We start from the raw sequence: 223,763 nt of genomic DNA on the forward strand, positions 1-223,763 counted from the left end.
GCGCGCCGGGCGACGACTACGCGCTGTCGGCCGCCGTCGCGATGTTGTTGCGCAACCCGGAGCTGGCCCAGCGGCTGGGGCGCCGCGGCCACGGTCGGCTCGGGCGGCTGTTCAACGAGGACGCCTGCATCGACGGCTACCGCGAGCTGCTCGGCGTCCTGGCCGGCGAGCCGGACGCGCACGCGGTCGAGCACGTGGTCGCGGCCGTGGGGGCGCGCGCGTGACCGGCGCTCCGATGGAGCTCGCCGACGCGCGGATGCTCGTCGAGGCGCGCCTGGGTCGCCCGCCGCAGGACATGCTTGAAGGTGCGGTCGTGCTCGAGGCCTGGGCTGGGGTATCGGCCGAGGCGGCGCTCGCCGCGGCGAGCGCCACGATGCCCGTGGAGCCGGCTCTCCCTCAGCCCAGTGCGGGCCGGCTCCCGCGGCATCGTGATCACGAGGGTCTGCTGGCCGACGGCGCGGCGTTCCTGCTCGCGGTCGTGGCGATCGCCTGCTGGGCGGCGCCGCTGGCCACGGCGGTGGGGCTGACCGCGGTCGAGCGTGCGCTGGCGCTGGCGCTGCCTTTGACGCTCGCGCTTCAGCGCGCGCTGGGCAGCCGCTTCCTGGACCGGCCGCAGGGCATCGCCGAGCTCGCGCGGCACCGGCGCCTGATCGTGATCGGGACGGCGGTCGTCCTGCTGCTCCCGGCGCTGGTGCTCGGCAGCGCAGGGCTGCTCGCCGGGCTGCTCACGGTGACGTGGACCGGCGGGACCGTACTGATCCGCCGGCGCTGGCCGGCGGTGTACCTCGTGGTGATCCTGGCCGCGACGGCGGCGATGCTCGCAGGCGCCCCGGCCGAGCTGGTCGTCGCGCTGGCGGCCGCGGCGACGCTGGCGGCGGTCGCGCTGGCTCTGCGCGGCACGGCCCAGGTCGCGCGCCGATCGCTGGGACGCGCCGAGCCGGTCGCGCTCGCCGGCGCGATCGGGGTCGGGCTGGGCATGATGTTGGTGTTGGACCGGACGGTGAGCTGGACCGAGGGCTCGGTGCCGGCGCTGGCGCTCGTGCCGTCAACGTTCGCCGCGCTGCTGGCGGGCCACCACCTGCGCCATCTGGAGATGGCGATCCCGACGGCGCTGTCGGGTGTCGCGGCGGGCGGGACGCGGCCGCGCGGCCTCGGGCGCGGACCGCTTCAGGTGCTGTTCGGCGCGCTTGGCGTGTTGTTGGTGCTCAGCGCGGCGCTGTCGGCGCCGCTGCTGTGGTTCTCGCCGTGGCTGGGGCAGAGCGCGCGCGGCGCCGGCGTCCTGGTGGGCTTCGCGGTCATCGCGCTGGCGAGCATGCTCGTCGGGCTGCTCGAGACGCTGGGCCGCGGGCGCTGGGCGCTGGGCGCGGTCACGGCCGGCGTGGTCGCCGAGGCGATCGTCGCCGTCGGCGACCTGCGGCCGTTCTCGGGCACCGGCCTGGTCGCCGGAGGCGCGGTCGTGGCGTTGCTCGTGCTCCCGGCGGTCGTCGCGCTGCTGAGCCGGCCGGCGAGGACCTTGGCGACCGCGCTGTGGATTCCGTGAGGGCGCTCCTGGCCGCGCTTCCCGCGCCCGCGCTGATCGCGGTCGGCGGAGCGTGCATCGGTCTGACGATCGGCGCGGTGGTCCTGCTCGCCCAGGGCGGCGTCGATCGCGGGCCGGCGTGCCGCGAGGCGCTGATCCCCGCCTACATGCCTCCGGATGAGCTGACGCAGCTGGCGCGCGCGGCGCACCGGCCGCAGATGGTCATCGTCAACCCCGACAGCGGCCCGGGCGCGCAGCGCAGCCACACCTACATCTCGGCGGTGCACCTGCTGCAGGCCGCCGGGGTGCGGGTCCTCGGCTACGTCCCGACGGGCTACGGATGGCGACCGACGCAGGCCGTGATCGCCGACGTCGACCGCTACCGGGACTGGTACCGGTTGGACGGGATCTTCTTCGACGAGGCCGCGTCCGGCGCGGAGCTGCTCCCGCACTACCGCGCGTTGGCCCAGGCCGCCCGCAGCGACGGGCCGCAGCTGGTCGTGCTGAACCCCGGCGTCCCGCCGGCGCCTGGCTACTTCGACCTGGCCGACGTGATCGTGACCTTCGAGGGCGACTACCCGGCCTACGTGGCGGCGATGCGGGAGACGCCGGAGTGGCTGCGGCGCCAGCGCCGCGACCACATAGCGCATTTGGTGTACGGGGCAACCCGCGCACAGGCGCTGAGCGCACTGTCGGACTCAGCGGCAGGCTACCTGTACGCGACGTCGGGCGTGCTGCCCAACCCGTGGCGCACGCTGCCGCCGTACCTGGACGAGGAAGTGGGGGCGCTGGGGACATGCGGTTGAGGGTTTTTGTTGTGATGGTGATGGCCTTCGTGGTGATCGTGCCGGCCGCGCACGCGGCGACGGGGGTCGAGGAGCGGTCGGCGCCGATCACCGTGCTGCTGGTCGGCATCGGGGCGGTGGTGGGCGTGGTCGTCGGGCTGGTCCCGGCGCTGGTGGTGGCGATCCTGCTCGGCTACCTGCCGCCGCCGCGCCTGGCGGGACGGCGCGGGGGCGTGCTCGTCGAGCCGGCGCGGGCGGAGTTGCCCTCCGCCGTGCGCGCGCCGCTGCCCAGCGCGGTCGCGCGGGCAGCGCCGCCCACACCGCCCACGCCGGCGCCGCCGGCACCGCAGCCCCCGTCGACCCCGGCGCTCGGGGTCCTCGCGCAGGCGCGCCACCAGTCGGTCTACGACGCCGCTTACGCCGAGCAGGCCGAGCGCGTCGACGCGCTGCGGGCGGCGATCGGCGGGCGACTGCGCAAAGAGCCCTCGCCACCCGGCGAGTGACGTCTTCCAGGAACGATCGAAGGAGCACCATGATGTCGTCGTCCTCGTCTCACCCTGCGCGCGTTGCCGCGCTCGTGCTCGCCGCGCTGGCCGTGGCGGGCGCCGGCGCGGGCGCCGCCGCGGCCCAGGCCCCGTTGCCGCCCGGGCCGCCGCCCGGCAACGGCGGTGACCTGCCCGCGGCCCCTGGCACCGCGCCGGCTGGCGTCCCGCCGGGGACGCCGAGCGCGATCCCTGCCGCCACGTCCGGTCCGGGCCTGCTCGGCGGCGCGCCGGTGGCGCTCAACCGCACGCGGCGCACGTTCTCGGTCCCGCTGGCCTGCCAGGCCAACGGGTCGGTCCGCGCGACGGCCAAGGTGGTGTCCAAGGCGCCGATCGCCAAGGCCGGCTACCGCTGCGCGGCCAACCGCGCGACCGCGAGGTTGAGCGTCTCGGCGAAGACCGCCAAGCAGCTCGCCCGCCGCAAGAAGGTCGCGGTGACGCTCACGGTCCGGCAGTCCGGGCGGGCGTCGAAGTTGTACATCATGGTGTTGGCCGGGCAGAAGGCGCCGGCCGCGAAAGGCTTCTGGACCGACGGCCACTTGCAGTGCGACGCCGGCGGCGGGCAGGCCTACCTCGTCGAGCCGGACTTCACGACGGTCTCGCCAACGCCGATCTCCACCCGCGGGTGGGTCGCCTGGCACACGCCGTCCGGCGGCTGGCACTGGCTCGGTGTCAACGGCGAGAACGCGGGGCGCTGGGACACGTGGTCGGCGACCGTCAGCGGCATCGCGCAGTTCCATTCGGGCGGTGCGGCGACGCCCGTGCCGTGGACGCAGGGCCCGATCGCCGTGCCGGCCGGCCAGGGGATCGTCACGGTCGGCGTCTACGAGATCGTCTACTGGGTCGGCGGCCGGCCGGACTACCAGTGGCAGTACGTCAACGCGGGGACGACGGGCGCGGCGGCGGCCGGAGGCGGCACCATGTTCTGCACCTACTGACAGGTCTGGCGCCAGGCGTTCAGGTCCAAGCGCTTGCGGATCGCCGAGTAGCCGGCCGCGCGCGCCGAGGCGCAGAACGCCTCGGGCGCGAGCTCGTACTCGGCGATCAGCACCGCCTTGCCCGCGCGCGCGAAGGGCGCCAGGAGCTGGCACTCGTCGTACTGGTAGCACTGCTCGTCCAACGCCCAGTCGAAGTCGCCCTCGAGCGCCGCGGCCTGGTCGAGGTCGTTCTTGAGGCCGGCCGAGAGGCCGCGCGCGTGCGCCGCGGCGGCCAGGAAGCGGTTGAACGCGAGCTGGTCGGCGGCGCTGAGCGGGAAGCCGCTGGTGTTGGCGTAGGCGTCGACGTTGTCGGGCTCGACGCCGTCAAAGCCCTTGTCGCGGCAGAGGTCGAGGCGGCGCTCGATGATCGGCGCGAGGAGGTCGAGGCGGCGGATGTCCAGCCACCGCTCGCCGGGCCAGCCCTCGACCTCCGCGCCCAGGACAGACGCGGGGTAGTCGGCGGAGTCGGGTCGTCCGGGCTCGTAGGTCCCGGCATCGAGGTAGCAGACGACGTGGCGGCCGGCGCGGTGCAGGGCATCAACGGTCGCCGCGGAGGTGTCGAAGAGGTCGACGTCGTAGAGCGCGGCGTCGACGGTCAGGTCCAGCGTCCCTGTGAGCTGCCACTGCCACGAGATGCCGGGCGCCGGGCGCCAGATCGGCGCTGAGGTCGCTGTCGGCGTTGACGGCGCAGCGGGCGTGGTCGAGGAGGCGGGAGCGGGCGCGAGCACGAGGCGGTCGACGCGGACGGTTCGCCGGCAGCCAGCACCGCGGTGGGGGTTGAGCAGACGCACGGCGATTGCGTGCGAGCCGGTGGCGAGCGTCGCGGCGGCCGACAGGGACGTGTAGCGACGGGCGCTCTTCACGGCGCGGGTGAGCGCGCGCGTCCCGTCGATGGTCAGCGCGATCCGCGGCGCGCCGGCGCACGCGCTGCCGCGGACGACGAGCGTCGTCCGCGCGGGTGCCGTGACGCGCGCGCGACCGCGGGCGGTGCCCGTGCCGGTGAGCAGGAGCGCGCGCCGGCCGGTCGCCGCCGCGTCGCGCACGACGCGACCGCTGGCGGCGCTGACGCGCAGGCGCTCGCCTTCGAGCACGAGGTTCGCGCGCGCGTGCGCGCGAGGCGCAACGCCGTTGATCGTCGCCGCCGCCAGCGTCGCCGCGGTCAGCGTCGCGAGCACGAGCAGCGCGGCCGCTGCGCCGCGGCTCATCCCGAGTCGTCGAACGTGCCGGTCGGCGCCGGGTCGGGCTCGGGCTTCTGCTTGGCCGGGGCGGGATCGGGGCGCTGCGCGGGCGCGGGGGCGGGGGCCCGGGCGGTGGTCTTCGGGGCGTTGGTGCGCGGGGTGGTGGTGGGCGTGGCGGTCCGCGACGTCGTGACGACGGGCTCGACGGGGTTCGTCGCCGCGGCGGTCGTGGTCGTCGGCGCCACCGCCGCCACGCGGTGCGTGCGCGTCACGGCGGCGCGCTTGTGCTTGCGCTTGGGCGCATGGCGAACGTGGCTCTTGCGGGGCTGCGCGAGGTGCGGCGCAATGACCGCCGTCGCGGTCGGCATCCCTCCGGGCCCGCGCTCGACCACGGCCGCCGCCCGCGGCTCGTCGCGCGCCTGTGCCGCCGCGGCGGGGTCGGCGTCGCCGCTGGCCAGCCGCGCGGTCCCCAGCGCGCCGGCGAGCCCGCCGGCCAGCGCGCCCGTCACGGCCAGCGCGGTGAGCAGCCGCTCGGTCACGTCGTCGGGCACGGCGTCGGGGTCGTGTGAGCGGGCTGCAGGCAGGAATCCGTGCGCGCCGGGCTCGCGTCGCGCCGGACCGTGAAGCTCGTGTACTTGCCGATCCGGCCGGGCGCGGTCACGAACACCTCGACGATCGTCCCGACGGCCAGCCGCCGCTGTTCGAGCGACCGCACGCGGATCGGCGCGCGCGCCGCCTTCACGCGGACGTCGGCGCGCTTGGCGGCGCAGCTGCCCTTGCGGCAGCGGACGCGGACCGCAGCGCCGGACGGCGCCTGGACCTTGAGCAGGCTGATGCGGATCGCGCCGCGGGCGAACGTTCCGCGGATCCGCACCACGGGGAACGGCGCGAGCATCGCGGGGCGGGAGACGACCGGGGGCGCCGCGCCCGTCGCCGGTCCCGGCACCGCGGTCGCCGCCACTGGGCCCACGGTGGTGGCCGGCGGCAGCACGGTGGGCACGGGCAGGACGGGAGACGTCACGTCGATCGTGCGGAAGGCGACGGTCGCGACGCCGCGATCGTCGGTCGCGCGGACGGCGATGCGGTGCGGTCCGGAGACGTCGAACCGCCACGTCGCGGTCGGCCCGGCGGCGTCGTCGAACAGGCCGTCGTCGTCGAGGTCCCACTCGATCCGGGTCACGACGCCGTCGGCATCCAGCGCGGTCGCGGTGAAGAGGACGGTCGTGCCGGTCACCGGCTGCAACGGCTCGTTGGTGAACTGCACCACCGGCGGCCGGTCGTCAGCAAGCACCGTGACCGTGCCGCGGGCGATCGCCGTGCCACCGTGGCCGTCGTTGACCTGGACGGCGACCTTGTAGCGCCCCGCCGTCTCGTAGTTCATCGTCTGGGTCTCGCCGGCGCCGTCGTCGAACTGGCCGTCGCCGTCCAGGTCCCAGGCGTAGCTGAGCGCGTCGCCGTTAGGGTCGGTCGAGCGGCTGGCGTCCAGCAGGACGGGCGCGTCGATCGCCGCCGGGCTGGAGAGGATGTTCAGGATCGCCTGCGGCGGTCCGTTGACGACGACCGACTGCGAGACGCTGCTGAAGCCCGCGGCGTTGGTGACCGTCAGGCCTACCGACGAGACCCCGACCGGCAGCGCCTGTGGCGGTGGCGTCTGGCCCGAGTAGGTGCCGGTGGGCAGCGACCAGGTCCAGCCCGTCGGCTCGCCCGTCGAGGTGTCGGCGAGCTGCACGCTGCCGTCAGACAGCGGGGCGGAGGTGAACGCCGCGGACGGCGCGGCGTAGACGTGGAACGTCGCCTGCCCGCGCGCGGCGTCGAGGGCCAGCGGATCGTCGTCGGTGGCGTCGACCGTCGCGGTGTAGTCGCCCGCCGCGGGGAACGCGACGAGCACCGGGTTGTCGGTCGCGCCGGCGATCGCCGTGCCCGACGCGTCGGTGATCGTCCACGCCCAATGCGTGCCGGTGCTGGCGCCCAGCTGCATCGTCAGCGACCCTTGCTGCTGGACCGAGACCTCTGGCACCGCCGGCGTCGCCTGCGCGGATCCGGCCGCGAGGAGGGCGAACGCCATCGCCACGCCGCCGAGCCTGGCGGCGAGTCTGGTCCTGAGCAACGTGAACATCCTTGGGCGGCGGGTCGACATCGTGTCCTTGCATCAGGGGGAACGGATGACGAGGGCCGTCGTTCACGCGGCCGGCGCAATAGTCACTGGGGTTGGAGGTGAGGGCTGCCGAGCAGCACACTACGAGCACCCCATGCCAGGAGAAAGCGCCATGCTCCTGCGCCACGCGTCGTCCGACGCCGATGATCAGCTCGCCATCCGATCGCAGCTCGCGGCACCCCGACCGCCGCGCTGGTCGAGAAGGCGGCGAGGCCGAGGCCGATGGTGCGCCCGAGCGCCCCGACGTTCAGGCCACCCGCGACGGCGGCCAGCACGTTGCCGGCCAGGAACGGCAGTGCGCCGAGCGTAATCACCGTCCGGCGCGGCGCGGCGTCGAAGACCGAGCTCAGGAACGGCGCGCTGAGCGCGTAGGCCAAGGTGTAGGCCATGACCGTCGTGGCGACCGCGGCCTCGGACTCGTGGAGGTCGTCGGCAGGAGCGGCGAGACCAAGAGCGTCTCTACACCGATCAGGAAGAGGACGACGTAGATCCCGGCGAAGGGAAGGGCGCGCCGCATGGCGTCCTGGATGCTGGCCCGCCGGGCGCCGCTTAGTCAGGCCCGGAGTTATAGGTACAGGGCGTAACAAGGTGCGGCCAAGACGCGATGACCGTCCTTGGCCGCCTCCTGCCGGGTTACGGGTGGCGAGTGATGATCGGGCTGCCGGCCACGCTAGTGACCGTGATCGTCTGCTCGGAGAGGTGGCTCGGGCCTGTGCCCAGCAGGCAGGAGGTGCCCGAGGAGTGAGTCGTGGTCAGGCTGCTGCTAGTAGTCAGAGTGACCTTGCCGGGCGTGTTCGTGGCGGCCGTGGGGTTGATGTAGTGGTCGAGCGTCGAGCCCTCGATGTGGCACACCTTCGTGTTGCCCGTCACGAGACGCAGGTCGCAAGTGACGTCGGCCGCACCCGTCGTGATCGGCGAGGTGAACGAGCTCCCAGTCAGCGTGAAGGCGCAATGAATGTACATGGACTGCCCTGCCAACGTGCACGGGCTGAACGTCACAGTGCCCGGCACGCTGTAGATGCTGCCGACGGAGTTCGCCGCTGCCGTAGCCGATGCAGTCGTGCCCGTGCAGCTCAGAGCGTTGGCACCAATGTTGAGGATGCCGCCCGGGCCCGTGGCGTGGATGACCGTGCTGCCGGTGTTAGTCCACGTCACCGCGCCGGTGGTCGAGGACATCACGGCAAACAGCGACGTCAACACCGAGACGAGCACGACGATACGTGCGATCATACTCATAGTCCTACTCCTGAACCTCGTGAGATAGGCAATGCCCTTGGAAGGCGAGCCGGGCCATCACACACCCCGTTGGCGTCGCACGACCAGAGCCAAGGCATCGGAACGTGCCAACCGTCAAGGACGGCCACCGCCTCGCGCTCAACGATGACGAAGGCGGCGTGGGGATTCCTAAACCTCCGGCTCTTCCGTCGTGCGCGAGTCGGTCAGCGTCAGCGCGCCGCCGGCGGCGACCACGCCGACGACCACGGCGAGGATCCCGTAGGTGATCCGCTCGCCGTGGAAGAACGAGGCGACCAGGTCGCTGCTCCAGGTGCCGGCGGGCAGCTGGGCGGTGACCAGCGCGGCGATCAGTGTGCCGACGACGGCGGTGCCGACGCTCGTGCCGACCTCTTGCGCGGTGTCGTTGAGCGCGGTGCCGATCGACGTGCGGTTGGCCGGCATCGCGTCGACGAGCGCGATCGCGCAGATCGTCATGACGGTGCGCAGGCCGATCGTCATGACCACCATGCAGACCGCGATCGCGGCGTAGCCGTGCTCGACGCCCCACGAGAGGCCGACGAGCGACCCGGCCAGGCACGCCGCGCCGACCAGGCAGGCGATGCGGTGGCCAAAGCGCCCGGCCAGCCACTCCGACAGCGGGGTCGCGGCGAGCATCGTCACGATGATCGGCAGGTTGGCCAGGCCGGCGCGCACCGGGCTCCACCCGTAGGCGTACTGGAAGTGCAGGATCAACCCGAACATGACGCTGGCCATGGCGATCGACGTCCCGACCTGGGCGATCGCGGCGCCGCGGACGGTGCCGTTGGAGAAGAGCTTGAGGTCGAGCATCGGCGACGCGCTGCGCCGCTCGTGGCGCACGAAGGCGACGAGTGCGCCCACGGCACCGATGATCGACGCGAGCGTGACCGCCGACAGCCACCCGTGCTGGACGCCGCTGGTCGCCGAGTAGCAGGCGAGGCCGATGGCGGTGACGCTCAGCGCGGCGCCCGGCAGGTCGAGCTTGTCGTCGGTCAGGTCCTCGCGGCGGTCGGCCGCGACGCCGAGCCGGACGCCGATGCACGCGATCAGCGCGATCGGGGCGTTGACGACCAGCAGCCACTCCCAGCGCACGTGGGCCAGCGCGGTGCCGCCGAGCAGCGGACCGAGGACGAACCCGGACATGCCGACGATGATCATCACCGTCATGGCGCGCATCCGCAGCGCCTTGTCGTCGAACAGCCGGAAGACCAGCGAGTTGGTGATCGGCGCCATCGCCGCCGCGGCGATGCCCAGGCCGGCGCGCAGCGCGATCAGCTCGCCGGTCGTCGTGACGAACACGACCGACAGGCTCAGCAGGCCGAAGACCGCCAGGCCGATCAGGAGCACGCGCCGGCGTCCCCAGCGGTCGGCGATCGATCCGGCGGTCAGCAGCAGGCCGCCGAACGTCAGCGAGTAAGCACCGGTGACCCACTGCAACGCGGTCGTGCCGCTGCCGAGGTCACGACCGATCGTCGGCAGCGCGATCGACAGCAGCGTGTTGTCGACCATCTCCACGAAGAAGGCGAGACAGAGGGCGGCCAACGGGATCCAGGCCGCGCCGAGGGAGCTGTAGGTGCGCGAGGTGGCCGGCGCCGTGGTGGTCGTGGTGGTGGTCATGGTCACAGCTTCGGCAGCGCCGCTCACGCCACCGGCACACGGCGCTCACACCGCTGTGAGGCGGGTGTGCGAGCGGTGTGAGCGCCGTTGCCGATGCTCTGGCCATGCCCGTCCAGCACACCGACCCCGCCGCGCCGGCCATCGAGGCGCGCGGCCTGACCAAGCGCTTCGGCGACACGCAGGCGCTCGACGGCGTCGACCTCCACGTGGCGCCGGGGACGATCCTCGGCGTGCTCGGCCCCAACGGCGCCGGGAAGACCACCGCGGTGCGCGTCCTCGCGACGCTGCTCAAGCCCGACGCCGGATCGGCTCGGATCGGCGGTCACGACGTCGTCGCCGACGCGGCGCGCGTGCGGCAGCTGATCGGCCTGACCGGCCAGTACGCGTCGGTCGACGAGGCGCTGAGCGGGACGCAGAACTTGGTGATGATCGGGCGCCTGCTTGACCTCAGCGGCCGCGCCGCCCGTGCGCGAGCCGCCGAGTTGCTCGCTTGGTTCGACCTCACCGAGGCCGCCGACCGTCCCGCGCGCACCTACTCCGGCGGCATGCGCCGCCGCCTCGATCTCGCGGCCAGCCTCGTCGGCCGCCCGGCCGTCGTCTTCCTCGACGAGCCGACCACCGGCCTGGACCCGGCCAAGCGCGATGACATGTGGAACGTCGTGCGCGCGATCGTCGCCGACGGCGCGACCGTCCTGCTGACCACGCAGTACCTCGAAGAGGCCGACGCGCTGGCCGACCGGATCACGGTCATCGACCGCGGCCGCGTGATCGCCGACGACACGCCCGACGCGCTCAAGCGCGTCGTGGGCGGCCAGACGCTGAGCGTCCGCCCGGCCGACCCGGCGCGCCTGGCCGACGCCGAGGCGATCCTGCGCGAGATCACCGGCGCGCCCGTCGGCTCGCCCGGCGCCGGGGTCCTGAAGGTCGCGGTCAGCGGCGACGAGGCGATGAGCGCGGTCGTCGCCCGCCTGGCGGCCGCGTCGCTGACCGTCACCGAGCTGTCGCTGCACCTCCCCAGCCTGGACGAGGTGTTCTTCAGCCTCACGGGCCGCAGCGACGACGAGGCCGCCGCCGGCCCACCCACCGGCGGCGGCCAGCGGATGGAGCTGGTCGCATGAGCATCGTCGACCTCGCCATCGAGACGCGCCAGCAGCCGATCGCCCATCGCGTCCCGGCGCTCCTGCGCCACAGCCTCGTGCTCGCGCAGCGCAGCCTCGTCAAGACGCTGCGCACCCCGGAGGCGCTGATCGACGTCACGCTGCAGCCGGTCATCTTCCTCGCGCTGTTCACCTACGTCTTCGGCGGCGCGATCGCCGGCGGCTCGCAGCACGAGTACCTCCAGTACTTGCTCCCCGGGATCCTCGGCCAGACGATCGCGCTCGGCGGCGTGGCGATCGGCGTCAACCTCAACGAGGACGTCGGCAAGGGCGTCTTCGATCGCTTCCGCGCGCTGCCGATCGGACGCTCCGCACCGCTGGTCGGCGCCGTGTTGGCCGACATCGTCCGCTACGTGGTGGTCTTCGTCGTCACGCTGGCGATGGGCTACGCGCTCGGCTTCCGCGCGCAGGCCAGCGTCCTCGACGTCGGCGCCGCCGGCCTGTTGGCCGTCAGCTTCGCGCTGTGCCTGAGCTGGGCGTCGGTCTTCGTCGGGATGGTCGCCCGGACCTCGGGCGCGGTGCAGGGCATCATGATGTTGATCTTGCTGCCGCTGAGCTTCGGCAGCAGCACGTTCGTCAAGAGCGACACGATGCCGGGCTGGCTTCAGACCATCAGCGACAACAACCCGCTGACGCACCTCGTCGGCGCCGAGCGCGCGCTGCTGCTGGGCGACCCCATGGGCTCGCACCTGTGGCAGACCTTCGCCTGGATGGCCGGCTTGTTGGTGGTCTTCGTGCCGCTGGCGCTGCGCGCCTACGGCCGCAAGGTCTAGCTGGTCCAGCTCGCGGGATCCAGCCGGGCCAGTGCCGCGTCGTGGTCCAGGGCCCGGCCGGCCGCGAAGGCGGTCTCGAAGGCGCTGTCGCCGAGCGCCTCGCGCAGCCGCGCGGTGAGCGCGATGACGTCCGGGCTGGTGCGGTCCGCCGAGCCGCGCAGCCGGGCCGCGGCGCCGAGGATCTCCGCGGCGTCGGTGGGCGCGCCGTCGTGGCAGGCCAGCGCGGCGACCGCCAAGCCGACGAACGCCGTCACCGGCAGGTCGGCGGTGCCGACCGCGGCGGGGTAGGCGGCGGTGAGCAGATGCCGTGCCTCCTCGGGACGGCCGGCGTCGAGCTCGATCAGCGCGGCGCCACCGCGCACCAGCGCCTCGGCGTGGCCGCGCGCCGGGTTGCCGATGCCCAGCCGATCCACCGTCGCGATCGCGTGCGCCAGCACCTCCAGCGCCTCCTCGCGCTCGCCGAGCCGCCACAGCACGCCGGCCAGGCCGCTGCCCGACATCGCCGCCTCGTCGCCGCCGAGGTCGGTCGCGTCCCGGGCCAGGCGAGCGTGCTTCAGCGCCGCGGCGAGATCGCCCTGACGGGCGCGGACGTCGGCGAGGCGCAGGTGCAGCATCGCCTGCTCGGCGTCAGCGCCGATCTCATACATCAACTCGCGGGCCTCCTCGAGCGCCTCCGCGGCGCCGTCGAGGTCCTCCTCCAGCAGGCAGAGCCCGCCGAGGGTGACCAGCGTCGCGTTGAGCCCCCAGCGGTCGCCGATCGCGCGGAAGGCGGCTAGCGCGACGGTGAGGTGCTCGCGCATCGCAGGCAGGTCGCCGCGGTTCTCGGCGTCGTGGCCGAAAGCCAGCGGGACCGTCGCGCGGACCCACGGGTCGGGATGCGCGCGGGCCGCGGCGAACAGCGTCTCGGCGCGCTCGGGGTCGCCGGTGACCCAGGCCAGCACGGGCAGCGCGGCCACGACGACCGGGCGGGTGCTCAGGTCCAGCTCGGAGAACCGATCGAGGACCACCCGCGCGCGCTCGTGGATCTCCTGCTCGGTGTCGTCGTCGCCCAGCGAGAGCAGCGTCTCGGCGATCAGGCGGTCCAGCGGGTCGGCCTCGCCCGGCACGGCGATCGCGACGCGCAGCACCGCGGTCGCGTCGCTCTGGCTGCTGGCCAGCAGCCAGAACCAGCACGACGACACGGCTAGCTTCAGCGCGGCGGCGGCGTCGCCGGTCTCGGCCAGCCAGCGCAGCGCGGTCAGGACGTTCTCGCGCTCGGCCTGTAGGAGCGCGAACCACTCCAGCTGCTCGGGGCGGCGCAGGTGCGGCTCGGCCTCCTCGACCAGCGCGGCGAAGTGGCGCGCGTGCGCGGTCCGGATCGCGGCCAGCTCGCCGGTCTCGTCGAGGCGCTCGATCCCGTACTCGCGGATCGTCTCGAGCATCCGGTAACGGCCGTGCTCGCGGTCGACCAGCGCGATGAGCGAGCGGTCGACGAGCGCCGCGAGCAGCTCCGGCACGTCGTCGGCGCCGACGTCCGCGCCGACGCCGACCGCCGCCGCGCTGGCCGCGGTGACGCCCGCGGGGAAGACGGCGATCCGGCGGGCCAGCGCCCGCTCCGGCTCGCTCAGCAGGTCCCAGCTCCAGTCGACCACCGCGCGCAGCGTGCGCTGGCGCGGCAGCGCCGCGCGGCTCCCACCGGTCAGCAGTCGGAAGCGATCATCGAGGCGTGCGGCGATCTGCGCGGCCGGCAGCGAGCGCAGGCGCGCGGCGGCCAGCTCGATCGCCAGCGGCAGGCCGTCCAGTCGCCGGCAGATCTCCACGACCGCCGCGACGGTCGTCTCGTCGACGGAGAAGTCCGGCGCCGCTGCGGCGGCGCGATCGGCGAACAGCGCCACCGCCGGGTGCGCCAGCGCCTCCGCGGCGCTCGCGTCCACGGGCGGCAGGCCGAGCGGCGGCACCTGCGCGAGGTGCTCGCCGGCGATCCCCAACGGCTCGCGGCTGGTCGCCAGGATTCGCAGCGCCGGGCACTGGGCGAGCAGGAGGTCGGCCAGCACGGCGGTCGCGTCGAGCAGGTGCTCGCAGTTGTCGAGGATCACGAGCGTCTCGCGCTCGGCGAGGACGTCGACCAGGTGCGCGGTCGCGTCGACGGGGCCGGGTCCGGAGCCGTGGCCGGGGACCGGCGAGCCGACGGCCAGCATTCGCGCTTCGCGCAGGCCGAGCGCGCCGAGGACGCTGGCGCCGACGTCGTCGGGATCGGTCGTCGCCGCCAGCTCGACCATCCAGGCGCCGTCGGGGATCAGCGGCAGTCGGCGGGCCGCGACCTCGCCGGCCAGGCGCGTCTTGCCGGCACCACCGGGGCCGATCAGCGTGACGAGCCGGTGCTCGTCCAGCAGCGCGGCGAGGCGGTCGACCTCGGCCTCGCGGCCGACGAAGCTCGTGACGCCGGCGCGCAGGTTGGAGCGGCGGGACGGCGCGGGCGGCGCGGGCGCGGACGCCGGCGTGATCGGCGCGGCGGTGACGATCGCCAGCTGCGCCGCCTGGAGCTCGGGCGACGGCACGGCGCCGAGCTCGGCGTCCAGCCGCCGGCGCAGCGCCTCGTAGGCCTCCAGCGCGTCGGCCGGCCGGCCGGCGGCGGCGAGCGCGCGCAGGCGCTGCCCGGCGAGCCGCTCGTTCAGCGGGTGGGCGGCGGTCAGCGCGTCGAGCTCGGCGACCAGCTCGCCGGCGCCGACGCCGAGCGCGAGGTCGGCCTCGATCCGGTCGGCGGTCGCCGCCAGGCGCAGGTCGTCGAGCCGGCTGCCCGCCGCGGTGGCGAAGCGCTGCGTACCGGCCAGCTCGCCGAGCGCCGGGCCGCGCCAGAGCGCGAGCGCGTCGCGCAGGATCGTCGCGGCCCGCGCGGGGTCGCCATTGCGCAGCGCCGCGGCCCCGGCGGCCGCGAGCGTCTCGAAGCGCAGCGCGTCCACCGCCTCGGGATCGACCGCCAGGCGGTAGCCGGCCGTGCCGGACACGAGCTCGCCGCCGGGGGCCAGCGCGCGCCGCAGCCGGGAGACCAGCGCCTGCAGCGCGTGGCCCGCGTCGCCCGGCGGCGTGTCGTCCCAGACCGCGTCGATCAGCGTCGCGGGGGAGACGTCGCGCCCGGCGTCGAGCGCGAGCCGCGCGAGCAGCGCCCGCACGCGGGCACCTGCGACGGGCACCGCGTCGCCGTCACGGCGCAGCTCGAGCGTCCCGAGGATCGACACCTCCATGATCCACAGCCTCTCATGCGCCGCCGCGACCTTGCTGTAAAGGGCCGCGAGGACACCGACAGGGGCTCATCGCAGCGTCGGCTCCAGTCGCTGCGCGGCGGCCGCGGCGGCCGGGGCGTCGTCGACCACACGCGCGTCCGGGTGCGCCTGCGCGAGCGTCGTGACGCTGCCACCGAGGTCGTAGTTGGTCCAGCGGACCCGCTCGGGGCGGTCGTCGTCCCCGCCGCGGCCGGGGTCCAGCAGCTCCAGCGGGTGGCCGTCGGCGGCGGCGATCCACAGCGTCCACTGCGGGCGGCCGAGGCCCTGCTCGAGCGTGATCGGGAACGCGTCGACGCCGTCGTGGGTCTCGCGAGCACCGACCGTGGCGCGGCCCTGCTGCAGGAGCATGCGGATCTTGATGACCATGGGATCGCCGGCCGGAAGCTTGTCGCCCGTGGTCGCCTTCGCCTTGGCGTCGCCGGCCGGGTTGGCGGGCGCGGGCGCGCTGCGCGGGACCGTGCCGCCGAGCGCCTTGAGCTTGCGCTTGTCGGGCGTCTTGTCGATGTTCTCGTCCGCGGGCAGCTTGCCTTGGGGGGACTTCCCGTCGCGCGCCGTCTTCCGCTGCATCGGCTCCGGGGCGTAGTCGCCCTTGTAGATGGTGTTGGTCGCCGGGTCGTAGAAGGCGCCGTGCTCGACCTCGTAGGCGGTGCGGTCGTCGCGGTAGGCGAAGCGCTCGTCTCGCGGGTTGTCGGCCGACTGCCACAGCTCGCGGACGGTTGTCGTGGAGCCGGAGGTCGCGACGCTGCGGACGTGCAGCGTTGAGCCCTTGGGTGGGTCGAACCAGCGCAGCGCTTGGGTGATCGCCGATGCGGTCTCCGGCCCGCCGCCTCCGCCGGGCGCGCCCGCGAGCATGACGGTCGCGGTGACGAGCACGGTCGCGCCCGCCGCGGCGACCGGCACCGCCGCCCGTCGCGGCACGGTCCGCCGGCGCGCGATCGGCTGCGAGCGCAGCCGCGCGAGCAGCGCCTCATCGACCGGGGCGTCGCCGACGGCCGGGCGCGCCGCGCGCAGCCGCCGGTCAAGGTCGTTCGTCACATCGTGTTCCATCGTGCCTGCTCCAGTGCGTCGGTGGTGGCCGGGGTGAGGCTCGCGCGCAGCCGGCGGCGAGCGCGCGAGACCCGCATGCGAAACGCCGCGGGCGTGACGCCGAGCGCCTGGGCGGCGTCGGCGGTGGACAGGTCAAACCACGTCGTCAGGACGACCGCTTCGCGGTCCAGCGGCGACAGCGCCATCAGGGCCTCCCGCAGCTCGGCGTCGCCGATCTGGTCGGCGGGGTCTGGTGCGGCGGTGCGCGGCTGGAGGTCCAGCAGCGCATGCAGCGCTCCCGCCCGCCGCCGTGACCGCCAGGTGTTGGACAGCACCCGGCGCGTGACGCCAATCAACCACCCCAACTCAGCGCCACGCGGGATGTCCCGCTGCCGCCGCCACGCGATCGCATAGGCCTCGGCCACCGCGTCGTCGGCGTCGGCGTGCGACGACGTCACCGAGCGCGCATAGGCCAGGACCCGCGGGTAGGTGGCGCGATAGAGCTGCTCGAAGTCCACGTAGGGCAAGTGTCCGGACGCCTTCGGGACGCAACAGGCTCTCCGCGCGGCCGCGCGCCCGTCCGTGTCGCCGGTCAGGCCTCCGGGATCTCGCGGCCGAACGCCTCTAGCGTAATCGCCTCGGGCTCCGGCCCGCCGCGCTTGCCGGTGTCCAGGCCGTCGATCGCGGCCAGCTCGTCGGCGGTGAGCTCGAAGTCGAAGACGTCGATGTTCTCGGCGATGCGCTCGGGCTTGGTGGACTTGGGGATCACCGAGCGGCCGTGCCGCAGGCCCCAGCGCAGCATGACCTGAGCGGGCGACTTGCCGTGCGCCTCGGCGACCTTGACGATGACGGGATCTTCGAGCGTGCTCGTGTGGCCGCTGTCGCGGTAGAAGGTGATGCCGCCGATCGGCGACCACGCCTGGGCGAGGATCCCGTGCTGCTCGCCGAAGGCCTGGACGTCGGCCTGGGAGAAGTAGGGGTGCTGCTCGATCTGGTTGACCGCCGGGACGACCGACGCGACGGCGAGCAGGCGTTCGAGGTGGTCGACCATGAAGTTGCTGACGCCGATCGCGCGGACCTTGCCATCGGCCAGCAGCGTCTCCAGCGCGCGGTAGGCCTCCAGGGTCTTGTCGAAGGCCGAAGGCAGCGCCTGGTGGAGGATCAGCAGGTCGATCTGCTCGACGCCGAGCTTGCCCGCGCTCTTCTCGAAGCCGTGCAGCGTCTCCTCATAGCCGTAGTCCGAGATCCAGATCTTGGTCTCCAGGAAGACCTCGGAACGATCCACGCCCGAGGCGGCGACCGCTTCGCCGACCTCGCGCTCGTTGCCGTAGGCCGCGGCGGTGTCGATGTGCCGGTAGCCGGCGTCCAACGCGGCGCGGACGGCGTCGCGGGTCTCGTCGGGCGGGGTCTGGAAGACGCCGAGGCCGAGCGCCGGCAGCGTCACGTCGTTGTTGAGGGTCAAGGTCATGACCATCACTATGCCCCGGATCGGCGTGAGCCAAGGGGTCCTGACAGGGCACCCCGAAAGGTCGTCGCGCTGGGTAGGTTCGAAGCGTGGGCCCTGCCGCCGGATCACCCCTCAACACAAGGACATCATGAACATCACCCGCACCGCCGCCGAGGACACCATCAAGGGTCCGGCCGACTGGTTCACCGGCGACGTCTACATCGACATGGTCAAGGCCACCCAGGCGCCCTCGCGCATCGGCGCCGCCGCCGTGCACTTCACGCCGGGCGCCCGCACCGCCTGGCACACCCATCCCGTGGGCCAGACCATCCTCGTGACCGAGGGCGTCGGCCTCTGCCAGCGCGAAGGCGGCCCTGTCGAGCTCATCCGCCCCGGCGACAGCGTCTACTTCGAGCCCGACGAGAACCACTGGCACGGCGCCGCGCCAAACCGCTTCATGGTTCACATCGCCATGCAGGAGGCCGACGACAGCGGCGAGGGCGGGCGGGCTGTGGTCTGGGGCGAGCACGTGACCGACGAGCAGTACGCCGCCACGCCCGCCGGCTAGACCCCTCAGAACCTCTCAGCGCCCTTGTCGGCACGCGGACGGGATCGCTTTAGAGATCTCATCATCCGTCTGGTCCTCTCGCGGTGAGCGCTCGAAACGCCGATACCGATGGGACACCAGAGCATCGCCACTCGCTCCCAAGCCGCGCCCCGCGTGCCCATCGGCATCCGGCCCGGTCCTCCGAGGAACGTCGCAGGGTGCTGCTCGCCCATCCGGGAGGACGCCATGTCCCGCCCCATCCATCGTCGCCCCCAAGGACGAGCGTGGCTGCTCGCGGTCGCCGCCGCCGGCCTGACGTGCCTCGCAGCACCGAGCGTCGCATCCGCGTCGCCCGTCGACCTCGGGACCGTCAAGCCGTTCGTCGCCCTCGCCGGCGCGACGGTCACGAACACCGGTCCGTCGGTCCTCAACGGGGAGCTCGGCGTCACGCCCGGCTCCGCGCTCGTCGGCTTCGGCCTCCCGGCCGTCGTCAACGGCGCCACGCACGCCACCGACGGCGTCGCGGCCCAGGCGCAGTCCGACCTCACCACCGCCTACGACGTCGCGGCCGGCCAGCCGGTGGCGCCGGCCGATGACCTCACCGGCATCGACCTCGGCGGCCTCGTCCTCACCGCCGGCGCGTACCGCTACACCTCGTCGGCCCAGCTGACCGGCGCGCTCGTGCTCGACGCCCAGGGTGACCCGAACGCCCAGTTCGTCTTCGAGATCGCCACCTCGCTGACGACCGCCTCGGCCAGTTCGGTGCTGCTCGTCAACGGCGCGTCGCCGTGCAACGTGTACTGGCAGGTCGGAAGCTCGGCGACGCTGGGCTCGACCACGGCGTTCAAGGGCAACCTGATGGCCTTGTCGTCGATCTCGCTGGACGCCAACGCGACCGTCATCGGGCGCGTGCTGGCGCGCAACGGCCAGATCAGCCTCATTGACAACGTCCTCGACGCCTCCGGCTGCGGCGGCTCGACCACGAGCGGGAAGACCGGCACGACCGGGACCACCGGCACGTCTGACGCAACGGCCGCCGAGGCCGCCGCGGCAGCAGCAGCCGCGGCGCGCGACGCCGCCCTGGCCGGGCGCCTCCCGGTCGCCGATATCGGCGCGACCCCGGCCGCCTCCCGTCGCGGCACCGCCACGCTGCGGCGCTCCCGGCGCCCCACCTGCGCCGACGGCTTCACCGCGACCGTCCGCGGCCGCATGATCAAGCGCGTCGTGTTCACGCTCGACGGCCATCGCCTGGCGACCGTCGGCCGCGCACCGTTCCGCGCCGCGGTGCGCGCCACCCCGGGCGCCCATCGCGTCCGCGCCCGCATCACGTTCACCGACGCCACGCGGAGCAGGACGGTGTCCATGGCCTACCGGGCCTGCGCCGCCGCGGTCCGCAACCCGGCGACCGGCCCGAGCCAGTTCACGGGATGACCCGCCCGGTCCTCGCGCTGGCGGCGCTCGCCGCCGGCGCGACGATCGCGCTGGGCGCCGCGCCCGCCGTGCTCGCCGCGCCTGCCGCGTCCCTACCGAGCCGTCAGGCCCTCGTCGTGCTGCTCGCCGACCACGCGACGCGCGCAGCGCCAGGGACGGACGCCCGGCGCCTCGGCGCGGTCACGGCGCGCCGTCCCCTGACCGGCGTCCACACCGTCCTGCCGCTGCTGGGCGTTCGCACCGACGGGCGCGGAGCGCGGTGGCTGCACGTCCGGCTCCCGGGGCGGCCGTCCGGGCTCACCGGCTGGATCGCGGGCGACGCCACACGGCAGACGTCGACGCCCTGGGCGATCGTCGTCTCTCTCCGCCACCGCCAGGTGACCGTCTTCGACCAGGGCCGTGCGGTGCGGCGGTTCACCGCCACCGTCGGCCGCTCCACGACGCCGACGCCGCGCGGGCGGTTCTTCGTCGAGGAGGCCGTCGCGCTCGCGCCGGGCCTGGCCGGCAGCCCGTTCGCGCTGGCCTCCAGCGCGCGATCGAGCGTCCTGCAGGAGTTCGACGGCGGGCCGGGGCAGATCGCGCTGCACGGCACTGGGCAGCTCTCCGGCGGCCTCGGCGCGGCGGTTTCTCACGGCTGCGTGCGGTTGAGCACCAAGGCCATCACGTGGCTGGCGCGACGCGTCGGCGCGGGCGTCCCCCTCCGGATTGAGAGCTGATGATGAGGTTGACCGACACCCTGGAGCGTTCACCCGCGGCCGGTCATTCCGGTCACCCCGAGCGCTTCTGGACGCTGGCCACCGATCTGTTTGCGACCGTCGACGCCGACGGCATGCTCCACGCGATCAACCCGGCGTGGGAACGCGTCCTCGGACGCTCGTTCGCCGAGCTCTCCTCTGAGCCGCTCACCGCGTTCCTGCACCCGGACGACGTCGCGCTGACCGCGCGGCAGCTGGCGCTGGCCACGGTCGCCGGCAGCCGCATCGAGGACCTGGCCAACCGCTGGCGCCACGCCGACGGCAGCTACCGCACGCTGGCCTGGAGCGGCGCGTCGGACGGCACGACGTGGTCGGTGGTCGGCCGTGACGTGACCGGCCGGCGCCGCGCGATCCAGGAGCGCCGCGCGCTCGAGGAGGACGTCGTGGTCCAGGCCGGCGTCGCCATCGCCTCCGCGGAGTCGCTGCTGGCCGCGCGCAACCACCTGGCCGCCGTGACCGACAGCATGGGGGAGGGCCTCCTGGCCCTCGACGGCGGCGGCCGCATCACCTTGATGAACCAGGCGGCGGAAGAGCTGCTCGGCTGGACGCTGCGCCAGGTCGTCGGGCGGGTCATGCACGACCTCGTCCACTACCGGCACGCGGACGGCAGCCACCGCCCGCGCACCGACAGCCCGATCCTCGCGGCGCTGCGCGACGGGGTCACCGTGCGCGTCGAGGACGACGTCTTCACGTGCCGCGACGGGCGCGAGCTGCCGACGGCCTACACCGCGGCGCCGCTGGCCACGGCCGACGGGCTCGGCGGCTGCGTCGTCGTGTTCTCCGACGCCACGGCCGCGCGCGACGAGCGGCGCGAGCTGCGCGCCAAGCTCGACGCGCTGGGCTGGGTCGGACGCGTTCAGCAGGTGCTGCGCGAGGACCGCCTCGTGCTCTTCGCCCAACCCATCCTCGATCTGCGCACCGGCACGACGTCTCAGAGCGAGCTGCTGCTGCGGATCCGCGAGCCCGACGGATCGATCTCCGGTCCCGGGCCGTACCTGAAGATCGCCGAGGAGCACGGGCTGATCGGCGAGATCGACCGCTGGGTGATTCGCCAAGGCGTGGAGCTGGCCGCGGGCGGCATGCCCGTCGAGCTCAACGTCTCCGGCGGTTCGATCAGCGATCCCGGGCTCGTCACGCACATCGCGAGCTGCCTGGCCGAGACGGGCGCCGATCCGGCGCTGCTGGTCTTCGAGATCACCGAGACCGCGCTGATCGAGGATCAGCCGGCCGGGCGCCGCTTCGCCGAATGCATCCACGCGCTGGGCTGCAAGCTCGCCCTTGACGACTTCGGCACCGGCTATGGCGGCTTCACCTACATCAAGCAGATCCCGGTCGACTACCTCAAGATCGACATCGAGTTTGTCCAGGACCTGTGTCGCAGCACCGCGAGCGTCCACGTCGTCAAGGCGGTGGTCAACCTCGCGCGCGGATTCGGGCTCGAGACGGTCGCCGAAGGCGTCGAGGACGCTGAGACGCTCGCACGGCTTAAGACCCTGGGCGTGGATTACGCCCAGGGCTTCCACATCGCCCGGCCGGGTCCGCTCCCCGCGGCCGCCGGGTCCACGAAGGGCGGGAACGCATGATCGATGAGACGCTCGACTCCCAGCAGCACGACCTGGATCGCGAGCAGGCGCTCGCGGATCTCGACCAGTCGATCGCCTACCGTGAACAGGCGGTCGCCGATCGCGAGCAGAAGCGCCTCGACGCGCGTCAGGACGGCGTCGACGCGGACCGCGCGAGCACCCCGGCGTCGGCTTTCGGCGCCCACCTCGCCGTCGAGCACCGCCAGGCCGAGCTGTCGCGGGCGCAGGATCGACGCGACGCCCATCAGGCTCAGATCGACGACGCCCAAGGCGGCCACGACAACCTTCAGGACATCCTCGAGGATGGTCAGGACGCGCTGGACGAGCCGGTGGCCGCGCTCGCGCTCTCGGCCCGGGACGCCGCGGAGGCTGCACGCCATCGCGGCCGAGCGGCGATCGACCGCGCGGATGCCGCGCTGGAGCGAGCGGCGGCGGCGACGCGCCGTGCCGCGGCGGCGCGACGGCGGGAGAGCCGGACCGCCCCGTAGCGTGCGTGCAGGGTTGGCGCGATCGGAGGGCAAGTCCGGCCCGCGGTGGCCGATCAACCAGGCAATGGGGCGTGTCCTGCACTTCGTCGTGCTCATGGGTCTGGGGCTCTCCGCGGCGCCGGCCGCGGCCGCGGCCGCGCCGTTGCCGGCGCGCGCGAAGGTGACCTCGGTCGCCGCCACCGGTGCGATCGCCGCGCGGGCGTCGTCCCGGCGGTTGACGCTGCGGCTGGTCGGGACCGCTGCATTGCGTCCGACGAGCTGCGGCGCACCGGCCGCGGTGGCCGCGCTGCGCCGACGCCTCGTGGGCCGCACGGTGACGCTTCGCGGACGCCAAGGCGCGGCGCGGCTCGGCCTCGCCGGGACCGACGTGACGCGCTGGGCGCTGACCCAAGGCCTGCTGCAACCCGCCGCCGGCGCCAACGCGGCGGATCGGGCCGCCGCGACGCGCGCTCGTCGCGCCGGGCGCGGCCTGTGGGGCTGTCGCGGCGCGTCGACGCCGGCACCGACGCCGCCGTCCGCGGCGAAGCTCCCGACGCTCGGAGCGCCCGCCGCGCCGGCCCCCTCGGCGCCGGTCGCGCCCGCCCCGGCGCCCGCTGCCGTCGTTCCCGACCCCATCACCTTCACCGCCGCGCCCCCGGCCGTCCGGGGCGGCTACGTGATCGGCACCGTCACCGTGGTCGACGTCTGGGTCGATCCCGTCAACGGCTCCGACGCCGCCGCCGGCACGACGCGCGCCACGGCGCTGCGCACGCTGGACGCCGCCTGGCAGCGGATCCCGCAGGGCCAGGCGCTGACCACCGGCGTCCGCGTCCGGATCCTCCCGGGAACGATCACGGCGACCGAGGCCCCCAACTACTGGGAGGACCGCTGGGGCACAGCAAGCCATCCCGTCATCGTCCAGGCCGAGGACGGGGCGGGCACCGTCCAACTCCCGCCGATCAACGCCTATGGGTTGCGCTACGCGTACTTCATCAACATCGGGATCGAGGACCCCAACGACCCGTTTCACTGCGAGCGCTGCGACCACCTGCTCATCCGCGGTGCGACCCTGCACGGCTCCGACGCGCACGAGACCTTGAAGGTCAACCAGAGCACCGAGGTCTACGTCGAGGGCTCGACGATCGGCGGCGCCGATGACAACGCCATTGACTTCGTCGCGGTCCGCGGCGGCGGCATCCGCGGCAACACGGTCGGACCGGCCGGCGACTGGTGCGCCTACGCCAAGGGCGGCTCCGCGCAGCTCGTCGTCCAGGCCAACCGCTTCGCGCACTGCGGCACCGGCGGCTTCGTCGCCGGGCAGGGCACCGGCCTTCAGTTCATGGAGGCGCCGTTCACCCATTACGAGGCCTACGGGATCGCGGTGCTCGACAACCTGATCACCGACGTCGAGGGCGCCGGGGTCGGCGTCAACGGCGGCTTCCAGGTGCTGGTCGCCCACAACACCATCATCCGGGCGGGCGCGCGCGGGCACGCGCTCGAGGTCGCCTATGGCCGTCGCTCCTGCGACGGCCAGCCGGGCGACGAGGGCCGCGAGCGCTGCCAGCAGCTGCTCAACGGCGGCGCCTGGGGCACGACGCGCGTCGACGACGGCGACAACTTCGTCCGGATCCCCAACCGCCACGTCTTCTTCTACAACAACATCGTCGACGACCCGGCCGGCGAGCCTGGCGCCGACGAGCACGTCCACCTGGACGATCCCTACTCCGGACCCTGGCAGTCCGGATCCGGCCTGGGCCCCGTGACCGCCGGCGACGACGTGCGCTTCGCCGGCAACGTCCTCTGGTACGGCTCATCCGGTCTTCCGTCCGGCCTGACCGGCAGCGCCGACACCGCGTTCTTCACCGACAACAGCGTCAACGTCTCCCAGCCCGTGCTCGACTCGACCGGCCATCCCTCGCCCGGGACGCTCCCGGCCGGCACCGCGATCCCCGCCTTCGGCACCTGGGACGTCCCGGGCACCGAGCCCTACGCCGGCGTCGCCGCCGACCTCACCTACACGCTCGACGGCCAGCTGCGCGCCGGCAACCGGCCCGGCGCCTTCTAACCCAGCTCGTGGAAGACGGCCTCGACGTTGTAGCCGTCGGGGTCCAGCACGAACGCGCCGTAGTAGCCCGGTGAGTAGTTGGGGCGGATGCCCGGCTTGCCGTTGTCGGTGCCACCGGCGGCGATCGCCGCCTCGTAGAAGCCGTCGACCTGCTCGCGCGAGTCCGCGGCAAACGCGACATGGCCGCCCGCCGTCGGCGGGTAGTGGGTTGAGAGCGCGAAGTCGTCGAGGTCATCCGGGCCGAAGGCCGTCTCACGCGCCTCCTCGCTCCAGCTCCCGTGCTCGACGAACCCGAGCGGCGCCAACGCGGCGAGGTAGAACCGCCGGCTCACGGCCAGATCGCTGACGCCGATCGTCATGTGGTCGATCACAACTCGTCTGCTGGGCATGGCCCGGGCCTACCCGGTCCACGAGGCCGAATGCGTCGTGGCCGTCGACGGCTTCCGGGGACCGGCGCTCAGTCGCGGCGGCGGCCGATCGACTCAAACGGCGGGTTGCCGCGCTGGAACTCGCCCGGCTCGTGCTCGATACCGCCCTTGCTCCTGCGAGCCAGCCGGTGCTGGACCCAGAATCCGAGCGCGGCGACGAGGACGACCGCGACGACGATCGCCGCGATCAGCCCGAAGGCGATGCCGGAGCCGGGGTCCTGGCCGCCGCGGCCGGCGTCGGCCGCGAGGACGAGCGCGTTAAGGATCATGCTCCGGGCATTACCCGCCCGGCGCGTGCCAGCGTGCATGGATCGCTCAGCGCCGGTCCGCGGGCCGGGAGCGGTGTCGCGGCCGCGGCGTTTCGCAGCTTGTCCATGACCGCGCGCAGCACCCTCGAGACGTGCATCTGCGACAGGCCGACCGCCGCGCCGATCTCGCTCTGCGTCAGGTCCTCGGCGAAGCGTAACCACAGGATCTCGCGCTCGCGAAGGGTCAGGATCCGAGTCAGGGCGTCGATAGTCGCCCGCTGCTCGACGGTCTCGAACCCGTCGTCGACGAAGCCGATGGTGTCGACCAGCGCGTGACCGTCGCCCTCGGCGACGTTGATCGGCGCGCTGAGCGACGTCCCGACCCGGGCGGCGAGCGCCTCGCGAGCATCCAGCACGGCCTCGCAGCTCAGCCCCGCCTGCTCGGCGATCTCCGCGATGGTGGGGCTGCGGCCGAGATCGGCGATCAGCGTCGCCGTCGCGCGCTCGGTGGCCAGCGCGTGCTCCTGGAGGTCGCGGGGCGGGCGGACGGTCCAGCCGCGATCGCGGAAATACCGCCGCAGCTCGCCCTTCATCGTCGGCAGCGCGTAGCTGCTGAACGAGACGCCGCGCGCCGGGTCGTAGCGCTCCAGCGCCTTGATGAGGCCGAGGCTCGCGACCTGGAGCAGGTCGTCGAACGGCTCGCTCGGACGGGCGAACTGGTTGGCGCAATAGCGCGCGAGCGGCAGGTAACGCAGGACGAGCTGCTCGCGCAGCTCGGGCGAGTGGGACGCGGCGTAGCGCGACAGCAGCAGATCGTCGTGGCGCGGGGCCTGCACCGGGGGCAGGTGCGGTGCGCGCGGGGAACGAGTGGAGATGGCGCCTCCTCAAGCATCAGGGGGATGGTCCTGAGTGCGCCGTGCCCGCCGAGGTCATCGGCGGCGTCATGCGGTCCTCGGTCTTCGCGGAGCCGTCGCGTGCGTCGCCTTGCAACGCCTGCCGCGGCTCTTGGTCAAACGTTAAACCCGATCCAGTCAGCGGCCTGGGCGGTCAGTCCGGGTCCGGACAAAGACGGGCGGAGGGGCACCGCACCCCCGCGGTCCGAGGGTGCGGGCCGCCTCACGCCCTGAGTGCCCGGCCGGGCTAACTAAATGCCCTAGAGGCCAGGCCCACACCTTGGCTCTTCCCGGTGGGGCTGACCGGAATGCCTCGATGTCACCCCTGCCGCTAGCTAGAATCGGCCCAGAACAGCAGCGGGTCCGCGGGCACGTTCCTGCTCATGGCTGGACTGTGGGACGTGCGTGATCGGGGCCGGGACTCCGTCGGCGCCGCCCTCAGAGGTGAGTAACAGACCCCTGAGGAGTCCTCATTTCTCTGCAAAGACCAGATGCCGAAGACGTCGACGCGACCGAACGGACGCTGGCGATCACCGCGCAGATCTCCAACGACATGGTGCGGCTGTACAAGTCGTTGTTCGGGCGCGGTCCCAAGCGGGCACGGACGGACTTCGCCGGGCCCGACACGATCATCGTCACGCTGGAGGAGTCGCTGACGCCGGCGGAGCAGACGATGGCCGATCTCGGCGAGCACCAGCGTCTGCGCGACATCCGCATGCTGTTCCAGTACGCCCGGGAGGCCGACTTCCGCGAGGTGATCGAGAGCAACACGGGGCGCCGCGTCCGCGCCTTCGTCAGCAGGATGGACACCAAGAAGGACGTCTCCTGCGAGGTCTTCTACCTCGAACGCGAGGGGTAGAGCGCTCGGGCGTCGCGTCGCGACCGCGCGGGTAGGTCGAACATGCAGCATCGCGCGTCTCAGACTCCCGTCCCTCCCGGTACGTGCGACCGCTTCAGAGGGACGCGGAGGTGACCACCATGGCGAGCGATCCGTCCGTTCAGGCCGTCGGCGACGAGACCGACCATCCCGGAGCCGTGACGGCGCAGATCTCCAACGAGATGGTGCGCCTGTACAAGGAGCTCTTCGGTCGCGGGCCGACCCAGGCACGGACCCACTTCGCCGGCCCCAACGCGATCCTGGTGACGCTGGAGAACTCGATGACGCCGGCGGAGCACACGATGGCGGAGCTGGGCGAGCACCAGCGCCTGCGCGACGTCCGCCTCCTGTTCCAGTACGCCCGCGAGCAGGACTTCCGCGGGACGATCGAGCGGATCACCGGCCGCACGGTGCGCGGGTTCGTCAGCGGCATGGACGTCGCGCAGGACATCGCGAGCGAGGTCTTCTACCTGGAGCCGTGAGCCGGCCGCCGAGCGGGTAGCGCAGATGCATGTCAACGTTCTTGATCACGGGCGCGTCAACGGGCATCGGCGCCGCGATCGCCAAGCGCCTCCTCGAAGACGGCCACCAGGTGTTCGCCGGCGTCGAGCAACGCGGCGTGACCGGCGAGCTGCCGGAGCCGTCCGACGGGCTGCACGTCGTAGAGCTTGATGTGAGCTCGGAGGCGTCGGTCGCGGCGGCGGCCGCGGAGGCCGAGCGGATCCTCGGCCCTGGCCACGGCTTGGATGGGATCGTCAACAACGCGGGCGTCGGCTTCCCCGGCCCGCTCGAAGCGTTGCCGCTGGACGCGCTGCGCCGCCAGCTGGAGGTCAACGTCGTCGGCCAGGTCGCCACGACACAGGCGTTCCTGCCGCTGATCCGCGAGGGCGCGCCGGGCCGGGTGCTGTTCGTCGGCTCGGTCGGCGGGATCCTCGCCTCGCAGTTCGCGGGCGCCTACCACGCGTCGAAGTTCGCGATCGAGGCGATCGGCGACGTGTGGCGCCAGGAGCTGGAGCCGGAGGGCATCGACGTGGTGTTGATCGAGCCCAGCGCGATCTCCACGCCGATCTGGACCAAGGCCATTGCCTCGCTCGACGAGCTGGAGCGTGACGGCTCGCCGCGCCTTCTGCGCTACCGCGAGCGCCTCGCCGGATTCCGCGACAGCCTGCGCAGCGCCGACGAGCACGGCAAGTCCGCCGACGACGTGGCTGGCGCGATCGCCGAGGCGCTGACCGCCGAGAAGCCCGACACGCGCTACGTCGTCGGCGCCTCCGGCCGGATCGCCACCGCCCTGCGCCCGCTGATCCCTGACCGGCTGGCCGACAAGCTCGGGCAGCAGACCGGTTGACCGCGTCGGCCACCGCCCGGACTCGTGCGTCAAGCGCGCGGCGGCCGGGGAGGTCGAGAGCATGAGAGTTGCGATCGTCGGGGCAACGGGGAACGTCGGGTCGGCCGTCGTGCGGGCGCTGCAGCGCGATGAGCGCGTGCGGGAGATCGTCGGCATCGCGCGGCGGCGGCCGGCGCAGGCGGCCGAGAAGGTGAGCTGGGTGAGCGCCGACATCACGCGCGACGACCTCGTTCCCGCGTTGCGTGGCGCCGACGTCGTCGTCCACCTCGCCTGGCTGATCCAGCCCGACCGCCATCCGCAGGTGATGGAGGCCACCAACGTCGATGGGTCGCGCCGCGTGTTCGACGCGGCGCTGGCGGCGGGCGCGGGGACGCTGGTCGTGGCGTCCTCGGTCGGGGTCTACTCGCCGGGGCCGAAAGACCGCGCGGTCGACGAGTCCTGGGCGACCGATGGGATCGCGACCAGCACCTACTCCCAGCACAAGGCGCGCGTGGAGCGGATGCTCGACGCGCTGGAGGCCGAGCACCAACATGTACGGGTCGTGCGTCTGCGGCCGGGCTTGATCTTCCAGCGCGACGCCGCCAGCGAAAATTCGCCGCTTCTTCCTCGGGCCGCTGGTCCCGAACCCGCTGCTGCGCCGTGGCCTGGTCCCGATCGTCCCGCGCACCGATCGGCTGTCGTTCCAGGCCGTGCACGCTGACGACGTCGCCGACGCCTACCGCCGCGTGATCGCCGAGCGCGACGTGCGCGGCGCGTTCAACGTCGCGGCCGACCCGGTGCTCGACGCCGACGCGCTGGCCCGCGTGCTCGGCGCGCGGACGGTGCCGGTGCCCGCGCGGGCCCTGCGCGCCGCGGCCTCGCTGACCTGGCGCGCGCACTTGCAGCCGACCTCGCCGGGTTGGATCGACCTCGCCCGCGGAGTGCCGGTGATGGACACCACCCGCGCCCGGACCGAGCTGGGGTGGGAGCCACGCCACAGCGCGGGCGACGCCTTGCTGGAGCTGCTCGACGGCCTCGGCCGCGGCGCGGGCGGCCCGACGCCGCCGCTGGACCGTCACGCCGGCGGCCGCTTTCGCAACCGTGAGCTGCGGACCGGCATCGGCTCTCGGCCGTGAACGCGGCGCTGCGTAGGACCGCTCCGCGGCGGGGCGGTCCTACGCGAGGCGATCTACGGGCGCGGCGCGGCGGACCGATGGCCGTGCGCGAGCGCTGAGCGAACCTTCGTATCGGACGAGGTCGCTCGCGCCGCCATGCGGGTCGCGGCCGGCGCGGAGCGCAACATGCGCGCGTAGCGCCGGATCAGCTGGAGCTGGGCGTCTCCGGCCAGGGACGGCCGGTCCTGGAGGCGGTGTTCGACGGTGGATGACATGCGGGCCTCCTCGAGGTCGTCGTGATCTGTGCGGTGGGCCCGTGCTGGACCCGGCCAAGACGTAACCGCTAGGGCGGCGAGGCATGCGCGGGCGGTCTGACGTTGGCGCGATGGCGTCGGCGGCGGGCGGCGCGACGCCTCGCCGGGCCGGCGCGGAGCCACTTTCCAATCTGGCAAGTAGCTGCTAGCTTTCCAGTATGGAAAGCTCATGGAGGCCTCCGAGCCGCGATGAAGCGGCCGCGGCGCTGGTGGGGGCTGAGGCGTCACGGGCGCGGTTGGCCGCTGGCATCGTGCTGCCGTCGTGGTTCGCCACCTCGATCGGCGCGGCGATCGCGGTGCAGATCGGAACCGCGGCGGTGGGTCTCGGTGGCGGCGCGCCGTGGACCCTCGTCGCCGGGCTAGCGGTCTTCGCCGTCGTCGGCGTGGTGCAGCTCACGCGCTTTCGTCGTGACAACGGCGTGTGGCTCGGCGGGCTGGCCGGCCGCGTCGTGCTGGGGACGGGCACGCTGGCGTCGTCGTCCTACGTGGTCGCATTGGCCGCGGCGATCTGGGCGGCGTTCGCGGGGCAGTGGCTGCTGGTCGCGCTGGCCTCAGCCGGAGGCGGCGTGGCCTACGCGCTCGGTGGTCGGCGCTGGCTGGCGGCGTATCGAGCGGAGCCCGAGGTGCACGGCCGGGGCGAGTCGGCGGCGTGGTTGGCCATCATGTCGCTCGCGGCCGTCGGCGGCCTGGTCCTGCTGGTGCTCGAACGTTGAAGGCCGGGCCGGACCCGCTCCTGGTCGCGCCCGCGCGCCTGACGCTGATGACGACGCTCACCGCGGTCTCCGAGGCCGAGTTCGCCACGCTGCGCGAGCGCCTGGCGGTCAGCGACTCGGTGTTGTCCAAGCACATCTCGACGCTCGCCAAGGCCGGCTACGTCAGCAGCCGGAAGGGCGCGCACCTCGGCCACCGCACCACCTGGATCTCCTTGACTGGACCCGGTCGCAAGGCGCTCCGCACCCACGTGGCCTACCTGCGCGCGCTGATCGCCGACATTGACTAGGACAACAACCCGCGTCGCATCGCGGTCGCGACGGCGGCGGCGCGCTCGCCGACCTCCAGCTTGGCGTAGAGGCTGCGCAGGTGGCACTTGACGGTCGCCTGGCTGAGGTAGAGGTCGGTGGCGATCTCGGCCACCGTCTGGCCCTCGGCGATGTGCTCCAACATCTGTTGCTCGCGCTCGGTCAGCAGCGGGTGCTCGGGCAGGCACTGACGCCGCAGCTCGGCGGTCAGCTGGGCCTGGGCTGAGGGCGCGAGGACGACCTCGCCGCGCAGGATCCCGATGATCGCCCGCCGGATCTCGATGCTGCCGGCGTCCTTGGTGAGGAAGCCGTTGCCGCCGGCGGCGAGCGCGCGATGGACGGTGGCGCCGTCGTCGTGGGCCGAGATGAACAGGATGCGCGTGCGCAGGCTGCTCTGCTCGATTGCGCGGGCGATGTCGGGCCCGTCGTGGCGGCCGAGGCGGACGTCGACGATCGCGACGTCGGGATCGAGATCGCGGATCAGCTTCAGCCCCGCGTCCCCGTCCCCGGCGGCGCCGGCCAGCTGGAGCTCAGGCGCAGCCCCGACGGTGTCGGCCAGGGCCTGGCGGTAGAGCGGGTGGTCGTCGACCACTACGACGCGGATCATCGGCCGCAAGGTAGGACTCAGCGGTCAGCTCCTCGCGGCGGATCAACCGATCGGATGATTCTGCTCACAGGCGCCGTTCAGCGCTGCTAGAACGACGGACCTCACGTTGCTCTGGGTTGCGGAGCGACGGGCGGAAAGTCAGGCCGGTGAAGGGCATTCGCCGGAGAAGGGCGCCACGGGAGCGGCGCTGGAGCAGGGGGAGCTTGTGACGGGACTGACCTGGATGGTCGGCTGCGGCGTGGCCGCATGTTCGACCTTCGGCGTGCTGCTGGTGATGGCGTTGTGCGCCTCGGCCAGCCGTGCGGATGCGGAGGCGGCGGGCCACCGGACGCGCCTGGGCGCCGGCGACGACGACCGCCGCGCGACCGCCGCCGGGCCGGACGACCGCGCGGCCCGCCATCTGCGCACCGCGCTGCGCGCACGGACCGGGTGGGTCTTCTCGGCCTCCGACGCACGGGGGCCGCTGGTGGCCACGGGGCGCGGCGGGGCGGTCGTGCCGCCGGCGGGCGAGGCGCTCGCGCTGCGCGCCGCGCGCCTGGCCGTCCTCAACGACGTGCCGATCATCGTCCCGGTCGCGCCCGGCGGGCCGCTCGGCGAGGCGGTCCTCGTCGGCGTCGCGGTGCCGTTCGCCGACGGGCGGACGGGCGCCCTGGTTGTCGCGGGCGGCGGCGGGATGGCCACGCGCCCCTGGGCCACCCACGTGCTCCAGGAGCTCGCGATCGAGCGGGCCGAGCTCGGCATGCCGGTCGCCTCGGCCGCGCGCTCGGAGCGCTTCACCGTCGCCCGGCGCCAGCACGCCTACCGGCGCTGAGCGACACCACCAACTTCGTAGACCAACACCACCATCATCGAGTGAGGGAGCACCACATGCGAGATCCACGGATCCGGACGGGGAAGGCCAGCGCGGCGGGCGCGCTGGCGGTCACGGCGCTGGCGCTGACGCCGGCGGCCGGACAGGCAGCTACGCCGTCGTTCGGCTGCGAGGCCAGCGCGCTGCGGGCGACGCTCGCGGGCAGCCTGGCGATCGAGCCGAGCGTTACCGGCCGCGGGACGGCGTGCGCGACCGGGGCCACCGGCCCGTCGGTCGCGGTGACGCCGCTGCTGTCGGCGACCGCGCTGACCGCCTCCACCACGTTCGACGGGACGGGCCCGCGCGCCGGGGCCACCGGCGCGGTCGCCGGGCTGCACGTCGGCGTCGGCGGCCTCTTGCCCGACCTCCAGCTGCCCACGGAGCAGTTCATCGCGGCGCTGCCGCCGATATCGGTCCCGCTGCCGCCCGCGCTGGTCACCACGCTGCGGCTGCTCGTGCCGACCTTTCCGAGCGCGATCGAGTTGGACATCCGCGACGCGGTCCGCGCGGCCCTGCCCGGCGGGCGGCTGGCGGCGGGCGACGTGCTCGGCGCCGACGTCCTGCGCTCGACGGCGGCGGCGGGCTGCGCGGCCGGCGTGCCGTCGTTGACCGGCAGCAGCGAAGTCGTAGGCCTTGAAGCGCTGGGGCAGCCGGTCACGCTGGTCGACGGCGTCGCCAGCCAGGCGCTGACGCTGTTGGACACCACGTCGATCAACCTGTCGACGCTCGACCTCTCCAAGGTCTCGGTCACGACCGCGCTCGACGGCCTGACCGCGCCGCTGCTGGCCACCGTCCAAGGGCTGATCGGCCCGGCGCTCGCCGCGCTGCCGCCGATCCAGATCCCGGCGACCGTCGCCCAGCTCACGGTCAGGGCCCCTGAGCAGGTCGTGGCCGGCGGGACGCTGACCCAGCGCGCGCTGCACGCCCGGCTCACGCTCGGCGGCCGCGAGATCCTCGACGCGGTGGCGGGCGAGGCGAAGGTCGGCCGGACCGGCGACTGCCCGCCGGTCGACGACGGCCCGACGGTGGCGCAGGGCGGGGTGGTGCCCACGGCGGCCGCGGGCGCCAAGCCGCTCACGGCGCTGAGCGCGTCGGCCCAGCTGCTGGCGTGCACCGACCGCAAGCTCATCCTGCTCGACGTCCTGCCGGGCAAGCGCTCGGTGAAGGTCCGGGGCGCGGCCGATCGCGCGCTGGTCGGCCGTCAGGTCAAGATCCGCCTGCGCGCGACCGGGCGGGTCGTCGCGACCGCCAAGGTCGCCAAGGACGGGTTCTTCACCACGACCGCGCCGCTGCCCTCAAGGGCGATCCGGGCCAGCAACGACGCGCGCTACACCGCCGAGCTGGGCCGCGCGGCCTCGCTGCCGCTAAAGCTGCACCGGCGGATGACGCTGACGCGGCTGACGGCGACGAACGGGAAGGTCACGGTCGCCGGCCGCGTCGGCCTGCCGTTGTCGAACCCGGTGGACCCGATCCGGCTCGTGCGCCGCGTCTCGTGCCACAAGACCGTGCTGGTCAAGGCGTTCAGGCCCGCGGCCGACGGCACGTTCTCGGTCACGGTCCCGGCGCCGGCTGGCGCCACGGCGGCGGTCTACCGCCTGTCCACGCGGGTGCGCAAGACCACCAACAACCCCAAGCGCTTCCCGACCTTCACGCTGCCGGCCGGGATCGACCTCGACCGCCGCTAGACGGCAAGTCGCTCACGGCTGACGTCGGCCACGCGCCACGCCGGTGTGCGCTGCGACCTGGAAGCGCCAGGAGGTCGTCTCCTCCCAGCGGTCCAGGACGTGGCGTTCGCCGGCGCGGTCGACGTCGTCGAGGAAGACCGTGGCGTCGTGGGCCAGCCGGGGCTCGAAGAACGTCAGGGCCGGCAGGCGGCGGTGCACGTCCTGTGGCTCGAAGGCGGGTGGTCCGTCAACGACGAGGAGGTCGATGGCGGCTGGGAGGGACGGCTCCAACGCGACACGGTCGTACCACGCCGGCTCGCCCGTCAGCGGCGCGTGCACCACGGTCGCGACGGCGTCGAGCCGCTCGCGGCGCAGGAGGTCGCGGACGCGGGCGGCCCATTCCTCGTCGTGCTCGACGGCGGTCAGCGTGCCGGCCCCGCGCTGGCGCAGCAGCCGGGCCAGGAGGACGGTGCTGGCGCCGCTGCCGCACTCCACGACGCTCGTGGCGTTGGCGTACATGATCTCGTTGCACACCAACACGAGGCCGGCCGGGCGCATCGCGCCCGTGTTCCACGGCAGGTAGCCGCCCCCGTCGAGCAGCGGGCGCAGGACGTGCCAGGCCTGAAGGTCCTCCGGCGTCGGGCGGTCGTCCACGGCGTCGGTCATGCGGCGGCCAGCGGCAGGACGCGCTCGGCGTAGTCGGCCTCGTAGCGCGCGGCGACGCGGGAGACCTCGAACTGCTGCGCCCAGTCCCGCGCGCCGGCGATGTCGGTCTGGCGCGCGCCGTCGACGACGTCCTGCAGCGCCTCGGCCAGCGCGGCAGGATCGTCGGGCTCGACGAGGATCCCGCGATCCTCGGCGAGCGTCTCGGGGAACCCGTCGACGCGCGTGCCGACGACCGTCACGCCCAAGCCCATCGCGAGCGCCGCCGCCTGGGAGAACGCCTCGTCGCGCGACGGGCACGCCTGCACCGTGGCGCCCGCCACCCAGCTGCCCGGATTGTCCTTCCAGCCCGGGAGCGTCACGAGGCCGCCGAGGCCCAGCTCGGCGATCCGCCCGCGCAGCGAGGGCTCAAGGACTCCCGCCCCGAGCATGAACACCGGCGGCGAGGCCTCCATCATCCCGATCGCCTCCAACAACACGTCGGGACCCTTGTCGGCACTCAGGCGCCCGGTGTAGACGATCCGCTCGGCCGGCAGCCCACGGCGCTCGACGGCATCGAGGCCGTCGACCGGTGAAACCCCGCGTGCGACGCGCTCCGGGCGCAGGCCCGCACGCAGGATGCCGACGCGGGCGCCCGGGCTGTGGGCGTAGAAGTGGTCGATCCGGTCGACGGCCTCGGCCATCGCGCGCCACTGAGGGAGCGCCGGCCAGAGGTAGTCGTTGTGCTCGCTGGCGAACAGCGGAATGCCGGCGGGCATGGCGCGCGCCGCCGCCCACCAGCCGCCGAACATGTGCGCGTGCACCACGTCGGCGTCGGTGAGCCGTGGCGCCAGCCATGCGGCGAACGCCGGATCGCCGCGCCATTGCAGGTCGGCGGAGGCGCCCATGAGCTCGGGCTCGATGCCGTGGGCACGGGCGAGGTCGACACCCGCGTCGCTCGCGAAGGCGACCAGCAACCGCGTCTGGTGCCCACGCGCGGCGAGCGCTCGGCTGATGCGCAGCAAGGAGAGCTGGGCGCCTCCGGGTTCGAGCTTGGCCAGGACCCGGGTTATCAGCACGTGTGACCATCTTACCGGGCCTGGAGCGGCAATCCAGGGAGGCGGTCGGATCTCAGATAGTAGGAATGCCGACTATCGGAACAACGTGCAGTGCTAGCGTGATCGCCAGCGCACCCCGTTTCCCCGAAGGAGCCCCCACATGCAGCAAGAGGACGTGTTCACCCAGGCCGGCGTCGTGGGCGCCGGGTTCATGGGGTCCGGCATCGCCGAGTCGACGGCGCGCGCCGGGATCCCGGTGGTGCTCTACGAGCCTGAGGAGGCGTCGTTGAAGCGGTCGCGCGACCGCATCGACTCCTCGCTGGAGCGCGCGGTGGCGCGCGGCAAGCTCGAGGCCGGCGAGGCGGACGCGCTGCGCGCGCGGATCACGTGGACGACCGACCTGAAGGCGCTGGACGGCAGCGACATCGTGATCGAGGCGATCGTCGAGGACCCGCAGGTCAAGGGCAAGGTCTTCCGGGAGATCGACGGCTGGCTGGCGCCCGAGGCGCTGCTGGCGTCCAACACCTCGTCGATCCCGATCGCGCAGCTGGCGTCCTGGACGCGGCACCCCGAGCGCGTGCTGGGCCTGCACTTCTTCTCGCCGGTGCCGGTGATGAAGCTGATCGAGGTCGTCGTCGCGCTGGACACCAGCGCCGACGCGGTGCTGCGCGCGCAGGCCTTCGCCGCGGCGATCGGCAAGACCGCGATTCGCACCAAGGACCGCTCGGGGTTCATCGTGAACATGCTCTTGGTCCCGTACCTGGTCGCCGCGATGCGGATGTACGAGGAGGGCTTCGCGTCGCGCGAGGACATCGACACGGGGATGAAGCTCGGCGCCGCGCACCCGATGGGCCCGCTGACGCTGTGCGACTTCATCGGCCTGGACGTGCTCTACGCGATCTGCGACTCGCTGTATGAGGAGTTCAAGCGCCCTGAGTACGCCCCGCCGCCGTTGTTGAAGCGGATGGTCGTCAGCGGCCACCACGGCCGCAAGTCCGGCCGCGGCTTCTACGAGTACGCGCCGGTGTCAGCTGCCGAGGTCGTCGGCGTCGTCGCGTAGCTCGCGCAGGATCGCGGAGAGGTCCTGGAGCTGCGCGCGCTTCAGCGGCGCGGTCCCGAAGCGGGCGGCGTTGATCGCCTCGGTGGCCTCGGCGGCGACCACGCGGCCGCGCTCGGTGATCGAGGCCAGCCACTTGCGCCGGTCCTCCTCGTGGCGCGTGCGCTCCGCGTAGCCGAGCTTCTGGAGGCCGTCGATGGTGTTGGTGATCGAGGTGGGGTGGACCTGTAGCCGCTCGCCCATCTTGCCCAGCGGCAGCGAGCCGTTGCGGCTGTAGAACAACAACATCAACGCTTCGTAGCGCGGGAACGTCAACGCCCACGGCTTGAGCACCTCGTTCAGACGCGCGGTGAGGATCTGCTCGGTGCGCATGATCGAGGTGACCGCGACCATCGACGGCACCGCCGAGGCGCCCCAGTGCTTGCGCCACTGGCGGGCGGCCTCGGAGATCGGGTCGAACGGCAGCTCGGGCACGCCGAGAGCCTGCCACAGTGCGCCGCCCGCTGGCGCGCTGCTACTGCTTGGCCATCGCCAGGCGGAAGCGCTCCTGCGGGCTGATCAGGTGGTCGAGGTCCTCGGCCGCCTCGTCGATGTCGAGCTGGACCCAGCTCACCGCGCCGGTGAAGGCGTTGTCGGACGGGCCGTAGTCGTCGCTGACCGGCGCGCCGGCGTCGCTGCCGACCTCGGTGGTCTCGTCCATCGAGAAGATGCCCCAGTGGGTGCGCTCGACGCGGCCGGAGCCGACCTGCTCGCCGTCGAGGTAGAGCGTGACGTCGCCGCCCTTGCCGATCCCGCCGCCGTCGTAGGCGAACTCCGCTCGGACCTGGTGGGTGCCTGCGGGCAACGGGGTGGTCGTCTCGACCTTGTACATCTGCGCGCCGGTGAAGTTGTAGGTGTAGCGCAGTGCGCCCGCGTGGACGTAGAGCGCCCAGCCGCCGGTGCTGCCGCCTTGGGCGACGATCACGCCCTGGGCCGCGCCGTCCTCGGGCAGCTCGATCTCGGCCGTGATCGCGTGCGACTTGTTCTTGATGTTGATGATCACGTTCTCCTGTAGGCGGTGCATGCCGCCGAACAGGAGCTGCTGGCGGCCGGCGACCGGGTTCGGCCGGCCGGCCATCTCGGCGTTGAAGCGCTCGGCAAAGCGCGGGTCCAGCGGCAGGACGTTGTACTTGGTGGCCTCGATCTCGAACAGGCGCTGAAGCTCGGCCAGCTTGTCCGGGTGCTCGGCCGCGAGGTCGTGGGCTTGGGACCAGTCCGTGGTCGTGTCGTACAGCTCCCAGACGTCGGCTTCAAGGTCCTCGCTGCGCCCGGAGAACTCCCACGGCGTGGCGTGCTTGGTGACCGCCGTCCAGCCCTTGTGGAAGATCCCGCGGTTGCACATCATCTCGAAGTACTGCGTCTCGTGGCGCTCGGCGGCCAGCGCGTCGTCGAAGGCGTAAGACATGTCGGCGCCGTGGAACGGCTCCTGGTCGACGCCGTTGACCATCGTCGGGAACGGCAGGCCGGCCGCCGCCATGACGGTGGGCGCGACGTCGATGACGTGGGCGAACTGGTTGCGGACCTCGCCCTTGGCCTTGATCCCGCCCGGCCAGTGGACGATCGTGCCGTTGCGCGTGCCGCCCCAGTGCGAGGCGACCTGCTTGGTCCACTGGTACGGCGTGCACATCGCGTGCGCCCAGCCGACGGCGTAGTGGTTGTAGGCCTTGGGCGTGCCGAGGTCGTCGATGCGCTCGATCAGCCACTCGGGGGTCGCGAGGTCGGGCGCCTCGGAGACCATGATCTCGTTCGTGGTGCCGATCACGGTGCCCTCGGCCGAGGCGCCGTTGTCGCCGATGATGTAGTAGATCAGCGTGTCGTCGAGCAGCTCCAGGTCGTCGAGCGCGTCGATCACGCGGCCGACGTGGTGGTCGGCGTAGGACAGGAAGCCGGCGTAGACCTCCATCTGGCGCGCGAGCACCGGCTTGAGCGCGTCGTCCATGTCCTCCCAGGCCGGGATCTCGTCGTGGCGCGGGGTCAGCTCAGCCTCGGGCGGGATCACGCCCAGCTCCTTTTGGCGCGCGAACGTCGCCTCGCGCTGGGCGTCCCAACCGTCGTCGAACTGGCCCTTGTACTTCTCGATCCACTCCTGCGGGACGTGATGCGGTGCGTGGGTCGCGCCCGGTGCGAAGTACGTGAAGAACGGCTTGTCGGGCGCCATCGACTTCTGCTGGCGCGTCCAGAGGATCGCCCGGTCGGCCAGGTCGGCCATCAGGTGGTAGCCCTCCTCGGGCGTGCCCCACGGCTCGACCGGCGTCGTCTGCTCGTACAGCGCCGGGTACCACTGGTTGTTCTCGCCGCCGATGAACCCGTAGAACTGCTCGAAGCCGCCGCCGGGATGGGGCCAGTGGTCGAACGGGCCGATCGGGCTGGACTCGAAGACCGGCACCTCGTGGCACTTGCCGAACTGCGCGGTCGAGTAGCCGTTGAGGCGCAGCATCTCGGCCAACGGCGCGCACGTGTTCGGCCGCAGCGAGTTGTAGCCCGGCGCCGACGTCGCCATCTCGGTGATCGCGCCCATGCCGACGCTGTGGTGGTTGCGGCCGCTGAGCAGCGCCGCGCGCGTCGGCGAGCACAACGCGGTCGTGTGGAAGCGCGTGTACTTCAGGCCGCCGTTGGCCAGCCGCTCCGCGGTCGGCGTCGCGCACGGGCCGCCGAAGGCGCTGGAGGCGCCGAAGCCGACGTCGTCGAGCAGGATCACCAGCACGTTCGGCGCGCCCTCCGGCGGGCGCAGCGGCGCGATCGGCGGATAGGACGTGTCGGGATCGGTCGCCGTGTAGGTCGTCACCCCGATGTGCTTGGTGTCAGGGATCGGCAGCACTGCCCGTCGCGCGTCGCTCATGCGCGGCATGCTGGCCGCAGACCAGGTGAGGACGCGTCACCCGGCGTGGGTGAGAGGGCGTGGTGATCAGCGTCAGCGCTAGGCGGGAGCGCGGGCGCCGACGACCCACGCGGAGGCAGGCGCGACGACCTCGCCTGAGGCCGTCCGGTACTCGCCGGCCAGCGCGAGCAGGTCCCGCTCGATCAGCGGACGCACGCGCTCGGCGTCGTCGCCGGCGAGGCGGACGGTCTCGGCGGCGGGCCCGAGGGCGAGGGCGACCGCGACGGCCTCCTCGGGGTCACCGCCGACGAGCATGTCGATGTCGATGCGGCGGAAGCTGATGGTGTCGAAGCCGGCGGCCTTGAGGATGTCGCCGGTCGTGTCGGCGTTGGCCATGGAGAACGGACCAGGCCCGCAGGTCAGGGCTTCAGAGGCTTCGGCGTCGGGCTTGGGCACGTGACGGTCGACGACCTGCTCGGAGCGGTACATCCACTCGTTGTCGAGCTTGCGCCGCCAGACGACCATGACCAGGCGGCCGCCCGGACGCAGCGACTTGCGCACGTTGCGCATGGCGGCGACCGGGTTGGCGAAGAACATCGTCCCCATGCGCGCGAAGGCGTAGTCGTAGGGACCGCCCAGCGGCTCGGTCTGGACGTCAGCGACGCGGAACGCGACGTTCTCGGCGGCGTCGGCTTCGGCTTCCTCGACGGCCGCGGCGATGAAGCGCTCGGCTGCGTCGATCCCGGTGACGTGGCTGTCGGGGCCGGCGATCAGCGCGAGCTGGCGGCTCGTGTCGCCAAAGCCGCAGCCGACGTCGAGGATCCGATCGCCCGCGTTGGGCGGATCGCCGGCGAGCGCGTCGTCGCCGAACCGCCGCAGTGCGGTGACGAAGATGTGGCGGTACTCGCTGAAACGGTCAAACAGCACCGTGTTCCAGGCCGCGGTCGCCTCGACGTTGTCGACATAGACCTTGTCCGCCATGGCGCGAACATACGCCGCTGCGAACGCCGCGGCCAGGGCCTGAGGCACGGCGCGCAGGCAACGACGACCGGGTACCTAGGTTCAGGCCGCCCGACCGGATCTAGAGCGGGCGCCGCGCGAGCACGTCGGCGACGATCTCCTCCAGCTCGCGCTTCTCGCCCCGCGCGAGCCACTGCTCGAAGCCCAGGCGCATCACGACGATCGCGAACTCGGCGGCCAGCTGCGCCTGGACCGCGTCAAGCCCGCGGGCGCCCAGCGCCTCGGCCAACGCGGCGGACATCGTGCGCTGCTTGATGAGCTCGCGCTCGCGCAGCTCGGGGTGCTCGTCCACCAGGGCGGCGAACCGCCGCAGGAACGGTCGCCGCGGCTGCATGTCTCGCGCGGCGGCGCGCAGTCCGGCCTCGATCGCCGTCGCGGTGGAGGCGCGCGCCGGCGCGCCGGCCACGCCGTCGACCAGCGCCGCGGTCACCGCCGCCTCGTTGCCGAACAGCACCTCGCGCTTGTCGCCGAAGTGGCGGAAGAACGTGCGCTCGGTCAGCCCGGCCTGCTCGGCGATCTGCTTGGCGGTCGTCTGCTCGAAGCCGTGCTGCGCAAAAAGCGCCAGCGCGGCGTCTTGCAGGCGTCGGCGTGCGTCGGGTTCCCAGCGGGCCACGCCGGACAGGCTATCGGACTTGATGTCAGCGGCTGACATCGGCCGTGCTAGCGTGATGTCGGTGACTGACATCGAAGGCAAGATCATCGCCATCACCGGCGCGAGCAGCGGCATTGGCGAGGCGACCGCGGAGCTGCTCGCCGCGCGCGGAGCCAAGGTCGTCCTCGGCGCGCGGCGCGAGGAGCCGTTGCGCGCGCTAGCCCAGCGCATCGGCCCGGACGCGACTTACCGCGTCACCGACGTCCGGCGCAGAGAGGACGTCGCGGCGCTCGTCGCGCTGGCGCGCGAGCGACACGGCCGGCTCGACGTGCTCGTCAACAACGCGGGCGTCGGCCCGATCTCCCGCCTCGACGCGCTGCGGGTCAGCGACTGGGAGGACATGATCGACATCAACCTCAAGGGCGTGCTCTACGGGATCGCCGCGGCGCTGCCGGTCTTCGAGGAGCAGGGCTCCGGGCACGTCGTCATCACGTCGTCGACCGCCGCGCACCGGATCGTCCCGACGATGGCCGTCTACGCCGCGACCAAGACCGCGGTCAACGTGGTGGCCGAGGGCCTGCGGCAGGAAGCCGTCCCGGGCGTGCGCGTGTCGGTCGTCTCGCCGGGCTACGTCTCCACGAACTTCGCCGACTCGGTCACCGATCCCGCGATCCGCGCGGAGATCGCCAAGGGCGGCGACGACATCGGCATCGCTCCCGCGGCGATCGCCCGCGCGATCGCCTTCGCCGTCGAGCAGCCCGAGGACGTCGACGTCGGCGAGATCGTCGTGCGCCCGACCGTGCAGCGCTAGGCGATCAGCGTGGCGCGTAGCGCTCGGCCAGGCGGCGCTTGAAGAGCTTGCCGGTGTCCTCGCGGGGCAGGTCCTCGAAGACCACGACGCGGGGGACCTTGTAGCCGGCGAGCTCTTGGCGGACGTGGTCGCGGACGGCGTCTTCGGACCCGACGGCGCCTGGGTGCAGCTGGACGTGGGCGGCGATGGCCTCGCCCCAGTCGGCGTCGGGGATGCCGAAGACCGCGACGTCGGCGACGCCGTCCATCGTCATCAGGCACTGCTCGATCTCGGCGGGGTAGACGTTGACGCCGCCGGAGATGACCATGTCCTTGACGCGGTCGGTGATGTGCAGGAAGCCGTCGGCGTCGAGGTGGCCGACGTCGCCGAGCGTCACGTAGTCCGCCAGGCCGACGGCCGCGCGCTGCTCGGGCAGGTTCATGTAGGTGAAGTCCGGCCAGACCGATGGCGGGCGCAGGTAGATCTCGCCGGTCTCGCCGGGCGCCGCGTCGCGTCCGTCGTCGCCGGCGACGATCCGCACCGCCGCGTCGCCGACCGGGCGCCCGACGGTGCCGGGGTGCGCCAGCCAGGACTCCGTGTCGGTGGTGACGACCAGACCGACCTCGGTGCCGCCGTAGTACTCGTGGATGACCGGGCCCCACCAGTCGATCATCGCCCGCTTGACCTCAACCGGGCACGGCGCGGCCGCGTGGACGACCGACCGCAAGGACGACACGTCGTACCGCGCGCGCGTCTCCTCAGGGAGCGCGAGCAACCGCGTGAACATGGTCGGGACCATCTGGATGTGCTCGATCCGGTGGGCCTGCACGAGCGCGAGCAGCGCCTCGGGGTCAAAGCGCGGCATCAGCGTCAGCTCGCAGCCCATGCGCACGGCAAACAGCGCGTGGACGTTGGGGGCGGTGTGGTAGAGCGGCGCCGGGATCAGCGTCTTCATCCCGGGCGCAAACGCCAGGCCTTGGCAGATCAGTTGCGCCAGCGCGGGGGCGCGGTCCGGCGGCGTGGGATCACGGACGACGCCCTTCGGCGTCCCGGTCGTTCCCGAGGTGTAGATGACGCTCATCGGCGCGGCGGTGACGGGCGCGCTGGGCGGCGCGCTCTCGGCGACCAGCGCCTCGTACTCTGCATGGCGATCGCTTGGCGTCGTGGCGGAACCCGCTAGCCCGAACGCTGCCGCCACCTCGTCCGGCGCCAGGACCTCGACGACCGTCGCGCCCGGCGCCGCCTCCTCGACCACGCCGACCAGGTCGCCGTGCGCGAGGACGACGCGGCTGCCGCTGTCGGCCAGCACGTGGGCGACCTCGCGGACCGTCCAGTGCGAGTTGATCGGCACGGGCGCGCAGCCCGCGAGGCCGATCCCGATCGACGCCTCCACGAAGCGCGCCTCGTTGTGCATCAACAAGGCGACGCGATCGCCCGGCTGCGCGCCAAGCGCGGCGAGGCCGCCGGCCAGCCGCGCGGCGCGTGCCGCCAGCTCCTCGAACGGGCGCTCCAACGCCCCTGACCGCAACAGCGTCATCGCTTCAAGACCTTCCGTCGTCGGGCAACAGCATGTCCAACAGGTCGCCGCGCGTCCCCGTCCATAGGCGGCGGGTCGACTGCGGCGAGTGGCGCAGCAGGCGCAGCAGCGCGACGCCGCGGATCGCCGCCAGCGCCGTCGTCCAGCGCGTCGAGAAGCCCGGCGTCTCGACGCGCTCGGCGCCGAACAGCTGAAGCGCGATCTCCGCGACGTGCGCCGACATCGCGCGCTCCTCCTCCTCGACCACGGCCTGGAGCTCGGGCGCCCCGCGCGAGGCGAGCGCCAGCTCGGTGACCGCGGCAAACAGCGGACCGCTGAACTGCTCGAAGAGAAAGTCCAGCGCCGCCTGCGCGCGCTCGCGCGGATCGCCGGCGGCCGTCTCGACCACGTCGCGGACTGCCTGCACCTCGCGCTCGGCGAGGTGCCGCAGCGCCTCGCCGACCAGCGCGGTCTTCTGCGGGAAGTGGCCCTGCGCCGCGCCGCGCGAGACGCCCGCGCGCTGGGCGACGGCCAGCGTCGTCAGCCCCTGGTAGCCGTGCTCGAGCAGCTCCTCGACGGCGGCGTCCAGCAGCAGCCGGCGGGTCGCGCGGCTGCGGTCCTGCTTGGGCTCTAGCGAGCCGAGGCGGGGCGTCGACGGGGTCATGGGCGCATTCTCGCGATCAGCTCGCGGGCGTGTAGACCGTGACCACGGCCGCGCCGCCCAGGCCGATGTTGTGCTGGAGCGCGACGCGGGCGCCGTCGACCTGCCGCGGGCCCGCGGACCCGCGCAGCTGCCAGGTCAGCTCGGCGCACTGCGCCAGGCCGGTCGCGCCGAGCGGATGGCCCTTGGAGATCAGACCGCCGCTGGGGTTGACGACCGGGCCGGTGCCGCCGTAGGTGGTGGCCTTGGCCTCGACCAGGTGGTGACCCTCGCCCTCGGCCGCGAAGCCGAGCGCCTCGTAGGTCAGCAGCTCGTTGGCCGAGAAGCAGTCGTGCAGCTCGCAGACGTCCACGGCCGCCGCGTCGACGCCCGCCTCCTCGTAGGCCAGCGTGGCCGCGCCCTTGGACATGTCGTAGCCGACGATCGTCGCGCAGCTCGCGCGCTCGTCGAACGTAGAGGCCAGGTCGGTGACCATCGCCTGCCCGGCGATCTCGATCGCGCCGGCCCAGAGGTCGTGGGCGTCGACGAAGCGCTCGCTGGCTACGACCACTGCGCCGGCGCCGTCGCTGGTCGGCGAGCACTGCAGCTTGGTCAGCGGCTCGTGGATCATCGGCGCCTCCAGGATCTCCTCCAACGTGTACGCCTTCTGGAACTGGGCGTAGGGGTTGTTGGTGGAGTGCAGGTGGTTCTTGTAGCCGATCCACGCGAAGTGCTCGGGCGTGGAGCCGTGGCGCTCCATGTGCTCACGCCCGGCGTTGCCGAACATCTGCGGCGCCATAGGGGAGCTTTCGGGCGCGCGCAGGTCGGCCATGCGGTCGAGGTGGCGGTCAAGCGCGGGCGTGCGATCGGAGTACTTCATGCCCAGCGATCCGCGCTCCATCTTCTCGAAGCCGATCGCCAGCACGCACTCGGCCAGCCCGCCGCGGATCGCCTGGCGCGCGAGCCACAGCGCCGAGGAGCCCGTCGCGCAGTTGTTGTTGACGTTGACAACAGGGACGCCGGTTAGGCCGAGGCCGTACACCGCCCGCTGGCCGTAGGTCGAGTCGCCGAAGCAGTAGCCGGCGAAGACCTGCTCGATCGCGCTGTACTCCACGCCCGCGTCGGCCAGCGCCGCGCCGCCTGCCTCGACCGCCCAGTCCGGGTAGTCACCGTCCTTGGTCCCGGGCTTGGCGAACGGCGTCATCCCGACGCCGACCACGAACGCCCGTCCCGCCGCGCCGGCCATCATGCACCCATCCCGAACGCGATGCCGCCGGAGACGTTGAGCACCTGGCCGGTGACGTAGTCGCTCCACGGCGAGCACAGGAACGCGATCCCGCCCGCGGCCTCGGCGGCGGTGCCCGGGCGGCCGAGCGCGATCATCGCGCTCATCGCGGCCTTCGCCTGCTCGGGGATGCCGACCGCGACCTCGCGGCCGTTGATGTCGATCTTGGTGTCCTCGGACTTCGGCGCGGTCAGCCGCGTGTCGATGACGCCGAAGGCCACCGCGTTGACGTTGACCTTGTAGCCGCCCCACTCACGGGCGAGCGTCTTGGTGAGCCCGATCACGCCGGACTTGGCGGAGGAGTAGTTGGCCTGCCCGGCGTTGCCGTAGGCGGCCAGCGACGCGACGTTGACGACCTTGCGGAAGACCTCGCGGCCCTCGGCGCGCTCGGCCTTGGCGGGCTCGCGCAGCAGCGGCGCGGCGGCGCGCAGCACGCGGAAGGGGACGATCGTGTGGATGTCGAGCATCGCCTGGAAGTCGGCGTCGCTGAGCTTGTGGACCGGTGCGTCGAGCGTGTAGCCGGCGTTGTTGACCACGATGTCGAGCTGGCCGCCGAAGGCCTCGGCCGCGGTGCCGACGAGCTCCTCGGCAGCGCCGTCGCGGGTGAGGTCGCCCGACCAGGCGATGGTGTCGTTGCCGAGGGCGGAGGCGGCCTGCGCGACCGCGTCTGCGTCGAGGTCGGCGATCAGGACCCGGGCGCCGCCGGCGACCAGCAGCTCGGCGGTCGCGAGCCCGATCCCGCGGGCCCCGCCGGTGATCACGGCGGTCTTGTCGTTGAACATGATCGGGACCGTAACAGAAAAAAACATCACGACGACTTTTTTGTGTACGGTGCCCGCCATGATCGACCCGGACCTGGTGGGCAAGGAGCTGGGAAGCGTGCGCTTCCCGGTCGAGCGGAGCAAGTTGTACGAGCTGGCCCGCGCGCTGCACGACGGCGATGCGACGTGGCATGACCCGGAGGCCGCGCAGGCCGCGGGCTTTGAGCGCGTGCCGCTGTTGCCGACCGCCACCGTCCTGGCCGACCACTGGCGTCCCGACGGCGCGCTCGCGCCGGCCATCGCCCTCGGCGCCGACCTGAACCGGCTGCTGCACGGCGAGGCCGCGTGGGAGTTCCTGCGGCCCGTCGCGATGGGCGAGGAGCTGCACGCGACCACGCGCGTCGTCGACATCACGACGCGCGAGGGCAAGCGCGGCGGGACGATGACGCTGGCGACGATCGCCACCGACTTCGTCGCGCCCGACGGCGAGGTCGCGATCCGTCGCGTCGACACGCTGGTCGAGACGGGAGCGGCGGCATGAGCGCCACCGAGACGCCGCTGTCGGTCGCGCCCGTCGCGCTCAGCGCCGGCGATGCGATGCCGGAGTCGACCGTGGGCCCGCTCACGCGCACCGACATCGTCCGCTACGCCGGCGCGGGCGGCGACCTCAACCCGATCCACCACGACGAGCCACTGGCCCAGGCCGCCGGCTTCCCCACGGTCTTCGGCATGGGGATGCTCCACGCGGGGATGCTCGGCGTGCGCCTCGCGCGCTGGGTCGGCCCGGACAACCTCAAGACCTACAAGGTGCGCTTCGTCGGCCAGGTCTGGCCCGGCGACGTGCTGACGTTCACGGGCGCCGTCGCGTCGGTGGACGACGGCGTCGCGACACTCGAGCTGGCGGTCGCCTCCTCGACCGGCGGCGAGGTCCTGCGCGCGACGGCGACCGCCGCGGCCGCGGTGGCGGCATGAGCATCGCTGGCACCGCGCTGCACGCGCTCGGCGCCCAGGAGGCGCTGGCGCTCTTCCGCACACGCGCGCTTTCGCCGGTCGAGCTGATGGAGGCGGTGCTGGCCCGAGCCGAGGCCGTCGAGCCGACCGTTAACGCGCTGCCGTTCACGCACCCCGAGCACGCGCTCGCCCAGGCCCGCGCGGCCGAGGCGCGCTACGCGGGCGGCGGCGACGGCACGCGCCCGCTCGACGGGCTGCCGGTCGCGGTCAAGGAGGAAGCGCCGATCGAAGGCCTGCCCAACACCTATGGGTCGCTCGTGCACGCCGAGGTCGTCGCGACCGAGACCGCGCCGTTCGTGGAGCGGATCCTCGCGGCGGGCGGCATCGTCCACGCCCAGACCGCCACGCCCGAGTACTCCTGCACGGCCACGACGCACTCGCGGCTGTGGGGCGCGACGCGCAACCCGTGGGATCCGTCGCGCGCGGTCGGCGGCTCGTCGGGCGGCTCGGCCGCCGCGCTGGCCTCCGGCACCGCGCCGCTGGCCACCGGCTCGGACATCGGCGGCTCGATCCGGATCCCGTCGGCCTACTGCGGCACGGTCGGCTTCAAGCCGCCGCCCGGGCGCGTGCCCGAGATGGCGCCGTTCAACCGCGATTACTACTGCCACGAGGGCCCGATGGCCCGCTCGGTCGCCGACGTCGCGCTGATGCAGAACGTGATCTCCGGCCCGCACCACACCGACGTCGCGTCGCTGCGTCCGAAGTTGTGGATCCCGGGCACGCCGGAGAGCATCGCGGGCTGGAAGGTCGCGGTCTGCGTGACGCTCGGCGACTACGCGGTCGATGCCGACTGGGCGGCCAACACGCTGGCGGTCGCCGACGCGCTGCGCGCCGCGGGCGCCGACGTCCAGGAGGTCGAGCTGCCGTGGACCGCCGAGCAGATCGGCCATGCGGCGCTCTGTCACCTGGGGACGACGATGGGCGCCGGGATCGGCGCGTTGCTCGACGAGCACCGCGACCAACTCAATGACTACACCATCGCGCTGGCTGAGCGGGGCCGGGCGCTGCCGCGCGAGGCGCTGCTGGAGGGCATGGCGATCGAGGGTGGGTTGTACCCCGCCTTGGGCCGCCTGCTCGAAGACCACCGGGCGCTGATCTGCCCGACGATGGCCGTGGGGTCGTGGGAGGCGGGCGTGACCGTGCCGCTGGACCAGATGACGCGGGAGGCGATGACGCTCCCGTTCAACATGTTCTCCAACTGCCCGGTGATGGCGATGCCGTCCGGCTTTGCGGCCGACGGGCTGCCGACCGGCGTGCAGGTCGTCGGCCCGACGTTCGACGACGTGTCGGTCTTCGCGGTCGCGGCGGCGATCGAGCGCGAGCGCCCGTGGCCGCGGCTGGCGCCGGACGGGGCGCGAGCGTGAGCGCCGCCGAGATCCAGCACGTGGCGCTCGACGCCACGTTGTACTCCGACCCTGCGCGCGCCCGTGCGGAGATCACCACCATCTTCCGCTCCACGTGGCAGGTCGCCGCGCTGGCCCACGAGCTGGCGACGCCCGGCTCCTACGCCACGGCCGAGATCGGCGGGATGCCGGTCGTCCTGACGCGCGACCTCGACGGCGTCCTGCACGGCTTCCGCAACGTCTGCCCGCACCGGGCGATGATCCTGGCGCAGGGCGCTGGCCCGGCCAAGCTCCTGCAGTGCCCCAACCACGCGTGGACGTTCACGCTCCAGGGCCGCCTGCGCAACGCGCCGCGCGCCGATCGCGAGCCGTCGTTCTGCCGCGACGGCCTCGACCTACAGCCGGTCGCAGTGTGCGAGTGGGGCCCGCTCGTGCTGGTCAACGTGGATGCCAACGCGCAGCCGCCGCGCGCCGAGCTCGACGCCATGAGCGCGTCGATCGCCGCCGCCGGCATGGATCTCGACGCGCTCGTCCCGGTCGGGCCGGTCTATGACTGGGACATCAGGGCCAACTGGAAGATCGTCTGCGAGAACTACCTCGAGTGCTACCACTGCGCGGTCGTCCACCCGAGCTTCTCCAAGGTCTTCGACGTCAGCGCCGAGCGCTACGCCTTGGCGCCCGCCGGGGACCTGCTCTCGGCCACCGCCGAGGTCAAAGAGACCAGGAAGGTCGACGAGCAGCAGGCGGTCCTGGCCACACAGGCTGGGCCGGTGCAGGGCAGCCTCTGGCACCTGCTCTTCCCGTCCATGACCATCAACATCTACCCGGGCGAGGGCGCGTTCGAGGCCACGTGGTACTGGCCCGTGGACGCGAACACGACCGCGGGGCGGACCGCGGTCTTCCTGCCCGAAGGCGCCTCGGAGGAGTACGCGCGCCAGGTCACCGAGCTCTCGCTGCAGGTCGGCGAGGAGGACAACCGCCTCTGCGAGGCGATGCACCGCGGCATGGCGTCGGGCGCGATCGAGCGCGGGCGGCTGATGGAGGACAGCGAGGCGCTGCTGGTCCGCTTCCAGCGCCGCGTGCGCGAGCTGATGGGCGAGGTGTAGGCCTTGCTCGCGCAGACGCCCCGTTACGGCGACGAGCACGAGGACTTCCGCGCGAGCTGGCGGGCGTTCCTGGACCGCCACGTCGTGCCGCACGTCGAGGCGTGGGAGGACGACGGCGTCCCGCGCGAGCTCTTCGCGCGCGCCGGCGCCGACGGCTTCCTCGGCCTCCAGGTGCCCGAGGCCTACGGCGGCGCCGGGGTCACCGACTTCCGCTTCAACGCGATCCTGGCCGAGGAGGCCCACCGCGTCGGCGCCGCCTCGGTCGCGTTGGCCATCACCCTGCACAACGACGTCGTGTTGCCCTACATCTTGGACGCGGGCAACGACGAGCAGCGGGCGCGCTGGCTGCCCGGCACCGTCTCCGGCCAGCTGGTCCTCGCGGTCGCGATGACCGAGCCCGGCACCGGCTCGGACCTGGCGGCCATCGCCACGACGGCCCGTCGCGACGGCGAGCACTACGTCGTCAACGGCGCCAAGACGTTCATCACCAACGGCCTCAACGCCGACCTCGTCGTCACCGCGGTCAAGACCGACCCGGCCCAGCGCCACCGCGGGTTGAGCCTCGTGGTCCTCGAGCGCGGCATGGCGGGCTTCACCCGCGGGCCGCGGCTGCGCAAGATCGGCCTGCACGGGCAGGACACCGCGGAGCTGTTCTTGGAGGACGTGCGCGTCCCGGTCGCCAACCGGCTGGGGGAGGAGGGCCAGGGCTTCGGCCTGCTGACCGGCAACCTCGCCCAGGAGCGGCTGTCGATCGCGATCGGCGCGGTCGCCGCGGCGCGCGCCGGGTTGGACTGGACGATCGCCTACGTCCGCGAGCGCCACGCGTTCGGCGCGCCGATCGGGACGCTGCAGAACACGCGCTTCGTGCTGGCCGACTGCGCCACCGAGGTCGAGGTCGGCCAGGCCTACGTCGAGCGCTGCATGGAGCGGCTGGCCGAAGGCGCGCTCAGCGTCGAGGCCGCAGCGGCCGCCAAGCTGTGGTGCACCGAGCTGCAGGGCCGCGTCCTGGACCGCTGCCTCCAGCTCTTCGGCGGCTACGGCTACATGGCCGAGTACCCGATCGGCCGCGCCTTTGCTGACGCGCGCGTCAGCCGGATCTACGGCGGCGCGAACGAGGTCATGCGCGAGATCGTGGGCCGGTCGCTGGCACTCGATGGGCGGGTGTCGGCATGAGCCTCGCGCGCTACCGGACCTCGCAGTCGCCAAGTCGTCCAACGTCGCGAGCGGCCGCGCGCCGCCCCGTCCACTGTGGTGTCAACAACGTTGACACCAGCGATGGCGTAGGCGTACGGTGCTCCGCCATGGAGGAGCGAGCGGCGCACGAAGCCGCTGAGCCGCCGCGTGCGCGGCTGGACCGGGAGCGCATCTTGGACGCGGCCGAGGCGGTCGCGGCCCGCGAAGGCGTGGGGCGGCTGACGATGCGCCGGATCGGCGCGGAGCTGGGCTCTGACCCGACCGCGATCTACCGCCACTTCCGCAGCAAGGACGAGCTGCTGGTGCAGCTGGCCGACCGGCTCTTCGGAACCGAGATCGAGGTCGACCCGTCCCTGCCTTGGCGCGAGCAGCTGAAGATCGAGCTGCGCCACGCGATGTACCGCTACCGCAGCCACCCGGAGCTCGCGCGGCTGCTGGCCGTCCAGCCCGACGACACGCCGAGCTTGCAGCGGATCGCCGAGCGCAACCTGCAGACGCTCACCGAGCTGGGGCTGACCGACGCCCAGGCGGCGATGGTCTTCCAGGTCATCGAGAACCACGTCGTCGGCACGGGCCTCTACTTCGCCCACGTCGAGGACGCCAACGACCCCCGCCTGCGCGACCCCGACGCGATGCGTCGCGCGTACGCGCTGCTGCCCGCCGACCGCTTCCCCAACGCGGTCCGCGCGGCCGCGCACCTCTTCCCGGACCTGGACGCGAGCTTTGACTTCGGCAGCGACCTGATCCTGGACGCCATCGAGCGACTGGTCGCCGAGGGCGGCGACGAGCCCGGTTCCACCCCCACCGACGGAGTGCCAACACCATGACGAGAGTTCTCCCGGCGACGGCGGTCGCCGCCGCCCTGGCCGCCTTGGCCGTGAGCGGCTGCGGCAAGGCCGCGCCCTCGACCGACACCGGCAGCGCCACCAACGCCGCCGCGCCGACCTCCACGACGCAGCTGCCGGCGACCACGCCGGCGGGCACGAGCGAGGTCGGCAAGATCACCTGGGCGACCTACCGCGAGGTCGGCACGCTCGACCCGATCCAGGCCTTCGACTACCCGGAGAACACGGTGGTCACGGCGTTGTGCGATGCCTTGATCAAGCAGCAGCCCGACGGCACGCTGGCCCCCGGCCTCTCGGCGCTGCCCGAGCATCCCGACGACACGACGACGGTCTTCAAGCTCCAGGACGGCGTCACGTTCTCCGACGGCAAGCCGGTCACCGCCGCCGACGTCGCCTACAGCCTCAACCGCGCCGCCGACCCCAAAGCCGGCGGCTTCTACCCGGCGGTCTTCGCGCGCGTCAAGTCGATCACCGCGACCGACGGCACGACCGTGACGATCAAGCTCAAGCAGCCGGACTTCTGGCTCGACGGCGAGCTGTCGCAGATGGCGGGCATCGTCTACGAGAAGGCCTACGCCGAGTCCAAGGGCAAGGCCTTCGGCACGCCAAGCGGCGGCATCGTCTGCGCGGGCCCGTACAAGGTCGGCAAGTGGAAGGCCGGCGCGCAGCTGTCGCTTGTAAAGAACGACAACTACTGGGGTCAGGACAAGCCGAAGGTCTCAGAGATCGACTTCAAGGGCGTCCCGGACGAGTCCTCGCTGACCACCGGCCTGATCACCGGCGGCATCGACGGCAGCTACCCGCAGGCGCTGAGCGCGCTGGACCAGCTCAAGACCAACAACAAGGTCACGGTCTCCGAGGGGCCGTCCTACGCGATGGACGCGATCGTGATCTCCAGCCTGAAGGGCGCGCTGGGCGACGTGCGCGTCCGCCAGGCGCTGTCGCTGGCGATCGACCGCAAGGCCTACATCCAGACCGTCTACAAGGGCGGCGCGCAGCTGCCGCGCACGCTGGCCAACCCGGGCGCCTGGGGCTACAGCCGCGAGACCTTCGAGGCCGACTGGGACAAGCTCCCCGAGCCCGCGCAGGACATCGCCAAGGCCAAGGGGCTGGTCGAGGAGGCCGGCGCTGCCGGCAAGACCATCACCTTGGGTATGACCAGTGAGGTCTCCAACCTCAACTCGTCGGCCAACGCGATCCGCAGCGCGGGGCAGGCGATCGGGCTGAAGGTGAAGTTCAAGGCCGTCTCGGCACAGAACTTCATCAACTTCTTCACCGACCCCAAGGCGCGTGAGGGCATCGACGGCTTCCCGACCGTCAACTACCCCGACTACGCCGACCCGGCCGCGTTCTACAACACGTTCGTCGCCGCCGACGGCAGCCAGAACTACTCCGGCTTCAGCGACGAGCAGATCAACAAGCTGATGGGCGAGGCCCGGGAGACGGCGGATCCCGCCGCCCGCGCCAAGCTCGTCGTGCAGGCCGGCGACCGGATCATGGAGCAGCTGCCCTGGATCCCGATGGCCGCGCCCAGCAACGTGCTGATCACGTCGTCGAAGATCACCGGCGCCCCGGCCTCGTTCGTCTACATGGGCGGGCCCTGGGCCAACCTCATCGGGGGCAAGTAGCGATGTGGGGGTTCGCCGCCAGGCGTGCGGCGATGCTGGTGGCGGCCCTGCTGGTGTCGAGCTTCGTGGTCTTCGCGTCGCTCGACCTCGCGCCCGGCGATCCGCTCTCGACGCTCTCCGGCGGCCGCACGCTGCCGCCGGAGGCCGTCGCCCAGCTGCGCGCGCAGTACCACCTCGACGACGGGTTCGTGGAGCGCTACGTCCACTGGCTGGGCAACGTGGTGCTCCACGGTGACCTCGGGACGTCGATCGCGTTTCGCGAGAGCGTCACCTCGGTGATCGGTGCGCGGATCGGCACGACGATCGACCTGGTGCTCTACGCGGCGCTGTTGATCATCGTCTTCGGCGTCGGCCTCGGCGTCCTGTCGGGGCTGCGGCGCGGGCTGCTGGACTCATCGATCGTGGTGCTGACCACGGTCTTCGCGGCGGTGCCCTCGTTCGTGGCGGCGATCGTGTTGTTGTCGGTCTTCAGCGTCAACCTGGGGTGGTTGCCCGCGCTAGGCGGAGGTGACGGCGGCTTTGACACCGTCAAGCACCTCACCTTGCCGGCGATCGCGCTGGCGTTGAGCGCGATGGCGATCGTCGTGCGCGTGACCCGCGTGGCGGTCCGGACCGAGCTCGGGCGCGAGCACGTGCAGACCGCGGTCTCGCGCGGCATCCCGTACCCGCAGGTCGTGCGCAAGCACGTGCTGCGCAACGCGGCGATCCCCGTGACCACGGTGGTCGGCATCACGATCACCTCGCTGATCGCGCTCAGCGCCGTCGTCGAGCGCGCGTTCTCGCTCGACGGCCTCGGCGCCGCGCTGGTCCAGGCGGCGTTGTCGAAGGACTTCGCGGTCGTGCAGGGGATCTCGCTGGTCTTCGTCGCGACGTTCGTGGTCGCTAACGCGGTCGTCGACCTCTTGTACGCCTTCATGGATCCGCGCGTCGCGATGGGGAGCCGGGCCACATGAGCACGCGGAAGACCTCGCCCAGAGGGCTCGGCTTCCGGGCGCGAGCTCGCCAGGGGCTCCCTCGCACGGCCGAGGTGACTCGATGAGCACGAGCACCCCCGCCGTCGTCCTGCAGCAGGCCCGTGGGAAGCGCCGCCGCGTGGCGGGCAACCAGGTCGTGTTCTGGGTCTGCTCGGCGGTCGTCGGGATCGCGGTCTTCCTGGCGATCTTCGGGCCGGCGCTGGCGCCTCAGGATCCCGACGCCTCCAACCTGGCCAACGCCTTCGTGGGGCCGGCGTCCGGCCACGCGCTGGGCTTCGACGCGCAGGGCCGCGACCTGCTCAGCCGCGTCCTGACCGGCGCGCGCACGTCGATGGCCGGGCCGTTCCTGGTGGTCGTCGTCGCGATGGCCGCGGGCACGACGCTGGCGATCACGGCCGCGTGGGCCGGCGGTTGGGTCGACGCGGCGATCTCGACCGTGCTCGACATCATGTTCTCGTTCCCGGCGATCCTGCTCGCGGTGCTGGCCGCGGCGGTCTTCGGACCCGGGATCACCGCGCCGACGCTGGCGCTCGGCGCGGCCTATACGCCCTACATCGCCCGCGTGCTGCGCGGCGCCGCGCTGCGCGAGCGGGCGCGCGAGTACATCGCGGCGTGCGAGGTCCAGGGCGTGAGCGCCCTGGCGATCTGCGCGCGCCACCTGGCGCCGAACCTCCTGCCGCTGATCACCGCGCAGGCGACGCTGACCTTCGGCTACGCGATGGTCGACTTCGCCGCGATCTCCTACATCGGGCTGGGCGTGCAGCCGCCGACCGCCGACTGGGGCGTGATGGTCTCCAGCGGCCAGGCCGGAGTGCTGCAGGGCTATCCGCTGGAGTCGCTGGCCGCGGGCGGGTCGATCGTGCTGGTGGTCGTCGCCGTCAACCTGCTGGGCGAGCGCCTGGCCGCCAAGGACGCGGAGGGACGCTGATGGGCACGCTGCTGGAGGTCGAGCACCTGGCCGCGCGGCTGCCTGTGGAGGGCGAGCTGCGCACCGTTCTGCACGACGTGTCGCTGTCGATCGGCGAGGGCGAGGCGGTGGGGTTGGTCGGCGAGTCCGGCTCGGGCAAGTCGATGACCGCGCGCGCCGTGGCGCGGCTGCTGCCGCGCGGCGCGAAGGTCGAGGGCGCGATCCGCTACGACGGCAAGGACGTCGGCGCGCTGAAGGGCGGCGGGCTGCGCGACTACCGCGGCGAGGTCGCGATGGTCTTCCAGGACCCGCGCGCGCACGTCAACCCGGTGCGGACGATCGGCGACTTCATGATGGAGGCCTTGCGCTCGCTGCGCGGGGTCGACAAGGCCGCGGCGCGACGGCGGGCGGTGCAGGCGCTGGCCGAGGTCGGGATCCCGGACGGCGAGCGGCGGTTGGAGCAGTACCCGCACGAGCTGTCGGGCGGCCTGCTACAGCGCGTGATGATCGCCACCATGTTGCTCACGGAGCCCAGGTTGGTGCTGGCTGATGAGCCGACGACCGCGCTGGACGTCACGACGCAGGCCGAGGTGATGGCGATTCTCGACGAGCTGCGACGCGAGCGCGGGATGGCGTTGTTGTTCATCACGCACGACCTGGAGCTCGCAGGCGCGGTGTGCGACCGGACGTCGGTCATGTACGCGGGGCAGATCGTCGAGACGCGCGAGAGCGCCAAGCTGCACGACGACCCGCTGCACCCGTACACCGCGTCGCTGGCGACCGCGCGGCCAACGATCGACGCGTCGGTTCATCGACTGACGGCGATCCCGGGGCGTCCGGTGAGCGCGTTCGAAGCGCCGGAGGGCTGCGCGTTCGCGCCGCGCTGTGCGCACGTCCGCGATGCCTGCCGTGCCGTTCGGCCGCCGCTGGAGCCGCTCGACGGTGGGCAGGTGCGGTGCATCCGCGCCGAGGAGCTGCGCGGAACGCTGGCCGCGGAGGTGGCGCATCATGGCTGATCTCGTCCTTGAAGCGACGGGCCTGCGCAAGGAGTTCGGCGAGGTCGTCGCGGTTGATGGGGTCGACCTGGCGGTGCCGCGCGGCGGCTCGCTGGCGATCGTCGGCGAGTCGGGCTCGGGCAAGACGACCGTCGCCAAGATGATCGTCGGGCTGGAGGCGCCGACGGCCGGCACGATCACCGCGTGCGGCAGCGACCGCAGCGCGCCGGCGCGCGGAGCCAAGGAGCGCCGGCGGCGCGGCGGCGAGGTCCAGATCGTCTTCCAGGACCCGTACTCCTCGCTGGACCCGCGGCACAGCGCGCAGCAGGCGATCGACGAGGTGCTGCGGCTGCACCGTCCCGAGATCGACAAGGCGGCGCGCGCGGCGCGGATCGCCGAGCTGGGCGAGTTGGTGGGGTTGGACGAGCGCCAGCTGCGCGCACGCCCGCGAGCCTTGAGCGGCGGCCAGCGCCAGCGGATCGCGATCGCGCGCGCCCTCGCCGCCGAGCCGCAGGTCGTGATCCTGGACGAGTCGGTCGCGGCGCTGGACGTCTCGATCCAGGCGCAGATCCTCAACCTGCTGGCCGACATCCGCGAGCAGACCGGCATCTCCTACATCCTGATCTCCCACGACCTCGCCGTGGTGCGGCAGATCACCGACGAGGCGATCGTCATGCACCGCGGGAAGGTCGTAGAGCGGGGCAGCACCGCCGACGTGCTCGACCACCCGCAACAGCCCTACACCCAGCTCCTGCGGGCATCAGTCCCGCGGCCGGGCTGGAAGCCGGCGCGCACGCTGCGCGCCACGACCGAAGGAACCTCACCCGCATGACCCCGCCGCTGGACCTCGCGCTCGTCAACGGGCGCGTGCGCACGATGGACCCCGACCTCGACGGGGCCGGTGGTGAGACGACCGCGATCGGCGTCCGCGGCGATCAAGTCGTCGTCCTCGGTGACGACGCCGCCGTGCGCGCCGAGGCCGACGGGTCGACCGAGGTGGTGGACTTGAAGGGCGCGGTCGTGCTCCCGGGGATCGTCGACTCCCACGTCCACCCGTTCCACGGCGCGCTGGACGCGCGCGGCGCCGACCTCATGGACGCGCGCACGCTGGACGACGTCCAGCGCCTGGTGGCAGCCGAGCGCGCGAAGTGCGCGCCGGACCAGTGGGTGCTGGGCTTCGGGTTGGACTACAACGCGTTCGCGGAGTCGGGCATCAGCGGCGAGCTGATCGCCGTGGCGGCGGGCGGCGGGCCGGCGTTGTTGACGTTCATCGACTTCCACACCGCCTTGGCCACGCCGCGGGCGCTGGAGCTGGCGGGCGTCGACGGCCCGCGGACGTTCCCTGAGCACGCTGAGATCGTGGTCGGCGCCGACGGGCGGCCGACCGGCGAGCTGCGCGAGCGCGGCGCGATGGACCTGGTCAGCGCGGCGCAGCCTGCGCTGACCGACGCCGAGCGCTACAAGATCCTCGCCGACCAGCTGGGACGCTTCGCGGCGACCGGCATCACCGGCCTGCACGGGATGGACGGCACGCTGGAGACCCTCGACACGCTGCGCGAGCTGGAGGGCAACGGCGACCTGATCACCCGCATGGTGATGCCGTTCTGGTCCCAGCCCGACACGCCCGAGGAGACGTGGGAGGCCTACGCCCGGCACCGCGAGGAGCGCGGCGAGCGCTGGCGCATGGGCGTCGCCAAGCTGTTCATCGACGGCGTCATCGACACCGGGACCGGCTGGCTCTTCGAGGCCGACTCCGAGGGCGACGGCCTCGCGCCGTTCTGGCCCGACATCGACAAGTACTTCCGCGCCGTGGCGTTCTTCGCGTCCGAGGGTTTCCAGATCGTCACGCACGCCACCGGCGACCGCGCCGTCCACGAGGCGCTCAACGCCTACAAGAAGGCCGGCGCCGCGCCGGGCGTCCGGCACCGGATCGAGCACATCGAGACGCTGCAGCCCGACGACCTGCCGCGCTTCGCCGCCGAGGGCGTCATCGCCTCGATGCAGGCCCAGCACATGATGTGGATCGAGCCCGACCGCAGCGACAACTGGTCCCGGCGCCTGGGCGCCGAGCGCACCGCGCCCGGCCGCGCCTTCCCGATCCGCTCGCTGTGGGAGTCCGGCGCGCTCGTGACGCTCGGCTCCGACTGGCCCGTGGCCCGCTACGACTGGCGCGAGGGCCTGGCCGCCGCGCAGCTGCGCCGCCCGCCCGGCCACCCCGAGCGCGAGGCTTACGACGACCAGGGCCTCACCGCGCTCCAGGCGCTGGAGGGCTACACGACGCGTCCCGCCCAGACCGTCGGCGACGACCGGCTCGGCGCGCTGCGCCCCGGCCGCCTGGCCGACCTCACGGTCGTGGGCGAGGACCCGGTCGAGATCCCGGCCGACGACCTGCCGTCCAACCCGGTGGTGTTGACCGTGGTCGGCGGCGAGGTCGTCTTCCGCGGCGCCAGCGTGGACTAGCGCGCGGCGCCGGCGCCGTCCTCCGACAGCCAGTCCAGCAGCTCGTCCAGGACGGCGTCCTGGCCGGCGACGGTGCCGTCGGTGGCGGCGCGGATCAGCTCGCGCTTGCGGTCGATGACCGCGGCGATGCGCTCGTCGATCGTGTCGGCGGCCAGGAGGTACCAGGCGGTGACCGCCTCCTCCTGGCCGATGCGGTGCACGCGGTCCTCGGCCTGGTCGTGGGCGGCGGGCGTCCAGCCGAGCTCGACGAAGGCGACGTTTGAGGCGGCGGTCATCGTCAGCCCGACGCCGGCAGCGTCCAGCGAGCAGACGATCAGACGGCAGGCGTCATCGGTCTGGAAGCGCTCGACCTCGGCGGCGCGGCCGTCGGCGTCGAGGCGGCCGGTCGCGCAGGCGGCGCCCGGGAAGGCCTCCAACAACGCGTCGCCGATCTCGCGGTGGCGGCAGAAGACCACCAACTTCTCGCCGGTTTCGGTGAAGTTGGCGATCCACTCTCGCGCGCCGTCGAGCTTGCCGCGCGCCGCCATCAGCGCCAGCTGCGTGATCCGGACCAGCGCCTGGGCGCGGCGGGCGCGCTGCTCGGCGTCGCGGCCGCGCTCGCGGATCGCGGCGGCGCGCTCGTCTTCGTCCAGGCTGGCGATCTCGCGGGCGAACGCCGCGTCGGCCTCGGCCTGGGCGCGGACCCAGGCGGCGACGTCGGATTGCGCGGCGCGGTACTCGGTGGCGTTGGCGATCGCGACCGGCACGATCACGCGCTGCTTGGCCGGGAGGTGGCGCAGCACGTCGGCCTTGCGACGGCGCACGAAGCAGGTCCGGCGCAGCCGCCGGTTGAGCGTGTCGAGCTCCTGCCCGCGCGCGTAGACGCGAGCGAAGCGCCGCGCGCCGCCGATGGCGTCGAGGCGGCCGAGGATCTTCAGCTGGGCGGCGAGCTCCTCGGGGCGGTTGAGGACCGGCGTGCCCGAGAGCAGCAGGACGATCGCGTCGTCGGGCAGCGCGGTCGCGATCTCCGTGACCGCCTGGGTCCGGCGCGCCGTCGGGGTCTTGCAGAAGTGCGACTCATCGAGGACCAGCGCTTGCGGCGGGTCGGCGAGCGCGCCGTCGACCAAGGTATGGGTGATCTCGTAGCTGGCCACGGAGATGTCGTGCGCGCCGATGGCGTCGCCTCCGGCCAGGCCGCCGCGGGTGCGGTGGGGCAGCCAGCGCTCGGCCTCGCGCAGCCAGTTGATGCGCAGCGACGCGGGCGCGACGATCAGCGCCGGGTAAGCGCCGGCGGCTTCGAGCGTCGCGAGCGCCTGGATCGTCTTGCCCAGCCCGGGCTCGTCGGAGAGGAACGTGCGGCGCGCGAGCAGCGCGTAGTCGACGGCGGCGCCCTGGAACGGGCGCAGCGGCGCGGTGAGCCCGTCGACGTCGACGCGGCCTTCCTCGGCGCGGGAGAGCTGCTCGAGCGCGTCGGCCGTGCCGGCCCGGACCGCCGCGGCGTCGAGCGCGGGGAGGACGTCCTGGCCGCGGTCGCCCTGCAGCTCCGGCCGCGCTTCGAGCAGCGCGCGCAGGCGGCCGTCGCCGTGGATCGAGACCCACCAGGAGTCGAAGCTGCGGGTGACCACGCCGAGCGGCGCGAGGTCCGCTTCGAGGTCGGGGTGGCAGCGACGGCAGAGGCGCAGGCCGACCTCGCCGGCCGCGTTCTCGGCGACGGCCACGTCGCAGCGGTGCGCGACGTCGCGGATCGCGGCCGCGGTCAGCGACGGCTGCTCGTAGCGGCCGACGCGCTTGCGCACCTCGGGCGTGGCGGTGAGCGTCGTGATGCGGTCGAGCTCGTCGCCGAGCGCCTCCAGCGGCCCTTCGCGCGCGGGGATCCACCAGCGGTCCAGGACCGGGTCGTGGCGGCGCTCGGGCAGCTGCGCGAGCACGGCGCGCAGCTCGCGGTCGGGCTCCATCGCGATGACGACGCCGGGCACGCCGGGCTTGTGCTCGCAGAAGTGCGCGACCGCGGTCGCGGCCTCGGGCAGCTGCTCGACGGCCGTCAGCAGCCCCTCGGCGTCAGGCGCGACCTCGATCCACGGGTGCAGCGCGACCAGCTGGCGGACGGCACGCGCGACGGCCGGGACCGCGGGCGCGCTCCAGCGGTTCGGCTCGCGGATCGGATCACGCAGGACGTGGGGCAGCGCCGCCAGCGCACCGGCCAGCCCATCGCCCGGCACCGTCGTCACCACGAAGTGCGACCCCATCGACTCGATCTCGAGCGTCGCGTTCGCGGTGGGGGACGGCACCATCGGCTTGAGGGTATTGGGCGCGCTCGCGCGCCGCCGTCGCCCTAGCGGTCACGCAGCCGCAGGCGCAGTACCCACGCGCCGCCCGCGACCAGGACGATCCCGAGCAGCGGCTTGGAGAGCGATCCGATCGTGTCGGCCGCGCGGTCCCACTCGGCGCCGAGCAGGTAGCCGATGCCGATCAGCAGCGCGTTCCACACCAACGTGCCGATCAGGCTCGCGCCCAGGTACAGCCCGCGCGACATCTGCAGCGTCCCCGCCGGCAGCGCGATGAGGCTGCGCACGCCCGGCACGCAGCGCCCGAGCAGGACGACCCAGGCGCCGCGCCGCGCGAACCAGCGCTCGGCGTCGTCCAGGCGCGCCTCGTCGATCCGGGCGATCCGCGCGAAGCGCAGCGCGAACGGCCGCCCGCCGCGACGCGCCATCTCATACAAGATGGTCGCGCCGAGCATCGCGCCGGCCGTCGACGCGAGCAGCACGCCGGGCCAACCGAGGTCGCCGCGCTCGATCAAGTACCCCGACAACGGCAGGATCGCCTCCGACGGGATCGGCGGGAAGAGCGTCTCGGCGAACATCAGCGCGAACACGCCCAAGTAGCCGAGATCCTCGAGGAGCTGGGTGGTCGAGAGCGCCAGCATGGTGTCGGGGACCACGGTCTCGATCATGGCAGGCGTCTCGCGTCGGCGCGCCACGGAGCGCCAGGCGCCGGGACCGGCGAGAATGGCACGCATGCGTGCCGTGTTGTTCGAGCAGTTCGGAGGCCCGCTGCGGGTCGACGTCGTCGCCGACCCGGAGCCGCCGCGCCACGGCGCGGTCGTGCGGGTCGAAGCCGCGGGCCTGTGCCGCAGCGACTGGCACGGCTGGATCGGGCACGACCCGGACATCCCGTCGCTGCCGCACGTCCCGGGGCACGAGCTGGCCGGGACGGTCGTGGCGGTCGGCGCCGACGTGACGCGCTGGCGAGAGGGCGACCGCGTGACGGTCCCGTTCACCAACGCCTGTGGGACCTGTGCGACGTGCGCGACCGGCAACCACCAGATCTGCGACGACCAGCGTCAGCCGGGGTTCACGCACTGGGGCGCGTTCGCCGAGCTCGTCCGGCTGGACTGGGCTGATGTCAACTTGGTGGCCTTGCCCGAAGGCATGGACATGGCCTCGGCCGCGTCGCTGGGCTGCCGCTTCGCGACGGCCTGGCGCGCGGTCCTGCAGGTCGGGCGCGTGCAGGCGGGCGAGTGGGTCGCCGTGCACGGGTGCGGTGGCGTCGGGCTGTCGGCGATCATGATCGCGGCCGCCGCCGGCGCGCGGGTCGTCGCGGTCGATGTCGCGCCCGCGGCGTTGGAGATGGCGCGGGCGGTGGGCGCCGAGGTGGCGGTCGAGGCCGGGACCGACGTCCGCGACGTCACGGGCGGCGGCGCGCACCTCAGCCTCGACGCGATCGGCCACCCGGCGGCGGTCGACGCCTCCATCAACGGCCTGCGCAAGCACGGCCGCCACGTGCAGGTCGGCTTGCTGCCCGAGCCCGCGGCCGTGCCGCTGGACGTCGTGATCACCCGCGAGCTGGCGCTGCTGGGCTCCCACGGCCTCGCCGCGCACGCCTACCCGGCGATGCTCGACCTCGTCGCCACCGGCCGCCTCGATCCCGCGCGCTTGATCACGCGCCGCATCGGGCTGGACGAGGTGCCGGAGGCGCTGTCGGCGATGAGCACGTCATCGCCCACGGGCGTGACGGTCATCGCCCCCTGACGGCGCTCACGCCGCGCTGCGATCTGAGAGCGCGGTCTCGAGCAGCAGCTCGGTGATGGTCGGCGTGTCGTCCCACATCGGGATGTGGCCGCAGCCTTCGAGGATCACGGTGCGCGCGGCCGGCGCGGCGAAACGGGTGGGGCGAATGAGGCGGTCGCGGTCGCCGAACGCGAGGGTGACCGGAACGGTGATCTCCGCGGCGCCGGTGAAGGCGCTCTGGCGCATGGCGGTGCTGGTGGCGTCGTAGGCGGTCGCGCGGGCGTAGGAGCTGATCATCCGCCAGGCGGCGTGGTAGGGCACGCGGTCGGGCTGGGCGACGAACGGCGACAGGATCGTGCGCCGGACACGGCGGCTGAGCAGCGCGACCGGGATCAGCGGGCGCAGGCGGCGGGCGGTGCGGTGCGCGCGGCCGCGGACGGTGGGTGACTCGCCGGGGCGGGCCAGCGGCGCGCCCCAGAGCCCGGCGGGACAGATGCCGGTGACGCTGCGTGCACGGCCCGTCCGTGCCAGCTCCAGCGCGACCCACCCGCCGAGCGAGTTGCCGGCGACGTGGGCCGTCGCAAGCCCCAGCTCGTCCATCAGCCCGGCGACCGCCGCGGCCAGCGCGCGCGGGGTGGGGGTGACGTCGTCGGGCAGCGCGCGCGAGCGGCCGAAGCCCGGCAGGTCGAGGGCGACGACCTCGTGGTGGGGCTCCAGCCCGGCGAGCACGGGCTCCCACACGCACGCTTCGCCGCCCAGGCCGTGGATGAGCAAGTACGGCGGCCCCGATCCCGACCGGAGGTAATGGAGTGGCTGCTGAGTGGTGGTGCGCCAGGACATGGAGTTGGGCGACATGTTGATGATCCGAGTGGTCGTTGGTTGCGCTAGCCAAGAGCATGACCAACATCAGGATCGAGGAGCTGGACTCGTCCGGCGACCTGCGCCAGGCAGCCGATGACGCGGGGGCGTGGGATCCCAGCGGAACGCGGCGCGAGATGTTGCGCAACGCGGGGATCGGCGGTGCGGCGGTCTTCGGGGTCGGCGCATTGCTGTCGCCGCTGGATGCGTTCGCCGCAGCGAGCTCCGGCCAGAAGGGCGCCTACTCCACCTCCGGATCGAAGTCGATCCGGCGTGGCAAGGCCAATGCCAACGACGTCAAGATCGGTAATTACGCGCTGACGCTGGAGTACCTGGAGGCCGCGTTCTACGCTGCCGCCGTCCAGGCCAACTTCGCCGATGCGGACATCAACGCGGCGGCCAAGACGCTCGCCGCACACGAGGCTGCGCACGTCGCGGCGCTCAAGAAGGTGCTGGGCAAGGCCGCGGTCAAGGCGCCGACGGTCAACACCGACACGGTCGGCAAGCTCCTGGCCGACCAGAACACGTTCATCAAGACCGCCGCGGCGATCGAGCCGGTCGGCACCGCCGCCTACGCGGGCGCCGGTCCGTACCTGAACAACCTCTCGATCGTGAAGGCCGCGCTCTCGATCCACTCGGTCGAGGCCAACCACGCCGCCTACACCGCGGCGCTGGTCAAGTTCAAGGGGATCGACCCGACCATCGACCCGATCCCGAACGCCTTCAACCCGGCGTTCTCGTTCAACAAGACCATCAAGACGGTCGGCTCGCTGGATCTCGTCAAGGGCGACCTGCAGCCGTAGTCGCCCGAGGGGTTTCCCCGGCCGCCCTCGGACGCATGTTTGCCGAGGGCGGCCGGCGCGGGAGGTCTAAGTCATGATCACCCGCATCGACCGTCTCGGCGTCGCGCTACCGCCGCCGTCCGACCCCGATCCCGACGGCGCCGCCGCCGTTCAGGAGCTGATGGGCGGTCGCTTCGGCGAGATGTCCACGTTCATGAACTACACGTTCCAGTCGTTCAACTTCCGTGGACGACAGGCAGCGCGGCCGTTCTATGACCTGATCGCCAACATCGCCGCCGAGGAGTTCGGCCACATCGAGGTCGTGGCCGCGGCGATCAACACCATGTTGACCGACCCCGCGCAGGTCGACGCGCAGGCACCGGACGCGACGCTGGCCAAGTACAAGGGCATCGGCGCCTCCCATCACTTCCTGGCCGGCGGCAAGGGCGCGCTGCCCGCCGACTCGCGCCAGATCCCGTGGACCGGGGACTACGTGTTCTCCTCCGGCGACCTGGTCGAGGACCTGACCCACAACTACTTCCTGGAGACCGGGGCCCGCAACGGCAAGTTGAAGGTCTACCAGATGGTCGACCACCCGGTGGCTCGCGCGCTGACCGGCTACTTGCTCGTGCGCGGCGGCGTCCACCAGGTCGCCTACGCCCGCGCGCTGGAGAAGCTCACCGGTGTGGACATGACCAAGGCCTTCCCGGCGCCGCGGATTGCGACCGACAAGATCCCGGAGTGCAAGCCGCACATCGAGAAGGGCCTGCACCGGATCCTGTACCGCTTCTCGACGACCGACTACCACGAGATCTCGGCGGTCTTCAACGGCCCGCATCCCGAGACCGGGGAGGACCTGATCGTCGAGGACGGCCCGCCGGAGGGCGCGCTGCCCAACGACCTCCCGCCGCAGACCGACGTCTTCGCCCCGGACTACGCGCCCGAAGACATCGCCGAGATCGCCCAGAGGCTGCGCAAGGCCGCGGGCTTCGACGCGCCGACCGGCAAGGTCGCCAACGCGCCTGAGGGCGTGATGGACAAGCTCAAGGACGTCGTGCAGGACGCCAAGGACTCGGCGAAGTCCTAGGCCATGGCTGAACTCACCAAGCTGGAGAGCAAGATTGCGGAGGTCCTCGGGCTGGCCATGGCCAGCCAGGAGGCCGCCGACACGGTCCGCGACCTCTTCGACGACGACGGCCACGAGCTGGTCGATGTCTTGAAGACGATGCGCCAAGAGGCACGTGAGACCCAGAAGCGCTGTACCGCTGTCGCGGGGACGTTTGACCGCAAGAAGACGGCGATCCTCGCCGCGGCCAAGGAGACCAAGGCCGAGGCGGTCGACATGATGGACACCTACCTCGAGGGCGAGGAGGATCCGCTCGACGGCTTCGAGTTCCTCACCATGGCCGAGGCCGGCGAGGTCGGCCATTGGCTGGTCGTCTCCAAGCTCAACCAGAAGGCCGGCAACGCGGAGGTCACCGCGCTGGCCGACTGGGCGTTGGAGGTCCAGCAGCGCCACTTCCAGCAGGCGCTCGACGCGTCGGTTCTCTTGGCCGGCGAAGAGGATCCGGAGGAGATCGAGGACTGAAGTCGAGGAGCAGCGAGCGGGGCGCGACGCCTGCCAAAGCGGCATGGTGCTGATCGCCTAAGGTCTACCGTCTCGCCGACGGCACGTTGGTGTTGAAGTCCTCGGCCTCGCCGTCGTAGCGTCATGCGTCTGCGCGACGCCACCACCAGCCGAACGCGACCGCCACGAGCGCGATGGCCCAGATCGTGACCATCGTCCAGCCCGCGTCGGTCTCGCCGATGGCAAACGCGATCGGCGCCCCGATCGTGCAGACGAGGATCGCGAGCGTGATGGTGCAGCCGGGGAAGCAGCCGCCGAGGACATCACCGGCGACGTCGGGCAGGTCATCGAGCACGCAGGGCGGCGTACCCCTCAGCTGATGCTGCGCAACGCTCAGGCGGCTCCCAGGGCGCGCGGCCAAGCTGCACGCCATGACGCAGCACGACGAGCATCACCAGCACGGCGAAGGCCTCCACGAGGACCTCGCGCGGCTCGCCTCGCGGCGTGACGCGCTGAAGATCTTCGGCGCGGGCGGCGCCGCGGCCGTCCTCGCGACGCTGGGCTTGACGAATGCCGCCGAGGCGAAGACCCCGACGGGCGTGGTCCCGGGCGAGACGGCCGGCCCTTACCCAGGTGACGGGTCAAACGGTCCGGACGTCCTCGACGACACAGGCATCGTGCGCCACGACATCCGGCGCAGCTTCGGCAGCAGCCGCACGTTGGCCATCGGGGTGCCGCTGCGCGTCAACCTGACCGTGACCGACGCGTCCAAGGACTACGCGCCGCTCTCCGGACTGGCGGTCTACCTGTGGCACTGCGATCGGCTGGGCCGGTACTCCATGTACTCCTCCGGCGTCGCTGACGAGAACTACCTGCGCGGGATCGCCAAGACCGGCAGCGACGGGCAGGCGTGGTTTCGCACGATCTACCCGGGCTGCTACTCCGGCCGCTGGCCGCACATCCACTTCGAGGTGTACGCGTCGGTCTCCAAGGCCATTGCCAACGGCCCGATCGTCAAGACCTCGCAGATCGCCCTACCGGCCGCGGCCAGCAAGAAGGTGTACGCCTCGTCGCGCTACCCGGGCAGCGCGCGCAACCTCGCTTCGACCTCGCTGTCCTCCGACAACGTCTTCAGCGACGACCGGGCGATCCATCAGCTGGCGACCGTCACCGGCAGCGTCAAGCAGGGCTACGTCGCCAACCTCACGATCGCCCTGTGACCGTCACCCGCCGCCGCCGTTGGTGGCGATCAGCAGGATCGGCGCGGCGACCGTGAGCACGCAGATCAGCCCGAAGTAGGCCCAGCCGAGCGTGCGGGCCAAGAGGCCGTTGACGTGCTCGCCCATGACCTCGCGGTCGTTGGCGACCAGCAGGATCGGCAGGTAGGTGAGCGGCAGCGCGATGACCGAGAGGACGACGGCGTACTCGGTCAGCTCGATCGGGTCGATGCCGGTCGCGACGACGACGTAGCCGCCGATCAGGCAGACGATCCAGGTGAGATCCCAACGCAGCGGCTTGCCGGCCTTCTTGCCCCACTCCCAGCCCTGGTGCTGGGCCAGGTTGTAGGCGGCGGAGAAGGCGGTGTCGATCGCTGCGCCGCCGAGGGCGAAGAGGACGCCGACGCCGGCGAGGATCAGGCCGGTCTCGCCGTAGGCCTGCTGGGCGCCGAGCAGCGGCGTGCCGATGTGCGATGGGTCGATCCCGGCGGGGTTGAAGACCTGGGCGGCCATGACCAGCAGGCCGACGGCGATCGTCGCGCCCAGGCCGTAGCCGATGATCGCGTTGGCGCGGTTGACGCCGAGGTCCTCCTCGGTCCAGCCCTCTTCGCGCGCGCCCGAGGAGTAGAAGTAGATCTCGTAGGGCATGAACGCGGCGGCGACCAGGCCGACGGCGAAGTACCAGTACAACGTCGAGCTCTGCGCCTGGGGGACAAAGCCATTGCCGACGCGATGCCAGTCGGGGCCGAAGTGCAGGGCGGCGGCGACGAACACCAGCAGCGCGAGGCCGCCGTAGCCGAAGACGCGCTCGATCCAGCCGAAGCTGAAGAACCAGCACACGCCGAGCAGGGCGAGCGTCCCGATCAACATGAAGGTCTGTTCGGGGCCGTCGAAGAAGAGCTGCAGCACGAGGCCGACGCCGCCCAGCTCGGCGGCGAGCGTCAGGAAGGTGAGGACGAGCGAGGAGATCAGCGTCGCGGTCGCCAGCCGGCGCGAGTACCGCTCGGTCACCAGCTCGAAGTTCGCCTTCTTGGCGATCGCCGCGACGCGGCCGGACATCTCGGCGAAGACCATGATCCCCAACAACCCGACCGGCAGCGCCCACAGCAGCTGGTAGCCGAACTTCGCGCCGGCCTGGACGTTGAACACCAGGTCGCCGATGTCCAGGTAGCCGCCGATCGCGGCGATGATCCCCAGCGCGATCTGGAAGAGCTTCTTCACAGCGCGTCCGCCATGCGTTCGGCCCGTTGCGACAGTGCGTCGAGGCGCTGCTCGACGTCGCGGGCCACGCGCTTGTCGCGCGGCGCCACCTGCAGGTCGCCCAGCGCCGCGTCGATGTCCTGCGCGAGCCTGACCGCCTCGGCTTTGCGGGCGCGCAGCTCGCCGGTCGCCTCCGCGTCGCTGAGCTTCTCGGCCTCGTGCTGGGCGTCGTCGGCCAACGCGCGCGAGTGCACGCGGACGAACGTGGTCTTCGTGCGGTCCTCGACGACGTCCAGGGCGACGATCCGTCCCTCTGCCGCCGTGGCGCCGAGGGTGGAGATCCCACGCTCCAGCTCGTCGTGCTCGATCGGCCCGCCGCAGCCGGACGCCGCCGCGGCGACGCAGGCCACCGCCGCCGCCATCACCATCCGTTTGACCCAGCACCGCACCATGGCGGCCCGGCCGTACCCGCGCGCGAGGCCGCGCACTCCCGAGTAGCCTGGAGCGCGGTGCCCGAGACCGTCGTCCACGTCGTCGCGTTCCGCCACGGTGAGACGACGCTCAACGCGGAGGGTCTGCTGACCGGGCAGCTCGACCCGCCGCTGACGGCGCGCGGACGCGAGCAGGCGTGGGCGCTGGCGGAGGTCGTGGCTCGCGGCGGCTTTGACCGCGTGGTCCACTCGGGGCTGGCGCGGGCGCAGGAGACGCTGCGGTTGGCGGGCGGCGACGGGCTGACTGTTGACGCCGTGGTGGACGAGCGCTGGCGCGAGCGGTCGTTCGGCGCGCTGGAGGGCAAGCCGCGGACGGCGTGGTCCCAGCCGCCGGACCTCGACGCTGCGCCGCCCGGCGGCGAGAGCTTCCGCGCGCTGGGGCTGCGGATCGTCGCGGCGCTGGACGACCTCGCGGCCGGCGCGGCCCAACGCGTGCTGGTCTCCACGCACTCGGGCGTCCTGCGATGGCTAACGGCGATCGCCGCGGGCGACGCCGACCTGGAGCACTTCACGCGGCCGGGCGCCGCCAACGGCGCGGTGGTCGAGTTGGACTACGCCGCGCCGAGCACGTCGATCCCGCTGCTGACGCGCTGACGCAGCGGCGGGCGCTCGGCGACCGGCACGTCGCGGACGGCGCCGTCGGCCCACGGCTGCACCAGGCCGGCGGGCACCGCGTCGCCCATCGGCACGCGCGCCTGGACCGCGCACAGCACGGCGAAGGCCATAGCGCCGAGATCGCGCAGCGGCTGGTGCTCGTTCTGCCGCGTGCCGAGGCGCGACTCGGCGAGCGCGTCGAGGCCCGCGTGGCGCAGCGCGTCGATCAGCATCGCGATCTCGACGCCGTAGCCGACCGGGAACGCCAAAGCCTCCAACAACTCACGCCGCGCCGCGGTCTCACCGGCCAGCGGCTGCTCGAAGCCCGCGAGCTGCGGGACGAGCAGGTTGAGCAGCGGCCGCGCCATCAGCTCGGTCACGCGACCGCCCTCGGCGGGCCTGATGGCGGCGCCGTCGTCAAACGGCCGGTCGAAGGCGCCCTTGACGAGCTGGATCTGCTGGTTGCCGGCCAGTAGGGGGCCGAGCAGCCCGAGCAGGTGGACGGGCGCGGGGTCGCGTGTGTCGGCGTCGAGGTAGGCGACGACGTCGCCGGTCGTGGCGGCCAGACCGCGCCACATCGCGTCGCCCTTGCCCAGCGCAGGACCGTGCTCGGGGAGCAGGTCGTCCTGGGCTTCTACGCGCGCGCCGGCGCGCTCGGCGAGCGACATGGTGGCGTCGGTCGAGCGGCCGTCGACGACCAGCACCTCGTCGACCAGGCCGGCGTCGGCGAACGGGAGGACGGTGGTGGTCAGGACGCGCTCGATCGTCGCCGCGCAGTCGCGCGCGGGGAGGACGACCGAGACGGTGGTGTCGCCCTTGGCCTCCAACAGGTCGTTCAACCCGTATGAGAACCCGTCGTGGCGGCGGCGGGCGAGCCACTCGCCGAGCTGGAGGTCGCGCGCCAGGCCGCGGCCGGCACGGCCATCGGTCCGCCCGGAGGTGCGGACCCGGACGGCATCGGAGCGCACGATCCGCAGGCCCGCCGCGGTCAGCCGCGCGGCGAAGGCCTCGTCCTCCAGCGCGGCGCGCGGCTCCAGGCCGCCGACGGCGCGGTACGCGCGGGCCGTCACGCCGAGCGACGCGCCGGAGAAGAAGTGGTGCTCGGCGCCGGGGTCGTCGTCGGCCACGATGCGCATGCGGGCGTGCGCGCGGCGCTCGCGGCGAGCCAAGGCGTCGGGCGGCAGCGCCGCGGCCTCGTCCGGGTCGAGTTCGATGCGGCCTCCAATCGCGTCGGCGCCCTGGGCGACCAGCGCCAGCTGCACGGCGAGCCAGTCGGGCGCGACCTCGGTGTCGGCATCGGTGGTGGCGATCAGCCCGTCGTCGCCGAGGATCAGGCACGCAAGCTCCATGCCGTGGCGGCGGGCGGCGCCGACGCCCGCGCCGAGGCAGTGCTCGACGCGCAGCGACAGCCCGGTCTCGGCGGCGACGGCGCGTGCGACCGCTTCGGTGTCGTCGGTGCAGCGATCCAGGACGAGGATCACGGACGCGAGCTGCTCGGGCGCGATGCCGCGCTGGGCGGCCAGCGCGCGCAGGCACGCGCCGACGCGCTGCGCCTCGTCACGGGCGGGGATGACGACGACCGCCCGGATCACGGCCGCGGCGCTCCCTGCTCGATGAGGCGGCGGCCGGCGTCGTAGTCGGCGTCGCGGTCGTGCGCGAGCACGCCGACGCAGGTGCCGGTGTCGTCGCCGTACCAGGCGGTGAAGGCGCCGCCGTTGTCGTGGTCATTGACTTTCACGGTTGAGAACCCGTCGCCCCATGCCGCGTACTTGAGCGTGCGGTCGCCGATCGTCGACCAGAAGCCCGGCACGGTCTCCCACGCCGCGTCGCGGCCGGCGGCGGTCCAGCCCGCGACCTCGCCCTGGGCGAGCGCATCGCCCCAGTGCTCGACGTGCAGGCGGCGGCCGGCGAGCGCGTGCTCGGCGGCGCAGCAGTCGCCGCAGGCCAGGACGTGCGGCGCGCTGGTGCGCATCGTGGCGTCGGCGAGGATCATGTTGTCGTCGTTGAGGGCGATCCCGGCCTCGTGGGCGAGGTCGGTGGCAGGTGCGACGCCAGCTGCGAGGAGCACGCGGTCAGCGGCGAGGGTGTCGCCGGTAGACAGGCGGACCGACATGGTGTGGTCGCTCTCCTCCTCGATCGCTTCGATGGTCGTGGCGTAGCGCGCGTCGACCCCTTCATCTTCCAACCAGCCCGCCAGCCGCGCGGCGACCGCGTCGCCGAGGCGCGCCTGCTGCGGCGCGGGCTCCTCGCTGACGAGCGTCACCGTGCAGCCGCGATGGCGCAGCGACGCGGCGGCCTCGCAGCCGATGAAGCCCGAGCCGAGCACGACGACGCGCGTCCCGGCGGGTGTGGCGTCGCGCAAGGCGAGCGCGTCGGTGACGGTGCGCAGGAGGTGGACGCCGCCGCCGTCCGCGCCGGGGATCGGCGGGCGGACTGGCTGCGCGCCCAGCGCGAGGATGCAGTTCTTGTAGGCGATAGCGTCGCGCTCGCCTTCGAGCGCGACCTCGCGGCGATCGGGATGCAGCGCGATCGCGGTGCCGTGGCGCAGCGTGATGCCGCGGTCGTCGTAGAAGCCCGCGTCGTCGCCAGCCATCGGCAGCGCGTCAGCCTCCAGCTCGCCGCGCAGCAGCTCCTTCGACAGCGGCGGACGCTCGTAGGGCGCGCGGCGCTCGCCGGCGACGAGCAGGACGTCGCCGTCGCCGCCCGCGTCGCGATAGGCCTGCGTGGCGCTGTGGCCGGCAGGTCCACCCCCGATGACGACCAGGTCATAGGCGTTGCTCATCGCGCGACGACCTCCAGGCGGAACTGACCATCGACCACCGTCTCCCGGCGTCCCGCGACGCCACGCGCCAGCGCATCGCCGACGGCAACGGCATCACGGCGCAGGTCCGGAGCCGTGCCCGTCCAGTGCACGGCGACGAGCCGCCCGCCGGGCTTCAGCGCGCGATCGATCCACGCCATCGTCGCCTCCAGCGCCGCGTCGTCCAGGTAGTACAGGATCTCGCTCGCGACGATCAAGTCATAGGACTCGCCGTCCGGCAAACCTTCCGGCACCGCCGCGACCCGCGCTTCGGCGTGAGCGAAAGGCGCCAACCGCTCGCTCGCCGCCGCAACCGCCGTCGGCGCGCCATCAAACGCCACCAACCGCTCGCAGCGCGGCGCCAACTCGATCGCCAGCGCGCCGGTCCCAGCCCCGAGATCGCACGCGGCGGCGAACGGCCCCGGCCCGCAGGCCTCCAGCGTCTGTCGCCGCTTCTCGCGCTCGTAGTCGCTGGTCAGCGTGTCCCACGGATCGGGATCGGTCCGGTACCGCGCCTCGAACGCGTCGGCCGCCGCGGTCATCGCCGTCCCTCCAACTCGGCGCGGCCCGCGCGGGCGAGGATCGGCTCCAGCCGGTGCTGGAGCAGGAAGAGGCGCAGGTCACGGGCGGCGCGGTCGAGCGTCGCTCCGGTGGCGGCGGGGCGGGAGCCCAGCGCGCGTTCAGCCTCGTCGAGGATCGCGCGGGCGGCGTCGGCGATCGCGGTGCGCAGTTGGGCGGCGGTGCGGCCGGCGGTGGCGGCGTCGCAGGTGGGGTCGTCGAGGGTCCGGGCGGCATCGCCGAGCCAGAGGCCGAGGCCGTGGCGCCAGGTTGCGATCCGCCCGGCGGCCAGCGCGGTGAGCTCCGAGTTGTCGTCCTTGCTCGCCAGCCGGCGCAGCGCGTCGTCGGCCGCGGCGTCGGCGGTGCCCGCCCAGGTCGCGGCGGTGCGCACGGCGTCGCGCGCGAACCACGGCTGCTCGGTCAGCGCGCCCGGCCCGCCGAGGACCGCCAGAACGGGCGCGCCGTGGAAGACGACGCGATGGCTGACCGACGAGCGCATGCCGTTGCCGGCGAACCAGCTCCGGTCGACCTCGACGGTGCCCGCGGCGGTGAGGTCGACCCACGCGGCCGATGGCGCGGTCGCGCCGTCCTCACGGACAAGCACGAGCGCGCGGTGCAGGCCGCCCGCGCCCGAGCAGAAGACCTTCGTGCCGGTGATCGTGTCGCCGTCCAGCCGCGCGGGCTCGCCCTCGTCGCCGCCGGGCGCGGGGTCGGCGCCCCAGACGCCGCACCACAGCGTGCCGTCGCGCACGCCATCGCGCTCGCGCTCACGCAGCGCCTTCGGCCCTTGCACGCCCAAGCGCTCGACGGCGTTGAGGTGGCCGTCGAGGATCCGCCCAACGCCCGCGTCGGCGGTGGCGACCTGGCGCAGCAGCGCCAGCTCATCGGCGTACGTGCGGCGCTCGCCGCCGATCGCGCCCGCGTCGGCCAGCAGCCGGATCGCGTCCGTCGGGAACACGCCCGAAGGATCCCGGTCGCGCGCCGTGGCACGGGCCGCGATCGCCGCCAGCACTCGGTCTGAAGCGATCCCCGGCACCACCGCGCTCACGCCAGTGCCTCCGCCGCCAGGCCACGCTCGCGCGCCAGGGCCACGAGCGGCCCGATCAGCGCGACGGTCTCCTCGCAGCCTTCACGCGTCGCCCCTGGCCCGAGCCCGTCGTGGGCGAGCACGATCGCGCCCGGTGCGACGTCGTCGGCGATCGCGGCGAGCATCGCGTCGGCGCGGTCGCCACGCCAGTCGTGTGTATCGGCCGTCCAGCCGACCACGCGCAAGCCGTGCGCCGCGGCGACATCCCGGGTCCACTCCGCCTCGACACCCCATGGCGTCCGCCACAGCGCGGGAGGCCGAACGCCGAGCCCACGCAGCACCTCCAACGCCCGCCGCGTGTCCGCTTCGCCCGCTGTCGCATCCAGCTCCGTGTGCCGCGCATGCGCGTGCGCATGCAACCCGATCGCATGGCCCTCAGCCGCGATCCGCTCCACCAGCTCCGGATGCGCGGCTGCGCACGGAGCGAGCACGAAGAACGTCGCACGCGCTCCGGCATCGCGGAGCGCGTCGAGCACTTCTGGGGTCCAGTAGGGGTCCGGACCGTCGTCGAACGTCAGCGCCAGCGGCGCGGGGGGAACGGGGGGCACTGAGGCAGCGCTACCCGCCCCCGAAACCCGCGATGCATGGCCTGGCGCGGCCCTCTACAGCGTCGAGTTGTCAATGACGAACCGGTAGCGCACGTCGGACTTCAGCACGCGCTCCCAGGCGTCGTTGATCTGGCTGGCGTCGATGACCTCGATCTCGGCGGCGATGCCGTGCTCGGCGCAGAAGTCGAGCATCTCCTGGGTCTCGCGGATCGAGCCGATCGCCGAGCCGGCGAACGTGCGGCGCTGCAGCAGGAGCTGGAAGACCGGGACGGGCAGCGGCTCCGGCGGGGCGCCGACGTTGACGAGCGCGCCGTCGGTCTTGAGCAACCCAAGGAACTTGCCGATCTCCAGCGACGCGCTGACCGTGTTGATGATGAGGTCGAACGTGCCGGCGAGCTCGTCGAACGTCGCGTCGTCGCTGGTGGCGAAGTAGGCGTCGGCGCCGAGCTTGAGCCCGTCGTCCTTCTTGTTCAGCGTCTGCGAGAGGACGGTGACCTCGGCGCCCATCGCCGTGGCGATCTTGACCGCCATGTGGCCGAGGCCGCCGAGACCGACGATCGCGACGCGCGTGCCCGGTCCGGCGCCCCAGTGGCGCAGCGGCGAGTAGGTGGTGATGCCCGCGCACAGCAGCGGGGCGGCGGCGTCGAGCTCCAGGCCGTCGGGGATCCGCAGGACGAAGTCCTGGTCGACGACGACGTGGTCGGAGTACCCGCCATAGGTGACGGTCCCGTCGCGGTCGGTCGACCCGTAGGTCTGGGTGTTGCCCGGGATGCAGTACTGCTCGTCGCCCTTGGCGCAGTTCTCGCACTCGCGGCACGAGTTGACCATGCAGCCGACGCCGACGCGGTCGCCGGCCGAGAACTCCGTCACCTCGGATCCGACCGCGGCGACGACGCCCGCGATCTCGTGGCCGGGGATCGCGGGGTAGGGCACCTTGCCCCATTCGCCGCGCGTGAAGTGGATGTCGGAATGGCAGATCCCGCAGTACTTGATGTCGATGCGGACGTCCTTGGGGCCGAGCGCGCGGCGCTCGATCTCCAGTGCGGCGAGCTGCGCGTCGGGCGCCTGCGCGCCAAACGCGCGAGCGGCGGTGGCCGCGGTCGAGCTGGTCGTGGCGGTGGTGGTCTCCGTCATGCCTTCGACGGTAGAAGGCGATCGGCGCCGTTGGGTGACCCTGTCGGTACCCCCTTGGCGCGTTCGCGCCGGGCGCGCGCGGGGAAGGGGAAACGCATGTCCATCATCATCGTCGGTGCCGGGCCCAACCTCGGCGCCGCAGTCGCCCGCCGCTTCGGCCGTGAGGGCTTCGCCGTCGGCCTCGTCTCGCGCAACGCCGAGAAGTTGGAGGCCTTGGCCGGCGAGCTGTCCGCCGACGGCATCACCGTCGGCCACGCCGCCGCCGACATCCGCGACGCCGACGCGCTGGCGGCGGCGATCGGCGCGCTCGCCGAGCAGCTCGGGCCCGTCGAGGTCCTGGAGTACTCGCCGCTGCCGGCCAAGGACTTCATGAAGCCGATTCTCGAGACGACCGTCGACGACGTCCGCGGGCCGCTGGAGTTCAGCGTGCTCGGGGCGGTGGCCGCCGCCCGCGCGGTGCTGCCGGCGATGCTCGACGCCGGCCGCGGCACGATCCTCTACACGACCGGCGGCGCGGCGATCAACCCCTATCCCTTGCGCGCGGGCGTCGGGATCTCGTTCGCCGGCGAGGTCGCCTACGCCCGCATGCTTCACGACGAGCTGCGCGACCGCGGCATCCACGTCGCCCACACCGCCATCGGCGGCCGCATCGCACCCGGCGAGGACCACGAACCCGACGACGTCGCCGAGCTGCTGTGGCGCCACCACGCCGAGCCCGGCGACTTCCAGACGCGGCTGGGGATCGACTGACTCAGCGTTCCGCGCGGAACGCCTCAGGGCGCTCCGGCGGTGCGGCGGCCAGCGCGCTGACGGCGCCCGCGGCGTCGAGGTCGGCGCCGTAGACCGGCGTGCCGGGCTGCTGGCGCCAAGACTCGGCGATGGTGCCGCCGTCGACCGGGTCGAAGCCGAGCTCGTCGATCAGCGCGAAGACGATCCGCTTGCCGTCCGGGTCATCGCCCGCGATCGGCAGCGCGATGCGGCCCTCGGCGCCGGCCGGCTTGCCCTGCTCGAGCAGGTGCTTCCAGAAGATGCCGTTGAAGACCTTGTAGACCGGCGCGCCGAGCTGCTCGGAGACCCAGGCGCTCTCCGTGAGGCCGTCCTCGATGGCGGCGATGAGCCCGTCGCGCTCGCGCGGGTAGTAGTTGTTGGTCTCGATCACCGGCGCGCCGGGCTTGCGCGCGTCGACGATCCCCGCCGCGAGGTTAGGCACGTTCTTCTGCGGGATGCTGACGATCACCAAGTCGGCGTCGGCCGCGGCGTCGGCGGCCCACACCGCGGTCGCGCCCGTCTCGGCCGCCAGCTCGGCGAGCGTCTCGGGCGCGCGCGAGTTCGCGACCTTCACGTCGTGTCCCAACGTGGTCAGGCGGCGCGTCAGCGTCCCGCCGATCTTGCCTGCCCCGATGATCCCGATCTTCATTGTTCGAAGGATATCGAACCAGCTGGTGCGCTCTCGCACAAGCGCGCCGCGTTCGGCACCTCGATGCGTTAGGGTCACCTACGCCGGATCTGGAGGAGAGCCGCAGGGTTTCCCCAATGCGCTCGCTGTACGCCTCAGATCTCCAGAAGAAGTACGTGATGGCCGTGACCGGCGTGGTCCTGATGGGCTTCGTCCTGGTGCACATGGCCGGCAACCTGAAGCTCTACCTCGGGGCGTCGTCGCTGGACCACTACAGCGCGTGGCTGCGGACGGCCGGCGAGCCGGTGCTGCCGCGCGAGGTGCTGCTGTGGATCGTGCGGGTCACCCTGCTCGGCGCGGTGGTCCTGCATCTGGACGCGGCGTTCAGGCTGGCCCGCAGCTCGCGCCGCGCGCGGCCGGTCGCCTACGCCGCGCCGCGCACCTACGTCGCCGCGGACTTCGCCAGCCGCACGATGCGCTGGACCGGGCCGATCGTCCTGCTGTTCGTGGTCTTCCACCTGCTCGACCTGACGTGGGGAACCACCAACCCGCACTTCGCTGAAGGCCATCCCTATGAGAACGTCGTCGCCAGCTTCGAGCGCGTGCCGGTGGCGATCGCCTACGTCATCGCCAACCTCGCGCTCGCGTTCCACCTCTACCACGGCGCCTGGAGCCTGTTTCAGAGCCTCGGCGTCGGCGGGCGCGGCACGCGCGCGGCCACACGCCGGTTCGCGATCGGCTACGCGACGCTGGTCGCCCTCGGCAACGTCTCCTTCCCGATCGCGGTGCTCACGGGGGTGATCCGCTAGCCATGCTGCTCGACGCTGGGACGCCTGCTGGACCGATCGAGGAGGGCTGGGACGCGCATCGCTTCGGCGTGCGTCTGGTCAACGCCAACAACAAGCGCCGCTTCCACGTGCTGGTGGTCGGGTCCGGCCTGGCCGGCGCCTCGGCGGCCGCGACGCTCGCCGAGCTGGGTTACCGCGTCACGGTCCTCACGTTCCACGACTCGCCGCGGCGCGCGCACTCGATCGCCGCCCAGGGCGGCATCAACGCGGCCAAGAACTACAGGAACGACGGCGACAGCGTCTTCCGGTTGTTCTACGACACGATCAAGGGCGGTGACTACCGCGCGCGGGAGGCCAACGTCTTCCGCCTCGCGCAGGTCTCCAACCAGATCATCGACCAGTGCGCCGCCCAGGGCGTGCCGTTCGCGCGCGAGTACGGCGGGCTGCTGGACAACCGCAGCTTCGGCGGCGCGCAGGTGTCGCGGACCTTCTACGCGCGGGGCCAGACCGGGCAGCAGCTCTTGTTGGGGGCCTACCAAGCGCTGTCGCGACAGATCGGCCTAGGCAACGTCGAGCTGCTGTCGCGCACCGAGCTGCTGGACGTCGTCGTCGCCGACGGCCGCGCGGTCGGCGTCGTCGCCCGCAAGCTGCTGACCGGCGAGGTCGTCTCGATCGCCGCCCACGCGGTCGTCCTGGCGACCGGCGGCTACTCCAACGCCTTCTTTCTCTCGACCAACGCCCGCAACTCCAACGCGACCGCGATCTGGCGCGCGCACAAGCGCGGCGCGCTGTTCGCCAACCCGTGCTTCACGCAGATCCACCCGACCTGCATCCCGCAGTCGGAGTCGTTTCAGAGCAAGTTGACGTTGATGAGCGAGTCGCTGCGCAACGACGGCCGGATCTGGGTCCCATCCGAAGCCACCGACAAGCTGCCGGAGCAGGTGGCCGAGGACGAGCGCGACTACTTCCTCGAGCGCCGCTACCCCGCCTTCGGCAACCTCGTCCCGCGCGATGTGGCCAGCCGCGCTGCCAAGCAGGTGATCGACGCCGACCTCGGCGTCGGCCCGCGTCGCAACGGCGTGTACCTCGACTTCGCCGAGGCGATCGGTCGGCTCGGCGCCGACACGATCCGCACCCGCTACGGGAACCTCTTTGAGATGTACGAGCGGATCACCGGCGAGGATCCCTACCGCCAGCCGATGCGCATCTACCCGGCCCCGCACTACACGATGGGCGGGTTGTGGGTGGACTACAACTTGATGACCACGGTCCCCGGGTTGTACGCCATCGGCGAGGCGAACTTCTCCGACCACGGCGCCAACCGCCTCGGCGCCAGCGCGCTGATGCAGGGCCTGGCCGACGGCTACTTCATCCTGCCGGTGACGATCGGCGACTACCTCGCGCCACAGCTCGGCCAGCCCGAGCCGACCACCGACCGCCCGGAGTTCGCCGCCGCCGAGGCGCAGGTGCGCGAGCAGGTCGCGCGCTTCACGAGCGCCAAGGGCACGCGGTCGGTCGACTGGTTCCATCGCGAGCTGGGCCGGATCCTCTGGGACGAGTGCGGCATGGCCCGCTCGCGCGAAGGCCTACAACGTGCGATCGCCGCGATCCGCGCGCTGCGCGCCGAGTGGGACGCCGACCTGCGCGTGCCGGGCACCGGCGACGAGCTCAACCAGTCGCTCGAACGGGCGGGCAGGGTGGAGGACTTCTTCGAGTTGGGGGAGTTGATGTGCCGCGACGCGCTGGAGCGCGAGGAGTCCTGCGGCGGGCACTTCCGCCTCGAGCACCAGACGCCTGACGGCGAGGCGCTGCGCGACGACGACAACTTCACGTTCGTCTCGGCGTGGCGGCACGTCGGCCCCGACGCGCCCGCCGAGCTGCACCGGGAGGACCTGCACTTCCGGCTCGCCCAGCCCACCCAACGGAGCTACCGATGAGGTTGACGCTGCAGATCTGGCGCCAGAAGGCGCCCGACGCGCCCGGCGGCCTCGTCGACTACGAGGTCGACGCCAGCCCCGAGATGTCGTTCTTGGAGCTGTTGGACCAGCTCAACGAGCGGCTGACGCTGGAGGGCGAGGACCCGATCGCGTTCGAGTCAGACTGCCGCGAGGGGATCTGCGGCACGTGCGGGTTGATGATCAACGGCGTCGCGCACGGGCCGCAGTCGGGCACCGCGACCTGCCAGCTCTACGTGCGCCGCTTCAGCGACGGCGACGTGATCACCGTCGAGCCGTGGCGCTCAGCCGGCTTCCCGCTCGTCCGCGACCTCGTCGTCGACCGCTCGGCGCTCGACTCGATCATCCAGGCGGGCGGCTACATCACGGTCCCGACCGGCAGCGCGCCGGACGCCAACCTCGTCCAGGTCGCGCGCGGCGAGGCCGAGCTGGCGATGGACGCCGCCGCCTGCATCGGCTGCGGCGCGTGCGTGGCGTCGTGCCCCAACGGCGCCGGTCAGCTCTTCACCGCGGCCAAGCTCGCGCACCTCAACCTGCTGCCCCAAGGCCAGCCCGAGCGCTCCCGCCGCACCCTGCGGATGGTCGCCGAGATGGAGGAGCACTTCGGCTCGTGCGCGAACCACCGCGAGTGCGAAGCCCAGTGCCCCAAGGGCATCTCGATCGACTTCATCACGATGATGAACCGCGACTATCGTAAGGCCGTCCGCGAGAACCGGAAGGCGGGCGGAGAGGAGCGATGACCGCGATGAACGCCGCTCAGGTCGACCGCCTGGTCGAGAGCGTGAAGGAGCCGATCGAGCCGCGCAGCCGGCGTCGGCTAGAGGGCTATGCCAACGCCGCGCGACGCTGCGACGCGCGCATCGGAGAGCTCCGCGCCCGCGTCGAGGCCTCGATCCTCGCCGCCGGCGACGACCCCCGCAGCGCCGACGCGGTCCTCGACGCGATGATCGAGCTTGACGCGCTGGAGCGCATCCAGCTGCGCATCGACGCCGGCCTGCGCGCGTCGGTCGGCGCGCTGTCCGAGCAGGACCTGCCCTCGCCGGTGGGCGAGGGCCCCGTCTGAGCTGTCAGCGGGTCGCGCGGCGCCGGATCGCGGTCAGCAGGCGCCGCGTCACGAGGACGTGGGCGCGGGTGCCGATCACCAGCGCGCGGTAGACGCGGCCGCGGGCGCCGGGGAAGGCGGCGTGGGTGATGGCGGTAACGCGACAGCGGGCGCCGTCGTCGAGCGAGGCGAGCGTGAAGGTCAGGCGGTAGCGCGCGAAGCGGTGGCGACCCTCCAGCACGAGCGCCGCGTCTGGCTCGGCGCGGACGATGGCAAAGCCAGGCAGGGTGGCGCCCGCGACGAGGGCGTCGCCGCTGCGGGTGGCGGGCTCGCAGCCCAGGGCGCGCGCGAAGCGCTCGGTCCGGCGCGAGGCGAAGCTTCCGCGGACGACCGCGTCGACGGCGTCCCACGTGGCGGCCGGCGAGGCGTCCACGACCATCGCGTGCTCGTCGATCAGCGGCAGCTCGCTCATAGAACGATCGTACTAGAATGATCGTTCGAAATGGCACGACCTCCGATGCACGACTCCGATGGGATCCTCGATGCCGCGCGGGCACTGCTGCTCGACGGCGGTCCGCGCGCCGCGAGCGTCGCCGCGATCGCCAAGGCCAGCGGCGCTCCGGTCGGCACGCTGTACCACCGCTTCGGGACGCGCGACGAGCTGCTGGCCGCGGTCTGGCTGCGCGCGGTCGCCCGGTTCGCCGACGGCTATCTCGCGGCCGGCGACAACGCTGACGACGCCGCCGACGACGCCCCGGCGCAAACCGCCGCCGCGATGGCCGCCGCGGTCGTCGCCTTCGCGCGCGCCGCGCCGCAGGACACCCAGCTGCTGCTCGGCGGCGGCCTCGCAGACCTGCTCGATGCGCCGCCCACGGAGGCGATGCTCGCGCGCCAGGCGGCGATCAACGCGCCGCTGGACGCGGCGATCCGGGCGCTGGCCCGCCGCCGCTACGGCCGCGCCGACCGGCGCCACGTCGATCGCGTCCGCCTCGCGGTCGTCGACCTGCCTGCCGGTGCGCTGCGCCGCTGGGTCCGCGACGGGGCGTCCGCGCCGCCCGGCTGGGCCGAGGACGAGGTCGCGCGCGCCGCCGCGCAACTCCTATAGGAACGCTCGGCCCTCGCCACGGTAGGTCGGGACCTCGTCGACGATCGCATCGCCCTGCACCAAGTACAGGTTCGTGAAGCGCTCGCACAGCTCGCCGGCTTTGGCGTGGCGGAGGTAGACGAGGTCGCCGACGCGCAGGCTGTCGGCGGCCGCGCCGCGCAGCGGCGTCTGGACCTCACCGGTGCCCTCGAACGGGTCGAGCTGCAGCCCGGGCGGGAGGTAGGGCGCGGGCATCCGGTCCTTGCCGCCGGTGCCCGACGCGAGGTAGCCGCCGCCGAGCGCGGTGACGATCCCAGGCGCGGGGCGGCGCGTCACCGGCAGCGCGAACAGCGCGGCGGGCTCCAGGCGGAAGCTCGAGTAGTTGTCGAACAACGTCGGCGCGTAGAAGCCCGACCCGGCGGTCGCCTCGGTCATCGCGGGCTCCGTCGCGACGCGCTCCAGGTCGCCGGTGCCGCCCGCGTTGACGAACTCCAGCGGCGCGACCTCAGCTACGGCGGCCGCCGCGGCGGCACGGCGCTCGCGCAGCTCGCGGTAGGACGTCTCCTGGAGGCGGCTGATCAGCTTGCTGCGCATCCGACGGCCCGGGAGGCGATTGCCCTGGCCGGCGATGTGGCCCTCGTAAGACATCATCCCGACGAGCCGCACGCTTGGGCGCCGATCGATCTCCTGCGCGAAGCTCCGGGCCTGGTCGGGCGCGTGGATCGGGGTGCGCTTGGGTCCGATCTTGATCCGCTCGCCGCCAAGCCACAGCGACGCGTCGAAGTCCAGGCAGACCCGCAGCGGGGCCACGGGCGCGGTGCCGAGGGCGCCTTCGACCAGGTCGAGCTGCTCGACCGAGTCCACCATGATGACCGGCGCGCCGTCCGGGTCCTGCGCGGTCAGCGCCGCCAGTTCGCGCAGCGCCGCGCGATCGGTCGACGGGTAGGCGACGACGACGTCGGCGACGCCCTGATGCGCCAGCCACAGCGCCTCAGGCAAGGTGAAGGCCAACACGCCGCGATAGCCCGGATCGCGCGCCAGGATCGCCTCCAGCAGTGGCCGGCAGCGCAGCGACTTGGAGGCGACGCGGATCGGCTTGCCGCCCGCGCGCCCCAGCATGTTGGAGGAGTTGGACCACATCGCGTCCAGGTCGACGAACGCGAACGGGCCGTCGACCTCCTCGAACGCGGCCGCGTAGCGACGCAGCCGCGCGTCGGCTCCGAGTCCGGTCATGGCGCGACCGGCGCGGCGACGGGTCCGAGGACGCGCCGCGTGTAGTCGTTGGCGAACACGCCGTCGGGGTCCAGCCGCGCCCGCACGGCCTGGAAGCGGCCCCAGCCCGGGAAGCGATCCCGCAGCGTGGCCTCGGTCTGGTAATGACGCTTGCCCCAGTGTGGGCGCCCGCCGTAGGAGCTCATGATCTCCTCGAACCCGCGGAAGAACGACTCATAGCCCATGCCAACGTACTGATGGGCGGCGATGTAGCACGTGTCGCGCCCGTGGGCGGTCGACAGGAGCGCGTCGTCGCCGGCCGCAAAGCGCATCTCGAACGGGAACAGGATCGGCAGCCGCCGGCGCTCCACCAACTCGATCGCGCGCTCCAGGGCCTCGCGGGCGCACGCGCGCGGGATCGCGTACTCCGTCTCGGTGAAGTGGACATCGCGCCGGCAGGCGTACACCTTGTAGGCGTGGTCCTGCTCGCGCGCCTGGGTGAGCGCTGCGGCCATCACTCGGTTCAGGTGTGGGACCGCGCGGGGCACGCGCCGCCCGGTCCGGCAGATCAGGCTCAGCAGGCCGTTCTGGACCAACCGCTCGTCGTACTCGCGCTTCCAGCGCGGCGCCGGGCGCGGCGGGTTGGCGGTGCGCATCGTCGACCGCGTCATCGCCGCGCGCGTGTAGGGCCAGACGAACAGCTCGAAGTGGTCGTGCGTGTCGACGTGCTCGTCCAAGCGGTCGAGCGTCTCGCCCAGCGGCCGCGGCAGGTCGTGGCGCTCCAGCGTGAACAGCGGCGAGCACTCCAGCGTCACCTGCGAGACGACGCCGAGCGCGCCGAGCGAGACCCGCGCGGCGAGCAGCGCCTCCGGGTCGGAGTCCTCGGTGAGATCGAGGACGTCGCCGTCCGCCGTGACCAGCCGCATGCCCACCGCGCGCGCCGAGAGGTTGCGAAACCGCGCGCCGGTGCCGTGCGTGGCGGTGGCCAGCGCGCCGGCCACCGCCTGGGTGTCGATGTCGCCCTGGTTCTCCAGCGCCAGGTCGTGGCCAGCAAGGATCGGGCCGAGCGCGTGCAGCGTGATCCCGGCCTCGACGGTCACGCGCCGGGTCGCGGGGTCGACGGCCACGACACGGCGCAGGGCGGAGGTGTCGACCATCAGGCCGTCGGTGGCGGCGATGTCGGTGAACGAGTGCCGGCTGCCGGTGGCGCGCACCGTGAGCCCTCGCTCTCGCGCCTCGCCCACGACCCGGACCAGCTCCGCCTCGCTGGTCGGGCGCGCGACCTGCGCCGGAGCCCATCGCTGGTCCCCGGCCCAGTTGCTCCAGACCTCGGGGCGTGGGCTCATGCCGACATCATCACCGACCGCGTTCCGGCGATCCAGCGGGCGATCTCACGTGGCGCCGCGCGGCCGCGTTGTGCTGAGCATGAGCCGGATCGACACGGAGTTCGACGTTGCGGGGGAGACCTGCGCCGCGTGGATGTACGAGCCCGACCGCGCCGTTGCCGCCGGTCCGCGCCCGGTCGTCGTCCTGGCACACGGGCTCTCTGGGACGCGGCGCGATCGTCTCGGCCCGTTCGCGGAGCGGTTCGCGCGCAGCGGCTGCCTCGCGCTCGTCTTCGACCACCGCGGCTTCGGCGACAGCACGGGCACGCCCGACCGCTTCGTCCCCGCGCGCCAGCTCGAGGACTGGGCGGCGGCGATCGCCTGCGCCCGCGCGTGGCCGGGCGCGGACCCCGATCGCGTCGTCACCTTCGGCTCTTCGATGGGCGGCGGCAACGCGCTGGCGGCCGCGGCGCACGACCCGCGCGTGGCGGCGGCGATCAGCCAGGTCCCGTTCTTGAACATGATCCGCCAGGCGCATCGCGGGTCGCCGCGCGTGGCCGCCCGGATGGTGCTCGCCGCGCTGCGCGACGAGCACCTGCCCGCCGTCGGTGCGCCCGGCACGGCCGCGTTCATCAACGCCCCGGGCAGCGAGGCGGGCTGGCGGCACGTCGTCGCGACCGGTGAGGACTCGCGCTGGCGCGACCGCGTCTCCGCGCGCTGGCTGCTCGGCCGCCCGTTCAACCCGGGCCGCCACGCGCGGGACCTGCACTGCCCGTGGCTGGTGTGCGTCGGCGGCGCCGACCGCGTCGCACGGCCTGGCGCCGCCATCGCCGCGGCCCGCCGCGCGCCACACGGCGAGCTGCGCGTCTACCCCGGCGTCGACCACTTCGACATCTACGACGGCCCTGAGCACGAGGCCGTGGTCGCCGACCAGCTCGCGTTCCTGGAGCGTCACGGGCTGAGCGGCGCGTCCGGATCCGTGGGGTGCGTGTCCTTGCCGTCGGGGTCGCCGACCGCGAGGATCCCCGGATGAAGATCGCCTACGTCTTGTACGAGGACTTCACCGCGCTGGACCTGATCGGCCCCTACGAGGTGATCAGCGCGTGGCCGGACGTCGAGCTGCACTGGGTCGCGACGTCGAGCGGGCCGGTCAGCACCGACCGCGGGATGCAGGTCCTGCCGACGGTGATGCCGGAGGGGATCCCGGATCCCGACGTGGTCGTCATCCCCGGGTCGAGCAACCCGCTCGGGCCGCTGAAGGACGAGGCCTTGCTCCAATGGGTGCGCGATGTCGCGCCGGGCGCGCAGTGGCTGTCGTCGGCGTGCACGGGCGCGGGCGTCTATGGCGCGGCGGGCGTGCTAAAGGGCAAGCGCGCGACGACGCACTGGGGCTTTCGCGAGAACCTGAAGGCGATGGGCGTCGACGTCGTCGCCGACCGCGTCGTCTTCGACGGCAAGTTCGTGACCGGCGCGGGCGTCTCGGCCGGGATCGACATGGCCTTGGCCTTGACCGGACGCGTCCACGGCGAGGAGCTGGCCAAAGCGATCCAGCTGGCGATCGAGTACGACCCGCAGCCGCCGTTCGACGAGGGCTCGCCGGACAAGGCGAGCGCGTCGACGCTGCGCCTGGCCTCGCGGATGCTGCTCGGCGACACGCCGCTGAAGACGATGGCGGGCTACAGCCGGCGCATGATGGGCGACCGCGTGCGGCGGCTCCGCGGGGCTTAGATCCGCCCTCCCGGGCTTGACCAGATACTGCTCAGTATCTATTCTCGATCGATGCTGCCCCCTGGATCCCGGATGCCGGCGCTGGTGCAGACGATCGGCTGGTGGAGCCGGCCGACCGTGTACGTCGAGCGCCTGCGAGCGCGCTACGGCAAGCGGTTCACCATGCGGTTGCTCGGCCAGCCGCCGGTCGTGGTGCTCTCCGACCCCGACGAGCTGCGCGAGGTGTTCACCGCGCCGCCGGAGGTCCTGCACCCGGGCGAGGGCGCGCGCCTGCTGGAGCCGATCGTCGGCGCCAACTCGGTGATCCTGCTCGACGAGGGCCCGCACTTGGAGCAGCGGCGGCTGATGCTGCCGGCGTTCCACGGCGAGCGCATGCAGCGCCTCACCGGCCTGATGACCGAGCTGACCGAGCGCGAGCTGGACTCGTGGCCGGTCGGCCATCCCGTCGAGCTGCACCCGCGCCTTCAGGGGTTGACGATGGAGATCATCCTGCGCGCGGTCTTCGGCCTGGATGAGGGCGAGCGACTGGACCGCTTGCGCGACAAGCTCACCGCGATCCTGTCGTTCGGCGACTCGCCCGTCTCCTTGCTGCCGGTCGCCCAGAAGCTGCTCAGCGGGCGCGGGCGCTTTGGGCGCTTCGAGGCCGACCGCAAGGTCGTCGACGACGAGTTGTACGCGTTGATGGCCGACCGCCGCGCCGATCCCAACGCGGCCGACCGCGACGACGTGCTGGCGATGCTGCTCGCCGCCACACACGGCGACGGCACGCCGATGGCCGACGAGGAGATCCGCGACGAGCTGCTCACCGCGCTGGTCGCCGGCCACGAGACGACGGCGTCGTCGCTGGCCTTCGCCTTCGAGCTGCTGGCCCGCGCGCCGCACGTGCAGGAGCGCCTCGCCGCTGACGAGGACGGCCGCTACTTGGAGGCCTTGATCCACGAGGTCATGCGCCTGCGCCCGGTGCTGCCCAACGCCGAGCCGCGCCTGGTCAAGCAGGAGATCACGATCGGCCAGACCACGTACGAGCCGGGGACCGTGCTGATCCTCGCCGCGGCGCTTGTCCACACCGACCCCACCATCTACCCGGAGCCCAAGGCGTTCCGCCCGGAGCGGTTCTTGGACAACAAGCCCGGCACCTACACCTGGCTGCCGTTCGGCGGCGGCCGGCGCCGTTGCCTGGGCGCGAGCTTCGCGCTGCTGGAGATGCGGCTCGTCCTGCGCGCGGCCGCCGAGCGCTTCACCGTCGAGGCGACCGGACCGCGCGAGACGACCAAGCGCCGGATGATCACGATCACGCCTGGCGACGGCGCGCGCGTCCAGCTCACCGCGCGTGAGCGCCCCGTTGCGCCCGCGGAGGCTGACGGGGTCCTGGTCGCTCCCTGAGCTCACGCGCGTCGGTCATCCTGTCGCGCATGGGACGCGTCATCGTCGTGGGCTCGATCAACGAGGACTTGGTCCTGCGCGCGCCGATCCCGGCGCCGGGCGAGACGGTCGCGACGACGAGCCCGTCCGAGCTCCTGGGCGGCGGCAAGGGCGCCAACGCGGCGGTCGCGGCGGCGGCGCTGGGCGCCGAGACGTACCTGGTCGGCTGCGTCGGCGACGACGCGGCGGGCGCGAGATGGCGGGCCGCGCTGCGCGACGACGGCGTACGCGACGACTGGCTGGCGACGGCGCCCGGCGTCGGGACCGGCCGCGCGGTCGTGGTCGTGGACGGCGCGGGCGAGAACGCGATCGTCGTCGACGCCGCCGCCAACGCGGCGCTGGAGCCGGCCTGGGTGCACGAAGCGATCGACGCGCTGGCGGCGCCGGGCGCGGTCGTCCTGGCCAACCTGGAGATCCCTGTGGCCGCTGCCGAAGCCGCAGCGCGCGCGGCGACCGAGCACGGACTGCGCTTCGTCCTGGACCCGGCGCCCGCACGTCCGCTCGGCGCGGGCCTGATCCCGGACGGCGCGATCCTCGCGCCCAACGAGCACGAGCTGGCCCAGCTCGGCGGGACGCCGGAGGAGCTGCTGGCGCGCGGCGCGGGCGCGGTCGTCGTCACGCGCGGGGCGCACGGTGCGGTCATGCACGGCGGCGGCGATGACGCCGCGGCGATCCCGGCGCCAACGGTCGACGCCGTCGACACGACCGGCGCGGGCGACGCCTTCCGCGGCGCGCTGGCCGCCGCGTTGGCGGCCGGCGACGACCTCGCGGCGGCCGTCGGCGTCGCCGTCTGCGCCGGAGCGCACGCGACCACCGCGCCGGGCGCGCGCGGAGCGGTCGCCGACCGCGCCGCGCTGGCCGCGTTGAGCACGGGCTGACCGGCCCCGCGCGCGTCCGGGTGGCTGAGCCCATCGGCCACCGGCATTGTGGCCGCTTCGGCGTTAGGCGTGAGGGCGCCACGGCCGATTGTTGAGGGAGATGGGTCGTGCTCCTCGCCGATCGCGGACGCCGGTGCTGCTGGCGCTCCTCGCGCTGACGATCGCCCCGGCGCAGGCCGGCGCGATGAGCCTGACCCTGCCGACGGTCGGCGCCGCAGCGGTCGAGACGACGGCCGACAGCGCGACGATCACGGTCCCGGTCATGCCCCTCGGGTTGTCCGCGAACTGGCACGTCGAGTACGGGCTGACGACGTCCTACGGCGGGACGACCGTGCCCATCTCGCTGCCGCTGACCGGCGGCCTGGCCCAGATGCGCACGACGATCACCGGCCTGGCTGCGGATGGCCATTACCACTATCGGTCGGTCCTCTCCGGCCCGTGGACCGTGCCGGTCGTGACGCCCGACGCGACGTTCGACACCACCACCGCCGTGATCGGCATCGACGACGGCGACCTCGGCGGCATCAGCTCGTTGGGGATCGACGACGGCGGCGGCGACGACTACACGCCGGGCACCGGCACCACGCCGACGCTCGCCACTCAGGTGCCTACGCCCACGCCCACGTCTGCGCCGACGATCACCCCCGCGACGCCGGTGCGGACGCCCGCTCCTTCGGTCGCCGGCCCCAGCGCCATCGTGACCGCGCGCGCCGGCACCGTGGCCATCGCGCTCTCGGGCAGCCCGACCAGCGTGACCCTCAAGCTCCCTGCCCGCGCCGCCACTCGCGCCCGCCTCGCCATCACCACCGCCGGCCGCACCCGCACCGCTCGCCTTCAAGGCTCGCGCTCCGTCCGCATCGGCAGCGCCCGCGCGCGTGTCACCACCGGTCGCATCGTGATCTCCCGCCTGCCTGCGAAGACGACCGCCGTGCGCGTGACTCCGTCTGCCGGCACCACCGTCACGGCACGTCAGGTCACGGCAACGGCCTCCTGATGGACTAGGCGGTGGCCAGCTCCGCGAAGGACTTCATGTCGGGCACGACGAGGTCGGGCGTCGCCTCGGCCGCCGGCGTGGCGCCGAAGCCCTCGCGGCCGTGGCGGCGGTCGATCCAGACGGAGGTCAGGCCGGCCTGCTTGGCGGGGACGTGGTCGTGGAAGAGGCTCTGGGCGACGTGCAGGATGCGCTCGCGTGGGACGTCGATGCGGTCGAAGGCCACGTCGAAGTTGTGCAGGCTCGGCTTGTAGGACTTGGCCTGCTGGGCGGTGACGATCCAGTCGAACTCGACGCCCAGTCGCGCGTTGGAGCCCGCGAAGAGATCGTCGTCGCAGTTGGTGATGACGCCGAGCCGGAAGCGCTGCTTCAGCTGGGCGAGCGCGTCGGCGCTGTCGGCGAACGCCGGCCAGTCGACGACCGAGCCCGCGAAGGTGGCGACCTCGTCGTCGCTGGGCGTGAAGTCCAGGTCCTCGGCGAGCCCGCGCAGCGACCCGGCCAGCACCTCGCGGTAGGTCAGGTACGGCCCGCCCTCCAGCGCGGCCTCGTGCTTGGCGTACACCTCGAGCAGCTCGTCGTCGCTGCGCTGGACGCCCGTGCGCGCCAGTACCGGCGCCAGGCCGGCCAGGATGCCGGTCTCCCAGTCGATGAGCGTTCCGTAGCAGTCGAACGTCAGGGCGTCGAACGCGCCGAAGTCGATCGTCGTCATGCCCGGACTCTATGACGCGCGGTGCCGCGCGCTAGCGCTCGACCGGCGTCGCGGCCCAGCTGGCCAGGAGGTCCAGCGCCTGCGCGGAGCGGCTGCCGGGCTCGGCGCTGTAGGTGGCGATCGTGAGGCCGTCATCGGCCGCGACTTCGAGCACCTCGTAGGACAGCTCCAGCTCGCCGACGACCGGGTGGTTCAGGCGCTTGGTGCCCGACTGGTGGTAGCGGACGTTGTGCGCCGCCCACCAGGTCCGGAACGCGTCGCTGCGGGTCGACAGCTCACCGACGAGGTCGGAGAGGTTCTTGTCATAGGGGTTGCTTCCGGCCAGTGAGCGCAAGTGCGCGACGAGGTCCTTGGCGGTGCGCTCCCAATCGACATACAGCTCTTGGGCGGCGGGGTCCAGGAACGTGAAGCGCGCGCTGTTGGCGGGTAGCTCGCGGCTCTCGAACAGCGGCGCGTAGAGCGCGCGGCCGAGCGGGTTGGCGGCCAGGTAGTCGAGGTGGCCGTTGCGGACGATCGCGGGCGCGGTCATCGACTCGACCAGCCGCAGCACGGCAGGGCGCACCTTCTTGGCCGGCGCCCGCCGGCGCTGCGTAGCCGCCACCGGATTCGCCGCGCGCGCGAGGTCGAAGAGGTGGGCGCGCTCGGCGTCGTCAAGGCGCAGCGCTCGCGCCAACGCCTCCAGCACGCTGTCGGATGCGCCCGCGACGTGGCCGCGCTCCAGCCGCTTGTAGTACTCGACGCTGACGCCGGCCAGCGAGGCGACCTCTTCGCGCCGCAGGCCCTTGACCCGCCGCGGGCCATAGGACGGCAGCCCGACCTGGTCCGGCGTGACCCGCGCCCGGCGCGAGGTGAGGAACTCGGCGATGTCGCTGGCGGGATCCACGTCCTATGACGGTACCCGCGCCGCCGCGCGTCTACGGGGTTCTGTCAGGACCTCCCAGCGGCGGCTGGCGCGCGCTAGAACGAGTGCCATGAACTACCGCCCACTCGGACGCACCGGCGTCCAGGTCTCACCGCTGTGCCTCGGCACGATGATGTTCGGCGCCTGGGGCAACCCCGACCACGAGGACTCGATCCGCATCATCCACCGGGCGCTGGACGCGGGAATCAACTTCGTCGACACCGCCGACGTCTACAGCGCGGGGGAGTCGGAGGAGATCGTCGGCAAGGCGCTGAAGGGCCATCGCGATGACGTCGTCTTGGCGACCAAGTTCTTCATGCCGATGGGCGAGGACATCAACATGCGCGGCGGGTCGCGGCGCTGGATCGTCCGCGCGGTGGAGGACTCGCTGCGGCGCCTGGGGACCGATCACATCGACCTCTACCAAGTACATCGCCCTGATCCGGCGGTTGACGTCGAGGAGACGCTGGGCGCGTTGAGCGACTTGGTGACCCAGGGCAAGATCCTGTACATCGGCTCCTCGTCCTACGCGGGCAGCGAGATCGTCGAAGCGCAGCATGTCGCGCGCGAGCGCGGCCTCCAGCGCTTCCGCACCGAGCAGCCGCCGTATTCGCTGCTGGTCCGCGGCATCGAGCTCGACGTCCTGCCCACGGCCCAGCGCCACGGCATGGGGATCCTCACCTACTCGCCGTTGGCCGGCGGCTGGCTGTCGGGCTCGTGGACCGTCGACAGCTCGCCGACCTCGCCCGCCCGCCAGCGACTGGCCGCGCGCTTTGACATGTCCTTGCCCGAGAACCAGCGCAAGCTGGAGGCAGTCGAGCAGCTCGCGCAGGTCGCCGACGACGCCGGCCTGACGATGATCGAGCTGGCGATCGCCTTCGTGATCAACCACCCGGGCGTGACCTCGGCGATCATCGGCCCGCGGACGCTGGAGCAGCTGGAGAGCCAGCTCCCGGCCGCCGACGTCACGCTCGGCGCCGAGACGCTGGACCGCATCGACGCCATCATCAAGCCCGGCGTGACAATCAACCCGGCCGACACAAGCTACGGGGAGCGCGTGCTGGCGCCGGAGCTGCGCCGCCGCTAGCGCGACGCCAAGGCCCGCGCTGCCGCCGCGATCTCTCCGACCGCGGACTCGACCGGCGGCAGCTCGGCGATCGCGGACGCCACGGCGCCCGCGCGGCGTCGGAACGCGCCGTCCTCGAGCACGTGCTCGACCGCGTCGGCCAGCCCCGCGAGCGTCGCCGCCGCCGGCAGCTCCAGCGCCCGCCGCGTGTCGCGGTCGTCGTTCAGCGCGAGCCCGGCGCCGACGCGTTCGACCGCCTCGGCGTTCGCCCACTGGTCGATCGAGAACAGCGGCAGCACGACCTGCGGGACGCCGTGCGACAGCGCGCCCATCGTCGAGCCGTAGCCGCCGTGCAGGATCGCGGCGTCGGCGTGGGGGAGGATCGCCTCCTGCGGGATCCAGCGCTCGACGTGGACGTTGTCGGGCAAGGGCCCTAACAACGCGGGGTCCGGTCCGTCGCCGAGCGTGAGCAGAACGCGCGCGGGCAACGGCGCGAGCGCCTGGATCGCGAACCGGTACAAGGCGGGGAAGAACGGCATGTGCGCCGCCCCGGCAACCGACCCGAAGCTCATGTACACCAACGGGTCGTGGGCGTTGGACCACCAGCGCGGCAGCGGCGCGGCGGCGCCCGGACCCAGCGCGGCGACCGGCTGGCGGAAGCGGCGCGACAGCGCGGGCGCGCCCGGCGCCTCCAACGCCGCCGGGACCATCGTCAGCAGCGGCGTCGCGCGCAGGCGCTCGCCGTCCGGATCGGGCACCAACCCCAGCTCCGCGCGCAGCGCGTCGACCGCGGGCACCGACAGCCCGATCGCCAGCTCCTCGACCGCGGCCAGCCCGAGCGCCACGCGCAGCACCGGCAGCTCGGCCCGCTCGGCGACCAGCGCTGAGGCCAGCTCCATCGACTCGCGCACGACCACGTCCGGCCGCCAGCGGTCCACCAGCTCCTCCAGCCCCGGCAGCGCGGCGCGCGCGTCGAGGCCCGCGAAGCCCTCGCCGATCATGCGCGCGTTGGCGGCGTCGATCGACCCGCGCGAGACCTCGGCCATCAGCGGGCGCCACTGCTCAGCGGTCGGCGCGGCGAAGGCTGCGTGGGGGAGGCCGGTCCGTGCGACGTTGCCGGCGTTCTGCTCCTGCGCGGCGACGAGCACGTCGTGCCCGGCGCGAACGGCAGCGTGTGCGAACGGCGCCATCGGCAGCACGTGCCCCGCGCTGCCACGGGTCGAGAAGAGGATTCGCATAGTTGGGAGGACATGGCACCAAACGCCGTGCGCCGCCCAGGTGGGGCTGACCTGCGATAGGCGAGTACGGGCACCACCAGTAGCGTTCCGGGGCATGAGCGACGAGCAGCGGGTCCGGGTCCAGATCGGCGACGACGGCGTGGCGGTCGTCACGCTGGTGCGCGGCGAGAAGCACAACGCGCTGGACCTGCCGATGTTCGAGCAGATCGTCGCCGCCGCCCAGCAGCTCCGCGACGCGCCGTCGGTCCGCGCCGTCGTCCTGCACGGCGAGGGCAAGAGCTTCTGCAGCGGCTTGGACGTGGTCAGCATGATGAGCACCGGCCGCCTGACGCCGGAGTCGCTGCTGGACCGCGAGGGCGAGGACGGCCTGGCCAACCTGCCCCAGCGCGCGGCGTTTGACTGGATCCAGGTTGCGGTCCCGGTGATCGTCGCGATCCACGGCAACTGCTTCGGCGGCGGCCTGCAGATCGCGCTGGGCGGCGACGTCCGGATCGCCACGCCCGACGCCAAGCTGTCGATCATGGAGATGCGCTGGGGCCTGGTGCCGGACATGGGCATCACCCAGACGCTGCCGCGGCTGATGCCGATCGACCGCGCCAAGGAGCTGACCTACACCGGGCGCGTCGTCAGCGGCACCGAGGCCGCCGAGCTGGGCCTGGTGACGCGCGTCGCCGACGACCCGCTGTCGGCCGCGCTGGAGCTCGCCACCGAGATCGCCAACAAGTCGCCCGACGCGGTCCGTCGCGCCAAGCGCATGTACGAGGACGTCTGGCAGACCGACGACCGCGCCGCCGCGCTGCTGCTGGAGTCCGAGCTACAGGCCCAGATCATCGGCAAGCCCAATCAGATCGCCGCGGTCACCGCCGGCATGAGCGGCGAGCCGCCGGTCTTCACCGACCCCTCCTGACGAGGGGGCTCGGATCCCCCATCTGGGTGTACCGTGCCCGGCCATGTCGATCACGACCGCCCCGGGCGCGAGGCGCCCGCTGTTCGAAGACGTCCACGACGATTACCGCGAGAGCTTCCGCCGCTTCTTGCAGGCCGAGGTCGTCCCGCACCACGAGGAGTGGCAGGAAGCGCACATCGTCTCGCGCGACCTTTTCACCAAGGCTGCCGAGCACGGCTTCCTGGCGATGGCCGTCGAGGAGGAGTTCGGCGGCTCCGAGGTCGATGACTGGCGCTTCAACGCGATCCTGGCTGAGGAGGCCGCTTACGCGGTCGTGCAGTCGTCGTGGATGGGCCCCACCGTCCACAACGACCTCGGCCTGCCCTACCTGCGCGCCGCCGCCAACGAGGAGCAGAAGCAGCGCTGGTTCCCGGGCGTCGCCTCCGGCGAGAAGATCCTCGCCCTGGCGATGACCGAGCCGGGCACGGGCTCTGACCTGGCGGGCATCGCGGCCCGCGCCAAGAAGGACGGCGACGACTACATCATCAACGGCGCCAAGACCTTCATCTCTAACGGCATCAACGCCGACCTGGTCGTCACCGCGGTCCGCACGGGCGACGACCCGCACCGCGGCCTGTCGATGTTCGTCATCGAGCGCGGCTTCGAGGGCTTCGAGCGCGGCAAGCAGATCCACAAGCGCGGCCAGCACGCCAACGACACGGCCGAGCTGTTCTTCAACGACTGCCGCGTCCCGGCCGAGAACCTGCTCGGCGATGAGGGCACGGGCTTCGCGCAGCTGATGGCGCACCTGATCCCCGAGCGCCTCGGCCTGGCCGTCTCCTCGATGGCCGCCTGCGAGGCCGCGCTGGCGATGACGCTGGAGTACGTCAAGGAGCGCAAGGCGTTCGGCCGGCCGATCGGCTCGTTCCAGAACTCGCGCTTCGTGCTGGCCGACCTTCAGACCAAGGTCGACATCTCGCGCTGCTGGATGGACCGCACGATCTCCCGTTACACCGAGGGCACCTGCACGGTCCAGGAGGCGGCGCAGGCCAAGTACTGGACGACGGACCTGCTCTCCGAGGTCTCCGACGCCTGCGTCCAGCTCTTCGGCGGCTACGGCTACACCACGGAGTACAAGATCTCCGAGATCTGGGCCGACGCTCGCGTCAACCGCATCTACGCCGGCACGAACGAGATCATGAAGGAGCTCGTCGGCCGCTCGATGGGCCTGTAGGACCCTCGCTTACGACCGCACGCTGACATCCGGGGCTTCAAAATCCCGGATGTCGGCCGAACAGCGTGAGGGATGGCACGACGTGACGAGGGCTTCACGCTGATCGAGCTGCTGGTGGTGATCCTGATCATCGGGATCTTGGCCGCGATTGCGCTGCCGAACCTGACCTCCCAGCAGAAGAAGGCGACGGGCGCGGACGCAAAGCAGACCGCGGCGATCGCGCTGCGCGCGATGGAGGTCTACGCGACCGACAACAACGGCAGCTACGCGGGCGCCACGACGGCGTCGCTGGTCGTCGCGCAGCCCGCGCTCAAGCAGGTCAACACCGAGAGCCGCCTGCTCGTGTCCGGCACGAGCTCGTCTAACCCGGAGGCGACGAGCTTCGTCGTCGGCGTGCGGGCCAAGGGCGCCAACGGCGCCTGGTTCGCGTTCTACCGCGACGGCACCGGCGTCCAGCGCCTCTGCTCGCCGGGCGGCGCGTCCGGTTGCAGCGCCGCGATCCCGGGCGTGTCGTTCCCGGGCTACGGCTCCGTCGGCTCCTGGTAGCACGCGGCGCCCGAGGCCCGGCGGGCAAGTTGTAGGGTTTCCTGCCTGCCTTCCCTGCTGCTCGTCCGCCACGCCCAGGCGTCCTTCGGCGCCGCCGACTACGACGTCCTCTCTGAGCGCGGCGTGGAGCAGGCGGCCGTGCTCGCGAGCGACTTCGCCCGGCGTGGTGTCGCGCCCGCCCGCGTGATCACCGGCGACCTGCGCCGCCAGCGCGACACGCTCGCGCCGCTGGGCCTCTCAACGACCGTCGACCCGCGCTGGGACGAGTACGACTCCGACGGCATCCTGTCGGCGCACTCGACCAGCGCCGCGCGCGAGCACCGCGGGCCCGGCGACGACGACACGCCCGCGCTGACCTCACGCCAGTTCCAGGAGATCCTGGAAGAGGCGCTGCTCGGCTGGATCGCGGCGGGCGCCGACGGCCCGGCGCGGGAGAGCTGGCCGGCGTTCGCCACGCGCGTCGAGGGCGCTCTGCACGACGCGGCCGACGGCCTGGGCACGGGGGAGACCGCGGTCGTCTGCACCTCGGGCGGCGTGCTGGCCGCGATCATGGTCGCGCTGCTCGGCGTGGCGCCGGAGGCGTTCGTGCGCTTCAACCGCGTGACGGTCAACACGGGGATCTCGCGCGTGGCGGTCGGCCGCGCGGGCCTGACGCTCGTGTCGTTCAACGAGCATGCCCACCTCGACGGCGAGCTGCTGACCTACCGCTGACCCGTCGCGCATCGCTTGTCCACCGTCTCGGTGCAGATGCGCTATTCTCCGTCTCGGTCAAGAGCGCCAGCGTCAAGCCCCGGCTCGCTGGCCGGCAACCCCCGTCCGCGGTGGGGTGCCCCGGGTGAGGACCAGGTTCGCGCGCCGCGATGGACGGCGCGCTTGCAAGCGCGGATCCCTCACAGGGTCCCGGACAAGACCCGAGATGGAGAAGACGATGAGCTTGATCGACGTGGCCACGGAGCCGCTGCTGCCGGTGCTCGGCGCCGACCTGCGCGTGCCGCTGGCCGACGGCCGCAGTGCGCGCTACGTCAACCTCGACTACGCGGCGACGGCGCCCGCGCTGGCGTGCGTCGCCGAGCGCGTCAACGCGGTCCTGCCCTACGCGGGCAGCGTGCACCGCGGATCCGGCGTGCCGTCGCGCGTGGCGAGCGGGTTGTATGAGAACGCGCGCGAGAGCGTGGGGCAGCGCCTGGGTGCGCGCGCCGACGACCACGTGATCTTCACGCGTAACACGACCGACGCCACCAACTTGCTCGCCGCGTGCGTGCCGGCGGGCCGCGGCGACGTCGTCACGCTCGACGTCGAGCACCACGCCAACCTGCTGCCGTGGCGCCGCGCGGCGTGCGGGACGCGCGTCGTGGCGCACGCGCCGACGCTGGCCGAGACGCTGGTGCGGGTGGAGGACGCGTTGGGCGCCGCGCCCGCCGCGCTGCTGGCGATCACCGGCGCGTCGAACGTGACCGGCGAGGTGCTGCCGCTCGAGGAGATCGTGGCGATCGCGCGCCGCCACGGCACGCGCGTGTTCGTGGACGCCGCGCAGCTCGCGCCGCACCGCGCGATCGACCTCGCCGAGTCCGGCGTCGACTACCTCGCGTTGTCAGGGCACAAGGCCTACGCACCGTACGGGGCGGGCGTGTTGGTCGGCCGCGCCGACTGGCTGGACGCGGCGCCGCCGTACCTCGCGGGTGGCGGCGCCGTGGTCGAGGTGACGGTCGACGACGTCGCCTGGGCCGACGGACCGCGCCGCCACGAGGCGGGCACGCCGAACCTCGCCGGCGCGGTCGCGCTGGCCGCGGCGCTCGACGCGCTCGCGGAGCTCCCGCTCGCCGACCACGAGGCCGCGCTGCGCCGGACGTTGTTGGAGGGGTTGGGCGCGATCGCAGGCGTGACGACGCTTTCGATCTGGTCCGACACGCCGGACGCCATCGGCACCGTCGCCTTCACCGTCGAGGGCTACGCGCCCGGCCTCGTCGGCGCCTACCTCTCCGCCGAGCACGGCATCGGCCTGCGCGACGGCCGTTTCTGCGCGCACCCGCTGCTCGCGCGCTTCGGCCTCCCGGACGGCGCGGTGCGCGCCTCCTTCGGCCTCGGCTCCCGCCACGCCGACGCCGAGCGCCTCATCGCCGCGATCGAGAAGCTCGTCACCGACGGCCCGGCCAACACCTACAACCAGACCTCGGAGGGCTGGCTGCCGGCCGACGACCGCCGCGACCTCACCACCTGGCTCGGCGCGGACGTCTCCCGCGCGAAGGCGTCGCCCTGCGAGCGCCGCCGCCACGCGGTGTAGCGGCGGCGCGCGCGCTCAGCCCGGCACCGAGATCTGCAGGTGGCAGAGCGCCGAGAGCGCGGCGGTGAGCTTCGCGTCGCCCGCGCCGACGAGCGGCTGGCCGGTGAGCGGCGCCGTGGTGCCTGCGCCCGCGCTGGCGCCGCTGCCGTCACCGGTGGCCGCGGCGGCGTTGGCGGCGGCCTGCTGGGTCTGCGCGGTGGAGGCCTCGAACGGCGTCGTCGTCTGGGTCGCGCGCGCTGATGAGACGCGGGAGAGGGCGGCGGCCAGGGCGGCGGGGTCGCCGGCCAGCCCCGACGTGGCGGTGGCGGCGACGGTCACGACGCCGTCCTTGACCAGGTAGGCGTAGGTCGTGCCGTTGGCCGGAACGGCGTGGACGCCTTCGGGTGCCGTGGTGGTCGAACCGACCGCGATGCCTCCGGCGCTGCGGCCGCGCGCGGTGGACCCGACCAGCTCGACGGTCCCGGCCGGCGTCAGCTCGGCCACGTCGGCGCGGCCGTCGTTGCCGTCGCCTGAGACGCAGTAGCTCCACGCGCGGTCGCGCTGCTGCGGCTGCCCGGCGGTGTCCAGCAAGGCGGTCCAGGACCGGCCGAGCCGCAGCGCGCCCACGCCCGTCGCCTCGATCGCCCCGTCGGGCGCCGCGCACGTCGGCGTCGCCACGCCCTCCGCGCGCTCCCACATCTCCAGGTAGGCCTCGGAGCCGTTCCACATGTCCTTGACCAGCGCGTCGCCGCCGAGGCGCCGCAGGTCCGCGAACCAGTCGGCGTAGAGCCCGTACTGCGCGACGCCGTCCTTGTTGTAGTCAAACGTCCGCTCGCCGGTCTTCTGGCGCTGGAAGGTCACGGTCCCGTCGAGCGACTTGAAGGGGTACTCGAGCGAGCCGCTGCCGTCCGCGTCGGTTCCCGGCTGCTCGCTGAGCCCGCCGAGGTCGGCGCCGTAGCCCCAGCCGAACTGGTACGGCGTCGCGCGTGGCCGGTACTCCTGCCACTGCTTGACGTAGTCGGTGGCCGCCGAGTGCCCCGGGAACGCGAGGCCGCCGAGCTTCCAGATCCGCGGCCAGTTGCCGGGATCCATCCAGCCGTGCGGGGAGATCACGCCGCTGTAGTTGCGCGCCTCCAACAACGACAACGTGCGGTCGACGCCCGCCTGGCTCATGTGGTCGGGGTTGACGATCATCCCCAGGTCCATCATCCGCTCGACCACGTGCGCGCCGAGATCCGTGAGCCCGCGCGTGTTGCAGTTCGGTGCTGCGGGATAGACCGGCGCGATCCCGCTCGGCAGTCCGGCCGTCGCAAAGAGCGACCCCACCAGGTTGGTCACCTGCGGCAGCGGCGAGTAGATGTCGTTGTCGCGCAGCGCGCCGGGGTCGCAGGTCTTCGCGCTCCAGAACGACCCCGCGCTGACCAGGTTGGCGCCGTTGATCAGCAGGCCGATCGGCCCGGAGTCAAAGCGCACGCCGGTCAGCGGGTTGTCGAACTTGTTCAACAACAGCATGGAGCGCACGCCGAGGCGGTGCAGCTCGTCCAGCGACGCGTCGACCTGCGCGGTGTCGCACGTCGGCGCCGCGATGTTCGAGCACCCGAACGGCTCGGAGATCTCAACCTCCAGCACGACGGCCATCCGCCCCTGGTTGATCACGCGGCGCGCCTGCTCGGGGTCGGTGACGATCTCGAAGAAGCCCTTGCCCGGCCCGCCGGACTGGGCGTCGACGTAGTCCTCCAACTCGTGGATCCCCTCGAGGCTGCGCCGGACCGTGTCCATCTCGTCGCAGTTGGTCTCGCGGTTGGTCTGCAACAGGCAGAGGATCCGGTTCTCGTTGGGGCTCATCACCATCATCCGCAGCCCCGCCATCCACGCGCGCTGGATCCACTTCCAGTACGTGCCCTCGTAGGTCAGGTTGGTGGGCTTCCACGACGCGAGCGTCGGCCAGCCGACGGTGTCGTGCGGCTGGACCGGGTTGTCGTAGTTGAGGAAGTTCTGGATCGGCGCGACGAGCCCTTGCGGCCCTTCGATCGACGAGCAGTTGGGCAAGGCATAGGGGATGCCGTACTGGTCCCACGGCTTGCCGCAGTGGAAGCGACCGCCGAGGAACTCATAGGTCATCCAGTGCATGTGGCCTTCGAGCAGGCCGCCGACGCGCCCGTAGCTCGTGGCGCCCTTGGACGGCGTGCCGGTCGCGTTCAGCTCGGCCTCGGGGTACGCGGCGCAGCCGGTCGCGGCCTTGAAGGAGACACGGCGCAGCGTCGTGCTGCCATTGGCTGCGGCGAGCGTGAACGTGCCGCTGCCGGCGCTGTCGACCTGCCAGTCGGCGGCGGCCGACGGCTTGACGTCGATCCCGAGCTTGCCGTTGGCGCGGGCGGCGACGAAGCGGCGCTCGGGCGTGTAGAGCAGGTAATGCCCCAGCGCCGTGGCCTGCATCCGGACCTTTGCTGCGCCTGGGACGGCGGCGCCGTCCTGCTTGAGCGCGTAGCAGCCGTTGACGAGCGAGTAGCGGGTGGGCGTGGCGGCGGATGCGGACGGCGCGCATGTTGCTGCGGCCAGCGCCGCGAGGATGGTGCAGCGGACGACAGATCTCCCCATGTGGGGTGGTAACGCAATTGGCGCGTGGTTCTTGCGCAAACGGGCGTTTGGTGGCGTCCAGTGCGGGGCGCTGGTCGGTGGTGCGGGGCGGGGTCTGTCGGCACCGAAGGGCGTGAGGCTGTTGGGGCGTGGCGACCGCTTGGGGTGTGGATCGTCGTTGGGGGCGTTGCCGGCGGCGGGGATTTACAGCCGCATCAAGACATCAGACTCGGCCTCCACGGTGGTCCCTCGGCCGCTGGGGTTCGAGGGACCAGGGGTTCGGAGATCCGGGTCGCTGCAACCGGAATATGTCCGGCTCAAGCGACCCGCACCTCGAAATCCGGGATCCGGGTCGCTGAGAGCTGCATATGCCAGCTCGGAGCGACCCGCACCTCGAAACCGAGGTCCGGGTCGAGTTAGCGTCGATATACGACGCTAAAACGACCCAGACCCCCAATCGCGCCTCCTTCGGGCCCGAACCCTCAAACCCCGAGGCCGACGGACGCCCCTTGAGGCCCGGATTGATGTCTTGATGCCAAAGCCAGCCCGGCCGGCACCGCCCGAAGCGACGATCACTCCCGGGCGGTGGCCACGCCATAAGGCTCTCACCCTTTTGATGAGCGAAGAACCACCAGCGCTCCGCACCACACCCCCAACGCCCGCCCGCTGAAACGCCAACCGGCAGGCGCCACCTCCGATCCCCACCAACCCAATGCGCTAGGGTCCGCGGCCGATGCGCCGCCTGACGCCTCGCCAGACCCGCTTCGCGCTCCTATGCGCGCTGGTCGGCGTGGGCTTGGCGATCGCCGATGTCTCGCCGACGTTCGCGCTCAGCGTGGTGCCGGTGCTGGGCCTCGTCGCGGCGCTGATCGCCGGGGCGTTCCCGGGCGAGCGGCTGATCGAGCGCCTGCGCGAGCGGCGTTCCATGCCGCGTCCGCGCCGGGCGATCCTGCGCGCGGTGCGCCCGCGTCCCGCGGCCTACGTGCGTCCCGTCGGGCGCGCTGCCGCGTTCGCGCTGGCGATGCGCCCGCCGCCTGCCGTGGCTTAGCGCAGCACCGCCCGCACCTCGCTCGCCGTCCTCGTCGCCCGCGCCTCCGCGCGCGCTGATGCATTCGGCGCCATCACATCTCCTATGACATCTCGGAAGGAGGCGCGCCATGGGCGCACCCTCGACCGTGGCCGTCGCGGCCGCCGCGCTCTTCGCGGCGTCGCTGGCGACGACCATCAGCTCCGCCTATGGAGCGGACGGCCCCGTGCCGACCGCGTCGTGCACCGGAGCACCCCAGATCACCGACGCCTCCGGCGACGGCCACCACTCGGGCACCGACGTCCTGTCGGCCTGGCTGACCGAGGGCGCCGGGCGCTTGCAAGCGGTCGTCCAGGTCCGCGCCGGGCTGTTCGCGCCCGAGCACGACGACGCCGAGCTCAACGGGACGGGCTACGCGCTCGCCTTCGACCTCGGCGGGGCCACGCGCTACGTCCGGGTGCGCGCCGCGCCCGGCGGCGGGACGTTGTCCTACGACTACGGGACCTACAGCGGCGGGGCGTTCACGAGCCTCGGCACAACCACCGGCTCCGTCGTCCACGCCACCGGTGCGGGCACGGCGACGATCGACGTTCCCGCCGCGCTCGGCGCGATCCCCGGCAGCGTGCTCGCGCGGCCGTTCGTCGTCACCTACGACGGCATCACGGCCGGCGTGCCCGACTGGGTCGACCATGCGCCCGGCGGCACCGATCCCAACGACGCCGCCCGCGGCGCCGACTACACGGTCGGCGCCTGCGGCGGGGGCAACGGCCCCGGGACGGGCGGCGGCCCCGGGCCCGGCGGCGGGGGAGGGACGACCGCGCCCGCGTCGCCGATCACCGCGGTCGTCCTCTCCGTGCCCACGGCACGCACCGGCGCCGGCCGGATCCTGGTCACCGGCCGCGTGAACCCTGCGCGCGCGGGCGTCGACGTCGCCATCGACCGCACCGCGCACGGCAAGACCACCACCTCGCACGTCACCACCGACGCCGACGGCGCCTTCGCGCTGGCGGCGACCGTGACCGAGGCCACGCGCGTCCGCGCCACCGCGGGCGGCATCTCCTCGGGGACCGAGACGGTGGACATGCGCTCGCGCACCACGGTCGCCGTCAAGCGGACCAAGGGCGGGGCGGTGACGCTCAGCGGCGCCGTCACGCCGAAGCTCCCCGGCCGCGCGCTGCTGCTGCGCGTCGGCTCTCCGTCGACCACCGCGTCGCGCGCCGTCACCGGCGGGCGCTTCGCGTTCCGCTTCAAGAACGGCCACGTCCCCCGCGGTCGCTTCCAAGTCGTCTACGTCCCGTCCTCCCAGCGAGCCGAGCGCTCGACCTCCCGCGCCGTCCGGCTCGGCTGAACCCAGGAAGAGAAGAACACCATGAACCGCAAGACCATCAAGATCGCGAGCGCCGCCGTCACCGCGGCCGCCCTCGCGCTCCCCGCCACCGCGGCGGCGCACCCGAGCGTCTACAGCGCGATCGCCAAGGTCGCCAAGACGCCGGCCCAGCAGACGATCACGGTGACCAACGCGACCGGCGGGACGTTCAAGCCGTCCGCGGCCGCATCGCCGGTGGCCTACGACGCCCCCGCCGCGCAGGTCGAGGCCGCGCTCCAGTCCGACCCGGCGATCGGCTACCTCGGCGTCGCCGTGACCGGCCCGGCCGGCGGCCCGTACGCCATCACCTTCACCGGCCCGCAGGCCGGGGTGGCGAAGACGGCGCTCGTGCCCGACGACAGCGCACTGACCGGCGTCGGCGCGGAGGCCTCCGCCAGCGTCGGCCAGGCCGGCGGCGCGAACGTCACCCCGACCGGCGATCCCGCCGCCGACCAGGCCGCGATGTCCGACCAGCCGCAGTTCGTCATCACCAACGACGGCTACACGGTGGCCTACCGCGAGACCAACGGCATCGGTCCGGACCGTGGCCCCGGCATCGTCAGTGGCGAGGGCCGCGGGATGCTCAACCTCTCCAAGGTCCTGCCGTCGGCCTACCGCACCGGCCTGAGCGCGCTGGCCAAGCTCGCCTATGCGCCCGCGTGGACCGGCGTCCAGCCGCACGCGACCTGCACCGGCGTCGCCGCGCTGCGCGACCCCAACACGATCTGGGCCTGGCAGCAGCGCGCCGACAACGACCCGTTCTTCGACTACATCCCGTGGCAGAAGGCGTCGGCCGGCCTCGGCGACGAGCCCGAGAAGTGGATCCCCACGGTCAAGACGGCCACCGGCGTCGACCTCGCGACCCGCGACACCGTGCAGCAGTTCACCGACGCCTGCACCGGCCTCGGCGGCACCTACCGACCCGCCGACACCGCGTCGGTCGTGACCTCGGCGGTCGTCGCCGACGCCGTCGACGCCGCGACCGCGCCGTTGAACGACAAGATCGGCGTGTTTACCACGCAGGTCGGCGACCTGACGACGCAGCTCGCGTCGCTGACCGGCGAGAAGAGCGCGCTGGCATCGGCCAACGCGAAGCTGACCGCCGACAACGCCGCGCTGGTGGCGGCCGCCAAGACGTCGATCGTGACCCCGCCGGCTCCGCGCCCGCTACGCGTCACGCTGGCGGCGAGCAAGGTGTCGTTGTCGGTCCCGGCGGCCGCGATGGCGACCGGCCCGGCCGGGCGAGCGGTGACCGTCCGGCTGACCACGAGCGCGTCGATCGTCAAGGCCTTGGGGTTGAAGTCGGCCACGCTGGCCAAGGCCACCGCCAAGCTTGACGACCAGGGCGCGGCGCTCCTGACGCTGAAGCTCTCGAAGGCGACGACCAAGGCCCTCAAGAAGGTCAAGGGCACGATCCCGGCCAAGGCGACGGTGGCCTGATGCGCCGCAATCGCATCGTCTCCACCACGGCGGCGGTGACCGCGCTCGCGGTCGCCGCCACCGCCGCGCCCGCGCTGGCGCACGTCGAGTTGGCGTTCTCGAGCCCGAAGAACAAGGCCAAGCTCAGCAAGGCCCCGTCGTCGGTGTCGCTGACGTTCAGCGGCCCGCTGCGCAGTGGCACGTTGAAGGTCACCGGCCCGAACGGCAAGAAGGTCTCGGTCGGCAGCGGCGCGCGCGACCCGCGCAAGATCAGCCGCCTGCTCGTGTCGCTCAAGAAGGGCCTGAAGGCCGGCAAGTACACGTCGCGGGCGAGCATCGTCGCGGCCGACGGCCACAAGGAGTCGTTCACGCTGACGTTCACGGTGCGCTCGTGAGGCGCGCCGTCCTGACCGCCGTCGCCGCCGCCCTCGTGGCGGCGGCGCCCGCTGCGGCCCACGTCCAGATCACGCCCACGGTCGCCGCGCCCGGCGACTCGGCCAAGTTCACCGTCTTGGTCCCGGGCGAGACCGAGGCGCAGACGACCAAGGTCGAGCTGAAGGTCCCGGCGGGCGTCCTGCCGTTCTCCTACAACGTGACGCCGGGCTGGAAGCGCACGCTCGTGAGCGCCGCCGACGGCTCGGTCGACCGGATCGTCTGGACCGGTCGCCTCCCACGCGACGGCTTCGTCGAGCTCGCGTTTCTCGCCGGCCTGCCCGAGCAGCCCGGAACGCTGGCCTGGAAGGCGCTTCAGACCTACTCCGACGGCACCGTCGTGCGCTGGATCGGCGGGCCGGAGTCCGAGCACCCGGCGCCGACGACCGTCCTCGAGGCCGGCGCGGCCAAGCAGAACGCCGGCGGGGAAGGGGAGGGGACGACGCGCGACGTCGCCGAGGCCCCGGGCGAAGCGGCGACCTCCGACAGCTCCAGCGCCACCGACACATCGGCCGACAACGGCCCCGACTGGCTCGCCCGCGCCCTCGCGCTCGCCGCCCTCCTCGGCCTCGCCGCCACCACGATCCTCCTCCGACGCCCCACCCGCTGAGCACCATGGCCACGCGCGTGCTACTTGTAGGCCTATGCCGATGGACTGCACGTACCGCCTCCGGATCCCGCACCGGGCCGGCCAGCTGGCCAAGGTCGCCACGAGGATCGCCGAGCACGGAGGTCTGATCGGCGACGTCAAGACGGTCTCGGTGGCCAAGCACGAGGCGCTGCGCGAGATCACGGTCGAGCTGCGCGATAAGCGACACGCCGACGAGCTGGCCGCGGGTCTGAACGACCTGGAGGGCGTGAGCGTCGCCTGGTTCCACGATCGCGCGTTCCTGGCCCACGACGGCGGCAAGCTGGAGGTCGTCGCCCGCCGTCCGATCGAGACCAACCAGGACATGCGCGACGTCTACACGCCGGGCGTCGCGCGCGTGTGCGAGGCGATCGCGGAGTTCCCGGCGATCGCGCCGCGCTTCACGTCGCTCGGGCGCAGCGTCGCGATCTGCACCAACGGCACGCGCGTGCTCGGCCTCGGCGACATCGGCCCGCTCGCCTCGCTGCCGGTCATGGAAGGCAAGGCCATGTTCTACACGCAGCTCGTGGGCATCAGCGCGGTGCCGATCCTGATCGACACCAAGGACCCCGACGAGTTCGTCGAGACCGTCGTGCGGATCGCGCCGGGCTTCGGCGGTATCCACCTGGAGGACATCTCGGCGCCGGACTGCTTTGAGATCGAGCGCCGCCTCATCGACGCGCTGCCCCAGCCGGTGATGCACGACGACGTCCACGGCACCGCGGTCGTCACGTTCAGCGCGGCGATCGCCGCCTGCCGCCAGGTCGACATCCGGCTGGACGCGGCTGTCGTCGGCCAGATCGGCCTTGGTGCCGCGGGCTTCGGCATCGCCTCGCTGATCCACGACGCCGGCGTCAAGCGCGTGATCGCGACCGATCCCAACCCGGCCGCGCAGGAGCAGGCGCTCGCCGCCGGGATCGAGATCGGCACGCTGGACGAGGTGATGGCGACCGCCGACGTCGTCGTCGCGACCTCCGGCCGCCCCGGCCTGATCACGCCCGCGATGGTGCGCCCCGGCCAGGTCATCCTCGCGCTGACGAACCCGATCCCCGAGATCGAGCCCGACGACGCGCTGGCCGCCGGCGCCGCCTTCGCCGCCGACGGCACCTCCGTCAACAACGTCCTCGGCTACCCCGGCATCTTCCGCGGCGCCCTCCTGGCCGGCGCGACCAAGATCAACTTGGAGATGAAGCGCGCCGCCGCCTGGGCGCTCGCCGGCCTCACCGTCGAGTCCGAGCTCGTCCCCGACGTCCTGGACCCGCAGGTGCACGAGACCGTCGCCGAGGCCGTCCGCCAGGCTGCCGTCGACTCCGGCGCGGCGAACCCCGCGCGGGCCGCCACGCACCTGTGACGGACGGCACAGGGTAAATCCTATATCTCGGATGGGGTTTGTAGTATTTTCCCCATCATGTCCATCACGACGCCGGTGCTCCTGCCGGTCATGATCCTCGATCCCCGTGAACGCGGGGAGCGCGAGGCCGTGATCGAGCGCCTTCACCGCCGCGCGCGACGCGTCGACGTGCGGCTGACCCTCGATGACGGGACGGCGGCCGAGGCGTGTTTGGACCCGGACGAGGCGGCGTGGCTGGAGCTGCGCGACGGCGACATCGTGCCCGTCGCGCCGCTGCCGGTGCGCTCGCCTTGCTCAGCGCCGGAGCCGAGCGTCGTCCTGCTGCGCGAGGTTGGCCACGCGCTTGGGTAGGCGACCGGTCGCCAGCTGATCCAGCGTGACGGTCTCCAGCACACCGCGAAGGTTGGCGCGCAGCGCGAACCAGACCTCGCGGAGCGGCTCGGCGTTGTTGGGGTAGTCGAGCCGCTCTGGCGCGGTGCCGTGGACGTCGGCGAGCGGGCCTTCGATCGCGCGCAGGATGTCGGCGACCGCGATCTCCTTCGCCGGCCGGGCGAGGCGGTTGCCGCCGTCGCGTCCGCGCAGCGACTGGACGATGCCCGCGCGGGCCATGTCGTTGAGGATCTTCTTCATGAAGAACGTCGGTATGGCTTGGCGGGCGGCGATCGTGTCCGCCGACAGCGGCTCGTCGCCGGCTAGCGCCAGCTCGATCGCCGCGCGAACCGCGTAGTCGCCCTTGGCGGAGATGCGCACGGCGCGCATTCTCGCCGATCGCTCGGCGGTGCGCCGCGCTCGCCTTGCCGATCAGTTCTAGACTAAGGCAATGGGAATGGTTACTTTAACGTGATGGACCGTCGTCTCTCTCGTCGTGACGCCCTCAAGCTCGCCGCCGTCGGCACCGGCACGCTGTTGGCCGGCGGCCTGCGCTTCGGCGCCCCCAACGCTCAGGCTGGGCCACTGGTCGCCGGCATCGTCAAGGACCTGCCCGGCGGCGCCCTGATCCCGCGCGGCACCAACGCGGAGATGAACTGGGGGTCGATGGCCGGCATCGACTACCTCACGCCCGTCGATCGCTTCTTCGTCCGCAACCACACGGCGACGACGTTCGTCAACCCGGCGACGTGGCGGCTGGAGGTCTTCGGCACCGGCCTGCGCGGGCGCCCAGAGCGCGGCAAGGGCAAGCTCTTCTCGCTCAAGGACCTGGAGAAGCTCCCGCGCGAGACGCGCACGGTGTTCGTGGAGTGCGCGGGCAATGCCCGTTCGTACTTCGGCTCCCAGGAGGGCAAGGCCGCGCCCGGGACGACGTGGGGCCTGGGCGCGATCGGCGTCGCGCAGTGGACCGGCGTGTCGCTGCGCGAGGTCCTGGAGCGCGCCGGCTTACGCCCCGACGCGGTGGACGTGATGCCCGAGGGTCTGGACAGCACCGTGCTGGCCGCGGACGGCACCGACCAGGGGCACGTGCGCCGGCCGATCCCGATCGCCAAGGCCCTGGACGACACACTGATCGCGCTGGAGATGAACGGCCGCGACCTGCCGTTCGACCACGGCGCTCCGGCGCGGGTGATCGTCCCTGGCTACGTCGGCATCGCCAACATCAAGTGGGTCGGGGCGATCGAGGTCGCCAACCACGCGCTGTTCTCGCCGTGGAACACCACGCAGTACCGGCTCGTCGGGCCGACCTATCCCGCCGACCAGCCGCCGCTGACCACCCAGCCGCTCAAGAGCGCGTTCGAGGTCGCGCCCGGCCGGACGTTCAAGGCCGGCGTCCCGGTCCAGCTGCGCGGGCGCTCGTGGTCGGGCACCAGCCGGCCGCGCTCGGTGCGCGTGTCGACCGACGGCGGCGCGACCTGGACCGGTGCGCCCACCCACGGCCCCAACCTGGAGAACGGCTGGCTGCGCTGGACCGTGGACTGGACGCCGACGACGACCGGCCCGACGGCGCTGCTCGCGCAGGCCACCGACCGCAGCGGCCATCAGCAGCCCGATCACGTGCCGTTTAACCGCGACGGCTACCTGTACGACGGCATCGTCCGGCTGCCGGTGACCGTGACGCCGTAAGGCTGGCGCTCTGCCAGCACTCCGCCACCCTGTTGACCGGCCGGTCAACAGGGTGCTACGGTCCGCCCGCGCGACGCGTAGAGGAGACGCCCGCGCGCGCGTGTCCCCAGGAGGAGAGGTCCGTCCCATGTTGTCGTCGTTGCCGGCCAAGCCGCTGGCGTTCGTCGTGGCGCTGTGCGCCATCGTCGCCTTGCCCACCGCCGCTCAGGCCAGCCGGATCGGCGCCGAGCAGAAGGCGGACGCCCACACGTCCGCGTTCAAGCGCTCGGCGACCAACATGAAGATCCCGGTCCGCGATCCCGGGGTGCCCGCCGGGGCGCAGGTGCTGAAGTACAAGTTCGGCCCGATGAAGATCAAGCCGGGCCAGAACATCATCGACATCGATGTTCAGAAGGAGCGGCCGGCCGTCAACGGGTGGATCGTCGGCTTCCGGCCCGGGTTGATCGACGCCAAGACCGGCAAGAACCCGCCGGTCACCGAGGTCCACCTGCACCACGCGGTCTGGCTCGTCGACCTGCAGCCGACGTTCGCAGCCGGCGAGGAGAAGACGAACTTCAACGCGCCTGCGGGCTACGGCTGGCGCTACACGACCAAGCAGGTCTGGATCGTCAACCACATGATCCACGACCTCGTCGCCCAGGACCACGAGGTCTACCTGACCTACACGATGTACTTCATCCCGGACACCGCGCCGGAGGCGGCGGGCATCCACGAGATCAAGACCCAGTGGATGGACGTCGAGGGCGTCAAGCCCTACCCGGTGTTCAACGCGATCAAGGGCTCGGGGACCAAGAACCGCTTCACCTTCCCCGACGACGCCAAGAACCCGTACCCCGACCGCCCCAACAACCCGCGCAACGTCTGGGTCGCCGATCGCGACGCGACGCTCGTGTCGGCCTTCGGTCACCTGCACCCGGGCGGCCTGTGGACCGACCTGGACCTGACGCGCAACGGCAAGACCGTCCGGCTCTTCCGCTCGCGGGCCAACTACTACGAGCCGTCGGGCGCGACCTCGTGGGACGTGGCGATGAGCGCGACGGATCCGAACTGGCGGGTCGCCATCAAGAAGGGCGACATCTTGTCCACCAACGCCACGTACGACACGAGCAAGGCCTCGTGGTACGAGGTGATGGGGATCATGCCGGTCGGGATCACCAACGGGCCCGAGGGCGGGGTGGACCCGTTCGTGACCACGCCCGACCAGACCGACTTCCTCACGCACGGCCGCCTGCCCGAGAACAAGGACCCGGCGAGCGTGCGCAAGCGCAACCCGGCCTACAACGACGCGCGCACGATGCGCGCCGGTCCGTTCAAGACCAAGGTCGTCATCAAGAACTTCACCTACCAGCCGGGCGACCTGACCTACCCGGGCAAGCGGGGTGCCCCGCCGCAGGTGATCCAGGGCCAGCAGCTGACGTTCGTCAACGAGGACAAGCCGACGACCGTGCGCTTCCACACGATCACCGCGTGCAAGGCGCCGTGTGACAAGGGCTCGGGGATCGGCTTCCCGCTGGCCGACGGCAGGGGCCTCTTCGACTCCGGCGAGCTCGGCTTCGGCCCGACGATCAACACCCAGAGCCTGAGCGGCGGCGGCGACCTCTCGACGCCGTCCACCGCGGCGGTCGACATCCCGGCCGACAAGTCCAAGTGCGCTGACGGCGGCCCGACCGGCCTGACGCGCGTGATCCAGACCGGCTGCGTCGGCACCACGGAGTGGAAGACGCCCAAGACGCTCGGGCCCGGCACGTACACCTACTTCTGCCGCGTGCACCCGTTCATGCGCGGGGCGTTCAAGGTCGTGCCCAAGAAGAAGATCAAGGCCTAGCGGAAGGCCTGCGGGAAAGACGCGGGGCCCCGACGCGTGTGCGTCGGGGCCCCGTGGTCCTTCTCCTAGGTGTTGAGACGGGCGCCTAGCGGCAGGCCGTCTTCTTCACCCACTGCTTGCGCGGGAGCGTCGGGGTCGCGCCCGAGCGCTTCTGCGCGGTCTTCAGCGCGCCGTGGTTGCGCTTGCCGACCGTGAGGTCCTCACGGACGCCGGCGACCGACACCTTCACGGCCTCGCCGCCCGAGATCGGCAGGGCGATCGAGCCGCACTTGCCCGAGATCAGACGGCCGTACTTCTGGCCGCTGGCCGTGGTCACCGACACGCTGTACTGGTCGGCGCCGTTCTTGTTCCAGGCGGCGACGACCCACTTCGCGAAGCGGACCATCCGCAGGCGCTTGGGCGTGGCCGGGGCCTTCTGCTTGGCGGCCGTGAACGTCGCCACCGTCTTGCGCGACAGCGGCAGGCCGTCACGCTCGACCACGGCGATGATCTCGCGCTTGCCACCCGGGCCCGTGGACGGCTGGAAGTCCACCGTGTTGCACAGGACCGTGCGGCCGTCGGGGCTCTGCTTCGCGCCCGGGCACTGCGTGCCCTTGACGTTGGCCTTGATCGTCTTCTGCACGCCGTTGCCCTTCTCGACGAAGGACAGCGTCGCGCCCTCCGGCAAGGTGTAGGCCGTGCCGAGGCGCATCGCGCCACCGCTGACGGCGTGCACCGAACCGGTGACCGTCGCGGCCGGCTCGTAGGCCGAGGTCAGGACCGCGGTGACCTTCGGGGTGCCGTCCGGCGTGGAGATCGTCCACTTGCCGCCGGCCGGCTGGATCAGCATGACCTCGGTCGAGCCCGTCGTCGGGTTCTTGATGATCATGGAGCCGTTGTCGAACTTCTTGCCCTGCTCGCCGGCGGGCAGCGCGTACTCCGTGCCGTCCGGGCCCTTCAGCGTCGCCGTCGGCGGGACGTCGCCGGCACCCTGCAGCTGCAGCGCGATGGCGGGCGTGCCCTTGGCGATGTTGAGGGTCTTGTCACCGGCGGCGGCGAGGCCGGCGGTGCGCTGGGCGCGGTAAGGACCGAAGTCGCAGGAGGATCCCAGCATGTTGACCGAGCCGGACTTCCAGCGGTAGCCGAAGCCGGAGCGGACGTTGATCTCGCCGCGGATCCAGTTGATGCGCCACGGGGCGTACCACTTCCAGTTCGACGCGCGAACGGGGTAGTAGTACACGATGGTCGCCAGGGTGGCGCAGCCGCCGATGCCCGTGGACGACGCGATCGCGTCGGCCTTCGCGCAGATGGCGGTCAGGCAGGCACGGCCGTAGCCCTCGATGTTGAACTTCTTGGTCGGGGTCTCCAACCAGCCCTCGAGGTGGCCGTTGACGCTGACCACGCCGAGCAGGCTCAGCGACGAGTCGACCTCGAAGTCGATCGCGCCGGTCGGGCGCAGCGTGATGGCGCCGGAGCCGATGACCTTGTCCAGGACGACGACCGAGCCGCCGAGCTCCAGCGACCAGGGGCGGCCGTTGAACGCGTCGGTGTAGAGGAAGTAGCCGTTGATCCCGACCAGGTTCTCCTTGCCGGCGGGGAAGACCGACACGCCGACGTCACCGCGCAGCTTGAACGGCGGCGGGTTGAGGCACAGGCCGACCCCGACGCGGTTCAGATACACGCCCTGGGCGATCGGCACCGTGGTGCCGAGGTTGTCGACGTAGCCGCCGAGCTTGGAGATCGAGCCGTTGGACACGCCGCCGAACGCGGCGAGCTTGGTCTCGGACTTGGTCGGCAGGATGATGACCGCGTTGCCGTCCCAGCGGTTGGCGTTGCTGTCGCTGTTGCAGGTGATGTACGGCTTGCCGTCCAGCTCAGGAGCCTCGCAGGGCTCGCCGGACTGGCCGCCGGCCGGGATGTAGGAGATGCAGGCCTCTTCGACCTTCAGCTTGCCCATCCAGACCTGCTTGACGATCAGGCGCAGGCCGTCGAAGTGCGTGCCCTTCTCGTCGATCTTCAGCGAGGCGTTGGCGGTCACGCCGCCGGCGTTGACGTCTGGGCCCGACCGGAAGGTCGACGGCATCTCGAGCGTCAGCGGCAGCGTCGTGAAGTAGCTGTCGTCGTCGGTCTTGCCGACCTTGATGGCCAGGTTGCCGCGCAGCTTGAGGCCCATCAGCGAAGCGGCGGAGGCCACCGGCTGGGTCTGGAGCGTGCGGATGCCGTCGTCGTCGGCGACCTTCGTGGACTGGAAGCCCGCGACCTTGAGGTCGTCGGCGGTGCCGGTCGGCAACAGCCAGTCGATCTTGCCCGCGTAGACGTTGAACGCGGTCAGGTTGATGATGGCGTTGTCGTCGGTCACGCGCGGCCGCGGCTGGGCCTTGGTCGGCAGCGTGATGACGAAGCGCTGGCCGGCCTTGCCGGGAGCGACCGGCAGGTTGTTGACCTTGACCGTGCCGGTGGAGACCCAGCGGGCGGGCTTGCCGTCGAGGCCGTTCTCGACCGCGAAGCAGGTCGAGGACTCGAGCTTGACCGTGCCGAAGGTGTAGACCTTGTCGCAGGTCGGGGCCGCCGGGATGAGCGGCACGACCGGTGCGGGCGTCGTCGTGGTCACGGGCGGCGTCGTGGTCGACGGCGGAGTCGTCGTCGACGGCGCGTCCTCACCGACGTTGATCTTCAGCGTCTGGGTCGACGTCAGCGGCGGCTGTGCCACCGTGGTCGCGTCGACGTTGATGCCGAACGTGCCCGGCTGGAGGTTGGCCGGCGGCGACAGCGTCAGCGTCGCGGTGGCCGGGTTGCCCGTGGTCTGGCTCACGGTCGCCCACGACGGCAGGCCGGCGGTGGAGATCGTGACGTTGTTGGGGCTCGTGGACGAGTCGTCCGCGTTGAAGGTGATGACCTTGGTCTCGCCGGGCTTGACCGTGTAGTTGGTGTTGAGGCCGTTGATGTTCGGCGGGGCCTGGCCGGCGGGGGCGACGGTCATGAGGACGTCGCGGTCGGCGTAGTCGCCCTGGCTGTCGGTGACCCGCAGCTTGTAGATGTAGAACGAGTTGGGCGCGAACGACGAGGCGTTCGGGATCGACATGATGCCGTTGGCGTCGATGTCGACGATGTCGGTCGTCGCCCCGTCCGGGTCGGTCAGCGCGTTGGAGCCGTTGGGCGGCGCGACCAGCGCGGTCTGGTAGGTCAGCGTGCCGCCGTCGGGGTCGGAGGCGTTGAGGTTCTGCGGGTTCTGGCGGACGACCGAGATGCCGGTCGCGGCGTTGGAGCCGAGCACCGGGGCGCTCGTCGCCTGGCCGGTGACCTTGTGGACCTGGGCCTTCAGCGTGACGTTGCCGGTGGTGGTGCCGGCGTTGACGATGCCGCCGACGCGCGCGTTGCCGCTCCAGCGGACGGTGTAGTTGCCGTCGGGCGCGCCGCCGGAGAACGCGGTCGCGAGGTTGATGTCGAACGGGCCCTCGTAGACGGACTCGCTGGTGCGGCAGACGGTCGCGATGCCCGTGACGTTCAGGTTGATCGACTGGCTGGTCGGGCTGGTGATCGAGATCGGCAGGGTCGTCTGCGAGCCGACGCCCATGCTCCCGCACGCCTGGCGGACGAGGTAGGTCAGGTTGCCCTTGAGGTGGCCGTCGGCGGTCGTCGCCAGGGTGAACGAGCCACCCTGGAGGTGGGAGGCCTCGGCGGCGGGTGCGGCGACGGCCATCAGGCCTGCACCCGCGAGCGCCGCACAGGCGATCGTGCGCAGCCGCGCACGCGCGGACTTCTTGAACATCATCATGTACTCCTGGAGGGTCCCGGGGGACGTGTGGGGAAGGGCCTCGTCCCTCAGGCCTTCAGCGACGCGTAGAACGTCGCGGCGAAGGCCCGGACGCGGGCGATTTGCGCGGCATCAGCCGCAGAGCAGTCGATCTGGGTGCCGAGGACCAGCGCGGTCACGGCCTCGGCCTGGCGGCGCGGGGCGACGATCACGGGGGCCTTGGTCGCGCTGGCGCGGTCCATCAGCGCGTGCAGCGGTGCGAGCTGCGCGGCGCTCAGGCCGGGCCGGTAGTAGACGACGACGCTGCCGTGGGAGGCGGCGTGGAGCGTGGCCGTGGACGGCGGCGCGGCGGCGTAGAAGCCGGGCTCGGTGATCGCCGCGGCGGTGGCCTCGAAGGCCTTCTGGCGGTTGAACTCCGCGGCGCTGTCGGTGACGGTGTACTTGAGCGCGTGCTGCGTGCACGACGCGCCCGCGGACGCGGCGGCGGTGGGCTCCTTGGCATCCGCGCCGATCGTCAGAAGACCGACGACGAGGGCGACCAGGGGCACGGCGAGGAGGAACAGCAGGGCACGACGATCCAGCGGCACAAGCGGGATGGTCGGCTACCGGTTTCCTGGTCTTTATCCCTCCTGAAGGGGATGGGTATCCACACGCATCCCCCTGTCGAGGGAGACCAAATCGGACAGCACGCGGCGATCTTGTTACCGCATCTGGGGGAGCCGCTTCGGCAGCGGGTGAAGGTAGGCGTTGTCCGGCCGATGACATGGGTCGATGGACTTCGGCGTCGACCGACTAGCCGCATATCTACGCAAGGACCCCGACAACCGGCTCCGGTTGGCCGGGACGGTCGGTGGATCGTTCTGGCTGGTCGCCGCCGCCGCGACGATCACGCTGCCGCTGCTGCCGCAGGTCGACGTGCCGTTCTGGCCGTGGCCGGTGCTGTGGGTGATCGGCGCGGTCCTGTGGGGCCTGTCGGCGATGTTCGTCCTGGACTGGCCGCGCGTGCCGCGCTGGGTGATGCCCGGGTCCACGTTGGTGGCGCCGGCCGTCGTCGCGCTGCTCACACAGGCCAGCGGCGGGATCGGGTCACCGACCAGGTTGTACGTCTTCCTCGTGCTCGTCTTCGCGGCGTGCTTCTTGACGGTCGGCCAGGCCACCGTGGTCGTCGCGCTGTGCGCGATCGGCTGGGCCGTTCCGGTCTTCGCGCACGAGGGCGCGGCGGGCGGGCTGGCCGAGGCGGCGATCGCGCTGCCGATCTTCTCGATCATCGGTGGCCTGCTGCTCGGCGGCCGGTCGCTGCTGGGCGCGATGCACGACGGCGCGCAGCGTGATGCCGACCGCCACGCGGCCGACGCGGCGACCGACCCGCTGACCGGCCTGGCCAACCACCGCAGCTTCCAGGAGCACCTGCGCACCGAGCTGTCGCGCAGCCGTCGCCACGGCGTGCCGGTCGCGGTCGCGCTGGTCGACGTCGATCACTTCAAGGCGGTCAACGACACCTGCGGGCATGCCGTAGGCGATCAGGTGCTGTCGGCCGTCGCCGCGCTGCTGCGCGACGAGCTGCGGGTCGAGGACGTGCTGGCGCGGATCGGCGGCGACGAGTTCGCGGTCGTGCTGCCAGCATCGGATGCGGACGCCGCCGCGGCGGCGCTGGAGCGTGCGCGCCGCGCGATCGCGCTGGCGCCGGTCGCCGAGGGCGCGCGCGTGTCGATCTCGGTCGGGGTCTGCGACACCGTGCACGCTGATGACGCTGAGGCGTTGGCGCGCCTGGCTGACGGAGCGTTGTACTGGTCCAAGGAGAACGGGCGCAACCGCGTGTCGATCTACGACCCGGGGACGGTCCAGGAGCTGTCGGCGGGCGAGCGGATTGATGCGCTCCAGCGCGCTCAGGCGCTGTCGGGCCTGCGCGCGATGGCGCGGGCGATCGACGCGCGGGACCTGTCCACGCGCGAGCACTCCGAGCGCGTCGCGGAGCTGTCGGCGCGGCTGGCGGAGGCGCGCGGCTGGTCGCCGGAGCGCGTGGCGCTCCTGCACGACGCGGCGCTGCTGCACGACGTCGGCAAGCTCGCGATCCCGGACGCGGTCCTGCAGAAGCGCACGCGCCTGAGCACCGCCGAGCACGAGGCGATCAAGCCGCACGCCGAGCTGGGCGCGCGCATGGTGGAGGACATGCTCGGCGCCGAGCAGGTCGACTGGATCTTGAGCCACCACGAGCGACCAAACGGCCTCGGCTACCCGCGGGGACTGCGTGGCGAGGAGCTGAGCGAGGGCGCCGCACTGCTGGCGGCCGCCGACGCCTTCGACGTGATGGTCAGCGCGCGGCCCTACTCGCCGAGCCGGACCGCGGCCGACGCGCTGGCCGAGTGCCGGGCGCTGGTCGGCCAGCAGTTCAGCGCCGCGGCGGTCGCAGCGCTGGAGGTCGTGCTGGACCTGGACGCGGCAGAGCGCCGGGCGGCCTGACGCCCGCATCGCGCCCGGCTGGGTGGGGCGATAGGTTCCCCGCGATGCCCGCCACGACCGCCGCCGACGTCGTCGGGACCACGCTGGCCCGCCTCGGCGTCGAGGCCGTCTTCGGGCTGATGGGCTCGGGCAACCTCGTGGTGACCAACGCGCTGGTGCGTGGCGGCGCGCGCTTCCACGCGGCGCGGCATGAGGGCGGCGCGGTCGGGATGGCCGACGGCTGGGCGCGGGTGACCGGACGCGTCGGCGTCGCGTCCGTCCACCAAGGCCCAGGGTTGACCAATACCTTGACCGCGCTCGGCGAGGCCGCCAAGTCGCGGACGCCGCTGGTCGTGCTCGCGGGGGAGACGCCGGCCGCGGCGATCCACTCGAACTTCCGGATCGATCAGCACGACCTCGTGGAGTCGGTCGGCGCGATCGCAGAGCGCCTGCACTCGCCGGCGTCGGCCGCTGCTGATGCCGCGCGTGCGTATCGGAGGGCAGCGGTCGAGCGCCGCCCGGTCGTGCTGATGCTGCCGATCGACTTGCAGGCGGCGCCTGCGGAGGAGCCAGCGCTGGGGGAGTCGCCGCCCGCTGTCGCTTTGCCGGCCGCGCCCGTCCCTTCGGCGGAGGCGATCGCCCAAGCGGCGGCGCTGCTCGCGGGCGCGACGCGCCCGGTCCTCATCGCCGGGCGCGGAGCGGTGCTGGCCGACGCGCGCGAAGAGCTGGCAGCGCTGGGCGAGCACGTCGGCGCGCTGCTCGCCACCTCCGCCGTCGCGCACGGGCTGTTCAACGGGTTGGACTTCAACGTGGGGATCTCCGGCGGGTTCTCGTCGCCCTTCGCCGCCGAGCTGCTCGCGCAGGCCGACGTGGTCGTCGCCTTCGGCGCGACGCTTAACCACTGGACGACGCGGCACGGCGCGCTGATCGCCGAGGACGCGCAGGTGATCCAGGTCGACCTTGATCCGGGCGCGATGCGCGTGGCCGACGTCGCGGTCGTCGGCGACGCTGCCGCAGCGGCGCGGGCGCTGCGCGACGCCGTTCCTCCGTCGACCGGCGCGCGGACGGACGAGCTCGCCCAAGAGATCGCCACGCGCCGCTGGCGCGACGAGCCGTTCGAGGACGCCTCATCCGACACCTACATCGACCCGCGCGCGCTCAGCATCGCGCTTGCCGATGCGCTGCCGGACGACGTCGCGATCGCCGTCGACTCCGGGCACTTCACCGGCTACCCGGCGATGTACCTGACGCCGGTCGACGCGCGCGCGTGGGTGTTCGCCAACGCCTTCCAGGCGGTCGGGCTCGGCTTGGGCTGCGGGATCGGCGCGGCGGTCGCGCGGCCGGACCGTCCCACGGTCGCGGTCCTCGGCGACGGCGGCGCGTTCCTCTCGCTCGCCGAGCTGGAGACCGCCGCGCGCCTGAAGCTGCGCCTGCTCGTCGTGATCTACGACGACGCCGCCTATGGCGCCGAGGTCCACCACTTCGCGCCGCTCGGCCACGACGTCGCGTCCGCGCAGTTCCCGGACGCCGACCTGGCAGCGATCGCGCGCGCCGCGGGCGCGCAGGCGATCACGGTCCGCGCGGTCGCCGATCTCGACGCGCCGCTGCGCGCGTGGCTGGCAAACGCCGACGCCGACGCCGGCCCGCTCGTCGTCGACGCCAAGGTCGACCCCACCATCTGCGCCGAGTGGCTCGAAGAGGCCTTCCGCGCCGGCTAGTCCCACCGATTCAAGGAGCCCACACCGCCATGCCCGCCGCCGTTACCGATCTCCTGTCCGCGCTCGCCGACGGCTCGGTCGAGGTCGTCGACCTCACCCAGCCGCTGAGCGAGAGCACGCCGGTGCTCGTGCTCCCCGAGCCGTTCGCCAACACCCCGCACCTGTCGCGCGAGCGCCTGAGCCGCTACGACGCCGACGGCCCCGCCTGGGCGTGGGACGTCCTCACGCTCGGCGAGCACACCGGCACGCACTTCGACGCGCCCGTGCACTGGGTCACCGGTCAGGGCGGGGAGGACGTCGCCTCGGTCGCGCCCGGGCGCTTGGTCGGTCCGATCGCGGTGATCGACCGCAGCGGCGCGGTGGCGGCCGATCCCGGCGACCTGCTGACCGTCGAGCACCTCGAGGCGCATGAGGCGCAGCACGGCCCGCTGGACCCCGGCACCTGGGTGATCCTGCGCACCGGCTGGGGCGCCCGCGCCGACGACGAGGCCGCGTTCCTCAACGCCGGTCCCGAGGGCCCGGTCACGCCCGGCCCGGACGTCGCCGCCTCCAAGTGGCTGGCCGAGCATCCCAATGTGGTTGGGTTTGGCGTGGAGACCGTCGGCATCGACGCCGGTGCCGCGGGCGGCTTTGACCCCGGCTTCCCCGTCCACCACTTCCTGCTCGGCGCCAACCGCTACGGGTTGACCCAGCTGGCCAACGTCGAGCGCCTCCCGGCCCGCGGCGCGCTCATCGTCGTCGCGCCGCTGAAGCTCGTCGCTGGCACCGGCTCGCCGAGCCGCGTGCTCGCCTTCGTCCCGAAGGGCTAGCTCCGCCCAGCACCGGCGGCGGGGCGAACTACGGAGGCGGTACGCGGGAGCGACCCGATGGCGCGGGCCCCGTGCGGTGGGACGCTGGCGACATGATGATGTTCGAGCATCGCCACGATCCGCTTCGCGTGGTCATCGTCGGTGGCGGGGTCGCCGCGCTGGAGGCGTTGATCGCCCTGCGCGACCTCGCGCCCGGCCGCGTCGAGCCGGTCCTGATCGCCGACGGCGAGGACTTCCTGTACCGCCCGCTGCTGGTCGGCGAGTCGTTCGGGCTCGGTCACCCGCGGCGCCATCACCTCGTCGACGTGTGCGCTGACCTCGGCGCCCGGCTGCTGGCCGATCGCGTCGTCGCGGTCCGGCCGGGCGACCACGAGGTCGTCACCCAGAACCACGGCGCGATCGGCTACGACGAGCTGATCGTCGCGACCGGCGCGCGGCCCTACCCGGCCTTCGAGGCCGGCGTGACCTTCGATCGCGAGCTGTCGCCCGACGAGTTCGACGAGGCCTTGGACGACCTCGCCGGCGGCTTCGCGCCGCACGTCGCGATCGTCGTTCCCGAGGGCGTCTCCTGGACGCTGCCCGCCTACGAGCTGGCGCTGCTGACCGCCGCGTGGGGCGGGCGCCACCACCCGGAGGACCATCACGTCACGCTGCTCACGCCCGAGCACATGCCGCTGGCGGTCTTCGGCGCCGAGGCTTCACGCGAGGTCGCTGAGGTGCTCGACGCCGCGGGCGTCGCGGTGCGCTGCGGCGTCGTGCCCGACGTCGTGTCCTCGACCGCGCTGCGCGCCGACGGCGCGTGGGTCGAGGCCGACCGCATCGTCAGCCTGCCGCTGCTCGCGGGGCCGCGGATCGCGGGCCTGCCGTGCGACGCGCACGGGTTCATCCCGTCGGACGCCCGCGGGCGGGTGATCGGCGTTCCGGACGTACACGTCGCGGGCGACGCTGGAACGTTCCCGGTCAAGCAGGGCGGCTTGGCCGCCCAGCAGGCCGAGGCGGTCGTGGTCGACATGGCCCGCCGCGCCGGCGGCACGGCCCGCGCCGACCCCGGCGGGCTCGTCCTGCGCGGCGTGCTGCTGACCGAGCACGGCCCGCGCTTCCTGCGCGCCGAGCTGGCCGATCCCGACGGCAGCTCGACGTTCTCACCGCAGCCGCTCTGGTGGCCGCCGACGAAGATCGCCTCACGCTGGCTGGCGCCCTACCTGGCGCGGCTGGAGGCCGAGCGCATGGCGCCGGCCTAGGAGGTGCGTAGGATCGAGGCCATGGACAACAGTTCCTGGGATCGCGTTCCAATCGACGCGCAGAGCGTGGATGCGCCGCTCTCGCGCGCGGCGGTCTTCTTGGTGTTGTCGGTCGGTGACGACGATGCGGCGCTGGCGCAGGTGCGCGAGGTCCTCGGCTCCATCAGCGACCTGGTCAAGAACGTGGGGTTCCGCGACCTGAACGGGCGGCTGTCGTGCGTCGTCGGGATCGGGGCGGCGTTGTGGGATCGGCTGTCGCCCGGCGCGCGGCCGATCGACCTGCGGCCGTTCGCCGAGATCCGCGGCCCGAAGCACCGCGCGCCGTCGACGCCCGGCGACCTGCTGTTCCACCTGCGCGCCGAGCGCGAGGACATGACCTTCGAGCTGGAGCGCCAGCTGCTGGATCTGATCGGCGATGCGGCGCGCGTGCAGGACGAGACCGTCGGCTTCCGCTACTTCGACGCGCGCGACCTGCTCGGCTTCGTCGACGGCACCGCCAACCCGACCGGCGCCGAGCTGCCCGACGCGGCGCTGATCTCCGAGGACGACGATCCGGACTTCGCGGGCGGCAGCTACGTCGTCGTGCAGAAGTACGTCCACGACATGGCCGGCTGGGCGGCGCTGTCGACCGAGGCCCAGGAGGCGATCATGGGTCGGACCAAGATCGACAACATCGAGATCGACGATGACGGCGCGCCGCAGTTGTCGCACAAGTCGCTGGCGACGATCGAGGGCCCGGACGGCGGCGAGCTGGCGATCTTGCGCGACAACATGCCCTTCGGCCGCCCGGGCGCTGGGGAGTTCGGGACCTACTTCATCGGCTACACCGCGCGCCTCTGGGTGCTCGAGCAGATGTTGGGGCGGATGTTCGTCGGCGCGCCGCCCGGCGCCTACGACAAGCTGTTGGACTTCTCGACCGCGAAGACCGGGACGACGTTCTTCGTGCCGACGGCGGGCATGTTGGAGGCCTTGGCAGAGGAGCCGGTGGCCGCCGAGGAGACACCCGCCGACGATGCGCCGCCCGAGCCCGCGCCTGTCGCCGCCGAGCCGTCGCCCTCGCTCGGCATCGGCTCGCTGCGCGACGAGCCGTCCTAGACGTCGAGCGACTCGGCCTCGAAGACGCGCGACGGCGCCACGAGCTGGTCCTGGGCGGCGACCAGCACCAGCTCGCGTGAGCCTGCCGCCGCCGTCGCCTCCAGCACCGCGTAGGTCGCCGACGCCGCGCGGCTGAGCGCCTCGGACGCCGACCCGGTCCGCGTGCGGTGGACGTAGAAGAGCGCGGCGATCGCGTCGCCTGCGCCGTTGAGCGACAGGTCCAGGCGCGGCGTGCGCACCCGCCACATCCGGCCGCCCTCGCCGACGACGAGGTCCACGGCGTCCTCTGGTGTGTCCTCCAAATGGACGGAGGTGACCAGCACGGTGCGTGGGCCCAAAGCGTGGATCGCCGCGATCGCCCGCGCGAGGTCGCTCGCCGTCCGGCTCTCGATCCCCGAGAGGTAGTCGAGCTCGAAGTGGTTGGGCGTCACGACATCGGCCTTCGGCACGGCCTGGTCGCGGATCAGCTCCGGGATCCCCGGCCGCACGAAGACGCCGCGGCCGACGTCGCCGATCACCGGATCGCAGCAGTACGTCGCCTCCGGGTTGGCAGCGCGCACGCGGTCGACGGCCGACAGGATCGCGGTCCCGACGTCGGCCGAGCCCATGTACCCCGACAACACGCCGCCGCAGCTGGGCAGCACGCCACGCGCCTCGATCCCGTCCAGCAGCTCGTCCACGAACGGGCCGTCGAACACGCGCCCGGTCCACTCGCCGTAGCCCGTGTGGTTGGAGAACTGCACCGTGTGGATCGGCCACGCCTCGACGCCGAGGCGCTGCATCGTGAACACCGCGGAGGCGTTGCCGACGTGCCCGTAAGCGACGTGCGACTGGATCGAGAGGATGTTGAGGGTCATCGCCCCGGGATCATGGCGCGATCGAGAACCACACGCTCGGTCCCGGCTTCCCAGCCGGGACCGCTCGCGTGAGCTCTGCGGACCTGAACTGGTGTTGCACCGCCTAGCTGGCAACTGACGTCACCGAACGGGGCGTATCGCATGCCGCGTCGTGTTCCCTGCCGGACCACCCGAACCACCAGACTGCCGCCCACCGCCGCGTCCTGACATGCGGCACCACCGCATTGCGACCTGCGGCGCTCCACCGCAGACGATCGGGTGTTCCAGCTCCAGGCTGAGAGCATGCGATCCCTCCGACCCCCAAACGTCGTGGTCGTCGGCGGTGGCCCGGCCGCCACCGAGCTGGGCTTCGTGCTGCGCGAGCAGCATGGAGCCGGCGTCGCGCTGACCTACGTCGTCCCGCCAGCACGGGACCGCGCGCTGCCGTTGCCTGCGGCCGAGCCGTTCTCGGCGGTCCGCCGCCGCGCGCAGGAGCTGCCGGCGGTCGTCGCGGCACTCGGCGCTCGGTTGCGTTCGGGCCGCGTGGTCGCCGTCGACGGCGACCGCCACCGCGTGATCCTGGCCGACGGCGGCGTCCTGCCCTACGACGTGCTCGTCCTCGCGCCGGGCGCGCAGGCACAGCCGGTCTTCGAGTCCGCGACGCTGACGCTCTACGGCGAGCCCGGGCCGGCTGCGACCGAGCGCGTGCTGACCGAGCTGCGTCGTGGCGACGTCACGCGGCCGCTGTCGTTCGTGGTTCCCCCGGGTGTGACGCGCGCGTTGGAGCTCTACGAGCTGGCCGTGCTCACCGGGATGGAGGCGCGTGGCCGCGCGCCGGGGGCGCAGCTGCGTCTCTTCACGCCCGAGCCCGCGCCGCTCAGCCGCTTCGACGGGCTCGCACGGGCGACGATGGCCGGGCTGCTCGCCGAGGCGGGCGTCGCGGTCGTGTCGTCGGCGCCGGTCTTCGAGGCCATCGACGGCCGGCCGCGGATCGGCGCGGTCCGCACGCTACTGGGCGACGACCGGATCGTCACGCTGCCGGTGCTCAGGGGCCCTGACCTGCGCGGCGTCCCGGCCACGCCCGACGGCTTCATCCCGATCGACGACCACGGCGCGGTCCTCGGCATGGAGGACGTCTTCGCCGCGGGCGACGCGACGACGTGCCCGGTCAAGCACGTCGACGTCGCCTGCTCGCAGGCCTCGACGATCGCCGACGTGCTCGCCCTGAACTCCGGGATCACGGAGATCGCACCCGGCCCGTGGTCGGCCGACGTGCACGAGCACCGCTTGGACGAGCACGGCCTCGGCCCGCTGCTGTACGACCGCCTCGGCGCGGCCACCTGCCGTTGACGGCGGCGGCCCGGCGTCCGTACAGTCCCACCGATGCCCGACGCCGGCCGGCTCGACCGCCTCGCGGTCGTTGCGCGCGAGTTGGTCTCTGAGCTCGACCTCGACGACGTCCTCGAGCACCTGCTCCAGACCGCACGCGAGCTGACCGGCGCGCCGTTTGCGGCGCTCGGGGTGCTCAACGCTGCGCGTGACGGACTGGAGCGCTTCGTGGAGTGCGGGATCGACGACGAGCGCCGCGCGCTGATCGGCGACCCGCCGCGCGGGCGCGGGATCCTCGGGCTGCTGATCTCCGACCCGCGGCCTTTGCGTCTGGATGACGTCCGCGGCCATCCGCTGGCCTACGGCGTTCCCGCCGAGCACCCGCCGATCACCACGTTCCTCGGCGTCCCGATCACGATCGGCGACGCGACGTGGGGGAACCTGTACCTGGCCAACAAGCCCGAGCCGTTCACCGAGGAGGACGAGTGGACGGCGGTCGTGCTGGCGCGCTGGGCCGCGATCGCGATCGAGAACGCGCGCCTCTACGAGGGGCTGGAGCGCCGTCGCGACGAGCTGGAGCGGGCGGTCGCGCGGCTGAGCGCGACCACCGAGATCGCGATCGCGCTCGGCGCTGAGGTCGACCGCGAGCCGATCCTCGAGTTGGTGGTCAAGCGCGCGCGGGCGCTGGTCGACGCCCGCGAGGTCGCGGTGCTGCTTGAGCTCGGCGGCGACCTGACCGTCGCCGCCCACGCGGGGGACGTCGGCGAGACCGCAGACGTCGTGGAGCGCGACGGCACGCGCTGGGGCGAGGTGATGGCGTCGGGCCGCGCGCTGCGCGTGGACGACATCGCCGCCGACGGGCGGCTGGACCCGGCGCCGCTCGGCGCGTCCGGCGCGCGCACCGCGTTGTTGGTGCCCTTGAGCTACCGCCTGCGGACGGTCGGCGTCCTGGTCGCCTTCGACCGCCGCGACGCGCCCGGCGACCCGTTCGGCTCCCGCGACGAGGCGCTACTGCGGTCGTTTGCGACCAGCGCGGCAATCGCGGTTGTCACGGCCGAGACGGTGGAGAAGTCGCGGCTGCGGACGGCGATCGAGGCGGCCGAGGCCGAGCGCGGGCGCTGGGCGCGCGAGCTGCACGACGAGACGCTCCAGTCGCTCGGCGGGTTGTTGGTGCTGTTGGCCTCCGCCGAGGGCGGGGACGACGTGCACCTGCGCCGCGCCACGTCGGTGGCGGTCGAGCGCCTGGCCGACGAGATCGCGAACCTGCGGTCGATCATCGCCGAGCTGCGCCCGGCGGCGCTGGATGAGCTCGGCCTCGGCCCGGCGCTGCGCGCGCTCGTGCGGCGGGTGGCGGGCGGCGCGGGGCTGGACGCGAGCGTGGACGTCGACGGCCTCGACGAGGAGGCGCGGCTGCCGGGCGAGCTTGAGACCGCGGTCTACCGCGTGGCGCAGGAGGCGCTGACGAACGTCGCCAAGCACGCGCGCGCCACCCGGGTCGCGGTCGCGCTGGCCGCGTCGCCGGGCGAGCTGCTGCTGACGATCGCTGACGACGGCGCCGGCTTCGACCTGGGGGCGCCGTCGGGTGGCTTCGGCGTGGCGGGAATGCGCGAGCGCGTGGGCCTGGCGGGCGGGACGCTCTCGATCACGCCGTCGCCCGAGGGCACGGTGCTGCGCGCCGCGTTCCCTCAGCCGCTCGCGGCGACGTCGTCCAACAGACCGCGCTCAAGGGCGTAGCGGACGAGCTCTGGCCGGCCGGTGCGGCCGGTCTTCTGCTGCACGTGCGCGCGACGCGCCTCGATCGTGCGGACCGAGAGGTGCAGGAGCTTGCCGACCTCGGCGTTGGTGTGGCCGAGCGCGATCAGCCGCAGGATCTCGGCCTCGCGCTCGGTGAGGCCGTCAGGCGGGGCGTTCTCGTCCTCGGCGGGCGCCGCGTCGTCGGCCGCGAGCTGCGCGCCGAGCCCGGGCGAGAGGTACGGCTTGCCGGCGGCCGCGCGGCGCACGGCCTCGACCAGTTCGGTCGGCGCGGCCTCCTTGAGCACGTAACCGATCGCGCCGGAGCGCAGCGCGCGGCGCGCGAACTCCGGGTCGTCCTGCATCGTGAGGATCACGATCCGGGCGGGCGCGACACGGCGGGCGACGTCCGGCAGCGCGTCGAGCGTCGCGCCGGGCGAGCGGTCGGGCATCGCGAGGTCGAGGACGAGCACGTCCGGACGGTGAGCGGTGGCGGTCGCGACCGCGTCGGCGACCGTCCCGGCCTCGGCCACGACGGTGAGGTCCTCGTGCGCGTCGAGGACGTGGCGCAAGCCGGTGCGGACCATCTCGTGGTCGTCCGCGAGCACGATCGCGATCGGGGCCATCGCCCGTCAGGATCGCAGACCGATTGCGGTAGTTCCGCACCAGAAGGCGGTGTGACCGCGCCCAACCGCGCGGCGGTGCACGGCAGACGGGCCTGACGCCGTCAGGCACGCTGGTGTCGTGGCCCATCGTCCGTTGCACGTCGTCGTGGCCGGCGGTGGACCGGCCGCCGCCGAGAGCGCGCTCGCGCTTTGCGAGCATGCGGGCGCGCGCGTCAGGATGACGCTGGTGGCACCGAGGCCGCACGAGGCGATCGCGCGAGCGGGCGCGCTCGGGAACGGACCCGAGCCGTTCCGGGCGCGCCAGGACCACCACCGCTCGACGATCCGCCAGACCGCGACGCGCACCGGGGCCCTGGTCCGGTCCGGGCGCGTAGCGGCGGTCGAGCACGACGTGCACGGCGCAGGGGACGAGGGTCACAGCGAGGGCGGCCGGGTGCGGCTGGCCGACGGGCGCCGCATCGCCTACGACGCGCTCGTCGTGGCGGTCGGCGCCCGTCCTCGCCCCGCGTACGCACGCGCGCTGACGTTCTTCGGCAGCGCCGGCACGGTCGCGATCGGCCGTCTGACCGCCGAGGTCGCCGACGGCTGGACCCATGCGCTGGCGTTCGTCGTCCCGCCCGGCACCACCTGGCCGGTGCCGCTGTACGAGCTCGCGATCCAGGTCGCCGGCGAGCTGCGCGGCCGCGACGTGCCCGTCCGGCTGATCACGCCCGAACCCGCGCCGCTGGCGAGCTTCGACCCGGACGGCAGCGCCGCCGTCGCCGAGTTGCTGGAGGACGCCGGCGTGACGTTCACCGGCTCGACCGTCGTCGCCACGCGCGCCGACGGCTCTGCCGACCTGCCCGACGACCGTGTCGTCGCGCTTCCCGTCCTGGACGGCCCGAACCTCCCCGGTCTCCCGTCGACCGCGGACGGCTTCGTGCCCACAGAGCGCGACGGCGCGGTCGTCGGGCAGGACGGCGTCTTCGCCATCGGCGACGCCACCGCGTCGCCGATCAAGCAGCTCGACGCGGCGGTGGCGGGCGCCGGCGCGGCGGCGCGGGCGATCGCCTTGCGCGCGGGCGCCTACGTGCCGCCGATCCCGCATGTGCCGCTGGTTCGGGCGCACCTGCTGGCGGGGCGCGGACGCTCGCTGCTGCTGACCGCACGCGCGTAGCGCGGACGTTCGCTGTTGCTGACCGCACGCGCGTGGTGCGGGGCGTTGGTGGTGCTTCGCTCATCAAAAGGGTGAGAGCCTTGTGGCGTGGCCACCGCCTGGGAGTGATGGTCGCTTTGGGTGGTGCCGGCCGGGCTGGCTTTGGCATCAAGACATGAATCTGGGCCTCATGGGGCGTCCGTCGGCCTTGGGGTTTGAGGGTTCGGGCCCGAAGGTCGTGCGTTTGGGGGTCCGGGTCGATTTAGCGTCGTATATCGACCATAAAACGACCCGGATCCCGGTTTCGAGGTGCGGGTCGCTTGAGCCGGACATATTCCGGTTGCAGCGACCCGGATCTCCGAAACCCCTGGTCCCTCGAACCCAGGCGGCCGAGGGACCAACCCTGGAGGCCAAGTCTGATGTCTTGATGCGCTGTTCATCCCCGCCGCCGGCAGCGCCCACGGCGACGATCACCCGGTAGCGGTCGCCACGCCCCAACAGCCCCACGCCCTTCGATGAGCGAAGTGCCACCAGCGCCCGCGCCACCCGCGCCCGCGCAACCCCGCGCCCGTGCGCGCATTCTTGTACGGGTACGCTCCCTCATGGATGAGCTTCCGCAACCTCCATGAGCACGGCTTTCTCCGCGTCGCGGCGTGCACGACGCCTGTGGCGATCGCCGATCCGCCGCGCAACGCCGAGGCCATCCTCATGCAGGCCAAAGCGGTCGCTGAAGAAGGCGTGTCGCTCGCGCTCTTCCCCGAGCTCGGGTTGTCGGGGTACTCGATCGAGGACCTGTTGCTCCAGGACGCCGTCCTGGACGGCGTCGAGCAGGCGATCGACGCCATCGTCACCGCATCACAAGACCTTCAGCCCGTGCTCGTGGTCGGCGCTCCGCTGCGCCACCGCCACCGGATCTACAACACCGCGGTCGTCATCCACCGCGGCGCGATCCTCGGCGTCGCGCCGAAGTCCTACCTGCCGACCTACCGCGAGTTCTACGAGCGCCGCCAGCTCGCGGCCGGCGAGGACGAGCGCGGCACGATTCGCGTCAACGGCAGCGACGTCCCCTTCGGCCCCGACCTGCTGTTCGAGGCCACCGACGTCCCCGGCCTCACCATCCACGCCGAGATCTGCGAGGACATGTGGGTCCCGATCCCGCCCAGCGCCGAGGCCGCGCTGGCGGGCGCGACGGTCCTGCTGAACCTCTCCGGCAGCCCGATCACCGTCGGGCGCGCGGACGACCGCCGCCTGCTCGTGCAGTCCGCGTCGTCGCGCTGCCTGGCCGCCTACCTCTACGCCGCGGCCGGCGAAGGCGAGTCGTCGACCGACCTCTCGTGGGACGGGCAGACCATGATCTATGAGAACGGCGTCCTGCTGGCCGAGACCGAACGCTTCCCGGACGGCCCGCGCCAGTCGATCGCCGACGTCGACCTCGACCTGCTGCGTCAGGAGCGCCAGCGGATGGGGACCTTCGACGACAACCGCCGCGCGCTGGTCGGCGGCGGCGAGGCGTTTCGCACCATCGCCTTCGAGCTCGACCCCCCGCGCGACACCGACCTCGGCCTGCGTCGCACGCTGGAGCGCTACCCGTTCGTCCCGTCCGACCCGGCCCGCCTGGAGCAGGACTGCTACGAGGCCTACAACATCCAGGTCGCGGGCCTGCACCAGCGCCTGACCGCGATCGGCAACCCGAAGGTCGTCATCGGCGTCTCCGGCGGGCTGGACTCCACGCACGCGCTGATCGTCGCCGCCCGCGCGATGGACCGCGCGCAGCGCCCGCGCACCGACATCCTCGCCTTCACGCTGCCCGGTTTTGCCACCAGCGAGGAGACCAAGGCCAACGCCATCGCGTTGATGGAGGCCTTGGGCGTCACCTGGGAGGAGCTCGACATCCGCCCGACCGCCGAGCTGATGCTCAAGGAGCTGGGTCACCCGTACTCCAACGGCGAGCCGGTCTACGACGTCACCTTCGAGAACGTCCAAGCCGGCCTGCGCACCGACTACCTATTCCGCGCGGCCAACCAGCGCAATGGCATCGTGTTGGGCACCGGCGACCTCTCCGAGCTGGCGCTCGGCTGGGCGACCTACGGCGTCGGCGACCAGATGTCGCACTACAACGTCAACGGCGGCGTCCCGAAGACGCTGATCCAGCACCTGATCCGCTGGGTGATGGGCCACGAGCAGCTCGGCGCGGCCGCGGGGGAGACCCTCACCAAGATCCTCGACACCGAGATCAGCCCCGAGCTGGTCCCCGGCGAGGAGCTGCAGTCCACCGAGTCCAAGGTGGGGCCCTACGCCCTACAGGACTTCACGCTCTTTCACGTGCTGCGCTACGGCTTCCGGCCGTCGAAGATCGCCTTCCTGGCCTGGCATGCCTGGCGCGACGCCGAGCACGGCACGTGGCCGCCGAACTTCCCCGTCGCCAAGCGCGGCGCCTACGACCTGACCGAGATCCACCGCTGGCTTGAGGTCTTCTGCCGGCGCTTCTTCGGCTTCGCGCAGTTCAAGCGCTCCGCGCTGCCCAACGGCCCCAAGGTCGTCGCGGGTGGCTCTCTGTCGCCCCGCGGCGACTGGCGCGCGCCGAGCGACAGCACCGCCGCCGCGTGGTTGGCGGATCTAGCGCGCTTCGACGACCTGTCTTAACAAACGGTCAGTTCGAAGCCCATCGGGCCTTTCTCCATACGGTCGAACGCGAGTCGCCGCTGCGTCCAAATCCCGCTAAGGATCTCGTTTCTGGCTTGACTCTATTTCGCACGTCTGTAATAAGACGCTTAACACCGCGGCTTGCACCGAGCCCGGGGGAGATGGAGAGCATCCTTGACTACTGCTTCGCTTCGCCCTGCCCGGGCGCATGATGACTCGTACCGTGAGCGCGCCCTGAAGGTCATCCCGAACGGGATGTACGGGCACTTGAGCACCGCACGCTTCACCGACGACTACCCGCAGTTCTTCGCTCGCGGCGAGGGCGCGAAGGTGTGGGACGTCGACGGTCGCGAGTTCATCGACTTGATGTGCACGTTCGGTCCGATCCTGCTCGGCCACGCGCATCCCGAGGTCGACGCGGCGCACAACGAGACCGCGGCGCGAGGCGACGTCCTCAACGGCCCCGGCCCCGAGATGGTGGAGCTGGCCGAGTTGCTGGTCGACCAGGTCCCGCACGCCGACTGGGTCATGTTCGCCAAGAACGGGACCGACGCCACCGGCCTGGCGCTCACCACCGCCCGTGCCGCCTCCGGTCGCTCCAAGGTCCTGATGGCGCGCAACTCCTACCACGGCATCGACGCATGGGCATTGCCTTCCGAGGCGCCCGGCACGACCGTCGAAGACCACCTCAACACGGTGTGGTTCGACTACAACGACCTCGACTCGGTCGAGGCCGCCGTCGCGCAGACCGGCGAGGGCACGATCGCCGCGATCGTCTGCACGCCCCACCGCCACGACGTCTACACCGACCAGGTCCCGGCCGAGAAGGAGTTCGCCCAGGGCGTCCGCGAGATCTGCGACCGCATCGGCGCCGCGCTGATCCTCGATGACGTCCGCTGCGGTCTGCGCATCGACCTGCGCGGCTCGTGGGAGCAGCACGGCGTCCGCCCGGACCTCTCCGCCTGGAGCAAGTCCTTGGCCAACGGCTACGCGCTCGCCGTCCTGCACGGCGCCGAGCCCTTCCGCGAGGCCGCCGGCAAGATCGTCGCCACCGGCTCGTTCTGGCTGGCCGGCGCGCCGATGGCCGCCGCGATCAAGTCCATCGAGATCCTCAAGCAGACCGACGGCATCAAGACCATGGAGACGCAGGGCACGCGCCTCCAGGACGGCCTCCGCGAGCAGGCCGCCGCGCACGGCTTCGAGGTCTCGGTCAGCGGACCGCCGGCGATGCCGCTGCTGCTCTTCACCGACGACGCGCCCGACTTCGCCAAGGGCCTCGCCTGGTCGGGCTTCTGCGCCCATCACGGCGTCTACCTGCACCCGGTCCACAACTGGTTCCTGTCCACCGCGCACGACGCGGCGACGATCGACGCCGCCCTGGAGCGCACCGACATCGCCTTCGCCGACCTCAAGCGCTCGTTGTGACCGCGTTCACCGACAGCGACCGCGCCGCCCTGGCCGACGCCGCCCGGACGATCGACGAGAGCGGCATGGTCCCCGGCGCCGCCGGGAACCTGAGCCTGCGCCGCGGCGACCGCATGCTGATCACGCCGCGCGGCGCCGACCTCGGCAAGATCGACCCGCTCGACCTCGTCGACGTCTCCCTGGCCGACGGCAGCACCTCACCCGACCACGACCGCGATTCACGCGCCTCGTCGGAGTCCGCGCTTCACCGCGCCGTCTACGCGGCGGCCGGGGAGGGCGAGGACGCCGTCGTCCACACCCACGCACACTACGCGACGGTGGTCGGCACGCTCGTCGACGAGCTGCCGCCGATCCACTACGCCATCGCCGCGTTCGGCGGCGCCGTGCGCGTCGCGCCCTACGAGACGTTCGGCACGCCGGCACTGGCCGACGCCGTCGGTGCAGCCCTCCAAGACCGCACCGCCGCGTTGATGTCCAACCACGGCGCGGTGGTCACCGGCCGCGACCCGCGCCAGGCCGTGGCCAAGGCCATCACCTTGGAATGGGTCGCGTCGGTCTACTACCACGCGATCGCCTCCGGCCGCGAGCCGCGCCTGCTCGATGCCGACGACCTCGCGGCCGTGGTCGAGCAGATCAAGGCCATCGACTACAAGATCGCCGCATGATCGCCGCGACCTCCGACCTGCACGCCGCGCTGCGCGCCTCCACGCCGAAGGTCGCCGCCATCGGCACCTACATCGTCGACGTGCTCGGCCGCCCGGTCTCCGAGCTGCCGGTCGGTCAGAACACCCGTCTCCTCGACGAGATCCGCCTGACCGCCGCCGGCACCGCGGGCGGGACCGCCGTCGACCTCGCCCGCCTCGGCGCGCAGGTGACCGCGGTGGCCTCGATCGGCACCGACCTGGCCGGCGACTTCCTCCTGCTGGCGCTCCAGCAGGACGGGATTGACACCACCAACATCGTCCGCCGCGATGCCGTGCAGACCAGCGCGACGATCCTGCCGATCCACCCCGACGGCAGCCGCCCCGCCTGGCACGTCCCCGGCGCGAACATGCTGTTCACCGCGGCCGACGTCCCGGACACGGTCCTGACCGGCGCTGACGCCGTTCACCTCGGCGGCTTGACCGCGCTGCCCGGGATCGACGGCGCGCCCGCGGGCGAGTTGCTGGCCAAGGCCCGCGCCGCCGGCGCGATCACCACCGCCGACTGCCTCGGCGTTCGCGGCGACGACCCCGCCGCGCTGCTGGCATCGGTCCTGCCGCATGTCGACTACTTCATGCCCAACGACGGCGAGGCGCTGGCGATCACCGGCGCGACCGATCCGATCGTCGCCGCCCGCGACCTGCGCGACCTCGGCGCCGCGACCGTCATCGTCAAGTGCGGTCCCGAGGGCGCGGTCATCGCCGACGCCGACGGCGTGCGCGCGATCCCCGGCTTCGCGGTCGAGCAGGTCGTCGACACCACCGGCTGCGGCGACGCGTTCTGCGCGGGCGTCATCGTCGCCCGCTGCGCCGGCTGGCCGGTCGACGACGCCGCCCGTCTGGGCTGCGCGACCGGTGCGCTGAACGTCCGGGCGTTGGGTTCGGATGCCGGCGCACGCGACGTCGACGAGGCGCTGGCGTTCCTCGACGCGGCGGCCACCGCCATGGAGACCACGGCCTAGTGCCCAAGGACGTCGACCACGAGGCCCGGCGCGAGGAGATCCTCGAGGCCGTCTGGACCGTGATCGCCCGCGACGGCATCGAGAAGGTCACCGTGCGCGTGATCGCCGCCGAGACCAACTGGTCCACGGGCGTCCTGCAGCACTACTTCGCCGACAAGGACGAGATCCTGCTGGCGGCGTTGCGCCTGATGTACGAGCGGATCGCCGCCCGCGGCGACGCGCTCCTCGAAGGCCTCAGCGGCATCGAGGCGCTCCACGCGCTCGTGCTCGAGAACCTCCCGCTGGACGATCAGCGCGAGCTTGAAACCAAGTTCCTCATGAACTACTGGAGCCGCGTGATCCGGGAGGGCGACGTCGCCCCACGCCCGGAGCGCCGCGGCCCGCAGCTCGTCGACACCTTGAGCGATCTCGTCCGCGAGGGCCAGCAGGCCGGCGAGATCTCCACGGACGAGACGCCCGAGAACGTGGCCGAGCGTCTGCTCGCGCTGATCGACGGCTTCTCCCTCCACACGCTGCTGGACCCCCAGCGCCTGACGCGCGAGCGCCAGGTCGAGCTGGTCCAACAGGAGTTCGAACGACTCCGCCCCATCAACACCACCACCAAGAGCAAGAGGACGACGAATGCGTAGAACCGGTGTGGTCACGACCGCAGGGGTCATGACGGCGATGCTGCTGAGCGCCTGCGGGGGCGGCGACGGCGGCACGAAGACGGCGACGCTGGCTGATGCCTCGGGAGCATCGACGGCTGCCGACTGCCAGGGCACGCCCGTCGCGGGTGGTGACCTCGTCTACGCCCGCCAGGCGGAGACACAGTCGCTCAACCCGCTCGACGCGCGCAACGGCAACGGCGACATCTTCGCCGACAACCTGATCTACGGCGGGCTCACCCGCCCCGATCCGAAGGGCGGCACCGACGTCCTGCCGGGCCTGGCCGAGAAGTGGGAGATCTCCGACGACGGCAAGACCTACACGTTCCACCTGCGCTCCGGCGTCAAGTTCTCAAACGGCGACCCGGTCACGGCGCAGGACGTCAAGTGGAGCCTGGACCGCTTCGGCGATCCGAAGACCAACTCGGTCATGAGCTCGGTCGCCATCGGCTACGGCTCGTCGAAGATCGTCGACGACTCCACCGTCGAGATCAAGCTCAAGCAGCCGGTCGCTGCGTTCCTCTACAACATCTCGATCTTCCCCGCGGCGATCCTGCCCAAGAAGCTCGTCCAGGAGCAGGGCAGCGCGTTCTACAAGAACCCGGTCGGCACCGGACCGTTCACGGTCAAGGAGTTCGTCCGCGGCTCGCACATCACCTTCGCGAAGAACCCCAACTACTGGGAGAGCGGCAAGCCGTACCTGAACACGGTTCGCTTCAACTTCGCGGGCGAGGCCAACAGCCGCATCGTGGCGTTGAAGGGCGGCACGGCGCAGATCATGGACGGCGTGCCGTTCTCGCAGATCACCTCTCTGCAGAGCGACAAGTCAGTGGCCGTCCAGTCGGCGAACGTGCCGCTCTTCCTCGGCCTCTGGCTCAACCACGATCGCAAGCAGCTCGCCGACGTCAACGTCCGCAAGGCCATGCAGATGGCCCTGGACCGCAACCTGATGAACAAGTCGATCTTCCGCGGGCTCGGGAAGATCCCCAACAGCGTGCTGATGTCGCTGCGCTACGACGCGCCGGCCTCGCAGGTCAAGCCGTACGCCTACGACGTCGCCGCGGCCAAGGCCGCGATGGCGAAGTCCGCCTACCCGGACGGGTTCTCCACCACGTTGCAGTACCCGACCGGCTACGACTACTACAAGCAGCTCGGGCTGCTGATCCAGCAGAACCTCGGCGCCATCGGCATCAAGGTGACGCTCAAGGAGGTCGACGGCGCCACGGGCACGTCGAACTGGTCGTCGATGAAGTACGACATGACGTTCCCGTTCGCCTCGTTTACCTCCGACGTCGTGGTGCCGGACGAGTACTCCGACTTCCTGGCGGACTGGGACAACGGCCTGAAGGGGTTCTTCACGGGCTGGAAGGACAAGAAGATCCAGGACATGGTCACGGACTTCGCCCAGACCACCGACGAGGATGCGCGCGCCACGAAGTGGCCGCAGATCCAGCAGGCGCTGATGGACGTCACGCCGGTCATCAACGTCATGAACCTGCCGTTCGTCAACGCCCACAGCGCGACGACCTGCGGGACCGCGATCGACGCGCTGGGGTCCGACCACCTCGAGGACACCTGGTTCGCGAAGAAGGCCTCGAGCTAGAGGTGGTGGCGCCGTGCTGAGCTACGTCCTGCATCGAATGGCGTTGAGCGTCGTGGTCCTGTTCGGACTGCTGGTCGCGACGTTCTTCATCATCCACCTCGTGCCCGGTGACCCGGTCACGATCGTCCTGGCGGGCCACGGCACGCCACAGGCGATCGCCGAGACCCGGCACGAGCTGTGGCTGGACCGACCGCTCCTGGAGCAGTTCTGGCTCTACCTGTCGCACACGCTGCAGGGCGAGTTCGGCACGGCGTTCACCCTCAACGCACCGGTCGGCGAGCTGATCGGCCAGCGGGTCGCGCCGAGCGCGATCATGATCGGCTACGGGATCCTCTGGGCCCTGGTCATCGGCGTTCCGCTCGCCGTCATCGCCGCGCTGCGGCCCAACGGGATCGTGGACAACACGATCCGGCTGGCGACGACGTTCACGTTTGCGATGGCGTCGTTCTGGCTGGGCCTGATGCTCGCGCTGCTGCTCGGGCTGGAGCTCCACATCTTCCCGGTGTCGGGCTATGAGACCGGCTTCAGCGGGATCATCAAGACCATGACGTTGCCCGCGCTGACGCTCGGGCTCGGCCTGGCCGCGGTGGTCGTCCGGACGCTGCGCTCGTCCTTGTTGGAGGTCTTGAGCAGCGAGTACATCGACGCCGCGCGGTCGCGCGGCCTGAGCGAGGTGAGGGTCGTCGGCAAGCACGCGATGCGCAACTCGCTCATGAACACGATCACGATCCTCTCGGTCAACGTGGGGTTCTTGATCGGCGGCACGTTCGTGCTGGAGCAGGTGTTCCAGATCCCTGGCGTCGGATCCCTGCTGCTGCAGGGCGTGCAGAAGCGCGACTACCAGCTCGTGCAGGCACTGGCGTTGCTGTCGGGCACCGCGGTGGTGCTCGCCGGCCTGGCCGCCGACATCTTGCAGGCCTGGCTTGACCCGCGCGTGAGGCTGGCACGCCGATGAGCACCGTCGAGGCCTTCACCACGCCGGAGCCGGCCGAGCTGGCCGTCCCGCAGCGGCGCCGCATGAGCGGCCTGCGCGGGCAGCCGCTGCCGGTCAAGATCGGCGGGGCGATCCTGGTGCTGATGGCGCTCTTGGCGCTGCTGGCGCCGGTCATCGCGCCCTACGGGCAGAACGAGCTGGACTTCAACAACCTGCTCAGCGGCCCGTCGTTCCAGCACTTCTTCGGCACCGACGAGAGCGGCCGTGACATCTTCAGCCGCACGTTGTACGCCTTGCGCGTCGATCTGGCGATCGTCGTTTTCGTCACCTACATCCCGCTGCCGATCGGCGTGCTCGTCGGCGCGATCGGCGGGTACTTCGGCGGCTGGGTCGACGCGGTGATCTCGCGCGTGACCGACGTCATGATCGCGTTCCCGTTCTTCGTGCTGGTGATCGCCGTGATCGCGATCGTCGGCCCGGGCGTCAAGGGCATGCTGATCGGCGTGCCGATCGCGGCGTGGGCGCTGTACGCGCGGCTGGCGCGGTCAGAGATGCTGGTGCTGCGCGAGCAGCAGTTCATGCTGGCGACGACCGCGCTGGGCTACTCGCGGCGGCGAGCGATCTTCCGCCACGCGGTGCCCAACCTGATGCGGTCGGCGCTGATCTACTCGACGATCGACATGGTGGTGAACCTGTTGTTGTTGGCGTCGCTGGCCTACCTCGGCCTGGGGGCGCAGCCGCCGAACGCGGAGCTGGGCTCGATCATCAACGAGGGTCAGTCCTCGCTCCTGAGCGCGTGGTGGGTGGCGACGCTGCCCGGCCTGGTGATCGTGCTGTTCGGCATCGCGGCCGGGCTGGTCGGCGACGGGCTGTCGGACGGGAGGCGGCGATGAGCGGCGAGCCGTTGCTGGCCATCGACGGGCTGCGTGTGGAGTTCGGTCCCACCGACGCGCCGCTGGCCGCGGTCAAGGGCGTAGGCCTGGAGGTCGGTGCAGGCGAGATCGTCGGGCTGATCGGCGAGTCGGGGTCCGGCAAGTCGCTGACGTGTCGTTCGGTGATGCGGCTGATCCACCCGCCCGGGCGGATCGCGGCGGGCTCGATCAGCTTCGAGGGGCGCGACGTCTTGGCGATGAGCGCCAAGGAGCTGCGCGACTTCCGCGCCCACGAGGCGGGGATGATCTACCAGGATCCGTTCTCGTCGCTGAACCCGGTCTTCCGGGTTGGCGAGCAGATCGTGGAGACGCTGCGATCCAACCTCGGGATGGGCAAGGACGAGGCTCGCAAGCACGCGGTCGAGCTTCTTGATGGGGTTGGCATCCCGGACCCGGAGCGGCGCGCGCTGTCCTACCCGCACGAGCTGAGCGGCGGCATGCGCCAGCGCGTGATGATCGCCCTGGCCACCGCGTCGCGGCCACGGTTGCTGCTGGCCGACGAGCCGACGACCGCGCTGGACGTCACCACGCAGGCGCAGATCCTGGCGTTGTTGCAGCGGTTGCGCGCGGAGCGGGGGATGGCGGTGCTGATCGTCTCCCACGACTTTGGCGTGATCGCCCAGGTCTGCGATCGCGTGGCGGTGATGTACGGCGGCCACGTCGTGGAGACCGCGCCGATCGGCACGATCTACGAGCAGGCCGAGCATCCGTACACGCGGGCGCTGATGGAGTCGGTGCCGGAGCTCGAGTCGGCGGGCAAGCGCGTGCGGCGGTCGGGCATTCCTGGCTCGCCGCCGGAGTTGACGGAGAACTTGGAGGGTTGCGTGTTCGCCCCGCGGTGCGCGTACGCGCGGCCGAGCTGCAAGGACGTGTCGATGGCGCTGGAGCCGGTCGCACCCGACCACCAGACCGCGTGCCCGGTGCGGCCGTTCGCGCGCACGACTGCCGGAGCCGCATCATGAGCGCCGCCGAGCCGCTGCTCGTCGTCGAGGGCGTGCGCAAGGAGTTCGGCCTGCGCCGCACCTTCTCCGAGCGGTTGACGCGCGTCGTCGCCGACCCGCACGTCGCCGTCGACGACGTGTCCTTGAGCGTCGCCCGCGGCGAGATCCTCGGCCTGGCCGGCGGATCCGGGTCGGGCAAGACGACGCTCGCGCGCTGCGTGATCCGGCTGGTGGAGCCGGACGCGGGCCGCATCGTCCTGGCCGGCGAGGACGTCCTGGCCGCCGAGGGCAAGGACCTGCGAGACCTGCGCCGGCGGATGCAGATGATCTTCCAGGACCCGTACGCGTCGCTGAACCCGCGGATGACCGTGGGCGCGGCGATCCTCGAGGCCGGCCGGGTCCACAAGCGCCCGGGCAGCGAGGACGGCGACGGGTTCGTCCGCACCGAGCTGGAGCGCGTGCACCTCAGCGCGCGCCTGGCCGAGCGCAACCCGCGCGAGCTGTCCGGCGGCCAGCGCCAGCGCGTCGCGATCGCCCGCGCCCTCGCCGTCGGCCCCGAGGTCCTGATCGCCGACGAGGCCGTCAGCGCCCTCGACGTCTCCGTCCAGGCCCAGCTCCTCAACCTCTTCGCCGACCTCCGCGACGAGCTCGGCGTCGCCATCCTCTTCGTCGCCCACCAGCTCGCCGTCATCGCCGAGATCTGCGACCGCGTCGCGGTCATGAGCCAAGGCAAGCTGGTGGAGATCGGCGACACCGCCACCGTCTTCAACAACCCCCAGGACGACTACACCAAGGCCTTGCTCGCCGCCCACCCGCACGCGAACGTCGCGGCTGCGGGCGGCGGCTGATCAGGCCAGCAGCAGGTCGACGTAGCCGTCGGCGATCTGCTCGGGGCTGAGGCGGCCGCGGGGGCGGTACCACTGGGCGGTGTGGTTGACCATGCCCAGGAGGGCGGAGAGGGCGAGGCGGCGGTCGGTGAAGCGGGCGGCGGGGGGCTCGATGGCGGCGAGCGCGGCGTCGACGAGGGTCTCGAAGCGCTTGCGGTCGGCGCGGACCTGGCGCCATTGGTCGCCGTGGTCGATGACGTGGCGCTCCTGCTGGAAGACCAGCATGTGGTCGCGGTGCTCGACGACGTGCCGGACCCAGATGCGGACGAGCGCGCGGAGGTGGTCGGCGGGTTCGAGGTCTTCGGCTTGGAGGTCGGCGACGCGGGCCAGCAGCGGCTCCATCAGCTCGTTGCAGATCGCGATCAGGAGCTGCTCCTTGCCGCCGAAGTAGTGGTACAGGCTGCCGGCGGCGAGGCCGAGCTCGCTGGCCAACTGCGGGACGGAGGTCTGGTCGTAGCCGCGCGCGGCGAAGACGCGGGCGGCGTCGAGCGTGACCTCGGCCTGGCGGCGGTCGTAGCGGTCTCGGAGCGCGGTGCGGGTGGGTCGCGGTGGCATGCGTCCTCGCCAACGTTATCGAACGACCATTCGAACTTCGAACGCCCATTCGGTACGCTCCGCACCATGTTCTTCGACCTCGACGACGACACCCGCCTGCTGCAGGAGACCGTGCGGGACTTCGCCACCGGCGAGGTCGCCCCGGTCGCCGAGGAGCTGGACCGCGAGAAGGCGTTTCCCTACGACCTGGTCGCCAAGATGGGGCAGTTGGGGTGGATGGGGATCCCGTTCCCCGAGTCGGTCGGCGGCGCCGGCGGCACCGCGCTGCAGTACGCGATCGCCGTCGAGGAGCTGACGCGGATCGACTCGTCGGTCGCGATCACGATGTGCGCGCACACCTCGCTGGGCACGCAGCCGATCTACCTCTTCGGCTCCGACGAGCAGAAGGCGCGGCTGCTGCCCGACCTCTGCGCCGGCCGCAAGCTCGGCGCCTTCGGCCTGACCGAGCCCGAGGCGGGCTCGGACGCCGGCAACGTCAAGACGCGTGCAGCGCAGGACGACGACGGCTCGTGGGTCGTCGACGGCGCCAAGCAGTTCATCACCAACGCGGGCACGACGATCTCCGGCCACGTCGCGATCACCGCCCGCACCGGCGAGAACGAGATCTCCAACTTGATCGTCGAGAACGGCACCGCCGGCTACGAGCAGGGCACGCCGTACCGCAAGATGGGGTGGAACGCGTCCGACACGCGCCCGCTGTCGTTCGACGCGTGTCGCGTCCCGGAGGAGAACCTCCTCGGTCCGCGTGGCGCCGGCTTCAAGCAGTTCCTCCACATCCTGGACATCGGGCGCATCGGCGTCGCGGCGATGGGCGTCGGCCTGGCGCAGGGCGCGTTGGACGAGGCGTTGAAGTACGCCAAGGAGCGCAAGGCCTTCGGCCAGCCGATCTCCAAGTTCCAGGCCATCCAGGGCAAGTTGTCCGACATGGCGACCGAGATCGAGGCCGCGCGCCTGCTGACCTACAAGGCCGCGTGGCTGAAGGATCAGGGCCGCAACTTCTCGCTGACCGCCGCGCAGGCGAAGCTGAAGACCGGCCGGCTGGCGGTGCGCTGCACCGAAGAGGCCGTGCAGATCCACGGCGGCTACGGCTTCATCGAGGAGTACCCGGTGTGTCGCTTCTACCGCGACGCGAAGATCCTCACGATCGGCGAGGGCACCGACGAGGTCCAGCAGATGGTCATCGCCCGCGCGCTGGGGGCGTAGACCACCGTGTCGCTCCCCACGAGCGTCCGCGTGCGGGAGGTCGGCCCGCGCGACGGCTTCCAGAACGAGCCCGAGGTCATCGCCACCGAGGACAAGATCAAGTTGATCGACCTGCTCGGCGCGACCGGCCTCGAGCGGCTGGAGGTCACGTCGTTCGTGCGCGCCGACGTCATCCCGCAGCTCGCCGACGCGGCCGAGGTGCTGGAGCGGATCAGCGTGCCCGACGACGTCGCGGTCACCGTCCTGATCCCCAACGAGCGCGGCTTCGACAACGCGCTCGCGCATCGCGAACGGTTCAGCGAGATCAACTGCTTCATGTCGGCCAGCGAGTCGCACAACAAGGCCAACGTCAACCGGTCGGTCGAGGAGTCGCTGGCCGGATTGGAGCGCGTGATCGCGCGCGGCGTCGCGGAGGGCCTGCGAGCCGAAGCCGTCATCTCGGTGTCCTTCGGCTGCCCCTACGAGGGCCACGTGCCGCCCGAGCGCGTCTTTTCGATCGCCGAGCGCCTGGCTGCCGCGGGCGCGGCGGAGATCGGCTTCGGCGATACCACCGGCATGGCGAACCCGGCGCAGGTCGGCGCGTTCTTCGAGGCGGCGGCCCAACGGCTCGGCAATGACGTTGAGTTGACCGCCCACTTCCACAACACCCGCGGCCAGGGCCTGGCCAACGTGTACGCGGCGCTGCAGGCCGGGTGCGCGTCGTTCGAGTCGTCCTTCGGCGAGCTGGGCGGTTGCCCGGTCCCGGCAGGTGCCACGGGCAACATCGCCACCGAAGACCTCGTCTCGATGTTGCACGAGATGAACATCGCCACCGGCATCGACCTGGAGAAGCTGCTCGTCGCCGCCCGCGCGGCGCGTGACGTCCTCGGCCGTCCGCTCGGCTCGCACACGCTCGTCGCCGGTCCCGTCGAGTGGAACGACGCCGCGTGAGCCTCCGTGACCTCAGCCCGATCCTGATCGCCAACCGCGGCGAGATCGCGATCCGCGTCGCGCGGACGGCGCACGCGCTGGGCCTGTCGACGGTGGGCGTGCTCACCGAGCAAGATGCCGGTGCCGCGCACGCCGACGCGATCGACGCGGTGGTGTCGATCGACTCCTACCTCGACGCCGACGAGCTCCTGCGCGCCGCGCGCGAGAGCGGGGCGCGGTCAGTGCACCCCGGCTACGGGTTCCTTAGCGAGAACGCCGCGTTCGCGCGGGCGGTCGCCGACGCCGGGCTGACCTGGATCGGCCCGCCGCCGGAGGCGATCGAGCTGATGGGCGACAAGGGCGCCGCGAAGGAGGCGGCGGCTGCGGCAGGCGTCCCGGTCGTGCCGGCCGGGGGCGACGGCGGCTATCCGGTCGTCGTGAAGGCCGTCGCGGGCGGTGGTGGCAAGGGCATGCGCGTCGTGCGCGCCGCCGAGGAGCTGGAGGCTGCAACCGCCGCCGCCCAGCGCGAGGCGCGCGCTGCGTTCGGCGACGACCGCGTGATCGTGGAGCGCTATCTGGAGCGTCCGCGCCACATCGAGATCCAGGTGCTCGCCGACGCCCACGGCAACATCGTGCACTTGGGCGAGCGCGAGTGCTCGTTGCAGCGCCGCCACCAGAAGGTGGTGGAGGAGGCGCCGTCGCCGGTCGTCGACGCGGAGCTGCGGGCGCGCATGGGGGAGGCCGCGATCGCATTGGCCCGGGCGTGCGGGTACGCGGGCGTCGGGACCGTGGAGCTGATAATGGAATCCCGCCCACCCCATGCCAGCGAGTTCTTCTTCCTGGAGATGAACACCAGGTTGCAGGTCGAGCACCCCGTGACCGAGCTGGTCTACGGCGTCGACCTGGTCGAGCAGCAGCTGCGCGTCGCAGCGGGCGAAGCGCTCGCGCTGCGCCAGGAGGATCTCAGACCGCACGGCCACGCGATCGAGGCGCGGCTGTACGCCGAGGATCCCGCCGCGGGCTTCCTCCCGGCGACCGGCACCGTGCACGTCTACCGCGAGCCATCCGGAGAAGGTGTACGCGTCGACTCCGGCCTGCGCGCCGGGTCCGTCGTGGGCACGTCCTACGACCCCATGTTGGCCAAGGTCATCGCCTACGGCCCGGACCGTGAGACCGCGCTCGACCGCCTCGACCGCGCGCTGGCGACCTTCGCGCTGGCCGGCGTCACCACCAACGCCGCGTTCACCCGCGCGCTGCTGGCGCGCGACGACGTCCGGGCCGGTGAGATGGACACCAACCTGCTCGAGCGCGTCCTAGAGGAGCTGGCGACCGAGCCGCCCGCCGACCTGCTCGCCGCCGCCGTCCTGGCCGCCGCGGGCACCGCGACGCCGGAAGGGCCCTGGCGCCGCGCGCTCGCCGAGCACGGCGAGGCCCGCGTGACGAGCGGCGTCGTCACGATCGGCGACGCCCGCTGGGAAGGAGCCGCCATCCGCGCGGCCGAAGCGCCCGGCCTCTTCGCCATCACCCTCGACGGCCTCACCCGCCGCTACGCGATCGCGCTGGACGGCGACGACGCCGTCTACGTCGCGCGCGACGGCCACCACGCCATCGTCCGCACCGCGCGCCCGGACCGCTCCGGCGCCGCGCTGCCCGAAGGCTCGCTCGAAGCGCCCATGCCCGGCACGGTGTGGGCGGTCAACGTCAGCAACGGCGACGTCGTCCAAGCCGGCGACGTCCTGATCGTGTTGGAGTCGATGAAGATGGAGCTGTCGATCACCGCGCCGCGCGACGGCGTCGTGGAAGGGCTGACGCTGAAGGCGGGCGACCGCGTGACGCTCAAGCAGCCGCTGGTCGCGGTCGTGGAGGCCGAGGCATGAGCCACCGCGACGACCACCTCGCGCTGATCGAGGACCTCGACGCCCGCCTGGCGCGGGTCCGCGCGGGCGGTGGCGAGAAGGCCCGTCAGCGCCACGTCGCGCGCGGCAAGCTGCTCCCGCGCGACCGCGTCGAGCGCCTCTGCGACCCCGGCGCGCCGTTCCTGGAGCTGTGCGCGCTCGCCGCCGAGGACCTCTACGACGGCGCCGCGCCCGGCGCGGGCGTCGTGGCCGGGATCGGCGTGGTGCAGGGTCGGCAAGTCGTGGTGATTGCCAACGACGCCACCGTCAAGGGCGGGACCTACTACCCCATGACGGTCAAGAAGCACCTGCGCGCGCAGGAGATCGCGCTGCACAACCGGCTGCCGTGCGTCTACCTGGTGGACTCGGGCGGCGCGTTCCTGCCGATGCAGGACGAGGTCTTCCCCGACCGCGAGCACTTCGGCCGCATCTTCTACAACCAAGCCAACCTGTCCAAGCTGGGCGTGCCGCAGATCGCGTGCGTGATGGGCTCCTGCACGGCCGGCGGCGCGTACGTCCCGGCGATGAGCGACGAGACGGTGATCGTCCGCCACCAGGGCACGATCTTCCTCGGCGGCCCGCCGTTGGTGAAGGCCGCGACCGGCGAAGAGGTCACCGCTGAGGAGCTCGGCGGCGGCGACGTGCACGCGCGCACCTCCGGCGTCGTCGACCACCTCGCCGAAGACGATGACCATGCCTTGGAGATCGTCCGCAACATCGTCGCGACGCTGCCGCCGGACGCGCCGACGCCGTGGGCGAAGGCCGAATCGCGCCCGCCCGGCTTCGGCGGCGCCGACGAGCTGCTCGACCTCGTCCCCGTCGACACCCGCACGCCCTACGACGCCCGCGACCTGCTGCGACGCGTCGTCGACGGCGGCGACCTCCAGGAGTTCAAGGAGCTCTACGGCACGACGGTCGTCACCGCGTTCGCGCACCTCGACGGCCACCCGGTCGGGATCATCGCCAACAACGGGATCCTGTTCAGCGAGTCCTCGCTGAAGGCCGCGCACTTCATCGAGCTCTGCGACCGCCGCGGCATCCCGCTGCTGTTCTTCCAGAACATCTCCGGGTTCATGGTGGGCAAGGACTACGAGGCGGGCGGCATCGCCAAGGACGGGGCCAAGCTCGTCACCGCGGTCGCGACCGCGCGCGTGCCAAAGATCACGATGGTGGTCGGCGGCTCCTTCGGCGCCGGCAACTACGGGATGTGCGGTCGCGCCTACTCGCCGCGCTTCATGTTCATGTGGCCCAACGCGCGGATCTCGGTCATGGGCGGCGAGCAGGGCGCGACCGTGATGACCGAGGTCGGCCAGCCCGAGGTCGGCGCGCAGCTCAAGGAGCAGTACGACCGCCAGGGCCAGCCGTGGTACGCGACCGCGCGGCTCTGGGACGACGGCGTCATCGACCCGCGCGACACCCGCACGGTCCTCTCGCGCGCGCTCGCCGCCTGCGCCAACGCGCCGCTGGAGCCCGTGGGCTACGGCGTGTTCCGTATGTAGTCCTACACCCGCGTGTTTCGGTGCGACGCGTCCTGGGGGACACGGGACGCGACGGTCCAACGCGGGAGGAGCAGGGTCATGAGGATGAAGGTCTTGGCGGCAAGCGCCGCGGCGTCGGTGTGCTTCGTCGCCGCCGCGCAGGCGCACGGGGGCGGCCATGGCAATGGCCATGGGCATGGCGTCAAGCAGCCCGAGCTGACGACGCGGGCGGTGCCGATCATCACGGTCGACGGCCTGCGCTTCCGCGATCTGGACCGCGACGGGCAGCTCACGCCCTACGAGGACTGGCGCCGGCCGGCCTCCGAGCGCGCGGCGGATCTCGCAGGGCGATTGAGCCTCGAGCAGAAGGCCGGGCTGATGGTCCACGGCACGCTGCCGGTCTCCGGCGAGGGCTATGACCCGGTCAAGCTCACGCCGCTCATCGCTGACCGCCACCTCTCGACGTTCATCACGCGCCTCTCGGCCGAGCCGTCCAAGATGGCGGCCGCCGGCAACAGCGTGCAGGAGCTGGCCGAGGCGCAGCCGTTCGGCATCCCGGCCGTGATCTCGACCGACCCGCGCAACGGCTTCTCGGTCGCCCAGGGGCAGACCGTGCCGCGCGTCGGCACCACGGCGATGCCCGACACGACCGGCATGGCCGCCGCCGGCGACCCGCGCCTGACCCAGAAGCTCGGCGACGTCATCCGCCAGGAGTACCGCGCCGTTGGCATCAGCGAGGGCCTCTCGCCGCAGGCCGACATCGCCACCGAGCCGCGCTGGACGCGCATCAACGGCACCTTCGGCTCCGATCCCCGCACGGCCCGCGATCAGGTCAACGCCTACGTGTCGGGGTTGCAGGGCGGGTCGCGCGGGATCGCGGACGGCTCGGTCGCGGCGGTCACCAAGCACTGGGTCGGCTACGGCGCCCAGGTCAATGGCTATGACAGCCACTACTACTACGGGCGCTACGCGGCCTTCCCGGGCGGCGACTTCGCCGAGCACCTGATCCCGTTCACCGGCGCGTTTGCGGCCGACACGGCCGGGATCATGCCGACCTACTCGATCCTGAAGGACCTGGTCTACCAAGGCCACGCGGTTCCGCAGGTCGGCGCCGGCTTCAACCCCTACCTGTTGCAGGACCTCCTGCGCGGGCAGTTCAAGTTCGATGGCGTCATCACCTCGGACTGGGGCATCACCGGCGACTGCCCGCAGATCTGCCGCGACAACAAGCCGCCCGCGTCGTTCATCGGCTCTTGGGGCGTCGGCATGCCGTGGGGCTATGAGGACTCGACCGTCCTGGAGCGCACCGCTGCGGTCATCAACGCCGGCGTCGACGTCATCGGCGGCACCGATGACCCGTCGCCGATCGTGACCGCCGTCGGGCAGGATCAGATCACGCCCCAGCGCATCGACGAGTCGGCCCAGCGCGTGCTGACCCAGAAGTTCCAGCTCGGCCTCTTCGAGCACCCGTTTGTGGACGAGGCCGCCGCCGCGCAGATCGCCGGCAACGCCCGCTTCGCCAAGCTCGGCGACGCCGCCCAGGCGCAGTCGCTGACGCTGCTGAAGAACGCGCGCCGGACGCTGCCGCTCCGAGGCCACCGTCGTGGCGCGGCGGCCAAGGTGTACGCCTACGGCGTCGCGCCCGAGGCGGTCACCGCCGCTGGCCTCACGCCGGTCACCGACGCCAAGCAGGCCGACCTGGCGATCGTCCGCCTCGACGACCCGCGCGCCGGCAGCGACCTCACCGGCCTGAAGTGGACCGGGACCGAGCCCGACATCCAGGCCTTCGACGCCGCCGTCGCCTCCGGCACGCCGACCGTCGCCGTGCCGAAGCTCGACCGGCCGCTGATCCTGACCGACGTGACGAAGGGCGCGGCGGCGGTGCTCGCCAACTACGGCGTCTCCGACGCGGTCCTGCTCGACACGATCCTCGGCAAGCGCACGCCCGGCGGCCACCTGCCGTTCGAGCTGCCGTCCTCCGAGGAGGCGGTCGCCGCGCAGCTCGGCGACGTCCCCGACGACTCGGCCCGGCCGCTCTTCCGCCGCGGCTTCGGGTTGAGCTACGGCGGGTGGCAGCGCCACGGGCACGGCGGCGGCCACGGGCACAGCCACCGCGGCGGGCGCTAAGCCGCCAGCCGCTCCCGGCACAAGCGGGCAAAGGCGGCCGCCTGGCGGGTCAGGCGGCCGCCGCGCACGCGGGCCAGCGCGAAGCGCGCGTCCTGCACGTCGCCCGCGATCCGCACGGCGACGACCTCGCGGCCCTCGTGCGTCAGATCGTGCGCGGGGCGGGTGACCAGCAGCGCGTAGCCGAGGCCGCGGCCGACCAGCCCGCGGACCAGCTCGTGTGAGGAGGTGCGGTGCTTGACCGCCGGCGCCAGGCCGCGCGCGGTGAACAACCCCATCAGGAACGCGGCGCTGGGCGGCGACGAGAAGAGGATCAGGTCATCGCGGCGGGCGAGGTCCTCCAGGCGGACGGACTTGCGCCGCGCGAACGGGTCGCTCGCCGCGAAGAGCGCGTAGGGGCGGATCGTGGTCAGCGGCTCGAGCTCGACGTCGGGCGACGCGTCGAGGACGTCGACGATCGCCAGGTCGCACGCGCCCGCGCGCATCGCGTCTTCCAGCTCGGGCACGGGGCCGTCGAGGAAGCCGAGGTCGACCTCGGGGTGATCGGCGATGAAGCCGTCCAGCAGCTCGGGCAGGACGAGCGGCGCGAGCGTCGTGAAGCAGCCGACGGTCAGCGGGCCCGCGACGCCGGAGGTCGCGGCCGCCTCGCGCTGAAGGCCGTCGGCGGAGGCGAGCAGCTCACGGGCCGTGGGCAGGAGGCGGCGCCCTGCGGGCGTCAACAGCAGCGGCCGCGCACGGCGGCGGATCAGCAGCTGGACTCCGAGGCGCCGCTCCAGCCCCGCGATGCCCAGCGAGACCGCCGACTGCGACAGGTGCAGTTCGCCGGCCGCCGCGGTCATCGTGCCGCTGGCGGCCGCGGCGACGAAGCACTGCACCTGCCGCAGGTCGAGCGGCGGATACATGAGCGATTCGTGGGAACTTCCCGACATTCCCGAATTCTACTTCTGCTCAGGCGGACGTACGCTGGAGGGATGGAGGAGAAGAAGGCCGCTGTTTCCTGGGTCAACGACGGTGAGACGCCGCGCAGCTACGTCCGCCTCGCTGAAGCCGACCCGCCGCTGGACTCGCCGGGCTACAAGTCGACGCACCTGCGCCACCCCAAGCAGCCGCTGCTCTACCTGCCGCAGTCGCTGACCGAGCTGACTGGTCCGGCGCTCAACGCCGAGGCCCGCATCGGCGAGCTCGACCACGACCTCACCGCCCAGCACGCGGGCGCCCCGATCGGCGAGCGGCTGATCGTCACCGGCCGCGTCTTCGACACCGAGGGCAAGCCGCTGCGCGGCACGCTCGTGGAGATCTGGCAGGCCAACAGCGCCGGCCGCTACCTGCACAAGTCCGACACCTGGGACGCGCCGTTGGACCCCAACTTCTCCGGCGCGGGACGCTGCGTCACCGACGACGAGGGCCGCTACCGGTTCGTCACGATCAAGCCCGGGCCGTACCCGTGGGGCAACCACTACAACGCGTGGCGCCCCGCGCACATCCACTTCAGCCTGCTCGGCCGCGCGTTCACCCAGCGGCTGGTCACGCAGATGTACTTCCCGAGCGACCCGTTCTTCGCCTACGACCCCATCTACAACTCGATCCGCGATGAGAAGGCCCGCGACCGCCTGGTCGCCCGCTTCGACATCCACGGCACCAAGCCGAACTGGGCGCAGTGCTACGAGTTCGACATCTACCTCCGCGGCCCGGCCGCCACGCCGATCGAGGAGGCGTTCTAGATCATGATCTTCGAGACGACGCCGTCGCAGACCGTCGGCCCCTACTACGCGATCGGCCTGCCGTGGGGCGACAGCCAGGACGTCGTGCCCGCGGGGACGCCCGGCGCGATCACGCTCCACGGCTCGGTCTACGACGGTCGCGGCGTGTTGATCCCCGACCACCTGATCGAGACCTGGCAGGCCGATCCTGAAGGCCGCTTCGCCGACCTGCACGGCGCGGGCACCCCGTCCACGCTGGAGGGCTTCCGCGGCTTCGGCCGCTGCGGCTACGAGTCCGGCGACGGCACCTACACGATCACCACGGTCAAGCCCGGCCGCGTGCCGGTCCGTGTCGCGGGCCAGGACGACGAGGTCCTCCAAGCACCCCATGTCGACGTGTCCCTCTTCGCGCGCGGGTTGTTGGACCGCGTCGTCACACGGATCTACTTCGGCGACGAGGCCGAGGCCAACGCCGAGGACCCGGTGTTGCGCGGGGTACCCGACGACCGGCGCGACACGCTGATCGCCCAGCCCGACGGCGAGGGTTCCTACCGCTTCGACATCCGCCTCCAGGGCGACGGCGAGACGGTCTTCTTCGCGGTCTAGGCGGCGGCCGAGCGCTCGAGCCGGATCACGACCGACTTCGACGTCGGCGTGCCCGACTCCAGCGCGACGCTGTCCAGCGGGACCAAGGTGTTGGTCTCGGGGTAGTAGGCCGCCGCACAGCCGCGCGGCGTGTCGTAGGCGATCGCGCGGAAGCGCTCCGCGCGGCGCTGCACGCCGTCATCGGCCACGCCGATCAAGTCAACGACATCGCCATGCTCGAAGCCGAGCGCGCGCAGGTCGCGCTCGTGGATCATCACCACGCGCCGGCCGGCCTTGATCCCGCGGTAGCGGTCGTTGAGTCCGTAGATGGTGGTGTTGTACTGGTCGTGCGAGCGCAGCGTCTGTAGGAGCAGGTGGCCCTCCGGCACGTCGAGCACGTCCAGCTCGTTGACCGTCAGCTGCGCGCGGCCCGACGGCGTCCGGAACTCGCGCGCGTCACGGGGCGGGTGGGGGAGGACAAAGCCGCGCTCGAGGCGGTCGTTGAAGCCCTCGAAGCCCGGGATCGCGACGGCGATCGCGTCGCGGATCAGGTTGTAGTCCTCGGCCCACGCCGCCCACGGCACCGGCACGCGGGGGTGGGGGTGGGTGGGACCGAATACCCGTTGCGCCAGCTCGCAGACGATCGTCACCTCGGAGCGCAGCTCGCCCGATGGCGGGTCGAGCATCCCGCGCGAGGCGTGCACCGCGCTCATCGAGTCCTCGACCGTGACGACCTGGTCGCGGTCCTTGTCGGTCCGGCCGAGCGTCGGCAACAGCAGCGCCTCGCGGCCCGGCGTCAGGTGCGCGCGGTTGGGCTTGGTGGCGACGTGGACCGTGAGCTCGCACGAGCGCAGCGCCGCGTCGGTGGCGTCGGTGTCCGGCGCGGCCGAGAGGAAGTTGCCGCCCATCGCGATCAAGACCTTCACCTTGCCATCGCGCATGTGCCCGATCGCCTCGACGACGTCGGTGCCGTGCTCGCGCGGCATCGCGAAGCCGAGCGCGGCCTCCATGCGGTCCAGGAACGCGTCGGTGGGGCGCTCCCAGATGCCCATCGTGCGGTCGCCCTGCACGTTGGAGTGGCCGCGCACGGGGCAGACGCCGGCGCCCGGCTTGCCGATCGATCCGCGCAAGAGCAAGGTGTTGACGATCTCGCGGATCGTGGCCACCGAGTTGCGGTGCTGGGTCAGGCCCATCGCCCAGCAGACGACGATCCGCTCGGCGCCCGCCACACGATCGGCCAGCGCCTCGATCTGCGCCCGCTCCAGCCCGGTCGCGCGCAACACGGCGTCCCAGTCCAGCGTGGCGGCGTGGGCGCGCAGCGCGTCCAACCCATCCGTATGGGCCGCGATGAACGCGTGGTCCAGGGCGTCGCGCTCGATCAGCAGCGCGTTGATCGCCGAGAACAGCCCAAGGTCGCCGTTGATGCGGATTGGCAGGTGCGTGTCGGCCAGCTCGACGCCGTGCGCGAGCATCCCGCGGACCTTCTGCGGGTTGTCGAAGCGCATCAGCCCGGCCTCGGGCAGCGGGTTGATCGCGACGATCGACCCGCCGTGCTTGCGTGCCGCCTCCAAGGACGACAACATGCGCGGGTGGTTGGTCCCCGGGTTCTGCCCGACGACCAGCAGCAGCTCGGCGTTCTCGACGTCTTCCAGCGAGACCGAGCCCTTGCCGATCCCGATCGTCTGCGTCAGCGCGACGCCCGAGGACTCGTGGCAGAGGTTGGAGCAGTCCGGCAGGTTGTTGGTGCCCAACGCGCGGACCAGCGCCTGGTAGGCGAACGCGGCCTCGTTGGACGTGCGACCGGACGTGTAGAACGCGGCCTCGTCGGGCGAGGCAAGGCCATTGAGTCGCTCGGCGATCAGGTCATAGGCCTCGTCCCAGGAGATCGGCGCGTAGTGCGACGCGCCCTCCGCCAGGTGCATGGGGTGGGTGAGGCGCCCCTGCTTGCCGATCCAGTAGTCGCTCTGGGCCGCCATCTCCGCGACCGACCACTGCTTGAACAGCTCCGGCCCGGCGCGCAGCAGCGTCGCCTCCTCGGAGACCGCCTTCGCGCCGTTCTCGCAGAACTCGGCGTGATGGCGCTTCTCGGGGTCCGGCCACGCGCAGCCCATGCAGTCAAAGCCGTCGGCCTGGTTGATCAGCGACAGCGTCCGCGCCGTGCGCGTCAGGCCCATCTCGTGGATCGAGTGGGCCATGGCGGAGCGCACCGCGGGCAGCCCGGCCGCGTGCGTCTGCGGGTCGGTCACGACGAGCGTGGACTCGTCGAGGCCGGTCCCTGGGACAGGGGGACGCTTCGCCATCGACTACGACGATACCCCGCGCAGGAACGCGGCAGCCGCGGGGGAGAGGCGCCGTCCGGTGCGCGTCGCGACGAACAGGTCGTGGTGCAGCTCGACGTCGCGGAAGGGCAGCGCGACGACCGCCGGCCCGGGCGCGAGCGCGTCGGACTGCGGCAGCACCGCGACGGCCAGGCCGTGGGCGACGATCGCGCGCGTCCGGGCGGTCTCGGCGGACTCGAACGACACGCGCGGTGTGAAGCCCGCCTCCTGCGCCGCCCGCGCGACCGCCTCGCGGATCGTCGCGCCCGGCGGGAACGCGACGAAGCGCTCGTCGCGCAGGTCGGCGACCCGGATCGCGTCGCGATCGGCCAGCCGGTGTGACTCGCCGACGACGACCAGCAGCGGGTCGCGCGCCAGCGGCCGCAGCGTCAGCCGCTCGCGGGCGCCCGGCGCGACGCCGGAGATGAACGCGAGGTCGAGGCGATCGGCGCGCAGCGCGTCGACCAGACGCACGCTGAGGTCCTCGCGGACGATCAGGTCGACGTCCGGGTAACGCGCGTGGAACTCCGCCAGCAGCGCGGGCACGTCGATCGAGCCCGGCGTCGTGGTGACGCCCAGCTCGACACGGCCAGTCAGCACCGCGGTCGCGCGCGCTGCGAGGGCGCGCGCCGCCTCCAGCTCGGCCAGCACGCGCTCGGCGTGGCCGACCATCGCGATCCCGGCCGGCGTCATCGACACGCGCCGGGTCGTGCGGTCGACGAGCGGCAGCCCGAGCTCGGCCTCCAACTTGGCGATCTGCCGCGACAGCGCGGGCTGGGCGACGTTCCCACGGGCTGCCGCACGGGTGAACGACCGCTCCTGCGCGACGAGCACGAGGTACTCCAGCTGGCGGATCTCCATGCCGGAGTGATATTAGTTCTTGGTGACCTATGCCGGGGAGCTCCAGCGCGGGAGCGCGACGCGGCCCCAGGCGGCGGTGTCGGCGTAGCGCAGCAGTGTCGGCAGGTAGCGCTCCAGCGGCGGTGCGGCGGGGGCGAGCGCGCCAGCGTCCGAGGAGAAGCGCCCGCGCACGCGGAAGTAGGGCAGGAACGCGCCGGCGCGGCGCTCGATCTCCGGCGCGGCGCCCGGCCCGACGAACCTCGGCGGGGTCGCGTTGAACAAGCGTGCCGCCAGCTCGCTGAGACGCCCCGCGGTCGGCGCGGCGTCGCCCGCGACGGCGTGGAACGTGCCGGACCGCGGCGGCCCGACGGCGAGCGCCAGGAGCGCGTCGGCGACCGTGTCGACCGGGACGACGTCGACCGGCGCGCCCGGGTCGCCCGGCACGACCGGCAGCAGCCCGCGGGCGAACGCGCGCAGCGGCCAGTAGATGACGTTGAACGCCGGGGTCCAGCCGGTGCGCGAGTCGCCGACGACGATCGAGGGGCGCAAGATGGAGGTGTTGCGCAGCTCCGCGCCCAACACGGAGGACTCGGCCTCGAGCTTGGTCTGCTCGTAGGTGTTGCGCGGCCGCTGGCCGACGTCGCCCTCGCTCGCGCGGTACGGGCCGGGCCGGTCGCCGGCGACGAACGCGGTCGAGACGTGGACGAAGCGCTCCAGGTCCGGCGCCGCGGCGGCGAGGTCGAGCATCGCGCGCGTGCCACCGACGTTGATCGTCCGCGCCTCGTCCAAAGGCAAGCTGAAGGACACGGACGCCGCGCAGTGGACGACCGCCTGCGCGTCGGCCGCGAGCGCGTCTCTGGAGGAGGCCGGCAGTCCCATGCCGGGTTGGTCGAGATGCGCCGCGACCGCGCGCACGCGGCCGTCCGGCACGGTGCCGGGCGGGAGCAGGACGGCGAGCGTGGCGTCCAGGCGCGCGGCCGCGGCCGCATCGTCGGGCGCGCGGATCAAGGCAATGACCTCGTGATCGGAGTGCTCCAGCAGGCGGACGAGCAGCTCGCCGCCGAGGAAGCCGGTGGCTCCGGTCAAGATGATGGCCATTGCCACGCACGGTGGCGCGCGCGGCACCCGACGCGTGTGACAACCCCCCGAGCGGGGGGCCTGGGAACCCCCGGGCTAGGTCAGCAGGCCGAGGCGCTGGGCGCGCAGGACGGCGTCGGCGCGGTTGCGCGCCTCGAGCTTGCGGTACAGCGACGAGGTGTGCTCCTTGACCGTGTGCGGCGAGAGGTGCAGCCGCGCGGCGATCTCGCGGTTGGTCGCGCCGGTGGCGACCAACTCCAACACCTCGCGCTCGCGCGGGGTCAGGGGTGGGTGGGGGCCGTTTCCGGGCGCGTCGGCGGCCTCGGGCTCGAACATCGACATGCCCAGCCCGACCATTCGGACGGCGCGGGCGATGTCGGCCGCGGGCCAGTCCTTGGGGACGAAGCCCGCCGCGCCGCACGCGGCCGCCGCTTCGGCCGAGATCCGCCCGGCGCCGGAGATCAGCAATACCTTGACGTCGCGGTGGGCGAGGTGGAGCTGCTCGCAGATTTGCGGACCGGACTCCTCGCCGACGAAGAGGTCGACCAGCGCGACGTCGGGGGCGTGTTTGCGGGTCTGGGCGACGGCCTCGGCGCCGTTGCGGGCCGACAGGCAGCGCTCGACCCACGACAGCTCAGACAACATGACGCGGAAGCCCCAGTGGACGACCTCGTGGTCGTCGACGACCAAGACCTTCAACCCGCCCGCCGCGCCCGCGCTCACGTCAAGTCCTCCGTCTCGGTCGGCACCGCGAGGCGCACCTGCCAGCGGCCGTCGGGCTGGGCGCCGAACTCCACGACCCCACCAACTTGGATCGCCTCCAGCGCGGCGAGCCGCAGGCCCATGCCCGGGGGTCCGGGCGGACGGTCGGCCGCGTCGCGCGCGCCGTCGTTGGAGACCTCCAGCACGAAGACGCCGTTCTCGCTCTTGACGCGCACCGCGGTCTCCGAGGCCCGCGCGTGCTTGCGCACGTTGCGCACCGCCTCGGCGAGCACCGACTGCGCCAGCGGCTCCAAGGCCACCGGGAGCACCGGCACGGGCGTGATCACGTTCAGATGCAGGTCGGGGTGGCGCGCGGAGAGCCGCGTCAGCTCGTCGGCGAGCGTCGTTCCGGTCGCGCGCGACGGCCGTCCGAGCGGGCGCTGCAGCGCGGTGCGCAGGTCGGCCAGCGCGGTCTGGACCTCGTCGCCGCAGCGCGCGCGGGCGTCGTCGTCCAGCGGCCGGGTGAGCGCGAGCGAGACGCCGAAGAGCCGCTGGATGACGCGGTCGTGGATGTCGCGCGCGAGGTCGAGGCGGTCTTCGAGCTGGCGGGCGCGCTCGCCGTGGAACGTCGCGATCCGAGCGATGGAGACCAAGGCCAAGGTCTTGCCCAAGGCCCATAGGAAGTTGCGCAGCGCGGCGTCGAGCGGGAGGACCTCCGGCTCGGGCTCCAGCAGCATCACGCCCGGCCAGCGGTCGCCCGCGGTGATCGGCACGTAGATCAGCGCGCCGGTCCCGGCCAGCTCGGCGAACTGCGGGGAGATCGGGTGCTCGCTGCCAGGCAGCGCCTCGACGACGCGGTCCTCGGCCAGCGCGGTGGCGGCCAGCGGCGCCAGCTCGACCGAGATGTGGGTGTCCTTGAACGCCGCCGGGTCGACGCCGTGGGTGCCCGCGACGCGCACGCGGCGGGTGGCGTCGTCGTAGCGGAAGATCAGCGCGCGGCGCATCGATGCCAGCCGGCAGACCGCGCCGGCCAAGTGCGAGTAGAACCGCTCCTCGCTGTCGCCCTCGGCGTCGACCGGGCGCGCGAGGACCTCCACCAGCAGCTCGAGCGCCGAGATCGCCACGTGGGCATGCGACCGCTCCATCCCGGCATCCATCGCGCAGATCGTCCTCCCAGGGGAAGGCACACGCACCGGATACCCCCCACCTGGGTGGGTTGAATGCCGGCGTGGCATGAGTCTCAGAGCATCTATGTCTTGGACAGGCGGCGGTTGTCTCGGAGATGGTCGGTCCCATGGTCGTATGGCAGCCGTCGTCGCAGGAGATCGAACGCGCGGAGGTCACCGCGTTCGCGCGCTGGATCGAGGAGACACGCTCGGTGCGGGTCACCGAGTCCTATGACCAGCTCTGGCGCTGGTCGACCGATGACGTCGAGGGCTTCTGGCAGGCGATCTGGGAGCGCTACGACGTGCAGGCGTCGGGGCGGCCGAAGGCCGTGTTGAGCAGCCGCGAGCTCCCGGGTGCGCGGTGGTTCGAAGGCGTCTCGCTGAACTACGCCGAGCACGTCTTCCGCGACCGCGACGAGGCCTCGACCGCGCTCTTCTTCGCGGGTGAAGGCCGCGCGCTCGGTTCGTGGAGCTGGGGCGAGCTGCACGCGCAGACCGCGCGGATCGCCGCCGGCTTGCGGCGGATGGGCGTGCGACCGGGCGATCGCGTCGCGGCCTACATGCCAAACGTGCCCGAGACGATGGCGGCGTTTCTGGCCTGCGCGTCGCTGGGCGCCACGTGGTCGTCGGCCGCGCCGGAGTTTGGGGCGCAGTCGGTGGTCGATCGCTTCGCGCAGATCGAGCCGAAGGTCCTGCTGGCGGTCGACGCCTACACCTACGGCGGCAAGCGCTTTGACCGCGCCGAGGTCGTCGAGCGGCTGGCGCGCGAGCTGCCGAGCGTCGAGCACGTCGCGGTCCTCGGCACGCGCTCCTGGGACGAGCTGACCGCGCACGAGGACGTCCTGACGTTCGCGCGGATGCCGTTCGACCACCCATTGTGGGTGTTGTACTCCTCGGGCACGACCGGGCTGCCGAAGGCGATCGTCCACGGCCACGGCGGGATGCTGCTGGAGCACCTCAAGTTGGGGCGCTTGCACGTCGACGCCCGCGCCGGCGACCGCGTCTTCTGGTTTACGACGACCGGCTGGATGATGTGGAACTTCCTAGTCGGCATGCTGCTGACCGACGCCGCGATCGTGTTGTACGACGGCACCCCGAGCGGCGACGCGCTCTGGCGGCTCGCCGCCGAGACCGAGACCACCATCTTCGGCACGAGCGCCGCGTTCCTGGCCGCCTGCCGCAAGGACGACAACCTGCCGCCCGCGCTGCCGAAGCTGCGCGCGGTCGGGTCGACCGGATCGCCGCTGGCGCCCGAGGACTACGACTGGGTCGCCGAGCAGCTCGACCACCCGTGGCTGTTCTCGATGAGCGGCGGGACCGACATGTGCACCGCGTTCGTCGGCGGTGTGCCGACGCTGCCGGTGTACCGCGGCGAGCTCCAGGCCCCGGCGCTGGGCGCGCGCGTCGAGGCGTGGGATCCGGAAGGCAATGCCCTCGTCAACGCGGTCGGCGAGCTGGTGATCACCGAGCCGATGCCGTGCATGCCGGTCGGGTTCTGGGGTGACGACGCCGAGCAAACCCGTTACCGCGAGTCCTACTTCGACGTCTACCCCGGCGTCTGGCGCCACGGCGACTGGATCGAGATCACCGACCGCGGCAGCGCGATCATCCACGGGCGCAGCGACTCCACCATCAACCGCGGCGGCGTGCGGATGGGGACGAGCGAGATCTACCGTGCGGTGCTGGCCGAAGATGATGTGGTCGACGCGCTGGTCGTCGACGTCGACGGGTGGATGCCGTTGTTCGTGGTCTTGCGCGACGGTGAGGCCGGCCTGACGGACGACCTCGTGCAGCGGATCCGCGCCCGCATCCGCACCGACTGCTCACCGCGCCACGTGCCATCCGAGATCCGCCCGATCGCCGAGGTCCCGCGCACGCTGTCCGGCAAGGTCCTGGAGGTCCCGGTCAAGCGGATCCTCATGGGCCACCCGGTCGAGCAGGCCGTCGCGCGCGGCGCGCTGGCCAACCCAGCCGCGCTGGAGCCGTTCACGGCACTGGCGCGGGGGTGAGCGCGGAGGGCGGTTCAGGGCCGAAGCGTCGTCGAGCGGCACGTTCGTGTTCCCATGCAACACAAACGTGCCGCGCGACGATCAACGACGTCGCGGCGGCGGCGGACGACGACGAGCGGTGGCCACGCCAACCCGGCTGCATTCCTTCGATGCGCTCCGACCGCGCCCCGCGCCGCCGACACCGCCCGCGCCGGACGCCACAAAGGACGGCGTCGCCCTACGTCAGCGCGCGCGTGAAGGCCACGTGCAGGCGCGGGTCGCGCCAGTCGTCCTCGACCGCCTCGATGTGCAGCGCGGCCGCGTCGCCGTCAAGCGTGATCGTCGCGATCTGGTTGGCGTAGGCCGGCTTCTCGACCACGCGCCAGTCCAGCGGCAGCGGCTTGACGCCGATCGCGCGCGACAATCCCCGCGCCAGACGCTCGCCGGTCGCGGAGTGCCCGAACATGATCGCCGCGCGCTCGTAGGGCGCGAGCTCCTTGCGAAAAGCGGAGCAGACGGCCTGCCAGACCGGGACGCGCGGGCCGACGTTCTCGCGCCAGCCGACCTCGGCGAGGTAGAAGTGGTGCACGTCACCGGAGAGCAACACGATGGACTTGCGTCCGTCACGGTCGCGCGACAGCTCGTCCATCAGCTCCGCGAAGCGCTGGAAGGTCTGCTGGAACGACGCCCAGTGGTCGAGCACGCCGAGGCGGCGCAGCTTCTCGCCGACCTTCGGGAGTCCCCAACGGCCGTCGGCCAAGGCCTCGTCGAACGCCTCGACGTGGTGCAGCCCGGGCGCCAGTAGGAACGGCACCGACGAGGCGATCAGCAGGTGGCGCGACGGGTCGCTGGCCTGCGCGCGCACCCAGTCCCACTCGTCGTCGGAGATCAGCTTGCGGTTGCCGGGCGTGACCTGGCGGCCGGCGCGCGAGTCGATCACGACCAGCCGGGCGTCGCCGACGTCGCGCGCGAAGCTCCAGCGCGAGTGCCCGCGCTGATGGCCGGCGGTGTCCATCCGCGCGGCCAGCAGCTCGGCCGCGTCGTCGGCCTCGATCACCTTCTCGTACAACCCGCCGTCGGCCAGCTCGCGCGGCGCGAGGTTGCCGATGTGCTGGAAGACCCAGTACGCCGCCAAGCCGGCGCGGATGTGGCGGTCGAACCAGGACTCGGCGTTCATCTCGTCCAGCCAGCCCTGGGAGATCCGCCACTCGGCGTGGATCTCGTGGTCGTCGAAGACCATCGCGACCGGCACGGTCGACAGCAGCCAGCGGATTACCGGATCCGACCACGCCTCGAAGTAGGCGTCGGCGTAGTCGGTGAAGTCGGCGAGCTCGTCGCGCGGCGCGTCGTCCGGGCGCTCGGAGGCGCGTGCGTCGAAACGCTCCTTCAGCGCGGGCGAGGGCTGGTCGGCGTAGATCTGGTCGCCGAGCATGAGCATCAGGTCGGGGAGCGCGTCGCCGCCGCCGGCCGCGGCCGCTCGGAGCGCGTAGGCGCGCAGCGCGTCGACGCCCTGGCCGTCCGCGTCCTCGTGGCCGCGCAGGACGAACGGCGGCTCGTGCGGGCGCGTGATGCGGCAGGAGCCGAAGACGACGTCGATCGCGCGATCGGGCTCGATCAGGCGGATCGACGGCGCCGGGAACGGGTCGTCGTCGCGCGGCCAGACGCGCTCACCGTCGAGCTTGACGTCGTAGGTACCGCTCGCCCCAGGCACGGGGACGAGCGCGAAATGGTGGCCTTCCACGCAGAACGTCCGCTCGCGCACCCCGAGGATCTCGACCTCGCAGGCCGCGTCGGCCTGCACCCACACGGTCGCCACCTCGTCATCCACGTAGCGCAGCAGCGGGCCGAGGACGAGCTGGGGCACCCGCACACCCTAGTGGCCGCAGCGCCGTACTCCGAACTGGAGCACGCGATCGTCGGCGGGCCGACGCTCAGGCACTGTGCGGGCGTGATGCAATAGGGCCATGAGCGATTACGCCGTTGTCGATCCCGCCACGGGCGAGACCCTCAAGACCTACCCGACGATCACCGACGACGAGCTGCAGGGCGCGATCGGCCGCGCCTACGACGCGCGCTCGTCGTGGGCCGACACCCCGATCCAGGAGCGCGCGGCGATCATCGGCCGCGTCGGGGCGCTGCACGACGAGCGCAAGCAGGAGCTTGCCGAGATCATCACGCGTGAGATGGGCAAGCCGATCGAGCAGGCCGTCGGCGAGGTGGAGTTCAGCGGCGCCATCTACCAGTACTACGCCGAGAACGGCCCCAAGCTGCTCGAGGACGAGGCGATCGAGCTGCTCGACGGCGAGGGCTCGGCGTTCATCCGTCGCACGCCCGTCGGCGTGCTGCTGGGGATCATGCCGTGGAACTACCCCTACTACCAAGTCGCCCGCTTCGCCGGCCCGAACCTGGTGATCGGCAACACGATCCTGCTCAAGCACGCGCCGCAGTGCCCCGAGTCCTCGGCGGCGATGGAGAAGATCTTCCACGAGGCCGGCGTCCCCACCGACGCCTACACCAACATCTACGCGACCAACGACCAGATCTCGACGGTCATCGCCGACAAACGCGTCCAGGGCATCTCGCTGACCGGCTCGGGCCGGGCGGGCGCGGCGGTCGCCGAGCAGGCCGGGCGCCACCTCAAGAAGGTCGTCCTGGAGCTGGGCGGGTCCGACCCGTTCCTGGTGCTGAAGACCGATGACCTCGACGCGGTCGTCGAGTCCGCGGTCGGCGGCCGGCTGGAGAACGGCGGCCAGGCCTGCAACGCGGCCAAGCGCTTCATCGTGGCCGACGACCTGTACGACTCGTTCCTGGAGAAGTTCTCCGCCGCGCTGACCGCGGTCGAGCCGGGCGATCCGAAGGCGGAGGGCACCGCGATGGGCCCGCTGTCCTCGTCGCTGGCCTCCGACCGCCTGGAGCAGCAGGTCCAGGAGGCCCTGGACGCGGGCGCGACGCTGGTCGCCGGCGGCGGCCGCGAGGGCAACTTCTTCAAGACGGCGGTCATCACCGGCGTCACGAAGGACAACCCCGCCTACGGCCAGGAGTTCTTCGGACCGGTCGCGCAGGTCTACAAGGCCGGCTCCGAGGACGAGGCGATCGCGCTCGCCAACGACACGCCCTACGGCCTGGGCTCCTACGTGTTCACCAACGACAGCGACCAGGCCCTGCGCGTGGCCGACAAGATCGAGGCCGGCATGGTGTTCATCAACGCCGTCGGCGCCGAGGGCGTCGAGCTGCCCTTCGGTGGCGTCAAGCAGTCCGGCTTCGGCCGCGAGCTCGGCCGCTACGGCGCGGACGAGTTCGTCAACAAGAAGCTGATCCGCGTCGCGGGCTAAGTCCGCACGCGCCATCTCGATGGCGTACGTCGGCAGCCCTGATTAGGCTGCCGGCGTGCGCAATCGAACCTTCGCCGCGGCGTGCGCGGCGGCCGCGGTCCTCCTGGTCCCTTCCGCCGACGCCAAGACGCTGATCGGGACGGGAGGTTCGCCGCAGGCGGTCGCCGGCCCCGACGGCACCGCCCACGTCGTCTACGAGGACGACAGCAGCGGGGCGCCCATCGCGCGCTACTGCCGCGTCGCGCCCGGCACCGAGGGCTGCGCAGCGACGATGTCCTGGAGCGCGAGCGGCACGCTCGGCTTCGACGACGACGTCGTGCGCGAGCCGGGCACGGGCATCGTCCACGTCTTGGTGTCGATCTGGCAGCAGGGCGCCGCGCCGTTCAACCAGGGCGCGGGGATCTACGACATCGCCTCGCTGGCGCCCGACGCGAGCGACAACGCGTGGGCGGCGCCGAAGCGCATCACCACCTACACCAACAACGCCACGCAGGTCGGCAACAGCCACCAGGGCACGATCTTCGGGCCGGGCGCGCACCAGATCGGCTGGCTCTCGGCGATCGGCACGCCGGGCGCGCGGCTGACCTTCGGGTCGACGACCGGCGGGCTCAGCGAGTCGGCGGTCGACAACCTCGTCCCGTCGTCCTATGAGTCCGACGTCGGGCTCGTCGACGCCGCCACGCCGCTGGTCGTCGCGCGCGACGCGAACACCGGCGAGCTGAAGTGGCGCGTCTACGGCGGAACGGGCTCGATCACCAGCGCAGCCAACTGGAAGCCGCAGGGCGTACTGCCCGCCAGCGCGACGTCGTCGGACATCGACCTGGCCTCCAACGGCGTCGCGGCGCCGTCGCTGATCACCGAGCAGCAGGTCGCGGGCACCGACTGGCGGGTCACGCTGCGGCGCTTCGACAACGCCAACAACACGTTCGCGGCACCGGTCACGGTCAGCGAGGACGACCAGACGCACGACCCGCGCGTCTTCATGGACAGCGGCTCCAACGTCCATGCCCTGTTCTTGTCCAACACCAAGCGCTACGCGGGCTCCAGCTCGACCGGCCTGGTCTACTCCGCGTCGGCGACCGGCGACGCGTGGCCGCAGTACGGGATCACGCTCGACCAGGGGACGTCGAACACGAGCCCGGTGCTGGCGGCAGGCGCCGACGGTGCGGGCGTTGCCGTGTGGACGCGGGACGCCCGCACCGGCAGCGGCGAGGACGACGACGTCTACATCGGCCGCGTCGGCGGCCCGACGTCGGCGTTCCCGACCGACCCGCCCGGTCCGACGCCGCCCGGCGGCGGACCGCCGGTGCCGACGCCGCCCGACCCGGCGTGCGTGAAGGCACCGGTGCTGGGCGTCGCCAAGCTGCTGGCGACCGGGTGCTTCAAGAAGACGACCGGGACGCAGCTGACGACAAGCGCGCCGTTCCTGGTCAACGGCGTGACGGTCGACCCCAAGGGCAAGGTCGTCACGGTCGACACCGCCAAGCGGACGCTCGAGGCGACCGGGACGGCGACGACGGTGACGATGGGGCCGATCAAGGTCGGCAAGGGCGCGGTGGACTGGACGTTCCCGGCGTCCGGGACGTGGACCAAGCCGGGCGCGGCGATCGACCTCGACGCGGCAGGCTACGGCGCCGAGCTGCTGGGGCTGGCGCTCACCGGCGACGCGACGCTGACGCTTAAGGCCGACGGCTCCTCGAACCTGCACGGGTTCCTGCGGCTGCCGTCGCCGTTCACGGGCGTCACCGCCGAGATGGACTTCAAGGCCGACAACTTCACCGGCCTGCGGCTCGACGGCTTGAAGGCCCACATCGACACGCTCGGCTACGGCTTCCACGACCTCGACCTGTCCTACACCTCAGATCCGGCGCGCTGGACCGGCGCACTGCACTTCGCGCCGTCGGGGACCGAGGGGTCGGGCGTCGACCTCGGCGCGCAGATCATCATCACCAACGGCAAGCTCGACGAGCTGTCGATCGACGCGAAGTTCCCGGCCCCCGGCCGCGAGCTCTACCCGCCGCTGGTCTACCTGCGCTACGCGGGGCTGGGCCTGAAGGTCGACCCGCTGACGCTGACCGGCAAGGTCGTGGTCGCGGGCGGACCGTCGCCGGGCGAGCCGCTGATCGCGGTCGGCCACCCCTACGACGACTTCGGGACGCTGAAGCTGCGGCTGACGTCGCCGTTCTCGCTGCGCGCGGACGGGCCGGTCTACGTGTTGGGGTACAAGATCGGCAGCGGCTACTTCGACTACACCTTCCCGGGCGACATCTCGTTCGGCGCGCAGGCCGGGATCGGCACGTGCGGCGAGAGCGTCGCGGCGGTCGAGGCGAAGGTCGACGGCTTCGTGTCGGTCGGCAGCGGCTTCAAGATGAACGCCAAGGGCCAGGGCAAGGTCTGCCTCGGCGACGCGTCGGTCGGCGCGAGCGCCGTGATCTCGTCCAAGGGCATCGCGGCGTGCGCGGAGTTCGGCGTCCCGCCGTTGAGCGTCAGCGCGGGCGCCGGGCTGTACTGGGGCGACATCGTGCCCGACTTCATGCCCTTGCTCTGCGACACCGAGCCCTATGAGGTCGCGCAGGGCGCGTCGGCCGCGGCGCACGCCGCGCAGGCGGGCGGCGGCCGGCCGATCACGGTCGGCGCGGGGCTCAAGCAGCTGACGGTCGTGGCGACCGGCGACAGCGGCGTGCCGCTGGCGACGCTGGTCGCCCCGGACGGCACGCGCTACGCGGGCGTCGCGTCGGGCGTGCAGCGCACCGGGGCGGGTTGGGCGGTCGCCGAGCCCGACGCCAAGCGCCAGTCGTTCCTGATCCCCAAGCCCGCGGCGGGCACGTGGACGCTGGAGACGGCGCCCGGATCGCCGGGCGTCGCGCAGTTGCAGGTCGCGCGCGACGCGCCGCCGATCAAGGTGACGGGCCAGGTCGCCAAGACGGCCAAGCGCGGCCTGGGCCGGACGCTGGCCTGGAAGGTCGCCGACCGCGCGCTCGGCCAGACCGTGACGCTCTACGAGCAGGGCTCGGGCGTGCTGCGCAAGCTCACGGTGGCCAAGGGCACGGCGGGCAAGGTGCGCTGGACGCCGAAGACGCTGCGCGGCGGCAAGCGGACCGTCACGGCGGTCGTCGAGCGCGACGGCCTCTCGGTCCGCGAGATCACGTTGGGGTCCTTCACCGTCCCGCCGCCGCCCAAGCCGGGGGTGGCGCGCAAGCTGCGCGCGGTGCACCGCAGCGGCGCGCTGGTCCTGACCTGGGTCCCCGGTGCCAACGCGGCGTCGCAAGAGGTCCGGGTGACGCTCGGCAACGGCATCGGCAAGATCTACACGTTGAAGCGCGCGGCCAAGACGCTGCGCGTGCCCGGCGTCGCAGCTGCCGTGACCGGGACGGTGAAGGTGACCGCGGTCCGAGCCGACGGTGCGCGCGGCAAGACCGCGAGCGCGAAGGTGACCAAGGCGCCGGCGAAGAAGAAGGCCGCCAAGAAGAAGCGCTGAGCGGTTACGCTGGCAGGGCGTGTCAACCTTGCCCGATCGCGCCGAGTGGCCGGAGCTGGCGCCCCAGATGGGGTCGCCGGTCTGGAACGCGTTCTGCGATTACCGGATGCTGGCGACCGCGGGCTACGCGCTGTTGTTGCAGGTGTCGCATCCGACGGTCGGCGCGGGCGTGCATCAGCACAGCGCGTTCGTGTCGGATCCGTGGGGCCGGTTGTTGAGGACGTTGGATTACGTGCACGGCACGGTCTACGGCGGACCGGAGCTGGCGGGGACGATCGGCGCGCGGGTGCGCGGGATGCACAAGGGGATCCGGGGCGTGCGGGACGACGGCGAGCGCTACAGCGCGATGGAGCCGGACGCGTTCGCGTGGGTGCACGCGACGCTGGCGCTGGGGATCGTTGAAGGCTGCCGCCGGTTCGCGACGCCGATGAGCGCCGAGCAGCGCGAGGCGTTCTACGCGCAGTGGCTCCAGGTCGGGCGGCTGATCGGGGTGCGCTCGCGCGACCTGCCGGACGACTGGGCGGGCTTTGAGGCCTACGCGCAGCAGACGATCGAGCGCGACCTGGCGTGGACGCCCGCGGTCCCGCAGGTGCTCGACACCCTGCGCTACGCGGCGCGGCCGGCGGTCCCGGGGCTGCGGCCGGGCGTGTGGCGCGCGCTGCGCGTGCCAATGTCGGCGCAGCTGCAGCTGACGACGGTCGGGATGCTGCCGCCGGTGCTGCGCGAGCGGCTCGGGCAGACCTGGAGCGCGCAGCAGCGGGCGGCGTTCGCGGCGTTGTGCATGGGGTTGAAGGCGTCGGGGCCGCTGCGTGTCGGCCCGCTGCGGGAGTTCGGCCCGCACTACGTCCGCTGGCGGCGCCGAGCGCTGGAGCGCGGGGACGTCGCGGGTGCGGGCACCGCCGCCGCGGTGGCGCGTACCGTGGCGGCGTGATCCGCCTCGACCACCTGATCTACGCCGTCGCCGATCTGGACACCGCGGCCGCGGCGCTACGGGACGCGACCGGCCTCGCCGCGCTGCCCGGCGGTGTGCATCCGGCGTGGGGGACGCGCAACGCGATCGTCCCGCTCGGCGGCGCGTACCTGGAGCTAGTGACCGTGGAGGATCCGGCGCGTGCGGGGGAGAGCGCGTTCGGGCGCGCGGTGCGCGACGGGGAAGGGCTGATCGGCTTCGCGGTCGAGCCCGACGACCTCGACGCGGCCTGTGCGCGGGCGGGCGTCGACCAGCAGCGCGGCGCTCGCGAGCGGCCGGACGGCTCGTTGTTGTCGTGGTCGATGGCCGGCGCAGAGGAGGCGATCCCGCGCGGGCTGCCGTTCTTCCTGCGCTGGGACGACCCGGCGTCCAGCCCGTCGTGCTCCGTCGCACCGCACGCGCCCGGCGTCGATCCGATCGGCGTCGCGTGGCTGTCGTGGCCGACCGACGCGGCGGCGCTCGACGCGTGGCTCGGCGGACCCGGCCCCGGCCTGCCGATCCGCCACGGCGCGCCCTCCGCGGCGGTCGCGCTGCGGGACGGCGATGAGGTCCTGATCGCCGTCCCCTCACGGCATTAGGATCAGCGGATGGTCCGCATCGGGGGAGGGGTCGCGGCGTTCGCGGCCGTGTTGGCGTGCGCGTGCGTGGGATCGGCCGCCGCGGCCGCCGCGCCGCTGTCGCAGAGCGTCGACACGCGCATCGGCACGCAGGAGGGTGCCGCCGACTTCGGCACGGGCGGCGGCGCGGGCGCGACCTATCCGGGCGCGGTCGCGCCGTTCGGGATGGTTCAGCTCAGCCCCGACACCTACCCGGGCGTCGACAACCCGGCGGGCGGCTACTCCTACGTCGACTCGCAGATCAAGGGCTTCACGACGACCCACCTGTCGGGCACCGGCTGCACGGGGCTGCTCGACCTGCCGCTGCTGCCGACGACCGCACCGGTCGACACGTCGCCGTCCCCGAAGGCCTCCTACGACGTCGCCCCGCAGTACGTGGCCAAGTACACGCACAAGGGCGAGGTCGCGCGGCCGGGCGACTACCGCGTCACGCTGAACCCCGGCGCCCGCGCGATCGGGACCGAGCTGACCGCGACCACGCGCGCCGGCGCGATGCGGATCGCGTTCCCGCACGGCGCCAAGCGCGGCTCGGTGCTCGTCAACGCAGGCGGCAGCGGGATGGGGAACCTGCTCTCCGACCTGCGCGTCGATCCGCGCCGGCGCGAGATCACCGGCACGATCCGCTCCGGCGGCTTCTGCTACGCGCCCAACCGCTACACCTTGCACTTCGTCGCCCGCTTCGACCGACCGTTCGCCGCCTACGGCACGTGGACGCGCGCGAAGCTCGCCAAGTCCTCGCGCCACGTCCGCGACGCGGTCGCCGGCCATGAGACCGGGCCGCTGTTGTTGCAGTACAAGCGTCTGGCCGGCGGGCCGAAGGCGATCGAGGGCAACCCGACCCAGGGCGCGCTGGCCGGCGCCTACGCGTCGTTCGACACCAACAAGCCGGTCGTCGCGCGCGTCGCGATCTCCTCCGTGTCGGTCGCGGGCGCCCGCGCGAACCTCGCCGCCGACGCGCGCGGCACGTTCGCCGCGATGCGCGCTCGCGCGACCAAGGCGTGGGCGTCGCAGATCGATCGCGTGCAGGTCGACGGCGGCACGCCCACCAACCGCCGCCTGCTCGCCGCGTCGCTCTACCACGCGCAGGTGATGCCCAACGTCTTCAGCGACGCCGACGGCCGCTATATGGGCATGGACGACAAGATCCATCGCGCGGAGGGCTTCGACAAGTACGCCAACACCTCGGGCTGGGACACCTACCGCTCGCAGATGCCGCTGATGGCGTTGCTGGCGCCGCGTCAGGCGGCCGATCTGGTCACGAGCATGGTCGCCGACCAGCGCCAGAGCGGCGGGCTGCCGAAGTGGCCGGTGCTCGACGGCCAGACCAACGTGATGGTTGGCGATCCGGCCGACCTGCTGATCGCCGGCGCGCACGCGTTCGGCGCGCGGGACTTCGACGTCAAGGCCGCGCTGAAGGCGATGGTCGACGGCGCGACCGCGCCGAAGGTCCTAGCCGGCGGCTGGTACTACCAGCGCGCCGGCCTGGCCGACTACCTGCGCCTCGGCTACGTCGGCCACGAGCAGCAGACCGACAGCTCCGGCCAGACGTTCGCGCCCGCCAAGGTCTGGGGGACGGCGTCCACGACGCTTGAGTACGCGCTGGCGGACTTCGCGATCGCCCGCGTGGCACGCGCGGCCGGCGACGCGCAGACCTGCGGCGCGTTCGCGACCCGCGCCGGCAACTGGCGCACGACGCTCGACCCCGCGACCGGCCTGATGGCACCGCGCGACGCCGCCACCGGCGCGTTTATCGGCGTCCCGGCGGCGGGCGGCGAGGGCTTCGTCGAGGGCACGGCCGAGCAGTACACGTGGTTCGTGCCCCAGGACGTCGCGGGCCTCGTCGCCGCGCTCGGCGGGACCGACGCCGCCCGCGGGCGCCTCGACGCGTTCTTCTCCAACTTGAACGCGGGTGCCGCGAGCGCGAACGCGTTCCTGGGCAATGAGCCGACGCTGCTGACGCCCTACATCTACAACTGGCTCGGTCGCCCCGGCGCGGCATCGGCCGTCGTCGGCCGCGCGCTGACCACGTTGTACAAGCCGACGCCCGGCGGCTTCCCCGGCAACGACGACGGCGGCCAGATGTCGGCGTGGTGGGCGTTCGGCGCGATCGGCCTCTCGCCGGCGGTGCCCGGTTCTGGCGTGCTGGCGATCACCGCGCCGCTGTTTGACCGCGTGCGAGTGCAGCTGGCGCACGGCACGCTCGACGTCCGCGCGCCGAAGGCCGGCGTCGCCCGCCGCTCGATCGCGTCGGCCCGCCTCGACGGCAAGGCCTACACCAAGAGTTGGCTGCGCTACGACGACCTCGCCCGCGGCGACCACCGCCTCGACCTGACCCCGACCACGCAGGCCTCGTCGTGGGCGACCGGCGCGGACGCCGCGCCGCCCTCATACGGCGGCGCCGCCGCGTGCCGATGAGTTCCCGACTCGCGTAGCGTCCTATACGACATGAGCGACTTGATCATCACCACCTTCGCCTCCCTCGACGGCGTCATGCAGGCTCCGGGCGGCGAGCCCGGCTACGCGCACGCCGGCTGGGTCGGGCCGCACTTCAGCGACGCGCTCGGCGCCTACAAGGGCGAGGAGCAGGAGGCCGCCGATGTTCTCCTGCTCGGCCGCGTGACCTACGAGTCCTTCTACGGTGCCTGGCCGGAGCGCGAGGGCGCGATGGCCGACAAGATCAACACGATGAAGAAGGTCGTCGTCTCTACGACGCTCGGCTCCTCGCCGTGGGACAACACCACCGTCATCGCCGACGACGTCGCGGCACGCGTCGCCGACCTGAAGGCCAACGCGGACGGGCCGATCCTCGTCGCCGGCTCACAGACGCTCGCCCATTTCCTGATGGCCGAAGGCCTCGTCGACCAGCTCAACCTGCAGGTCTTCCCGGTCATCCTCGGCTCCGGCATCCGGATCTTCCCGGAGACCACCGACCCGCTCCCGCTGACGCTGGCCTCCTCCCGCACGCTGGAGAACGGCGTGTTGTTGCAGTCCTACCGCTTCGACGCCTAGAAGCGCCGATGGCGCGGCGGCCCAATGAGGGTGGCCGCCGCGCCGGATGGCGCCTGCGCGTGAGACGTGACGACTCGACTAGGAGGTCGCCGCCGCGTCCGGATGCGCCTGCAGGATCTCCTCGCCCGCTTCCCCGGTGCGCACGCGGTAGGCCTCGTCGACGGGGGAGACGAAGACCTTCCCGTCTCCGACCTGGCCCGTCCGGCCGTGCTTGAGCACCGTGTCGACGATCGTCTGGACGTCGCGGTCGGCGACCACGCACTCCAGCTTGATCTTCGGACGAAGGTAATTCGTGAGCTCCGCGCCGCGGTAGCGCTCGGTGATGCCCTTCTGGCGGCCCGAGCCCTTGACCTCGCTGATCGTCAGCGACGGGAAGCCAAGCGAGAGCAGCTCGAGGCGGATCGGCTCAAAGGCCTCGTGGCGCAGGTACGCCTCGATCTTCTTCATGCCACCACCTCGGTCTTGCCGTCGCCCGCGGTGTACAGCTCCGCGGTCGGGATGAACTGCTCCGGGTACCCGTACATGCCGTGATCGGAGATGTCGAGGCCGGCGTCCTCCTCTTCGGGGGACACGCGGAGCCCGACCGTCGCCTTGATCGCCGCGAAGGTGATCGACGACAACACGAACACGGTCACGAACGTCAGGCACACCGCAGCCGCCTGGACGCCGAGCTGCTTGAGCCCGCCGCCGTAGACCAGCCCCTCGTTGCCGATGCCGACCGACTCGGCCAGCCGCGGCGAGGTGAAGATCCCGCACGCCAGCGTTCCCCAGATGCCGGCCAGGCCGTGGGCGCTGGTCGCGCCGATCGGGTCATCGATGTACTTGTCGATGGCGAACACGCCGTAGACCACGATGATGCCGCCGACGAGGCCGATGATCGGCGCCGCCCAGAACTCCACGTAGCCCGAGGGCGCGGTGATCGCAACTAGGCCGGCGATCGCGCCGTTGCCGATCATGCCGACGTCGAGCTTCTTGACGGTCAGGCCCAGGGCGATCATCGCGCCGATGACGCCGCCCGCCGCACCCAGGTTCGTGACGCTGATGACCTCGGCGAACGAGTTGCCGCCGGTGCCGAGCGTCGAGCCGCCGTTGAAACCGAACCAGCCGAGCCAGAGGATCACGACGCCCAGGCCGAACAGCGGCATCGAGTGGCCCGGGATCGCGCGCGGCTTGCCGTCGGCGTCGAACTTGCCGCGCCGCGGCCCGAGGAAGATGCAGGCGCTCAGCGCCGCCGTCGCGCCCGTGAGGTGCACGACCGAGGAGCCCGCGAAGTCCTGCACGCCGTCGCCGATCTCGGCGAACAGCCCGCCGCCGAAGCCCCAGTGGGCGATCAGCGGGTAGATGAAGCCGGCGAACACGACCGCGAAGATCGGGTAGGCCACGAACTTGATCCGCTCCAGGGTCGAGCCCCAGACGATCGCCAGCGAGACCGCGGCGAACATGAACTGGAAGATGAAGAACGAGGCGGTCTCGCCCGACGCCCCTTCACCCGCCACGTCCCGCCCGTACTGGAACAGGAAGCCGCTGTCGCCCAGCAGCCAGCCGTCGCCACCGAAGGCGAAGGCGAACCCGAAGGCCCACCAGACGATCGACGCGACCGCGAAGTTCACCAGGATCTTGGCGATCCCGGTGCCCGCGTTCTTGCCGCGCGAGAAGCCGATCTCCAACAACGCGAAGCCGGCCTGCATGAAGAACACCAACACGGTCGCCACCAGGACCCAGGTGACGTTCAGCTCGCCGGCGACCGTCTCGATCGTCGGGCCGTCCTGCGCCGCCGCGACGGCGGGGACGAGCAGCGCAGCGGCAAACGTGCCGGCGACCGCCCGCATGAGGGTACGTTTCATCCAAACTCCTAAGTAGTCGCGACCCGCATAAAGCTAGGCCCAAGTGACTGTTGGAGTCTGTTCCGTGTCGACCGCGCTCGCCTTGTCCATCTGTCGAAAGTCCGGCGGGGGCGCTTCGCCCTCTGGTCGAGGTGGGGCCATGATCACCGGGCAACGCCGTCTGGACCATGGGTGCTGACACCCATCGCGCCCCGCGATGCGTCTAGCCTGGAGTCCACGATGACCCGCGTGCTGCTCGCCGACGACCACCGCCTGGTGCGCCACGGGCTGCGCCTGATGCTGGACGCCGAGCCCGGGATGACCGTCGTCGCGGAGGCCGCCGACGGCGCCGAAGCGGTCCGGACGGCCCTGGCGACCGAGCTCGACCTCGCGATCCTCGACGTCTCGATGCCGCTGCTGACCGGGATCCACGCGACGCGTCAGCTCGCCGAGCAGCGGCCCGCGCTGCCGGTGCTGCTGCTGTCGATGCACGACAACCCGCGGTTCGTCGCTCAAGCGCGCGCGGCCGGCGCTTCGGGCTACGTCCTGAAGTCGGCGGCCCACCACGAGCTGGTCGCCGCGTGCCGCGCGGTCCTCGACGGCGCGGAGTTCGTGTCGCGGCTGGACGGCACGCCGTCCGACGAGGCGCTGTCGCCGCGCGAGTCCGAGGTCGTCAAGCTGATCGCCGAGGGCCACAGCAGCCGCGAGATCGGCGCGCTGCTGCACATCAGCGACCGCACGGTCGAGCGCCACCGCAGCAACGCGCTCGACAAGTTGGGGCTCAAGGACCGCGTCGGCTTGACCCGCTACGCGATCCGCCACGGGCTCGTCGAGCCGTAGGCGGCCCCCGTGACGCTCTTCGCGCGCATCTTCGGGCTCAACGCGCTCGTGCTGGTCGCGGCCGGCGCGGCGCTGGTGCTGACGCCGGCGTCGATCGATGTCGACCCGAAGGCCGAGCAGATCGTGGTGCTCGCGCTCGGGATCGTGATCCTGCTCGCGGTGGACCTGGTGCTCCTGCGCAGCGCGTTGGGTCCGCTATCGCGGCTGATCGGCGACATGCGCACGGTCGACCTGCTCGTGCCCGGGCGCCGCGTGCCGCGGGAGGAGCACGCGCCGCGCGAGCTCGCCGAGCTGACCGACGCGTTCAACGACATGATCGACCGGCTGGAGCACGAGCGCCAGGCGTCGGCGACCGCGAGCTTCGACGCCTCGGAGTCCGAGCGCCTGCGGATCGCGCGCGAGCTGCACGACCAGACCAGCCAGGACCTGACCGCGCTCGTGCTGATGCTGGAGCGCGGCGACCGCGACGGCGCCCGCGGGCTGGCCGAGGAGATCCTCGCGGGCGTGCGGACGATCATCACCGAGCTGCGGCCCGATCCGCTGGAGGAGCTGGGGCTGGCCGACGCGCTGCGTTCGCTGTGCGACCGCGCTGGGCGGACTGGCGGCGTGCCGATCGCCTGCTCGATCGGCGAGGGCGTCCCGGAGCTCGACGGCGCCGCGCAGGTCGCGGTCTACCGCGTGGCACAGGAGGCGCTGTCCAACGCGATCCGCCACGCGCACGCGTCGATGATCACGGTGGCCTTCTTGGAGGACGGCACCCTCACCGTCGTTGACGATGGCCTTGGGTTGATGCCCGGCGCAGCGGAGGGGATCGGGTTGCGCGGGATGCGCGAGCGCGCGCTGACGGTCGGCGCGACGCTGACCGTCGACGGCCACGCGGGCGCGGGGACGACCGTGCGGATGGCGCTGCCGCTCTAGCCGCGCGAGGCGAGGCGGACGAGGCCGGCCGGCGTGGTGCTCCGGCGCACGATGATCCGCGGCAGCATCATGGGGTCGTCGGCGACGGTCGCGCGGCCGGGGAGGATCGTCGTGGCGGCCTTGAAGCCCGCGGCGCGGACGGCGGCGCGCACGCGCGCGTTGACCTTCCCGTACGGGTAGCAGAAGTACTTGGGGTCGATGCCGAGCTGGGCGCGGAACGTCGCGCGCGAGCCGGTGATCTCGGCGCGCAGCTGCGCGCCGGAGATCTTGGTGAGGTCGGGATGGGTGGCGGAGTGGTCGTCGACCTCCCAGCCGGCATCCACGAACCGGCCAATCGCCGCGCGGGACAGCCCGCCCGGGATGTTGAGGTGGTTGAGCTGGAGGTTGAGCACACCGCGCCAGCCGCGCCGCGCGAGCGCCGGCCGGGCGATGGCGTCCTGCTCGGCAAAGCCGTCGTCGAAGCTGATCACCACCGGCTTGGACGGCAGCTTCGGCCCGCCGTGCCACGCGCGCCAGACGCGGTCGAGCGTGACCGCGTGAAAGCCAGCACGTTGCAGCGCGGTCAACTGCTGGGAGAACCGGGCGCGCGTGGTCCACAGCGACGCGTTGCGCTCGCCCGGCGGCGGATCGGCGATGTGGTGGTAGAGCAGGATGGGGACCGGCGGCGCGGCGGCCCGCGCCAGCGCCGGCCGCTCGGCGCTCTCGGTGGCCGACGAGCCGCAGCCCGCGAAGACGAGCGCGAGGAGGATGGCCGTGGCGCAACGCTTCACGGCCGCGGCCCCAGCCAGTGGACGACCTCCAGCGCGAGGGCGACGGACAGGCCGCGACCCTCCAACGGCGCGGGCAGCAGCTCGCGCGCGCGTGTGAGGCGGTTGAGCACCGTGTTGCGGTGGGTGTAGAGCGCGCGGGCGGCGCGGGAGGCGGAGGAGCCCTCGCGGAGGTAGACCCGCAGCGTCTCGCGGAGGTCGTCGGGCGCGGTGGCCAGGTCGCCGAGGGTGTGGGTGACGAAGTCGGCGGCGCGTGTGTCGTCAGCGGCGACGAGCGTGACGAGCTGGACGTCCTCGTAGCGGGCGATGCGGCGGTCGGCGGGCATGCGCTGCATCAGGCGCTGGGTCGCGAGCGCGTCGAGGTGCGCGCGGCGGAAGCCGTCCAGCCCCGAGGCGGTCGTGCCGATCGCCGCGCGGACGCCCTCCGGCAGGACGTCGGTGTCCGGCTCGCGGTCGCCGTCGGCCCACCACACCCACAACGTCCGCGCGCTGGCCGACACCGTGAACGGGGCCCGCGCGCCCGCGGCGCGCGCCAAGGCCTCGGCCGCGGGCTCCAGCGCGCCGTCGGCGTCGCTCCACACGACCGCCGCTGTGTGCCGCGCGCCCAGCTCGTAGCGCAGCCGCTCGCTGGCGCGCGCGACGGTGATCGGCGCGCCCTCGAGGATCAGGTTCACGGTCTCCAGCCGTTCGGCGTGCGTGCCGTGCAGCAGCTGCTCGCGCTCGGCGTCGATCAGATCTTGGATGCCTTCCACGGTCTCATCGACGAACGAGAAGATCGAGCGCGCGGTGACGTCGAGCAGCTCGCGCAGGACCTCCGGGTCCTCGGTCAGCCCGAACGCGCGCGCCATCCAGAAGCGCCACGCCACGTTCTGGCCGATCCTGTAGGTGTTGAGCGACGTCGAGTCGTCCAGCCCGCGCCGGACGATGTCGCGCGCGATGTCGACGACCGCGGGCGAGAGGTTGGCCGGGACCGGCTCGCCGGGCCGGCGCACGTTGGCGGCGGCCCAGTGCAGGATGTTGGCGTGGTTGGTCGCCATCGTCGCCGCGGTGATCGACGGATCGGCGCTCAGGCGGCTCGGCGTGGCGGCCAGGACCGCGGCGTCGACGGTCTCGAAGAGCGTCTCGGGGTCGTCCAGGAACGCGGCCGCGCCCTCACGGATCAGCGCGGCGACCGTTGCTGACGGAGCGGGCCAGATCGCGGTGGTGGTCGACATCGAGCCGGAGGCTAGCGCGACCTTGGGCATAACGCCCAATCATGACCGGCAATCAGATGCGAAATGCCCTGGTACAAAGGCGTTTCTTCGAGCATCCTCTTGATCATGACCGCCTCTGTCTCCACCGCGATCGAGCACGTCGACGTCCTGATCGTGGGCGCCGGCGTGTCCGGCATCGGCTGCGCGTACCACCTCCAGACCGAGCAGCCGGGCAAGTCCTACGCGATCTTCGAAGCGCGCGAGGCGACCGGCGGCACGTGGGACCTCTTCCGCTACCCCGGCATCCGCTCGGACTCCGACCTGCACACGTTCGGCTACGAGTTCAAGCCGTGGCGCAACGACAAGTCGATCGCCGACGGCCCCGCGATCCTCGACTACATCCGCGAGACCGCCAGCGAGAACGGGATCGACCGCCACATCCGGACCGGGCACCGCGTCCTGGGCGCCGCGTGGGACAGCGCGACCGCGCGCTGGACGGTCAGCGCCGAGGCCGACGGCGAGCCGGTCACGATCACCTGCGGCTGGCTGTTCTGCGCGAGCGGCTACTACAACTACGAGCAGGGCTTCACGCCGGAGTTCCCCAACCTCGCGGAGTTCCAGGGGACGGTCGTCCATCCGCAGCAATGGCCCGAGGACCTCGACTACGAGGGCAAGCGCGTGGTCGTGATCGGCTCCGGTGCGACCGCCGTGACGCTGATCCCGGCGATGGCCGCCAACGGCGCCGCGCACGTGACGATGCTCCAGCGCACGCCCAGCTACATCGCGACGGTGCCCGAGAAGGACCCGATCGCGATCCTGCTCAAGAAGCGCCTGTCGCCCGAGTTGGCCTACAAGGTGACGCGCCGCAAGAACATCTTCCAGCAGCGCGCGGTGTACGCGATCAGCCGGCGCTACCCGAAGGCGCTGAAGACGCTCCTGCGCGCCGGCGTCAAGCGCCAGCTGCCCGAGGGCTTTCCCATCGACGTGCACTTCAACCCGCCCTACAACCCGTGGGACCAGCGCCTGTGCGCGGTGCCCAACGGCGACCTCTTCAAGACCATCAAGAAGGGCGACGCCTCGGTCGTCACCGACCGCATCGCCTCGTTCACGGAGAAGGGCATCAGGTTGGAGTCGGGCGCCGAGCTGGAGGCTGACGTCGTTGTCAGCGCCACCGGCCTGGACCTGCTGGCCTTCGGCGGCATCGAGCTGACCGTCGACGGCGAGGCCGTCGCGCTGAACGAGCACCTGGTCTACAAGGCCATGATGTTGAGCGACGTCCCGAACTTCGCGTTCGCCATCGGCTACACGAACTCGTCGTGGACGCTGAAGGTCGACATCGTCTGCGAGTTCCTCGGGCGTCTGATCGGCGAGATGGACCGCACCGCGAGCGATACCTGCGTGCCGCATCCGAGCGACCCGGCGATGGAGTCGCGGCCGCTGCTGGACTTCGGCGCCGGCTACGTGCAGCGCGCGCTGCACAGGTTCCCGCGCCAGGGCTCGGTCGGCCCGTGGAAGATCGCGATGAGCTACGCGGCCGACGTCAAGAACCTGCGCAAGGGCCCGGTGGCCGACCCCGAGCTGCGCTTCGAGCGCCGCGCGGTGGCCGCGTCGGAGGACGTCGCGCCGCTCGCCGCGGCGTAGTTCACGCGGCGGCGGCGGCGGCCGAGGCCGCAGGCGTGCGGGCGCCGCCCAGCAGCGCCCGCATCTCCGCGGCCGGGACCGGTCGGGAGAACAGGTAGCCCTGTAGGCGCTCGCAGCCCAAGCCGTGCAGGCGATCCCGCTGGCCGCGCGTCTCGACGCCCTCGGCGATCACGCGCAACCCGAGGGCATCGGCGAGGCTGATGATCGCCGCGACGATCGCGTCGTCGGTCCCGTCGCCCGCGCCCAGGCCGGTCACGAACGCGCGATCGACCTTCAGCGTGTCGACCGGGAAGCGCTTCAGCCGCGCCAGCGACGAGGCGCCGGTGCCGAAGTCGTCGAGCAGCAGCTCGACGCCGGTGGAGGCCAGCGCGGCGAGCGTCTCGGTCGAGGTCGTCTCGCTCATCAGCGTGCTTTCGGTGATCTCCAGCCCGACCGACGCGGGCGTCGCGTCCAGCCCGGTTGCACGGAGCGTCGCCGCGACCTGGGCCGGCAGGTGCGGATCGGCGAGCTGGCGCGCCGAGACGTTGACCGCGATCCCAAGCTCGTCACTGGCCACGCCTTGCGCGCGCCACCGCGCGAGCTGCATGCAGGCTTCGCGCAGGACGAACTGGCCGATCTCCGAGATCAGGCCCGACTCCTCGGCCGCGGCGATGAACGCTCCGGGCGCGAGCAGGCCGCGCTCCGGGTGCTGCCAGCGCACGAGTGCCTCCATGCTCGTGATCCGGCCGTCGTGCGCCGCGACGACCGGCTGGTAGTGGACGCGCAGCTGGCCCTCGGCCAGCGCGGTACGCAACTCGGCGATCGTGCGCGCGCGCTCTTGCGCCGCGGCGCGCATGGGGGCGTCGAAGGCGACGGCGCGGCCGCGGCCCTCGGCCTTGGCGCGGTACATCGCGACATCGGCGTCGCGCAGCAGGTCGATCGCGGTGCCGCGGCGGTCGCCCATGACGAGGCCGGCGCTCGCGCCGAGCACGTGGCTGCCGCTGCCGTCGGGACAGCCGCCGAGCGGCTCTGAGAGCGCCGCCAGGATCGCGCCCGCCAGCCCGCGGGCGCGGGCGTCATCGGTCGGCGCGGGGGCCAGCACGGCGAACTCGTCGCCGCCCAGGCGCGCGACCAGCGCGCCCGCGCCGGCGACCTCGGCGATCCGCGCGCCCGCCAGGCGCAGCAGGTCGTCGCCGGCCTCGTGGCCGAGCGCGTCGTTGATGGTCTTGAAGTGGTCGAGGTCCAGGAGCAGCAGCGCGAAGCGCTCGCCGGGGCCCAGCGTGCGGACCGCGGCGACGATCCGCTCCTCGAGCTGCGCGCGGTTCGGCAGGCCGGTGAGCGCGTCGTGCAGCGCGCGGTGGCGCAAGGCGTCCTCGGCGCGGCGGCGGTCGGTCGCGTCGAGCACGTTGACGTGCAACAGCTCGGTGCCGTCGTGATCCTCGGCGCGCATGTGCAGGAGCGTCGTCAACGGCGACCCGTCGACGCGCACGAAGTCGATCGGCAGGTCGCGCAGCGTCCCGGCGAGCAGCAGCCGCGGGCGGCCGTGCGCCTCCAGGTAGGCGCGCGAGCCGGCGGTCAGCAGCTCGGGCAGCCGGCGCCCGAGCACCGCCTCAGCCGGTTGCCCGAGCGCCTGCAACATGGTGTGGTTGACCCGGCCGACGGTGCCGTCGGCCAGGAGCGTCAGCGCGCCGTAGGGCGAGCGTTCATAGAGGTCTTGAAGCGCGTCTGGCGACGTCGCCGAGTCAGGCAGGGACACGGCTAGCAATCGCCGCGATGACCTCGTCCGGCGCGCTGAGGTTCGGGCAATGCCCGGTCGCGTCGAGGACGATCAGCTCGCTGCCCGGCACCTGCGCGTGGACGTAGGCGCCGACCTCCGGCGGAGCGATCGCATCCTCGCGGCTCTGGAGGATCAGCGTCGGGACCGTGAGGTGGGCGAGGTCGGCGCGGTTGTCGGACAGGAACGTGAGGCGTGCGAAGTGCTGCGCGGCGGCCGGGTCGGTGCGGCAGAACGACGCCTCCAGCTCGGCGCCGAGCGCGGGCCGCTCCGGGTTGCCCATGATCAGCGGCGCCATCGTGGCCGACCAGCCGAGCTGGTCGCGCTCCAGCGCGTCGAGCAGGCCACCGACCGCGATGTCGTCGAACCCGCCGCGGTAGTCAGCATCGGCGTCGTCCAGGTAGCGCGGCGACGGTCCGACGAGCACGAGCGACGCGAACCGCTCGGGCTCCTCGATCGCCGCCAGGGCGCCGATCATCGCGCTGACCGAGTGGCCGACGAACGTGACGTCCTCCAGCTCCAGCGCGCGGCAGATCGCCAGGACGTCGTCGGCGTAGGCCAGCAGCGACGGGTAGCGCTCGGGCACGAACGGCCAGGCGGGGTCGGGCGCGCCGGACCCGGCGTGGTCGAAGGTGATGACCTTGAAGCGGTCGGCGAACGCGGGCGCGACCCGACGCCACATCGCCTGGTCACAGCCGAAGCCGTGCGCGAACAGCAGCGGGCGGCCGTCGGCCGGGCCGGTGACGGTGACGCGGTGGCGGGCGAGGAGGTCAGCGGTGGGGGTGGGGAAGGGAGCGGGGGTGATCATGGTGGGGTTGGTCTGGGTTGTGAGGGCTGGGGAGGCGGAGGGCTAGAGCGTGAAACGGCCGACGAGCGCGTCGAGCTCGCGGGCGCGGCCGGCGAGCGTCTGCGCCGCGCCGGCGACGAGCTGCGTGCCGGCGGCCGACTCCTGGGCGGAGGCCGAGACCTGCTCGGTCGCCGCGCCGGTGCCCTCCGCGACGGAGCGGACCTGGTCGGTGGCGTCGGAGATCCGCCCGATGCAGGCGGTGACCTCGTCGACGCTGGCGGTCACCGAGCCGAAGGCCTGCTCGGTCTCGCGCGCGGCCTCGGAGGCGGACTCGGCGAGCTTGCGGACCTCGTCGGCGACGACCGCGAAGCCGCGACCCTGCTCGCCGGCGCGGGCCGCCTCGATCGCGGCGTTCAAGGCCAATAGGTTGGTCTGGTCGGCGATCGCGGCGATGCGCACGGTCATCGCAACGCCGGACGCGACCGCGTTGCCGGTGCTCCCGGCGACCGTGACGGCCTGGCGCGCGAGCTCCTGGGACTCGATCACGGTGCTGACCTGCTGCTCGGCGCCGGCGGCGACCTCGGTGGTGGCGCGCGCGATCTCGTCGATCGCCTGGCCGCTCTGGGCGGCGGACTCCGACATCTCGGAGGCGGCGATCGCGACGGCCGCGGAGGTCGCGGCGATCTCGCCGACGGTCCCGGCGAGCACCGCGCGCGTCTCGTTGTAGGAGTGCAGGCCCGACTGGGCCTGGGTCAACATGACGTTGAAGCGGTCGCCGAGCGAGCCGAGGCGCTCGCCGGGCAGGGCCTCCAGCGGCGTGGTGACGGGATCGGCGGTGACGGTGAGGTCGCCGCGGCTCATCGCGGCCAGGCCCTCGCCGAGGCCGGTGAGGCAGTGCCCGCTGAGGCTGGCCAGGCGCGCGTCGAGGTCCTGGAGCGACGAGCGGTCGCCAAGCGCGCCGCGCAGCTGCTCGCGCATCAGGTTGTAGGCCTCGACGGCCGCGCCGGCCGTCGCGTTCAGGGCGACGACGGCCGGCGGGGCGTCGGTGGGGGGAAGCGGGAGGGAGGCTTCGTGGCGAAGGTCGCCGTGCGCCATCGCCTGGAGACCGGCGACGAGACCGTCGAGCGCGTCGGCGACGGACGCGAGGCCGGGGACCTCGGAGGGGACGGGATTGGCGGCGGCGGTGGGAACCGTGGGGGCGAGGCGGCGGCTGAGCTTCATGACAACGATGTTCGCTGATCCGGCATCGCTTAGTTCAGCTTATGGACATCTGTTGGAGATCCGATGGCGGATCAGCAACCTACTCGCTAGGTTGTCTATCTCAATGGCTATGCATGTCTCCACCGTCCGGTTCGGCGACGACCTCTGGGAGGCGCTCGATCGCGAGGCGCGCCGTGAAGGCGTCAGCGTCGCCCAGTTCGTGCGCGATGCCGCGCTGTTGCGGATCGCCACGCTGGCCGCGCGCCGTGGCGAGGACGACGCGCTCGCGTCGCTGGCCGAGCTGGCGGATACCGCGCGCCGCCGCGCGCAGAACGGCGCCGGCGCGGTGGTCGCCGACCCGGAGCGGGTGGCCGCCGTGCGCGCGACCGGTCGCGTCGGGCGGGCCGAGAACTCGGACCTCGACCGCGTCACCAACGTCGTGCGCCGCGTCCTCGACGTCCCGGTGGCGATGGTGTCGCTGATCGATGACGCCGAGCAGCACGTGCTGAGCTGCCCGGGTCTTGCGGGCATCGAGGGTGCGGCGGTTCCGATGGCGCGGTCGATCTGCCGCCACGCCGTCGAGCGCCAGGAGCCGTTGGCGATCGTCGACGCGCGCGAGGAGCCATTGCTGGCCGATTTGGTCCCGACGCCCGGCTCCGACGTGGTGGCCTACCTCGGCGCGCCGCTGGTCGACGCGAACGGGCACGCGCTCGGGAGCCTCTGTGCGATCGACGACCACCCGCGTCAGTGGACGCGCGACCAGGTCGACCTGATGGAGACGCTGGCGACCTCGGTGGTCGCCGAGCTGACGCGCTCCGCTTGACATATGCCGATATCAGCATATGATGCGTCGCATGGCTCCCACGGCGACCACCGCGGACGTGTTCGGAGCGATCGCTGAGCCTCAGCGGCGGCGGATCCTCGATCTGCTGGCGGAGGGCGAGCGGTCGGTGGGCGACCTCGTCGAGACGACGGGGCTGACCCAGCCGCAGGTGTCCAAGCACCTGCGGGTCCTACGCGAAGTTGGGGTGGTTGACGTGCGGGAGGACGGGCGGCGGCGGTTCTACCGCATCGACGGCGCGGCGCTGAAGCCGATCCATGACTGGGTCACGGGCTTCGAGGCGCTGTGGGCCGAGCGGTACGAGGCGTTGGACGCCGTGTTGGCAGACCTCAAGCAGAAGGAGACAGGAGATGTCGATGACCAGCAGTAGCGGCAAGGCGACCGTGACGTTGCCCGCGGACGCGCAGATCCTCATCGAGCGGGAGTTCGACGCGCCGGCGGCGCAGGTCTGGCGCGCGCTGACCGAGCCCGAGCTCGTGCAGCGCTGGTGGGGCGGGAAGCGCGGCGAGGTGGTCTCGGCGGAGATCGACCTGCGGGTCGGCGGGACGTGGCGCTACGTGACGACCGCGCCGGGCTTCGACGGTGAGCTCGGTTGGCACGGCGAGTACCGCGAGATCGTCGAGGGCGAGCGGATCGTCTCGACGGAGGTCTTCGAGGGCTTCCCGGACGCCGAGTCGGTCAACACCATGACGTTGACCGATGCCGGCGGTGGAAAGACGCTGCTGCGCACGCTCGTCCAGCACCTCACGCAGGAGAACCGCGACGGGCACGTCAACTCCGGGATGGAGGGCGGCATGAACGAGGCCTTCGACGCGCTGGAAGCTGTGGCACAGTCCCTGAAGTGAGCCAGAGCGCCGGAGCGTTTCGCGCGGAGGTGGCCGGGTCTGCGGATCCGGCCGCGCTGCGCGACGCGGTGATCGCGCGCGCCCGCGAGCTGGAGCTGTCCGGCTGGGCGCGCGCGGGCGACGACGGCGCGGTGCGCGTCCACGCCGAGGGCGAGGCGGGCGCGCTGGCGGAGCTGACCGCGTTCCTCGGCGCGGCCGAAGGACCGGAGGCGGTGTCGCTCGGCACCGCCAAACGCGAGGGCCACGAGCAGTTCGCGCCGCGCGGCGTGCCCGCGGGCGTCTTCGTCGTCCAAGAGCACCGCGCGACCGCGCACCATTGGGATTTCCGCCTGGAGGTCGATGGCGTGATGCGCTCGTGGGCGGTGCCGAAGGGGCCGTCGCTGGACCCGGGCGTGAAGCGGCTCGCCGTTCAAGTTGAGGACCATGGGATGGCCCACAACGACTACGAGGGCGACAACGTCATCATCTGGGACCGAGGCCTATATGAACAGGGCGGTCGCGTGCCTTGGCCGCGCGCGGTCGACGAGCGCGGCCACGCGGTCTTCGTCCTGCACGGCGAGAAGCTGTCGGGTGGCTTTGCGCTGCAGCGCACCGGCGGCCGCGGCGGGGCGGCGACTAAGAAGCCGCAATGGCTGCTGATCAAGCGCAAGGACGACGCCGCGCGGCCGGGCTCCGACGTCGTCGCCGAGCGGCCCGAGTCGGTCGTGACCGGCAAGCCGCTGCCGGTTACACCAGGCAGTAGCTGACGCGGGTGTCCGTGCCCGGCACGGAGACCTCGGCGCGGAAGCCGTCGGTCGTGAACGCGAACCCCGCGCCGCCGTAGGCGAAGGCCTCGCCGCGCACCACCGTCGCCAGGTCGGCGCTGAGCCCGCGCGAGCCGTCGGGCAAGGGCATGTCGTCGCTGTCAAACGGCGTCGTGTCGCGCAGGAACGTCGCAAAGCCCACGTCCGGCGCGTGGATGTTCAGCCACGTCACGTCGTCGGCTTCGGCGTTGTGGAACGAGTGCCCGACCAGCGCCGGGGCCACGACCAGCGTCCCGGCCGGCGCGTCGACCACGCGCTCGCCGTGCTCGCCGATCTCGAAGCGCATGGTCCCGGTCAAGATGTAGAACGCGTCGGTGTGGCGGCGGTGCAGGTGCAGGTCCGGCCCGCGCTCGCCGTGCTCGTAACGCGACCACGTCACGGTCAGATCCTCGCTCGTCGACAGGATCATCACCTCGCGCTCCTCGCGATCGGTGATCGACTCGGCCTCCGACCGCCAGACCATCTCTTGCAGCGCGTCCTCCCACGCCAGCGCGTCAAACCACGCGTCCTGCGCGCTTGGGATGCCCAGCGCGCGCAGCTCGGCGAGCACCTGCTCGTCGGTCTCCGTCCGCGCGATGATCGCGCTGAACTCCTCAAACGACACGCCCAAGTGCTTCAACGTGCGCCGGTCCACCGGACACGGATGCACCGCATCACCCAGCGTTCCCGCCCGCGCCGCCCGCGCCTTGTCGATCATCCGCGGTAGCCACACGTAGCCGTCGAGCGTCGCGTCCATGGGGCGAAAGGGGGAGGAGGTGGTCATGGTCGCCGAACCTATCGCGCCGCCGGTCCTCACCTGGTCTTCAGGTTGTTCCCAGACAATGCCCGCCGATGAGGGTGCTGGTAGTGGACGACGAGCCCGCGGTGCGGGAGGTGCTGGAGCGGATCCTGCGTGTGGAGGGGTTCGACGTCGCGCTGGCGCAGGATGGGCGTGAGGCGGTGCGGGCGCAGGCGGCGGCGCCGGCCGATGCGGTGCTGCTTGACGTGCTGATGCCCGGGCTCGACGGGCTGGAGGTGTGCCGGCGGATGCGCGACGTCGGCGACCGCACGCCGGTGCTGATGCTGACCGCGCGCGAGGGTGTCGACGACCGCGTTGCGGGGCTGGAGGCGGGCGCCGACGACTACCTGCCCAAGCCCTTTGCGCTGGAGGAGCTGCTGGCCCGGCTGCGCGCGCTGCTGCGCCGCAGCGGCTGGGAGGACGAGCGCCAGGCGCTGCGTTTCGCCGACCTGGAGCTCGATCCGATCGGCCATGAGGTCCACCGCGGTGGGCGGGCGATCGAGCTGACCCGGACCGAGTTCTTGCTGCTTGAGTTGTTCATGAACCACCCGCGCCAGGTGCTCACGCGCGAGCAGATCTTCGACGGCGTCTGGGGCTATGACTTCGGCCCGGCCTCCAACTCGCTGGAGGTCTACGTCGGCTACCTGCGCCGCAAGACCGAGGCCGGAGGCGAGCCGCGGCTGCTGCACACCGTGCGCGGCTTCGGCTACGTGCTGCGCGCCCCAAAGCCATGACCTTCCGCCGGCGCATCGTCCTGCTCAGCGCTGCTGCCGTCGCCGCGGCGATCGCGCTCGGCGCCGTGTTGACCTACGTCTTGGTCCGCCAGGAGCTGCGCGACAACCTCGACGCCGAGCTGTTCCAGACCGAGCCGGAGATCACGATGGTCGGCAAGGGCATGCAGGACGTGCGCATCCAGGTCCGGCCGGGCGCCTTCGGCGGCGCGTCCGGCGTCGCGCAGGCCACGCTCGGCGACGGCCAGACGATCCCGCCCGACGCCGCCGACGCGCTCCCGGTCAACGAGGACGTCCGCAAGGTCGCGGCCGGCCAGATCGGCACGTTCCTGCGCGACGAGACGCTTGAAGGCCACCACGTCCGGGTCCTCACGCGGCGCGAGCCCGACGGCTCCGCGCTGCAGATCGCTCGTCCGCTGGCGGAGGTCGACAACACGCTCGGTCGCCTGCGCATCATCCTGTTCTTGGTCACGCTCGGCGGCTTCGGGCTGGCTGCTGCGCTCGGCCTCGGCGTCTCGCGGATCGCGACGCGGCCGCTGTCGCGCCTCACCGCCACCGCCGGGCGGATCACCGAGACCGGCGAGCTGCACCACCGCCTCCCGACCAACGACGCCGACGACGAGCCCGGTCGCCTGGCCGCGTCGTTCAACGCGATGCTCGCCGCGCTGGAGTCCTCGCGCGATCAGCAGCGCCAGCTCGTCGCCGACGCCTCGCACGAGCTGCGCACGCCGCTGACCGCGATCCGCGCGAACATCGAGCTGCTGGAGCGCGCGACCGAGCTGCCCGACGCCGAGCGGGCCGCGGTGCTGGCCTCGGCACGCCATCAGCTCGAGGACCTCACGGTGCTCGTGGGTGACCTCGTCGACCTCGCGCGTCCTGGGGGCGAGCGCCTCACCGAGCCGGCCGAGGACCTGCGCCTGGACGAGCTGGTCGGCGCCGCCGTAGAGCGCGCGCGCCGCCACGCGCCCAACACGCCGTTCGAGGTCGACGGCGTCGCGACCGTCGTCCGCGCCCGGCGTCCGGCGCTGGCGCGCGCCGTTGGCAACCTGTTGGACAACGCGGTTAAGTGGAGCCCGCCGGACGCGCCGATCGAGGTCACCGTCCGCGAGGGCGAGGTCACGGTCCGCGACCACGGCCCGGGGATCGCGCAGGACGACCTGCCGCACGTCTTCGACCGCTTCTACCGCGCGCCGTCGGCCCGCGGGCTGCCCGGATCCGGCCTCGGCCTAGCCATCGTCAAGCGCGTCGCCGACGACCATCACGGCACGGTCCGCGCCGAGCGCGCCGAGGGCGGCGGCACGCTGCTGCGCTTCACGCTGCCCGCATAGCGCCCGCTATTAGCTGACCCCTCCCCAGCGTTCAGCGAACTCTCATGTGCCGAGTGCTTCATGTCGTCCATGATCAAGAACCCGGTGATGATCGCGGCGCTGGCCGCCGCCGCCCTCGCACTCGGCGCATGCGGATCGGACGGCGGCGGAAACGCCTCCGGCAAGCCGCCCAAGAGCGACGAGGACAAGGCCTACGACGGTGCGCTGAAGTTCGCCAAGTGCATGCGCGACAACGGCATCGACATGCCCGACCCGCAGAAGTCAGGCGACGGCTGGATCCTCCAGCGGATGGGCGGCGGCAAGGGCGAGGCGCCGATCAACGAGGCCAAGATCGAGGCCGCGGAGAAGAAGTGCCAGCACTTCATGGAGAACGGCGGCGGCAGCGGGCCCGGCCCCGGCGACGACCCCAAGCAGCGCGACGCGATGCTCGCCTACTCCAAGTGCATGCGCCAGAACGGCGTCCCGAAGTTCCCAGACCCGAAGTTCTCCGGCAACAAGGTCGAGCTGAGCATCAGGACCAAAGACGGCTCGGTGAACCTCAACCCGGACGCGCCGGCGTTCAAGGCGGCGGAGAAGGTCTGCCAGAGCAAGCTCGCCGACGTCATGGGCGGCGGACCGCGGACGGCGCAGAAGGCAGGGAAGTGAGCGGCGTTCGCACCGTCGCCGTGGCGGTGACGCTCGGCGCCGCCGCGGCGGGCGGCGCGTGGCTGCTGCTGCCCGAGGACGGCGAGAGCGCCGGGTCGCCGGTCAACGATCGCATCCCGCTGAGCAGCGCGACGGTGCAGCGCCGCGACCTCGTCGACCGCCAGGACGTCGACGGCACGCTCGGCTTCGCGACCACGCAGGTCGTCACCGCGCCCGCCGCCGGGACGATCACACGGCTGCGCGACGAGGGCACGACGGTCCGGCGCGGCTGGTCCATGTTGTCCGTGAACGCCCAGGCCACCGGCTGGGTGCTCTACGGCAAGCGCCCGTTCTACCGCGACCTGGAGCCCGGGATGGACGACGGCTCCGACGTCCGCCAGCTCGAGCGCAACCTGGAGGCCTTGGGTTACGACCCGGGCACGGTCGACACGGACTGGACGTCCTCGACGACCGCGGCGGTCAGGGACTTCCAGGAGGATCGCGACCTCACCGAGACCGGCACGCTCAAGGCCGATGACTTGGTCGTCAGCGACGGCCCCGCGCGGATCGGCGCGCACTCGGCGCAGATCGGCGACGCGGTCCGGCCCGGCGGGGCGGTGACCAAGCTGACGCAGCGCACGCCGCGGGTCACCGCGTCGACCGACGCGGGCGTCGCCTCCACGCTGCGCAAAGGCGCGGCGGTCACGGTCCTGCTGCCCGACGGCCGCGAGGTCAAGGGCCGGATCAGCACGATCGGCACGGTCGCCAGGCCCGGCGAGCAGGGCGAGAGCCCGACGGTTACGGTGACGATGCGGCTGCGCTCGAAGAAGCGGCTGCGCCTCGACGGCGCGCCGGTCTCGGTCACGTTTGCGACCGGCTCGACCAAGGACGCGCTCGCCGTGCCGGTCACCGCGCTGGTCGCGGTCGGCACCGCCAAGTACGCGGTCCAGCTCGCAGGCTCGCGCCGGCTGGTGCCGGTGACGCTCGGCGCGTTCGCCGAGGGCTACGTCCAGATCGAAACCGATCCCGCCCACTCCCTCCGCGAGGGCGATCGCGTCGTGGTGCCCGCATGAGCCTCCTCCTGGAGGACGTCACCAAGGAGTACCCCGGCGGCGTGCGCGCGCTGGACGGCATCGACCTGGACATCGGCGACGGCGAGCTGGTCGGCGTGATCGGCCCGTCGGGCTCGGGCAAGTCCACGTTGTTGCACGTGATGGGGACGCTGGACCGGCCGTCGAGCGGGCGCGTGACGATCGCGGGCGCCGACGTCGATGCGCTCGGCGACCGTGAGCTCGCCGGGCTGCGCGCGCACCGGATCGGCTTTGTGTTCCAGCAGTTCTTCCTGATGGACGGGATGAACGCCGTCGAGAACGTCGCGCAGGGGATGGTCTACGGCGCGGTGCCGGCCGCGCGCCGCGCCGCCGCCGCCCGCGAGGCGCTGGCGCGCGTCGGGTTGGAGCACCGCCTCGACCACCGCCCCGACCAGCTCTCGGGCGGGGAGCGCCAGCGGGTGGCGATCGCGCGCGCGGTCGTCGCCCGCCCGGCGATCGTCTTCGCCGACGAGCCGACCGGCAACCTCGACACCCGCACCGGCGCCGAGATCATGGCGTTGCTTCACGAGCTGCATCAGGACGGCACGACCGTCGTCGTCATCACGCACGACGCGGAGATCGCGGACGCGCTGCCGCGCCGCGTGGCGCTGCGTGACGGCCGGATCGAGGAGGACCGATGAGCACGAGCTCCGCCGGCGGAGCGACGCCCTCGCGCTTGCTCCCGGCCGACCTGCTGCGCGTCGGCGCCGTCGGCCTGCGCACGCGCCGCCTGCGCGCCGCGCTCTCGGCGCTGGGGATCGCGATCGGCATCGCGTCGATGGTCGCGGTGCTCGGCCTGTCGGCCTCGTCGCGTCAAGGGCTGCTCGACGAGCTGGACCGGTTGGGCACCAACTTGCTCACGGTGTCGCCCGGCCAGACGCTCGGAGGCGACGACGCCACGCTCCCGCGCGCGGCGCGCCGGTCGCTGTCGCGGATCGGCGGGGTGGAGCAGGTGGCGAGCGTGCGCTCGGTCGACGGCAGCGTCCGGCGCACCGACAAGATCGACCCCAACGAGACCGGCGGGATCGCGATCGCCGCCGCCGATCCGACGCTGCTGTCGACGCTCGGCGGCTCGCTCTCGCGCGGGCGCTTCCTCAACGCGGGCAGCGCGCGGACGCCGGCGGTCGTGCTCGGCTCCGAGGCCGCGGCGACGCTCGGCATCGACCGCCCGGGCGAACGCGTCTACATCGACGGGCGCTGGTGGACGGTGGTCGGGATCATGCGGCCGCTGGAGCTAGCGGAAGGTCTGGACCGGTCGGTGATCGTCGGCTACGCCGCGGCGGTGCGGTGGCTGGGCGCCGAGCGGTCGGCGTCGACGGTCTACCTGCGCGCCGACGAGGACCGCGTCACCGACGTGCGCGCGCTTATGCCGAGCGCCGCCAACCCGGAGAACCCGGAGGAGGTGGATGTCTCGCGCCCGTCCGACGCGCTGGCCGCCAAAGCCGAGGCGGACTCCGCGTTGACCGGGCTGTTCCTCGGCCTCGGCGCGGTCGCGCTGCTGGTGGGCGGGATCGGCATCGCCAACACGATGGTGATCTCGGTCCTGGAACGCCGGTCGGAGATCGGCCTGCGCCGCGCGCTGGGCGCCACGCGCGGCCACGTGCGCGCGCAGTTCTTCGTGGAGTCGCTGCTGCTGGCCGTCGTGGGCGGCGCGGCCGGGATCCTGATCGGCGCCATGGTCACCGGCGGCTACGCGAAGGCGCGCGGCTGGACATCGGTTGTGCCGGCGGAGGCGATCGGCGGCGGGATCGCCGCCGCGCTGCTGATCGGCGCGGTCGCAGGCCTCTACCCGGCGGCCCGCGCGGCGAGGCTGTCGCCTACGGAGGCGTTGCGGTCGGCCTGAGAGTGGGCAGGATCTAGAGCATGGCTCCGATCATCCGCGCTGGCTTGCAGATCCCCGACTTCAACCGGGTGGCGAACGAGCCGGGCGATCTGCTCGCCCGGCTCACCGCCATCGCCACCACGGCGGAGGACGCGGGCTTTGACTCGGTGTACGTGATGGACCACCTCCATCAGATCCGCGGCGTGGGGCCGGACGAGAACTGGATGTTGGAAGGTCCGACGACGCTGGGCGCGCTCGCGGCGGTCACCAAGAAGGCCCAGCTCGGCCTGATGGTTGGCGGCATCCACTACCGCAACCCGGCGCTGCTGGCCAAGATCACCACCACCATCGACATCCTCTCCGGCGGCCGCGCGATCCTCGGGATCGGCGCGGCCTGGAACGAGAGCGAGTCCTTGGCCTACGGCTATGAGTTCCCGCCGCTGGGCGTGCGCTTCGAGCAGCTCGAGGACGGCCTGCGGATCTTCCGGGCGATGTTCACCGGCGACGCCGGCCAGGCGACGGTCGACGGCGAGCGCCATCACATCAAGGACGCCTACAACAACCCCAAGCCGCTGCGGGGCGACATCCCTATCTTGATCGGCGGCTCCGGCGAGAAGAAGACCTTGCGGATGGTCGCCCAGTACGCCGAGGCCTCCAACGTCTTCGGCGACGTCGAGCGGATCAAGCACCTCATGTCGGTCATCGACGGCCACTGCGAGACCGTCGGGCGCGATCCGTCGGAGATCACGCGCACCAAGCTCGCAACGCTGGTGATCGCCGACACCCACGAAGAGGCGGCCGCCGCGGCCGAGCCCCTGCGCGGCCCGATGGGCGAGCGCTTCGACGCCATGGTGATGTTCGGCGACCCCGACGGCATCACCGAGCAGCTCGCCGCTCACCGCGAAGCCGGCCTGGACGGCGTCATCGTCAACATGCCGCAGGTCGACGACCTGGAGAAGGTCGAGCTGGCCGGCAAGACGCTGGCGGCGGCTATGCGCTGAGCGCCGTCCGGCCCGAGTCCAGCGCCGACCACGCGGCGCTGACCGCCGCGACGCGGTCGTGCACGCCGAGCTTGTCGTAGATGCGCTCGGCGTGCTTGGAGACCGTGCGCGGCGAGACCTGCAGGTCGGTGGCGATCGCCGCGGTCGTCTGGCCGCGCATCATCAGCTGCAGGACCTCGGCCTCGCGCGGTGAGAGGCCGAGCGCCTCCAGCAGCTCGCGTGACGCGGCGCGCCCGCTGCGCTCGAAGACCACGACGGTCGCGCCACCCGCCGCGCGCGACAGCCGGCGGACGACGATCGGCTCGGCGCCGTCCGCCCGAGCGAGGAGCGCGTGCGTCGGCGCCTTGCGCGCGGCCAGCAGGTCGGCCAGCGGCGCGGGCAGCCCGGCGTCGGGTGATCGGCTGGCGCCCAGCGCCCGCAGCGACGCGCGCCCGGCGCGGGTGGCCAGCGCGACGCGCCCGCGCGCGTCGATCACGACGACCGCGTCGCCGCCGTCGTCCAACCCCGCCTCGACCGCGGCGAGCACGTCGCGCAGCCGCTCGCGCAGCGCCGCGTTGGCGTGGGCCTGGATCAGGTGCGGGCGCGCGAGGTCCAGCACGCGGCGCTCGCCGTCGGTGAAGTCGCGCGCGTCGGCCAGCGCGAGGCCGATCAACAGCGTCGGCGGCGCGGGCAGCGTCACGACGAGCTGGTGCTCGACGCCGAGCGGCGCGAAGACCTCGCGGTAGAGGTCGCGCTGCTGGAACTCGGCCTGGGCGATGACGTCGCTGAGCCGGTAGGCGCGCGGATCGCGCGTGCGCAGGTAACGCTCGACGAGCGGGCTCTGGTGGCCGAAACGGGCCCAGTTCTCCAGCAGCCGCTGCTCGGGCATCGGCGTGACGATCGCCACCAGCGGCGTGCCGTCGGCGCCGAACTCGTTGTAGGAGGTGTAGGCGTTGGGGATCACGCGCGGGACGACGTCCAGCAGCGCAGCCCGGAACGACGGGACGTCCTCGGCGTGGTGGACCTCGCCGAGGATCTCCAGCAGGTTCTGCAGGTCACGCTCGCGCAGTCCGTCCATCGACGACGGCGACGCTATGGACGGCTTGACGGCGCGGCAAGGCGTGCGCTGAGCCGTGTACGCAAGATCGCGTACCGGCGTGTGCCGCGCGCCGGGGCAGGGTCGGATACGGTCGCGTTCATGAGCAGCGAGGCACCGCGCATCGCCCCGGGCGGTCCGCGCGAGATCGGCCGCGTCAACTGGGCGATCGCGCGACTTCTCGGAGTGGCGACCGGTGGTCCGCCGCCGCACGTCTTCACGACGCTTGCGCGCCACCGGCGCGTCTTCCGCCCGTGGCTGCGCTTCGCCGGGCGGCTGATGCCTGGCGGGACGCTGCCGCGCGAGGAGAGCGAGTTGATCATCTTGCGCGTCGCGCGCGTGACCGGCAGCGACTACGAGTGGCAGCAGCACGTGCGGCTCGGGCGCGCGGCCGGGCTGACCGAGGCGCAGATCGAGCGCATCCGGCTCGGCGCCGAGGCGCCAGGGTGGAGCGTGCGCCAAGCGCTGTTGCTGCGCGCCGTCGACGAGCTGCACGACCACGACCGGATCGGCGACGAGCTGTGGGCGGAGCTCGCGCGCGAGTACGGCGAGCAGGAGCTGATCGAGATCTGCCTGCTGACCGGCCACTACATCATGCTCGCGATGACCCTTAACTCGCTCGGCGTGCAGGTCGAGGCGCTGCCGGACCCGGCCGCGCCACGGTCGCGCGCGTCGCGTGCGTTGCAGGCGATCGCGACCCGGAGAGGATAGGACGATGGAGATCCGCGATCGTTCCGTGTTGATCACCGGTGCTGCGTCGGGCATCGGCCGTGCGACGGCACTGGCCGCCGCCGCGCAGGGCGCCCGGTTGGTGCTGACCGATGTCGCCGCCGAAAGGCTGGCGGGGACCGTGCGCGACGTTCAGGCCGCGGGTGGGACCGTCCTGCACAGCGCGGCGCTCGACGTCAGCGATGGCGACGCGGTCGAGGCGTTCGCGGCCGAGGTCCACGCCGCCCACGGCGCCGTCGGCGTGGTGATGAACGTCGCCGGCATCTCGACCTGGGGGTCGATCGAGCAGCTGCAGCGCGAGCACTGGCGCGCGCAGGTCGAGGTCAACCTGATGGGGCCGATCCACGTGCTGTCGGCGTTCGTGCCGCCGATGATCGCGGCGGGGCGGGGCGGGCACGTCGTCAACGTCGCGTCGGCCGCCGCGCTCTTCGGGCTGCCGTGGCACGCGGCCTACAGCGCGTCGAAGTTCGGGCTGCGCGGCGTCTCGGAGGTCCTGCGCTTCGACCTCGCACGCCACGGGATCGGCGTGTCGCTCGTCTGCCCGGGCGCGGTTAAGACGCCCCTGGTGGCCAGCGCCGTGATCGTCGGGGTCGACCGCGACGACCCGAAGATCAAGAAACTGATCGGCCGCTTCGAGCGCCACGCCAAGTCGCCCGAGCACGTTGCCGCCTGCATCCTCAAGGGCGTGCGCAAGAACAAGTACATGGTTTACACGTCGCCCGACACGGCCGTGGGCGCGTTCTTCCAGCGCGTCTTCCCGTGGCCCTACGAGCGGGCCATGAAGCAGCTCAACAACTACTTGGTGTCGGTCGCCGCGGCGGAGTAGCGCAGCGCGCGGTGCTGCTCGGCCACGTCGGCGAGCTGCGCGTCGCTGAGGATCGCCGGCTCGCCGCCCGCCCCGGCGAAGACGCGTGCGTGCCAGTAGACCGACGCCCACCACTCGAGCTGCTGGGCCTGCTCGACGGCGTGCGCGGCGGACGTCCCGAGCGCGACCGCGCCGTGGTTGGCCATCAGCGCGGCGCTGCGGCCTTCGAGCGCTGCGGCGACGCCCGCGGCCAGGTCGTCTGAACCGTAGGTCGCGTAGGGCGCAACGCGCACCGGCCCGCCGAACGCGGATGCCACGTAGTGCACGGCGGGCAGCTCGGCGACGACCGCCGACAGCGCGGTGGCGAACGTCGAGTGCGTGTGGACGATCGCGGTGAGGTCGGCCCGCCCGCCCGCGGCCGCGTAGACCGCGCGGTGCAGCGGGGTCTCCGACGACGGACGCGAGGTGCGCGCGTGCCCGGGGTCGACCGCGCCGTCGGCGATCGCCACGCAGACCAAGTCGTCCGGGTCGATCGCGGGCAATCGCGCGCCCATCGGCGTGATCAGCAGGTGGGCGCCGTCGCCGGAGCGGACGCTGAGGTTGCCCGCCGAGCCGACGACGAGCCCGGACTCCGAGACCGCCTGCGCGGCCTCGCACAGCGCCGCGCGGTCCTGGGAGGTGAAGGGATCCATCGCGGTTGGATCCTAGGCGGTTGGCGGTGCCGCCTAGCGGCGCAGGGTCACCGCCTTCTTCAGCGTGCGCGCATTGCCGGCGGCGTCGCGCACGACGAGCGTCAGCGTCGTCGCGAGCGGGTGGCCCTTGCGGACCTTGGCGGCGGCGGCCTCGGTCAACGTGAGCTTGACGGCGGCGTCGCCCTTGGCGAGCTTCTTGATGGTGGCCTTGCCCAGGATCGTGGAGCCGCGCTTGAGGGTCGCGGTACCCGAGCCGGCCTCGTCGAGGCGCACCAGCAGGGACGCGACGCGGCCCTTGAGCGCCAGCATGGCCGAGCGCAGCGTGGGCTTGGGCGCGACGGTGTCGTTGGTCCCCGCGCCGGTCGTGGCGCCGCCGCCGGCGGAGCCGCCACCGCCGGTCGCGCCACCGCCCGTGGCGCCGCCTCCCGTCGAGCCACCACCGCCCGTGCTGCCGCCGGTCGCCGGGTCGGCCACGACCACGTCGTGCCGCGTCGCCGCCGACGTCTCGTGGCCGTCGTCGACGTAGCGGACGCCTACGCCGTAGGTCCCGGCCTTGGTGTAGGTCTTGCTGACGACGCGCGCCGTGCCGGAGGTCTCGAAGCTGCCGTTGCCGTCGAGGTCCCACTCGACCTTGGTCACCGTGCCGTCAGGATCGGCGATCGCGCTGGCGTCGAAGGTGACTTTCGCGTTGGTCGTGGGGGACGGCGAGACCGTGAAGTCCGGCGTGGCGAGCTGGTTGCCCGCGACGTGGACGGTGCCGGTCATGTCCTCGTGGAAGTCGCAGAAGAACTTGTAGGTGCCGGGCTTGGCGAAGGTGTAGGTCCTGCTCGTCCCGGTCTCCTGCGGGGTGAAGTCGCCGGTGACCCACTCCAGCGGGTGGTTCTCGAAGCTACCCGTGAACGTGACGCTGTCGCCCGGGCTGGCCTCCACGGTGCCAGGCGTGTAGGGCCCGGACTGCGGGTCGGTCGGAAACGTCACGGAGAAGGTGGCCGCCTGCGCGGCGGCCGGGACGGCGAGCGCCCCGGTCGTGGCGAGGAGGATCAGGCGCTTGCGCATGCTCATGCCTTCGTCAAGGTCAAGGTGGTGGTGATGGCCTTGCCGCCGCCGGTCGACGGCGTGACCTTGACCTTCACCTTGATCTTCTTGTGGAGCTTGAGCAGCGCCTTGCCGTCCTTGGTCAGCGTGAGCTTGACCGTCCCGGCGCGGGTGACCGTGGCGGTCGCCAGCGTCACGACCTTCGCCTTGCCCTTGCGGGTCAGCTTGACCTTGACCGACGTGGTGACCGACACCTTCACCTTCTTGGCCGTGCCGCCGCTGAGCGTCAACACCAACTTGCCGCTCTTGACCTGTGCCTTCTTGACCGTGGCGGCGGTCGGCTTGGCGGTGGTCGTCGTGCCGCCCGGGGTGACCGGCGGCGCCGGCTTCGGGTCGGTCGGCTTCGGATCGGTCGGTGTCGGGTCGGGCGCGAGCACCGTGAACGACACCTGGACGCTGCGCGCCGGCGCCTCGCTGACCGCCGCGCCCGAGACGCAGGCGGTGCCGGCCAGCAGGCGCACGCTGTGGTCGCCGAGCGTCGTGGACGCCGGGACGGTGATCGTGCCGGTGCCCTTGCCGTCGGCATCGGTCGTGACGCAGCCCAGGACGTCGCCGCTGTCGATCTTGATCCCGACCTTCTGCCCGCCGCTGCCGTCGCCCTTGCGGAAGCCGCTGACGTCCACGGTCAGCGTCCCGCCCGGGACGACCTTTGTCGTCGTGATCGTGCCGGCCGGCGCGGAGGCGATCGTGATCGTCGACGCGGTCCCCGCGCTGGCGGTCCGCAGGCGCAGCACGTGCGTGCCCGGCGCGGCGTCCTTCAGCGAGACCGTGATGACGACCTGGCCGGCGTCCTTGACCGTCTGGGTGCCGGCGGCGACGCCGTCGAGGTAGGCGGTCGCGGCGTCGCCGGGCGTGAAGCCGGCGCCAGAGAGCGCGATCGCCTCGCCCTGGCCGCCGAGCGCGGGCGCGGTCTGGGTCGGCGCGGTGTCGCTGACGTTCAGCGTCAGCGGGACCATCCGGCCGGGGAGGTCGTTCTGGGTGCCGCCTTCGACGCACGACGCGCCGGCCAGCACGCGCATCGTGTAGTTGCCGGGCGCCAGGCCGGAGGGGACCGGCGTCGTGATCGTGCCGTCGCCGTTGACGTCGGCCTCGAGGCAGGCGCTGACCGGGTTGGGCTCGATCTTCAGCGCGACCTTCTGGCCGCTGCCGTCGACGCCGAGGAAGCCGTCGAGGGTGACAGCGGCGGTGCCGCCGGGGCGCACGGACGGCGTCTCGAGCGTCGCCGTCGGCGCGGCGGTCACCGTGATCGCGACGCTGGCGGTGACCGCGCCGGTAGCGAACGCCAGCGTGTGCGCGCCCGGCGTCGTGCCGCCCGGGATCGTCACCCGCGAGCTGCTCGGGAAGGCGCCGTCGGCGTCGGTGGTGATCGACGCGCCGGCTAGCGTCGCGCCGTCAAGCGTTACGTCGACCGCCGTGCTCGGCGTGAAGCCGAGGCCCTTCGGCGTGACCGCGCTGGTCAAGCCGGCCTGGAAGGTCGTGCCCGGGTAGAACGTCCCGCTGACGCTGGTGGCGCCGAGCGTGACGCGGTCGACCACGTCGTAGTAGGCCTGGACGCTGGCCGGGATCGCGACCTTGTTGTCGTTGGCGGTGCCGAACGCGCCGGCCAGGACGCGCAGCCAGTGCCGCCCGGCGTTGGCGCCGATGCCCGGCCCGGTCTTGCTCAGGTTGGCGGGGACGTCGATCCAGCCGCTGAACGTGCCGTCGTTGGCGACCTCGAACCAGATCGGCGCGTCGGCGGTGCCCTGCGCCGGGTAGGCGGACGTGCCGCCGTAGGTCCACAGCAGGTCCTGGTCGTCGGGCTTGACCGCGACGAGCGGGCTGCCGGCACCGCCGCTGCCGGTGAAACCCGCGCCGCTGATCGCGATGCGGCCGCCGGGGACGACGGCGCCGGGATCGAGCGTGATCTCGGCGCCGCTGGGCGCGGTGTAGGTGACCGGCGCCGCCAGCGCGTGGCCGGGGAGGAGGAGGGCGAGCAGCGCGACGGCGAGCACGCCCAGACGGGTCAGAGAGAAGGACATGGTCTTGATCGGGTCTTCCGTGATCGAGGCGGCAGAAGTGAGTTAGGGCGCCCTAACGCAGGGCGAGGCAAATCTGTAGGGTGCCCTAATTAGGTCACCCTACATGGTGGCCCCGGGTCGATGACGGCCCGTCTCACCTCGCACATCGAAACGCTCATCGAAGGAGCGCCTTGTCTAGAACCGCTCGTCCGCGCCGCCTCGGCGCCGCGGCGCTGATCGGCGCGACCGCTCTGGTCGCAACGCCCGCCGTCGTCCAGGCGGCGCCCGTCAACCAGCCTGGCTGGTCCTCGTCTTCTCAGACGCTCAACGGCGGCATCAACCTCGGCTACGAGACCGCGATCGACCCGGTCAACCACCGGCTCTACGCCACCGACGCGCAGCCGACCACCGCCACCAAGACGCCGGTGAAGGCCGACGACGGCACGGTCACCGGCTACGTCACGGCGGTGACGATCCCGTCCACCGGCAAGGTGGTGGCCTTCGACACCAACACCAATGCCTTGCTGCGCAACTGGTCGTTCACCGGCCTGCTCGGCAGCGACGGCGTCGCGGGCGGCGGCTACACGTTCGGCACGCCCAACCCGACGACCGGCATCGCCACCGGCACCAACCGCGGCACCGCCAACGTCCCGTACGGCGTGGCCGTCGACCACGGCGTCGCCGATCCCACGATCGTGACGGTCCAGACGCGCACGTCCAGCGTGGCGATCTTCCCGCAGTCGCAGACCTCGCCCAAGGACACCGACATCCTGACGGCAGCCGCCAACGGTTTCTTCCGCGCGCGCACGCCCGTGGTCGACAGCACGCACCACAAGGCGTACTTCGTCAACTACAACGCGACGACCGGCACGATCGCCCAGCTCGACCTCGCCACCAAGACGGTGGAGCGGACGATCGCGGTACCGGGCGCGGTCGGCCTCGCGCTCGACGAGGCCAACAGCATCCTCTACGCGGGCACATTCGGCGCTGCGGCGGGCAACGTCCTGTACGTGATCGACCTCACCACGGGCACGATCACCGACACGATCCCGGGCATCGGCAACAACGCGCGGCCTGGCTTCGACCCGGTCGGCAAGAAGGTCTACACGGCCAACTCGGGCGACCGCACGATCTCGGTCGTCGACGTCGACCCGGCCAGCCCGACCTACCACCAGGTCGTCAAGACGATCGCCGCCACCGGTTCGCCGAACGCGATCGCGGTCGACGCCGATCGCCGACTGGTCTACTCGGCCGACCTCGGCTCGCACCTGGTGTCGGTCATCGACGCCGACACCGACGAGTGGGTCCTCGGCGTCCCGACGCTGGGCAACGCGCTCGACGTCGACGTCGATCCCGCTACCGGCGTGGCCTACGTGTCCAACCAGTACTCGGGCTCGACGACCGGGCAGTCGGTGATCAGCGCGATCTCGGTCGCGCGCGCCGCCGACCTGCCGCAGGGCCCGGTCGGCCCTGCGGGCCCTGCCGGCCCGGCCGGCAAGGACGGGGCCGCGGGCGTCAACGGCGCCTCGGGCACGACGACGCTGGCGATCTCGCTAGCCAAGTTCAAGGTGTCGGGCCGCACCGCCACGGTCACCGCGCCGGCTGCGGGCAAGTTGACCGCGGTGGCGAAGTCCGGCAAGACGACCGTCGCCACCGGCACGGTCACGGCGAAGAAGGCCGGCTCCTACAAGATCTCGCTGAAGGCCTCCAAGGCGGGCAAGAAGCTGTTGGCCAAGAAGGCGGTCAAGGCGACGATCACGGTCTCCTTCGTGCCCAAGAGCGAGCCTGATGCCGCCGTGCAGCGCACGGCGAAGGCAACGCTCGCGCAGTCGAAGTAAGGCAGGTCACCTCGCGCGACCGGGTTACGTACTTCCGCGTAGCCCGGTCAGCGCGGCGCTCGGAACGCGCGCTCGGGGCTGATAGGCCTACACCATGCGACGGATCGCGATGGCCATCAGCCTCGTCCTGGCGACCTGCTTGCCCGCCACGGCGAGCGCGGTGACGCCCGAGTACTTCACGTTCCCGGCCGGCTACACGGGGGCGAGCTTCGGCCTCGCCGCCGACGACCAGGGCAACATCTGGTTCGGCGGCGCCGGGCCCAACCACACCAGCCCGTCGAACCCGATGCAGCAGCAGCCGTCGCCCTCGCTGCTGCGCATCGACCCGTCGCAGGTGACGCCCGGCACGAGCAACGGCATCACCGGCTTTCCGACGCCGGAGGATCCCGCGGTCAACTGCTGCGGCAACCAGATGCGGTCGGTGGCCTACAACTCAGACGACCACAAGCTCTACTGGGTCCGCAGCGACGGGCACGTCGGCTGGGGCGACCCGACCGCGTTCACGGCCGGCACGACGGGTGGCATGTTCACCTACCGCCTGGGCGGCAATCAGGACCTGTGGGACGTGACCGCGGCCAAGGGCCCCGGCGTCTGGTTCACGGAGAAGAGCGCGTCCAACGTTGGCCCGAACTACTACGGCAGCCGGATCGCGTACACGACCGGCGGGACCCCGACCGAGGGCCCCAACATCGCCATCCAGAACGGCAACACCTCCATCAACAGCCTGCGCTACGACGCCAAGCCGTCGGGCATTACGGTCGACCCCAAGGACGGGCGTCCGTGGTTTGTCGAGGAGGACCCGGGCAACCCCGGCTACCGGATCGCGACCTACTCCGGTGCCGGCAGCAACTACGAGGAGTACTTGGTCAGCCCGTGCGAGGGGACCGCGCCGTGCTCGGGCTCCTACACCGGCACCGGCCTGACCGACCTGGCGTTCGCAGGCGACGGCGGGCTGTGGTTCACCAACGTCCTCAACCACAAGTTCGGGCGCTTCGACACCAGCAGTCACCAGATGGTCCAGTACACGATGGCGTCGATCGGCCTGCCCCAGGGCGACCCGCGGGCGATGACCGCCGCCCCCGACGGCACGGTCTGGATGGCCAGCTACCAGTTCAACGGCGGCGCCTCCAGCGCGCTGGTGCAGATCATCCCGCCCGCCAGCGCTGGCCTGGCACCGACGTTCAACGTGTACAAGACGCCCGGGACGAGCGCGCTCGGCCTCGCGCCTGACCGCGCCGGGAACCTCTGGTTCACGACGACCGGCAGTGGCATCTCCTCGCAGGTCGGCCGCCTGGCCGGCGTCATCGGGGGCGCGCCCGCGCCGGGCGGACCGCCCGCCACGCCACCGGTCACCACGACCCCGCCCGTGACGCAGACGCCGGCGCCGACGCCCGCGCCCGTCAGCGTCGGCACCGCGCGCCTGGATCCGCCGCAGGTCGGCAATGGCGAGATCAACACCAACCAGATCTGCGTCGGGCCGCCGCAGGCGCGCTGCTCGCTGATCTACCTCGTCCAGACGCACGAGTACGTCGTCGGCTTCCCGTCGTCGACCAAGAAGAAGCCCAAGAAGCACAAGCCGCAGACGCTGGCGACCAAGTCGGTGACCTTGAAGGGCGGCGAGAAGCGCAAGGTCACCATCAAGCTCAACAAGCTTGGCCAGCGGATCCTCAAGGCCAAGGGCTCGGTGAAGATCGACTACATCGTCACGCAGAAGCTCGCCAACGGGAAGACCAAGACGGTGAGCCGCAAGACGCTGACGATGAAGTACAAGAAGGCCAAGAAGAAGAAGCGCTGACGCACGCGGGTTTCGGTGCGTCGCGCGCCTGGGTAGCGGGCGCGCATGCGGTTCAGGGTCCTGGTCGGCGCCTTCATGGCGACACTGCTGCTGTGCGCGCCCGCGGGTGCGAACGGTGGCCACGGTGGGGGAGGCGGCAACGCGCAGCTGCGCGACTACGCGGCCAAGACGTGGGCGTCGATGGCGGCGATGACCGACGCCCGGTCCGGGCTGCCGGCCGACATCCTCAACGCGGACGGGACGACCTCCGTCCAGACCTCGACGACCAACATCGGGGCCTACCTCTGGAGCGCGGTCGCGGCGCAGCGGCTCGGGATCATCTCCAGGCGCGAGCTGCAGGCGCGCGCCGCGCGGACGCTCACGACGCTCGAGGGGATGGAGCGCTACGGCGACACCGGCCAGTTCTACAACTGGTACGACCACCGCACGGGCGCGAAGCTCACCGCCTGGCCGCCCGATCCGTCCCAGGAGTTCCACCCGATCCTGTCGTCGGTCGACAACGGCTGGCTGGCGGTCGGCCTGCGGATCGCCCAACGTGCGCTGGGCGGCGATCTCGGCCGCCGCGCCGGGGTGCTCTACGACGCGATGGACTTCGGCTTCTACTACCGCGCCGACGTCAACCGCGTGCTCTTCCACTTCCGGCCCGACGACCCGGAGGCGTCGCCGTGCTGTTACGACACGCTCGTCAGCGAGAGCCGGATCGTTGACTACCTCGGGATCGCCAAGGGCGAGCTCCCGGCAAAGGCCTACTACGGCCGCTGGCGCACGTTCCCCGACACCTGCGACTACAGCTTCCAGGAGCAGAAGCCGGTCGGCACGACCCGCACGTACTTCGGCGTCCCGGTCTTCGAGGGAACTTACGAGTACGCGGGCGAACGGCTGGTGCCGTCGTGGGGCGGCTCGATGTTCGAGGCCTTGATGCCGGCGCTGTTCGTCCCCGAGGAGCGTTGGGCGCCGCGGTCGTGGGGCGCCAACCACCCGGCGACCGTGCACGCGCAGATCCACCACGGGCTGGTCGAGGCGGGCTACGGTTACTGGGGCTTCTCGCCGTCCAACACGCCTGAGGGCGGCTACGGGGTCTACGGCGTCGACGGCGCCGGTATGGATCCCAACGGCAACCCCTCCGACGAGGCTGGCACGCTCGTCGACCACGGCTTCGACCTGCCGGGCTGCCCGGGCGCGCGGCCGGCCCAGCCTGACCCGCAGCCTGAGGCCTACTCCGGTGGCGTGGTGACCCCGCACGCCGCGTTCCTCGCGCTGCGCTACGCGCCGCGGGCCGCGCAGGGCGATCTCGCCAAGCTCGCGGCGGACTTCCCGGGGCTCTATGGGAAGTGGGGTTTCCGGGACTCCGTGAACGTCAGCACGCGGACGGTATCGGGGTCCTACCTCTCCCTCGATCAGGGGATGATCATGGCCGCTCTTGGTAATGCCCTTGGGAACGACGTGCTGCGCAACGCGTTCGCAAAAAGACCGGAAGAGCAGGCACTTCGCCGAGTTATAGGTATTGAGCGCTTCGGCGCTTGAGCGCGGCACGGCGCAGATAAGCCATCTGTCCGGCGGCATCAAACCTACCGCTGGAAGGTCGACCTACTTGGAGGCCGTCGCATTCCCCACTCTCCAAGAGGTCGTACTCCTTATGGGCGCACTGCGTCTCTCCATTCGCACCAAGCTCCTCGCGAGCTCCCTGCTGCTGGTCGTGCTGACCGGCATCGTCTCGCTGCTGGCCATTGATCGCCTCGGCGACGTCAAGAACCAGGGCTCCAATCTCTACAACAACACCTACACGCCCACCGCTGCGGCGCTGTACGGGAGCTCCTTGGCCAAGGACCTGGCCAACCAGAGCCTGACCTACAACCTGATGGCCACGAAGTACGCGGCCGACCCGGCCGCGCTGGCCAAGAACACCAAGGACGTCCTTCCGAACATCAAGAAGGACCAGAAGGCGCTCGCGACCGTCGTGCTGCCCGCGCTGGCCGAGGCCCCGGCCTCCGTCAAGCCGCAGGCCGACAAGGTCATCGCCAACGTCAAGACGTACAACACGACGCTGGCCGCGATCCTAAAGCCGGGCATCTCCCCCGCCGAGAGCGCGAAGCTGTCCACGCAGCTCGAGCAGGCGATCACGACGATCGACACGACCGCGTTCTCGATGGCGAGCACCGGCAACAAGGCCGCCGAGACCGCCTACAGCAAGATCGACGACTCCTACCACTCGGGCCGCAAGCTGATCCTCGGCGCGCTGCTGCTGTCGATCATCCTCGGCCTCGCGGTCGCGCTGGTCATCTCCGGCCAGATCAAGCGCGGCGTCAGCCGCATCCGCACGCAGCTGAAGTCGCTGCGCGAGAACGACACCGCGTCGCTGCGCCACGGCATCCAGGGCATCTCCGAGGGTGACCTGACCCGTCGCGCGACGGTCGTCACGCACGAGGGCGGGCGCACGTCGTCCGACGAGATCGGCGACATCGCGGAGATGATCGACGAGATCACCGCCGACACCGCCGTCTCGATCGAGGCCTACAACACGTCGCTCGACTCTCTCGCGGGGATGATCGGCCGCGTTGGCGACTCCGCGGACATCCTGTCGTCCGCCTCGCAGCAGATGGCCGCCACGTCCGGCGAGGCCGGCCGCGCGGTCGGCGAGATCGCCCACGCGATCGGCGAGGTCGCCCACGGCGCCGAGAAGCAGGTCAACACCGTCGAGGGCGCGCGTCGCCTGACCGACGAGATGGCCGAGGCCACCCGCTCGTCGGCCGAGAGCGCCGCCGAGACCGCGCGTGCCGCCGAGGCGGCCCGCGAGGTCGCCGTGACCGGCGCCGCGTCGGTCGCCTCGGCGACCGAGGCGATGGCGCAGGTCCGCGCCGCGTCCAGCGAGGCCACGGACGCGATCCGCGACCTGGGTGCCAAGTCGGAGCAGATCGGCGGGATCGTCTCCACGATCACGACGATCGCCGAGCAGACCAACCTGCTGGCGCTCAACGCGGCCATCGAGGCCGCTCGCGCCGGCGAGCAGGGTCGCGGCTTCGCCGTCGTGGCCGAGGAGGTCCGCAAGCTGGCCGAGGAGTCCTCGCAGGCCGCGGCCTCGATCTCCGCCCTGATCGGCGAGATCCAGAACGAGACCAAGCGCGCGGTCGAGGTCGTCGAGCTCGGCGGGACCCGCACCGACGAGGGCGCCGCCGTCGTCGAGCAGGCCCGTGAGGCGTTCGACGTCATCAACGACCACGTCCAGGAGATGTCGGGTCGCGTGTCGCAGATCGCGGCGGCCGCCCAGCAGCTCTCCGCGACGTCGTCGCAGGTCGGCCACGAGGTCGCCTCGGTGGCCGCCGTCGCCGAGCAGACCAGCGCCGCGACGCAGCAGGTGAGCGCCTCCACCGAGGAGACGTCCGCCTCGACCGAACAGATCGCGGCGAGTGCCGAGACGCTCGCGGCGACCGCCACGGAGCTGCGCACGCTGGTCGGCCAGTTCTCGCTCGCGGGCCGCGCCGACGAGGCCGCGCTCTACGACGAGCAGCTCGAGGCCTAAGCGCCCGAGCCGCACGATTGCAGCAAGTCCCGCGGGGGCGGGCGCCGGTTCGGCGCCCGCCCCCGATGTTTTGGACCCACCCACCCACCCGCCCGTTGTGGTACGGATTGGCACGTGACCGCCGTCGCTCCTGCCCGCCGTCTCGCGCCCCCTGCTGGCGCGACCCTTCCGCTCGCCGCGCTGGCCGCCTACGCCGTCGCGACCGTGGTCGCGCTCGCGCTGCCGTCGCCCGCGAAGGGCTGGGCGGTGCTCGTCGTGTCCTTCGGCGGGTGCGCGGCGCTGGTCGCGGTCACGCGCGCGCAGGCGCTGTGGGTGCTGGTGCCGGCGTCGGTCTTCCAACTCTTCCCGGACTGGTTCCTGGCGGGCGGGCTCGGGACGCTGCGCTTCCCGGACACCGGCGGGATCCGCGTCGACGACGTGATCCCGCTGGCGATGTGCGGGATGTGGGCGTTGCCGTTGTACGTGATCGTGTTGGTTGCGCGCGATTCGGTCGCGCGCGGCGCGCTCGCCGGCTTGTTGGTGTTCTTCGGAACCGAGCTGCTCGCGCCCACGGCGGGGCTGTGGGAGCCGGCCGGTGACCTGACGAAGGTGTTTGGCGTCGCGGTGTATGTGTTGCCCGCAGAAGCGGCGTTGGGCGCGGGCGCGGTGGTCGCCGCGCGCGTCGCGACGGCGGTGTCGCGGCCGGTCGCCGAGCGGGTGCTCGCGGGCGCGGCCCTGAGCACGTTCTACACGGGCGCGCTGGCGTTGTCCTGGTTCTTGATCGACGGCCGCTAGTCGCCGGAGGCCGCGGCGCGCAACAAGAGCGCGCTGACGATCGGGCGCGACTTCGGCGCGGGCTGGTCCTGCTCGGAGTACGGGCGGTTGAGGAGATGGCCTTGGTGGACCAACGTGGTCGAGCCGCCGCCATCCAAGTTGATGGCGTCGGTCGCGCCGAGGTCGCGCAGGGCTTGGGCCAGCTCCGTCATCGTCAGGCCGGCGTCGACGCCCGAGCGGCGGCCGTCGCAGGCCAGCGCGATGACGTGGTCGTCCGAGAGGCCGAGCGCGGCGCGCGGGTGGCGGCCGGCCGTGATGTCGGAGTCAAACTGCGTGACGGTGGCGCTGAAGCCCTCAGGGTCAGCGGCGTCCTTGTACACCGTCTTGCCGTTCTTTATCAACAACGGCCCGGCCTGGAGGAGGTCGCCGGGCGGATCGTCGCCGAACGCGGCGCGGGGGCCGAGCGCGATGCCGTCCTCGTGGGCGTGGACCGCAGCGCGGGCGGGCGCGTATCCGTCAGCCACCGGCGCGTGGTCGGCCGGCGCGCCGTTGCGGCGCAGCTCGCCGAGCGGGCGGAACGGGTCGCGCAGGAAGAAGCCGCCGATGATCGCCTCGGGCTCGCCCTGGGCGGCGCACCAGACGTCGAGGCGGCGCGGCTGCGGGAAGTGGGCGACGCGGATCCGGGTGCTCGCGCGCGGGTGCAGCGTTGCGTAGACGGTGGTGACGGCGCCATCGGCGAGCGTGCGCCGGGTCAGGTTGTAGGCGATGGTCATCGGGTCGCGTTCTGGGCCTTGGCGACGCCGACGAGGTCGCCCTGCTCGTAGAAGTCGGTGGCGATCAGGGAGACGGGCATGTCGCGCTTTGCGGCGCAGCGAGCAATCCGGGTGTTCAGGAAGTCGCTGGTCTGCGCGGGGCGGTTGGCGGTGGGGGAGGGCGGGAAGCGCTCGACCCAGTTGTTCAACATCAGAAACGGCGAGTCGGCGGTGCCGCGGTAGCGCGTGCACTTGGTCGCCAGCTGGGCGGCGGAGCGATTGCCCAGCGGCGTGTCCTGGATGTAGGTGAACGCGTCGTTGAGCCACGGCACGCTGCCGGTCGGCGGCTCCTCGGTGAAGACGACGAGGCGCTGGTCGTCGTCGATGAGCTCCCGGAGCGTGGGGAGCGGCTCGCCGCGCTTGAGCGTCACGGCGTAGTCCTCCGTCTTGGTGGTGGCAAACGCGCGCTGGAGGTCCTCGTCGGTCACGTAGTTCTCGAGGATCATCATGAGGACGGTGGACGGATGCGCCCGCAGGAACGTGCGCATGGTGCTGAGGGTCTCGGTGAAGCGCGTGGCGCCCAGCTCGCAGACCGTGTGGCAGAGGAAGACCTCCTTCTGGCCGCGGGCGCCGCTGCGGGCGGTGAGGTTGACGCCGAGGCGGTCGACGGCGGCGAGCGCGTCGGGGCTCAGCTCGGCGGCGACCTTGTTGGCGTTGCGGCCCTCGGCCTTGAAGTCGGTCTGGACGCGGCCGGTTGAGAGCACGCGGCCGTAGTGCGGGTCCAACAGGAACAGGCGGATGCCGTCGTTGAGCTGTCGGGCGATCGAGCGGCGCTGATCGGGGATCGACCAGCCGGCGACGTCGGCGGCGGCCATCGAGTTGTGGGTGCCGGGCCAGAGGACCTCGTTGAGGCGCTTGTCGCAGAGGGAGTCCTGGCCGTTGCAGCCGGCGGCGGGCGTGGCGGTGAGCTTGATCGGGCCGTTCTCGTGGAGGACGAGGGCGGCGGCGCCCGAGGCGGCGGCGAAGGTGAGGACGGCGGCGGCGAGGACGATGGCGATGCGGCGGCGGCTGCTGGCGCGTGGGGCGGCGGCTGCCTCCTTTGGTCGCCCCTCGCGCCCGAGCGCCGTCAGCAGCTCGGTGCTGCCCGCGTAGATGAGGGCGGCGCCGATCAGGAAGGCGAGGGCGCGCAGCGCGATCGCGGGGTCGAGCAGGACGGCGATCCCGGCGAGCGTGAGCAGGACGCCGCGGGCGCCGAGCGCCACGCGGGACTCCGGTCGGCGGGTGAGGCGGGCTGCCTGGCGCCGGATCGCCTCGGGGTCGACGGCGGACAGGACGCCGGCCGCCAGGACGAAGCCGACGACCGCGGCGATCAGCAGCAAGCCGGCGAGGTCGCCGAGGAACGCGTCCCACACGCCGCCGACCGCGGCGCGCAGGTCGGCGGTCGGGATCTCCTCGGTGCCGTCGAGGGCGCGCACGACGATCGTGCGGGCGGTGCCGAGGGCGATCTCGGCAACGGTGGCGGCGACGCCGAGGGCAAGGGCGAAGCGAGCGAACGCGCGGGAGCGGTCTTTCGCGGCGCCGATCGCGGCGATGAGGAGCAGGAGCGCGAGGACCGGCAGGACGATCGCGACCTTGCGCAGCGTGTCGGCCGCCGCGAGCGTGTCCTGCGCGAACGGCCGCTCGCGCAGGTCGACCAGCGTCGCGTCCGCGTTGGCGGGCAGCTTGGCCGCGACGTCGGGGGCCAGCGACCGAACCGCTGAGAGCACCACCGTGCCCGTGTCGGCGAGGTCGAACACGAACGCGTTGCCGTGGTCCAGCAGCACCGAGTGCGCCTGCTGCGCGGTCGTGCGGACGAGCGACCGGAACGGCCTCGTCGTGACCACCGTCTCCACCGCGGTCTCCAACAGCGGCCGCGCCGAGATCAGATCCGGCGACCCGCGCTCGATCACCCCGACGACGATCTGCCGCGCGACCACGTCCCGGACGCTCGAGTCATCCAGCGCGACGACCGCCCGATCCGCGAACCGATCGCGATCGCCGATCTCCGCCTTCAGGTACAACGCGACGATCGCGCCGACGGCGACGACCGCCGCCACCACCGCCAACACCACCGCGAGTCCATCCCTCCCGGGCCGCGCCACGCGCGCAACCGTACTGGTCGGACCGCTGTGTGGCACGGGATGGCTCCGCAACTGCATCGGTTCGGCGGAGGCGCGCGCCGTTGGGGCTGGCCGTGCCTACTGTCGCGCGCGCCCGTGTCTTCCTTCGATCCGACCGACCCACGCTCGCTGGCGCGGCGCGCCGCGACGTATGCGCTTGCGTCCGAAGAATCCGCGAATGCTCTCGCTCAGCAAGAGCGCACCCTTGCCGACCTGCGTGGCCGCGGTGCAGGGCTGATCGCGACCGCCGCTGTCGCGATGTCGATCTTCGGAGGTCCGGCGCTGGGAGGAGCGCACGCTGGGCCAGCCGTCTACGTCGCGATCGCCGCGTTCGTCGGCGCGTGCGTCTGCGTCTTGGCGCTGCTCTGGCCGCGCCACCCCATCCTGGCGAGCGATGGAGCCGCGTTGATCTCGGCGTACGCTGAACCGCACCATGTCCCGCTTGCTCTGGTGCACCGTGAGCTGGCGTTGCACCGTACGGCCGAGTTCGTCCGCAACCGCGACGAGATCAAGCGCATGACACGTCTGTCTCGGGGCGCCCTCGCATTGCTCTCGGCCGAGATCGTGGCGTGGGTTGTGAACTACACGCTGGCGCTCTAATCTCAAACGAAGGATGAAGATCTTGCGCAAAATAGCAAACTGGTTTCTCAAGCCTGTCTACTACATGTTCGGACCTCTGCCTGATCCGCCGGAGCTGGAGGACCCGAACCGGCCCAAGACGTACTACCCCTCTCCGCTGACCTACCTCGGCGACTAGACCGCAGCGGCCGCGCTCTGGAGCGCGGTGGTGAAAGCGGTGATGTCGGCCTCGGTGGTGTCCCAGGAGCACATCCAGCGGACCTCGGAGGTTGACTCGTCCCAGGTGTAGAAGGGGAAGTCGGGGCGGACGGCGTCGGCGAGGGCCGGTGGGAGGGAGGCGAAGACGGCGTTGGCCTGGACGGGGCGGGTGATGGTGATGCCCGGGATGGCCGTCACGGAGGTGGCCAGCAGCGAGGCCATGGCGTTGGAGTGCGTGGCGGCGCGGAGGTAGAGGTCGTCTTCGAGCATGGCGACGACCTGCGCGGAGAGGAAGCGCATCTTGGACGCCAGTTGAGCGTGCTGCTTGCGCAGCCAGGCGAAGCCCGCGGGCGGCTCGTTCGGGAAGACGACAACCTCGACGCCGAGCGCGCCGGCCTTGGTCAGGCCCAAGGAGATCGCGTCGGCGCCGATCGCGGTCGTGATGTCGCCCAGCGACGTGCCGAGCGCGGCGGCGGCGTTGGCCAGGCGCGACCCGTCGATGTGCAACAACAACCCGTTGGCGTGCGCGACGTTGGCGATGGCCTTGAGCTCGTCGACTGAGTACACCGTGCCGAGCTCGGTGGAGTTGGCGATCGAGACGACCCGGACCTGCGGCGAGTGCTCGTCGCCCTGACGGGCGAGCAGCGGCTCGATCTGGGCGGGCGACAGCCGGCCGTCGTCGGTCTTCAGCGTCAGCAGCTTCACGCCGGCCATCCGCTCGGGCGCTGCGGCCTCGTCGACGTGCAGGTGGCTCGTGTCCGGCGTGACCACGCACTCCCACGAGCGGGTCAGCGCGCCCAAGGACAACACGTTGGCCGCCGTGCCGTTGAAGACCAGCCACGGGCTGGCGTCCGCGCCGAACCGCGCCCGGATCAACTCCGTGGCCTTGGCCGTCCACGGGTCCGCGCCGTAGGACACGGCGTGGTCCGCGTTGGCCTCGGCGATGGCCGCGAGGACCTCGGGGTGGGCGCCGGCGTAGTTGTCGGAGGCGAACGCGCGCATGCCCGGCACGCTAGCGCGCCGCCGGGTGCAGGCTCAGGCGCTGTCCGTTCATCTTGCGCGCCGCATCGGAGTTCAGGAAGACCAAGGCCTCGGCGATCTCGTCCACGTCGGTGAACGTCTTATAGGCCTTGTCGGGGTTCTCGTCGCGCATCTGCGGCGTGACGATCGCCTGCACGACGACGACGTTCGCGGTGCCGCCGGTCTCGGCCAGTTCGGCGCCGAAGGTCAGCGTCCACGCCTCGGCGGCCGCCTTGGTTGCGGCATAAGCGCCGTTGCCGGCAACCGGGCGGGCCGCGACCGAGGAGGAGACGAGCGCGAAGCGGCCCCGCTCGCCCGCCGCCTTCAGCAAGGGCGCGAAGGCGCGCGTGGTGTGGACGACGGAACGCCACAGCAAGGACTCCAGGAACTCCAAGTCCTCGGTCGGGGTGTCCTCGATCGCGTTCCCGCCGCGCCAACCGCCGACCAAGTGCACCAACCCGTCGACCTCGCCGAGCGCCGAGGCCCACTCCGCCGCGCCCTCCGCCGTCACGAGGTCCGCGGCGCGCGCGTCGCCCGCCACGTCGCGCACGACGTCCAGATGCGCGTCGGTGCGATCGGCAGCCGCGATCCAGGCGCCGGCCTCGGCCAGCGCGCGGACGACCGTGGGGCCGAGGCCGCCGCCGGCGCCCGCAACGGCGATGCGGCGGCCGTCGAGCGTGCCGGCGCTCACGCCGCCACCGCCACCGGCTCGAGCTTTGCCTTCAGCGACGTGTAGAACATGCTCAGCGGGAACTCGTCGGGCTTGACCGCGTCGATGTAGGACCGCGGGTCCTCGACGTCGGCGTAGCTGCGCACCTCGCGCGCCCACGTCGAGCCGGACGCCGACGGGACGTACCGCGCCACCAGGTCGTGTGCCGCGCCCCATTGCGCGAGCTTGGAGCGGTCGATCCCCTCGCGGTAGAGGTTCTCCACGTCCACGCGCAGCCCGGCCACGCCCTCGGCGAGCCGGTCCCACTCCACCGTCAGCCTGTTGTCGGTCCAGTGCACGTAGCCGTGGCGGTGCAGGTACGCGAAGAGCAGCTGACCGCCGAGGCCATCGTAGTTCCTCACGCGCGCGCCCGTGACCGGGAAGCGGAAGATCCGGTCGAAGAGGATCGCGTACTGCACGTTGCGCGCGAAGGCCATGCCTTCCGCCTCGAGCTTCACGGCCTCGCCGAAGGCGGTCAGGTCGCAGCGCAGCTCCTCCAGCGAGTACATCCAGTACGGCATGCGCTGCCGGATCATGAAGGGGTCGAACGGCAGGTCGCCGCGCGAGTGCGCCCGGTCGTGGATCAGGTCCCACATCACATAGGCGTCCTGCGACAGCTGCTCGGACACCAGCAGCGCGGCCGCGTCGGGCGGCAGGTTGATGCCGACCGTGTCGGCCGCCGCGCCGACGACCCGGCGGAAGCGCTCGGCCTCGCGGTCGCAGAAGATCCCGCCGAAGTAGTTGGCGGGCTTGCCGGCGACGCTCACCGTCTCCGGGAAGAGCACCGCGCACTCGCTGTCGTAGCCGGCTGTGTGGTCGACGAGCGTCACCGGCACGAACTTCGCGTTGTCATAGCGGTCGCCTTCAAGCTCGGCCAGCCACGCCGGCCACGGCACGCGGACGATGAGCGCCTCGAAGTGCACGTCGCGGTCGCGCCCGTTCTGCAGGTACATCGGGAACAACACCAAGTGCTGGATGTCGTCGCGACGCTCCTGGTCAGGGCGGAAGAGCTCCAAGGACGTGGTGAAGTCCGGCTTGGCGAAACCGCCGTCGGCCCACGCGCGCAGGTCGGCGACCGAGGCCTTCAAGTACTCGGTCTGGTGCGGGAAGCGCGGCGCGAGGGCCTCCACCGCGGCCGCCATCGTCTCCACGAGCGGGCGCGCGGCGTCGGCGGAGGCGTCCTGGGCAAGGGAGCCATCGGCGGACTGGAGCGCACGGAGGGTGTCGGTGGCGTCGCGCAGGTCGGCCCATGACGGGTCGGCGGCAGCGTCGGAGGGCTTTGGCTCTGCGGGCGCCGCGTAGGCGCGCGCCGCCGCCCAGGACACCAGGTTGACCCACAGCGCCTCGTGGCCGAGGTCGCCGAGGCAGTCGTCGCCGAACAGGTCGGAGTCGGCAAGAGCGACAACTCGGCCCGCCTCATGCCGAACCGCGACCGCCAGCGGCGCGCCCGGGGTGGAGGCGGTCGCCGCCGTACGCGCCAGCACCTGCGCGTCGATCCCGTCCTCGACGAAGACCGTGCCCGCGCGGTAGAAGCACGCGCCGGTGACGCCGGCCAGCAGGTCGCCGCTCGCGCCGCGCTCGCCGATCGCCACGACCGACCGGACCCACGACGGCGTCGCGTTCAGGTTGTACTCGTAGTCCTGGACCGTGTCGTGCTCGATCGCCAGGCCGAAGCGCGCCAGCAGGATGTTGAGGTTGTTGCCGTACTTGTCCTGCTCGCTCTCGCCGAGCACGACCAGCCCGCCACCGCTGGCGACGAAGCCCTCCAGCGCGTCGATCTCATCGCGCGAGAGCATCGGCGTGCCGGACCCGACCGTCGCCTCCCACTTCGGCTCGCTCGGGTGGGCGAGGACGACGACGTCGGTGCCGGCCAGCGCGTCCGCGTCCAGCGGACCGTCGAGGTGCGGGTCGACCGCGATCCGCCGCGCGCGCAAGACGTCAGCCGCGCGCGCGTAGGACGCGTCGGCCGGGTGCGACGGCTGCATCCGGGCGGCGACCTCCGGGCGCACCGACCAAGCCTGTTCGTGGCTCTCGTCGAAGAGCACGCGGATCACGGGGAGCTGGGGAGCCATACCGTGAAAGCTACGGACGGCTCGGATGCAGGACAACCCCGGTATCGTGCGCGCGATGGACGATCTGTTGCGCACAGACGACACCGATCGCAAGATCCTTGCGTGCCTGACGGAAGACGGTCGAGCAACGTACGACGACGTCGGCCAGCAGGTCAGCCTGTCGGCGCCCGCGGTCAAGCGGCGGGTCGACAAGCTCCGCAAGTCCGGGGTCCTGAAGGGCTTCACCGCGCTGGTCGACCCGGCCGCGCTCGGCACCACCACCGAGGCGCTGATCGAGCTGTTCTACGCGCCCGGGATTGGCCTCGACGAGGTCCGCGAGTCGCTGCGTCCGCTGCCCGAGGTGGTCGAAGCGTGGTCGGTCACCGGAGACGCCGACTGCATCGTCCGGGTCCGCGCGCGCGACCCGAAAGACCTGGAGCGCGTGATCATGGAGCTCCAGCGCGAGGCGTCGGTCGTCCGGACCCGGTCGCTGATCGTCATGTCGCGGTTGATCGAACGTCGGGACTGATCCCCCCGAACGGGTGCAAACGCCCGCGTTCCCTGAGGGCGGGCGCGCCCAGGCAAGGCATCGTCCTTGGTCTTGGCCGGGACCGTCCTCACCCCGCAGGCGCGCCGCGCGCCGGCACCACCCTCCACCCGCACTGGTGCCGCGCTCGTCGCGGTCGGCGCCGCGTTCCCCGATGCAGAGGTCGGGACCGACGCGATCGCCGCGGGGGTGGGCGTCGAGACCGACTGGATCGTGCGGCGCACCGGTGTGGAGTCGCGGCGGCGGATCGCGGAAGGCGGGTCGCTGTGCGCGCTGGCCGAGGCGGCCTCGCGCCGCGCTTTGGCTGATGCCGAGGTTGACGCGCGCGACGTCGACCTCCTGATCTTGGCGACCATGACGCCCGACGCGATCACGCCGCACGGGGCGGCGACGATCGCGGCGGGCCTCGGCGCATGGCGCGCGGGAACGATGGACCTCAACGCGGCCTGCACCGGCTTCCTGGCGGCGCTGTCGCTGGCGGTCGGCCAGGTCGAGTCGGGCCGCGCGCGGACCGCGCTGGTGATCGGCGCCGACGCGATGTCGCGCGTGTTGGACTACAACGACCGCGTGACCGCCGGGATCTTCGGTGACGGCGCGGGCGCCGTGGTCGTGCGCGCGCTGCCGGGCGAAGCGTCGCGGGTCGGGCCGTTCGTGCTCGAGTCCGATGGCGCCGCGGGTGACGCGATCGTCACGCCGTGGCCGGCCGGACCGGTGCGGATGGAAGGGCAGCGGACGTTCCGCCGCGCGGTCGACGCGCTGGCCGACGTCGGCCAGCGCGCTTCGGCGCTGGCGGGTGTGGCGGTCGCTGACCTCGACCTCGCCGTGTTGCACCAGGCCAACGCGCGGATCACCGCGGCGGTCGCCGAGCGTTTGGCGCTGCCGACCGAGCGTGTTGTTGATTGCATCGGGCAGATCGGGAACACGACGTCGGCGAGCATTCCCACCGCGCTCGCGTATGCCGCGAGCGACGGCCGGCTGTGCCCGGGCGCGACGGTGCTGCTGGGCGCGTTCGGCGCTGGCCTCGCGTGGGGCGGGACCGTGGTGGAGTGGGGCGCGCCCTCTCGCGCACCCGAGCACGTGGCCTGAACCGACCTACTTGTCGTCCAACTTGGAGAGCCGGTCGACCGCCTTGACCCACCGCGGCGAGCGACCGGTGCGGCGAGCGGACCGGTCGGCCCAGCCGTAGGCGATGGACATCGCGCGGGCGCCGACGCGGGGGAGGGGATCCGGCGGCCAGGCCGGCGCGCGGTGGTTGACCCAGGGGTACGTGGTCAGCTCGGTGTCGCGTTCGAGGATCAGGTCGGTCATCGTGCGCGCCGCGAGGTTGGAAGCGCAGACGCCGTCGCCGTAGCCGCCCGCCCAGGCGACGCCGCGCTCCGGCTCGTAGCCGACGGTCGGCGCCCAGTCGCGCGCCGCGCCCCACACGCCGCCCCAGGCGTGGGTGAAGCGTGCGCCGGCCGCGGCCGGGAACAGCTCGCGGACCGCTTCGCGCAGCGCCGCGAAGACGCGCGGGTCGAGGATCTCGGCCTCGACGAGCCCGCCGTGGCGCGGCTGGAACCCGCCGCGGCCGCCGAGCGCGATGCGGTCGTCGGTGGTCCGCTGGCAGTACATCCCCAGGTTGACCATGTCGGCGACGACCTCGCGCCGCGCGAAGCCGAGCTGGTCCCAGACCGCGGTCGGCAGCGGTTCGGTCGCGACGACCTGCGAGGTGAGCGGCTGGATCCGGCGGCCCTCGCCGCGGATGTGCTTGGTGTAGGCCTCGGTGCCGCGGACGACGACCTCGGCGCGCACGTCGCCACGCGTGGTGCGGACGACGCCCTGCTCGATCGCGGTGACCTCGGTCTGCTCGTAGACCGGGACGCCGAGCCGCTCGACGACCTCCGCGAGGCCGCGCGCGAGCAGCGCCGGCTGGACGCGCGCGCAGTGGTGCTCGAGCTTCGCGCCGCGCGCGCCGGCGACGCTGACGCGCTCGGCGAGCGCGCCGGCGTCCAGCCAGGAGGCGACGTCTTCCCTGAAGCCCCACGCGCGCTCGTGCTCCAGGCCTTCCCACAGCGCGCGCTCCTGCTCGGAGGTGCGGGCGATGATTAGCGCGCCGCCCTTCGCGAAGCCCGCGTCGACGCCCTCGGCCGCGAGCGTCTCGCCGATCAAGGAGACCGTGTTGTAGCTCTCGCGTTTCATCGCGATCGCCAGCTCGCGCGAGGACTCCTTGGCGTACATCTCGATCGAGCCGTTGAGGTGCCCGTAGCACCAGCCGCCGTTGCGTCCCGACGCGCCGAACGACGCGATCTCCTTCTCCAGGACGGCGATCCGCAGCAAGGGGTCCGCCTGCTTGAGGTAGTACGCGCTCCACAACCCGGTGAACCCGGCGCCGACGATCGCGACGTCGACGTCGGTGGGACCCGACAGCGGTGGCCGCGGGGTGAGGTCACCGGCCTGCTCGAGCCAGAGGCTCAGGCCGCGGTAGTCCTGAGGCATCGCGGGCAACGTAGCACGCTTTCTGATAGCGCTACCACAGGCGATGTCATCAGAGCGAGCCGATAGGGTCGCCGACCATGTCCGTCGGCCGCGATCGCCCTGCGTCGAGCCCGACCGTCGCCGACGTCGCACAGGCGGCGGGGGTCTCGTTCGCGACCGCGGCGCGAGCGCTCGGTGGGTATGGGCACGTGAGCGCGAAGGCGCAAGCGGTGGTCGAGGCGGCGGCCAGCGAGCTGGAGTACCGGCGCAACGACGTCGCGCGAGCGCTGGCGTCGGGGTCGACGCGGTCGGTCGGCCTGGTCGTTGGCGACATCGAGAACCCGTTCTTCGCGACCGTCTCGCGCGGCATCGCTGACGTCCTGGAGCCCGAGGGCTACACGTTGCTGCTGGCCAACTCCGACGAGGACCCGGCGCGGGAGGCGCGCGCGATCGAGGCGCTGCGCACGCAGGTCGACGGGCTGCTCGTCGCGCCGGCGGCCAGCAGCGGGGCGGACCGGACGCGGGATCCCGGCAAGCCGCTGGTGCTGCTGGACCGGACGGTCACCGGGTTGGGCGTGGACTCCGTCACGGTTGAGAACGCCGCGGGCGCGGCGCGCGCGGTCGAGCACCTGATCGCGGGCGAGCACCGGCGGATCGGCTTGATGACCTCGAGGGCGGGCTCGTCGTCGACCGCCCAGCGGGTTCGCGGCTATCGGGCGGCGCTGAAGCGGGCGGGCCTCGCCGCCGACCCGGCCTGGGAGGCGGTGACGCCCGGGTTCGCGGCCGCCGACGCCCGCGACGCCGCGCTCGATCTGCTCGGCGTCGCCAAGCGCCGCCGGGTCACCGCGGTCTTCACCACCGACAACTTCATGACCCACGGCGTCTGGCTCGCCGCTCGCGAGCTGGGTCTCTCCGTGCCGGGCGACCTGGCGATCGCGGCCTTCGACGACGTCGACTGGCTGACGCTGGTCGATCCGCCGGTCACCGCGGTCGTCCAGCCGGTGATGGAGCTGGGCCGTGAGGCGGGCCGGCTGCTGCTGCGTCGTCTGGCCGATCCGACGGCGCCCGTGCGGCGCGTGCGGCTGGCGACCGAGCTCGTCGTTCGCGCCTCGTCGGGCTGACGCTTCCTGCGGATCGTGGTCGGGTCAGGCCGTGGCGGCGACCGCGCGGGCGAGCGCCTCGCGGCGCCCTGCGAGGATCGCGGCGGCGAGCAGGCAGCTGGCGATCCCGAAGGCGATCGCGGCCGCGCCGCCGCCCGCGTCGACCAGCGCGCCGCCGACCGCGACGCCCGCCGCGATCCCGCCGCCGATCGACGAGCCGTTCCAGGTGAAGGCCTCGGTCATCGCGCCGGGTGGGGCGAGGCGGCCGACGAGCGCGTACGCGCACGACAGCGCCGGCGCCCAGGCGAAGCCCGAGGTGTAGGCGAACACGAGCGCCTCTGGGAGCGACGCGACGAGCGTCAGCGGGACGAGCACCACGGCGGCGATGAGCATCAGCGCGGCGAAGCGCAGCTCCAGCGACGAGCGCCACGCGCGCAGCCCGAAGGCAATGCCCGCGCTGAGGCTGCCCAGCGAGCAGAGGGCGAGCAGCGCGCCGGACGCGCCGGTGTGGCCCAGCTCGTGGGCGATGCCAGGCAGGCCAACCTCGATCGTTCCCATGCCGATCCCGGCGCCGGCCGAGGCGACGAGCAGGACGGCCATCCCGGGCGCGGTGAGCGCGCCGCCGCGGGCGGCCGTGCCGTGGCCGTGGCCGTGGCGGGCGCGAACCGCGGGGGAGGAGGCGAACCAGACCGTGCCGGCGAGCGTGACGGCGGCCATCCCGAGCACCGCGGCGGACGGGCTGGCGAGCGCGATCGTGCCGCCCACGAGCAGCGGACCGGAGGTCCAGACGAGCTCCTGGACGGTCGCGTCGAGCGCGAAAGCGGTCTCGCGCGCCTGCGGGTCGGTGACGAGTTCGGGCCAGAGGACGCGGACGCAGGCGGCGATCGGTGGCAGACAGGCGCCGGTCAGCGCGCCGAGGGCGACGAGCGCGGCCGTTGGTGCGCCGGCGTGTGCGGCCGCGACGATGGCGACGAGCGCGGCGGCGTTTGCGAGCGCGCAGGCGAGGAGGACCTTGGCCTGGCCGGTGCGGTCGACGAGCCGGCCAAGCAGCGGGCCGCACGCCGAGGCTGCGATCCCGTACGCGCCGACGACCGCACCCGCGGTGCCGAAGCCGCCGGTCGCGTCGCGGATGAGCAGGAGGATTGCCAGCGACATGCCGAGCGGCAGCCGGCCGGCGACCGAGCTGAACAACAACCGACGCGCGCCGGGGGCGGAGAGGACCGGACCGTAGTTCCCCATGGTGAAAGCGCTATCAACGTATCAGGGAGCTTGTGCGCCGATCTCCTTCAACTTCTCCGCCAGGCCGGGTGCTGCACGGAAGCGGTAGGTCTTGCCGTCGCGCTCGGCGTCGAGCAGGCCACGGTCGGCGAGGCTGCGCAGGTCGGTGCGCGCGGTTTCGTGCGTGACGCCGTGAGCCTGGGCGTGCGAGGTGAAGGTGTAGACGCGGTCGGCGTCGCGCAGCGCGCCGCTGAGCAGGTCGGTCTGACGGTGGTTGAAGCCGCCCGAGCCGCGCAGCAGCTGCTCGACGTCTCGGACCTCGGCGACCTTACGACGCAGGTACTTGTGGAGGCCATCGATCGCGCGCTCGATCACCCCGAGCTGGTGGATGAGGAAGTACGTGGTGTCGCCCTCGTCGCTCTCGGTGAGCAGGAACGCGCGGTTGTACCGGCCGGGCGCGGCGCGCAGGATCTTCGAGATCGACAGGTACTCGACCAACCAATAGCCCTTGGTCCGCATCGACCACGAGAACAGGACGCGCGCGGTCCGGCCGTTGCCGTCCTCGAACGGGTGGTCGTAGGCGAGCCAGAAGTGCAGCAGGATCGCGCGGACGACCGGGTGGATGAACGTGTCCTCGTCGTCGCTGTCGCCGTTGGCGAAGTCGCATAACGCCTGGAGGCGTGCGGGCAGCTGCTCGGCCGGCGGCGGACGGTGTAGGACGCCCCCGTCGAGTCGGTCGACGACCGCGACGCGTTCTTCGTCGGGCGTCTGCAGTCGACCGCTGGCGCTCGGATCGTCGAGCGTGCCGTCGGTGAGGATGCGTTGCAGTTCGAGCACGTCGGCGGGTGTGAGGCGATCGCCCATCGACTCGTGCATGTATTGGAGTGCGAGGTAGTTGTTGACGATCATCCGCTCGCTGCGGTCGCGCGGATGGCGGCCGGTGCGCAGCAGCTCCTTGGCGACGCGCTGCGAGGTGCTCGCGCCTTCGAGCTGGCTGGAGCGGATCGCCTCCTCCATCAGCGAGTTGACCAGATACTGCTGCTTGGCCTGCGCATCGCCCGTGACGACTTCGGGCATTTTGATCTCGCCCGCGCAGCGCTGGTCGACGAGGTGCAGGCGACGCAGGACGACGTCGGGGGTGGCGTAGGTGAACGGACGATCGTCGAGGTCGGTCAGCGGGATGGCGCGAGCGACGGTGGAGCGGGTGTACTTGAGCCCAGCCCACCACTGCTCCCGCGTCAGCCCGGCCGGCGGATCGAGATGGCGGAGCTTGTCCCAATGCGGGTAGTCCGAAGGCTGCCGGACCGACAGCATGTCTTCGACCCGGTTGAGGTCGAAGTAGTCCTGCCATTTAGGCAGTGGGGCGACGTGCAGGGTCATCCAAATTCATCCAAAGAATTCCAAGTTCTTGGATTGTATCCAAATTTTGGGATAAATTTGGACGAATTTGGATATCAGCCAGACGCGGCAGCGCCGGCTGCGGCCGCTCCGCCCGCGGCGGCGGACGAGGCGTCTTCGGCGAGGGAGCGGACGATGTAGACGGCGAAGAGGAGGAGGCCTGGAGGGAAGGCCCCGAGGCCGGTGATGTCGACCTTGACGGGGCGCTTGCCCCAGCCTTTGCCTTCGATGAGGGCGAGTTCGGTGTCGGTGGTGGGGTCGGTGAGGGCGTAGCGTTGCTTCCAGGCGGAGGCGGGGCGTAGGCCGAACTCGTGGGACTGCCAGGTGAGGGTGCCGCCGCGGCGGAAGGTGCGGGGCTCGTAGGCGCCGATGGGCGTCGAGGCGGAGTCGAAGGCCTCGATGACGGGGCGGAAGAGGCCGCGGCGGGCGAACTCCCAGGAGCCCTCGCCGGTGGTGGTCTCGGCGTTCGCCGCGCGGCCGGTCCAGCCGCGCAGGCGCAGCGTGCCGACGCCGTCCAACGTGTAGGCCTTGCGGTCGTCGCGGGTGCGGGTCAGCTCGAGCTCAGGCATCGCCCGGGGACGCTATCGGCGGCGTGCGGCGGGCACCACCAGCGGGGTTCCCGTCTCGGGATCCGCGATCACCTTGCAGCGCAAGCCGAAGACCGCCTCGACCAGCTCGGCGTCGACGATCTCCTGCGGGTCGCCCTCGGCGACGATCTCCCCGTCGCGCATCGCGATCAGGTGCGTGCCGTAACGGCAGGCGTGGTTCAGATCGTGCAGCACCGCGACCAGCGTCCGGCCCTGGTCCTCGTGCAGCTCCGCGCACAAGTCCAACACCTCGATCTGGTGGGTGATGTCCAAGAACGTGGTCGGCTCGTCCAACAACAGCAACGGCGTCTCTTGCGCGAGCGCCATCGCCAGCCACACGCGCTGGCGCTGGCCGCCGGACAGCTCGTCGACCGCGCGCTCGGCGAGGTCGCTGACGCGCGTGGCGGCCATGGCGGAGGACACCGCCGCCTCGTCGTCCTTTGACCACTGTCGCAGCAGCCCCTGGTGGGGATAGCGCCCGCGGGCGACGAGGTCGGCGACCGTGATCGCGTCCGGTGCGATCGAGGACTGCGGCAGCAGCCCGAGCCGCCGCGCGACCTCCTTGGACGGCAGCGACGTGATCGCCTGACCATCCAACAGCACTTGTCCCTGGCGCGGCTTGATCATCCGCGCCAGCGCGCGCAACATGGTGGACTTGCCGCACGCGTTCGGGCCGACGACGACCGTGAACGCCCCGTCCGGGATCGTGACGTCGAGGTCGGCGGCGACCGTGCGGTCGTCATAGGACAACGTCAGGCTCTCGCCGAGCAGCCGGGTCATGCGCGGTTCCTCCGTGCCTCTTGGGCCAACAACCACATCAAGTACAGGCCGCCGAGCGCGCCGGTGAGGACGCCCACCGGCAGCGGGGTCGACGGGAATAGCCGTTGTGCGAGCACATCGCCCGCGAGCATCAGCACCGCGCCCGTCAGCGCGGCGGTCATGACGCCTGGGCCGGTCGCCGCGGTCAGGCGCCGCGCGATCTGCGGCGCGGCGAGCGCGACGAACGTCACGGGGCCGCAGGCGGCGGTCGCCACCGCGGTCAGCAGCGTGCCGACCAGCAGGTTCATCAACCTGGAGCGCTCGACCGCGACGCCGAGCGCCTTGGCGCCCTCGTCGCCCATCTCGATCATCCGCAGGTCGCGCTGCAGCAGCATCGTCAGCGGCATGAGCACGGCCAGGCAGACCAGCGTCGGCCACACGTGCTCCCAGCCGCGGCCGTTCAGCGAGCCGGTCAGCCACACCGACGCGGCCTGCACGTCCTCGATCTTGCCGCGCGTCAGCAGGTAGTTGACCGTCGCCTCCAACATCGCGCTGATCCCGATGCCTATGAGTACGAGCCGGTAACCCGACACGCCGCGGCGCCAGGCCAACCCGTACACCAACAGCGCGGTGATCAGGCCGCCGACGGTCGAGCCGGCCGCGATCGCGACGGTCCCGCCGCCGATCACCGTGATCTCGAAGACCGCGGCCGCCGCGGAGCCCGCGGTGAACCCGATGATGTCGGGCGATCCGAGCGGGTTGCGCGCGATCGACTGGAAGATCGCGCCCGCGGCGCCGAGCGCGGCGCCGGCGAGGATCCCGGTCAGCGCGCGCGGCAGGCGCAGCGTCTCGACCACGAACTCGGTGGCGCTGTCGCCCTGGCCAAGCAGCGTCTTGACCACGTCGCCGGGCGAGATGGGGTAGTCGCCGGTGCCGACCGCGATCACCAGCAGCGCGACGGTGACGAGCGTGAGCGCTACGACGACCGTGAGCGTGCGCGCTGGGGCGAACCGGCGGACCGGCACCGGGAGACGGCCGGCGACCGCGCCGATCACAGCTGGGCGATCCGCGAGCGGCGGATCAGCGCGACGAAGATGGGCCCGCCGAGGATCGCGGTCACGACGCCGACCTCGATCTCTCCCGGCCGGTCGATCACACGACCGATGACGTCGGCGGCCAGCAGGAAGGCGGGGGCGAGCACCGCCGAGTACGGGATCACCCAGCGCTGGTCGGGGCCGCACAGCGCGCGGGCGACGTGCGGGACGGTCAACCCGATGAACACGATCGGCCCGGCCGCAGCGGTCGCCGCGCCGCACAGAAGCGTGACGGCGACCGCGCCCGCGACGCGCGTTCGGCCGACGTGCGCCCCGAGCGCGCGACCCGCGTCCTCGCCGAGCGCCAGCGCGTTCAGCGGCCGCGCCATCGCCAGGGCCAGCACGAGGCCGACGATCAGAAACGGCGCGATCTGCCAGACGACGTCGGTGTCGTGGCCGCCGAGCGCGCCGACCAGCCAGAAGCGGTAGCGCTCCAGCACGCGCGTGTCGACGATCGTGACGCCGTTGATCACGGCGTTGAGCGCGAAGGTGACGGCGGTGCCGGCCAACGCCAGTCGGACGGGCGTCGCGCCGCTGCGCCCCTGCGCGCCGATCCCGTAGACGAGGATCGCCGCGAGTGCCGCGCCTACGAAGCCGAACCACACGTACTGGGTGGCGCTCGTGATCCCGAGCAGCGCGACGCCGAGGACGATCGCGGTCGCCGCGCCGGCGTTGATGCCGAGCAGCCCGGGGTCGGCGAGCGGGTTGCGGGTCAAGGCCTGCATCAACGCGCCGGCGACGCCGAGCGCGGCGCCGACCAAGATCCCCAACATGGTCCGCGGGATCCGCAGGTCGTGCACGACGACCGCGTCCTCGGAGTGGTCGTTGTGGAACAGCAGCTCCCAGACGCGATGCAATGGGATTGGCTTGGCGCCGACCGAGATCGACAACAACAGGATGAACGCGAGCGCGGCCAGCGCGAGGAGCAGGCCCAGCGCGCGGGTCGACGTGGACCTTCCGAGCGGCAACGTCAGCTTTCGTCGGCGTCGACGTCGTCCGGGGTGGTGCGGTGCTTCCAGTAGCCGATCGCCTGCATCGGGCCGATCGGCAGGCCGCGCACGTCGCGCAGGTGCTCGCGCAGCGCACGGACGGCGAGCGACTCGCCCGCGACCCAGACCTTGGCGCGGCCGTCCGGGAGCGTGGCGGCGCGCAGGATGTCCAGGAGCTTCGGGCAGCAGCCGGCGGGGTCGCCGTCGCGGTGGATCCAGGTGATCTCGGCGTCGCAGCGGGGCTCTAGGTCCTGGCGCTCGTCCGCGTCGGCGACCTCGATGTAGGCCAACGCGTGGTGGCCGGCCGGGAGGCGCTCCAGCGTGGCGGCGATCGACGGCAACGCGGTCTCGTCGCCGACGAGCAAGGTGTAGTCGGCTTCTGGGTCCGTGATGAAGTGGGTGCGCGGGCCGGCGACGCCGATCCGGTCGCCGGGCTGCACGCTGCCGCCCCAGCGCGAGGCGATCGCTCCGTCGCCGTGCAGGACGACGTCGATCGTCAGCGCCGGCGTGTCGCGGTCATACGCGCGGATCGTGTAGTTCCGGGCGTGCTGCTCGGGCGCCTCGGGCGGGAAGCGCCAGGTGCCCTTCAGCGGAAGGACGGGATCCGACGCGCCCTCGGCGGGCCAGATCAGCGTGAGGATCTCGCCGGGCTCCTCGTTGGGGTAGCCCGCGACGGCATCTCCGCCGAGCGTGATGCGCGCCATCTGCGGCGTGATCCGCTCAACCGCGGTGACGGTGGCGATGCCGGTGTGGAGGGGGAACGGACGTGTCTGCGCAGCAGAGGCGGCGGCCATCTCGTTAGGCAACCCTAACAGGGGGCGGCGGGCTCCTGCGTCGCGACAGGTCGATCGACGTGGTTGCGCGGTCGACCGGAGACGTGAGAGGGTCCCGCACCGGTCAGCGGTCCCTTCTACGAGAGAGAGCCCCCAGTGTTGAACACCGTTAGGACCCGTCTGAGCTACTCCAACGTCACGGCGACGCTCGCGCTGTTCGTGGCGCTCAGTGGCAGCGCTTACGCGGCGATCAAGCTCCCGCCCGACAGCGTCGGACCCGTTCAGCTGCGTGACAACGCCGTCAGCTCGCCCAAGGTTCAGAACGGGTCGCTGCTGGCCTCCGACTTCAAGGCCGGCCAGCTGCCGGCCGGACCCAAGGGGCCGGCGGGCTCCACCGGCCCGGCTGGTCCTGCCGGTCCGCAGGGCCCCGCCGGCGGCCTCAACGGCCTGGAGGTCATCTACGCCGCCAGCGTCGGCGGCGCCTTCACCGTCAAGTCCGCCGAGGCTCACTGCCCTCCGGGCAAGAAGGTCACCGGCGGCGGCCACGTGATCTCCGGCGAGACGAACGCGCGCGCCGTCGTCAGCGCGCCCGGCGCGGTCCCGAACCCGACCTCCTGGTACGTCCAGGCCGTCGAGCCCGCCGCCACCGGCATCGGCTGGACGCTCTACGCCTACGCCGTCTGCGCGAACGTGGCGTCGTAAGCCGGCGCGAATGCGGGGATCCGGGTCGCTTCGGCGTCGAATATCGACGCTACGGCGACCCGGATCCCGACGCGAGCGCGTCGAGCAGGCCCCAGACCACCGCCGGGTCGAAGTGCGACCCGGTTCCGGCGACGATCCGCTCGCGCGCCAACGGCTCGGGCAGCGCCTCGCGGTAGGGGCGGTGTGAGGTCATCGCCTCGTAGGCGTCGCAGACCGCGATCACGCGCGCGCCGATCGGGATCGCCTCGGCGGCCAGGCCGTCGGGGTAGCCCGTGCCGTCCCAGCGTTCATGGTGGTGTCGGACCGCCAGCGCGGCCTCCTTGAAGCCCGGGATTGCCTCCAGCGCCTGGGCGCCCCAGACCGGGTGCTCGCGCATGATCGACCACTCGGCGTCGTTCAGTGGCCCCGGCTTGTGGAGGATCTGGTCGGGCACGCCGATCTTGCCGAGGTCGTGCAGGTGGGCGGCGATGTGGAGGTGGGCCATCTCGGCGCCGGTCACGCCGACGCGGCGCGCGACGCCCTCACAGAGGTCGACGACGGTGTCTGAGTGGC

210 protein-coding genes and 1 riboswitch (2 of these 211 running past the window's edge) are annotated in these 223,763 nt (G+C 72.3%); of the genes, 126 read left to right on the top strand and 84 right to left on the bottom strand.

The window, feature by feature from the left end:
* The 5 genes in view from ACT01A_RS23785 to ACT01A_RS23805 are tightly spaced (at most 29 nt apart) and all read left to right on the top strand, a layout consistent with a single transcriptional unit that may run on beyond the window.
* Positions 1-224, top strand: partial view of a DUF3492 domain-containing protein gene (locus ACT01A_RS23785; protein WP_445149590.1) — the 3' end only. 1,357 nt of this gene lie to the left of the window's left edge; the window shows 224 of its 1,581 coding nt (coding positions 1,358-1,581); its start codon lies beyond the left edge, outside the window; its stop codon occupies positions 222-224.
* The gene (locus ACT01A_RS23790) at positions 221-1,540 is read left to right on the top strand and encodes a hypothetical protein (protein ID WP_445149591.1); all 1,320 of its coding nucleotides are present in this window, start codon (positions 221-223) and stop codon (positions 1,538-1,540) included. Before ACT01A_RS23785 ends, ACT01A_RS23790 begins: the two co-directional genes overlap by 4 nt.
* On the top strand, positions 1,537-2,325 hold the full coding sequence (locus ACT01A_RS23795; protein ID WP_445149592.1) for a spherulation-specific family 4 protein: 789 nt from the start codon (positions 1,537-1,539) through the stop codon (positions 2,323-2,325). Before ACT01A_RS23790 ends, ACT01A_RS23795 begins: the two co-directional genes overlap by 4 nt.
* Before the next feature lie 14 nt (positions 2,326-2,339).
* Complete coding sequence (locus tag ACT01A_RS23800; RefSeq protein WP_445149593.1) at positions 2,340-2,807, top strand: hypothetical protein; 468 nt, start codon at positions 2,340-2,342, stop codon at positions 2,805-2,807.
* A gap of 29 nt (positions 2,808-2,836) precedes the next feature.
* The gene (locus ACT01A_RS23805) at positions 2,837-3,784 is read left to right on the top strand and encodes a hypothetical protein (protein ID WP_445149594.1); all 948 of its coding nucleotides are present in this window, start codon (positions 2,837-2,839) and stop codon (positions 3,782-3,784) included.
* Here ACT01A_RS23805 and ACT01A_RS23810 read toward each other — a convergent pair.
* The 6 genes from ACT01A_RS23810 to ACT01A_RS23835 all read right to left on the bottom strand — a co-directional run bounded on the left by ACT01A_RS23810 (position 3,778) and on the right by ACT01A_RS23835 (position 10,027).
* Entirely contained in the window at positions 3,778-5,028 is a 1,251-nt protein-coding gene (locus ACT01A_RS23810) for an endo alpha-1,4 polygalactosaminidase (protein WP_445149595.1), read from the bottom strand. The two genes, ACT01A_RS23805 and ACT01A_RS23810, sit on opposite strands and share 7 nt — an antisense overlap.
* Entirely contained in the window at positions 5,025-5,552 is a 528-nt protein-coding gene (locus ACT01A_RS23815; RefSeq protein WP_445149596.1) for a hypothetical protein, read from the bottom strand. Before ACT01A_RS23815 ends, ACT01A_RS23810 begins: the two co-directional genes overlap by 4 nt.
* Complete coding sequence (locus tag ACT01A_RS23820) at positions 5,537-7,108, bottom strand: PKD domain-containing protein (protein WP_445149597.1); 1,572 nt, start codon at positions 7,106-7,108, stop codon at positions 5,537-5,539. Before ACT01A_RS23820 ends, ACT01A_RS23815 begins: the two co-directional genes overlap by 16 nt.
* Before the next feature lie 92 nt (positions 7,109-7,200).
* On the bottom strand, positions 7,201-7,545 hold the full coding sequence (locus ACT01A_RS23825; RefSeq protein ID WP_445149598.1) for a hypothetical protein: 345 nt from the start codon (positions 7,543-7,545) through the stop codon (positions 7,201-7,203).
* Between the two features lie 244 nt (positions 7,546-7,789).
* Complete coding sequence (locus tag ACT01A_RS23830) at positions 7,790-8,386, bottom strand: hypothetical protein (RefSeq protein ID WP_445149599.1); 597 nt, start codon at positions 8,384-8,386, stop codon at positions 7,790-7,792.
* A gap of 174 nt (positions 8,387-8,560) precedes the next feature.
* Positions 8,561-10,027, bottom strand: a complete 1,467-nt coding sequence (locus ACT01A_RS23835) for an MFS transporter (RefSeq protein WP_445149600.1) — start codon at positions 10,025-10,027, stop codon at positions 8,561-8,563.
* A 104-nt stretch (positions 10,028-10,131) separates the two neighbouring features.
* On the opposite strand from ACT01A_RS23835, the gene ACT01A_RS23840 reads away from it, so the two are divergent.
* On the top strand, positions 10,132-11,145 hold the full coding sequence (locus tag ACT01A_RS23840) for an ATP-binding cassette domain-containing protein (protein WP_445149601.1): 1,014 nt from the start codon (positions 10,132-10,134) through the stop codon (positions 11,143-11,145).
* Positions 11,142-11,957, top strand: a complete 816-nt coding sequence (locus ACT01A_RS23845; protein ID WP_445149602.1) for an ABC transporter permease — start codon at positions 11,142-11,144, stop codon at positions 11,955-11,957. The genes ACT01A_RS23840 and ACT01A_RS23845 overlap by 4 nt, the downstream gene beginning before the upstream one ends.
* Here ACT01A_RS23845 and ACT01A_RS23850 read toward each other — a convergent pair.
* From ACT01A_RS23850 to ACT01A_RS23865, 4 genes are all read right to left on the bottom strand, one after another.
* Positions 11,954-15,178 carry a BTAD domain-containing putative transcriptional regulator gene (locus ACT01A_RS23850; RefSeq protein ID WP_445149603.1) on the bottom strand — a complete coding sequence of 1,075 codons (3,225 nt, stop codon included), beginning with the start codon at positions 15,176-15,178 and terminating at the stop codon, positions 11,954-11,956. The genes ACT01A_RS23845 and ACT01A_RS23850 overlap by 4 nt on opposite strands.
* A gap of 66 nt (positions 15,179-15,244) precedes the next feature.
* The gene (locus tag ACT01A_RS23855) at positions 15,245-16,264 is read right to left on the bottom strand and encodes a hypothetical protein (RefSeq protein WP_445149604.1); all 1,020 of its coding nucleotides are present in this window, start codon (positions 16,262-16,264) and stop codon (positions 15,245-15,247) included.
* The gene (locus tag ACT01A_RS23860) at positions 16,249-16,761 is read right to left on the bottom strand and encodes an RNA polymerase sigma factor (RefSeq protein ID WP_445152861.1); all 513 of its coding nucleotides are present in this window, start codon (positions 16,759-16,761) and stop codon (positions 16,249-16,251) included. The genes ACT01A_RS23855 and ACT01A_RS23860 overlap by 16 nt, the downstream gene beginning before the upstream one ends.
* Positions 16,762-16,835: 74 nt before the next feature.
* Complete coding sequence (locus ACT01A_RS23865) at positions 16,836-17,717, bottom strand: aldo/keto reductase (protein WP_445149605.1); 882 nt, start codon at positions 17,715-17,717, stop codon at positions 16,836-16,838.
* 121 nt (positions 17,718-17,838) lie between these two features.
* Between ACT01A_RS23865 and ACT01A_RS23870 the strand changes: the two genes are divergently transcribed.
* From ACT01A_RS23870 to ACT01A_RS23895, 6 genes are all read left to right on the top strand, one after another.
* Positions 17,839-18,258 (top strand): (R)-mandelonitrile lyase, encoded by a 420-nt coding sequence (locus tag ACT01A_RS23870; protein WP_445149606.1) that lies wholly within the window; start codon positions 17,839-17,841, stop codon positions 18,256-18,258.
* A gap of 225 nt (positions 18,259-18,483) precedes the next feature.
* On the top strand, positions 18,484-19,668 hold the full coding sequence (locus ACT01A_RS23875) for an ice-binding family protein (RefSeq protein WP_445149607.1): 1,185 nt from the start codon (positions 18,484-18,486) through the stop codon (positions 19,666-19,668).
* Positions 19,665-20,384 (top strand): L,D-transpeptidase, encoded by a 720-nt coding sequence (locus ACT01A_RS23880; protein WP_445149608.1) that lies wholly within the window; start codon positions 19,665-19,667, stop codon positions 20,382-20,384. The genes ACT01A_RS23875 and ACT01A_RS23880 overlap by 4 nt, the downstream gene beginning before the upstream one ends.
* An 8-nt stretch (positions 20,385-20,392) precedes the next feature.
* Complete coding sequence (locus ACT01A_RS23885) at positions 20,393-22,006, top strand: EAL domain-containing protein (RefSeq protein ID WP_445149609.1); 1,614 nt, start codon at positions 20,393-20,395, stop codon at positions 22,004-22,006.
* Positions 22,003-22,494 (top strand): hypothetical protein, encoded by a 492-nt coding sequence (locus ACT01A_RS23890; protein WP_445149610.1) that lies wholly within the window; start codon positions 22,003-22,005, stop codon positions 22,492-22,494. Before ACT01A_RS23885 ends, ACT01A_RS23890 begins: the two co-directional genes overlap by 4 nt.
* Before the next feature lie 13 nt (positions 22,495-22,507).
* Positions 22,508-24,538 (top strand): right-handed parallel beta-helix repeat-containing protein, encoded by a 2,031-nt coding sequence (locus ACT01A_RS23895; protein ID WP_445149611.1) that lies wholly within the window; start codon positions 22,508-22,510, stop codon positions 24,536-24,538.
* On the opposite strand, the gene ACT01A_RS23900 is transcribed toward ACT01A_RS23895, so the two are convergent.
* The 3 genes from ACT01A_RS23900 to ACT01A_RS23910 all read right to left on the bottom strand — a co-directional run bounded on the left by ACT01A_RS23900 (position 24,535) and on the right by ACT01A_RS23910 (position 26,050).
* Positions 24,535-24,927, bottom strand: coding sequence for a VOC family protein (locus tag ACT01A_RS23900; protein WP_445149612.1), 393 nt, complete (start codon positions 24,925-24,927; stop codon positions 24,535-24,537). The two genes, ACT01A_RS23895 and ACT01A_RS23900, sit on opposite strands and share 4 nt — an antisense overlap.
* Positions 24,928-24,995: 68 nt before the next feature.
* On the bottom strand, positions 24,996-25,235 hold the full coding sequence (locus tag ACT01A_RS23905; RefSeq protein ID WP_445149613.1) for a hypothetical protein: 240 nt from the start codon (positions 25,233-25,235) through the stop codon (positions 24,996-24,998).
* Positions 25,232-26,050 carry a SigB/SigF/SigG family RNA polymerase sigma factor gene (locus ACT01A_RS23910; protein ID WP_445149614.1) on the bottom strand — a complete coding sequence of 273 codons (819 nt, stop codon included), beginning with the start codon at positions 26,048-26,050 and terminating at the stop codon, positions 25,232-25,234. The genes ACT01A_RS23905 and ACT01A_RS23910 overlap by 4 nt, the downstream gene beginning before the upstream one ends.
* Before the next feature lie 610 nt (positions 26,051-26,660).
* On the opposite strand from ACT01A_RS23910, the gene ACT01A_RS23915 reads away from it, so the two are divergent.
* From ACT01A_RS23915 to ACT01A_RS23935, 5 genes are all read left to right on the top strand, one after another.
* Complete coding sequence (locus ACT01A_RS23915) at positions 26,661-26,966, top strand: Na-translocating system protein MpsC family protein (RefSeq protein WP_445149615.1); 306 nt, start codon at positions 26,661-26,663, stop codon at positions 26,964-26,966.
* A 119-nt stretch (positions 26,967-27,085) separates the two neighbouring features.
* Complete coding sequence (locus tag ACT01A_RS23920; RefSeq protein WP_445149616.1) at positions 27,086-27,466, top strand: Na-translocating system protein MpsC family protein; 381 nt, start codon at positions 27,086-27,088, stop codon at positions 27,464-27,466.
* 29 nt (positions 27,467-27,495) lie between these two features.
* The gene (locus ACT01A_RS23925; RefSeq protein WP_445149617.1) at positions 27,496-28,332 is read left to right on the top strand and encodes an SDR family NAD(P)-dependent oxidoreductase; all 837 of its coding nucleotides are present in this window, start codon (positions 27,496-27,498) and stop codon (positions 28,330-28,332) included.
* Between the two features lie 61 nt (positions 28,333-28,393).
* Complete coding sequence (locus ACT01A_RS23930; protein WP_445149618.1) at positions 28,394-29,032, top strand: NAD-dependent epimerase/dehydratase family protein; 639 nt, start codon at positions 28,394-28,396, stop codon at positions 29,030-29,032.
* Positions 29,022-29,447, top strand: a complete 426-nt coding sequence (locus ACT01A_RS23935) for a hypothetical protein (protein WP_445149619.1) — start codon at positions 29,022-29,024, stop codon at positions 29,445-29,447. Before ACT01A_RS23930 ends, ACT01A_RS23935 begins: the two co-directional genes overlap by 11 nt.
* A gap of 53 nt (positions 29,448-29,500) precedes the next feature.
* Here the strand turns inward: ACT01A_RS23935 and ACT01A_RS23940 are convergent, their stop codons facing one another.
* Complete coding sequence (locus ACT01A_RS23940; protein WP_445149620.1) at positions 29,501-29,701, bottom strand: hypothetical protein; 201 nt, start codon at positions 29,699-29,701, stop codon at positions 29,501-29,503.
* Between the two features lie 275 nt (positions 29,702-29,976).
* Here ACT01A_RS23940 and ACT01A_RS23945 point away from each other — a divergent pair, with 275 nt between their 5' ends.
* Complete coding sequence (locus ACT01A_RS23945) at positions 29,977-30,453, top strand: hypothetical protein (RefSeq protein ID WP_445149621.1); 477 nt, start codon at positions 29,977-29,979, stop codon at positions 30,451-30,453.
* Positions 30,450-30,740, top strand: coding sequence for a transcriptional regulator (locus ACT01A_RS23950; protein WP_445149622.1), 291 nt, complete (start codon positions 30,450-30,452; stop codon positions 30,738-30,740). Before ACT01A_RS23945 ends, ACT01A_RS23950 begins: the two co-directional genes overlap by 4 nt.
* On the opposite strand, the gene ACT01A_RS23955 is transcribed toward ACT01A_RS23950, so the two are convergent.
* A complete protein-coding gene (locus ACT01A_RS23955) occupies positions 30,737-31,366 on the bottom strand; it encodes a response regulator (protein WP_445149623.1) in 630 nt (209 codons plus the stop codon). The two genes, ACT01A_RS23950 and ACT01A_RS23955, sit on opposite strands and share 4 nt — an antisense overlap.
* A 205-nt stretch (positions 31,367-31,571) precedes the next feature.
* Between ACT01A_RS23955 and ACT01A_RS23960 the strand changes: the two genes are divergently transcribed.
* Together ACT01A_RS23960 and ACT01A_RS23965 are read left to right on the top strand one after the other, a co-directional pair.
* Complete coding sequence (locus ACT01A_RS23960) at positions 31,572-32,177, top strand: hypothetical protein (RefSeq protein WP_445149624.1); 606 nt, start codon at positions 31,572-31,574, stop codon at positions 32,175-32,177.
* Positions 32,178-32,233: 56 nt separating this feature from the next.
* The gene (locus tag ACT01A_RS23965; RefSeq protein ID WP_445149625.1) at positions 32,234-33,901 is read left to right on the top strand and encodes a hypothetical protein; all 1,668 of its coding nucleotides are present in this window, start codon (positions 32,234-32,236) and stop codon (positions 33,899-33,901) included.
* 12 nt (positions 33,902-33,913) lie between these two features.
* Here the strand turns inward: ACT01A_RS23965 and ACT01A_RS23970 are convergent, their stop codons facing one another.
* Together ACT01A_RS23970 and ACT01A_RS23975 are read right to left on the bottom strand one after the other, a co-directional pair.
* Complete coding sequence (locus ACT01A_RS23970; RefSeq protein ID WP_445149626.1) at positions 33,914-34,546, bottom strand: class I SAM-dependent methyltransferase; 633 nt, start codon at positions 34,544-34,546, stop codon at positions 33,914-33,916.
* Complete coding sequence (locus tag ACT01A_RS23975) at positions 34,543-35,601, bottom strand: glycosyltransferase (protein ID WP_445149627.1); 1,059 nt, start codon at positions 35,599-35,601, stop codon at positions 34,543-34,545. The genes ACT01A_RS23970 and ACT01A_RS23975 overlap by 4 nt, the downstream gene beginning before the upstream one ends.
* A 139-nt stretch (positions 35,602-35,740) precedes the next feature.
* Here ACT01A_RS23975 and ACT01A_RS23980 point away from each other — a divergent pair, with 139 nt between their 5' ends.
* Positions 35,741-36,640 (top strand): 3-hydroxybutyryl-CoA dehydrogenase, encoded by a 900-nt coding sequence (locus tag ACT01A_RS23980; RefSeq protein ID WP_445149628.1) that lies wholly within the window; start codon positions 35,741-35,743, stop codon positions 36,638-36,640.
* Here the strand turns inward: ACT01A_RS23980 and ACT01A_RS23985 are convergent.
* From ACT01A_RS23985 to ACT01A_RS24000, 4 genes are all read right to left on the bottom strand, one after another.
* Complete coding sequence (locus ACT01A_RS23985) at positions 36,608-37,111, bottom strand: MarR family winged helix-turn-helix transcriptional regulator (protein WP_445149629.1); 504 nt, start codon at positions 37,109-37,111, stop codon at positions 36,608-36,610. The genes ACT01A_RS23980 and ACT01A_RS23985 overlap by 33 nt on opposite strands.
* 40 nt (positions 37,112-37,151) lie before the next feature.
* Positions 37,152-39,515, bottom strand: coding sequence for a sulfatase-like hydrolase/transferase (locus ACT01A_RS23990; protein ID WP_445149630.1), 2,364 nt, complete (start codon positions 39,513-39,515; stop codon positions 37,152-37,154).
* A 78-nt stretch (positions 39,516-39,593) separates the two neighbouring features.
* On the bottom strand, positions 39,594-40,475 hold the full coding sequence (locus ACT01A_RS23995) for a class I SAM-dependent methyltransferase (RefSeq protein WP_445149631.1): 882 nt from the start codon (positions 40,473-40,475) through the stop codon (positions 39,594-39,596).
* 100 nt (positions 40,476-40,575) lie between these two features.
* On the bottom strand, positions 40,576-41,127 hold the full coding sequence (locus ACT01A_RS24000; protein WP_445149632.1) for a TetR/AcrR family transcriptional regulator: 552 nt from the start codon (positions 41,125-41,127) through the stop codon (positions 40,576-40,578).
* 61 nt (positions 41,128-41,188) lie between these two features.
* Between ACT01A_RS24000 and ACT01A_RS24005 the strand changes: the two genes are divergently transcribed.
* The gene (locus ACT01A_RS24005) at positions 41,189-41,917 is read left to right on the top strand and encodes an SDR family oxidoreductase (protein ID WP_445149633.1); all 729 of its coding nucleotides are present in this window, start codon (positions 41,189-41,191) and stop codon (positions 41,915-41,917) included.
* 4 nt (positions 41,918-41,921) lie between these two features.
* Here ACT01A_RS24005 and ACT01A_RS24010 read toward each other — a convergent pair whose 3' ends face one another.
* From ACT01A_RS24010 to ACT01A_RS24025, 4 genes are read right to left on the bottom strand one after another with little or no spacing between them, the layout of a single operon-like run.
* Positions 41,922-43,433, bottom strand: a complete 1,512-nt coding sequence (locus ACT01A_RS24010; RefSeq protein ID WP_445149634.1) for an AMP-binding protein — start codon at positions 43,431-43,433, stop codon at positions 41,922-41,924.
* Positions 43,434-43,437: 4 nt separating this feature from the next.
* The gene (locus ACT01A_RS24015) at positions 43,438-44,076 is read right to left on the bottom strand and encodes a TetR/AcrR family transcriptional regulator (protein WP_445149635.1); all 639 of its coding nucleotides are present in this window, start codon (positions 44,074-44,076) and stop codon (positions 43,438-43,440) included.
* Between the two features lie 16 nt (positions 44,077-44,092).
* Positions 44,093-45,301, bottom strand: coding sequence for a thiolase C-terminal domain-containing protein (locus ACT01A_RS24020; protein WP_445149636.1), 1,209 nt, complete (start codon positions 45,299-45,301; stop codon positions 44,093-44,095).
* Positions 45,298-46,119 (bottom strand): SDR family NAD(P)-dependent oxidoreductase, encoded by an 822-nt coding sequence (locus ACT01A_RS24025; protein ID WP_445149637.1) that lies wholly within the window; start codon positions 46,117-46,119, stop codon positions 45,298-45,300. Before ACT01A_RS24025 ends, ACT01A_RS24020 begins: the two co-directional genes overlap by 4 nt.
* A 58-nt stretch (positions 46,120-46,177) precedes the next feature.
* Here ACT01A_RS24025 and ACT01A_RS24030 point away from each other — a divergent pair, with 58 nt between their 5' ends.
* From ACT01A_RS24030 to ACT01A_RS24085, 12 genes are all read left to right on the top strand, one after another.
* Entirely contained in the window at positions 46,178-46,639 is a 462-nt protein-coding gene (locus tag ACT01A_RS24030; protein WP_445149638.1) for an FAS1-like dehydratase domain-containing protein, read from the top strand.
* Entirely contained in the window at positions 46,636-47,070 is a 435-nt protein-coding gene (locus ACT01A_RS24035; protein ID WP_445149639.1) for a MaoC/PaaZ C-terminal domain-containing protein, read from the top strand. The genes ACT01A_RS24030 and ACT01A_RS24035 overlap by 4 nt, the downstream gene beginning before the upstream one ends.
* Positions 47,067-48,473, top strand: a complete 1,407-nt coding sequence (locus tag ACT01A_RS24040) for an amidase (RefSeq protein WP_445149640.1) — start codon at positions 47,067-47,069, stop codon at positions 48,471-48,473. The genes ACT01A_RS24035 and ACT01A_RS24040 overlap by 4 nt, the downstream gene beginning before the upstream one ends.
* On the top strand, positions 48,470-49,558 hold the full coding sequence (locus tag ACT01A_RS24045; RefSeq protein ID WP_445149641.1) for an aromatic ring-hydroxylating oxygenase subunit alpha: 1,089 nt from the start codon (positions 48,470-48,472) through the stop codon (positions 49,556-49,558). Before ACT01A_RS24040 ends, ACT01A_RS24045 begins: the two co-directional genes overlap by 4 nt.
* A gap of 3 nt (positions 49,559-49,561) precedes the next feature.
* Positions 49,562-50,731 carry an acyl-CoA dehydrogenase family protein gene (locus tag ACT01A_RS24050; RefSeq protein WP_445149642.1) on the top strand — a complete coding sequence of 390 codons (1,170 nt, stop codon included), beginning with the start codon at positions 49,562-49,564 and terminating at the stop codon, positions 50,729-50,731.
* A 128-nt stretch (positions 50,732-50,859) separates the two neighbouring features.
* Positions 50,860-51,579 carry a TetR/AcrR family transcriptional regulator gene (locus tag ACT01A_RS24055; protein ID WP_445149643.1) on the top strand — a complete coding sequence of 240 codons (720 nt, stop codon included), beginning with the start codon at positions 50,860-50,862 and terminating at the stop codon, positions 51,577-51,579.
* Complete coding sequence (locus tag ACT01A_RS24060) at positions 51,576-53,225, top strand: ABC transporter substrate-binding protein (protein ID WP_445149644.1); 1,650 nt, start codon at positions 51,576-51,578, stop codon at positions 53,223-53,225. The genes ACT01A_RS24055 and ACT01A_RS24060 overlap by 4 nt, the downstream gene beginning before the upstream one ends.
* 32 nt (positions 53,226-53,257) lie before the next feature.
* Positions 53,258-54,178, top strand: coding sequence for an ABC transporter permease (locus tag ACT01A_RS24065; RefSeq protein ID WP_445149645.1), 921 nt, complete (start codon positions 53,258-53,260; stop codon positions 54,176-54,178).
* 82 nt (positions 54,179-54,260) lie between these two features.
* Positions 54,261-55,127, top strand: a complete 867-nt coding sequence (locus ACT01A_RS24070; protein WP_445149646.1) for an ABC transporter permease — start codon at positions 54,261-54,263, stop codon at positions 55,125-55,127.
* Positions 55,127-56,122, top strand: coding sequence for an ABC transporter ATP-binding protein (locus ACT01A_RS24075; RefSeq protein ID WP_445149647.1), 996 nt, complete (start codon positions 55,127-55,129; stop codon positions 56,120-56,122). The genes ACT01A_RS24070 and ACT01A_RS24075 overlap by 1 nt, the downstream gene beginning before the upstream one ends.
* A complete protein-coding gene (locus tag ACT01A_RS24080) occupies positions 56,115-56,933 on the top strand; it encodes an ABC transporter ATP-binding protein (protein WP_445149648.1) in 819 nt (272 codons plus the stop codon). Before ACT01A_RS24075 ends, ACT01A_RS24080 begins: the two co-directional genes overlap by 8 nt.
* The gene (locus ACT01A_RS24085; RefSeq protein ID WP_445149649.1) at positions 56,930-58,561 is read left to right on the top strand and encodes an amidohydrolase; all 1,632 of its coding nucleotides are present in this window, start codon (positions 56,930-56,932) and stop codon (positions 58,559-58,561) included. Before ACT01A_RS24080 ends, ACT01A_RS24085 begins: the two co-directional genes overlap by 4 nt.
* Here the strand turns inward: ACT01A_RS24085 and ACT01A_RS24090 are convergent.
* Both ACT01A_RS24090 and ACT01A_RS24095 read right to left on the bottom strand, forming a co-directional pair.
* Positions 58,558-60,831 (bottom strand): DEAD/DEAH box helicase, encoded by a 2,274-nt coding sequence (locus ACT01A_RS24090; RefSeq protein WP_445149650.1) that lies wholly within the window; start codon positions 60,829-60,831, stop codon positions 58,558-58,560. The two genes, ACT01A_RS24085 and ACT01A_RS24090, sit on opposite strands and share 4 nt — an antisense overlap.
* 41 nt (positions 60,832-60,872) lie before the next feature.
* Positions 60,873-61,493, bottom strand: coding sequence for a DedA family protein (locus ACT01A_RS24095; RefSeq protein ID WP_445149651.1), 621 nt, complete (start codon positions 61,491-61,493; stop codon positions 60,873-60,875).
* Positions 61,494-61,557: 64 nt separating this feature from the next.
* Here ACT01A_RS24095 and ACT01A_RS24100 point away from each other — a divergent pair, with 64 nt between their 5' ends.
* A complete protein-coding gene (locus ACT01A_RS24100; RefSeq protein WP_445149652.1) occupies positions 61,558-62,571 on the top strand; it encodes an alcohol dehydrogenase catalytic domain-containing protein in 1,014 nt (337 codons plus the stop codon).
* A 6-nt stretch (positions 62,572-62,577) separates the two neighbouring features.
* On the opposite strand, the gene ACT01A_RS24105 is transcribed toward ACT01A_RS24100, so the two are convergent.
* Positions 62,578-63,405, bottom strand: coding sequence for an alpha/beta fold hydrolase (locus ACT01A_RS24105; RefSeq protein WP_445149653.1), 828 nt, complete (start codon positions 63,403-63,405; stop codon positions 62,578-62,580).
* A 41-nt stretch (positions 63,406-63,446) separates the two neighbouring features.
* On the opposite strand from ACT01A_RS24105, the gene ACT01A_RS24110 reads away from it, so the two are divergent.
* The 3 genes from ACT01A_RS24110 to ACT01A_RS24120 all read left to right on the top strand — a co-directional run bounded on the left by ACT01A_RS24110 (position 63,447) and on the right by ACT01A_RS24120 (position 65,778).
* A complete protein-coding gene (locus ACT01A_RS24110; RefSeq protein WP_445149654.1) occupies positions 63,447-64,211 on the top strand; it encodes a ferritin-like domain-containing protein in 765 nt (254 codons plus the stop codon).
* 73 nt (positions 64,212-64,284) lie between these two features.
* Complete coding sequence (locus tag ACT01A_RS24115) at positions 64,285-65,277, top strand: manganese catalase family protein (protein ID WP_445149655.1); 993 nt, start codon at positions 64,285-64,287, stop codon at positions 65,275-65,277.
* A gap of 3 nt (positions 65,278-65,280) precedes the next feature.
* Complete coding sequence (locus tag ACT01A_RS24120; RefSeq protein WP_445149656.1) at positions 65,281-65,778, top strand: hypothetical protein; 498 nt, start codon at positions 65,281-65,283, stop codon at positions 65,776-65,778.
* A gap of 121 nt (positions 65,779-65,899) precedes the next feature.
* Here ACT01A_RS24120 and ACT01A_RS24125 read toward each other — a convergent pair whose 3' ends face one another.
* Positions 65,900-66,112 (bottom strand): hypothetical protein, encoded by a 213-nt coding sequence (locus ACT01A_RS24125; RefSeq protein WP_445149657.1) that lies wholly within the window; start codon positions 66,110-66,112, stop codon positions 65,900-65,902.
* 76 nt (positions 66,113-66,188) lie between these two features.
* Here ACT01A_RS24125 and ACT01A_RS24130 point away from each other — a divergent pair, with 76 nt between their 5' ends.
* Positions 66,189-66,977, top strand: a complete 789-nt coding sequence (locus tag ACT01A_RS24130) for a dioxygenase family protein (protein ID WP_445149658.1) — start codon at positions 66,189-66,191, stop codon at positions 66,975-66,977.
* A 3-nt stretch (positions 66,978-66,980) separates the two neighbouring features.
* On the opposite strand, the gene ACT01A_RS24135 is transcribed toward ACT01A_RS24130, so the two are convergent.
* Together ACT01A_RS24135 and ACT01A_RS24140 are read right to left on the bottom strand one after the other, a co-directional pair.
* Positions 66,981-68,195 carry an NRAMP family divalent metal transporter gene (locus ACT01A_RS24135; protein WP_445149659.1) on the bottom strand — a complete coding sequence of 405 codons (1,215 nt, stop codon included), beginning with the start codon at positions 68,193-68,195 and terminating at the stop codon, positions 66,981-66,983.
* Positions 68,192-68,626, bottom strand: coding sequence for a hypothetical protein (locus tag ACT01A_RS24140; protein WP_445149660.1), 435 nt, complete (start codon positions 68,624-68,626; stop codon positions 68,192-68,194). Before ACT01A_RS24140 ends, ACT01A_RS24135 begins: the two co-directional genes overlap by 4 nt.
* Before the next feature lie 57 nt (positions 68,627-68,683).
* Between ACT01A_RS24140 and ACT01A_RS24145 the strand changes: the two genes are divergently transcribed.
* A complete protein-coding gene (locus tag ACT01A_RS24145) occupies positions 68,684-69,259 on the top strand; it encodes a histidine phosphatase family protein (protein ID WP_445149661.1) in 576 nt (191 codons plus the stop codon).
* Here ACT01A_RS24145 and ACT01A_RS24150 read toward each other — a convergent pair.
* From ACT01A_RS24150 to ACT01A_RS24175, 6 genes are read right to left on the bottom strand one after another with little or no spacing between them, the layout of a single operon-like run.
* Entirely contained in the window at positions 69,217-70,851 is a 1,635-nt protein-coding gene (locus ACT01A_RS24150; protein ID WP_445149662.1) for a glucosyl-3-phosphoglycerate synthase, read from the bottom strand. The two genes, ACT01A_RS24145 and ACT01A_RS24150, sit on opposite strands and share 43 nt — an antisense overlap.
* The gene (locus ACT01A_RS24155; protein WP_445149663.1) at positions 70,848-72,041 is read right to left on the bottom strand and encodes an NAD(P)/FAD-dependent oxidoreductase; all 1,194 of its coding nucleotides are present in this window, start codon (positions 72,039-72,041) and stop codon (positions 70,848-70,850) included. Before ACT01A_RS24155 ends, ACT01A_RS24150 begins: the two co-directional genes overlap by 4 nt.
* Entirely contained in the window at positions 72,038-72,601 is a 564-nt protein-coding gene (locus ACT01A_RS24160) for a class I SAM-dependent DNA methyltransferase (protein ID WP_445149664.1), read from the bottom strand. The genes ACT01A_RS24155 and ACT01A_RS24160 overlap by 4 nt, the downstream gene beginning before the upstream one ends.
* Positions 72,598-73,665, bottom strand: coding sequence for a hypothetical protein (locus ACT01A_RS24165; protein ID WP_445149665.1), 1,068 nt, complete (start codon positions 73,663-73,665; stop codon positions 72,598-72,600). Before ACT01A_RS24165 ends, ACT01A_RS24160 begins: the two co-directional genes overlap by 4 nt.
* On the bottom strand, positions 73,662-74,252 hold the full coding sequence (locus ACT01A_RS24170; protein ID WP_445149666.1) for a polysaccharide deacetylase family protein: 591 nt from the start codon (positions 74,250-74,252) through the stop codon (positions 73,662-73,664). Before ACT01A_RS24170 ends, ACT01A_RS24165 begins: the two co-directional genes overlap by 4 nt.
* Before the next feature lie 54 nt (positions 74,253-74,306).
* Complete coding sequence (locus ACT01A_RS24175) at positions 74,307-75,386, bottom strand: NAD(P)-dependent alcohol dehydrogenase (protein ID WP_445149667.1); 1,080 nt, start codon at positions 75,384-75,386, stop codon at positions 74,307-74,309.
* A 96-nt stretch (positions 75,387-75,482) separates the two neighbouring features.
* Here ACT01A_RS24175 and ACT01A_RS24180 point away from each other — a divergent pair, with 96 nt between their 5' ends.
* Complete coding sequence (locus tag ACT01A_RS24180; protein ID WP_445149668.1) at positions 75,483-76,136, top strand: SDR family NAD(P)-dependent oxidoreductase; 654 nt, start codon at positions 75,483-75,485, stop codon at positions 76,134-76,136.
* A gap of 1 nt (position 76,137) precedes the next feature.
* Here the strand turns inward: ACT01A_RS24180 and ACT01A_RS24185 are convergent, their stop codons facing one another.
* Positions 76,138-76,803, bottom strand: coding sequence for an NADPH-dependent F420 reductase (locus ACT01A_RS24185; protein ID WP_445149669.1), 666 nt, complete (start codon positions 76,801-76,803; stop codon positions 76,138-76,140).
* A 116-nt stretch (positions 76,804-76,919) separates the two neighbouring features.
* Between ACT01A_RS24185 and ACT01A_RS24190 the strand changes: the two genes are divergently transcribed.
* Genes ACT01A_RS24190 through ACT01A_RS24205 form a run of 4 tightly spaced genes read left to right on the top strand, consistent with a single transcriptional unit; the run spans position 76,920 to position 80,588 of the window.
* Positions 76,920-77,591, top strand: coding sequence for a succinate dehydrogenase cytochrome b subunit (locus ACT01A_RS24190; RefSeq protein ID WP_445149670.1), 672 nt, complete (start codon positions 76,920-76,922; stop codon positions 77,589-77,591).
* Positions 77,592-77,593: 2 nt separating this feature from the next.
* On the top strand, positions 77,594-79,507 hold the full coding sequence (locus tag ACT01A_RS24195; RefSeq protein WP_445149671.1) for a fumarate reductase/succinate dehydrogenase flavoprotein subunit: 1,914 nt from the start codon (positions 77,594-77,596) through the stop codon (positions 79,505-79,507).
* A complete protein-coding gene (locus ACT01A_RS24200) occupies positions 79,504-80,265 on the top strand; it encodes a succinate dehydrogenase/fumarate reductase iron-sulfur subunit (RefSeq protein ID WP_445149672.1) in 762 nt (253 codons plus the stop codon). Before ACT01A_RS24195 ends, ACT01A_RS24200 begins: the two co-directional genes overlap by 4 nt.
* Positions 80,262-80,588, top strand: coding sequence for a hypothetical protein (locus ACT01A_RS24205; RefSeq protein WP_445149673.1), 327 nt, complete (start codon positions 80,262-80,264; stop codon positions 80,586-80,588). Before ACT01A_RS24200 ends, ACT01A_RS24205 begins: the two co-directional genes overlap by 4 nt.
* 4 nt (positions 80,589-80,592) lie before the next feature.
* Here the strand turns inward: ACT01A_RS24205 and ACT01A_RS24210 are convergent, their stop codons facing one another.
* Positions 80,593-81,039, bottom strand: a complete 447-nt coding sequence (locus tag ACT01A_RS24210; protein WP_445149674.1) for a hypothetical protein — start codon at positions 81,037-81,039, stop codon at positions 80,593-80,595.
* A 30-nt stretch (positions 81,040-81,069) separates the two neighbouring features.
* On the opposite strand from ACT01A_RS24210, the gene ACT01A_RS24215 reads away from it, so the two are divergent.
* Entirely contained in the window at positions 81,070-81,672 is a 603-nt protein-coding gene (locus tag ACT01A_RS24215) for a helix-turn-helix domain-containing protein (RefSeq protein WP_445149675.1), read from the top strand.
* Here the strand turns inward: ACT01A_RS24215 and ACT01A_RS24220 are convergent.
* Both ACT01A_RS24220 and ACT01A_RS24225 read right to left on the bottom strand, forming a co-directional pair.
* Positions 81,667-82,884: an amino acid deaminase/aldolase gene (locus ACT01A_RS24220; protein ID WP_445149676.1), complete on the bottom strand. Its 1,218-nt coding sequence runs from the start codon at positions 82,882-82,884 to the stop codon at positions 81,667-81,669. The genes ACT01A_RS24215 and ACT01A_RS24220 overlap by 6 nt on opposite strands.
* The gene (locus ACT01A_RS24225; protein ID WP_445149677.1) at positions 82,881-84,209 is read right to left on the bottom strand and encodes a D-arabinono-1,4-lactone oxidase; all 1,329 of its coding nucleotides are present in this window, start codon (positions 84,207-84,209) and stop codon (positions 82,881-82,883) included. Before ACT01A_RS24225 ends, ACT01A_RS24220 begins: the two co-directional genes overlap by 4 nt.
* 79 nt (positions 84,210-84,288) lie before the next feature.
* Here ACT01A_RS24225 and ACT01A_RS24230 point away from each other — a divergent pair, with 79 nt between their 5' ends.
* From ACT01A_RS24230 to ACT01A_RS24250, 5 genes are all read left to right on the top strand, one after another.
* The gene (locus tag ACT01A_RS24230; RefSeq protein WP_445149678.1) at positions 84,289-85,221 is read left to right on the top strand and encodes an alpha/beta hydrolase; all 933 of its coding nucleotides are present in this window, start codon (positions 84,289-84,291) and stop codon (positions 85,219-85,221) included.
* Entirely contained in the window at positions 85,218-85,916 is a 699-nt protein-coding gene (locus ACT01A_RS24235) for a DJ-1/PfpI family protein (RefSeq protein WP_445149679.1), read from the top strand. Before ACT01A_RS24230 ends, ACT01A_RS24235 begins: the two co-directional genes overlap by 4 nt.
* A 51-nt stretch (positions 85,917-85,967) precedes the next feature.
* Positions 85,968-87,299 (top strand): cytochrome P450, encoded by a 1,332-nt coding sequence (locus tag ACT01A_RS24240; RefSeq protein WP_445149680.1) that lies wholly within the window; start codon positions 85,968-85,970, stop codon positions 87,297-87,299.
* 29 nt (positions 87,300-87,328) lie between these two features.
* A complete protein-coding gene (locus ACT01A_RS24245) occupies positions 87,329-88,216 on the top strand; it encodes a PfkB family carbohydrate kinase (RefSeq protein ID WP_445149681.1) in 888 nt (295 codons plus the stop codon).
* A 133-nt stretch (positions 88,217-88,349) separates the two neighbouring features.
* On the top strand, positions 88,350-89,210 hold the full coding sequence (locus tag ACT01A_RS24250; RefSeq protein WP_445149682.1) for a hypothetical protein: 861 nt from the start codon (positions 88,350-88,352) through the stop codon (positions 89,208-89,210).
* Positions 89,211-89,214: 4 nt separating this feature from the next.
* On the opposite strand, the gene ACT01A_RS24255 is transcribed toward ACT01A_RS24250, so the two are convergent.
* Together ACT01A_RS24255 and ACT01A_RS24260 are read right to left on the bottom strand one after the other, a co-directional pair.
* Positions 89,215-89,916, bottom strand: coding sequence for a haloacid dehalogenase type II (locus ACT01A_RS24255; protein WP_445149683.1), 702 nt, complete (start codon positions 89,914-89,916; stop codon positions 89,215-89,217).
* A gap of 31 nt (positions 89,917-89,947) precedes the next feature.
* Positions 89,948-90,799 (bottom strand): helix-turn-helix transcriptional regulator, encoded by an 852-nt coding sequence (locus tag ACT01A_RS24260; protein WP_445149684.1) that lies wholly within the window; start codon positions 90,797-90,799, stop codon positions 89,948-89,950.
* 88 nt (positions 90,800-90,887) lie between these two features.
* Between ACT01A_RS24260 and ACT01A_RS24265 the strand changes: the two genes are divergently transcribed.
* Entirely contained in the window at positions 90,888-91,904 is a 1,017-nt protein-coding gene (locus tag ACT01A_RS24265) for an aldo/keto reductase (protein WP_445149685.1), read from the top strand.
* On the opposite strand, the gene ACT01A_RS24270 is transcribed toward ACT01A_RS24265, so the two are convergent.
* Entirely contained in the window at positions 91,901-93,121 is a 1,221-nt protein-coding gene (locus tag ACT01A_RS24270; RefSeq protein WP_445149686.1) for a glycosyltransferase, read from the bottom strand. The two genes, ACT01A_RS24265 and ACT01A_RS24270, sit on opposite strands and share 4 nt — an antisense overlap.
* Positions 93,122-93,215: 94 nt before the next feature.
* Here ACT01A_RS24270 and ACT01A_RS24275 point away from each other — a divergent pair, with 94 nt between their 5' ends.
* The 5 genes from ACT01A_RS24275 to ACT01A_RS24295 all read left to right on the top strand — a co-directional run bounded on the left by ACT01A_RS24275 (position 93,216) and on the right by ACT01A_RS24295 (position 98,068).
* Positions 93,216-94,028 (top strand): crotonase/enoyl-CoA hydratase family protein, encoded by an 813-nt coding sequence (locus ACT01A_RS24275; RefSeq protein WP_445149687.1) that lies wholly within the window; start codon positions 93,216-93,218, stop codon positions 94,026-94,028.
* Positions 94,029-94,071: 43 nt separating this feature from the next.
* On the top strand, positions 94,072-95,241 hold the full coding sequence (locus ACT01A_RS24280; protein ID WP_445149688.1) for an acyl-CoA dehydrogenase family protein: 1,170 nt from the start codon (positions 94,072-94,074) through the stop codon (positions 95,239-95,241).
* Positions 95,242-95,313: 72 nt separating this feature from the next.
* Positions 95,314-95,787 (top strand): prepilin-type N-terminal cleavage/methylation domain-containing protein, encoded by a 474-nt coding sequence (locus ACT01A_RS24285; protein ID WP_445149689.1) that lies wholly within the window; start codon positions 95,314-95,316, stop codon positions 95,785-95,787.
* Between the two features lie 57 nt (positions 95,788-95,844).
* Positions 95,845-96,498 carry a histidine phosphatase family protein gene (locus ACT01A_RS24290; protein WP_445152862.1) on the top strand — a complete coding sequence of 218 codons (654 nt, stop codon included), beginning with the start codon at positions 95,845-95,847 and terminating at the stop codon, positions 96,496-96,498.
* A gap of 55 nt (positions 96,499-96,553) precedes the next feature.
* Positions 96,554-96,675: riboswitch (SAM riboswitch) on the top strand.
* 79 nt (positions 96,676-96,754) lie between these two features.
* Positions 96,755-98,068: an aminotransferase class V-fold PLP-dependent enzyme gene (locus ACT01A_RS24295; protein WP_445152863.1), complete on the top strand. Its 1,314-nt coding sequence runs from the start codon at positions 96,755-96,757 to the stop codon at positions 98,066-98,068.
* Between the two features lie 15 nt (positions 98,069-98,083).
* Here ACT01A_RS24295 and ACT01A_RS24300 read toward each other — a convergent pair whose 3' ends face one another.
* Positions 98,084-100,645, bottom strand: coding sequence for a Coagulation factor 5/8 type domain-containing protein (locus ACT01A_RS24300; RefSeq protein WP_445149690.1), 2,562 nt, complete (start codon positions 100,643-100,645; stop codon positions 98,084-98,086).
* A 712-nt stretch (positions 100,646-101,357) separates the two neighbouring features.
* On the opposite strand from ACT01A_RS24300, the gene ACT01A_RS24305 reads away from it, so the two are divergent.
* From ACT01A_RS24305 to ACT01A_RS24335, 7 genes are all read left to right on the top strand, one after another.
* Positions 101,358-101,672, top strand: coding sequence for a hypothetical protein (locus tag ACT01A_RS24305; RefSeq protein ID WP_445149691.1), 315 nt, complete (start codon positions 101,358-101,360; stop codon positions 101,670-101,672).
* Between the two features lie 109 nt (positions 101,673-101,781).
* Positions 101,782-102,999 carry a hypothetical protein gene (locus tag ACT01A_RS24310; protein WP_445149692.1) on the top strand — a complete coding sequence of 406 codons (1,218 nt, stop codon included), beginning with the start codon at positions 101,782-101,784 and terminating at the stop codon, positions 102,997-102,999.
* Between the two features lie 21 nt (positions 103,000-103,020).
* Complete coding sequence (locus ACT01A_RS24315; RefSeq protein WP_445149693.1) at positions 103,021-104,457, top strand: hypothetical protein; 1,437 nt, start codon at positions 103,021-103,023, stop codon at positions 104,455-104,457.
* A complete protein-coding gene (locus tag ACT01A_RS24320; protein ID WP_445149694.1) occupies positions 104,457-104,831 on the top strand; it encodes a copper resistance CopC family protein in 375 nt (124 codons plus the stop codon). Before ACT01A_RS24315 ends, ACT01A_RS24320 begins: the two co-directional genes overlap by 1 nt.
* A complete protein-coding gene (locus ACT01A_RS24325) occupies positions 104,828-105,478 on the top strand; it encodes a DUF1775 domain-containing protein (RefSeq protein ID WP_445149695.1) in 651 nt (216 codons plus the stop codon). The genes ACT01A_RS24320 and ACT01A_RS24325 overlap by 4 nt, the downstream gene beginning before the upstream one ends.
* A gap of 40 nt (positions 105,479-105,518) precedes the next feature.
* Entirely contained in the window at positions 105,519-106,847 is a 1,329-nt protein-coding gene (locus ACT01A_RS24330) for an NAD-dependent malic enzyme (protein ID WP_445149696.1), read from the top strand.
* A gap of 57 nt (positions 106,848-106,904) precedes the next feature.
* Positions 106,905-107,198, top strand: coding sequence for a hypothetical protein (locus tag ACT01A_RS24335; protein ID WP_445149697.1), 294 nt, complete (start codon positions 106,905-106,907; stop codon positions 107,196-107,198).
* On the opposite strand, the gene ACT01A_RS24340 is transcribed toward ACT01A_RS24335, so the two are convergent.
* Positions 107,142-107,606 carry an RrF2 family transcriptional regulator gene (locus ACT01A_RS24340; RefSeq protein ID WP_445149698.1) on the bottom strand — a complete coding sequence of 155 codons (465 nt, stop codon included), beginning with the start codon at positions 107,604-107,606 and terminating at the stop codon, positions 107,142-107,144. The two genes, ACT01A_RS24335 and ACT01A_RS24340, sit on opposite strands and share 57 nt — an antisense overlap.
* An 84-nt stretch (positions 107,607-107,690) precedes the next feature.
* Here ACT01A_RS24340 and ACT01A_RS24345 point away from each other — a divergent pair, with 84 nt between their 5' ends.
* Positions 107,691-108,902 (top strand): sulfite oxidase, encoded by a 1,212-nt coding sequence (locus tag ACT01A_RS24345; protein WP_445149699.1) that lies wholly within the window; start codon positions 107,691-107,693, stop codon positions 108,900-108,902.
* A gap of 127 nt (positions 108,903-109,029) precedes the next feature.
* Positions 109,030-110,727 (top strand): hypothetical protein, encoded by a 1,698-nt coding sequence (locus ACT01A_RS24350; protein ID WP_445149700.1) that lies wholly within the window; start codon positions 109,030-109,032, stop codon positions 110,725-110,727.
* A gap of 85 nt (positions 110,728-110,812) precedes the next feature.
* Here the strand turns inward: ACT01A_RS24350 and ACT01A_RS24355 are convergent, their stop codons facing one another.
* On the bottom strand, positions 110,813-114,481 hold the full coding sequence (locus ACT01A_RS24355) for a hypothetical protein (protein ID WP_445149701.1): 3,669 nt from the start codon (positions 114,479-114,481) through the stop codon (positions 110,813-110,815).
* Positions 114,482-114,528: 47 nt separating this feature from the next.
* Positions 114,529-115,047, bottom strand: coding sequence for a DUF3105 domain-containing protein (locus tag ACT01A_RS24360; RefSeq protein WP_445149702.1), 519 nt, complete (start codon positions 115,045-115,047; stop codon positions 114,529-114,531).
* A gap of 184 nt (positions 115,048-115,231) precedes the next feature.
* Here ACT01A_RS24360 and ACT01A_RS24365 point away from each other — a divergent pair, with 184 nt between their 5' ends.
* The 5 genes from ACT01A_RS24365 (at position 115,232) to ACT01A_RS24385 (ending at position 121,762) form a co-directional block, all read left to right on the top strand.
* Positions 115,232-116,920, top strand: a complete 1,689-nt coding sequence (locus ACT01A_RS24365; RefSeq protein WP_445149703.1) for a diguanylate cyclase — start codon at positions 115,232-115,234, stop codon at positions 116,918-116,920.
* A gap of 44 nt (positions 116,921-116,964) precedes the next feature.
* Positions 116,965-118,617, top strand: a complete 1,653-nt coding sequence (locus tag ACT01A_RS24370) for a thiamine pyrophosphate-binding protein (protein ID WP_445149704.1) — start codon at positions 116,965-116,967, stop codon at positions 118,615-118,617.
* A 29-nt stretch (positions 118,618-118,646) separates the two neighbouring features.
* Positions 118,647-119,426 carry a cyclase family protein gene (locus ACT01A_RS24375; protein ID WP_445149705.1) on the top strand — a complete coding sequence of 260 codons (780 nt, stop codon included), beginning with the start codon at positions 118,647-118,649 and terminating at the stop codon, positions 119,424-119,426.
* A 92-nt stretch (positions 119,427-119,518) separates the two neighbouring features.
* Positions 119,519-120,667, top strand: coding sequence for an FAD-dependent oxidoreductase (locus ACT01A_RS24380; protein ID WP_445149706.1), 1,149 nt, complete (start codon positions 119,519-119,521; stop codon positions 120,665-120,667).
* A 21-nt stretch (positions 120,668-120,688) separates the two neighbouring features.
* A complete protein-coding gene (locus tag ACT01A_RS24385; protein ID WP_445149707.1) occupies positions 120,689-121,762 on the top strand; it encodes a Dyp-type peroxidase in 1,074 nt (357 codons plus the stop codon).
* Here ACT01A_RS24385 and pdxY read toward each other — a convergent pair.
* Positions 121,759-122,619 carry a pyridoxal kinase PdxY gene (pdxY, locus tag ACT01A_RS24390; RefSeq protein ID WP_445149708.1) on the bottom strand — a complete coding sequence of 287 codons (861 nt, stop codon included), beginning with the start codon at positions 122,617-122,619 and terminating at the stop codon, positions 121,759-121,761. The genes ACT01A_RS24385 and pdxY overlap by 4 nt on opposite strands.
* A gap of 282 nt (positions 122,620-122,901) precedes the next feature.
* Between pdxY and ACT01A_RS24395 the strand changes: the two genes are divergently transcribed.
* Complete coding sequence (locus tag ACT01A_RS24395) at positions 122,902-123,948, top strand: FAD-dependent oxidoreductase (RefSeq protein ID WP_445149709.1); 1,047 nt, start codon at positions 122,902-122,904, stop codon at positions 123,946-123,948.
* Positions 123,949-123,981: 33 nt separating this feature from the next.
* A complete protein-coding gene (locus tag ACT01A_RS24400; protein ID WP_445149710.1) occupies positions 123,982-125,661 on the top strand; it encodes a GAF domain-containing sensor histidine kinase in 1,680 nt (559 codons plus the stop codon).
* On the opposite strand, the gene ACT01A_RS24405 is transcribed toward ACT01A_RS24400, so the two are convergent.
* Entirely contained in the window at positions 125,613-126,284 is a 672-nt protein-coding gene (locus tag ACT01A_RS24405) for a response regulator (RefSeq protein WP_445149711.1), read from the bottom strand. The two genes, ACT01A_RS24400 and ACT01A_RS24405, sit on opposite strands and share 49 nt — an antisense overlap.
* Before the next feature lie 118 nt (positions 126,285-126,402).
* Between ACT01A_RS24405 and ACT01A_RS24410 the strand changes: the two genes are divergently transcribed.
* The 11 genes from ACT01A_RS24410 (at position 126,403) to ACT01A_RS24460 (ending at position 139,055) form a co-directional block, all read left to right on the top strand.
* The gene (locus ACT01A_RS24410; RefSeq protein WP_445149712.1) at positions 126,403-127,440 is read left to right on the top strand and encodes an FAD-dependent oxidoreductase; all 1,038 of its coding nucleotides are present in this window, start codon (positions 126,403-126,405) and stop codon (positions 127,438-127,440) included.
* Positions 127,441-128,025: 585 nt separating this feature from the next.
* On the top strand, positions 128,026-130,062 hold the full coding sequence (locus ACT01A_RS24415; RefSeq protein ID WP_445149713.1) for an NAD(+) synthase: 2,037 nt from the start codon (positions 128,026-128,028) through the stop codon (positions 130,060-130,062).
* 267 nt (positions 130,063-130,329) lie between these two features.
* Positions 130,330-131,487 carry an aminotransferase class III-fold pyridoxal phosphate-dependent enzyme gene (locus ACT01A_RS24420; protein WP_445149714.1) on the top strand — a complete coding sequence of 386 codons (1,158 nt, stop codon included), beginning with the start codon at positions 130,330-130,332 and terminating at the stop codon, positions 131,485-131,487.
* Positions 131,484-132,152, top strand: a complete 669-nt coding sequence (locus ACT01A_RS24425) for a class II aldolase/adducin family protein (RefSeq protein WP_445149715.1) — start codon at positions 131,484-131,486, stop codon at positions 132,150-132,152. The genes ACT01A_RS24420 and ACT01A_RS24425 overlap by 4 nt, the downstream gene beginning before the upstream one ends.
* Positions 132,149-133,150 (top strand): carbohydrate kinase family protein, encoded by a 1,002-nt coding sequence (locus ACT01A_RS24430; RefSeq protein WP_445149716.1) that lies wholly within the window; start codon positions 132,149-132,151, stop codon positions 133,148-133,150. Before ACT01A_RS24425 ends, ACT01A_RS24430 begins: the two co-directional genes overlap by 4 nt.
* Entirely contained in the window at positions 133,150-133,779 is a 630-nt protein-coding gene (locus ACT01A_RS24435; RefSeq protein ID WP_445149717.1) for a TetR/AcrR family transcriptional regulator, read from the top strand. Before ACT01A_RS24430 ends, ACT01A_RS24435 begins: the two co-directional genes overlap by 1 nt.
* The gene (locus ACT01A_RS24440) at positions 133,772-135,400 is read left to right on the top strand and encodes an ABC transporter substrate-binding protein (RefSeq protein ID WP_445149718.1); all 1,629 of its coding nucleotides are present in this window, start codon (positions 133,772-133,774) and stop codon (positions 135,398-135,400) included. The genes ACT01A_RS24435 and ACT01A_RS24440 overlap by 8 nt, the downstream gene beginning before the upstream one ends.
* A gap of 13 nt (positions 135,401-135,413) precedes the next feature.
* A complete protein-coding gene (locus tag ACT01A_RS24445; protein WP_445149719.1) occupies positions 135,414-136,355 on the top strand; it encodes an ABC transporter permease in 942 nt (313 codons plus the stop codon).
* Positions 136,352-137,227: an ABC transporter permease gene (locus ACT01A_RS24450; protein WP_445149720.1), complete on the top strand. Its 876-nt coding sequence runs from the start codon at positions 136,352-136,354 to the stop codon at positions 137,225-137,227. Before ACT01A_RS24445 ends, ACT01A_RS24450 begins: the two co-directional genes overlap by 4 nt.
* Positions 137,224-138,228 (top strand): ABC transporter ATP-binding protein, encoded by a 1,005-nt coding sequence (locus tag ACT01A_RS24455; RefSeq protein WP_445149721.1) that lies wholly within the window; start codon positions 137,224-137,226, stop codon positions 138,226-138,228. The genes ACT01A_RS24450 and ACT01A_RS24455 overlap by 4 nt, the downstream gene beginning before the upstream one ends.
* Positions 138,225-139,055 carry an ATP-binding cassette domain-containing protein gene (locus tag ACT01A_RS24460; protein ID WP_445149722.1) on the top strand — a complete coding sequence of 277 codons (831 nt, stop codon included), beginning with the start codon at positions 138,225-138,227 and terminating at the stop codon, positions 139,053-139,055. The genes ACT01A_RS24455 and ACT01A_RS24460 overlap by 4 nt, the downstream gene beginning before the upstream one ends.
* Here the strand turns inward: ACT01A_RS24460 and ACT01A_RS24465 are convergent, their stop codons facing one another.
* The gene (locus tag ACT01A_RS24465) at positions 139,056-139,649 is read right to left on the bottom strand and encodes a TetR/AcrR family transcriptional regulator (protein ID WP_445149723.1); all 594 of its coding nucleotides are present in this window, start codon (positions 139,647-139,649) and stop codon (positions 139,056-139,058) included. It lies immediately after the preceding gene.
* 66 nt (positions 139,650-139,715) lie between these two features.
* Between ACT01A_RS24465 and ACT01A_RS24470 the strand changes: the two genes are divergently transcribed.
* The 5 genes from ACT01A_RS24470 to ACT01A_RS24490 all read left to right on the top strand — a co-directional run bounded on the left by ACT01A_RS24470 (position 139,716) and on the right by ACT01A_RS24490 (position 147,261).
* Positions 139,716-140,852 (top strand): acyl-CoA dehydrogenase family protein, encoded by a 1,137-nt coding sequence (locus ACT01A_RS24470; protein ID WP_445149724.1) that lies wholly within the window; start codon positions 139,716-139,718, stop codon positions 140,850-140,852.
* A 6-nt stretch (positions 140,853-140,858) separates the two neighbouring features.
* Positions 140,859-141,782, top strand: coding sequence for a hydroxymethylglutaryl-CoA lyase (locus ACT01A_RS24475; RefSeq protein ID WP_445149725.1), 924 nt, complete (start codon positions 140,859-140,861; stop codon positions 141,780-141,782).
* Positions 141,779-143,638, top strand: a complete 1,860-nt coding sequence (locus ACT01A_RS24480) for an acetyl/propionyl/methylcrotonyl-CoA carboxylase subunit alpha (protein ID WP_445149726.1) — start codon at positions 141,779-141,781, stop codon at positions 143,636-143,638. The genes ACT01A_RS24475 and ACT01A_RS24480 overlap by 4 nt, the downstream gene beginning before the upstream one ends.
* Positions 143,635-145,155, top strand: coding sequence for a carboxyl transferase domain-containing protein (locus ACT01A_RS24485; RefSeq protein ID WP_445149727.1), 1,521 nt, complete (start codon positions 143,635-143,637; stop codon positions 145,153-145,155). Before ACT01A_RS24480 ends, ACT01A_RS24485 begins: the two co-directional genes overlap by 4 nt.
* A 78-nt stretch (positions 145,156-145,233) precedes the next feature.
* Complete coding sequence (locus ACT01A_RS24490) at positions 145,234-147,261, top strand: glycoside hydrolase family 3 protein (protein WP_445149728.1); 2,028 nt, start codon at positions 145,234-145,236, stop codon at positions 147,259-147,261.
* On the opposite strand, the gene ACT01A_RS24495 is transcribed toward ACT01A_RS24490, so the two are convergent.
* Complete coding sequence (locus tag ACT01A_RS24495; RefSeq protein ID WP_445149729.1) at positions 147,258-148,160, bottom strand: LysR family transcriptional regulator; 903 nt, start codon at positions 148,158-148,160, stop codon at positions 147,258-147,260. The two genes, ACT01A_RS24490 and ACT01A_RS24495, sit on opposite strands and share 4 nt — an antisense overlap.
* Positions 148,161-148,229: 69 nt before the next feature.
* On the opposite strand from ACT01A_RS24495, the gene pcaH reads away from it, so the two are divergent.
* Positions 148,230-148,979 carry a protocatechuate 3,4-dioxygenase subunit beta gene (gene pcaH, locus ACT01A_RS24500; protein WP_445149730.1) on the top strand — a complete coding sequence of 250 codons (750 nt, stop codon included), beginning with the start codon at positions 148,230-148,232 and terminating at the stop codon, positions 148,977-148,979.
* 3 nt (positions 148,980-148,982) lie between these two features.
* On the top strand, positions 148,983-149,564 hold the full coding sequence (gene pcaG, locus ACT01A_RS24505; protein ID WP_445149731.1) for a protocatechuate 3,4-dioxygenase subunit alpha: 582 nt from the start codon (positions 148,983-148,985) through the stop codon (positions 149,562-149,564).
* Here the strand turns inward: pcaG and ACT01A_RS24510 are convergent.
* The 5 genes from ACT01A_RS24510 to ACT01A_RS24530 all read right to left on the bottom strand — a co-directional run bounded on the left by ACT01A_RS24510 (position 149,561) and on the right by ACT01A_RS24530 (position 155,637).
* Positions 149,561-151,843 (bottom strand): FdhF/YdeP family oxidoreductase, encoded by a 2,283-nt coding sequence (locus ACT01A_RS24510; protein ID WP_445149732.1) that lies wholly within the window; start codon positions 151,841-151,843, stop codon positions 149,561-149,563. The genes pcaG and ACT01A_RS24510 overlap by 4 nt on opposite strands.
* A 3-nt stretch (positions 151,844-151,846) precedes the next feature.
* Positions 151,847-152,722, bottom strand: a complete 876-nt coding sequence (locus ACT01A_RS24515) for a LysR family transcriptional regulator (RefSeq protein WP_445149733.1) — start codon at positions 152,720-152,722, stop codon at positions 151,847-151,849.
* A 27-nt stretch (positions 152,723-152,749) separates the two neighbouring features.
* Entirely contained in the window at positions 152,750-153,799 is a 1,050-nt protein-coding gene (locus ACT01A_RS24520; RefSeq protein ID WP_445149734.1) for an SDR family oxidoreductase, read from the bottom strand.
* Positions 153,800-153,874: 75 nt separating this feature from the next.
* On the bottom strand, positions 153,875-154,501 hold the full coding sequence (locus tag ACT01A_RS24525) for a response regulator transcription factor (RefSeq protein WP_445149735.1): 627 nt from the start codon (positions 154,499-154,501) through the stop codon (positions 153,875-153,877).
* Complete coding sequence (locus ACT01A_RS24530; protein ID WP_445149736.1) at positions 154,498-155,637, bottom strand: sensor histidine kinase; 1,140 nt, start codon at positions 155,635-155,637, stop codon at positions 154,498-154,500. Before ACT01A_RS24530 ends, ACT01A_RS24525 begins: the two co-directional genes overlap by 4 nt.
* Positions 155,638-155,774: 137 nt before the next feature.
* Between ACT01A_RS24530 and ACT01A_RS24535 the strand changes: the two genes are divergently transcribed.
* The gene (locus ACT01A_RS24535) at positions 155,775-157,655 is read left to right on the top strand and encodes an acetoacetate--CoA ligase (RefSeq protein WP_445149737.1); all 1,881 of its coding nucleotides are present in this window, start codon (positions 155,775-155,777) and stop codon (positions 157,653-157,655) included.
* Between the two features lie 217 nt (positions 157,656-157,872).
* Here the strand turns inward: ACT01A_RS24535 and ACT01A_RS24540 are convergent, their stop codons facing one another.
* On the bottom strand, positions 157,873-159,498 hold the full coding sequence (locus tag ACT01A_RS24540) for an alkaline phosphatase D family protein (protein ID WP_445149738.1): 1,626 nt from the start codon (positions 159,496-159,498) through the stop codon (positions 157,873-157,875).
* Between the two features lie 100 nt (positions 159,499-159,598).
* Between ACT01A_RS24540 and ACT01A_RS24545 the strand changes: the two genes are divergently transcribed.
* From ACT01A_RS24545 to ACT01A_RS24570, 6 genes are read left to right on the top strand one after another with little or no spacing between them, the layout of a single operon-like run.
* Positions 159,599-160,966, top strand: coding sequence for an NAD-dependent succinate-semialdehyde dehydrogenase (locus ACT01A_RS24545; protein WP_445149739.1), 1,368 nt, complete (start codon positions 159,599-159,601; stop codon positions 160,964-160,966).
* A 55-nt stretch (positions 160,967-161,021) separates the two neighbouring features.
* Positions 161,022-164,444 carry a hypothetical protein gene (locus ACT01A_RS24550; protein WP_445149740.1) on the top strand — a complete coding sequence of 1,141 codons (3,423 nt, stop codon included), beginning with the start codon at positions 161,022-161,024 and terminating at the stop codon, positions 164,442-164,444.
* Between the two features lie 19 nt (positions 164,445-164,463).
* On the top strand, positions 164,464-165,375 hold the full coding sequence (locus ACT01A_RS24555; protein WP_445149741.1) for an oxygenase MpaB family protein: 912 nt from the start codon (positions 164,464-164,466) through the stop codon (positions 165,373-165,375).
* Positions 165,372-165,992: a VOC family protein gene (locus ACT01A_RS24560; RefSeq protein ID WP_445149742.1), complete on the top strand. Its 621-nt coding sequence runs from the start codon at positions 165,372-165,374 to the stop codon at positions 165,990-165,992. The genes ACT01A_RS24555 and ACT01A_RS24560 overlap by 4 nt, the downstream gene beginning before the upstream one ends.
* 9 nt (positions 165,993-166,001) lie before the next feature.
* The gene (locus tag ACT01A_RS24565; RefSeq protein ID WP_445149743.1) at positions 166,002-168,446 is read left to right on the top strand and encodes a GH92 family glycosyl hydrolase; all 2,445 of its coding nucleotides are present in this window, start codon (positions 166,002-166,004) and stop codon (positions 168,444-168,446) included.
* 30 nt (positions 168,447-168,476) lie between these two features.
* Positions 168,477-169,040: a dihydrofolate reductase family protein gene (locus ACT01A_RS24570; protein WP_445149744.1), complete on the top strand. Its 564-nt coding sequence runs from the start codon at positions 168,477-168,479 to the stop codon at positions 169,038-169,040.
* Between the two features lie 78 nt (positions 169,041-169,118).
* Here ACT01A_RS24570 and ACT01A_RS24575 read toward each other — a convergent pair whose 3' ends face one another.
* Both ACT01A_RS24575 and ACT01A_RS24580 read right to left on the bottom strand, forming a co-directional pair.
* On the bottom strand, positions 169,119-169,487 hold the full coding sequence (locus tag ACT01A_RS24575; protein WP_445149745.1) for a P-II family nitrogen regulator: 369 nt from the start codon (positions 169,485-169,487) through the stop codon (positions 169,119-169,121).
* Positions 169,484-170,884, bottom strand: coding sequence for an ammonium transporter (locus ACT01A_RS24580; protein ID WP_445149746.1), 1,401 nt, complete (start codon positions 170,882-170,884; stop codon positions 169,484-169,486). The genes ACT01A_RS24575 and ACT01A_RS24580 overlap by 4 nt, the downstream gene beginning before the upstream one ends.
* Positions 170,885-171,103: 219 nt before the next feature.
* Here ACT01A_RS24580 and ACT01A_RS24585 point away from each other — a divergent pair, with 219 nt between their 5' ends.
* Both ACT01A_RS24585 and ACT01A_RS24590 read left to right on the top strand, forming a co-directional pair.
* A complete protein-coding gene (locus ACT01A_RS24585) occupies positions 171,104-171,703 on the top strand; it encodes a response regulator (RefSeq protein WP_445149747.1) in 600 nt (199 codons plus the stop codon).
* A 9-nt stretch (positions 171,704-171,712) separates the two neighbouring features.
* Positions 171,713-172,621 carry an ATP-binding protein gene (locus ACT01A_RS24590; RefSeq protein WP_445149748.1) on the top strand — a complete coding sequence of 303 codons (909 nt, stop codon included), beginning with the start codon at positions 171,713-171,715 and terminating at the stop codon, positions 172,619-172,621.
* On the opposite strand, the gene ACT01A_RS24595 is transcribed toward ACT01A_RS24590, so the two are convergent.
* Both ACT01A_RS24595 and ACT01A_RS24600 read right to left on the bottom strand, forming a co-directional pair.
* A complete protein-coding gene (locus ACT01A_RS24595) occupies positions 172,618-173,391 on the bottom strand; it encodes a polysaccharide deacetylase family protein (RefSeq protein WP_445149749.1) in 774 nt (257 codons plus the stop codon). The genes ACT01A_RS24590 and ACT01A_RS24595 overlap by 4 nt on opposite strands.
* Complete coding sequence (locus tag ACT01A_RS24600) at positions 173,388-174,602, bottom strand: PucR family transcriptional regulator (protein ID WP_445149750.1); 1,215 nt, start codon at positions 174,600-174,602, stop codon at positions 173,388-173,390. Before ACT01A_RS24600 ends, ACT01A_RS24595 begins: the two co-directional genes overlap by 4 nt.
* Before the next feature lie 105 nt (positions 174,603-174,707).
* Between ACT01A_RS24600 and ACT01A_RS24605 the strand changes: the two genes are divergently transcribed.
* A complete protein-coding gene (locus ACT01A_RS24605; RefSeq protein ID WP_445149751.1) occupies positions 174,708-176,222 on the top strand; it encodes a flavin-containing monooxygenase in 1,515 nt (504 codons plus the stop codon).
* Between the two features lies 1 nt (position 176,223).
* On the opposite strand, the gene ACT01A_RS24610 is transcribed toward ACT01A_RS24605, so the two are convergent.
* Genes ACT01A_RS24610 through ACT01A_RS24620 form a run of 3 tightly spaced genes read right to left on the bottom strand, consistent with a single transcriptional unit; the run spans position 176,224 to position 179,983 of the window.
* A complete protein-coding gene (locus tag ACT01A_RS24610; protein ID WP_445149752.1) occupies positions 176,224-177,957 on the bottom strand; it encodes a putative bifunctional diguanylate cyclase/phosphodiesterase in 1,734 nt (577 codons plus the stop codon).
* The gene (locus ACT01A_RS24615; RefSeq protein WP_445149753.1) at positions 177,944-178,783 is read right to left on the bottom strand and encodes an alpha/beta fold hydrolase; all 840 of its coding nucleotides are present in this window, start codon (positions 178,781-178,783) and stop codon (positions 177,944-177,946) included. Before ACT01A_RS24615 ends, ACT01A_RS24610 begins: the two co-directional genes overlap by 14 nt.
* A gap of 42 nt (positions 178,784-178,825) precedes the next feature.
* Positions 178,826-179,983 (bottom strand): methyl-accepting chemotaxis protein, encoded by a 1,158-nt coding sequence (locus ACT01A_RS24620; RefSeq protein WP_445149754.1) that lies wholly within the window; start codon positions 179,981-179,983, stop codon positions 178,826-178,828.
* Between the two features lie 109 nt (positions 179,984-180,092).
* Here ACT01A_RS24620 and ACT01A_RS24625 point away from each other — a divergent pair, with 109 nt between their 5' ends.
* From ACT01A_RS24625 to ACT01A_RS24640, 4 genes are read left to right on the top strand one after another with little or no spacing between them, the layout of a single operon-like run.
* Positions 180,093-180,785, top strand: coding sequence for a GAF domain-containing protein (locus ACT01A_RS24625; protein WP_445149755.1), 693 nt, complete (start codon positions 180,093-180,095; stop codon positions 180,783-180,785).
* Positions 180,786-180,816: 31 nt separating this feature from the next.
* The gene (locus tag ACT01A_RS24630) at positions 180,817-181,173 is read left to right on the top strand and encodes an ArsR/SmtB family transcription factor (protein WP_445149756.1); all 357 of its coding nucleotides are present in this window, start codon (positions 180,817-180,819) and stop codon (positions 181,171-181,173) included.
* Positions 181,160-181,648, top strand: coding sequence for an SRPBCC family protein (locus ACT01A_RS24635; RefSeq protein ID WP_445149757.1), 489 nt, complete (start codon positions 181,160-181,162; stop codon positions 181,646-181,648). The genes ACT01A_RS24630 and ACT01A_RS24635 overlap by 14 nt, the downstream gene beginning before the upstream one ends.
* Before the next feature lie 29 nt (positions 181,649-181,677).
* Positions 181,678-182,394 (top strand): DNA polymerase ligase N-terminal domain-containing protein, encoded by a 717-nt coding sequence (locus ACT01A_RS24640; RefSeq protein WP_445149758.1) that lies wholly within the window; start codon positions 181,678-181,680, stop codon positions 182,392-182,394.
* Here ACT01A_RS24640 and ACT01A_RS24645 read toward each other — a convergent pair.
* Positions 182,375-183,214, bottom strand: a complete 840-nt coding sequence (locus ACT01A_RS24645) for a DUF5069 domain-containing protein (protein WP_445149759.1) — start codon at positions 183,212-183,214, stop codon at positions 182,375-182,377. The two genes, ACT01A_RS24640 and ACT01A_RS24645, sit on opposite strands and share 20 nt — an antisense overlap.
* 68 nt (positions 183,215-183,282) lie before the next feature.
* Here ACT01A_RS24645 and ACT01A_RS24650 point away from each other — a divergent pair, with 68 nt between their 5' ends.
* The 7 genes from ACT01A_RS24650 (at position 183,283) to ACT01A_RS24680 (ending at position 189,826) form a co-directional block, all read left to right on the top strand.
* Positions 183,283-183,963 carry a response regulator transcription factor gene (locus tag ACT01A_RS24650; RefSeq protein WP_445149760.1) on the top strand — a complete coding sequence of 227 codons (681 nt, stop codon included), beginning with the start codon at positions 183,283-183,285 and terminating at the stop codon, positions 183,961-183,963.
* Positions 183,960-185,288: an ATP-binding protein gene (locus ACT01A_RS24655; RefSeq protein ID WP_445149761.1), complete on the top strand. Its 1,329-nt coding sequence runs from the start codon at positions 183,960-183,962 to the stop codon at positions 185,286-185,288. The genes ACT01A_RS24650 and ACT01A_RS24655 overlap by 4 nt, the downstream gene beginning before the upstream one ends.
* A gap of 69 nt (positions 185,289-185,357) precedes the next feature.
* The gene (locus tag ACT01A_RS24660) at positions 185,358-185,933 is read left to right on the top strand and encodes a hypothetical protein (RefSeq protein ID WP_445149762.1); all 576 of its coding nucleotides are present in this window, start codon (positions 185,358-185,360) and stop codon (positions 185,931-185,933) included.
* On the top strand, positions 185,930-186,985 hold the full coding sequence (locus ACT01A_RS24665) for an efflux RND transporter periplasmic adaptor subunit (protein ID WP_445149763.1): 1,056 nt from the start codon (positions 185,930-185,932) through the stop codon (positions 186,983-186,985). The genes ACT01A_RS24660 and ACT01A_RS24665 overlap by 4 nt, the downstream gene beginning before the upstream one ends.
* Positions 186,982-187,644 (top strand): ABC transporter ATP-binding protein, encoded by a 663-nt coding sequence (locus ACT01A_RS24670; RefSeq protein WP_445149764.1) that lies wholly within the window; start codon positions 186,982-186,984, stop codon positions 187,642-187,644. The genes ACT01A_RS24665 and ACT01A_RS24670 overlap by 4 nt, the downstream gene beginning before the upstream one ends.
* Positions 187,641-188,846, top strand: a complete 1,206-nt coding sequence (locus ACT01A_RS24675) for an ABC transporter permease (RefSeq protein ID WP_445149765.1) — start codon at positions 187,641-187,643, stop codon at positions 188,844-188,846. The genes ACT01A_RS24670 and ACT01A_RS24675 overlap by 4 nt, the downstream gene beginning before the upstream one ends.
* 20 nt (positions 188,847-188,866) lie before the next feature.
* Complete coding sequence (locus tag ACT01A_RS24680) at positions 188,867-189,826, top strand: LLM class F420-dependent oxidoreductase (protein ID WP_445149766.1); 960 nt, start codon at positions 188,867-188,869, stop codon at positions 189,824-189,826.
* On the opposite strand, the gene ACT01A_RS24685 is transcribed toward ACT01A_RS24680, so the two are convergent.
* Entirely contained in the window at positions 189,816-190,883 is a 1,068-nt protein-coding gene (locus ACT01A_RS24685) for a helix-turn-helix transcriptional regulator (protein WP_445149767.1), read from the bottom strand. The genes ACT01A_RS24680 and ACT01A_RS24685 overlap by 11 nt on opposite strands.
* Before the next feature lie 120 nt (positions 190,884-191,003).
* Between ACT01A_RS24685 and ACT01A_RS24690 the strand changes: the two genes are divergently transcribed.
* Together ACT01A_RS24690 and ACT01A_RS24695 are read left to right on the top strand one after the other, a co-directional pair.
* Positions 191,004-191,612, top strand: a complete 609-nt coding sequence (locus ACT01A_RS24690; RefSeq protein ID WP_445149768.1) for a carboxymuconolactone decarboxylase family protein — start codon at positions 191,004-191,006, stop codon at positions 191,610-191,612.
* Positions 191,613-191,616: 4 nt separating this feature from the next.
* Positions 191,617-192,456: an SDR family oxidoreductase gene (locus ACT01A_RS24695; RefSeq protein ID WP_445149769.1), complete on the top strand. Its 840-nt coding sequence runs from the start codon at positions 191,617-191,619 to the stop codon at positions 192,454-192,456.
* Here ACT01A_RS24695 and ACT01A_RS24700 read toward each other — a convergent pair.
* Genes ACT01A_RS24700 through ACT01A_RS24710 form a run of 3 tightly spaced genes read right to left on the bottom strand, consistent with a single transcriptional unit; the run spans position 192,426 to position 196,240 of the window.
* Positions 192,426-193,127, bottom strand: coding sequence for a class II aldolase/adducin family protein (locus ACT01A_RS24700; protein ID WP_445149770.1), 702 nt, complete (start codon positions 193,125-193,127; stop codon positions 192,426-192,428). The two genes, ACT01A_RS24695 and ACT01A_RS24700, sit on opposite strands and share 31 nt — an antisense overlap.
* 33 nt (positions 193,128-193,160) lie before the next feature.
* Positions 193,161-194,189 (bottom strand): PKD domain-containing protein, encoded by a 1,029-nt coding sequence (locus tag ACT01A_RS24705; protein ID WP_445149771.1) that lies wholly within the window; start codon positions 194,187-194,189, stop codon positions 193,161-193,163.
* The gene (locus ACT01A_RS24710) at positions 194,186-196,240 is read right to left on the bottom strand and encodes a hypothetical protein (protein ID WP_445149772.1); all 2,055 of its coding nucleotides are present in this window, start codon (positions 196,238-196,240) and stop codon (positions 194,186-194,188) included. Before ACT01A_RS24710 ends, ACT01A_RS24705 begins: the two co-directional genes overlap by 4 nt.
* A 170-nt stretch (positions 196,241-196,410) precedes the next feature.
* Here ACT01A_RS24710 and ACT01A_RS24715 point away from each other — a divergent pair, with 170 nt between their 5' ends.
* From ACT01A_RS24715 to ACT01A_RS24735, 5 genes are all read left to right on the top strand, one after another.
* Entirely contained in the window at positions 196,411-198,057 is a 1,647-nt protein-coding gene (locus ACT01A_RS24715) for a YncE family protein (protein ID WP_445149773.1), read from the top strand.
* A 94-nt stretch (positions 198,058-198,151) separates the two neighbouring features.
* Positions 198,152-199,852 carry a Vgb family protein gene (locus ACT01A_RS24720; protein ID WP_445149774.1) on the top strand — a complete coding sequence of 567 codons (1,701 nt, stop codon included), beginning with the start codon at positions 198,152-198,154 and terminating at the stop codon, positions 199,850-199,852.
* A 45-nt stretch (positions 199,853-199,897) separates the two neighbouring features.
* Positions 199,898-201,376, top strand: coding sequence for a glucoamylase family protein (locus ACT01A_RS24725; RefSeq protein WP_445149775.1), 1,479 nt, complete (start codon positions 199,898-199,900; stop codon positions 201,374-201,376).
* 112 nt (positions 201,377-201,488) lie between these two features.
* Positions 201,489-203,369, top strand: a complete 1,881-nt coding sequence (locus tag ACT01A_RS24730) for a methyl-accepting chemotaxis protein (RefSeq protein ID WP_445149776.1) — start codon at positions 201,489-201,491, stop codon at positions 203,367-203,369.
* Positions 203,370-203,483: 114 nt separating this feature from the next.
* Positions 203,484-204,143, top strand: a complete 660-nt coding sequence (locus ACT01A_RS24735; protein WP_445149777.1) for a DUF6989 domain-containing protein — start codon at positions 203,484-203,486, stop codon at positions 204,141-204,143.
* Here the strand turns inward: ACT01A_RS24735 and ACT01A_RS24740 are convergent.
* Both ACT01A_RS24740 and ACT01A_RS24745 read right to left on the bottom strand, forming a co-directional pair.
* Positions 204,140-204,895: a phosphodiester glycosidase family protein gene (locus tag ACT01A_RS24740; RefSeq protein ID WP_445149778.1), complete on the bottom strand. Its 756-nt coding sequence runs from the start codon at positions 204,893-204,895 to the stop codon at positions 204,140-204,142. The two genes, ACT01A_RS24735 and ACT01A_RS24740, sit on opposite strands and share 4 nt — an antisense overlap.
* Entirely contained in the window at positions 204,892-206,985 is a 2,094-nt protein-coding gene (locus ACT01A_RS24745) for a DUF308 domain-containing protein (RefSeq protein ID WP_445149779.1), read from the bottom strand. The genes ACT01A_RS24740 and ACT01A_RS24745 overlap by 4 nt, the downstream gene beginning before the upstream one ends.
* 144 nt (positions 206,986-207,129) lie before the next feature.
* Between ACT01A_RS24745 and ACT01A_RS24750 the strand changes: the two genes are divergently transcribed.
* Complete coding sequence (locus ACT01A_RS24750) at positions 207,130-207,633, top strand: hypothetical protein (RefSeq protein ID WP_445149780.1); 504 nt, start codon at positions 207,130-207,132, stop codon at positions 207,631-207,633.
* Positions 207,634-207,786: 153 nt separating this feature from the next.
* On the opposite strand, the gene ACT01A_RS24755 is transcribed toward ACT01A_RS24750, so the two are convergent.
* The 3 genes from ACT01A_RS24755 to ACT01A_RS24765 are packed head-to-tail and all read right to left on the bottom strand — an operon-like array spanning position 207,787 to position 211,611.
* Entirely contained in the window at positions 207,787-208,812 is a 1,026-nt protein-coding gene (locus ACT01A_RS24755; protein WP_445149781.1) for a threonine aldolase family protein, read from the bottom strand.
* A 10-nt stretch (positions 208,813-208,822) separates the two neighbouring features.
* Entirely contained in the window at positions 208,823-209,521 is a 699-nt protein-coding gene (locus ACT01A_RS24760) for an SDR family oxidoreductase (protein WP_445149782.1), read from the bottom strand.
* Positions 209,518-211,611: a DUF6421 family protein gene (locus ACT01A_RS24765; RefSeq protein ID WP_445149783.1), complete on the bottom strand. Its 2,094-nt coding sequence runs from the start codon at positions 211,609-211,611 to the stop codon at positions 209,518-209,520. The genes ACT01A_RS24760 and ACT01A_RS24765 overlap by 4 nt, the downstream gene beginning before the upstream one ends.
* 55 nt (positions 211,612-211,666) lie before the next feature.
* Here ACT01A_RS24765 and ACT01A_RS24770 point away from each other — a divergent pair, with 55 nt between their 5' ends.
* Complete coding sequence (locus tag ACT01A_RS24770; protein ID WP_445149784.1) at positions 211,667-212,119, top strand: Lrp/AsnC family transcriptional regulator; 453 nt, start codon at positions 211,667-211,669, stop codon at positions 212,117-212,119.
* A 72-nt stretch (positions 212,120-212,191) separates the two neighbouring features.
* Positions 212,192-213,223 (top strand): beta-ketoacyl-ACP synthase 3, encoded by a 1,032-nt coding sequence (locus tag ACT01A_RS24775; protein ID WP_445149785.1) that lies wholly within the window; start codon positions 212,192-212,194, stop codon positions 213,221-213,223.
* Positions 213,224-213,229: 6 nt separating this feature from the next.
* Here ACT01A_RS24775 and ACT01A_RS24780 read toward each other — a convergent pair whose 3' ends face one another.
* Positions 213,230-214,612, bottom strand: a complete 1,383-nt coding sequence (locus ACT01A_RS24780; protein WP_445149786.1) for an NAD(P)/FAD-dependent oxidoreductase — start codon at positions 214,610-214,612, stop codon at positions 213,230-213,232.
* Positions 214,613-214,689: 77 nt separating this feature from the next.
* Between ACT01A_RS24780 and ACT01A_RS24785 the strand changes: the two genes are divergently transcribed.
* Entirely contained in the window at positions 214,690-215,712 is a 1,023-nt protein-coding gene (locus ACT01A_RS24785; RefSeq protein WP_445149787.1) for a LacI family DNA-binding transcriptional regulator, read from the top strand.
* Between the two features lie 24 nt (positions 215,713-215,736).
* Here the strand turns inward: ACT01A_RS24785 and ACT01A_RS24790 are convergent, their stop codons facing one another.
* The 7 genes from ACT01A_RS24790 to ACT01A_RS24820 all read right to left on the bottom strand — a co-directional run bounded on the left by ACT01A_RS24790 (position 215,737) and on the right by ACT01A_RS24820 (position 222,530).
* Positions 215,737-216,930: an MFS transporter gene (locus ACT01A_RS24790; protein WP_445149788.1), complete on the bottom strand. Its 1,194-nt coding sequence runs from the start codon at positions 216,928-216,930 to the stop codon at positions 215,737-215,739.
* Between the two features lie 21 nt (positions 216,931-216,951).
* Entirely contained in the window at positions 216,952-218,289 is a 1,338-nt protein-coding gene (locus ACT01A_RS24795) for a Fic family protein (RefSeq protein WP_445149789.1), read from the bottom strand.
* A 74-nt stretch (positions 218,290-218,363) separates the two neighbouring features.
* Positions 218,364-218,876, bottom strand: a complete 513-nt coding sequence (locus tag ACT01A_RS24800; RefSeq protein ID WP_445149790.1) for a hypothetical protein — start codon at positions 218,874-218,876, stop codon at positions 218,364-218,366.
* 12 nt (positions 218,877-218,888) lie between these two features.
* On the bottom strand, positions 218,889-219,674 hold the full coding sequence (locus tag ACT01A_RS24805) for an ABC transporter ATP-binding protein (protein ID WP_445149791.1): 786 nt from the start codon (positions 219,672-219,674) through the stop codon (positions 218,889-218,891).
* Complete coding sequence (locus ACT01A_RS24810) at positions 219,671-220,708, bottom strand: FecCD family ABC transporter permease (protein ID WP_445149792.1); 1,038 nt, start codon at positions 220,706-220,708, stop codon at positions 219,671-219,673. The genes ACT01A_RS24805 and ACT01A_RS24810 overlap by 4 nt, the downstream gene beginning before the upstream one ends.
* The gene (locus ACT01A_RS24815; protein WP_445152864.1) at positions 220,705-221,721 is read right to left on the bottom strand and encodes a FecCD family ABC transporter permease; all 1,017 of its coding nucleotides are present in this window, start codon (positions 221,719-221,721) and stop codon (positions 220,705-220,707) included. Before ACT01A_RS24815 ends, ACT01A_RS24810 begins: the two co-directional genes overlap by 4 nt.
* Positions 221,718-222,530 (bottom strand): siderophore-interacting protein, encoded by an 813-nt coding sequence (locus ACT01A_RS24820; RefSeq protein ID WP_445149793.1) that lies wholly within the window; start codon positions 222,528-222,530, stop codon positions 221,718-221,720. The genes ACT01A_RS24815 and ACT01A_RS24820 overlap by 4 nt, the downstream gene beginning before the upstream one ends.
* Before the next feature lie 135 nt (positions 222,531-222,665).
* On the opposite strand from ACT01A_RS24820, the gene ACT01A_RS24825 reads away from it, so the two are divergent.
* Complete coding sequence (locus tag ACT01A_RS24825) at positions 222,666-223,211, top strand: hypothetical protein (protein WP_445149794.1); 546 nt, start codon at positions 222,666-222,668, stop codon at positions 223,209-223,211.
* Between the two features lie 49 nt (positions 223,212-223,260).
* Here ACT01A_RS24825 and ACT01A_RS24830 read toward each other — a convergent pair whose 3' ends face one another.
* Positions 223,261-223,763: the 3' portion of an HD-GYP domain-containing protein gene (locus tag ACT01A_RS24830; RefSeq protein ID WP_445149795.1), read on the bottom strand. The gene runs 469 nt beyond the window's last position; only the last 503 of its 972 coding nucleotides appear in the window; its start codon lies off the right edge, out of view; its stop codon occupies positions 223,261-223,263.

Source organism: Baekduia sp. Peel2402 (assembly GCF_052567285.1).

Bases quoted from the DNA above. Each gene is read 5' to 3' on its own strand.
- ACT01A_RS23800 (WP_445149593.1), top strand. From the start codon at position 2,340: ATGGTGATGGCCTTCGTGGTGATCGTGCCGGCCGCGCACGCGGCGACG.
- ACT01A_RS23805 (WP_445149594.1), top strand. From the start codon at position 2,837: ATGATGTCGTCGTCCTCGTCTCACCCTGCGCGCGTTGCCGCGCTCGTG.
- ACT01A_RS23810 (WP_445149595.1), bottom strand. From the start codon at position 5,028: ATGAGCCGCGGCGCAGCGGCCGCGCTGCTCGTGCTCGCGACGCTGACC.
- ACT01A_RS23825 (WP_445149598.1), bottom strand. From the start codon at position 7,545: ATGGCCTACACCTTGGCCTACGCGCTCAGCGCGCCGTTCCTGAGCTCG.
- ACT01A_RS23830 (WP_445149599.1), bottom strand. From the start codon at position 8,386: ATGATCGCACGTATCGTCGTGCTCGTCTCGGTGTTGACGTCGCTGTTT.
- ACT01A_RS23835 (WP_445149600.1), bottom strand. From the start codon at position 10,027: ATGACCACCACCACGACCACCACGGCGCCGGCCACCTCGCGCACCTAC.
- ACT01A_RS23840 (WP_445149601.1), top strand. From the start codon at position 10,132: ATGCCCGTCCAGCACACCGACCCCGCCGCGCCGGCCATCGAGGCGCGC.
- ACT01A_RS23845 (WP_445149602.1), top strand. From the start codon at position 11,142: ATGAGCATCGTCGACCTCGCCATCGAGACGCGCCAGCAGCCGATCGCC.
- ACT01A_RS23850 (WP_445149603.1), bottom strand. From the start codon at position 15,178: ATGGAGGTGTCGATCCTCGGGACGCTCGAGCTGCGCCGTGACGGCGAC.
- ACT01A_RS23855 (WP_445149604.1), bottom strand. From the start codon at position 16,264: ATGGAACACGATGTGACGAACGACCTTGACCGGCGGCTGCGCGCGGCG.
- ACT01A_RS23865 (WP_445149605.1), bottom strand. From the start codon at position 17,717: ATGGTCATGACCTTGACCCTCAACAACGACGTGACGCTGCCGGCGCTC.
- ACT01A_RS23870 (WP_445149606.1), top strand. From the start codon at position 17,839: ATGAACATCACCCGCACCGCCGCCGAGGACACCATCAAGGGTCCGGCC.
- ACT01A_RS23875 (WP_445149607.1), top strand. From the start codon at position 18,484: ATGTCCCGCCCCATCCATCGTCGCCCCCAAGGACGAGCGTGGCTGCTC.
- ACT01A_RS23880 (WP_445149608.1), top strand. From the start codon at position 19,665: ATGACCCGCCCGGTCCTCGCGCTGGCGGCGCTCGCCGCCGGCGCGACG.
- ACT01A_RS23890 (WP_445149610.1), top strand. From the start codon at position 22,003: ATGATCGATGAGACGCTCGACTCCCAGCAGCACGACCTGGATCGCGAG.
- ACT01A_RS23900 (WP_445149612.1), bottom strand. From the start codon at position 24,927: ATGCCCAGCAGACGAGTTGTGATCGACCACATGACGATCGGCGTCAGC.
- ACT01A_RS23905 (WP_445149613.1), bottom strand. From the start codon at position 25,235: ATGATCCTTAACGCGCTCGTCCTCGCGGCCGACGCCGGCCGCGGCGGC.
- ACT01A_RS23915 (WP_445149615.1), top strand. From the start codon at position 26,661: ATGGTGCGGCTGTACAAGTCGTTGTTCGGGCGCGGTCCCAAGCGGGCA.
- ACT01A_RS23920 (WP_445149616.1), top strand. From the start codon at position 27,086: ATGGCGAGCGATCCGTCCGTTCAGGCCGTCGGCGACGAGACCGACCAT.
- ACT01A_RS23925 (WP_445149617.1), top strand. From the start codon at position 27,496: ATGTCAACGTTCTTGATCACGGGCGCGTCAACGGGCATCGGCGCCGCG.
- ACT01A_RS23930 (WP_445149618.1), top strand. From the start codon at position 28,394: ATGAGAGTTGCGATCGTCGGGGCAACGGGGAACGTCGGGTCGGCCGTC.
- ACT01A_RS23940 (WP_445149620.1), bottom strand. From the start codon at position 29,701: ATGTCATCCACCGTCGAACACCGCCTCCAGGACCGGCCGTCCCTGGCC.
- ACT01A_RS23955 (WP_445149623.1), bottom strand. From the start codon at position 31,366: ATGATCCGCGTCGTAGTGGTCGACGACCACCCGCTCTACCGCCAGGCC.
- ACT01A_RS23965 (WP_445149625.1), top strand. From the start codon at position 32,234: ATGCGAGATCCACGGATCCGGACGGGGAAGGCCAGCGCGGCGGGCGCG.
- ACT01A_RS23970 (WP_445149626.1), bottom strand. From the start codon at position 34,546: ATGACCGACGCCGTGGACGACCGCCCGACGCCGGAGGACCTTCAGGCC.
- ACT01A_RS23980 (WP_445149628.1), top strand. From the start codon at position 35,741: ATGCAGCAAGAGGACGTGTTCACCCAGGCCGGCGTCGTGGGCGCCGGG.
- ACT01A_RS23990 (WP_445149630.1), bottom strand. From the start codon at position 39,515: ATGAGCGACGCGCGACGGGCAGTGCTGCCGATCCCTGACACCAAGCAC.
- ACT01A_RS23995 (WP_445149631.1), bottom strand. From the start codon at position 40,475: ATGGCGGACAAGGTCTATGTCGACAACGTCGAGGCGACCGCGGCCTGG.
- ACT01A_RS24010 (WP_445149634.1), bottom strand. From the start codon at position 43,433: ATGACGCTGTTGCGGTCAGGGGCGTTGGAGCGCCCGTTCGAGGAGCTG.
- ACT01A_RS24015 (WP_445149635.1), bottom strand. From the start codon at position 44,076: ATGACCCCGTCGACGCCCCGCCTCGGCTCGCTAGAGCCCAAGCAGGAC.
- ACT01A_RS24020 (WP_445149636.1), bottom strand. From the start codon at position 45,301: ATGATGGCCGGCGCGGCGGGACGGGCGTTCGTGGTCGGCGTCGGGATG.
- ACT01A_RS24025 (WP_445149637.1), bottom strand. From the start codon at position 46,119: ATGTTCAACGACAAGACCGCCGTGATCACCGGCGGGGCCCGCGGGATC.
- ACT01A_RS24030 (WP_445149638.1), top strand. From the start codon at position 46,178: ATGATCGACCCGGACCTGGTGGGCAAGGAGCTGGGAAGCGTGCGCTTC.
- ACT01A_RS24035 (WP_445149639.1), top strand. From the start codon at position 46,636: ATGAGCGCCACCGAGACGCCGCTGTCGGTCGCGCCCGTCGCGCTCAGC.
- ACT01A_RS24040 (WP_445149640.1), top strand. From the start codon at position 47,067: ATGAGCATCGCTGGCACCGCGCTGCACGCGCTCGGCGCCCAGGAGGCG.
- ACT01A_RS24055 (WP_445149643.1), top strand. From the start codon at position 50,860: ATGGAGGAGCGAGCGGCGCACGAAGCCGCTGAGCCGCCGCGTGCGCGG.
- ACT01A_RS24060 (WP_445149644.1), top strand. From the start codon at position 51,576: ATGACGAGAGTTCTCCCGGCGACGGCGGTCGCCGCCGCCCTGGCCGCC.
- ACT01A_RS24065 (WP_445149645.1), top strand. From the start codon at position 53,258: ATGCTGGTGGCGGCCCTGCTGGTGTCGAGCTTCGTGGTCTTCGCGTCG.
- ACT01A_RS24070 (WP_445149646.1), top strand. From the start codon at position 54,261: ATGAGCACGAGCACCCCCGCCGTCGTCCTGCAGCAGGCCCGTGGGAAG.
- ACT01A_RS24075 (WP_445149647.1), top strand. From the start codon at position 55,127: ATGGGCACGCTGCTGGAGGTCGAGCACCTGGCCGCGCGGCTGCCTGTG.
- ACT01A_RS24080 (WP_445149648.1), top strand. From the start codon at position 56,115: ATGGCTGATCTCGTCCTTGAAGCGACGGGCCTGCGCAAGGAGTTCGGC.
- ACT01A_RS24085 (WP_445149649.1), top strand. From the start codon at position 56,930: ATGACCCCGCCGCTGGACCTCGCGCTCGTCAACGGGCGCGTGCGCACG.
- ACT01A_RS24090 (WP_445149650.1), bottom strand. From the start codon at position 60,831: ATGGTGCCGTCCCCCACCGCGAACGCGACGCTCGAGATCGAGTCGATG.
- ACT01A_RS24095 (WP_445149651.1), bottom strand. From the start codon at position 61,493: ATGATCGAGACCGTGGTCCCCGACACCATGCTGGCGCTCTCGACCACC.
- ACT01A_RS24100 (WP_445149652.1), top strand. From the start codon at position 61,558: ATGCGTGCCGTGTTGTTCGAGCAGTTCGGAGGCCCGCTGCGGGTCGAC.
- ACT01A_RS24105 (WP_445149653.1), bottom strand. From the start codon at position 63,405: ATGTCGCCCAACTCCATGTCCTGGCGCACCACCACTCAGCAGCCACTC.
- ACT01A_RS24110 (WP_445149654.1), top strand. From the start codon at position 63,447: ATGACCAACATCAGGATCGAGGAGCTGGACTCGTCCGGCGACCTGCGC.
- ACT01A_RS24115 (WP_445149655.1), top strand. From the start codon at position 64,285: ATGATCACCCGCATCGACCGTCTCGGCGTCGCGCTACCGCCGCCGTCC.
- ACT01A_RS24120 (WP_445149656.1), top strand. From the start codon at position 65,281: ATGGCTGAACTCACCAAGCTGGAGAGCAAGATTGCGGAGGTCCTCGGG.
- ACT01A_RS24130 (WP_445149658.1), top strand. From the start codon at position 66,189: ATGACGCAGCACGACGAGCATCACCAGCACGGCGAAGGCCTCCACGAG.
- ACT01A_RS24140 (WP_445149660.1), bottom strand. From the start codon at position 68,626: ATGGTGCGGTGCTGGGTCAAACGGATGGTGATGGCGGCGGCGGTGGCC.
- ACT01A_RS24155 (WP_445149663.1), bottom strand. From the start codon at position 72,041: ATGAGCAACGCCTATGACCTGGTCGTCATCGGGGGTGGACCTGCCGGC.
- ACT01A_RS24160 (WP_445149664.1), bottom strand. From the start codon at position 72,601: ATGACCGCGGCGGCCGACGCGTTCGAGGCGCGGTACCGGACCGATCCC.
- ACT01A_RS24175 (WP_445149667.1), bottom strand. From the start codon at position 75,386: ATGACGGAGACCACCACCGCCACGACCAGCTCGACCGCGGCCACCGCC.
- ACT01A_RS24180 (WP_445149668.1), top strand. From the start codon at position 75,483: ATGTCCATCATCATCGTCGGTGCCGGGCCCAACCTCGGCGCCGCAGTC.
- ACT01A_RS24185 (WP_445149669.1), bottom strand. From the start codon at position 76,803: ATGAAGATCGGGATCATCGGGGCAGGCAAGATCGGCGGGACGCTGACG.
- ACT01A_RS24190 (WP_445149670.1), top strand. From the start codon at position 76,920: ATGCGCTCGCTGTACGCCTCAGATCTCCAGAAGAAGTACGTGATGGCC.
- ACT01A_RS24195 (WP_445149671.1), top strand. From the start codon at position 77,594: ATGCTGCTCGACGCTGGGACGCCTGCTGGACCGATCGAGGAGGGCTGG.
- ACT01A_RS24200 (WP_445149672.1), top strand. From the start codon at position 79,504: ATGAGGTTGACGCTGCAGATCTGGCGCCAGAAGGCGCCCGACGCGCCC.
- ACT01A_RS24205 (WP_445149673.1), top strand. From the start codon at position 80,262: ATGACCGCGATGAACGCCGCTCAGGTCGACCGCCTGGTCGAGAGCGTG.
- ACT01A_RS24210 (WP_445149674.1), bottom strand. From the start codon at position 81,039: ATGAGCGAGCTGCCGCTGATCGACGAGCACGCGATGGTCGTGGACGCC.
- ACT01A_RS24215 (WP_445149675.1), top strand. From the start codon at position 81,070: ATGGCACGACCTCCGATGCACGACTCCGATGGGATCCTCGATGCCGCG.
- ACT01A_RS24220 (WP_445149676.1), bottom strand. From the start codon at position 82,884: ATGACCGGACTCGGAGCCGACGCGCGGCTGCGTCGCTACGCGGCCGCG.
- ACT01A_RS24225 (WP_445149677.1), bottom strand. From the start codon at position 84,209: ATGAGCCCACGCCCCGAGGTCTGGAGCAACTGGGCCGGGGACCAGCGA.
- ACT01A_RS24230 (WP_445149678.1), top strand. From the start codon at position 84,289: ATGAGCCGGATCGACACGGAGTTCGACGTTGCGGGGGAGACCTGCGCC.
- ACT01A_RS24235 (WP_445149679.1), top strand. From the start codon at position 85,218: ATGAAGATCGCCTACGTCTTGTACGAGGACTTCACCGCGCTGGACCTG.
- ACT01A_RS24240 (WP_445149680.1), top strand. From the start codon at position 85,968: ATGCTGCCCCCTGGATCCCGGATGCCGGCGCTGGTGCAGACGATCGGC.
- ACT01A_RS24245 (WP_445149681.1), top strand. From the start codon at position 87,329: ATGGGACGCGTCATCGTCGTGGGCTCGATCAACGAGGACTTGGTCCTG.
- ACT01A_RS24255 (WP_445149683.1), bottom strand. From the start codon at position 89,916: ATGACGACGATCGACTTCGGCGCGTTCGACGCCCTGACGTTCGACTGC.
- ACT01A_RS24265 (WP_445149685.1), top strand. From the start codon at position 90,888: ATGAACTACCGCCCACTCGGACGCACCGGCGTCCAGGTCTCACCGCTG.
- ACT01A_RS24270 (WP_445149686.1), bottom strand. From the start codon at position 93,121: ATGCGAATCCTCTTCTCGACCCGTGGCAGCGCGGGGCACGTGCTGCCG.
- ACT01A_RS24275 (WP_445149687.1), top strand. From the start codon at position 93,216: ATGAGCGACGAGCAGCGGGTCCGGGTCCAGATCGGCGACGACGGCGTG.
- ACT01A_RS24280 (WP_445149688.1), top strand. From the start codon at position 94,072: ATGTCGATCACGACCGCCCCGGGCGCGAGGCGCCCGCTGTTCGAAGAC.
- ACT01A_RS24285 (WP_445149689.1), top strand. From the start codon at position 95,314: ATGGCACGACGTGACGAGGGCTTCACGCTGATCGAGCTGCTGGTGGTG.
- ACT01A_RS24300 (WP_445149690.1), bottom strand. From the start codon at position 100,645: ATGGGGAGATCTGTCGTCCGCTGCACCATCCTCGCGGCGCTGGCCGCA.
- ACT01A_RS24305 (WP_445149691.1), top strand. From the start codon at position 101,358: ATGCGCCGCCTGACGCCTCGCCAGACCCGCTTCGCGCTCCTATGCGCG.
- ACT01A_RS24310 (WP_445149692.1), top strand. From the start codon at position 101,782: ATGGGCGCACCCTCGACCGTGGCCGTCGCGGCCGCCGCGCTCTTCGCG.
- ACT01A_RS24315 (WP_445149693.1), top strand. From the start codon at position 103,021: ATGAACCGCAAGACCATCAAGATCGCGAGCGCCGCCGTCACCGCGGCC.
- ACT01A_RS24320 (WP_445149694.1), top strand. From the start codon at position 104,457: ATGCGCCGCAATCGCATCGTCTCCACCACGGCGGCGGTGACCGCGCTC.
- ACT01A_RS24330 (WP_445149696.1), top strand. From the start codon at position 105,519: ATGGACTGCACGTACCGCCTCCGGATCCCGCACCGGGCCGGCCAGCTG.
- ACT01A_RS24335 (WP_445149697.1), top strand. From the start codon at position 106,905: ATGTCCATCACGACGCCGGTGCTCCTGCCGGTCATGATCCTCGATCCC.
- ACT01A_RS24340 (WP_445149698.1), bottom strand. From the start codon at position 107,606: ATGCGCGCCGTGCGCATCTCCGCCAAGGGCGACTACGCGGTTCGCGCG.
- ACT01A_RS24345 (WP_445149699.1), top strand. From the start codon at position 107,691: ATGGACCGTCGTCTCTCTCGTCGTGACGCCCTCAAGCTCGCCGCCGTC.
- ACT01A_RS24350 (WP_445149700.1), top strand. From the start codon at position 109,030: ATGTTGTCGTCGTTGCCGGCCAAGCCGCTGGCGTTCGTCGTGGCGCTG.
- ACT01A_RS24355 (WP_445149701.1), bottom strand. From the start codon at position 114,481: ATGATGATGTTCAAGAAGTCCGCGCGTGCGCGGCTGCGCACGATCGCC.
- ACT01A_RS24365 (WP_445149703.1), top strand. From the start codon at position 115,232: ATGGACTTCGGCGTCGACCGACTAGCCGCATATCTACGCAAGGACCCC.
- ACT01A_RS24370 (WP_445149704.1), top strand. From the start codon at position 116,965: ATGCCCGCCACGACCGCCGCCGACGTCGTCGGGACCACGCTGGCCCGC.
- ACT01A_RS24375 (WP_445149705.1), top strand. From the start codon at position 118,647: ATGCCCGCCGCCGTTACCGATCTCCTGTCCGCGCTCGCCGACGGCTCG.
- ACT01A_RS24380 (WP_445149706.1), top strand. From the start codon at position 119,519: ATGATGATGTTCGAGCATCGCCACGATCCGCTTCGCGTGGTCATCGTC.
- ACT01A_RS24385 (WP_445149707.1), top strand. From the start codon at position 120,689: ATGGACAACAGTTCCTGGGATCGCGTTCCAATCGACGCGCAGAGCGTG.
- pdxY (WP_445149708.1), bottom strand. From the start codon at position 122,619: ATGACCCTCAACATCCTCTCGATCCAGTCGCACGTCGCTTACGGGCAC.
- ACT01A_RS24395 (WP_445149709.1), top strand. From the start codon at position 122,902: ATGCGATCCCTCCGACCCCCAAACGTCGTGGTCGTCGGCGGTGGCCCG.
- ACT01A_RS24400 (WP_445149710.1), top strand. From the start codon at position 123,982: ATGCCCGACGCCGGCCGGCTCGACCGCCTCGCGGTCGTTGCGCGCGAG.
- ACT01A_RS24405 (WP_445149711.1), bottom strand. From the start codon at position 126,284: ATGGCCCCGATCGCGATCGTGCTCGCGGACGACCACGAGATGGTCCGC.
- ACT01A_RS24415 (WP_445149713.1), top strand. From the start codon at position 128,026: ATGAGCTTCCGCAACCTCCATGAGCACGGCTTTCTCCGCGTCGCGGCG.
- ACT01A_RS24430 (WP_445149716.1), top strand. From the start codon at position 132,149: ATGATCGCCGCGACCTCCGACCTGCACGCCGCGCTGCGCGCCTCCACG.
- ACT01A_RS24440 (WP_445149718.1), top strand. From the start codon at position 133,772: ATGCGTAGAACCGGTGTGGTCACGACCGCAGGGGTCATGACGGCGATG.
- ACT01A_RS24450 (WP_445149720.1), top strand. From the start codon at position 136,352: ATGAGCACCGTCGAGGCCTTCACCACGCCGGAGCCGGCCGAGCTGGCC.
- ACT01A_RS24455 (WP_445149721.1), top strand. From the start codon at position 137,224: ATGAGCGGCGAGCCGTTGCTGGCCATCGACGGGCTGCGTGTGGAGTTC.
- ACT01A_RS24460 (WP_445149722.1), top strand. From the start codon at position 138,225: ATGAGCGCCGCCGAGCCGCTGCTCGTCGTCGAGGGCGTGCGCAAGGAG.
- ACT01A_RS24465 (WP_445149723.1), bottom strand. From the start codon at position 139,649: ATGCCACCGCGACCCACCCGCACCGCGCTCCGAGACCGCTACGACCGC.
- ACT01A_RS24470 (WP_445149724.1), top strand. From the start codon at position 139,716: ATGTTCTTCGACCTCGACGACGACACCCGCCTGCTGCAGGAGACCGTG.
- ACT01A_RS24485 (WP_445149727.1), top strand. From the start codon at position 143,635: ATGAGCCACCGCGACGACCACCTCGCGCTGATCGAGGACCTCGACGCC.
- ACT01A_RS24490 (WP_445149728.1), top strand. From the start codon at position 145,234: ATGAGGATGAAGGTCTTGGCGGCAAGCGCCGCGGCGTCGGTGTGCTTC.
- ACT01A_RS24495 (WP_445149729.1), bottom strand. From the start codon at position 148,160: ATGTATCCGCCGCTCGACCTGCGGCAGGTGCAGTGCTTCGTCGCCGCG.
- pcaH (WP_445149730.1), top strand. From the start codon at position 148,230: ATGGAGGAGAAGAAGGCCGCTGTTTCCTGGGTCAACGACGGTGAGACG.
- pcaG (WP_445149731.1), top strand. From the start codon at position 148,983: ATGATCTTCGAGACGACGCCGTCGCAGACCGTCGGCCCCTACTACGCG.
- ACT01A_RS24510 (WP_445149732.1), bottom strand. From the start codon at position 151,843: ATGGCGAAGCGTCCCCCTGTCCCAGGGACCGGCCTCGACGAGTCCACG.
- ACT01A_RS24515 (WP_445149733.1), bottom strand. From the start codon at position 152,722: ATGGAGATCCGCCAGCTGGAGTACCTCGTGCTCGTCGCGCAGGAGCGG.
- ACT01A_RS24520 (WP_445149734.1), bottom strand. From the start codon at position 153,799: ATGGCCATCATCTTGACCGGAGCCACCGGCTTCCTCGGCGGCGAGCTG.
- ACT01A_RS24530 (WP_445149736.1), bottom strand. From the start codon at position 155,637: ATGGATGCCGGGATGGAGCGGTCGCATGCCCACGTGGCGATCTCGGCG.
- ACT01A_RS24535 (WP_445149737.1), top strand. From the start codon at position 155,775: ATGGTCGTATGGCAGCCGTCGTCGCAGGAGATCGAACGCGCGGAGGTC.
- ACT01A_RS24545 (WP_445149739.1), top strand. From the start codon at position 159,599: ATGAGCGATTACGCCGTTGTCGATCCCGCCACGGGCGAGACCCTCAAG.
- ACT01A_RS24565 (WP_445149743.1), top strand. From the start codon at position 166,002: ATGGTCCGCATCGGGGGAGGGGTCGCGGCGTTCGCGGCCGTGTTGGCG.
- ACT01A_RS24570 (WP_445149744.1), top strand. From the start codon at position 168,477: ATGAGCGACTTGATCATCACCACCTTCGCCTCCCTCGACGGCGTCATG.
- ACT01A_RS24575 (WP_445149745.1), bottom strand. From the start codon at position 169,487: ATGAAGAAGATCGAGGCGTACCTGCGCCACGAGGCCTTTGAGCCGATC.
- ACT01A_RS24580 (WP_445149746.1), bottom strand. From the start codon at position 170,884: ATGAAACGTACCCTCATGCGGGCGGTCGCCGGCACGTTTGCCGCTGCG.
- ACT01A_RS24585 (WP_445149747.1), top strand. From the start codon at position 171,104: ATGACCCGCGTGCTGCTCGCCGACGACCACCGCCTGGTGCGCCACGGG.
- ACT01A_RS24600 (WP_445149750.1), bottom strand. From the start codon at position 174,602: ATGTCGACCACCACCGCGATCTGGCCCGCTCCGTCAGCAACGGTCGCC.
- ACT01A_RS24605 (WP_445149751.1), top strand. From the start codon at position 174,708: ATGACCGCCTCTGTCTCCACCGCGATCGAGCACGTCGACGTCCTGATC.
- ACT01A_RS24615 (WP_445149753.1), bottom strand. From the start codon at position 178,783: ATGATCACCCCCGCTCCCTTCCCCACCCCCACCGCTGACCTCCTCGCC.
- ACT01A_RS24620 (WP_445149754.1), bottom strand. From the start codon at position 179,983: ATGAAGCTCAGCCGCCGCCTCGCCCCCACGGTTCCCACCGCCGCCGCC.
- ACT01A_RS24625 (WP_445149755.1), top strand. From the start codon at position 180,093: ATGCATGTCTCCACCGTCCGGTTCGGCGACGACCTCTGGGAGGCGCTC.
- ACT01A_RS24630 (WP_445149756.1), top strand. From the start codon at position 180,817: ATGGCTCCCACGGCGACCACCGCGGACGTGTTCGGAGCGATCGCTGAG.
- ACT01A_RS24635 (WP_445149757.1), top strand. From the start codon at position 181,160: ATGACCAGCAGTAGCGGCAAGGCGACCGTGACGTTGCCCGCGGACGCG.
- ACT01A_RS24645 (WP_445149759.1), bottom strand. From the start codon at position 183,214: ATGACCACCTCCTCCCCCTTTCGCCCCATGGACGCGACGCTCGACGGC.
- ACT01A_RS24650 (WP_445149760.1), top strand. From the start codon at position 183,283: ATGAGGGTGCTGGTAGTGGACGACGAGCCCGCGGTGCGGGAGGTGCTG.
- ACT01A_RS24655 (WP_445149761.1), top strand. From the start codon at position 183,960: ATGACCTTCCGCCGGCGCATCGTCCTGCTCAGCGCTGCTGCCGTCGCC.
- ACT01A_RS24660 (WP_445149762.1), top strand. From the start codon at position 185,358: ATGATCAAGAACCCGGTGATGATCGCGGCGCTGGCCGCCGCCGCCCTC.
- ACT01A_RS24670 (WP_445149764.1), top strand. From the start codon at position 186,982: ATGAGCCTCCTCCTGGAGGACGTCACCAAGGAGTACCCCGGCGGCGTG.
- ACT01A_RS24675 (WP_445149765.1), top strand. From the start codon at position 187,641: ATGAGCACGAGCTCCGCCGGCGGAGCGACGCCCTCGCGCTTGCTCCCG.
- ACT01A_RS24680 (WP_445149766.1), top strand. From the start codon at position 188,867: ATGGCTCCGATCATCCGCGCTGGCTTGCAGATCCCCGACTTCAACCGG.
- ACT01A_RS24685 (WP_445149767.1), bottom strand. From the start codon at position 190,883: ATGGACGGACTGCGCGAGCGTGACCTGCAGAACCTGCTGGAGATCCTC.
- ACT01A_RS24690 (WP_445149768.1), top strand. From the start codon at position 191,004: ATGAGCAGCGAGGCACCGCGCATCGCCCCGGGCGGTCCGCGCGAGATC.
- ACT01A_RS24695 (WP_445149769.1), top strand. From the start codon at position 191,617: ATGGAGATCCGCGATCGTTCCGTGTTGATCACCGGTGCTGCGTCGGGC.
- ACT01A_RS24700 (WP_445149770.1), bottom strand. From the start codon at position 193,127: ATGGATCCCTTCACCTCCCAGGACCGCGCGGCGCTGTGCGAGGCCGCG.
- ACT01A_RS24705 (WP_445149771.1), bottom strand. From the start codon at position 194,189: ATGAGCATGCGCAAGCGCCTGATCCTCCTCGCCACGACCGGGGCGCTC.
- ACT01A_RS24710 (WP_445149772.1), bottom strand. From the start codon at position 196,240: ATGTCCTTCTCTCTGACCCGTCTGGGCGTGCTCGCCGTCGCGCTGCTC.
- ACT01A_RS24720 (WP_445149774.1), top strand. From the start codon at position 198,152: ATGCGACGGATCGCGATGGCCATCAGCCTCGTCCTGGCGACCTGCTTG.
- ACT01A_RS24725 (WP_445149775.1), top strand. From the start codon at position 199,898: ATGCGGTTCAGGGTCCTGGTCGGCGCCTTCATGGCGACACTGCTGCTG.
- ACT01A_RS24730 (WP_445149776.1), top strand. From the start codon at position 201,489: ATGGGCGCACTGCGTCTCTCCATTCGCACCAAGCTCCTCGCGAGCTCC.
- ACT01A_RS24740 (WP_445149778.1), bottom strand. From the start codon at position 204,895: ATGACCATCGCCTACAACCTGACCCGGCGCACGCTCGCCGATGGCGCC.
- ACT01A_RS24755 (WP_445149781.1), bottom strand. From the start codon at position 208,812: ATGCGCGCGTTCGCCTCCGACAACTACGCCGGCGCCCACCCCGAGGTC.
- ACT01A_RS24765 (WP_445149783.1), bottom strand. From the start codon at position 211,611: ATGGCTCCCCAGCTCCCCGTGATCCGCGTGCTCTTCGACGAGAGCCAC.
- ACT01A_RS24770 (WP_445149784.1), top strand. From the start codon at position 211,667: ATGGACGATCTGTTGCGCACAGACGACACCGATCGCAAGATCCTTGCG.
- ACT01A_RS24780 (WP_445149786.1), bottom strand. From the start codon at position 214,612: ATGCCTCAGGACTACCGCGGCCTGAGCCTCTGGCTCGAGCAGGCCGGT.
- ACT01A_RS24785 (WP_445149787.1), top strand. From the start codon at position 214,690: ATGTCCGTCGGCCGCGATCGCCCTGCGTCGAGCCCGACCGTCGCCGAC.
- ACT01A_RS24790 (WP_445149788.1), bottom strand. From the start codon at position 216,930: ATGGGGAACTACGGTCCGGTCCTCTCCGCCCCCGGCGCGCGTCGGTTG.
- ACT01A_RS24795 (WP_445149789.1), bottom strand. From the start codon at position 218,289: ATGACCCTGCACGTCGCCCCACTGCCTAAATGGCAGGACTACTTCGAC.
- ACT01A_RS24800 (WP_445149790.1), bottom strand. From the start codon at position 218,876: ATGCCTGAGCTCGAGCTGACCCGCACCCGCGACGACCGCAAGGCCTAC.
- ACT01A_RS24805 (WP_445149791.1), bottom strand. From the start codon at position 219,674: ATGACCCGGCTGCTCGGCGAGAGCCTGACGTTGTCCTATGACGACCGC.
- ACT01A_RS24820 (WP_445149793.1), bottom strand. From the start codon at position 222,530: ATGGCCGCCGCCTCTGCTGCGCAGACACGTCCGTTCCCCCTCCACACC.